Source organism: Methylocystis sp. H4A, from assembly GCF_015709545.1.
Taxonomy (GTDB): Bacteria; Pseudomonadota; Alphaproteobacteria; order Rhizobiales; family Beijerinckiaceae; genus Methylocystis; species Methylocystis silviterrae.
In genome coordinates, this window is record NZ_JADNQY010000021.1 from 1 (window position 1) to 198,034 (window position 198,034).

The following is a 198,034-nucleotide window of genomic DNA, read 5'->3' on the forward strand; positions in this document are numbered from 1 at the left end:
GCGCACAGCGCCGAACCCTTGGTGATCGGAATGTCGTCGCCGGGGAACTCATATTTGCTGAGCAGCTCGCGCACTTCGAGCTCGACGAGCTCCAGAAGCTCCGGATCGTCGACCATGTCGACCTTGTTGAGGAACACGACGAGCGCCGGCACGCCGACCTGGCGGGCAAGCAGAATATGCTCGCGGGTCTGCGGCATCGGGCCGTCGGCGGCCGAGACCACCAGGATCGCGCCGTCCATCTGCGCCGCGCCGGTGATCATGTTCTTCACATAATCGGCGTGGCCGGGACAATCGACATGGGCGTAATGGCGGTTCTTCGTCTCATATTCGACATGCGCCGTCGAAATCGTGATGCCGCGCGCCTTCTCTTCCGGCGCCTTGTCGATCTGGTCATAGGCCGTAAAGGTCGCGCCGCCCGTCTCCGCCAGAACCTTGGTGATCGCCGCCGTCAAAGACGTCTTGCCGTGGTCGACGTGCCCAATCGTCCCAATGTTGCAGTGCGGCTTCGTGCGTGAAAACTTTTCCTTGGCCATGATCCTCGTTCCGAGTGGTCACGAGCCCGTCGCTCGCGCGCGGCGAGCCTTTACGGCTATTGGCGGAATTCTTCAAGGGGCGCGCCTGGCCCCGGGCTATCGGGGCCGACCCGGCCGGGGCGCCAGCAATTCGCAGTTACATGCGGAATGCGGACATATCCGAGTCACCGGCCGTATCGCGTTGCGCGATAGCCGCGCGTTATTCCAGGGGACATCTGGAGTGGCACACGCTGCAAACATGCGCCTGCCTCTATTTCGTTTGCTCCTTGCCGCGTAACGCGGGGCTTCCTTTGGGCGGGAATTCCATATGTCTCTTGATCTCGGATTTGGGCTCCGGCGCAGTCAATTCGACCGCTTCGCTGATCTGCCGCTCGCGAACCGCATCGACGTCCATGGTTTCCACTTCGCCATTAGAGTGGCGGGCGGTGTAGACCCCGACCACGTCCAAAGGCTCGGGACTCTTGATCACCACGAACCCCTCAAGGAATGCGAAATCGACGCACACGCCGTTGATCGGGCAGAAATAGCCCGCGATGTCGAAACAATTCAGCTCCGTCGCGCCGTCGGCCTGAAGTTCGGCCTTCTTGAACGGCGTGACGCTGAACGGACCAGGGTCCGACCCGAATTCCGTCGCGAGCGCCACTTTCGCGGCGATGGCGAAGCGCTTCCTGGTCGGATTATGGATGTTGACGATTGTCCGATAGACGCCCTTCGCCAAAGTTCCGTCCTGATGTGGAACCAGCAGCGAACAGACGACCTTGGCGGCATATTGATATTCGGTCTTTAGGGTTTCGTTGGATTTCAACGGCTGCGCGCGTGAACTCGCGGGAATTCCAGCGCAAGCAAGGCTCAGTGCGAGGAGGGCGCCGTTAAAAGCATGTGCGCGTTTCATAATCCGCACTCCACGACAAATGGGGTTTGCGAAATATCTGTTCTTGTCGCCCGACCCAGCCCCAATGCCTTTGGCGCCGAGATCATCGGGCGCCCAAAATAGACCTCTCATCGAACAATCGTTCGCTTAGGCTAACGTGCGAACGCGTGAATTCGTTCCGCGGATAACTGGCCCGACGCCGGATGCCGTGCCTCAAGGCGCTCTTGGCGGCCTATCCGAAACAGCGCCTGCCAATTGGCCATTCCCGTTCCGGCGCAAGAGACCGTCTCGGGTCGTCCTTCGCAGTGCGGCCGCGACTAAAGCGCTGCGCGTTGAAATCGCCGCCGCGCGCGCCAACTGGTTGTGTGGCGGGGCGTAAATGCGGCTTTAAAAATTGCGCTACGATTTCTTCGACGATCCGGTCGATTGGGCGTTCGCCGCCCTCTTCGCCTTGCTCACCCTCGCCGCGTGGGGATTGCGGCTCTGGGAGCCGTCGATCGGCGGTCCGCTCACAAATCTGGCGCTGAACTTCGCCGCGCTGATCGTCGTCCTGCTCGCCGCTCAATATCTGTGGCGCGCCTGGTTTCCGAATTACCCTTTCGGCGTCGGCCCGGCATGGAGGCGGTTCGCCGCCTATCCGATGCGCCAATTCGTCTATGCGGCCGCGGGCCTGCTCGTCGTCAGCAGCGGATTCGAAGCGATTTTCAGCGGCGCTTCGTTTGACGTCGTGGGAATCTCGGCCGGATCGCCGGGTCCGGCGGATCCGGACTTCGCCGACGTCGCACGCGCAATGAACCAGATCGCCGCCTTCGCGCTCCCGGCCGGATTGATCGCATATCTGGGCTTCGTCGCTTTGGCCGGACCGGCGCGGCGCGCGACGTCAACGGCGCTTGTCGCCACCGCGCCGCAACGGAGGGCGTTGGCGCTCTCGCCGCAATCGGCTCTGGTCGGGCAGGATCTTGGCCGTCGCATCCGCCTCATGGGTTGGATCGGATTTTGGCTGGATTTCGTCCTGGCGTTCCTGACCGCCCCGCTCCTCGCTTTTGGCGCGGTTGGCCAATCGATCAGCTCCACCGTCTGGGTCAGCGACCCGATCCATTGGGGGTATTTCGGACTGGGACTCCTATTCGCTTCACTGTTCCTGGATCTCTTTTCGACGATCGCCTCCGGCAGGCTGATGCGCGATCCGGCGCGCATGCTCGCCGCCGATCAGCCAGCGGCGCTGTGGTTTCTCGGCGTAGGTTCGCTCGTCAACGTGCTCGGCTCGATGGTCTCGTTCATCGGCGTCGGCTTGAGCATCGCCCTGCTTGTCGCCAAGACCGTGTCGCAGCCCCCGGGGATCGCGATTACCGATCCGGACAGGATCGTGCGCGCGCTCGACGTCTTCATCTTAATGGCGAACTTTAACTTGCTTCTTGCTCATTTCATTGGGGCTGGAGCTGCGGTTTGGCTCAGCATGCAAGTACTGAAGGCGCGCCATAAGTTCGCTGTCGGATTGGGATGAGGAGCTAACGACCGGCAAAAAGGGCGCCCGACAGAACCTCGATCGATCGCCGCGGTTGAAGGCCGAACTGGGGATCCGCCTAGAGTCCTATTCTTCGTAAACGACTGCGCCCCCGACGACGGTCGTCTTGACCACGCCCTGCAGCAGCGCCCCATCGAACGGGGTGTTCTTGGAGCGCGAGTGGAGCGCCGCGGGATCGACGACGAAAGGCGCGTCTGGATCGAAGCGGATGATGTCCGCCGGGGCGCCTTTTTGCAGCCTGCCCTGCGGCAGTCCCAGAATTTCAGCCGGGCGCGACGTCATCGCCTCGAGCAGGCGCGTCAGCGTGATGTCGCCCGAATGCACGAGCCGAAGCCCCGCCGCGAGCATCGTTTCGAGGCCGATCGCCCCATATTCGGCTTCCGCGAAAGGCAGCCGTTTGGTTTCGACGTCCTGCGGATCGTGGTCGGAGACGATGACGTCGATCAGGCCTTCGCCGAGCGCGCGAACGAGCGCCTTACGTTCATCCTCATGGCGCAACGGCGGTCTGAGCTTGAGGAAGGTGCGATAGTCGCCGATGTCGTTCTCGTTCAGCGTCAGATGATTGATCGAGGTCCCGCAGGTCACGGCCAAGCCCTCGTCCTTGGCTCTGCGCAATGCATCCAACGCAAGCGTCGTCGTCACGATCGCCGAGTGGTAGCGCGCGCCGGTCAGCGCCACGAGCCGCAAGTCGCGATCGAGCATGATCGCCTCTGCTTCACGCGGCGCGCCGGATAGGCCGAGCCGATGCGCAAATTCGCCTTCGTTCATGACGCCGACGGAAAGGTCGGCGTCTTCCGCGAAATGAATGACGAGCGCATCGAAATCGCGCGCATAGGTGAGCGCGCGTCGCATGACGAGCGCGCTTCGCACCGAGCGCGCGCCGTCGCAGAAAGCGACCGCGCCGGCCTGCTGCAGCAGCCCCAGCTCGGCGATCTCCCTGCCCTCGCGGCCTCTGGTCAACGCCGCCATCGGCGCGACGCGGACGCGCCCGGTGTCGCGCGCACGGCGCAGAACGAAATCGACGACGGCGGGATCGTCGACGGGCGGCTGCGTCGCCGCGGTCGATACGATTGTCGTCACGCCGCCCGCCGCCGCGGCGAAAGTCGCGCTGGCGATGGTTTCGCGATGTTCCGCCCCCGGCTCGCCGACGAAGGCCTGCATGTCGATGAGGCCCGGCGCGACGACGTCGCCGGCGCAATCGATGGTGCGCGCGCCTTCGGGAGCGTCGCCCTGTCGAACGGATTCGCCGAGCTCGGCGATGACGCCGTCGAGCGTCACCAGACCGCCCCGCATTTGACGACCCGAGCCCGGATCGATCAGCCGTGCGTTGAGAAGGAACAGCGGCGCTGGAGCTTGTGTCGGCGACATGGCGTCTGCTTAGGCCATTTCTCGTAGGTTGAAAATGCGCCTGGATCGGGGGTATTGGGGTTGAACTCATCCCGCAAGCGCCTAGCTACCGCGAGTTGGGGCTGCGAGCGGCGCGTGCCGAGCGCCCCCGGGGAGAACGTATGCGTTCCCTCAGCCCTCCAGAATCTCCACTCGCGTCAAGCGTGGCGGAAGGCGAAGAACGCCCTGATCTTCCGGCGATGATGAACGCCGCCTTCGACGGAATCATTGCGCTCGACGAGCACGGCGTGGTGCGGTCGAGCAGCGCGGAGGCGGCGTCGCTCTTCGGCTATGCGCCTGGCGACGTCATCGGAAGGGATTTTGGCATGTTGACGGCGGAGGCGAATCAACGCCGCCGCGACTATCTGCGGCGGGGAACGCCAAGCATTCGCCGACGGATCGAAGGCCTGCGAGAGGACGGCTCCGTCTTTCCCGTGGAGCTTGTCGTCAGCGAAGTCGCCTGCGACGGAGAACGGCTTTTTATCGCTTTGATCCGCGATCTCAGCTCCAGGCGCCGCTTTGAGCAGGGGGTTCAGGAACTTCAGGCGAATCGCCTTGAGTTGATTGAGAATATGGCGACCGGATTGGCGCATGAGCTCAAGCAGCCTTTGACCGCGATCGGCGCCTATCTCAATTTCGCGCGTCGGCATTTGAAGGAAAATGTCCTCTCGATCGAGAAAGTCGAGGAGATGTTGGACAACGCCGATGCGCAAGTCTTCCGCGTCGCGGAAATCATGGACAATCTTCGCCAGTTCATCGCGCGCGGAGAGACCTCGAAAGCGCCCCAAAGTCTGAACGCCGTCATCCGAACCGCCTGCGAGTTCACCGATGCGCTCGCCAAGGAACATCATGTCAAAACCGCGATCGACCTCGAAGCGTCGCCGGACACGGTGGTGATCAACAAAGTTCAGATTCAACAGGTCGTCGTCAATCTTAAGCGTAACGCCGTCGAGGCCATGCAGAACTGCGAGCGACGCGAGATGAAGGTGTCGACTCGCCTGGTTGAAGGCAACCTCATTCGCGCCGATGTCACGGACACCGGTCCTGGATTGCCCGAGGAGGTCAAAGACAGGCTCTTCGAGCAGTTCACGACGACGAAGCCGCACGGTCTGGGCGTCGGCCTCTCCATATCCCGCTCGATCGTCGAAGCACATAACGGGAAGATCTGGGCGGAGCCCAACCCCGGGGGCGGGACCATCTTCAGCTTCGTATTGCCTCTGGAAGATCGCTGACCGGTCGGTCAGGCGGAGAGGCGACGCCGCCGGATCGGCGGCGCCAAAGTGCGGTCGCACGCCAAAAGGTCCAAAGATAAGAGATCGTTAAGAGTGATTATGGTTAAGCAGGGATGAACTGCTATTGTCGCGCGTCGCGCATCCGTCCCGAGCGTCATTCGAACCCCCGCCGTTGGGGCCATCTTTAGGGAGAGACGGCTTCGTGTTGACCTTCGAGAATGTCGGCTTGCGCTATGGCGTCGGCGCCGAAACGCTCCGAGACGTGAATTTCCAGATCAAACCGCGTTCTTTCCAGTTCCTGACCGGCCCGTCAGGCGCAGGCAAGACCACCTTGATGCGACTGATCATCATGGCGCTGCGGCCGACCCGCGGGTTGATCAACATCTTCGGCAAGGACACGGCGGCGCTCAGCAATGAAGACGTCGCGGCGACGCGCCGCAAAATCGGCGTCGTCTTCCAGGATTTCCGCCTTCTGGATCATCTGACGCTTTACGAAAACGTCGCCCTGCCCTTGCGCGTGCTCGGCCGCGAGGAGTCGACCTATCGCGCCGAGGTGGTCGAACTATTGCGCTGGGTGGGCCTCGGCGAGCGCGCGCATGCGTTCCCAACCATCCTTTCGGGCGGCGAGAAGCAGCGCGCGGCGATCGCCCGCGCGCTGATTTCGCAACCCAAACTGCTGCTGGCCGACGAACCGACGGGCAATGTCGACCCGACTCTCGCGCGCCGGATCCTACGCCTCTTTATCGAACTCCACCGATCCGGAACCGCCGTCATTATCGCCACTCATGACTTAAGCCTCATGGACCAGTATGAGGATGCGCGGCGTCTTGTGCTTGCCGACGGCCGGCTTCACATCTTCGAATGAGCAGACGATGGCCCTGATGCGATTTTGGTCCTCGATGCGCCCGGCCGCGTCCGACGTCGATGAAGACGCCGAAGAGATTCCGTCGCAAAGCGCGCTCGTGCCCGCCGATTCCGTCGCCGGCCGCTCGCTGGTGATCGTCATCGCGATCATGACGTTCCTCGCCGCGCTCGCCGCTAACGTCGCCATTCTTGTCGCCGATGCGAGCGTCGAATGGCGCAGCGACGTCGCGCGCGAAGCGACCGTGCAAGTGCGTCCGGTCCCCGGCCGCAACGTCGAGGCCGATGTTAAGGACGCGGCGGAGGCGATGCGGCGAACGCCCGGCGTGCGGGAAGCGCGAGTCTACGCCAAGTCGGAATCCGAGGCGCTGCTGACGCCGTGGCTCGGCGAGGGCCTGAACCTCTCCGAACTGCCCACCCCCCGCATGATCGTGCTGAAGCTCGACGCCGAAAATCGGGCGGATCTCGACAAGTTGCGCATGGAGCTCGAGCGCGCCGTTCCAAACGCCGTGCTCGACGATCATCATGTCTTCATCGAGCGTCTCGGAGATATGGCGCGCGCAGCCGTGGCCATCGCCGCCCTCATCTTCGTTTTTATCCTCGCGGCGATGGCCGTCGCCGTGGCCTCAGCCACCCGCGCCGCCGTCGCGACAAACCGGGAAATCGTGGAAGTGCTCCATATCGTTGGCGCGGCCGACTCGTTCATCGCGCGCGAATTTCAGCATCGCTTCATGGCGTTGGGATTGCGTGGCGCGCTGATCGGCGGCGGCGGCGCCATCGCCTTTTTCGCCCTGGCGCAGTTCTTCGCGCAGCGGTGGCGCGCGACCGGCGGCGGCGATCAGATGGAGGCCATGTTCGGCGATTTCACAATTGGCGCGAGCGGCTTTGTCGTCATCGTTCTGCTCGCTGGCGGCGTCGCCGCGCTGACCGGCTATCTCTCGCAGTTCATTGTGCTGCGCCACCTGCAGCGGCTCGGTTAAGCGCATTCGCCCAAATCTGCCGCCCCGATAACATCGGCGCAGAAATGCCCCTATAGTCGTGTCAGAATCGCGCCTCGCGCGTTCTGGTCAGGAAGCATGGGCGAAGGACTCCACGATTGACGACCCCCGCACGCCAGGGAGTGAAGAATGGGTAGCGCCGTCCGCAAGGCCGCCTGCGCGATCCTCGCTGGCGGCGCTGTTCTCGCCGCGGCGCTCCTGTTGGGTTTTGTCGGCTTCGCGCTGTCGCTGCCGCGAGAGGAGTTCTCCATTCCGGTGCAGACGGAAGGCGTGGTCGTACTGACCGGCGGCTCGGATCGCGTGCTCGACGCGGCGACCCTTCTCGCCAGCGGACGGGCGCGTCGCATGCTGATCACCGGCGTCAATCCCTCTACCCGCAGCTCCTTGCTGGCGAAAATACTGCCCGTGTCGCGAGAGCTCTTCGATTGCTGCGTCGACCTCGGCTACCAGGCGCTCGACACTGCCGGCAACGCCAAAGAGACGCGCGATTGGGCGCGCGAGCACAATATCACCCGCACGCTCATCGTCGTCACGTCGAACTACCACATGCCGCGTGCGCTGGTCGAAATCTCAGCCGCCTTGCCGAAGGTCGAGCTCTATCCCTTTCCGGTCGTCAGCGAACATATCGACGTCGCCGACTGGATCAGCAATCTGCACGTCGCCCGTTTTGTCGGGAAGGAATATATGAAATACGTAGGATCGCTGCTGCGCACCAAGCTTTTCAAGGGATACGAGGAGCCGGAGCCTCCCCCGCAGCTTCGCCACAGCGTCGCATCTGATTGAAATCTTGTTTCAACGCCTCTTGGCGTCGTAAAAGCGCGCCACGCCCCTTCGCCCAGATCTCGCCAATGCTCCTCCTGCGCTCCCTCATTTTCCAGATCGTGTTCTTCCTGAACATGTTCACGCTCATGATCGTCTGGCTGCCAGGCCTGATGATGCGGCGCCAGACCAACCAGGAGCTTGGACGCACCTGGGGGCGCACGACTCTCTGGCTGCTCGACAAAATCTGCGGGGCGAAGATCGACTGGCGAGGTCTCGAGAATATCCCCAAAGGCGCGGTGATCGTCGCCTGCAAACATCAGTCGATCTGGGAGACCTTCGTTCTGCCGATCAGGTTTCCCGACTTCAGCTATATTCTGAAGCACGAACTGATCTGGCTGCCTTTTTTCGGCTGGTACCTACTGGCGGCCGAGCAGATCGCCATCGATCGCGCCAAGGGCGGCAAGCTGCTGCCGCAGCTGATCTCCAAATCGAAGAAGATTTTCGCCCAGGGACGGCAGCTCTTCATTTTTCCCGAAGGCACGCGCCGCCCGGCCGGCGCCCCGCCGCAATATAAATTCGGCATCGCCCATCTTTACGCGGCGGCCGAAACGCCGGTGCTTCCCGTCGCCGTGAATTCCGGGCTGTTTTGGCCGCGCCGCTCGTTCCTCATCCGGCCGGGAACCGTCGTGATCGAGTTCCTGCCCTTGATCGCGCCCGGCATGGAGCCGCGCGCTTTTTTCGACAAGCTCTCGACGGAGATCGAGGCGGCGTCCGACCGATTGATCGCCGAAGCGCTCGCGAAAGACCCGTCGCTCGCCGAAGTCGTCGCCAAAGGACGCGCGAGCGCTCAAAGTATGGCGCCGGCGCAGGAATGAAGGACGCAGCATCCTCCGGCCGAATCTAAAGAGTGTCCTGTTCAAGGTTGAGATGCTGCTCGACCCGCCGAAGACGCGCTTCAAGTTCGCTGATAAGGACGCCGTGGCCGATCGCGGACGTATGATATTCGATCACCGCTCGGCGCAATCCAACAATCTGCTCGCTTAAATCCTTGCGGGTTGCGTCGACTTTGGCGTCGAGCGACATCAGATCCGAAGCGACATCGGCACGCAAGGAGCGCGACTCGAAAGCTATCTCCGCCAGGTCATTCTTGGTGGCCATTTCCGCGCGCATGTCGCGAAGCAGCTGCAGGATCGGACTTTCGGGCGCCTCGGCCAAATATTCACCCGTTTCTGCGTGCGCCTAACCTCCCGCCGTGCCCGTCAGCGCTTGCGGCGCCACAAGCAGCGGATATTCCGCCTCGACGAGGTAGGGGCCGCCCCCCACGGAATCGCGCGACGAATAGAGCACGAAGCGCTCCGCGGTGAAGCGCAGCGGCGGGAAATAGCCGCGCGCGCCGAGATAGGCGGCGACGGCGCCGGCGCTGGCGCCGCGCAGACGCGCGAGCGTCACATGCGGGATGAATTTGCGCGGCTCGGGCGGCGCGCCGAGCCGGCGCAACAGCCGCTCCTGCTCCGCCTGCATGTCCATCAGGGTCGGCTCCGGCCGGGCGCGCGCGACGATGGCGCGGGGCTTGTCGCCGCCAAACGACGTCAGCTGGTCGAAGGTGACGGTGACTTCTGGACGGCGGATGAAGGAGAGCGCATTCGCCGCGTCGCGCGCGAAAGCGTCATCGACGTCGCCGATGAAGCGCAAGGTGACATGATAATTCTCAACGTCGATCCAGCGGCCGCCGGGGATTCCGCCGCGCAGGCGCGCGAGGCTCTCGGCGATTGAGCGGGGAATCTCCAGGGCCGTAAACAGTCTGGGCATGACATCCTCCCCAAGCGGGATCGCGCAGCCTCATTGCGCGCGCGAATTCCTACGCGCCCCCATGGAAACGAGCGTTCTTTCAACAAAGGGCGCGATTTTTTTGACGATCTTCGCCACGCCGGCGGCGTTGGGATGAATGCCGTCCGAGATGAGGAGCGCGGGCGAGCCCCAGACGCCTTCCAAGATAAAGGGCACAAGCGGCGCCTCATGTTTGGCGGCAAGATCCGGATAAACCGAATCGAATTCCTTCTTGTAAGCTTGCCCGTGATTCGCGCTCGAGACCATCGCCGTCAGCACCGGGCGAACGCCTTTCTGCTTTAACGTCGCAAGAATCCGATCGAGGTTGGCGCGCGTTATCCTCGGATCATGCCCGTTCAACATGTCATTCGCGCCAAGCTCGACGACGGCGATGTCGAAAGGCCCGGCGCCAAGGGTATAGTCGAGGCGCGCGAGCCCGGTCGTCGTCGTGTCGCCGGAAACGCCCCCTTGGACGACCTCGACGTTATATCCGTCCTCGCTCAGGCGTCTCTTGAGCTGCGCCGGAAGCGAATCTTCGGCGCCGATGCCGGGCCCTGCCGTCAGGCTGTCGCCAAACGCCAGGATTCGCACAGGTTCGGCGCGCGCGGACGTGAGCGCAATGGTCAAGAGGGCTAAGGACGCGAAAGCCGCGGCTTGGAGAGGACGGCGGAAAGCGCAATAAGGCGACTGGACTGCGGGCGTCGAATGCGGCGCATCTTTCAAGGTTTTGCTCCGTGCTGCGACAAGTCATCGAAGTTGAAGGCGTCGATCTCACGCTCGGCGAAGGCGCCGCCCGCGTGCATGTGCTCAAGACTGTCAGCCTGAGCGTAGCGCAGGGCGAAACCGTCGCTCTTCTGGGACCCTCCGGCTCGGGCAAATCGACTTTGCTCATGACCCTCGCCGGACTGGAGCGACCTGACGCCGGAAGCGTCAGGATTGACGGGCGCGATCTTGGCGCCCTTTCGGAAGACGCGCTCGCGCGTTTCCGCGGAGAAAACATAGGGATCGTCTTCCAGTCTTTCCAGCTGATCCCCACCATGACGGCGCTGGAGAATGTCGCCATTCCACTGGAACTCGCCGGGAAATCAGACGCTTTCGCACGCGCCGAGGCCGAGCTTGCGGCGGTCGGGCTCGCTGAGCGCCTGGCCCACTATCCAGCTCAGCTTTCGGGAGGTGAGCAGCAGAGGGTGGCGCTCGCCCGGGCGCTCGCGCCCGACCCGCTGATCCTCGCGGCGGACGAGCCCACGGGCAATCTCGATTCGGAAACCGGCGCCGCGGTGATTGAACTCATTTTTGCGCAACAACGACGCCGCGGGGCGACGCTCGTGCTCGTCACCCATGATGCGGCGCTCGCCGCACGCTGCAGCCGACGCGTTCTGCTGCGCTCGGGCCGCATCGAGGCGAGCGAGCGGGCGGCGTCATGAAGCCGATGCGCTTCGTCGCCCTGCCCTTCGCATTGCGCTTCGCCCTGCGCGACCTGCTCGGCGACCCGCGCGGCTTTGGCGTCTTCATCGCCTGCATCGTCATCGGCGTCGCCGCGATCTCCGGCGTCTCCGGCCTGTCACGCTCACTGGCGCAGGGGCTCGCGCGGGAGGGCCGAACGATACTGGGCGGCGACGCTTCCTTCAGCCTCGTCTCGCGGGAGTTTTCGCCGGAGCAACGCGCCTTCTTCGAGGCGCGCGGGCGGCTATCCGAAATTTCGCTGATGCGGGCGATGGCCCGGCGCGACGACGGCGAGGCCGCGCTGGTGGAGATCAAAGCCGTCGATCCGGCGACTTATCCAACATTCGGCGCGGTCGCGCTCGATCCCGACATGCCCTTGGCCGAGGCGCTGGAAGAACGAAACGGGCTGCCGGGCGTCGCGGTCGATCCGATGCTGCTCGCGCGCCTCGACGCCAAGCTCGGCGACACCGTGATGATCGGCGTTTCGCGCTTCACGCTGCGCGCAATTCTGCGCAGCGAACCCGACAAGCTCGCGGGCGGAGTTGGCTTCGGGCCGCGCGTCATGATGACGCGCGCCGCGCTCTCAGGCGCGGAACTGGCGACGCCGGGCTCCATCGTCCGGCATGTCATCCGCGTCACGCTGCGCGAGGGCGCCGACGCCGACCTCAAGGCGTTCGCCGCCGACGCCGCGAACGCCTTTCCGCAAGCCGGATGGGAGTCGCGCACGCGAGACGCCGTCTCGCCGCAGTTCTCGCGCAATCTCGACCGGTTCGCCCAACTGCTCACCCTCGTTGCGCTCACCGCCCTCGTCGCCGGCGGCGCCGGCGTCGCGAACGCCGTACAGGGCTTCGTCGAGCGCAAGCGCGCGCAATTCGCCATTCTCAAGGCGCTCGGGGCCGAGGGCTCTCGGGTCTTCAGGATCGCCCTCGCCCAGGTTCTGGCGGCGGCGTCCTTCGCCATCCTGCTGGGGCTCATCGTCGGCGCGGCGATTCCCTGGGGCGCGGCGCAAGCGCTGCGCGATCTCGCCGATCTCCCCGTATCGGCGTCGCTCGACGCGCAAGGCGCGCTCTATGGGGCTCTGTACGGGCTGCTCGTCGTCCTGATCTTTGCGCTCGTTCCTCTGGGCCGCGCGCATGAAGTTCCCGTAGCGGCGCTGCTGCGCGACGACCCGCGGGGCGCGACTCTCGCGCGCTACCGCGCCGGCGCAGCGGCCGCGGCGATTGCGCTCGCCGCCCTGGTCATGGCCACGTCTTTCGACGTGAAGCTGGGCGCGGCCTATGTCGCCGCCGCTGTCGCGGCCTTCGCCCTGCTGCGCGGCGCGGCATGGCTCGCCATGCGGCTGGCTCGCGGGCTTCCGCGTTCGCGCGACGCGCGGCTGCGGTTCGCGCTCGCCAATATCTGGCGGCCGAAAAGCCTGACGCCGGCGCTGATGATCTCCATCGGCCTGACTCAAACGCTGCTCATTTCGCTCGTGCTGGTTGAAGGCGCGATTCACAACGAGTTGGCGCGGGCCGACGCCGGCGAGATTCCCAACTTCTACTTCATCGACGTGCCGAAGGCGCAAACCGAGGCTTTTGCCGATTTCCTCTCTGCCGAGGCGCCCGGCGCGCGCATCGAACACGTGCCGATGATGCGGGGGCGCATCGTCGCCGTGAAAGACGCGGCCATCGACAAGACCGCCGTGGCCGACGACGCCAAATGGGCGCTCGAGGGCGACCGCGGCGTGACATTTTCCCCCACAATTCCGACGAACTCCGCGCTCGCCGAAGGCGAATGGTGGCCGGCGAATTACGTCGGTCTGCCGCTCGTATCACTGGAGCAGAAGGTCGCTGAAGGATTGGGTCTGACCATCGGCGACTCGATCCGAGTCAATGTGCTCGGCAGGGAGATAGCAGCGCAGGTCGCCAATCTGCGCCGGGTGGATTGGCGCAGTTACGCCATCAACTTCATCATGGTGTTTTCACCCAATGTTTTTGCCGGGGCGCCCTACACCGAGCTCTTCACCGTGGCGTATGGCGCGCCATCGGTCGCGGCGCGCGACGCCAAGGACGCGCGGCTCGCGCGCGAGACGGCGAAACGCTTTCCGAGCATCGTTTCCGTGCGCGTCAAGGACGCGCTGGCGGCGATCGACAAGATCGCCGGACAGTTGGCGCTGGCCGCGCGCGCCGCGGCGGGTCTCGCCATTGTCACGGCGGTGCTAGCGCTTGCGAGCGCGCTTGCCAGCGGCCAGCGCGCAAGGCTGCACGACTCGGTGGTTTTGAAGACTCTCGGCGCCACCCGCTTCTGGCTGGCCACAGCCTATGCTTTGGAATTTGGGCTGGTCGGCCTCGCCGCCTCCCTGATCGCGGTCGCCGCCGGATCCGCCGCCGCCTACGCGATGACGACGATCCTCATGAAGATCGATTTCGCCTTCCTGCCCTGGACCACGGCGCTGATCTCGCTCGCCACTCTCGCCGTCACCATCGCCCTCGGCCTCGCCGGCGCCTGGCGGGCGCTCTCCAGACGTCCCGGACCGGAGTTGCGCCAGCCTTAGGCGGAGAGCGAAGGCTCGACGATAAAGGGAAACGCGCCCTCTACGATCGCGCCATCCGTCGCGAGCACACGGTAGTCGACCTCATAAAGTCCGGGCTGCAGAACCGGCGTGTCGAGGATCAACTCTTTGGAGGCTTGTTTCTGCGTCGCTTTGGCGATCACCAGGCCGTTTCTGCTCTTGAGCGTGATCGTCGAGATGACGGCGTCAGCCTTCCCTTCAAACACCAGCCTAATCTGACGCACAGGCTTAACGACCCGCTGTCTCGATGCCGGGAACGACTCGACGAGGAACTGATGATGAGCCAGCCCGGCCGTCGCGGAGCACAAGCCCAGCCCGGCGGCGAGGACCGCCGCCCAAGCGTATCTGATGAGCTTCATTTGTCTTTCTCCCGACCGGCTACCCGCCCGCCTCGATGTCTGGAGAAATAACTTTCCGACGCGCGATTTGTTCGAAGCGCGAGCGCACGAGAGAGGCGCGGCGCGACGATAGGAAATTTGCGCAAAATTCGCCAACGGCTGCGCTGCCTTGCCCTTTGGGCTGCGACCTCCTAAAACGCTTGAGCGTCGACGGCCCGCCGGGCGGCGCCTTTTGCGTCATGCGCCAAAATGCGCGACGCGCCGTCAGCGGAACCCAATCTTGGCCGACAAGAACGCCCTCTCCTGGCCGAATTTCGCGGTATCGATTCTCGGCGGCGTCGCAGCGGCCGTGATCTTCGCCGTCGTCGCGCGCGGCGGCTTCGGCGGGCTCCTCATAGCGCATCTTGCGCCTCTGCCGATCATGATCGTCGCCTTCGCCTTTGGCCTGATCCACGGGGCGACGGCGGCGATACTCGCGTCGATCATCCTGACCTTCTGGCTGCATCCGGTGGTCGGCATGGGATATGCTCTGCTGATCGCGGCGCCGGCCTGGTCCGCTGTCTATGCGGCGCTTGGCGCGCCCCGCGGCGGCCGGGACAGGCTGACGCGTAATCTGCCGGGATGGGCGGCGCTCGCGCCTGCGACCTTTCTGGCGACGGCGATCATTCTCTGGCTGATCGTCGCCACCCTCGCCTTCGGATCGCTCGACGAAGCGCTGAATCCGATCCGGGCGCGCGCCTTCATCCTGCTCGACATTATGGTGAAAGAGCGTGACCTTGGCGATAAGATCGATCCGACGACGCTTTCCGGGTCCGTCGCGCGCGCCGTCCCCGCCTTTCTCGCCGGCTATGGTCTGCTGATCCACGTCATCAATTTGTGGCTCGCCGCAAGGATTGCGCAAGCGTCTAAGGTGCTCAGCCGCCCTTGGCCTGACATCGCCAATGAATTCCGCCTGCCCAAGCCGGTGGGCGGCCTCTTTCTGAGCGGAATCGCGCTGATCTTCTTCCAGGGCCTCGCCGGCGCGATCGGACTGGTGCTGGCGACGACCATGGGGCTGCTGCTTGCGTTTCAAGGGCTCGCCGTCGCGCATATCTACCTGCGCGGTTCACGCTCAAGCGCCCTGGTGCTGGCGATCATCTATTTCACCCTCGGATTTTTGGGGTGGCCCCTGCTGTTTTTCGCCGCACTCGGCGTCGCCGACCTGATCTTCAACTATCGCGTCCGAAAGACGGACGCCGGGCCCACCGCGATGCAAAAACCGGATTGACTTTCGCCCGGTTTTTCTCGACATAGCCCGCTATCTCGGAGAAGTAGCAAAGATGGACGTCATTCTGCTGGAACGCGTGGCCAAGCTCGGCCAGATGGGCGAGACCGTGCGCGTGCGCGACGGCTACGCCCGCAATTTCCTGCTGGCGCGCGGCAAGGCGCTGCGCGCGACGGAAAACAACAAGAAGCATTTCGAGACGCAGCGGGCGCAGATCGAGGCGCGCAATCTCGAGGCTAAGAAAGAAGCCGAAGCCGTCGCCGAAAAGCTCAACGGACAAAGCTTCAACATCATTCGCCAGGCGGGCGAGAGCGGCCAGCTCTATGGCTCGGTTTCGGCGCGAGATATCGCCGAGGCGGCGACCACGGGCGGCTTCTCGGTCAATCGCGATCAGATCGTCCTGGTGCACCCGATCAAGACTCTCGGCCTTCACCAGACGCCCGTGCATCTGCATCCGGAAGTTGATGTGAAGATCACGATCAACGTGGCCCGTTCGGAAGAAGAGGCCGAGCGGCAGGCGCGCGGCGAAAGCGCTACGATCAGGGAAGAGACGTCGATGGACGATCTCGGCCTGGAAGTCGGCGCGGCTCTGGCGGAAGCCGGCGACGTCGAGATGTAAGCTCCCGTACGCGCGCACGTCCATCGCCGGCGGCCCTTCGGCCGCCGGTTTCGTTTTCCCGGGCCTATCTCTGATTCTCTTTTAAATGCAAGAAGAGTCGGACACGCGCTGAACGAATCTTTTTCACCATGTGGAAAAGACTCGCTTCTCGCTGCGGCGGACAAAAGGCTATGGCGGCGCCGACGCGTTAATGTATTGTTAACGGCGTCTCAGGCTCGCGCGTCGCGTTCGCAGCCCGGAACAGTCTCAAACAAGTCCGATCATCGATGCCACCAATCGAACAATTGGCGGGCCGGCGCGCGTTTCAGGTCGCGCAGCCGGACGCGCCTGCCTATCGCGCGCCGCCGCACAATATCGAGGCCGAGCAAGCGCTGCTCGGCGCGATTCTGGTCAACAATGACGCTTTCGACAGAGTCTCGGACTTCCTGAAGCCCGAGCATTTTTCCGAGGATTTGCACCGGCGCATCTTTGAACTTGCGGCGCAGCTCATTCGCGCCGGCAAGCTCGCGACCGTCGTGACGCTGAAGACGTTCCTTGCGGACATCGAGCTTCCGGCCGGCGTGACGATCCAGGCCTATCTTGCCCGACTCGCCGCCGAGGCGACGACGATCATCAACGCCGAAGACTATGGCCGCACCGTTCACGATCTCTCGGTTCGCCGGGAGCTCATCGTCATCGGGCAGGATATCGTCAACACGGCCTATGATTCGCCGATCGATTCGCCGCCGCGCGCGCAAATCGAAGAAGCCGAACGGCAGCTCTATTCGATCGCCGAGACGGGTCGCTACGACGGCGGCTTTCAGCGATTTGCCGAAGCGCTCACCACCGCGCTCGATATGGCGAGCAGCGCCTATATGCGCGATGGGCATCTGTCCGGCGTCGCCACGGGCCTGCTCGATCTCGACGAAAAGATGGGCGGTCTGCAAAAATCCGACCTCATCATCGTCGCCGGGCGACCGGGCATGGGCAAGACCGCTCTCGCCACGAACATCGCCTTCAATGTCGCGCGCGCCTATCAATTCGAAGCTGAGCCCGACGGGACGCATAAGACGATCAACGGCGGCATCGTCGGCTTCTTCTCTTTGGAAATGTCGGCCGAACAATTGGCGACGCGCGTCATCGCCGAGCAGTCCGGCGTGCCGAGCTATAAGATTCGCCGCGGCGACATCAATGAGGACGATTTTCGCCGCATCGCCGACGCCGCGCGGGAAATGCAAAGCATTCCCTTCTACATCGATCAGAGCGGCGGCATCTCGATCGCGCAACTCACCGCGCGGGCACGGCGCCTCAAACGGCAGAGAGGCCTGGACCTGCTCGTCGTGGACTATCTCCAACTGCTCGCCGGTTCGCGTTCCCGCAATGAAAATCGCGTGCAGGAACTCACGGAGATCACGACCGGCCTCAAGGCTCTCTCCAAAGAGCTCAATGTGCCGATCATCGCGCTGTCGCAGCTCTCCCGCCAAGTAGAGAACCGCGACGACAAGCGGCCACAGCTTTCCGATCTGCGCGAGTCAGGTTCGATCGAGCAGGACGCCGACGTCGTCATCTTCGTCTATCGCGAAGAATATTATCTGCGCAATCGCGAGCCGCGCGAAGGCACCGAAGAACACGTCAAATGGATGGACGAGTGTGAGCGCGCGCATGGCCGCGCCGAAGCGATCATCGGCAAGCAGCGTCACGGTCCGACGGGAACGGTGCAGCTCGCCTTCGAGGCTGAGGTCACCCGCTTCTCCAATCTTGCCGACGAGGACAAGCTGCCGGCGCGTATGTAAGGCCTCGCCGCGCCGCCATGCGGCGAGGCCTACCGCGCAGCAGGTTCTCATCGAAAAAGTCTGTCAACTTTTTCGGAACCGGCTTTAGCGTCAAAACAGATCGAGGGCGTTTACTTGCTGCCGAGGGTCCAAAGCCCCTTGTTCTTATCGAAGCGGAAGCCCGTCGCGTTCTTCAGCTCATCCTTGGTGGCGTTCACCGTCAACCACCATTTGTTGTTGCGCTCAGTGGCCTTGATGTCGCTGAAGGCGACCGCAACGTCCTTTTGGCCAATGCCAAGGAAACCACCCACTGAAATGATGGCGGCGCTGATCTTACCGCTGCGATCCACCACCAGATCCTTGACTTCGCCGATCTTGTTCTCCTGCGGATCGTAAATGTTCTGCTCGTGGATGTTCGAGACGAGCAGCGCGTTCTGCGGAAGCGTGGTCAGAAATTGCGGCTGCGCACCAGTCGTTCCCGTTGTCGAGCGATCCATGGCGCCGGACGGGCGGTCCGTCGTGCGATTCATCATCTGTTCGGCCAAAGCCGCGCCTGACAGCGTCGCGATAAGCGCGCCGGCGAGGACGTAGGACTTGAGCATGGCTGTCTCCGTACATGTTGTTAGCGCCACAACGAACGGCCGTTCGTGTGCGCCTTGAACAAGCATCGGAGATCGATGTTCCAAGCTTCGCGGCAGATATCCAACGGACGACCGGCCGCCGCGCGCGTCTGGAACAGTTCAGCCGATCAAATCGGGTCCCACAGACCGGTGGCTTTGTCGAACTTATACGCGAGGGCCTTCTTCAGCAGGTCCTTCGTCGTATTGAGCGTGAGCCAGGTCTTATTGTTCTTCTGAGTGATGGTGATCGCGGATACAGGAATCGCAATATGCTTCACGCCGAGGCCGAGAAAGCCGCCGACGTTCAGCATCACGGCGTTTATGGAGCCGTCGGCGGAAAACAGCATGTCCGCAATCGAGCCGAGCTTTTTTTCATTCGGATCATAGACCGGCTGCTTGTACCAGGCGGAGACCACCGAACCATAGACCGGCAACCTTTCGAGCGGCACGACCACAACGGTTTCGGTTTGGGCGCTTTGGGCACCAGCCGGTAGCGGCGCGAAAGCAAGAGCGAGCGAAGCTGCGACGATGACGCGTTTCAGCATAGAAAAGAATCCTTTTTGGAACGAGCGGCAGCCGGACTGCGCGCTACGCGAAATTCTCACGGCGCGGCGCCCTTGCTACTTCACCTTCCAGGCGTGTTCGGCCGCATCATATTTGTAGCCGGTCGCCTTCTTCACGATGTCCTTCGTCGTATTGATGGTCAGCCAAGTCTTGTTGTTCTTTTCTGTGACCGAGATGTCGTTGGCCGGAATGGCGACGTGCTTGGCGCCGATGCCGAGAAAGCCGCCGACGTCGAGCATGACGGCGTTGATCTCGCCGCCTGAAAACAGCATGTCGGTGATCACGCCGACTTTTTTATCGTTCAAGTCGTAGACCGGCTTTTTGTACCAGGCGGAAACCAGCGAGCCATAACGCGGCAACGCTTCCATAGGCACGACGACCTTGCTGTCCGGCGCGGCGGTTTCCGCGCGGACAGGATGGGCGACCGCGATGGCCATGCAGAATGAGAGCGCAACAAGCAAAGTTCTGTTCATTAGACCAATCTCCCCAACTTCCTTGATACGGCTGCGATCATAGCTGATTCATCGCGGCAGCACGCCCCAATAATCAAGATCAAGCAGCACCGCCGGATCCGGCTTGCCGTCAGCGCCGTACAGCGGAAAATCGGCGCAAGGCCTGTCCTTCGTCGCGACGAGCCGCAGGCGCAAAGCGCCGATATCCTGGCGCCCGGGGATCTCCGCCTTCTCCAGAACCTCCGACCAGGCGAAGACCGTGCCTCCCGCGAACAGCGGGTTGACGTGGCGTCCGCCGTTCACGGCCGAGATATGGAAGACGTTCTCCAGGCCGTTGAAGGACAGCGCCCGGGCAAGGGAAATCACGTGGCCGCCGTAGATGATGCGCTTGCCGAAACGGCCCTGCGCCTCATAGTACTGATTAAAATGAACTTTCGAGTTGTTCTGGTAGAGCCGAGTCGCGAGCTGGTGCTCCGCCTCCTCGACCGTCATGCCGTCGATATGGTCGATTTTCTCGCCCTGTTCGTAATCCCCCCAAAGATAGCGGGAGCCGGCGAGCGCCTTGTCATAGGCGCCGACATTGATCGGCGGCGCGGCCTTGCCAAGTTCGGAAGGGGCGACGGACTTCGGCAGATCTGGCACGATCTCCGGTCCCACGGGGGCGTCCCTGTCGCGCTTTTTCACCATCACCCAGCGCGCATAGCTCAGCACGGTCTCGCCGCGTTGATTGGCGCCCGTCGTGCGCACATAGACGACGCCGGTTTCCTTGTTGGAATTCTCCTTAAGGCCGATGACCTCTGAGGTCGCCGACAGCGTGTCGCCCGGATAGACGGGGATCAGAAATTTGAAATCGGCGTAGCCGAGATTGGCGATGGCGTTGAGCGAGACGTCGGGCACGGTCTTGCCGAGCACGAGATGAAATACGAGCAGATCGTCGATCGGCGCGCGCTCATAGCCGATCGCCTGCGCAAAGGCGGTCGAGGACTGCACAGCGAAGCGCGGCAAATACAGCGCCGTATACAGAGCGACCTCGCCGACCGTGACCGTGCGCGGCGCCGCGTGGCGAATGACCTGGCCGATTTTGAAGTCCTCGAAGAAATTGCCGACGTTGATCTTCGACTTGCTCATGTCCTAACCGTTTGTTGGCGCCAGCTTCGCCAGCGCGTCGAGAAAAAGCGCGGGCGCGCCCGCAACGAAAACTGTTTTGACGCGGCTGGTCGCGCCGGTGCGGATCGAAACCGCGCTTTTAGGGGTTCTTAGCGTCGCGGCGATCAGCGCGATCAGCGCGGCGTTCGCCCGGCCGTTCTCCGGCGCGGCGCGCACCCGCGCCTTCAGGACGCTGCGGCCGTCGGCGAGAGTCTCCACGCCTTCGACGGCGTCGCGTCCGCCCTTTGGCGTCAGGCGCACGTAAAGCGCGACGCCCCCCGATTCGATCGCCCAGGCGGAGGATGCTTTCTCCGCGCCTCCTTCAGCCAAGCGCGTAGGCGCTGGCGCTGTTGGCGATGAGATCGCGCAGGAACTGCATCAGCAGCAGCAGAATGAGCGGCGAGATGTCGAGGCCGCCGACGCTGGGCAGCACCGAGCGGATCGGTCCGAGCAGCGGCTCGGTCATGGCGTTCAGCCATTTCCAGATCGAATAGGCGACGTTCGAGCGCATATTGATGACGTCGAAGGCGGTGAGCCAGGACACGACCACCGTGGCAAGCAGAATCCACCAGTAAATATCGATGATCGTGAGAAGAAGTTTGACCATTGCGTAGGACATGACCGGCTTCCAGCGGATGAGGTTCCGCCCTGTCTAGCCTCCCTGCCCCGTCGCGGCAATCCTTGGCCGGCCCCCTCATGCAACAAGAAACCGTGATGGCGAGCGCTTGGCGGCGCGCCCGCGCGCCAAGCCGATTGACAGGATATCGCCCCCCGTGTACCCCACGCGCCGGAGCGGGGCTGTAGCTCAGATGGGAGAGCGCTGCAATCGCACTGCAGAGGTCCGGGGTTCGATTCCCCGCAGCTCCACCAGCCGTTCAAGCCATGCGAACGGCTCGCTCCTGCCGCGCAAGGCCGTCGTAATCCGCGAGACGCGCGGTGCTCGGCCGCCTCATTGTTTCGAGCGGGTCCCGCGCCATATCCGGTGAGAGAATCTCCCGGAGCGCGCCGATGTATCGCAAAATTCTCCTGCCGATCGATATCACCGAATCTGAAATGACCGACCGGGCGATCTCCGTCGCACAGGAATTGGCGAAGGCCTTCGACAGCGATATGCGCGTCGTCAACGTGCAATCGCTCCTGCCCATCGCTTTTCTCGACTACGTGCCTGAAAATTTCAACGCTCAGGTGCGTCGCGGCTTGGAGAAGGAAATAGCGGCGGTCGCCGCCAAGATCGACCGCGCGCCGGAACGCGTGTCCACGACGCTGCTGTTTGGTCCGGTCTATCAAAAAGTCTTGGCAGAGGCCGAGGAATGGGGCGCCGATCTCATCGTGCTCTGCTCGCATCGGCCGGGCATGGACCGTTTTCTCATCGGCTCCAACGCAACGACCATCGTCAATCACGCGCAATGCTCGGTGCTGGTGGTGCGCGGCATGGCGCCGTAAGGCCCTCCATAGCTTCGGCAGCATTGGTTCGGATTCGCCGTTCGCGACCGCGGCGACGCCTCGCGCGATGTGAACCTAAAATGGCGCCTCGGTGACGCGGCCTTCACGAAACTCTCATCACGCTCTCACATGATTTTGCTACCGACGCGTCGATGCGGCGATCAGTAATGTCTCGCGAGGATGCCATGTCGAAAGAGGCGATGCAGAACGCCGGCGGTTCGGCGACGGAAAAACCTGAGAGCTACACCGGCAAGATCGTCGGCGGCGCGATCGCCGCGGCAATCGGCGGCACGATCGGCGCGCTGTTGATGGGCGGTTACGCCATTCTGCCGGCGGCGGTCGTCATCGGCCTGCTTGGCGTCGCGCTGGGCGCGGTGTTCGACTGAACAGAATTTCGCGCCGGGCGTTGCGCGCACGCGCGTCCGGCACGGAAGCGTGCGTTTCGAGTTCGCGCGTGAAAAACTTGGCGGCTGAGTCTCCCTTAACCGGCAGGCGAAGCCGCTTCTTTTTCGCTCGCCGGCTTTTTCCTCTGCCCCGAACGTTCTTGATAACTCTAATGGAATTTGATCGGCGGCCGGCTCGGCCTTTCGCTTTGCTAAAGCCAGGCGTAGGAATATGAGTGATTTCGAGGACTGCGGCCTTGGGCGGAACCGTTTCGCTCCGGTTTCGTTAGTCTTCGGAACCGGGCCTTGCTGTCGGCCCAGTTTTTTATCTGGGGAGGATAGAGATGAAGAAAATTATCGGATTCGCTGCAGCGGCCGCCGTTCTGTTCGGCGCTTCCGCTTTCGCCAGCCCGCTGACCAGCGCCGCGAACGTCCGGTCTGGCCCCAGCCCGAAGTGGCCCGTCATCGGCCAGCTGCCCGCCGGCGTTGACGTCACAGTGCTCGATTGTGGCGGTGGCTGGAAACGCGACTGGTGCCAGATTCAGGCGGGGAACGTGAAAGGCTTCGTCGCCGCAGGCGTGCTCGGCACGCAGGGCAACAAGGTCGACATCGCGCCGGTGACCACCAACAACGACGTCGCCATCTACAAAGGCCCGGGGGTCAACTACAAGATCCTCGGCAGCATCCCCGAGAACACGACGGTCAATATCGGCTCCTGCATTTATGGCTGGGGCGAGACGACCTGGTGCAAGGTGAACTACGGCGGAAAAAAGGGCTACGCTCTGCAATCCGAGCTGCAGCGTCAGGACTCCCTTTTCCCGATGTAATCTGCGCGGCGTGGCGCTGGAGCATCCCACCGCCGCGCCGCTCTTTCGAGCGCGCCTCCGACGCCGTATGATGACGCGCGGCCCCTCGGTCGCGATGAGGGCGCCGTCATTCAAGCCGGAACACACCCAGCCGTTTCGGCGCGCGTCTCGGCGCTGACGCGGCGCGCGGTCGCGCCAAATCCGGGTCCGTTCACCTACACGGGAACCTGCAGCTATATCGTCGGAAATGGCGATGTGGCGATCATCGACCCCGGCCCTGACGACCCGCGGCATGTCGAGACGCTGCTTGCAAGCATCAGCGGCGAAAGACTGCGTTACGTGCTGGTGACCCATACGCATCGCGATCACTCGCCGGCGGCGCGCGCCTTGAAGGAGGCGACGGGCGCAATCATCGCCGGCTGCGCTCCCTACATGCCCAGCGAGTCGCGACGCCTCGGCGCCCCCAACCTCGACGCAGCCCACGATCCGACCTACGCGCCGGATATCGTGCTGAGAGACGGCGATGCGCTCGAAATCGGCGACGCTTCGCTTGTGGCCCTGGCGACGCCGGGGCATACGGCGAACCATCTTTGCTTCGCGCTCGCGAAGGAGCAGGCGCTCTTCACCGGCGATCATGTGATGGCCTGGGCGACAACAGTGATCGCGCCGCCGGACGGCTCCATGGGCGCCTATATGGCGTCGGTCGAACGGCTGCGCGGGCGCGGTGACCGCATCTACTGGCCGGGGCACGGCGAACCGATGCACGATCCCCAGCGTTTTCTGCGCGCCTTGCTTCATCACCGGCGCGCGCGCGAGGCCGCCATTCTTCAGCGTCTCGAATTGGGGGACGAAACGATCGCTGAAATCGTCGCGCATATTTACGAGGGCGTCGACAAACGTCTCCACCTCGCGGCGGCGATGACCGCCCTCGCCCATCTCGAAGATCTGATCTCGCGCGGCCTCGTCGACTGCACGGGACAGCCGGTCTTGCAGGCGCGTTTCTCGCCGCGCCGAGGCTAGGGCGCTCCCGGCGCCGGCAAAAAGATCACGACGTCGTTCTTGTGCGCCCGCCCCAGTCGCTTGCGCGCCTCCTCCTCGAGGATGTCGGCGTCCACGGTTTCACCCTTGATGAGCGCCAGGCGGCTTTCCCAGTGCATGCGTTGAAGCTTGAGCAGGTTGCGCTCGAAACGCAACTGCTCGAGCTTCTGCTCGTATTCTTCACCAATCTTCAGCCCGCGCTGACCGTTAACGCCGTGCCAGATGAAATAGGCGGCCATGACGCCAGCCACTGTGTAGAGGCTGAGCGGGAGCACGAGCGAATGAATCAGGACTCGGAGCCGATGCATGGCCGCGAGGATAGCTTCGACCCGTTTAAAGCGTCGTTAAGGCTGACTCGATTTGCGGGCCGAGGCCGCCAGGCGGTTTGCAGGCCGCGCCAGCCGCTCGATTTCGGCGCGCACCAGCTGCTCCACGAGCGCAGGCAGATTCGCCTCGAGCCATTGCTGCAGCATCGGCTGCAGCATCTCTTTTGCGCATCTGTCGAGAATGTCGCTCTCGCTGAACGCTACGCCAGCGGCGAGCGCTTGAAATTTCGACGCGACCGTCGCAGCGGGCTCGTCCGAAAGCAACGCCCTATCCCTGACCGGCGCAACATCGCAGATCTCCATGCCCGGCTCCTGGCGCTCAACCACGCGTTCAATCTCCGATGACTCTTCGGCTTCCGTCCGTTCGGGTCCCGTCTCCTGAGGAGCGGCGCCGGCGACATACACCAGCCGAACGTCCCTTGCTTCCTCGATCCCGTCGTGCAGGTCTTCAATGAACGGCGGTTCGTCCTCGCGTCGCTCGAGCACCGGCGCCGGATAGGCGCTGCGCGCCGCGTCGATATCGCGCGCGCGGCGGCGATCATCGCGACGCGCGCCCGGCAGGCTGTCGTCATCGGCGATGATACGACGGATGGAAGCGAGAATTTCCTCCATTGACGGCTCGTTCGCGCGCGCTTCGTCTTGCAACGAATGCGACGGGGCGGATGCGTTCGCTGCGCTCATGGAGTTCTGCCGCTTTGCGCGAAAGGGCCGCGCATGAGGGTGGACCGGATCTCTGACCGCGCTAAACCCGCGAATCAACTCGGTCCGAACGAATTCCACACTTTTCGCGCTATGATGTCACCCGCATTCGCGAAATTCTTATCGACCGTCGGGCGTGTCGAGACCGAACCACAGGTCATGCACCTGATTGAGATGAACGCTCGGATCATAGAGCGCGACCGCGAGGTCGAGTTCTTGCGCCGACAAGCGTCCGATCGACCCCAGCGCCGCATAAGAGGCTACGACGCGATCGCGCTGCGACGTCACGAGGTTGACCCTGGCGTTGAGCAGAGACTGCTGCGCATTCAGCACATCCAGGGTCGTGCGTTGCCCGACCTTGGCCTCTTCGCGCACCCCGGCGAGCGCGGTCTCCGCCGCCTTCACCGCCGCCTGTCCGGAGGTGATTGACGCCTTCGCGGTGTCGAGGAGTCCGTAGCTCGAAACGACGCTTGCGCGGACGCTCTCGCGCTGAACATCGGCATTCAGCCGCGCCTGGCCGAGTTGCTCCTTGGCTTGACGAATTGAGGCATACTCGGAGCCGCCCTGATAGAGCGGGACATTCAACTGCGCTATCGCTGATGCAGTGAACTGCTTCGATCCCGGCAATCCGAGAAAAGAGTCATATTGATTTGACACTTGGCCGTTGACGGAGAGATTCGGCGCCAGCGCGCTTTCCGCGACCTTGACCGCGAGCGCCGCCGCATCCACTTGGTGAAAGGCCGCGGTCACGCCGGGATGCTCCACCAATGCGATGGCGATCGCCTGCTCCAGCGACTTGGGCAATAAGGGCTCAAGGCTGCGCCCCGGCTCAAGGTGTTTTGGCTCAGCGCCGATGATCTGGCGGTAGTTCGCCATGCTGTTCTTGAGCAGCGCCTGCGCGGCATAGAATTCCGAACGCGCCAGCGCGACCGAGGCTTCCGCCTGGGCGACGTCGGTTCGAGTCACTTCGCCGACCTGGAAACGATCGCGGCTCTGCTTGAGCTGTTCCTCAAGCACCGAAATATTGTTTTTGCGCAGCGACACCACCGCCGTGTCGCGCAGCACGTTCATGTAGGCGGTAGCGCCGTTCTGAAGGGTCGCCTGCTCGGTCAGGCGCATCGTCGAGCGCGCCGCGAAGACCCCCGACTCCGCCTGACGCACGGAATTTTCCGTGCGGAAGCCGTCGAAAATCGTCTGCGACATGTTCAGAGTCGCGCCGCGTGGGTAGCCCACGTAGGTGTCCTGAAAATCGCCGCTCGCGCCGGACGCGGCGCCGGACTGTTGGCTGCTGCTGCCGCCAAAGGGAATCTTGATCGCCGCATATTGCGCGCCGTACTGAGCCGTGATGCTGGCCTTCGGCCGAAGCCCCGCCTTGGCTTTCGGCGCGTCTTCGTCGCGCACCCGCACATTGGCGCGGCTCTGGTTGAGATCCGGGTTGCCGTAATAGGCCCGCGCCAGAGCCGACAGAAGGCTCTCCGCGGAGGCCCGGCCCGGCGAAAGAGCCACAGCTGCAAGCGCCAGTGCGGCGGACGCGCAGGACAGGACGTTGGCCGACCGCCGCCACCCGAGGCCAAACCCGTCAATTCTCATCGTTCTCAACCTATCCTCACGCGTCGACGTGCGCGCCACTCTACGGCGGCGACCAGTCTCAACGATGTCACCGAACGCAACGCTAGGAACGCGATTGAGGCGAAATGGCGGCGCTAGAGGTTGAAGGCGGGCGCCTGTTCGAAGCCATCGAGCACCGGCGCCGTCGCCGAGAACAACGGCAGTTCGCCCGCGGAGCGGCCGTCCTGGCGCTCGAAGCGTACGACCTGCTGGCCGGCGCGCGACTCCGGCGTGACGATCGCCAGCAGCCGACCATCGGGCGTCAGCTGTTCGAACAACGCCTCGAGTCCCGCCTGAACGCGGCCTTGAATAATGATGACGTCGTACGGGGCGCCGCCTGCGAAGCCCTTTTCCAAAGGCCCCAGCTCGAACTGCACGTTGTCGCAGCCCAATGCTGCGAGGCCAGCCTTGGCGCAGGCGGCAAGACCGGAATCGCATTCCAGCGCGACGACTTTGTCGGCGAGGCCAGAGACGAGTGCGGACGAATACCCCACGCCGCCAATATCGAGCACTCTATCCGTCGCTCTGACGTCGGCGCTTTGAAGCATCCGCGCCAGCACGAGCGGCGGCAGCAGGTTGCGTTTGCGTCCGCTGGCGCCCTTCACGGAGATCGCCATATCCGAATAGGCGAGCGAGGCGAGCGAGTCCGGCAGGAAAATCTCGCGCGGCGTCTCGAGGAAGCGCTCAAGCAGCGGCACATCGGTCACATCGAACGGACGAAGCTGGCGCTCGACCATGGTGTGGCGCAAAGTCGCTGTCGCCTCGCCCGTCTTCGTCACTTGCGCCACCCTGTCCAACATTCGCTTTCCGGCCTTAGCCGGCCCCTTGGAGGAGATGCTGCGGCGCGGAACCGCGCCGGCGTTTTATAGGCGCCGGCTCACGCCATGTCCATGGCTTGGCGCGCAGCTTCCCCACCGACGAGCAGACGGACGCCGTCGCCGCTCTCGCCCAATCCGCGCATCTGCTCAAGCGACGTCTTGTCGAGCACTTCGGCGATCGCCTCTCGCGCCCGTAGCATGACGAGGCGAACCGCGCATCGCGTCTCGTCCGTGCAGTCGTCGCAACGACGGTAGACGGTTTTGCTTGCGCATTGGATAGGCGCCAGCGGTCCGTCGAGCGCGCGCACAATATTGCCGACGCCTATGTCTGAAGGCGGCCGCGCCAACATATAGCCGCCGCCCTTGCCTTTTTTCGAATGAACGAAGCCAGCGTTGCGCAGCTCGCCCAAAATTGCGTCGAGGAATTTCTTCGGAATTTGATTCGAGGCGGCGATATCCGCGACCAATGCGGTTTCTCCCGGCCGCACCCCCGCCAGATGAACCATGGCCTTGAGGCCGTATTTGGCTTTTTTTGTCAGCATTCCCGTCATGACCTTTAGGGCCCAGGCCCGAACCGGACGCCCTGTTGCGCCGGCATACTACCGCAGTCGACCGGCATGTTCACCTTTTCCCAAAATCTGGCGCGCGGCAGAATTGACAAAGTTGACTAGATTTATAGAGTAAAATTAGCACCGCCGACGAAAGAAAGAAATGCCCGCCTTGTTGGACGCGCTCAGCGCGATCAATCTTCTCTACTCCGCTTCTGGCTTCTTCGTAGGCGCGCTTGTCGGATTCACCGGCGTGGGCGGCGGCTCGCTGATGACGCCGATCCTGATGCTGGTTTTCGGCGTGCCCCCGACGACCGCCGTTGGCACCGACCTGCTTTACGCCGCCGTCACCAAGACGAATGGCACGCTCGTTCACGCCCTGCACGGCACCGTCGACTGGCGCATCACCCGCCGGCTGGCCTATGGCAGCGTGCCTGCGAGCGTCGCGAGTCTTATCGTCCTCTCTTGGCTCGGGAAGTCCGGCGGCCATGCGGCCAATGGGCTCATCACCTCGGCGCTGGGATTCGCGCTGCTGCTGACGGCCTTCTCAATTCTCTTCCGTCGGTGGATTCTCGATCACATCGCGAGACACACGAACGACATGAGCGACCGGCGCTTGCTGTGGCTGACGGCGATACTCGGCGTTCTTCTCGGCGTGCTGGTCTCGATCTCTTCGGTCGGCGCCGGGGCGATCGGCATGACCGTGCTTCTGGCGCTGTATTCGCACACGCCGACGGCGCGTCTTATCGGCTCCGATATCGCCCATGCCGTGCCGCTGACGCTGATTGCCGGCTTCGGGCACTGGCTGATGGGCGGAGTCGACTGGTTGCTGCTTCTTTCGCTCCTCATCGGGTCTCTTCCAGGCATCGCCATTGGCGCCCATTTCGCTACTCGGGTTCCCGACCGCTACCTGCGGCCGGCTCTTGCGAGCGTCATGGCTCTGGTCGGAATCAAACTCTCAATCTAGACCTCATTCTTCTTTCCCTGGGGGCGAAACATGTCGCAGGCAGCACCGAGCTTCACGCCGCCGGCCAAACCTGGCCGAGGCCGAATCTATGATTCCATCACACAGACGATCGGCGATACGCCGCTCGTCCGGCTCGATCGATTCGCGCGGGAGCGCGGCGTAAAGGCGAATCTCCTCGCCAAACTCGAATTCTTCAACCCGATCGCGAGCGTCAAAGACCGAATCGGCGTGAGCATGATCGAATCGCTCGAAAAGAGCGGCACGATAACGCCCGGGAAAACGGTGCTAATCGAACCGACGTCCGGCAACACCGGCATCGCGCTCGCCTTCGTCGCCGCCGCGCGCGGCTATCGACTCATTCTCATCATGCCGGAATCGATGTCGATCGAGCGGCGCAAGATGCTGGCGCTGCTCGGCGCCGAGCTTGTGCTCACACCTGCCTCGCAGGGGATGAAGGGGGCGCTCGCCAAGGCCAGTGAACTCGCCGCTCAAAATCCCGACGCCGTTATTCCCCAACAGTTCGAGAACCCGGCCAACCCCGAGATTCACCGCGTGACGACGGCGGAAGAAATCTGGAACGACACGAATGGGGAGGTCGACTATTTCGTCTCGGGCGTCGGCACTGGCGGCACGATCACGGGCGTCGGCCAGGCGCTCAAGGCGCGCCGGCCCGGCGTGCGCGTCGTGGCCGTGGAGCCCGAAGATTCGGCCGTGCTTTCGGGACGACCGCCCGGTCCGCACAAGATTCAGGGCATCGGCGCGGGCTTCGTGCCGCCCATTCTCGATCGCAGCGTCATCGACGAGATCATCACCATCGGCAATCAGACGGCGTTCGAGACGGCGCGGCTGCTCGCTCGCGTGGAGGGGGTTCCGGTGGGCATCTCGTCGGGCGCCGCCGTCGCCGCCGCCTTGGAGATCGCCGGCCGCCCTGAGGCCGAGGGCAAGAATATCGTTCTGATCATCCCGTCGTTCGCCGAACGCTATCTTTCCACGGCGCTGTTCGAAGGGCTGTAACAGTCACGGCGCTGGCGGGCATTCATAGGCGAAGCCCGCCTTCGCCATGCCGGCCTTGCATGAGTCGGAGAGATAAAGCGCGATCGCATTGGCGCATTCGTCCTCCAACCTGTTCGAGGCGCCGAGCGAGGCGAGCTTTCGCGCAAAAGCAAGATCGAGGACGAAATTCGAGATCATGCGCCGGCGGTCGCGCTCGCGTTTTGCGGGCGGTTCGCCGATGACGATGGAGTTGGAGCGCGGCTCATCGTGACGGCATCGGATATGCGCATTTTCGACCCGCAGCGTTTCGATCGAGGTCGGGGTATCTTCTTCATCTTTCCAGCTGCTATCCGACACCTGGATTGTGACGTTGCGCAGCGTCGCTCCGTCGAGCCGCCCGCCTGTGCGCGAGAGATAGACGCCATGTTCGGCAGCGCCGGCTTTTCCGGAAATCAAGACGTTCGACGTGTCGGAACGAAAAATCGAAAGGGTCCCGGCGAAATCCTCGAATGTCGCGCCGCGCGCCGAAACGCCGGATAGGCGCAAACGTGAACCTTCTTCAAAGTTTACGAGCGTCGCTCGATCGAGAACAGTTTCGCGGAACTCTGGAGGATGTTTCACCCAAGCGAAATCGATTCTCGCATCGGCGAAATTAGCGTCCGAAACACGCCGACCGAGACTCGCGGCTCTAACGAGCGGTTTTTCGTTCAGGCAGGCCTGCGTGGGAATAAGCGCAAATGTCGAGGCGTCGAAGCGCTCGGGAAGACGCGTCGCGCAATCGACCGAGGCGTTTTTCAAATCCGCGCCGGAGAGGTCCGCGCGCGACAGATCGGCGCTGCGCAAGTCGGCGCTGCGGAGATTTGCGCCGCGAAGCGACGTTCCGTCTAACGTCGCCTCCCGCAAATTTGCTTCGGAAAGATTGGCGCCGTCGAGCTTCGTCCCGACCAGCCGCGCGGCGCGCAGGTCGGCATAACGCAAGTCCGCGTCTTCCAACTTGGCGCGGGAGAGATCGGCGCGCGCGAACTCGGCGCGGAAGAGCGACGCCTGCGGCGCCACGAAGCCGCGAAGATCGGCGCCGGCGAAGGAGCATACAACGCAAGTGAACTCTATGGCTTCGACGCCCGACAGATCTGCGGCGTTGAATTCGACCGAATTGAAGAACGCCTCGTTCAATCGGGCGCCGACGAAATTGCCCCCCTCGAATCCGACATTGGCGAAGCGCGCGCCGCTAAAGTCCGAGCCGCGCCCATCGAAATTAGAACGAAAAAGGACCTGGCTCAAAATACTGTTCGATAGGTCGGAGCGGCTGAAATCGTTGTGGCCGTCGAACGAAAAATATCCGGTTCTCCCGCCTTCAGATATCTTCTTATGCGACTGCTCCATCTTTATTTCGAGCAATGTTGTGCGCGCGCGCAGCCTGCGCGACGCCCACGCCTCGCTTTTCGCGGCATACGCTTCCTTGGGCTTTCCAGCCGCCGTAAGGGCTTCCGCCAGACGCAGCTGAGCCAGAGGACGATCGGGCCAGCGGCGCGCGACCTCCCTCGCGAGCGGAAGGGCGAGCGCAGGTTCCTTCCAGTAGAGAAAATGAGCGAGGAGCACGAGCTGCGCGTCGGCGTCGTCCGGCGCGGCGCGTGCTTTCGCCTCCAGAGCTTCACGTTCGGTGGCGAATTTCTCGACCACCGACGCCGACACGCCGTCGAAACAGATGGGCGGGCTATAGAGAACCCCACGCGCACGTTTAAGCAAACTCAAAGGTTCTTTTTGCGCCGTCGCACCAATTTCGGGAATGCTCGTCGCGCAGGTGCTGTCTCCGCCGAATTCGACATCGAGGCGCGCGCCGGTCTTCTCGCCTTTCCAACCCCGCGTGACTCTCACGGTCGCGATTTTATAGGAACGGTCGGACCCCGGCCGCAGCTTCTCGACGACGTAATCAGCGACGACATCCGCATGGCGCAGATTCCCCGCCCAGTCCTTCACGACCGGCGACGGGCAGGAGCAGGCGCGCGCCGAGGGCGCAGCCAGCAACACGAGGAGAAATGCGCAAGCTCTTAAAAAATACGTCATGGCGCCGCCCAAAACGTCCGACGCGCAGGCCAAACGACGATTGAGCGCGTCAGGGTCGGCGTCGACGACAGCTTACAAAGCGAAGCGTCGACGCCGCAAGCCTCCCTCTTTCGCCGAACGCTATCTTTCCACGGCGCTGTTCGAAGGGCTGTGACGGAAACGCGCCGAAAACCGGCGCGCATTCTTCAGGCCTTCGACGATCCGCTTTTGTTGCGCTTTTGCGGCTGCTTGGCCGCCTGCGGCTGCTTCGCCACGGGGCTCGGCGTCGCCTGCGCGATCTTGCGGCGATGCACCGTCGCGCGCGCATAAGCGCCTGCGACATAGCCGACGGCGACAATGACGATGTAGACGATCACCAGGAAGCCGCCGCGCTGATTGGCGGACGCCGCCCGTTCGAGAAGGGCGATGACTTCGGTCTGGTCAATAAATTTGTCGGCGATGATTCCACAGATAATGCCGACGATTGGCACGAGCCAGGACGGCAGCCGAAAATACCCGAGCGCTGCGGCGAGAAGAAACGCCACGAGGCCGAAGACGTGTAAAAACTCGATCAAGATTGACTGCATGATGAGCCCAACAAAGCGGATGAGCTTGATCATTTCTACTCCCCTACGATCATTGATTTTGGAGAAGCTTACACATTTGGCAGGTGCTGCGCGAGCGCTTCGAGCACCGCCATGCGCACCGCAACGCCCATCTCGACCTGTTCGCGAATAAGCGAGCGCGCGCTGTCGGCGACGGCGGTGTCGATTTCCACGCCGCGATTCATCGGCCCGGGATGCATGACCAGCGCATCGGGCGCCGCATAGGCCAGCTTCTCTTCGTCCAGCCCGAAGAAATGGAAATATTCGCGGGCGCTCGGCGTCATCGCGCCACTCATGCGCTCGCGCTGAAGGCGCAGCATCATGACGATGTCAGCGCCGTCAAGGCCGCGCCTCATGTCGTGAAACACCTCGACGCCCAGCCGCGAAAGACTGTCCGGCGCAAGCGTCGAAGGCCCGACGACGCGCACCCGGGCGCCAAGCGCGCCAAGCAGCAGGATGTTTGAGCGGGCGACGCGCGAATGGAGAATGTCGCCGCAAATCGCGATCGTCAGCCCTTCGATACGGCCCTTGTTCCGTCTGATCGTCAGCGCGTCGAGCAGCGCCTGAGTGGGATGTTCATGCGCGCCGTCGCCGGCGTTGACGACGGAACAGTCGACCTTGCGCGCCAGAAGATGCGCCGCGCCTGCATGCGCATGGCGAACCACGATGATATCCGGCCGCATCGCATTCAGCGTCATCGCCGTGTCGATCAGCGTCTCGCCTTTCGACTCCGAGGAGCGCGCGACCGACATGTTCATCACGTCCGCGCCCAGACGCTTGCCGGCGATCTCGAAGGACGCCTGCGTGCGCGTTGACGATTCGTAAAACAGATTGATTTGCGTCCGCCCGCGCAAACTTGAACGCTTCTTGTCGACCCGCCGCGACACTTCGATCGCCTCCTCGGCCATGTCGAGGAGGGTGACGATGTCAGGACGGGTCAATCCTTCAATGCCGAGAAGGTGACGGTGCGGGAAAGAAGCTGGCGTCGCCCCTGATTGCATGCGCCGTCTATAGCAGTTTTGGCCAGCGCCGAAAGCGCCATCCGCGGAAGCGCAGAGCGGTCCCCAGCCGTCCTTCCCTTGACATATACTCGGGCCGAGCACATGTCTTGCGCGACGAAGTTGCGAGATCCTCATCAGCGGCTTAGTCTTGGAAGCTTGAGCGCTCCGAGCGGTATCCGTCTCGGAGATTTTATGGGGGCTACTTATACTCACTTTGAGTATAAGCGTGAGGCGCCAAACAATGACACTCCTGACCAGCGACGTCCGAAGCGCGCCGAGCGCGAGGCGCGAGCCTCCGGCGAACGCCCTTGGCGTTGGCCCACGCGGCCGCTTTCCGGCCCTGCCCCGCCCCGCTCTGGAATGGACGCCGGAGGTCCAGGCCGCGACCGCGCATCTTTACGAACGCGTGGCGCGAGTCATTCCGCCCGTCGAGTGGCCGTTCCACGCCCCTTACGTGAAGGCGATCAACGATCTCAAAGATGTGCGCAACGCCACCATCCTTGCGCATAATTACATGACGCCGGAGATCTACCATTGCGTCGCCGATCATATTGGCGACAGCCTGCAGCTCGCGAAACTTGCCGCGAAATCCGACGCCGACATTATCATTCAGGGCGGCGTGCATTTCATGGCCGAAACCTCGAAGCTGCTCAATCCGAACAAGGTCGTGCTCACTCCGGACATGAAGGCGGGCTGCTCGCTCGCCGAGTCGATCACCGGCGCCGACGTGCGGGCCCTGCGCAAGCAATATCCCGGCGTTCCCATCGTCGCCTATGTGAACACCTCAGCCGATGTGAAGGCCGAGGTTGACATCTGCTGCACCTCGTCGAACGCGGTCAAGGTCGTCGAGAGCCTCGGCGCCGAGCGCGTGATCATGGTTCCCGACCGCTATCTGGCGCAGAACGTCGCCGCGCAGACGAAGGTGGAAATCATCGCCTGGAGCGGCGCTTGCGAGGTGCATGAGCGCTTCACCGCCGAAGAGATCGAGAACTATCGCGCCGATCATCCTGGCGTGCAGGTGCTCGCGCATCCGGAATGTCCGCGCGAGGTGATCGAGGTCTCAGATTTCGCCGGCTCGACGGCGGCGATGATCGATTTTGTGCGCAGCAGGAAGCCGGCCCGCGTGCTGCTCGTCACCGAATGCTCGATGGCCGACAATGTCGCCGCCGAAACGCCGGACGTCGAATTCGTGCGGCCGTGCAACTTCTGCCCGCATATGAAGCGCATCACGCTGCCGAAAATCCTCGACAGCCTGCTTTACGTTCGCGAAGAAGTGACCGTTGACCCCGCAGTGGCCGAGCGCGCGCGCCGCAGCGTGCAACGGATGATTGATCTAGGCTAGACTGCGGGCCGCTTGGCCTGACTTGAACAGGGCGAACAATGCTGGCGCTCGATGCGACGATTGCGGCCATCGACGCCGCCAATGCCGACGATCCGCGCCGCGTCGAGGGCCGAGCCTTTGAGCTGGTGTACGCCGAGCGCATGAGCGCGCGGCTTGCCGCGCTCTACCCCGACGCCTCCGATCTGCTGAAGATTGCGACGCGCGCGCAACATCTGCGGCGCTGGGAGATCGCGCGCGCGACTTATGAGGAAGGCCGTCGCGGCTACAACGATTGGCGGCGCGCCTGCCGCATTCACCACGCCAATCTGGTTGCGGAGATCATGCGGGCGCATGGCTACGACGAAGCGGCCGTCGCGCATGTCGGCGCGTTGATTCGTAAGGAACAGCTCAAGAAAGACCCTGAGTCGCAGGCGCTCGAAAACATCGCTGCGATCGTCTTTCTCGAGCATTACTTCGACGAATTTCTCGAAAAGCATCGGGAGTATGCCGACGACAAGCTCGTCGACATTCTCGGCAAGACATTGTGCAAAATGTCGCCCAAGGGCCATGCGGCGGCGCTCGCCCTGCCCTTGCCGCCGCGCGCGCGCAGCCTGGTCGAAGCGGCGATCGCCCGTGAGGCCGCCGCGCTCGCGCGGCTCGCCGCAGTCGCGGTCGACTAGGCGTCGATGCGCGAGAATTTGCCTCCCATCCTCATCGTCGGCGGCGGGCTCGCAGGCGTGTTCTGCGCGCTGAAACTGGCGCCGACGCCCGTGGCGATCTTCGCGCCGACGCCCGTCGGATACAGCGGCTCGTCCTTTTGGGCGCAGGGCGGCATCGCCGCCGCCGTCGAAGAAGGCGATACGCCGGAAAGCCACGCCGACGACACGGTGGCGGCGGGCGGCGGCCTCGTCGAACGCGACATCGCGCTCGGCATGGCGCAAGAAGCGCGCGCGCGCGTCGAAGACCTCGCGGCGATGGGAACGCCCTTCGATCGGTCGGCGCTCGGCGGCTTTCTCCCATCCCAGGAGGCGGCGCATTCACGTCGGCGCATCGTGCGTGTCCAAGGCGATGTCGCCGGGCGGGCGATCATGGATATTCTGGCCAAGGAAGTCGCCAGAACCCCATCGATCCATATCGTCGAAGGCTATTCCGCGCAGGAGATCGTGGTGCGCGGGGGTCGCGCGGTTGGCGTGCGCGCCCGCGACAACGCCGGCATGATCCACGAGACGCCCTGTGCGGCGCTCATCCTCGCGACGGGCGGAGTTGGCCATCTGTACCGGGTCACAACCAATCCGTTGGAGGCGCGCGGCATCGGCGTCGCCATGGCGGCGCGGGCGGGCGCGCTGATCGCTGACGCGGAGTTTGTTCAATTTCACCCGACGGCGATCGACATTGACGCCGATCCGGCGCCGCTGGCGACCGAGGCTCTGCGCGGCGAGGGCGCGACGATCGTGGATCGGGATGGCCGACGCTTCATGCTCGACATCGATCCCAATGGGGAGCTTGCGCCGCGCGACATTGTCGCCCGCGGCGTTTTCGCCAGCGTCAAGGCAGGAAAGGGCGCGTTTCTCGACGCCCGTTCGGCCATCGGCGCCGAATTCCCGACGCGCTTTCCGACCGTTTACGCAAGTTGCATGAGCGCCGGCATCGATCCTTCGCGCGAACTTATTCCGATCGCGCCGGCGGCGCATTACCATATGGGGGGAGTTTGGACCGACGACCGCGGGCGCACGAAGCTCGATGGCCTCTGGGCGGTCGGCGAAGTCGCTTCGACCGGCGTTCACGGCGCGAACCGGCTCGCCTCCAATTCTCTTCTCGAGGCGATCGTTTTTGGCGCCCGCGTCGCTGCGGACGTGCTCGCGACGCCGCTCTTGCCGGTCGAATGGCGCCCGAAGGCGGAGCGCATCGAGCCCGTGCCGCGCGATCGTGATTTCGCGGTCATCGAAGAACTGCGCGATCTGATGTCGGCGAATGTGGGCGTCATCCGCAACGGCGCCGGGCTCGCGGTCGCGGTAAGGTCGATACGGCGCATGATCTCGCGAACGAGCGATATTGAGGCGCGCAATATGCTGACGACGGGTCTGTTCATCGCGGCGGCCGCGCTCCAACGACGCGAGAGCCGCGGCGCGCATTTCCGCTCCGACTTTCCGCAGCTGGACCCCGCGCTCGCGCGCCGCTCGTTCACGACGCTCGACGCCGTCCTGCGCATCGCCGACGAGGTTGAGTCATGATTCCCGATTTGCCCCCGATGCTGATCGAGGAGGCGGTTCGCGCCGCGCTCGCCGAAGATTTGGGGCGCGCCGGCGACGTCACGACGCAGGCGACGATCCCCCCGAGCGCGCAGGCCCGGGCGGGGATTGTCGCGCGCGATTCGGGGGTCGTCGCCGGACTTCAGGCGGCGCGCGCCGCCTTCGCGCTGATGGACCGAGAGATCATCTTCGAAGCGCAGGCGGCCGATGGCGCCCGCATCGAGCCCGGAACGCTCGCAGCTATCATTTCCGGCCCGGCCCGGCCCATTCTCTCCGCCGAGCGGGTTGCGCTCAATTTTCTTGGCCGGCTGTCCGGCGTCGCCACGCTCACGGCGCGCTACGTCAGCGCCGTCGCCGGCACATCCGCGCGAATCTGCGACACGCGCAAAACGACGCCCTTGTTGCGCGCCTTGGAGAAATACGCCGTGCGATGCGGCGGCGGCGTCAATCACCGCTTCGGCCTCGACGACGCCGTGCTCATCAAGGATAACCACGTCGCCGTCGCTGGCGGCGTCATCCCGGCGCTCAGAGCCGCCAAGCGGAATATCGGCCATCTGGTCAAAATCGAGGTCGAAGTCGATACGCTCGACCAGCTGCGCGAGGTCCTCGACGAGGGGGCGGACGCCGTGCTGCTCGACAATATGACGCTCGACGATCTGCGCAGCGCCGTGGCGCTCGTCGGCGGCCGGATGATCTGTGAAGCCTCGGGCGGCGTCACGCTCGCCAGCGTGACGGAAATCGCGAAAACCGGCGTCGACTTTATTTCAGTTGGCGCGCTGACGCACTCCGCGCCGGTCTTCGATTTCGGCTTAGATATTGAATTCGTTTGAAGTATTCGGCGCCGGGACTAAAGCACCTGGCTGCGGCCGACCGCTTCCTTGTCGAGGCGCGCGCTGCTATAAGCCGTCAACCGTTCCGCGGACTCTCGAGAAACATCCTGAGCCATGCCCTCATTCTTCGCCCGCAAGCTGATCAATCGAGTGCGGCGAAGGCTTTGGAGCTCTCCCCTCTCGTCAATGCCCTCGCCCCTGCGCGCCCAGGCGACTCGCGACAAAAATATTGCCGCCGAAATCGGCGACTATGAGCGCGCCTTCGGCTTCGCCCACAGCGCGGGCTCGATGCCCCTGCGCACCTTACTGCGCATCGAGCGGTTGCTGACCGGATCCGAGATCTTTTCGGCCGAAACGGGCTGCGGAAAATCCACGATCTTTCTTTCGCGCATCGCCGAACGGCACAAGGTTTTCTGCTTTGACGATCGCGGGCAGAAAGCGTCCAGCGTCGACTATTTCATGAACTGTCCCGCGACGCGTCCGGACCGCCTCGACCTTGTCTTTGGGCCAACTCAGCTCACGCTGCCGCGACACGAAGACCATTATCGCTACGACCTCGTCCTGATCGACGGTCCGCACGGCTTTCCGTTCCCCGAGCTCGAATATTATTACTTCTATCCGCACCTGAAGACGGACGGGCTGCTCGTCATCGACGACATTCATATTCCCACCATCAGCCGGCTCGCGGACTTCCTGAGCGAAGATCACATGTTCGAAAAGTTGGAGTTTATCGGCTCGACCGCGATCTTCCGCCGAACCGACGCTCCGGTCTTCGATCCGCTGGGCGACGGCTGGTGGCTGCAGGCCTTCAACCGCCGACGCGCGTCGTTTTTGAAAGACATCTATTTGGAGGACGGCAAGAAACGGGCGCCGATCTCCTTCGAAGGGATCTACTGAGGCGCCGCTTCGGCGCTTAGGTTCCGGTCCGCCTGCGACAGACGACCCAAACGCAGGCCGCGCTTCTCCAGCATCTCCGGCAGTCGCGTCGACAGCAGGAAAGCGAGTTCCTGCTCACGCGTGATCGTCACCGGATCGAGCTTGCACAGCTCTTCGTCGACATGGCCTGGATGGCACATGATGAGATGTCTTCGGCCTGGCGCTCGAAGATAGCTTTGAAAGATTCTCGCATAGTCAAAGCTCGGGTGAAAATCCGAGAATCCCGCGAAGCCGTCGTTGACGCCGAAGCCGCGCTGGCGCACCTCCCGGCGAAAGCCGCTGGCAAGCGAGAGCGCCGAGAGCGCCTTGCGGGCGTTAGCGCCGCGCGCAAGAATGCGATGTAAGCCATCCCCGGCGTCGCGAACCCAGGTCCGGCCGCCGAGCTTTCGCGCCTCCATCGCGTCAAGCAGCGCCGTCCTGATGCCCGGAAGGACGTGAATGTGCTGGTGCCCGTCGACATGGTCCGGCGGGCGGTCCATCACCGCTTCGAACCGGTCGAACTGCCGATCGATCTCGGCGCGGATCTCGTCCATTGGCAACCGCCGGCCGAAAGCCATCTGGACAACTTTGGCAAGCGGGGGGAACTCTCCATTGGGCGCGAACTTCGGCATCGGCGTGAGAGGCCGGCCCAGGGTGAGATTGAAATGCAGGCCGACGTCCGCGTTTCGACTGCGGCGAGACAGCTCTAGCCCCATGGCGGGCCAGCGGGGACCATTCACCAAAGCCGAAACCGCAGTGAGCCTCCCCGCGTCGAGCGCTTCCAAAATGCCGGCGCTAACCCCATAAGACAGGCTGTAATCGTCCGCGCATACCGCAACAATCTGGTTATCAACCATCGCCCGCTCCTCTGCGCCGCCCAGGCGACTTCGCCTATGCTGCGCCTGTTAATCCTATGCTCCGCCTTTAAATATTGGTTTAAACGCCGCCATGAACAGGCCCGATCTATCGCTCGTGATCCCCGTCTTCAACGAAGCGCAAAATCTTCGCTCGCTAGCGGCCAGACTCGCCTCGGCCATTGACGCATGCGACGTCTCCTATGAAGCGATCTTCGTCGACGACGGCTCCAGCGACGAGAGTCTAGAGATATTACGCGACCTCTGCGCCGAGGAGCCGCGCTTTCGCGCCCTGTCGCTTTCCCGCAACTTCGGCAAGGAGGTGGCGATCGTCGCCGGGCTCGACGACACGCGCGGCCGCGCGGTCGTCATCATGGACGCCGACCTCCAGCACCCGCCGGAGGTCATCCCGCAATTCATCGAGAAGTGGCGAGAAGGCTACAAGAACGTCTACGGCGAGCGCATCGACCGAGCGACAGATCCCAAGCTGCGCGCGGCGTTGACGCATGTTTTTTACCGTTTGCTGGAGAATTTTGGCGACGTGCGCCTGCCGCCGGGCGCCGGCGACTTCCGCCTTCTCGACCGGCAGGCGGTCGACGCGCTGCTGACGATGCGCGAGCGCGCGCGCTTCAATAAGGGCCTCTTCGCCTGGATCGGCTTCAAATCGATCGGCGTGCCTTTCGACGTGGAAGGCCGCGCCGGCGGAACGTCAAAATTCAATTTCGTTCAGCTTGCGCGATTTGCGCTCGACGGGCTGATGTCGTTCTCGTCGATTCCGCTCAAGGTGTGGACCTATGTCGGTTTAGCGATCTCCGCCTTCGCGATCGCCATGGCCGGCTACTACTGGGCCCGCACCATGGTTTTTGGCGTGGATGCGCCGGGCTTTCCCACTCTGGTGGTCTCGATCGCCTTCTTCTCCGGCGTTCAGCTGATTTCGCTCGGCGTGCTCGGCGAGTATGTCGCCCGCATCTTCAATGAGGTAAAGGGAAGGCCGCTCTATCTCGTCGCCGAGAAGCTGGGCGAGAACGAAGCAACCAACGGCAAAGCGGGCGAGTAGGGCGTCGACAAACTGAAAGCGGGCGGGCTTTCGCAGATGCGTCACGCGCTGCAACTGCACACAGGGGACGAGGCGTGAATCCATGAGCACCGATGCGGGCCGTTCGCTACTGCGCGGCAGGAACATCATCATCGCCGCGGCCTTGATTGCGCTATTCGGCGCATTCGGCGTCCGCATGTGGCGCTTCGTGGCGCCCCCCGCGCTGCCGACCCTGCTCGAGGGCCTGCCCGAATCGAAAACCGAGGCCGACCAGCGGCTCTTCCAGGCGCGGCTCGCCAAACGCTTTCACCTGGGTTCGACGGAAGTCGAAGATCTCATCGTCGAACTGCGCGACGACGGATTCACGGTCGACGCCGACAATGACGTCGCCACATACGAACGCCGAGCCGACATTTCCGACAAATGCCGACGCAGCGCCAACATCCACTGGTCTCGGGGCGAAGGCGACGAGCTTGCCACGATCACTGGCGGATACTCCCTGCACTGCCCGCAGCACTGATGGGAGCGCAGGCTTGACCAAATCCTGCTAGGACGATTGCGATGATTCGCAATCTGCTCTCAGTCGGCGGCTTCACCCTGCTCTCGCGCGTGACGGGCTTTCTCTCGCTCGCCATGCAGTCGGCGATCATGGGGGCCGGCTCCGTCTCGGACGCCTTCTTCATCGCCCAGCGCCTGCCCAACAGCTTTCGCGCGATCTTTGGCGAAGGCGCGTTCAACGCGGCTTTCGTTCCATCTTATTCGATGGCGATCGAGCAGAAGGGCGACGCGGCGGCCGAGGAGTTCGCCGGCGAAGTCTACACGCTGCTGCTCGCGTCGCAGATCATATTGCTCGCGATCGTTTGGGCGTTGACCCCACAATTCGTCTCGCTGATCGCGCCCGGGCTCGACGACCGTCCGGAAAAATTCGCGCTGGCCGTCAATCTGACGCGCATCACCTTTCCCTATCTGCTCTTCATCACGCTCTTTGTCTTGCACCAAGGCGCGTTGAACGCTCATGGGCGTTTCGCGCTTCCGGCCTTCGCCCCCGTTCTGATGAATCTTACGGTGATGGCGGCGCTCGCCGTCGCCTTCCTTTTTCCAAACGCCGGCTATGCGGCGAGTTGGGGCGTCACCGTCTCGGGCGTTCTGGAGCTTGGGCTGTTGATGTGGCAGGCGCGGCGCATTGGCGTCCTGCAGCGCTTGCGCAGGCCGCATTGGTCGCGCGTGCGCGATTTCTTCATCCGACTGGGGCCGGCGATCATCGGCTCGGCCAGTCCGCAGATCGCCGTGCTCGCCGACACAATTCTCTCATCGATGCTTCCCGACGGCGGCGTGTCGTCGATTTCTTACGCGGAGCGGCTGTACCAGCTTCCCGTCGGCGTCATCGGCATCGCCGCCGGCACTGTGCTGCTGCCGGAGATGAGCCGCCGGCTCGCGGCGGGCGATGAGGCGGGCGCCCTTCACGCGCAGAGCCGAACCATGGCGCTCACCGTCGCGGCCACGGCGCCGTTTTTCATCGCCTTCGACACGATTCCCGAACTGATCGTCGCCGGGCTCTTCCAGCGCGGAAAATTTTCAGCCGCCGACGCCTACGCCGCTGGCGACGTGCTCGCGGCCTATGGCGCCGGTCTCATGGCGCTGGTGCTGATCGCCTCGGCGCGCGCGAGTTTTCAGGCGCGCGGCGACACAAGAACGCCGATGCTCATCGCGCTGGCGGCGCTCGCCGCGAATGTCGCGTTGAAGATCGTGCTGTTTGGACCGCTCGGCGCGGTCGGGCTCGCGACGGCGACGTCCGTCGGATTGTGGATCAACCTCGCCGCGCTCGTCGGACTCGCGCTCGCTCAGGAAGGAATGCGATTCGACGGCATTTTCGTGAAGACGCTCGGCGCGACGTTTGTCGCCTGCGCCTTTCTCGCCGCTGTCGCCATTTTCGGGCGTTCATCCGCCTTGGCTCTTGGCGCGCATTTCGGCGCTCTCGCCAATCTCGTCGCGCTCACCGCGCTCGTCGTCGTCGGCGCGCTCGTCTATGCAGGCGTCCTTCTCGGCGCGCTGCGCGCGAGCGGCGTGACGATCGCAAGCCTCAGACGATAAGGATCAAACGAACTGCGCAATGCCTGGGATCGAATCGACGATCTCGCGCAGCTTTTCCGGCCCGACTTTCTCTTCGGCATAGCCGAAAATCTCATGACCCAGTGTAGGAATCTGGCCCATATCGATGCCGGCGCCGTTCAGCTTGGCGGCAAGGCCCATCAACCCGCCCATGCCCCCCATCAACCCCGCAAGCCCGCCGCCGCCCGCGGATTCGGCGGACTGGATCGCCTCAGGGGCGCCGGGAAGCTGAGCGAGTAATTCCGATACGGCGCCGTCACGCGATTCCTTTTGAAGAAATCCCAAAACAAGACCCACCGCCGTCCTGGCGACCTCTGCGTCAACGCCAAGGGCCGCCGAGACGCGCGCCACCAGTTCATCCATTGCAGGCCTCCCCTTCGCAAACCGAAAGACGCCGGACTGTCGCCGCGACTGGAAGGAAAATCAAGCGCGTTCCGATTGCGCTTATGCGCCCGCCGGATGGCTGACGCGCGCGACGCGCGTCAGCCCGACCGTTACGCCCGTTTGCGTAGATCCGTCGGCGACTCGGTACGCTCACGCAGGGCCGGCAGAATGTTCCTGATCTTCTCGGCGCCCTCGGCGCCAAGGATATTTTCGGCGCGCTTCACGACTTCGCGCACCAAAGCATCGGTCTGAGCTTCGCTGATTCCGAGCTTTTCGAGCTGTCCGGCAAGAATGTTCACATCGGCGCGGCCGTGCCCGATAAAGCTCGTCATGCCTTCGATGACTTGTGTGACGCCGCCGTCGCGAACCGACTGCGCCGCCTCGATGTCTTGCTGCGCGCGCGGCATCTTGGCGATCATGACCTGCATATTGCCGGTCGTGTCCTTATCGCGAAGAAAACCGAGTACAAGGCCGAGGGCCGCTTTGGCGACCGTCGGATCGAGCTTCGTCTCGGAGACGACGCTACTGGTAAGCTCTTCCATGGGACATCCTCCACGCGAACCATTGTGGCTGCGGTAGATGTCGCGGCGACGCTGGCCTTCAAGCGTCGCTATACAGCCGACTAAGCAGCGTCGAGGCCGTAGAGCGAGTGCAGCGTGCGAACGGCGAGTTCGGTATACGCCTCGTCGATCAGCACCGAAAATTTGATCTCCGACGTGGTGATGGCGCGGATATTGACGCCCTTCTGTGACAGGGCGCGAAACGCCTGTGCGGCGACGCCGGCGTGGCTGCGCATGCCGATTCCAATCGCGGAAATCTTGGCGACGTCCTTTTCGCCCGTGATGCTCGCGAAGCCGATCGCGTCCTTGACCTTTTCGATGATTGCAAAGGCGCGCTCGTAATCAGCGGTTCCCACGGTGAAGGTCATGTCGGTCATACCCTCCTCGGAGACGACCTGCACAATCATGTCGACGTTGATTCCCGCCTCGGCCAAGGGCATGAACACCGCCGCCGCGACGCCCGGCTTGTCGGCGACCCCCCGAAGCGTGATCTGCGCTTCGTCGCGCGAGAAGGCGATGCCTGTGACGACCTGGGCTTCCACAATGTCCTCCTCGTTGCAGATCAGCGTCCCCTGCCCCGGATTTGCCGGATCGTCGAAGGACGAGCGCACATAGGTCTGCACGCCGTGCACCATCGCGACCTCGACCGAGCGCACCTGCAGGACCTTCGCGCCGAGCGACGCCATTTCCAGCATCTCTTCAAAGGCGATCTTGTCCATGCGCCGCGCCTTCGGCACGACGCGCGGATCGGTGGTGTAAACGCCGTCAACGTCCGTATAGATGTCGCAGCGGTTGGCCTTGATCGCCGCCGCGATGGCGACGGCGCTTGTATCCGAGCCGCCACGTCCGAGGGTCGTGATCCGCCCGGTTTCACGATGCACGCCCTGAAAGCCCGCGATGACGGCGACTTCGCCGCGGTTAAAGCCTTCGATGATGCCCGAGCCGTCGATCGATTCGATCCGCGCCGCGCCATGCGTGGAATTGGTGTAGATCGGCGCCTGCCAGCCGAGCCAGGAGCGCGCGGGCACCCCCGCCTTCTGCAACGCCATCGCGAGGAGGCCGGCCGTCACCTGCTCTCCCGAGGCGACGACGGCGTCATATTCGCGCTGGTCGCAAAGCGGCGCCGCCTCCTTGCACCAGGCGACCAGCTCATTGGTCTTGCCGGCCATCGCCGAGACCACCACAGCGACCTCACGCCCAGCATCCACCTCGCGCTTCACATGACGCGCGACATTGTGGATGCGTTCGACAGTGGCGACCGAGGTGCCGCCGAATTTCATAACCAGGCGTGACATGAAGACCGAAAATGGGCGAGACGCTCGCGTCCCGCGGGAAGCGGCGCTATATGTGTCCGCGTCGGCGGACCTGTCAACGGCAGCGCTCCGCCAAGGGAATCATGCGCAAGTTCCTCGTCCTTCGAGACGCGCGCTTCGCGCGCTCCTCAGGGATGAGGAGCTTTCGCATAATTCTCCGCATCTTCGCGAGGTTTCTTTTGCCGCATCAGTCCTCTCCTCATTCCGCCAGCGTCGACCCCGACGACGTCGCGCGTTTCAACCGCTTGGCCGAGCTCTGGTGGGACAAGACCGGCAAGATGGGAATTCTCCACGACATCAATCCCATTCGAGTCGCCTATATCCGCGATCACGTGCGCCGGCTCATCCGACATGACGCCAGCGCGCTGAACGCGCCGGGAGATCGACCGCTGGAGGGCGTGCGCATCGCCGATATCGGCTGCGGCGGCGGCATATTGAGCGAGTCGCTGGCTCAGCTCGGCGCTCATGTGACCGGGGTCGACCCTGCGACCAACAACATCGCCATCGCGAAACGGCACGCCGAAACGTCCGGGCTGGACATCGATTATCGCAATATCACCGCCGAAGACCTCGCCGCGGCCAGCGAGCAGTTCGACGCGGTGGCGGCGCTCGAAGTCATCGAGCATGTGGAAGGGCCCCGCGAGTTCGTCGCCATGCTGGGGCGACTGCTGAAGCCCGGCGGGCTGCTCTTTCTGGCGACGATCGACCGGACGACGAAAAGCTATCTGCTGGCCATCGTCGCCGCCGAATATGTGCTCGGCTGGGTGCCGAAAGGCACCCATAACCATGACAAATTCATCCGCCCGGACGAACTCTCGTCATGGGTGCGTCAGGGCGGCATGCGGGAAATCGATCGCGTCGGGATGAGCTTCCAGCCGCTGACCAGAAGCTGGCGAAAAAGCCACGATACGGACGTCAATTATCTGATGGCGGCTCGAAAAGAAGGCTAGGCTCGGGCCGGGCGAGGAGCGAGAACGCGCTGAAGCTCTTGTTCGCGCCCGCCGTCGCCGGTAAAATCTGAGCCTATGCTTAGAGATTCTCGCACGCCGTCCCGTCTTCTCGTCGCTGTCGCCGCCATCGGACTGGCGATCGCCTTCGCTTTCAACGCTGCCGAAGCGAAGCCCAAGCCGGGCGCCGAAGACGCCCCGGCCGAGGACGCAAGCGCCAAAGCCAACAAGCGAAAGCCGGCCAAAAACGACAAAGCCGAGAAGCCGGCCGACAAAGGCTCGGACAAGCCGGAGCAGCTCGGCAGCTATGGGGAATGGGGCGCCTACGCCGCCCAGAGCGGGCGCAGCAGGACCTGCTATGCGCTCGGACAGCCCAAGGAGCGGACGCCGAAAGCGAAGCTCAAGGACGCCTCCGCCTACATTTTTATCTCGACGCGGCCGGCGGAAAATATCCACAACGAGGTCGCGATCAATCTGGGCTATCCGACCAAGGACGGCTCCGCCGCGATCGCCGACATCGACGGCGACAGTTACGAACTGATCACCAAGGGAACGAACGCCTGGGTGAAGGATCAGTCGCGGGAGCGCGAATTCGTCGGCGCGATGCGCGGCGGCGCCAAGCTCATCGTCAAGGCCGCTTCGTCGAAAGGGACAAGCACCACCGACAGCTATTCGCTCAAGGGATTGTCAGACGCGCTCGCCCGCGCCGTGCAGGAGTGCAAGTAGATCCTACCGCGGCCGGACGGCCGTTATCGAACCGTTCTTGACCGACGCCGCGATTGAACGGATCTCGGTCGCCACGCCAGGATATTTCGACGCCAGTTGATCGAGATCGCCGATTTCGACGTCCTGCGGCGTGACGCCCGGCCATTCGGTGCTGGCGCCGAAAAACCAGCGTCCGCCGCCCAAAAGCCGCGCCGTGTGAAAAGTGTCGCCGGGAATAAGCAGCTGAACGCTCTGGCCGGCGCGCAGATCCGGTCCAACCACCACGCGCTCGGTTGAGCCGTCGGCATGCAGCATGAACAGCTCCAGCGGATCACCCAAATAATAGTGATAGAGCTGATCGTTACGGATTCGGTGCAGCCGAACCGGCGCGTGCGGCGTCACCAGAAAGTAGAGCGCTGAACCCACGGGCCCGCTGCGCGCGAAGGGCGGCGGCAAGGCGTTCGCGCCGAAGGACAGCTTGCTCGTATAGGTGATGCGGACAAAGCCGCATGTCGCGTTGGGCTCCAGCGCGAGCAGATCGACAATGTCTTCATAGCTCAGAGCTTCGGACATGGCGGACCTTCAGTTTGAGCCAATGGCGACGGCGGAGAATTCGATAACACGTGGGCAGGCCAAACGGCAGGCCTTCCGACCCATCGGGCGACGCCTGGGTCCACCAAGTATAAATCTCATGATACCAAGTATTTGACCAACAGAAATACTGTCTGTGGTCCTTGTTTCTATGGACCATTTCCGCAGACTACGCCCAGCCATGGCAGTCCCCCTGTAGCTGTCCTGGTGGACGGCGGCGGTTTTCATCGCTGCATCATCCGTCGCCGTCCCTGTCCTTCCGGCGAAAGCCGAACAACACAAATGGGAGAGGCAAATGGCCGTTAATGTTCACGACGGCGAAGTCGGCAAGATCCTCGTGTATCTGATCGGCTTCACCGCTTTCGTCATCGTCGCTCTTACCTGGGTTCCGCATTGGATCTCGCCTGACAGCGCGAACATCACCGGAAGCACCGGCAACACGGCGCGCATGATCGAGTGACGTCGCGACGCTCCGGGAGCCGTCCCTTCCGGAGCGTCGACGCAGGCGCGTCGCGCCAGTTGCAAAGCAAATTTGTTTCCGGCATAACGACGCCGCGACGGTTCGGCGACTTGCTTTGCCGGCGCGACGGATGCGGGTGTAGCTCAGGGGTAGAGCACAACCTTGCCAAGGTTGGGGTCGAGGGTTCGAATCCCTTCGCCCGCTCCAATTCAACGCTCCGCGAATTGCCCCCACTTGCGGAGACCGGGGTCAGATGCTGTCGACGCGCGCCCCCGCGAAAATCAATCTTACGCTTCACGTGCTCGGCCGTCGGGAAGACGGCTACCACGCGCTCGAAAGCCTCGTGGCCTTTTCCGGCGCGGGAGACACATTGTCCCTCACGCCGGGCGACGCGCTGTCGCTCGATATTTCGGGCCCCACCTCCTCCGCCGCAGGCGCCGGCGACGACAATCTCGTGCTGCGCGCCGCACGACGGCTCGCCGAAGAGATAAGGGGCCTGCGGCTCGGCCGGTTTCGACTCGAGAAGCGCCTGCCTGTCGCAGCTGGCATTGGCGGCGGCTCGTCGGACGCCGCCGCGGCGCTGCGCCTTTTGGCCAAGGCGAATCATCTCGCGCCGGACGACCCGCGCATCATCGAGGTCGCGCGCGCCGTTGGCTCGGACGTGCCGGTCTGCCTCGACCCGCGCGCGCGCATGATGCGCGGCGCCGGAGAGACTCTTGGCGAACCGATTCGCCTTCCGCTCCTGCCGGCCGTGCTGCTCAACCCCGGGGCGCCGGTCGCAACGGCACCCGTCTTCGCCGCGCTCGGACTGCGACCGGGCGCGATGCGCGAAGGCGCCGCTCATTCCGACATCGCCGCCCGGCCAAGCGCGGACGAACTCCTTGCGGCGTTGGCGAGGGGGCGCAACGACCTCGAAGACGCCGCCTGTCTGCAGGCGCCCGTGATCGTCGACGCGCTCGCCATGTTACGCGGCGCCCGCGGCTGCAGGCTCGCGCGGATGTCCGGCTCGGGCGCGACGTGCTTCGCGCTGTTTTCGACGCGGCGCGAGGCTGTGCGCGCCGCCAGCGTCATTCGCGCCCAGCATCCGGGATGGTGGGTCAAGACGGCCGTGCTGAGATGACCCGTCGGCCGCCGCCCAAGGACCGCAGCGGGCATGAGCGGGGTCGCCGCGCGACCGTCGCTCAGTCCGAGACGCGCAGCCCGTTCCGTTCCGCCTCACACGACCTCGTCACGCTTTATGGCGCTCATCCGGTGCGCGCCGCGCTGACCGCGCGCAAGCGCAAGCTGCTGACGCTTTACGCGACCGAAACCGCGCTCCCGCGCATCAACGAGCTCGCGCTGGCGGCGGGACTCGAGCCGCGCCTCGTCGACTCGCGCGATCTCGAACGGCGGCTCGGTCCAGAGGCCGTGCATCAGGGGGTGCTGCTCGAAGCGCGGCCGCTGCCGGAAGCGGACATTTCCGACATCGTCAGCGTCAGCGGCGTCGTGCTCGCGCTCGACCAGATCACCGATCCGCATAATGTCGGCGCGATCCTGCGCACGGCCTGCGCCTTTAACGTCGACGCGGTGATTGTCACGGAACGGCATAGTCCGGAGTTTTCCGGCGTTCTCGCCAAAGCGGCCTCGGGCGCGCTGGAGTTCGTGACGATCGTCTCCGTCGTCAATCTCGCGCGTGCGCTCGACGACCTCGCCGCGCGCGGCTATGCGCGCGTCGGACTGGATTCGGACGGCGCCGAATCGCTCTCGACCATTACGCTGTCCAGGCCGCTGGTGCTCGCGCTCGGCGCCGAGGACAAGGGATTGCGGCGCCTCACGCGCGAACGCTGCGACGCCGTGGCGCGGCTCGATCTTCCCGGGCCGATCAAGAGCCTCAATGTGTCGAACGCCTGCGCCGCGGCGTTGAGCGTGGTGGCGACTCGGCTCGGGTGAGCGCCCTGCGTGGGATTGACCTCTCCGCCGGCTTGGACGCATAGAGAAGTCGCGCGATGCGCCTCGATGACGCCACGGGCCGGTTTAGCTCAGCTGGTAGAGCAACTGATTTGTAATCAGTAGGTCGCGGGTTCGAATCCTGCAACCGGCACCAATAAAATCAAATAGTTAGATGCATAGTGCTAGGCAGCAAAGAGGCTAAATCGCCACGATGTCGCCACCAGAGCAGCGCGAGCCGCGCCGCGCCTATTCCGCTTCGCGCCTATTGTCCAAATCTATTGCGGCCCCTGCTCAGCGTCTCCATCTCGTTCGCTCAGTTGCGACCAATCAAGCAGCGCTATATGTCGCGCTCCCGTTAGAGATGGACCGGCTTCCCGAAAAGTCGTTTCCGAGCAAGGATGGTCTGTCGGATCTTCCATTCGGGGAACGCTGGAGAAGTCGGGCGGATGCATCCGGCTCCAGTTCCCGTTTCCACGAACTTGGGGCGTAAGCGATACTTTAGCAGGTCCGGCCACCGGTTCGGGCGAACATGGACCTGATGGAACATTGATATGAATTCACGTCCCGGCTCCAAAGCCAGGCTCTCCGCGCTTATGAAATGCTCGCCATGAGTGGATTCGCCGATCTTCTCAAGATACCTCAATACGTGCCATTCGGCAGGACGGCGGCCCGCGAACTTCTTAAACTCCGCCGGTAGACCCTCCCCGGTCGCGGCGCCTGAGTAGTAGAGGTTCTCGCGGGCATGCAGATGCTGAAGCTCGTTGAAGGAAGCCACTTCGTCGGCGCTCCGAACCGTAACCAAGTTCCCTCGCCGCTCCGGCACGCGATAGACGCCCTTGTCGAACGCCATGAAATACAGTTTCGGTGCCAGTGGCAGAAAGAGCATCGCCCCGGCACTGCCCAATCCGAACCCGTCCCTTTGGAGCCTCTGGAAATGAAACCTGTTGCTATGGATCGCCGGGTCGTCTGACGTTATGAACTCGTGCGCCGTCTCGTTCACTACGATGCAAGCGTCGAGATCAGAAACGCTTTTCGCCGCCTTCGGGAACGCAGCGATTGCCATACGCATCGCCGCCTCTAAGGTAATCGGCTCCATGCCCGCCGGAAGCTTCTTCCCCTTTCCCGCTAACTTGATGTCCCCTTCAAGCTGGTCGAACATCTTCATGTTCTTCTCGATGCAACCGAACGTGCGAAGGGTTTGCAGAACGGCGAAGTCCCGGATGTCCGACAGTTCCTTCTCATCTACCAAAGCAGGGTCGGCCATGGCCTTAGAGACCGCCGTTGCGTAGTTGCCCTCCCAGCTCTGAAGCAGCCGCTCCAATTCACCGTCCTTGCCGTAGAAAAAGTTCCGTGAACACTGGCCTTTGATCGACGCGCCCCCGACGAGCCGGTCGCCCGAGATGTTATAGAGATTGATAGCTTCTCCGTTTCTCGGGCAGAACGGGCGCATGTGTGCCTTTGGGACGTAGTGCTGGTTCTTATTCGCGGACATTCACGTCGGCTTCGGGCTTTCGTCGAAGAAGACGAGGGAAGGATACCCTCAGTCGCGGGGTGCTGTCGTGACCGCGCTCCGCGGCGACCTTACGCGCAGCTGGCGGAGACCAGAAGCTCTCTCGACGAGGGCGCGATAGCGAAGGTGGCCCGAGGGACGCATTAGCTGGGCTGCTCGCGATCTCGGCACAGACCGCGATGAAACGTGGGGCAACGCCCAGGTGATCTCGGCGGTTAAAGTCTTGGCGGCCTCACTCGCCGACCGGCTTCGACGACATACATGCGGATGGCTTCATACCGCGTCCGGCCGATGGCGTCGCGGCGTCTCTCTAGGTGAAGCCAAGCGGACGACGGGGGCGGGTTACCCACGCCGGCGCGCCCGAAGCCTGATGGCGCGCTTCCGTCGTTATCGCCGGCGTCTACGGCTGGCCGGGCGCGCCTAGCGTGCCAGCCTATCGTGCTCGCAGCTCCCCGGCGCCGGGGTTCTCGAAGATGTTGCGGGCAGCAGACGCGGCGTCCTCGATATTGAGCGCCATGGCCCGGAACGCCGCGGCGTCCTCTTCCGTCCTGAAAAGGTCCGGCGCACAGCACGCCAGCCAAAGGGTACGCGCCGTATGAACGGCGCTGTCGAGGTGCTCCTCCATTGCGAGGCGCCCGCCGTTTTCAATCATGCCCATGGTGACTCCGATCCAATTATAAAGGTTAGCGCGATAATTCGCCGCCGAGCGGCCCATGAATGCTACGCTGTAAAATGTTCTTGGCAAGAGGAATCTGGAGTCGGCCGAACGTAGTCTTTGTATTACTACAAAAGCGACGAATCCTATACTTTCTCGTTTCGCCCCGGAAAAATCACTTCGGGCGCCCGAATTGATTGATTGATTTCCCTGGCGCGCGCCCGAAGTTTTCGCCCCAAGTTTTGAATTAACTTCGGGCGCCATATGCCATTGAATTTAATAGTTCTTTCCGTCCAGATTTGATTGATTGATTTCTGATCGCCCGAAGTGAATTCAAAGGGGCGCCCGAAGTGATTTTTCAAACGGTAGTCGCGACTGTTCTTTGTTTATTTACAGTCGCTTACGAGATGTTTGATTTCCCGATTTGATTGATTTCATCGCCCGTTTGATTGATTTCATCGCGCGTGGGGCCTAAAAATTCTCTGCGTGACACCCCGTCCGGTGCAGCGGGCCTAAAGTCCTAGACTTTCGACCCCCCGCCCCTGAATAGGTTAAGCGTCGGTTGCGCTTATGGAATCAATGGTCTAGCCTGCGGGCAAGCCGGCTTCCCCAGCGCCGGCGCGAGACGCCCCGACCGTGGATGTACCGGCGGGGCGTTTCCTGTTCCTCAAAGCGCTCCGCCTAATATTTTGCCATTTCGGGCGCTCGCCAAGCCCCGCATTGATCGTGCTGCCGCTTCCGTAAAATTTTAGTTTCTCGCCTTTGCGACACGAGAGGCCTCGGCCGTCAGCGCCCGCGCGATTGTCTGGGCGACGACCTTGGCGTCACCGCCGGACAGCCGATTGACCAGGCCGCGCCGGCCCGGATCGTCCTCGAAATAAACATAGGCAAGCGCGACGCCGTTTGCGTCCTCGACGGCGAAGGACTCGCTGGTCCTTCGGATGCGCAGCGGCAAAGTGTAGGGCACGGACGTCATCTCTTCCGGAGCTCTAGGAACTAGCCTAAAGAACGCTCATGGGCTGGCGTGGGCAGGAAAACCGGGACCGTGACGCGGAACGCGAGTGGCGCAAGCTGCCGCTTCGCGAGCGCTACGACTGGCCGAGCCTAGCGCTGTTCGTGATCTTTCTGGTCGCATTCGCTTATGCGCTTTGGCGCGGCGGATAGACGAATGCGCGCTAGGCTAACTCTCGCGAGCGGTTCCTCCCGAGGCGAGAGACGATCCACTCCTGCAGCCCGTCCTCAAGCGGTGAACGCAACAGCACGCCTGGATCATCCCCAGCCATCCGTGCGCCCACGTCGCTCCAGTCGAGAATGACCGGCATGCGATCATGAAAGCGCGCCATCCAATCGTTCGCGGGCCTCACGATGATCGAGCTCTTCCCAGAATAGATGCTGCGTGAAACGTCCGCACCTAGGTGGGAACTTAGCAGACCGAATGCGGATCCCCTTACTTCACCGGTGTTCGTTTATCGTCGTCGGGTTGGATGACCCGTCCACGGCTAACGTGTAAGCTACGATCATTTGGTGAGCGTTTCTCAATGGCCCGCGCCTTAAATATAAACTCTGAAATCCTGCAGTGGGCTCGCAAGACCGCTGGGCTTTCGATCGAGGATGCCGCCGAGCGTATCGGATTTTCCAATTCTTCCAGAGCTACTGCTGCAGAAAAGCTGGAGGCGCTTGAACGCGGTGAAGAGAAGCCGACGAGAGTCCAGCTTCTTAAAATCGCGTCGGTGTATCGCCGGCCCCTAACCGCATTTTACATGTCCACACGACCCGTTGCCGCCGAGAGGGGGGAGGATTTCCGCTCGCTGTCCGGGCCGGTGCCACGGCAGGACGCCGCGCTTTTAGATGCCTTACTGCGCGATATTCGTGCTCGCCAAGATATGGCTCGCTCGATTCTTGAAGATGATGAGGATGCGCGTCGACTCGATTTTGTAGGGTCTATGCGCGTTGCTGACGGCGTGCCCGCTGTTGTTCGGCGAATTCGAATGATTTTGCGAGTCGACGACGATCGGGGGATACGGCGGGGGAAGAACACTCCCGATGACCTCTTCACCGAACTACGCGCTAGGACAGAAGAGGCGAGAGTTTTTGTTCTCCTGGCCGGAAACCTTGGAACGCATCATACGAACATCAGCGAGCATGTGTTTCGTGGTTTTGCAATCGCTGACGATCTTGCTCCATTCATTGTGATCAATGATCAGGACGCAAAGGCAGCGCGATCTTTTACACTCATTCACGAACTTGCGCATATCGTCGTGGGAACGACGGGTATCAGCGCTGCGCCGTCTGTCGCGATAGCAAGAACGCCGCACGATCGAATTGAGCGCTTCTGCAACGACGTCGCCGGCGAGTTTCTCCTGCCCCGCAGTGTGATACCGGATATTGCTTTGATTGACGACATCGCGGAAGCAATGGAATTGATCGCAGCACTAGCTGACCAATGGAAAGTCAGCGAAGCAATGGTGGCATACCGCTTATGGCAGATGCGCTCGATAACGAGACACGCGTATTCGGAGCTTACGAGGATCTATTCTGCCCGGTGGCAGAGGTTTCGCGAACACAACCGCGTGAGAGCGCGAGAGGATGGGAATAACGGCCCATCCTATTATGTTGTGCGCAAGCATCGTCTTGGAAACGCACTCATTGGACTCGTTAGGAGAACTCTTCGCGCGAATGAATTGACGCACACAAAAGCAGCCAAAATGCTCGGTGTGAAGCCAGCCGCAGTTGAGCCGCTGCTGGCCTCGCACGGTAGTAGAAATTGACATATCTGCTCGACGCCAACGTGTTGATCCGCGCAAATGCGGAGTACTATCCTTTGGATCGATTGCCACGATTCTGGATGTGGCTTCTCGCCGAGGCGAGCGATGGTCGGATCAAAATGCCTTTCGAAATTCACGACGAAGTTGCGTCCGGCAGTGACGCCCTTGCGGAATGGATAGGACGTCGCGATATTCGCGACGCGTTAGTCTTGGATGCCGAAGTTGACGACCGTCTATTCAATCGCGTGCTTGACGAGGCGTATGCGCCAGACCTCACGGATACCGAGCTCGAAGAAGCCGGCCGAGACCCATTCCTTGTCGCGTACGCAATGCGAGAACCGGGGTGGACAGTTGTGACAAAGGAAGTGTCGAAAATGACCCAGACTCGTGGCCGTCGCAAACTTCCCGACGCTTGTAGTATTATGGGCGTGCGCTGGATCCCGGACTTTACTCTTTATCGAGAACGGGACTTCCGAATCCCCTAATACGCGATCGATCATCTCCGCAATTAGCGTAGCGAAAGGCGTGCGATACCCACTCGCCGGGATGTCGCGCAGGAACATTCGAAGGCCCCAAGTCCAAGTATCCCGGGCGTCAGCGGCATGCTCTCCCGGATGCCCCCCGGTGATCTCATAATTGAGTCAACCAACCTAACTTCCCATTTGTAGTTCCGCCGAGGGCACTCCGATGAGACTGGTTGTTCCGAAGGACCATCTGAGCGCGATGGATGGCTTAACGCTCGAAATCATTGACGAGGATATTGCTGACGTGGTCGGCGAAGTTCGCTTTGAAAAAGCCGTTGGCAGACACGTCACCCTTTATGGGCGATATAAAGGTATCGTCCAATCCCACGAAGAATGTGTCGCTTTCGTCAAGGGCGTTGAAACTGTGCTTGATTACATGATCGGTTAGAAAGCAGATTGCCGGACTTCTTGATTCCCAGGAGCGCGAAATGACAATCACGGCCGGATTTAGGACGATTGACCGCGGCGCTGTAGTAAAAGGAGGCGAACAAGTTCTTCTGCACGCTTTAGCAGATGATGGAGATGTCAATATTTTACTTCCAGCCGAGGAAATACCGCGCATTGTGGTTATATTGATGCAGCTGCTCGGCGAAGCTCGAATGGAAAGGCATAATAGCAGCGCTATTGAAATGCCTGTGTTTAATCTTAATCGTTTGGAATTTGAGGCTCGGCCAAATGAAGGACGCGATATTCTCCGGGTTGTCGTAGGTCAAACACGAGACGAAGCGATTTTTCTGAGCCTTCCTCAAGGGAAGCTCGCGGAGATATGTAAGGGCATTCTCCAAAGTTTGGGGCATATACCGTCCGGCCGAGGCGGAGAGGCGAGCTAAATGCGTCAAACGGCCCCCCTTGATTCTTCGAGACAATAGCAACCATCAGACCCAACCATCCAGTTCGTATTGAGAGTTGCGCGCATCGGAGAAAGTTTCGGCGCGGCATGGCCGCCGGCTGTCGCCGTGCCGCGCCGGCGTTGAACTCTAGTTGTCATCCAGCATATCCCCAATCGGCGTTTTGCGTCGCTGCGGCAGTAATGAGCCCGAGATCAAGCGAAATATCTTCCGCAGCGGTGATGAGCCCCCAATCGAATTCTCCACTCGATCCGAGCGCAACGATGTGAGTGATGGTCGCTGTGTCAGCCGAAACCCCGCCCGGCCCAATCGCGCGGGCGCGAAGTTCGACAACTTGCAAATAATCGTAGCCCGTCAGCGAAATGTTGCCGCTTCCGCTGACTTCGTTTGTCCATGCGCCAGCGCCCGATAGACGATGGTCAAGCTCATAGACGGTAATGACGCTTCCGCCGGTGCCAGGCGTGAGTTGAACTACGATCGTTGCGACATCGGTGTCGGGATCGACAGACGACAAGATATCGAAGAAGATCGGCGTCGCCGGGGCGCCCGGCGTCTGCCCATCGCCGACGCGGCCGTTCCACGTCGGGATGAGTTCAAAGTCCGTGACCGATTCTATTTCCGGCGCATGATCGACAAGCGTGAAGCGACGCGACAGATCCTCCGCGCCCTCGACCTCGCGAACGATCATTTCTTTGGTGACGCTGTCGGTCTCGCCGAACATCGCGAGATCGCCGACGTTCGGGAGCACGCCCGACCCGGTGACGAAAACCGTGCTCGACTCGCCTGCAACCGTCGTCACGCTGCGCAAGATGCTGAGATCATCGCCTTCGGAAGAAGGCAGTTTGCGAAAGCGGATCGCATAAGTCTTGCCCGTTTCCATGGTGACGATATCGTCGAGCGTCACCGCCGTTCCCGACACGGCCCTGACACGCGCCGAAACGTTTGTGCGTTTAAGCACATCATGGCTGAACAGAATGAGATCGCCGCGCCGCGCGCTCGCGCCCTCAAAATCCATCGTGGCGAAATAGACGTCGCGGCGATAGATCAATTCGCGCATTCTGCGCCGCGCTTCCCGGTAAACCTTAGTCGCGTCTGTAACTCCGGGAAGCTCTATGCTCTCCGTCACCGTCGGCGCTGTGATAAACAAGCCTCCCCAGTCCGTCACCCCCGTAGGGTTCCCGCTATTATTCGGCGTCGCCGTGATCAAGCCGAAATCAAAACTGCCTGTGGCCGCGTCTGTGATAAGCCCGTAGTCGAAATAGTCTTCGACGCCGACCCACGGCACGACGCGCTCGGCAAGTTTTCCGGAGTTCGACTCGTCATAGAATTTGACGCGGAACGCGTCGGGAAAGCGCACATAATCGCGCGAGCCTGAGAAGCCCCAGGAATTGCGCGCGGTGACGTGCTGCATGGGGATGGTCTGGGCGCGATCAATGACAACGCCCCATTGCTCGCCATCGTCGCGCGGGGACGCCCGCCCGGCCGCTGCGATGTCGCTCCAGGCGTCGAATACCGATTGTTCAAAGTCGTGGACGCGGTTGTAAGTGAGCCCTTTGGCCGTGCAGTATTCGTGGAAGTCGGCAAGCCCAGCGAGGTCGATCTCGTCATCCGTAAGCGGATAAGCAAGCATCGGGCCTTGCTTCGCATAACGCAGCAGCGACGCTGGGTTTTGCGTTTCTTGCTCGACCCAATTCGCGCCATCCCAATCGAGACAGACCCGAGACGCTTCGCAGTTGAGATTGTCGATGACGCCGTTCAACTGTTTTGAGCCGCGCGCGCGAACGGCGATCAACGCCAGAGGTTGGTTGAAGTTTAGCGGATATTCCGGCCTAAAACTGCGGATCGCGGACCAGAGCGAGACCGATACGTATTGGTCATTTTGCTGCCAGGCGTTCAAATCGTCGATGTCGCCGGTGAGGCGCGTCACCTCGATCTCGTAACGACCGCGCGCCGGCAACGCCCATCGATAGGATGTGCTGAGCGGCTTCTGCGTGAAGGCGCCGATCGACCAGTCAATCACATGCGTCCACGCGCCGGCGCCGTTGAGCCGCATGCGAATCCTGATCGCGACGCCGAGCGGCAACGGGTATGTCGTGGTCGTCGACCCGACCGTGACCGTGTGCATCCAAAACAGGCCGTTCGGGAAGCTGATGTCGATCGAGGCTTCGTCGGCGTCGGACGCGGTGAAACGGGTGTGCGAGCCGTAGGTGCTGACATATGCTTGGTTGAGATCGATCGACAGGCGCTCTTCCAAGACCTGCGTCGGATAGAGTGTGACGGGAAGGTCGCCGGGTAGCCCCTCGCGGACCTCGACATCGACTTCCTTGAATCTTTCGATCGGCGTGTCGCCGAGTTTGATGTTGCGGATTTCGACCGGCCCATAGCCGACCAAGAACAGCGCACGGATGTAGGTCTCGCCGCCTGCGACTTCCGTGTAAGGCAGCGCCGCATAGGGCGGTGCGAAGCGAACCTTGCCCAGGACGCACGGCACGACGCCGTCGGGATTGGCGACGTTGCGAAAACCCTGGATCGAATACGTCGGACTCTGCGCGATGCCCGCTCCCTGCGCTTGGTCCTGGCGCAGCGGCACAAGCGAGTTGATCAGAAACGTGCCGGCGAGCAGCACCGTGCCGGTCGCGATACCCCCGGCAATCGCGCCGGCCGCGGCGCCATAAGCGCCCGCGACAAGCGGCGCCGCCCAGACCTGCCCGACCGCCAGAGCGGCGACGCCGACCGCGATCGACAGCGCCGCCCGTAGAGCTCCCTTATTGCCCGGGACGACGTGGATAAACAGAACCGGAAGATTGTCGTTGCGCGGCGTCAGGCGCACGCGTTTCCAGAAGCACGGGTCGACAAGCTCACCGTTCATATAGACGCGGGCGTATGTAGGCCGCAGCTCGGCGGGCAGGCCCGGCAACGCCTGCTCGACGCACGCGTCAATCGTCGCGCCGTAGGGCGCTACCAGATCGAGGCGCCGGCCGCCGTCGAGATAGGGCTGCGCGATGATGCGCGCGCCGGTTGCTGTGAGCCTACGCATAATCACATTAGACCAGCAGCGCGCGCGTCGGCGACGATTGCGCCAAGCCGGTCGTACATGAACTCCGTCGATGCTTTCACGTTCTCGAATGCCTGGTCGCACGCCGCTTTACGCGCCGCATTCGCTGTCACGGCGCCCTTCAAAAGATTGCCGCCTCGCAAGTCTTCCCGAAGAGTTTTTCGGTGGCGTGCATCGATCAGCCTGCACGACGTTCCGGGGACAGCGCCACGCTTGCAAATAGAGATCTCGCTCAGGTCGCACTCGTCGAGGATATGGAGCGTCTTTCCCCCGATTGTGGCAGTGTGCTCGCGAACGGTTCGGTAGCCTACAGACATCTCGGACCACTCACGAACTGCGACTTTACGAGCAAGGTGTTCTTGATGGTCGTCGCCTTTGCGAAGTTGGACCCGAAAGGCAAGGCCCCATTGATCTTGTATGAGCTCAAGCCGGTCGGCTGTAGTGGCGAACAAGCCGATTTCTTCGTGTTCAGTATAGGCCGAGATCGCCTTACCGCTCATCAGCGAAGCTGCGAAAGCGCCGGGCGCGAACGCTTCCCAACGCCGTAATCGGGCATACCAATGGACCTTGTTCCAGAGACAGGCGTAGCCCTGAAGCGCCGGCGCAGAGACGCCCACATCACGAAGGTCAAACCGATCAGCCTCACGAACAAATTTGAACTCCATATTGACGGCGAATCTGCTCATCGCAGCGCCTCCGGAATTTCCTCGGCGCCGATTGCGCCCTTCTCGACAGCCGCGCGAAGATAGTGGGCAACGCGGCCGTACCGATCGCGCGGGCTATCGAGAAATACTGGCGGATGCGCGAGTTGGCTCCACCAAACGTTCTCGCTATTGAGCACGTCGGCGAGCTCGTCATACGCTTGCTGCGCCGCGCTGGCAGCAATCAAGGATCGGGCGACGGCAGCGATCCGCTCGCGTACCAGCGGCGCGACCTTCTCGCACACAACCGCCGACGCATGGCCGTGAAGTACGCGAAGCCGCGCGTCCAGGGCGTCTATTGCCCGTTTCAGATCGTCCAAGTCGCGTTGCTTAGCGTTGAGCGCCTCTCGCTTCAGCAGGAAATCGTCACTCTTCGCGGCGCTCTTCACGGCGCTGGGAACGACGTCTCCAATGAGATCCGACACGCGCGCCTCAGCCGCGCGATCGATCGGATTATGCCGGGTCTCTTCGCTAAGGGAGAGACGGCGCAGTTCGCGAGCGAGTTCGACGGTTTCTTGCTCGATCGAAACCGCTTGGAGCGATAGATCGTCGCGGCGCGCCCGCACCTGAGCAAATTCATCGCTCGCGCGGTCAAGGGACACCATCTCGGCGATGGTCGTATTCGTGGCCATTTCGGTCTTCGCCATTCTTTCCTTCCTCAGCGCCACCAACATGATCACCTCCATTCGTAACCACGAAGGTAGCTCGGCTCACGTCCGACAAAAACGTTTGTGTCAGAGATTCTCTTTTTCGCGATCAGCAGCTTTTAGCTTCCGAAACATGCGGCGTTCGAATGCAGCTAGAGCATAAGGCGCGCGAGCGCGGCCAACGTGAAGGATCGCGGCGCGACGTGACAGCCGACCGGCTGCTATCAGTTGGCGCACTTCCGAAAGCGCCGCGGCGTCGTCGATCGCTGGCCTGCCGCCGTCGGCCTGTACGAGAGCACGTCGGGCTCGCTGAAAAGCCGCCCGTGAGGTTTCGTCCGCTGCCGCAGCCGATAGCCACTCGATCATCGCAGCTATCGTGTCAAAGTCCGGTCCTTGCATTGGCGTTCACTTCCGCTCAGATCCGGCGCCGACGTTCTCGGTGACGCCATCGCGAGAATCTTCGATTGCGAGAGTCATCTGCGCCGGCGATGGCGATGTGCGCGAGCCAATCGGACGCCCTGCGCCCATGCGCTCGGCCGCGGTCATCTTTTCTGTTTCATTTTGCACGGGAAAATATTTTCTTCCCCAACCGGTCGCGTGTTTTCGTTGGCATGGCTTTCATTGCACCCCCCAGGCGGACCTGCGAGCGCATGCGCGCGGCGGCGATTCGCGACAAGCGACCGAAGCCGCGCCGCAATCGCGTCGGCGCTGAAAAACGCTTCAATATCGGTGGCGCCGCCCGCGATGAACTGCGCGATCGCGCGCTCATGAATCGCCGCGAGCTCGCGCTCGAGTCGCGTGTCGTTGAGCACGGCGAGATTTTCGGCCTGCCGAAGGAGTTCAACGAGCATTTCAGGATCGTCGCAATCAATCATGCCGGGTCCATTTGTTCGCCAGCTGCTCGACTTGTTCTCGCGTCGCCTTACGCTTCCTGGCGCTGCGCAGGACGTCGAGCACGTCGGGCGCGGTCGGCGGTGCTGCAAGCTCTGTCGCCGCACGCTTAGGCGCTGCATCGGGGCTGCGCAGCAAGCGCAATATGCGATTGCCGTTCGGTCCTCTCCGTTCGTCAAGATTCAAGGCCATCAAGTTCTCTTCATTTAGGGTTGAATTTGTCGCCTAATTGCTCCGTTGCACTTGCGTTGCACTTGCGTTGCATGCAACGCGCCCCTGCAACGTGCGTTGCGTTGCACGCACCCCTTTAGGGGTGCAACGTGCAACGCAGTCACGAGGGGGTCTGGGGGATTTTCCATATAAGGTCCTGGTCCTCGGCAAAGCCGCCTTTGTCCAAGAGCTGACTCTTCACGCGGCGGAAGTGTGATCTGCCCGTCGCCGAGAGCTGCCCCGTTTCGTTTTTGTCGAGGACGCCGCGGTTTTTGAGTTTGTCGCGCAAGGCGGCGATAGAGACCTTGCGGCGAGCGGGGGAGTTGTCGGGGCCCCGCAAAAACGCGGCGGCGCCCGCAAGCTCTTCGTAGGCGGCGAGGAAGCCGCGGCGGACGAAATCCAGTTCGCTGCTCGCTTTGCCCTTTGATGCGGTCGGCGCGCCTTCGGCCACGAATCCCGCGTCCTCATCGGACCGCACGATCCAAGGCGCGAACTGCCGATAGTTCGCCGGGGAACGAGTGCGCGCCTTCGTGAATTCGAGTCTGAACTGTGCGGCGCAGGTCTCCTCCTCCGCCCCATCCAGCTTGGAGAGCATGATGACGCTCTCCATCTGCCACTCACGCGTTTTGGTGCCGAAGCCCTTTGAGGCGTCGTGGCCGGTGTGATGCATCCAGACCTGGGCGATGCGGCGCGCCGAGATTTGCAACGTAAGGTCTTTGATTTGGCCCCATGCCTCTTCGTCGCCCATGGCTCCCGCCAGTAGGGACATGATGTTGTCGAAAAAGATCACGTCCGGCTTTACGATATCGATCTCTCGCCAAAGCCATGCGCGCCCAAGGTCGCTGTTAAGTGGCGCCATTTCGTTGGGGCCGAGGATGTCCCGGTTGTAGCCGAAGAGCTCAATGCCTTCGCCGTAGAGCCCGGCGACGATCTCTGAGCGCTCCTTGAAAAGGTCGGCGCTCATTTCTCCGTCTAGGTACGCGACGCGCGCCGCGCGGCGGCCCTGCCAGCCGAGAAAATCCGCGCCGCCAGCGATCGCCGCGGCCCATGCGAGAGAGAACAGAGTCTTTCCGATTCCAGTCGGTCCGATCAGAAGCAGGCGCGACGTTGTGGAAAGGACGTCGCCTGAGAGAAAATCCCTCGGCGGCAGGTCACGTTTGAGCCAGCTCGATAGACGCAGTTCGTCCCTCGCCGAGGGCGGCGCGCCGAGAGCTTCCGTTATGCGCGCCTCGGCGCGCTCTTGCGCCTTAATCCTGTAGTCCTCAATCCGGATGAGCTCTGCGTTCAAAGCGTTCTCATCGACAGGTGATGCGGCGAAGGTCTCTGCGAGCGCCTGCGCCTGCTCCGCCGGGGTGACGTGCTCGGCCACCCAGGCGCGCAGGTCGTTCATGTTGCGGCTCTCGCAGTGCCCGTGATGGCATTGGAAGCCGCCGGAGCCCGGCCGGTAGCCCGCCTCGTTGCGCGAATCGGAGTGCTCGGCCGCCCAGGGGCAGACCACCGAGACGAAGCCGTTGTCGTTGGGCGTGGCGTCGAGCAGCATCTCCTTCATGTCGAAGAGCTTGAGGATGGGATCGGCGCCAAGCTCCTCAGATGTCGCGCGGCGCGCGCCACTGACGTCCTTGAACTTCGCCAGCGATTCTTCGCTCAGATCGACGCCAAGCCAAAAGGCGAGGTCCTCGACCGAATACGCGATTTCCGGGTTCCAGACCGCCATCCGGTGGGGCCAGCCCTTACCGTCTTCGTCCTTCCAGTTATCTTTGTTGTTCGACCCGACGGGAAGGCGCGCGACGCGCGTGACGCCCTTCATGCCCGGATCCTTCAGCGAGGGGTTTATGTCGGGGTCGTCAACGATCGCGCAGATCAGCGCGTCGAGCGCGCGGGCGTCAGTCCCGTTGGTCAGCCTGTAGCCGTACTGCCAATTGCCGGGCGACGTCTCCAGCTCATAGGTCGCGGGCGGCATGACGGCGCGCACCTCGGCCTCTGACAGCTTCGTGCCGACGTCGTCGATCACGAAGACGAATTGCCGGATGAACAACTCTTTCGTGCGCCGGAATTTCCCATCGGCCGCGAGCGCAAAGATAGAAACCGTGAAGTAATTGCTGCTCTCGATCGTCGGTTTGCCGATGTTCTTGCCGGCGGGACTGACCCACCACGAATTCTCGCCCCAGGAGATCGGAACGCGCTGCCAATCCGCGCCAGCGAGCGCCTTCAGAAACTCCTCATTTGTGATCTTGATAGGGGCGATCTTCCCGCCGTTGTCGGCCGGCGCATTGATCGCGCGTACCTTGTGTGCCATCTGTATTCCATTCGGAAAAAGAGCAATGTTTGGGCGCGCGCCCTTATTTCGGCGATCAGCTCGCGCGGCTTCGATCCGCGCGTCCAACCCAGTCGTCGCGCACAAAAAGAATCGCGGGAAACCAGTGAGGCTGCGGCGGCTGGGTCTGCTCGAAAAGGACGGGAAGACTCGGCACGGAAACAACCCCGGCGCGCGCGCCATTTGGCAGGCGCAAATACTGGGCGAGCGCCGGCCCTCGGGCGTCGATGATCTTCGCCTCCAGCATGTCGATGATTGCGTCTATCGCCGCGGCGGAAAGCCCAGACCAAAGAATGACTTTCTCGCCGAAGGCGAGCGTTTCGGTTCCTTTGACGCCGCGGATCCGTTCCAGATCCGAAAAGCGCGCGCCAGGATTTTCGCGGATGAAATCGTAAATCCGTGCGCGAAGGCTTTTCGGGAACTCTTGCCCTTTGGCCTGCGATTTTGTTATGTATGAACCGTCACGGCTCGCCAGCTTATGACAATTCCGGGGGTCGCCGCCTGCGTCGCGCAGGGGCGGCCCTCGCCATTTTGGGGCGGCCACGACTCACGCGGCCTCAGTCTGGGACGTCGAGCGGCGCGTGCGCTTCGCGATGAACTTTTCAACGGCGAGCGCCGGATAGCGCACCTTGGCGCCCATCTTCGTGAATTCCGGCCCGTCGCCGGACATGCGCCATTTCGCCAAGGTCGATTCAGAGACGCGCAGACGCCCGGCGGTCTCATGCGGCGTCATGAGAACCACGACATTTTCGGCATTGGGGATTGTTTGCATCGCCATTCCCTTTCGATGCGCCAGAGCAGCGCGGAACGGCTGTCATAAGATGCCTGAATCAGTGATACGCAACAACTTTCGATCCAGCGAAATCACTCCATTTCGCTGGATGGCGGGGCTAGGCGGCGCTTGTACATCTTCGCGATGTTCTGGACATGCGTCCGACTGACCGAAAACGCCGCGCATAAATCGTCGACGACGGCCTTCCGTGGCTCGCCCGAATTGATTCTTTCAATTAGCTCGTTCGCAATATTCGAGTCCCGCACGCTGCGAACGATTTGCCGCGCTTCGTCCTTCCGTTCCCCTTTGCCGCGACGCTCTTCTAACTCGACGCGGAACCTTGAATGCTTCGCATCTTGGTCGAATAGATCAGCAAGCAGCTTTCTTGTCCCCGGCGGAATCGGCTCATCGGAACGCAAGAGCTCAACAAGGCGCGCAACGCGCTCCCGCATGGAAGCCTTTTCGTCATAGATTTGGGCGAAGATTCTCGCTCCGACGTCATCGCTCATTCGCCGGCGCCTTTCCGGCGCGGCGCCCTTCGCATCGGCGTCACCTTGGCGGCCTGTCCCCCGTCCATCGCCGCGGCGATCGTCGCGCCTATCGTGTCGGCGGCGCGGCGCAATGGATCGGCGCCGACATGCGCGTAGCGTTGCGTTGTCGCCGCTTGGCTGTGACCAAGCAGCTTTCCGATGATCGGAAGCCCGAGCGATGCGCCTGCCCCGACGCTCGCGAAGCTATGCCGCAAATCATGCAAACGGACGCCATCTAGGCCGGCGATGCGCTTCACGCGCGCCCAAGGCTTGTTCAGGTCTGCGCGCGGTTGCCCTGCCCGTGCGCCAGCGATGACGTAGGGGTTGCCGTAGATGCGCGGTAGACCGGCGAGAACGGCTTGCGCCGCGGCGCTCAAATAGACCGGCTTCCTGCCAGTCTTGCTCTCGGCCAGCCAAAGGACGCCGCGCTCGTCTATCTGCGACCATTTGGCTTGAAGGATTTCCTGCAGGCGGGCGCCGGTAAGGATCAAGAGCCGGATCGCGGCGACGGCGCCGGGGTCGATGCCCTCTTGCGCGCAGAGCCGCAGCGCGTCGCCGAGCCGCGCAAGTTCATCCGTCGATAGATATCGCTCCCGCGCCTGCTCTCGGAAAGGCTCGATCTTCTTTGCCGGGTTGTGTCCTTCAGGAACAAGGCCGCGCGTCTCGGACCACGCATACATCTTGCGCCACGCGGCCAGATGGCGGTTCGCCAGATACGGCGTCGCCCGCATCGAGGAATGCAACAAGGCGAGCTGGGCGCGGGCCAGCGCCTCGACCTTCAGTGAGCCGTGCGCCGCGCGCAGCCTCTCGAGACCGGCCTTCGCCGATATGGCGCTCGCGGGCTTCAGCTTGCCCTCTACGTGCTCGGCGATAAAGGCGTCTATCAAGCCGCCGACGGTCGGCGCGTCGCGCCGGTCGGCCTTCTCCGCCGCGGGATCGGCCCCTAGCCGCACACGGGCCAAGAGCTCTGACGCCGCGCGCCTCGCCTGGTCTGGCGTGAGCGCGCCCACCTTGCCAAGCGTAACGCGCTTTTTGGCGACGCCGCGCCCGCCGCCATCTGGCCGGTATTCGGCTATCCAACTCTTGATGCCGCTCGGCATGACGCGAAGGCCAAAGCCGGTCAGATCGGCGTCATAGGCCACGTACGGCTTGTCTCTAGGCTGGAGCGCGTCAACCATGCGCTTGGTGAGCCTGTCGGAAATCATTTTCCAGTCACCCGGTCGCTCGTGTCGCCACCATGTCGCCACCGTAAAGACGTTGGCAGGAACGGCATGGAATAGCTATGAACGGGAATCTCCTGGAAAACAAGGATTTTTGAATAGCGCGGAATAGCCGTCAACCGCCGGAAACGGCGCAAAATGTGATTTGTAATCAGTAGGTCAGGGGTTCGAATCCTCTAACCGGCACCAGAAATCGACATTAATACAGCTATTTATGAAAATGACGGAGGCGGCGGACACGAGGCTCTTCTCTTGTGTCCGCACAGTGTCCGCAAACCACTCCATCCCTCGCAAACGAAAAAACGAATGCGGCGCCCGTGAGGTGCAGGTCATGCCGGACTGGCCGCCGTATCTGGCTTCCAGCTAGATTGCGCCAAGCATGCGGACGATGGACATCAGGGACATTCCCATGCGGCGCGGCTTCGTGTATCTGGCGGCGACAATCGACGTGTCCAGTCGGCGGATGCTGGCGCATCGTGTTTCGAGAGAGGAAAATTAATGTTCAATAGTTGTGCACTGCCTTCCGGCGCTGTCCGCTTCTTTCTAATGTTCGCCTCGGCCTTCGCGCCATTTGGCGCCCCTGCGTCTGCCCAAGATGCTCCCGCTGGAAAGCCGTCCGCCACAGTGACGATCGAGCAAATCCAGGTCGCGTTCATTGGCTCCGGCTCGCTTGGCGGTGGGACACTAGAATACGCTGGAAAATCCTATCCCATCACTGTTGGGGGATTGGGAATTGGCGGTATAGGAGCTTCCAAATTGACGGCCTCTGGCGCCGTTTATGGCCTTACGAGGCTTTCGGATTTCCCTGGGGCTTACGTTCAGGTGCGACGAGGTTGGGCTATTGCTGAGCGCGGGCAAGGGACGATGTGGCTAACGAATGGGAATGGCGTCACCATGAAATTGAGCGCAACACGCCAAGGATTACAGACTGCGCTGGGGGCAGACGGCGTGTTGATTGAATTCAAGTAGCCCAAGGCGCTGAGCCGCCTTTTCTGCCGCCTGCGGGCCGCGTATTCGGAGATAGTGGGCGTCGTGTCCCTCGCGCGGCGCTGCCACCCCAGGACCGCAGCCGTTCGGTTGAACGTGTTTTGAAGTGTGGCGATCTCGGTCACGTCGAGTGGAATGCCTAGCAAGGATCGCGGCTTGCGAAGGCTCGGCGGGAAGGGACAAACTTTGAAGGCTACAGCTTGAACTGGCCGCATGTCGACCGGAAGATCGAAATGATTCTAGGCAGCCATCTGTTTTCCATGACGAGGACCAACGTCACATCCTATGATGCAGCCATTGTTCAGATGTGCTTCGTCATGTATCCTTGAACTTATCCCTTACGAAGCACGCATTTCATCCATGATGTTCATTTCCACATTCTTCCCGCTGATCTGAACAGCGGAAAGTCGTGTCGGCGCATCTGCGCCGTTCAGATCAAGCCCCCCTGCTGGGGCGGTGGTCCGACGGAGAATGTGTATAATGCCCAAATCTAAGGATGTCGGCCTGACTTCCGGTCAGGTCCAGAGCTTTATTGACGATGGTTTCGTCAAAATCGAAAATGCCTTCAGCACCAACCTTGCAAGGCAAGCTAGGGACGAGTTGTGGGCCGGTGTAGGTCTGTCGCCAGACGAACCCGAAAACTGGATTCAACCCGTTATTCGAGTGGGGTTCAAGTCTTCGCCCCCCTTCATCGAAGCAGCTAACACACCGCAACTACGCAAAGCCTACGATCAACTCGTTGGGAAAGGCCGCTGGCTTAACCCCAAGGGCGTCGGAACCTTTCCGATCCGATTTCCCTCACTGGAATCTCCCGGTGACGATGGCTGGCATGTGGACGTGAGCTTTGGCATCGACAATCCGGATTTCATGGAGTGGCGAGCCAACGTGAAGAGTAGCGGACGCGCTTTGTTGATGCTGTTTCTGTTTTCGGATGTTGGTCCTAATGATGCGCCAACAAAAATACGGAAAGGGTCGCACTCGACCATCGCGCGCGAGTTGCTACCCTACGGCGACGTGGGCGCGACGCTCAGGCAGCTTTCCGCGAACGGCTACGCCTCTACGGAAGGTTGCAATGTTGATTTGGCAACAGGTGCGGCGGGCGCCGTCTACCTGTGCCATCCATTCATCGTCCATGCGGCGCAATCTCACCGAGGACAACAACCGCGCTTCATGGCACAGCCGCCGCTGCTGCCGATGGGTGAGTTTGACCCGGCGTTGTCTCCATCGCCGGTTCAGATCGCTATCCGTCAGGCATGTGGGCTGACGTTTTAAGCTAGACAGCATCCGGGGTCGATGTGCGCCGCCGAATGTTGCCGGATTATTACCATCCGTAGCCGTCGGGATACCCGTAAGCTGGGTATCCATAGGCTGGATAACCATAATAATACGGTTGTTGTGCGTAAGCGCCTGCCGCTGCGGCGGCCCCGAGGACGCCCACGGCGGCGGCTGCAGCCGCAGCTGCGCCCGGATTATATCCACGCCGATAATAGCCGCCCCGATAGCGCCGATAGTAGACTTGATCAGTTAAAGATGGTGCTTCCATGCCCTCGGAACGCGCTACGTTGATCGGGCCTGCCCAAGCGTTGGCTGACAAGGTCGTCGCGACCAAGCCGCTGCACAGGGCGCCCGTGACGATCGACTTCAATGTAATTCGCATGTCTGCCTCCGCTCGCCTTTAAACAATTGCGACGCCCCTCGCGAGAAGCTGGATCGTCGCCTTATATTTGGCGCTCAAAACGTCTTTGTCGAGGCCAAGTCGATGCGCGACAGGAATGGATCGTCTCGTCAAGGTCAACAGATCCGGGATGGGCGACGCCGATCCCACGCTGATCCACAGCATAGGGGGCGATCGGTTAGAAGCGCGGCTCGTTCGAGCGAAGCAGGCTCCTGTAATGCGCTGCAAAAAAGAAGGGCGAGACGGCCAGCGTCTCGCCCTAGACATACGCCGCGAAATTCGGTCCGATCAATGAGACCAAGCCGCAGCCCACTGCAACTGTTGTGATTGCCGCAATGTTCAGATCAACGGTTCTTCCTAGCCTTCGGCGCGGCAGTGCTCCACCTGTGGAAAATACCTAGTTGATAAGGGGTTAGACGAAACCGAAGACGCGCTCCGCACTCCAAGTCCTCAAACCACCGGGGGGCTGCCCTCGCCGGATCTGCACGCCGACGTGATTTCGACGAAGGTGTCGGCTAGGAGGCTATCGGCTATAAGGCTGGATCGAACGGCAACGCCGCACTGACCGACACGGCATTTCGAGAGGAACATCGTGAGGATCTCGTTGAAAAGCACTTGTCTCGCCGGCTCAGCGATACGCCGCCGCCGAAATCAGCGTCGAAGCGTGTGCGCTGGGTTCAACAGAGGCGCCCTTGCCATTGCGATTTTGGCCGTCGCGCTCTCCAGCGCAGTCGAGGCAAAGCAAAAGCATGCGGTTCCTCCGCCAATCCCCGCGGGCGCAGAGACGGCGCCGCCTTTGGATCAATGTGGCCATCCGATCGTCACGGACAGCGTCGGAAAACCTTACATCGACCCTGTCTGCATCGCCCTCTCCGATCACCTGCAACCTCCGCTCTATATTCCCCGGCCTGAATGCAACAGGGGCGTGGAGCCTTATGATTCGAGTTGCTTCTTTGAGCGACTCTATACGGTGATGACGGCCTCGCCGGGCCCACGGCCACTCAATAGGCCTCCTGCTCCATATCCCTCTAAATAATCCTTGAGCGATCCACGCCGGGCGACGCTCTCATCTGATGCGCGGACTGCCTCCGCACTAGGCGCGGCGGGGCGCGAGAATCGACGCCATTTTGCCGCGATTCAAGCGCATGTACAAAATCTCCGCCCTATTCCGAAGGTGGGATTATACGCATGCACGACCTCATCATTCCGCCGGAGCCGCCCCTGCCGAAAAGACGCGGCCCGCCAGCAAAACTGCCGGTGGAGATCGTCATCGACCGCCGCGGCAATCGGCCGGTCCGTTATGGTCTGATCGCCGCGTTGATCGGTCTTGCCGGACTTGCGGCCACGCATTTTTATGCGTCCGACCGTTCCAAGGACGCGGCAGTGCAAAAGGCTGAGGCGCAGGCGCCCCAGCAGGTCACGATCCCGGTGTTGGACGAAGCGTCGAAGCGTCGGATCGCTGCCCTTCAAGATGAAGTGCAGGAACTGCGCACGAAATTGGACGCCGTGGAGAAACGACAAGAGGCCGACAGTGTTCGCGCGCAGCCCGCCAGCCCCCCTCCTCCCGCTGTCGAAAGCCAAGCCGCTGCTGGCGCCACGAAAGCTGCGCCCGTGACGCGTTCGCCAGAAAAGGGGCAGGCCAAAGTCGCGCGCGCCGCCGGGAAGGAAAACGCCAAAGTCGACATGACGCCCGTCCAGACGATCGCGCCGGCTTCGAAAATCATTAGCGGCTACAGGGTGCGCGACGTTTATCACGGCGCCGCTCTTATTGAATCGGACAGGGGCATGATCGGCGTCGAGCCCGGCGAAATCGTGCCTGGCGTTGGTCGAGTGACGGCCATTCAGGAACGCGGCGGTCGTTGGGTGGTCGTCACGGAGAGCGGAGAAATTCTGGGGAACGCGCATGGACAGTCGCGCGCTCCGGCTCCGCGTCAGCGCCAATTCGCGCGAGAACTCTACGGCTTTGAGCCCGGCCCCTTCGAACCGCCGATGTTTCCCCGCTACTGATGATCGGCGCTCGTAGCTCCGAGAAGCGCGGGCGGGGAGAGTGAACGCACGCGCGCCAGGATACGTGTGAGCCTTCGATGCGATCGCAATCAGTTGCGACGCGCCGGCAAGAGGCGAAGCGTTTCGAATGGTCCCCAGGCGAATTTGCCATTGTCGACGGCGAAATCGCCGTCAGCGACATATTCCACGACGAGCTCGGAAATCTTCCGCCACTCTTCTGGCGTTGGCGCTTCCCAAATCGCTTCCGGCGTTCGCTCGTCATTGCACAGAGCAAAGATCGCCTGGGCGATTGCGGGATGGGTTTGCCGGTTGACGCTCCATCCGACCGGCGGCGGGACGCAAGAGCATATTCGATTGTTCATCGTCGCCTCCTCGGGCTCGTTTCGCCCGGCGCGAGGCGCGCCGTGTTGAATGTTAGCATAGAAGGCGGCAGGCTGGAGAGATCTTCGCCAATAATTTCGCTGGCTCGAGCACAGCGGCGCCTTGTCTGAATATCAGCCGGGAGCAGGATCCCATTCTGGAGCGCGCGCGGCGATTCGTGAAGGAAGACCATGAGCGCTGCCTATATGCGGTCTTAGGCGCATCTGCTGCGAGGTTTCACATGCAAAAACGATCCGTGTTGGCGGCGACGTGCGCAGCCTTGAGTTTGACCTGGGAGACCGCCCTCGCAGGGGCAATGAGCGCCAATAATTTCATGCTTCCCACGAAAGACGTCGCGCTCAAATGCGCGCCACTGAACTACTCCATACACTGCTCGATTTCTTTGAGAGCTAATCCACAATACAGTTCTTATTGCTTCTATGTCGCGGCGGGTCAGTCATATCCCATGAAGACCGACTCCCGTTTCGGATTCTACAACAGCGTCGTCAGCCTCCAGCTCAAGAATAGTTCTCCCGTGACCGCTCAGTTGAGAGACCTGAGGACCGGCGCGCATGCGCGATGTTTTGAGGCCGGGTGATCGGCGCTGATCCTTCGCGCCGGCGCTGCTTTCCTTTTGCCTGCAACGGAAGTCGACGCGGCGCATGCAAGCGTGAAAGGAAGCCCCGCGGCGCGTCCACTCAACTCATCTCGCCGACTTGGCTTAACCTGATGTTCTACTTGGGGCGCCAATCTGGCTAAGGCGTCACGTCGCCCTAGCTGATAATGCGCGGCGCCTTTGGGGTCTATAAGGCATGTCAAAATCTCTGTTCACTTCGCTGGCGAAAGTCGCTTCACTCGCGCTCCTTCTCGCCTCTCTCGCTGCGCCAGCGTTGGCGCAACCGATCAATGTGCTGATTTTCGGCGATAGCCTCACCTCCGGTTTCGACCTTCCCAAGGCGCAAGGATTTCCGGCTCAGCTCAATCACCGGCTGCTCGCCGACGGCTATAACGTTGTCGTCTGGAACGGCTCCAACCCCGGCGACACCAGCGCCGACGGCTACGCGCGCATTAACCAGGCGCTGCAATACAATCCAGATCTCGTCCTTGTCGAGTTCGGCGCCAACGACATGCTGGACCATACCGATCCGCGCGTCACCTACCGCTATCTCGACGCGATCATCCGCATCTGCAAGGCGCGCGGCGCGCGCGTGATCCTTGCCGGCATGCTCTCGCTGCCGAAGAACGGGCCAAACTATATCGTCGGGTTCAACAACATCTATCCGACTCTCGCGCACAGCAATCGCGTGCCGCTCTATACTTTCATGCTGGCCGGAGTCTACGGCCACCCGGCGCTCATGCAGAGTGACAACGAGCACCCGAATGCGCTTGGCACCGCAGTCATGGTGGCCGGCATCGCGCCGCTGATCGAGGCGAATCTGCGCAGTATCCGCGTCGCCTCGCCGGCGCCCTCTCGTCGCGGCGCTCGGCTATTATCACGGCGATAACCCCGAGCGCGCCAGCGATGCGCCCGGACGATGGAGGCGACGATGCGGAGATTTCGGCTGGCGGTTCTTCTGCCCTTTGCGCCGGTGTTTGTTTCCCCGGCGTCGGCGCAGGCCACGGCCGCGGACATTGTCGCGGCGCATATTCGAAGCCAGGGATACCCCTGCGACGCGCCGCAAGCGGCAAAGCGCGACCCTCGTGCTTCCAAACCTGACGAGCCGGTCTGGCTGCTGACCTGCGCGAACGCCCGCTATCGCGTGCGTTTGGTCCCCGACATGGCCGCGGCGGTCGAGCAAATTCATTGACGTGACGCAGATTGCCCGTCAACGCCGGCCGCGCTTTGGCGAAGACCCCGCGCTCGGGCTTGTTGATTGCCGGGGGCGCCTCGCGCGTGATTTTGGCCATCAGGGCTCGGCGCGACGACGCCAAAGGCGTTCTCTTGCCATCGCGCCGGGCCTTTGGCATATGTCTTTCGCGCGCCGCCTTATTATGCGGACGCATGGAGACGTGGCCGAGAGGCTGAAGGCGACGGTTTGCTAAATCGTTATAGGGGAAACCCTATCGTGGGTTCGAATCCCACCGTCTCCGCCACGAAACAATCCCAACCCGTCCAACCAAGTTCAAATACGCCCGTTTTCTCGGGGTTTTTGCGCGTCGATCGTCCAGTTCCGTCCAACTTCGTCCCGCTTGCGCCAATCCGTTTTGTGGGTATCGTTGTGGGGTTTGGAGGACGATTCCTTGGCTCGCGGACTGCACAAACTGTCGGCCTCTTTCGTGAAAAGCGCGCCGGTCGGAAAGCACGGCGACGGCGGCGGGCTCTATCTGATTGTCGCGAGCGAAGCCGCTAAGAATTGGGCCTTCCGATATATGAAGGCCGGACGCGCTCGCGAAATGGGTCTGGGCTCCGCCTTCTATGTCCCTTTGTCGGAAGCGCGCTCGCGGGCAGCCGAAATACGGCTATCGATTGCGAAGGGCGCGGACCCATTAGAGGAAAGGCTACCAGCGCGAGAGCGTAGGAAGCGCGAAGCGTCGAAACAGGTCACGTTCAAAAGCCTCGCCGAAGATTTCATGCGCACGAATGAGGCCGGCTGGAGCAACGCGAAACATCGCGAGCAATGGCGCCGGTCGCTGGAGCTTTTCGCCTATCCGACAATCGGTCAAATGCCGGTCGCTGAAATCGGCGTTGACGACGTGCTGACGATCCTGAAGCCTATTTGGGCGACGAAGGCCGAAACCGCGCGCCGCGTTCGAATGCGGATTGAACGTATCCTGTCGGCGGCCATCGCGCGCGGCTTGCGCTCGCCGCCCAATCCGGCAGTATGGCGGGAAAACTTGCAACACCTGTTGCCGACGATATCGAAAGCCCGGCGCGTGAAACACTTCGCCGCCGTTCCGTTCGGCGAGGTCCCTGCCCTGATGCGCGCGCTGCGCCAGCGTAAGAGCATAGCGGCGAGGTGTCTGGAATTCACGATCTTGACCGCGGCACGAAGCGCGGAAGCGCGCGGCGCGAGCCTTAGCGAGTTCGATCTAAAGAAAGGCGTTTGGACAGTTCCGGCCGAACGGATGAAAGGCCGAGTCGCGCATCGCGTCCCGTTGCCGGCGCGCGCCGTCGAGATAGCGCAAGAAATGGCGCCGCTCGCGGAAAGGTCCGGCGGGCTGATCTTCCCCGGCCAAGGAACCGGCCGCCCATTGACGGACACGGCGACTGTGAAAGTGCTGCGGAGCTTGGGGCGAACCGAAACCTTGCACGGTTTCCGCTCTACTTTCAGGGATTGGGCCGCAGAGACGACGCATTACCCGAATCACGTCGTCGAGATGGCCTTGGCGCATTCGATCGGGAACGCGGTCGAGGCGGCTTATAGACGTGGCGACCTGTTCGAAAAGCGACGGGAATTGATGGCGGATTGGGGAAAGTATTGCGCTGACGGCGCTTCTTGAATCATATCTCTCAGGTGACAGGCAGCGTAATCTATCCATGCTTTTCTATAAGTTTCCCCAGCCGGTCCATTAGGTGCCTGAGATAATTCTTATTCGCATGCTCCCTTCCACGGTATCCAATATAGCGGACACTATCTGCCCCAGAGCCGTTGACTAAGAAATTTAATTCAGCCTTGGATATTCTTCCGTTTAGCGTCTTCAATATTTTCTCAGAGAGGTTAGATATATCTCTATCCCATTTGTCTTTTTCTTCATCTGTCGATGGAAATATACTAAAAACAGTTTTTGTATCTTCATAAAGGCCATTCAAAATCAATGACAGTTTGCTTTCATGATAGCGGCGGGAAATACGATATGTAATTGAAATTATTACACATGCCGCAGTCAACGGAATGAAATTTTGGGACAAAACAGAGATCAAAGTTCCCTCCTCAATCCCAAATCGAGATTTGAGGAAGCCAACGAAAGTTCCGTAAGCGAGATTATCGAAAATGCTATGAAATGCGACAATGAGCATGCCCGCAAAGGCGAGCAATGCTGTCCAAAAAATTCCGTCATTCTTCCGCATGGAGCGCATTCTGACTCTCGCGCCATGCATACCTCAAGCCGATAATCGCCATTTTTTCTGCGCCCTGCCCCGCCAACGATCGCCGATCTGCAAAGCCAAGGCGTCTGCGGCGCCCGCGCGTTTTGCCTGAATCAAGCTTGCCAACGTTGCGGGGTTATCCCATTCAATGCGCTGCGGAACGCCGCAGAGCTTCCCTTTATCCGCTTGGCGAGGTCCCGGCGCTTCGTCTGTTCGGCATGCGGGTCGCGTGACATGCATCTCATACCGGATTGGCCGCGGTATCGGGCATCGCAATAGAATGCTCGCGACGGGGAGATTTGCGCAATGATCTGGTCATGTGATTCCATAGGTACCGAATGTAGTCGCCTTGGCCATAAGCTCGGGTGGCGGTTTCTGACTTGCCCCAAGGGCAACATTGAAAGCGCATCGATCGCCCTGGTCACGATAAATCCGGGCGGAGATAAATATCTTCCACCTATGTGGTCGGCGGAAAACGGTAGCGCTTACGTCGTCGAGACATGGAAGGACCGCGCCGCCGACGGAATGGAGCGCCTGCAAGTCCAGGTGCAACGGCTGTTTCAAACCATACCTGTTGCGCCGGAGAACGTCCTAAGCGGATATTTGGTGCCGTTCCGTTCCAAGGATTGGAAGAGCCTGGAAAACAAACAAGCGTCGCTCGAATTCGGCCTTGAGTTGTGGAGAAAGGTGTTTCGACAGGCGGAGAAAATCGAAACCGTGATCGCATTTGGGAAGCAGATGGCTCCCCACATGAGCAAATTGTTGCATGCGAATGCGAATCCAAAAGCAGAATTCTGCGCGGGCTGGGGCGAACAAAAAATCGACCTGTATGAATGCGCCGGACAACGGCGCCTGATAGTCGTTCCGCACCTGTCGCGCTATGCCTTATTTGGCAGGCCCGGAAATGTGGCGGAGAAAGCTATTCTTGAAGCGCTGAAAAATTAGAAGGCTTCGCCAACCGCTCGGTGTGCGTGGCGACCGCTATGCCGTGCGTTTCGTCGGGATTCTTATGACGTCGCCCTCATAGCTCCATGAGGCGATCACCTTTGCTCTGATGTTGTTCGCCGCTTCGCTAACGCATCTATTAAAGTAGGAGCTAGCAACACCTTCGTAATTCTTGTTGAGCAAGTCCTGCACACACCGCTCGCAACTCATTAGATACGCGAAGACCAACGGCGGCATGGACTCAATACTCTCTAGATCGGCAACCTCTTGCCATTCTCGTTCGAACAATCGGCGAGCAGAGCCCGGCAAGGCTTCCGAAACGGATGACTTGAAGCGATGCCGCAGCTTTTTCGCTGCGTCGTCAAAATTCTCGACGGCTTGGCGATTCGCTCGAAGCGAAACTGGATGCGGGTTCATAATGCGCTCCCATGTGGGGGCAAGACGCAATGTCGGGCCTTGAAACAATTCCAGAAAATGTTTGTAGCTTAGACGGAACGGGGAGACAAGCTTATGTAAATTCCCTACCAGCATTGCAGGACCGTCCATTTTAAGCTCGCCGCGACTCAGGCCGCGAGCGTCATTCGAGGAAAGGCCTCGCCTGTGAGGGCGAGGCCTAAGCCAGGTAAAATCGGTATCGCTCAACGCAGCAATATTGCGCTGTCTGCGCCTGTCAGTCAACGGCGCGTTCTAAATTCTCTCTATTTTTTGCGCGGTTAGCCAACACATGGGATTGTGTGATTACGCTTTAGAGTTTCAGTCCTCTTTCGCCAGCCGGAACGCGATCACGTTCGAACCATCCTTCATTGTCGTCAGCACTTCGCGTGTTGCGGCATTGTCGGAGCGGCTAAATTGGATGGCGCGTATTCACGATCGAATGCCGGTCATACTCGACTGGCGCGGCATTGGAGCCTGGATGGCCGGCGACGATCCGGGCGCGCTGTTGAAGTCGGCGCCCGAAGATGCGTTGCAAGAATGGATCGTGTCTTCGCGCGTCAACAGGTCGGGTGTTGGCGACGACGACGCTGGATTGATTGAGAGGGTCGCAGCGGCGCCAATCGCGCCATTGGAAGACGGCTTCACAATAATAGAAAAAGGCGGCCTTGCTCTCGGTCGAAAGCAAGGCCGCCAGCGAGGCCGGAAGAAGAGTGACGTAGGAAGGTCGTCTAACCAATAAATTTGGGTGGCTTCGCCCTTCGTCAAGCCCCGACTTCCTGCGATCGAACGCGCTGCTCAATTCGTTGCAAGAGCTTATCCATTGCGGCAGGCAGAGGCTCAGCGGCTACGCCTGAAAACATGGCTCGGGAAGCGCTCAAAAAAAAACCGGCCCCGCCATTGCTGACAGGGCCGAAGGCTTGATAGAGGCCCGCCGTCTGTTCCTACAGCGAGCGTCAAGAGTGTTGCGCGGCGATGGCCGGGGGTCAATCCTCTTTCGCCGCGCGGGGCGACCGAACGTCGTCTTCGTCATCCCCGATCGCAGCCTTGACTTCCAGCACAGCGGCTTGGGCGCAGTCATTGAATGTCCGATCGGCGTCTATCTTGAAAGCCCCGTCCGTCGCGAGCCATGCGTTGCGGCGATGTTTGTGCGCGATTTCCGCCAAGGCGTTCACCTCGCCGTCATCGTCGGCATTCATCGCCGCTTCAAGCGCGCGCCGCTGGAAGGGCGCGAGCCTCTCGTAAAGCGCACATTCAAACGCGGCGGCGAACATTCGATTTACGACAATCGCTTCGTCAACGGCCGGTTCAATAGTGGGACGTGTTGCTGTATCCGTCATCGGTTTGGCTCCTAACGTTTGGGAGAAATTCAGGCGGCTCGGGCCGCGGTTTGTGATTGGCGCGTGGCAACGTCGCGCCGGTCACGTGCGACGCGCCACGCATAGCGGAGGCATTCCGACCAACTGTCGAAAACTCGGCGCCTGCGAAGGCTGTGCGCATAACGCATCACGGCTGCGCGATCGATTGGCGCGACACGTGCGGATGTTTTGCTCATCGCCCCAAGCTCCTTACCGGCTCGCGATTCCGTGACAGCCTGAAGCTTAGGTAGACGTATTCGCGTGGCGCCGTCAAGCTTATTCCAGCATAAATGTTGTCATACGATGTATAGTGTCTGTTTCTGCATGTCACAACATTCACACAACAAGGAATAGATACAAAAAAAGCGCCGCCGACCTTTCGGCCGGCGGCGCTCCCCACCTCTCAGGAGATTTTGCTTGATCCTGTAGGCAGCAGGTCTGCGCTCGTTTGCAACGCGCCGGGCACTGCCCACAGGTTCGCCGTCAAGCGCGACGTGGAGTCTGCCCGGCTAACTGCGAAACTTGTGGAGGTCTGAAAATCGCTCAACGCGCAGATGGCGCGGCGTGCGCATGTAGCTGACGACTTGCAAGAGCCCGATCACGACGCCCGATAAGAAGCCGGTCGCCGCAAACCACACAAACGCCGTCACGATCGCAACGCCGATCTGTGCGACGGGAGGTAATTCGCCGATCGTCATCGCTGCGGCTTCCCCAAGCATCGAATCTCACACTCAACGCGCGAAACGCCGTCGTCGCTCACGCTCGCGACTTCATACATCTGCCCGTCGCATAACCTTTTGATCCGGTCACCATGATGGATTGCCCAAGGCAAATCGAGGCGAGAGAAGCTCGCGCACAAGGGCGACGTTTCGACTCGCGCATGCAGATTGCTTCCCGCCATCTCAAATCCGAGATGGGATTTCTGCGCGATCACGCCCGTTATGGTGACGGCCTTGTCGGCGTAAGGTTCGGCCGCATAGTTTGGCCGCGCGTGGCAAGGCGTGAGTTCGACAAGCTCGCCGAACGCGGCGTTGATCGATTGTGAGACGCGCGCCATGCCGGCGCGCCAGTTGCTATTGATGAAAGACATTGTGGGGCGTCGCTCCTACCTTGTGCCATGTGCGCCAAAGCCGAAATTAGACGAAAGAGGCGCAGCGACGGGCGCTCCGCCGCCACCACCACCCGATCTAGCTGGCGAGTTTCCGCCGCCTTGCATGGTGGTTCCGAGCTTGCCACTTAGCTGCATTCGCGCCGACGCGTCGGCAAACCGCCGCTCGATTGAAGCGAGGAACTGCGGCGATGCGTCGACTCGCACGTGATTTTCCACGCTGACATGCGCTTCGCCCTGGACCGTTCCTTGAACGGAAATCTCCCGCGGAACGGCCCATGTGCTCCCATGCGGTTCGATCCCCGGCCACTTTGGTCTGTCGTGATGGTCGCCAAGCGCCGGGAATCCGCCGTCACGCGTGAAAGGTGAAGCCCAATATCCCTTGCCGCTCAATTTCGAGTTCAAGCCAAACGCGGCGCCGTTGCGGGCGCCATCGAATGCAGCCGCGCGAATAATTTCCGAGCCGCCAAAGAAGCGATTGAACTGACCCTGCCCTCTCGGATCGATTTCCAATGGCGACCAAATAGTGAGCGCGCGCAAATAGGCGTCTCGCGCCTTGCGGGCTAGTTCGTCCGCATGATCTTCGTCGTAAGCAGACGGCCGAGGCCCACGACGCTTTTCCTCTTGCGCACGATCAAACGATCTTGCCTCTTCGATCATTAACCGCGCGACGGACCCAATGACGATTGTCCCTGCGGCTATCGCTAACCCTTGGGGAGTCATGAAACGCGCGAGTAAACCCGCGCCTCTCGCCGCGGTTGCCGCTGCGCCAGCGACGCCCGCACCTTCGGCCACGCCACCAATAGCCGCGGCGCCGGTCGGGATATTCAGGCCAGGGAGTTTCGAAGCAGCCGCGGCGAGCCTCAATTCAACGGCCGCCGCCTGTAACGAAACGCTGGCTGCATTCAATGACGCGCCACCCTTTAGAGCGTCGAGAACGCCGGCCCCAACTTGGTATAGTTTGTAACCGGCAACGCCCGCCGTAGCGACAGGCGCAGCCGCGAGCGCAGTTGCAAGAGCAGGATTGTCCTTTTGGAATTTGCCAAGCGATTCGCCAAAGGACGCGACCCCGCTCGCCAGCCCGCGCATGATCCTCGCGGCCGGTTCCATAGCGGGCGAAGTCAAGGTTGCGGCGAGGTCCTTGAAAGCCGTCGAGAAGGCTTCGGCTTGAGCAAGAGGATTCTTGCCCATTGAGTCGAGCGCGCCTTGCGTGCCGGCTGCCTTCTCGAAAAGCCCCATATGGCGCTTGAGCGTGTCCTCTTGATTAATCATCATCTCGACGATGCGCGCGGCGTTCGAATTCGGGAACAGCCGTTGCGCGGCGAGAATCTGGTCCTCTTTTCCGCTCACGCCATGCGAGCGCAGCGCCGGCAAGAGGACATTCCAAACCCACGATGCCGGGTCTGTCGCCGCGAGTTTGTGCCCCTCCATAAAATGGCCGGGTAGCAGGCCCGCCGCTTTTACCTTCGAGGAAAAATCAATATCGCTATCTTTGACGAGCCCTAGCCGCCTGAATTCCTCTAAAGCCGGATGTGCGGTGGGGCCTTTCAGATTCGACGTTATCAGCTTCACCATCTGGCGAATGCCGAAACCCGCCGTCTCGCCTCCAAGCTCTTGCACAAGGCCCGGCGCGATAAGATGCAAGAACCGATCGTGGAACAGCGGTGCCGCCGTGCCTGATTTTTTGACGAAATCCGCAAGCTGCGCGGCGTCAATCGTTTTGCCTAAGACCTGTTGCGCGCGGACGGCCGCATCAAAATACCGTTCCAGCCGTTCCGTATTCTGTCCGAAACCCGCAATTTCGGCGGCCTTCATAAGCCATTGCAGGCCGGCGGCGGACTGCCCTGTTGGGTCGCTCGCTTTCATCGCTGCTTCAGTGCGGGCGACGATCGGCAGGACGTGCTCGGCTTCCTCGGGCTTGGGAACGATCGAACGAATCTCTTTGTATCTTTCGAGCAAAGAGGTTTGATCGAGGATCGGCAACCGCGTCTGAAGGTGCTGCGCGAGCGCCCTGGCGCTTTCTAATTCTTTACCGTGAATGCCGGCGAGCCCGAGCCTAAATTGTTCGGCGACACGTTCGGCCCCAAGATGCAGCGCTTTTTCGGAACCGTGAATAATCGATGGCGCCGCCATGATCGCGACATTAGACGCGAGGCGCTTAGTCGCTTCAGCCATTCGAGCGTAGTGCGATTGCGCCCGCTCAAGCTGGCGCATATGCATGTCGAGTGCGCGATTGGCCGCGTCGAAATGTCTGACGACGCCGCTACCGGGGCCTCCGAGCTTTTCAAATGCGCGCGCGGCGTTTTGGGCCTCGCGCATGATGCGATTAAGTGCGGCGGTCGCTTCGTCATGAACGGAAACCGTTGCGTCTATGCGAGGCCCTGCCATGGCTCAAACCTCCTGTGCGCCACTTGGGGCGATGATCTATTGAGAAATGAAAAGAGCGCCGTCTAGGACTGGCGCTCTTTCTGCAATCGAGAAATGTGTTCGAGATAAAAAGACGCTTGCGTGATCGTCATGGCCTCGATTTCAGACGGCCCGATGCGGAGGTCGTATAGAAACGAAGCCATGAGGCGGCTTATATTTCGAAAGGGTTTTCGCCAGCGACCCCCAACAACATTTCGACAACAGCCGCTCGGACCGCATACCAGTCCTTCGCCGGCAAATCGTCCAAGACAATTTCGTCATGGCCGGACATATGAGCGGCGAACTGCGCGAGCGCGCGGTTGTCGTGCTCGATTGATTGTCCTTCCTTCGTCGAGATGACTTTGAAAGGCTCGCCGTATTGCCGAAACGCTCTTAAGGTTGGCTCATTCAGAACGATTTCCTTCAGCGGACCTTTGTGCGTCTGAAGCGGGCGGCTAAGCGGAACGGTTTTCGAGGTGGCGGGAGTGGTCGTCATTGTGTTGGCCTCCATCAAGCCGCGGCCAGCGCGCGCTTCGCGGCGGCGCTAACCGCAGCAACGTCGGCGCCCGCCGAATGGAGCGCCTTGCCGATCGGCGTTCCGTTGCGGTAGTCCGCGAGCGCCGCATTTAGTCGACGCGATTCCGCCTTCGCAGCGGCGTCGCCGCGAGCGCCTTTCTGACTGAGCCCGAGCGCGCGAATTTCGACCGATCGCACGATAACCTTTTCGGTCGCGGCGTCGGCGTGGGAGAACGAATAGGACATGGTAGCAGCCTCGATGGGTTCACGTGTTTCGAAGGGAAGAGCCGCAAGCAGAGCTTCGGCGTCTGGAAGGGGAAGCGTCGATTCGTCCTGATGCATCCGAAGTAACGTTCGCGCAGCCGAAGGCCGCACGCGCGCTTCGTCAAGCGATAGGATTGCCGCCGCGTATGGCGACAACGGTTGCTCGGGCGATGGCGATGGCGCGGACGAATGGGGCTTATCGACCTTTGCGGCTTTCGGCTTTCGCACATGACGCCGCGGCCCTGCATATTCGTAATCGATGCAATAGCCGTCGCGGGCGGCCTCCGACGCAACGCCGCCGCGACCCTCAACCTCTGCTTCGCGTTCCAACGCAAGCTCAAGTTTAGACACACTGTCAAAGCCGCGTGCAAGGGCGTCATCGATCGAAACCAATTCGCGTCCGGCTTCAAGCAGCGCCTTGCCGCCAATAAGAGGCCAAAAGAACTGTGTATGCTCCATCAATAGCCCCAATGGTTGAAACCGCGCCCGCCCATTGTCGTGGCGTATCGACCGCCCGCGCCGCCTTGCGATTGCGGGCAGATGGCCGATAAGCGATCAATCTCGGATTTGAGCAATTTCGCCTCGCCCTTATGCCAGCGTTGCCACATGTCGCCGTGTCGCACTTCCTGAGACTGCGCGCCTGCCAGCAGCGCGTAATATGCGGCTCTGAGTTTCGGCAACATCGCGCACGGGTCGTGAACCTCAGAGGGCGGCCCGTTCGCAGCGGGGTGGCAGCCTTGATTGAGCGGCGTTCGATTGAACGGCGGATTCGTCATGCTGCTTTCACCTTTTCGCCCTTGCCCGCGCTAAACGCCGGATGCGCCAAACCAAACTGCGCGAGGTATTCACGCTCGGAAGCGAGCGCGGAAACATGCTGCTCAAAATCGCCGCCGCCGTTCTCGGCGAGCACGTCGCTAATCGTAATCAAGCCGGCGCTCAAAGCTTCAATCTGCGCCTTGCGTGCCTTGCCGATGTCCGGCTGAATTGGCCCGGAGCCGGTCCACTTCGCTCGCGTGACGGCCTTCGCATGTGTGTCAAAATCGACATGCGCCGGGAGTTCGATGACGCCACGATGCACGGCTTCCTGAAGCCAATTGCGGAAGACCGCGGCGTAAAACTCTTCGACAATGAACTTCCGCCGCACTTGCGCGAGACGCCAAGTCGGCTCCAAGGCCATTTTTGCTGCCGAGTAATTGACTCTGGAGAAGTCCCCATCGATCACGGGCGCAGCTTCCCCGGCCGCTCGCGCTGCGCGTCTCACCAACGCCGCTGAGAAGTCGGCAAACGTCGAATCGCCTTGGGACTGCAAAAGATGCAGCTTCTCGTTTGGGAGAAGGTGGTAAAGCGAGGCACCGCGCAGCGGAACGCGATTGCGGCCCGATGCACCCCAAAATGCTTCCTTCCGATCAAGGAACGCCGTCAGTTCGGCGTCGGAAAGCAGCCCGCCGGCCGGCGCTTCGTTCGCAGACAGGGCGTCGAAAGCCGTCTTGGTCGGAACGTCCGTTTCAATCGCAAGCGTGGCGCCGGCATGCGTCAGATGCTTGTCCAACGTGAGTTCCTGAAGGCTGGCCTCTTCGCGCGCAGGGGTCAAAGCTCCCACGATCGGACTCACGGAATGCACGCCGCGCGGGTCTGTGTTCTCCTGAAGCCAAACGATCTGGCGACGGCCAATCGAATTATAGGCGCGCACGATGCGAACGTTATTCGATAGGTTCGGCTGCCCCATGGGCGCGTCACGCAGGGCGAGCGCGGTAAATCGGCCGCCCTTGTCGAAACCAACGCCGGCCACGAAAGACAAGCCGCCTTCGTCGCTGCGATGATAGTCCTTCGCAATCTGGTCCGGGTCTAGCAGCGTCACGCGGCTCGCGTATTGCGTATCCGCGCGCGGCTGCCAGTCGAGAATCGCCAAAAGGGCGCCGGCCTTTAAGAAGCTCAGATATCCGCCCGCTGCCAACGAATGCAGGTTATAGCGGCCGGTCGAGTCCACCTCGCGCGGTTCCGAGATGTAATCGGCCCATGCTTGCTCGATTTGCGAAGACAGTTGGTGGGCTTCCTGGTCGCTAATCCCAAGATCGGTGCCGCGAATTTTCGATGACAGGGAAAGCCCCTGCCCCACCACCTGCGTGACGCCCGTTGTCAGGATCGTGGCGACGACGCTGTTTGAGGTCGCCATGTCCATCGCCACGCGGGAAGCCTGAAGCGACTCCTTCGCATAGCGCCCGCCAAAGGCTTGCGCCGTCCAATAGCCGCCCGCAAAGAATTGTCCCGAGCCTTGCGAACTGACTGCCCAAGCTAGACGACGATCGTTGCCGACGTTGGAGTCTTGGAACCCGGCTTGGGGCTTGGCGTCAAAGGAAACGGCGGCCGGCGCGCCGGGCGGCGCGATGGCTTCGGGAAGAAGTTCGATCTTCATTCGCTTACGCCCCAATGCTTACGCCGCGCGCTTTGGCCTGCTCTGCGGAGATGTAACCGCTCGCGGCACTGTGTTGCGTCGCAACCTTTGTGAGTTCAGCTTTCCGAGCGGCCTTGGGGTCGTCATTGGTCTGTGCGCCGATCGGCGAGGAAATCCCGATTGAGCCCTCTTGGGCCATCGCGGCAAAGAAGTTCATGGCACCCTCGCGCGGCGTATCGGCGAGCATGTCGACGATTGCGGAAGCGGAAAGCGGCGAGTTCACAAGCAATTTGACGGCAAGGTTCGTCCGGCCCTTGGCCTCCGGCGACATGAGAACGTCTCGCATGCGAATTCGTTCCTCGGCGCGAACGTCGGCGACCGTTTGCGAATTGGTGGGCGAAGCAACTTTGGGTTTAATCGTCATTATGCGGCCTTCCGATTTGAAAGCTGATTGAGCGCGGCCAAGCGCGCGGCGATGTCTGCGTTGGATTGGGGTTTATTGGCCGGAGCGGCCGTCGTCGCTTTGGTGAGCCGGGCAAGCGCAGTCCCGTAGCACAAGCAATCTAGCGCTTCCGACCTTGGCCCTTTCGGCACAAATTCGAGCTTTTCGCGACCTCTGACGAAACGAGTCTGTAAGGATTCATTTGCCAATTGCTCGAAATAGGTTGGCTCCAAAGTGTCCGCGAGATGAATAAAGCCCGGCCCCACCTCAGTCATCGCAAGGCGTCGTTTCAGACTCGCTTTGATCGAGTCAACGCCCACGTGATAGATGGTAGTGATACCCTTCAACGTATTGCCGCGGCGAATTAGCGGCTTGTCAAAGCCGCCGACGCCGCGCACAGCGATGATGTTCCGCTGTTTACGCCTTTGAGACGCGACAAACTGCGCGACCTGCATTGAATGGTAGTTGCCATCGATGCAGCCGGCGGCGATCGGCAACAGGCGACCATCCTTCGTCCGAAACGACGCTCTGCCCCACAACTCGCTCAGCGCGGCGTATGGGCCTGCATCCGGCGCGCAGTCTGTGCTACCCATGAGTTTGTGATGGCTGATTACCCACGCTTCGTCGTCAGCGCCGAACGCGATGATTGATGTTTCTAAACGGTCTAGCTGCGTGTCTGTCGAGAGAATGATTTTCTCGACGCTCGCGGGCAATGGTTGCGCGATCGGTTCGGCTCTAAGCTGAAGTTCACTCGCGTCTAGTTGATACTCTTCGCCAAAATCATGAGTTTCTGCCAGAACCGTATTGTGAAAGACGCGGAGCTTTTCGGGCCGGGACTTGGACTCCTCATATTGCGCGGCGACCGACTCTAAGCTCGAAAAGCGGGAAACCAGTTCTGTCGCATGGAAACTTCGAATATGCGGCTCGGGATTTTCGGCTGTTGTAAGCCAAGCCCCAAGCTCGATCGCAACAAGCCGCTCGCGCTCGCTTATGGCGTGGCCGCAATGATCGCAGGTTAGATGCGCCGTGTGGGGCTTTCCCTCTTGCCATTTGAGTTGGTCGAAACGCGCGTATTCTAGCGCCCCGCACTCGGGACACGGGATGTAGAAGCGTTCCTGCGTTCCGCGGAAAAACCACTCGGCGATGCGGCTAGAATTTTTCGCGGTCGGCGTGCTGGCCAAGATGATTTTGCGACTGCGAAACGTGCGCGTCCGCTTGATGGCGAGTTGAACTGGGTCGCCCTCGGTTCCGGCCGATCGGGCAAAGCGATCAATTTCGTCGAGTAGGAGATAGCGAACCGATCGGGCGGCGAGGCCGTCGGGATTGTAGCTTGAACCGATCGAAACCGATCCGCCTGGGAATATTTTATGCCTTACGGAAGAGCCTCCGCCCGTGCGGCCGCCTTTCCCCACAAGCTCGCGAATGGCTGGAGTCGAGGCAATGAGCGGATCAAGCCGGTTGCGCACATAATCGAGCGCCTTGCCTTCGCTCGGATGCACAATGAGCGCCGGCCCCGGATCGTTAGCGACGGTGTAGAGAAGCGCGGAGTCAATGGCGGTCGATTTGCCCGACTGAGAAGCGAGCATGAAAACGACTGTTTCGGCGTCGGGGTCTGCGAACGCTTCCACAAGTCCGCGCTGATACGCCGTGTATTTCAGAGGTCCGGGTTCGGCGTTGCTCGCCGGAAGGACGATCCGGCTTTCACACCATTCGACAATTTCTGTTTTGGGAGGGGGCGCGAATTGAGCCAAAAGTTGCGCGAGCAATTCATTATCCGCTCGCGCCGCCGTTGGCGTCGCCAGCGGATCGATATGCAGCCCCAACTTTCATTCCTCCATAGCGAATGCGTCCAGGTCGGCGAGCGCGGCGAGCGCGGCGCGGCATTCGTCGTTGATCGCAGCGGCAATTTTCTTCGGATCGGTTTCGCCCGCGAGGCGCGGCGACACCTTCGGCCCAACGGCCAAGAATGCGACCTTGGCGCGCGCAATCAGGTCGGCGACGGTCGCGGCGACGGTTTCACGATCAAGCAGCGAGTTTTCGAGCTTCTGATTTTGCAGCCGCAGTTTGCGCGCATGCTCTTCGGCAATCTCGCGCTTCGCTTGAATGAGCGCGCGCCGGGCGTCGTCGTCGGCTTGCTTTGCGGACGTTGAGTCGTATCGATCGCGCAGCGTGGATTCTTCGTCTATTCGAAGTTTGATCGCGGCGCGCGCTTCGTCGGCGGGATAGCTCTTGTCGTGCGCCCTTGGAATTTGAGCTTCGTCGAGCCAACCTTTGATAGTTGTATGGGGCTGATGAAATTCGTCCATCAGCGCCGTTATGCCGATCCGGGTTGGCTCCATTTATCTAAAATCCCGATAGATTTCTGAGGTGAAGTATCGCTAAGTCGTTGAGAGAGTAGCGAAAAAATGCGGGCGGGGGCGCGCAGCGCGTTCGTGAACCTTTGCCAAGGACCCGTAAGTGGCTGAATATCAATGTGTTATGTCGAGGTTAGAAGGTGTGGCCCCAAAAACCCTGGTTTTCCGGGCCTTTCACGGCGTATCGAGGCCTCGCCGGATCGATAGAGAATGCCTATAGTTGCTCCGCCTGGGGGCTGGCGGAATGCCGCTAGGAAACGTTATATTGTTACGCGCTAGCTCGGGATTGCCGCCCGGCCGATCGATCTATCAGCCAAACGGTCGGCGCTACGCGCCCACAACTGCGACACGCCCGCGGCGCCGCTCATTCGCTTGCCAAGATCACCAAAAACGTTCGGACGTGCGCCAGTAGGCACTAGCCCCCGCCGCTGCTACGCGCCACGCCGCGCGAGTGCGCGCCACGATGCACGAAAAACATATCCCTTCAGCACGCTCGATTAGGAGGTATCAGCCGATCAATCGCCGCCCGACGCTCCGGCGCTTCCGCCGGCAAAGACCTTCGCAAGTTCCTTGTTCAACTCGTTCGGCAATGTTTGATTGATATCCTGCTTCCACATCTCTGCCGGCTTGCCGCCCTTGGCTTCTTTGAATGTAGTCGCGGGGTGTGTTGCGTAGACCGCCTTAATGGCGTTCTTGCCCGAGCCGACGCGGACCATCACAACGTCGGCGTTGTTTCGGATAACAAACGCCTTGCTGATATTGAGGTTCTTTGATCGGCCCGGCGAGATGTTGCTTGTGTGCCCTGAGAACGAGCCGCGATTCCAGCTTGTGCCAGGGGTAAACTTGCCGATCTTTCGAGCCGTGATCCTTTGCGGATAGAGGCTGAAACGTGCGCTTAGATCGTAAGCCGATGGTCGCTTTAACGTCGAAATACCCGCCTTGGCGTCGGCGCTCCCTACGTCGGCGACGACATTTCGCTTTGCTTCATTATACGCTTTGCGCGCCGTCCTATCGAGCGCATTGCGCAGGCCGGCGGGAGTTTCAGCGGCGACTTTCTTCAGCAAGGGACTGAAACTGTCGCTCACGTTCACGTGAATGTCGCCCATGAGGTCACCTCCCCAACTTGTCGGGCGCGCGCATGACTCGCTTATCGACAACGATCCCGCCGGCACCGGAAACGGTCACATGCAACGAGATTTCATCTTGAGGGCGCACGTCAATCGACTCCAATATCCTGTGAAGGTGCAAGCCCGCCAAGGATTGAACGCGCGCCCTGTAAAGGTGATCGATCGGCGGCCTCGGGAACACATAGGAATCGGCTTCAGACATGTTCGCCTCGGGGTGCGCCAGGGCAATCGAGCCGCTGCGCGATCGGCGTCCCGCCGCCATGACGAAGCGACGCGAGATAATTCGCAAACTCGGCGTCTCTCGGAAACTTCGGGGGGATAGGCTCGCCCCATGCGTTCAATTTGCGCGCGGGGAGGTCGGGAAGATCAATGAGCGCAAGCCGCTCGTAAAGGCGCACTGCGCCGTCAAGCAAGCGCGCGCCGTGTTCGAGCGCGCGCAGAGTCTCGCGGCTGATTTGCTCAGCCGCACAGTTCCGAAAAACCACGATGAAAAACTCCAAGAGGAATGATTGGGCGCGTGCGCGGTCCTACGCCGCTTCGGGCCGCTTCTTATCGCGCCATTCTTCGAGCCTAGGCATGCCAAAAGTGAAGAAATAGCCTAATCGCCGTTGCGCATTGGTGAGCGGGACTAGCCATTCCTCCGAATAACCTCGGGCGCGCAATTCGTCATTTCGCGCTTCCAAATCGATCAAACGATGCACAGGAGGTTCGTCCTTCTCAATTTTGATGCGCTCTGAAACCGCTTTTTTGTAGTTTTCTTCGTTCACGTCCCACAAGGCCATATCGGCCGCAAGCTCTGTGAACCTGCGGCACAGTTCCGAATGCTGTTTCGATTTCTTCGAAAAACCGACAACGTTGTCGATTGCAGAACCGATTGCCACGACTGCGATCAGAGCCTTAGCTAGGCCGCCGTCCTTGCCGCCAAGTAACACCATGAAAGCGCCAGCGCCGAGAATTGCGTTCGCGGCTAGCACCGTATCATTCAAGCTCTGAAAGAACGCGGCCATCTTACTGTGATATCTGCGCGACTTATGCACACCAATGGAGATGGTGTAATAGGGATCGTCATCCCATGTGCTCATAACTATTTGTCCCGCTTTGGTGAGGGTGGCGGCGGCGGCCGGTCCCAATCAGTTGAACTTCGCTCTTTTCTGATCGTGCCGTGTTCCCTGTGCGCACCACGATCAGTCGAACCTTGCCCTGAATCATTGACTCGGCTCGGACGTTCGTTGTGTTTCCGTTCAATGTTTTGCGGTGTGTGTTTTTTGTCGTCCGAAGTCATAGCCACCCCTTTCCAAATAGGGGTCGGATAATTTCATTGCGAATCCCGATTGTCTATCGCGGATACCGTAAGCCGCGTCAGGCCAGCAAACCCCATTTACAGACGCTCCGAACGTCGCCGCCGTCGAGATAGTCTCCGGCCGGCGCGAGGTTGGCCTCGGGCGCTTCGCCGCGAGCGAATGCCTCGATTTGATCTTCCGTCCATTTTGGCCAGCCGCGGGAGCGGCAGGAAACCGGCTGCGGGAAGACTCCCTCCCGGCGCCAGTTCCGAATCGACTGAGCGGAGCAGCCTAGAAGGCGCGCGGAAGCGGCGACGCCTAGAAGGCGCCGGGCCGTATCGGTCGTCATGCTTTTTGGATTCCTGTGCGCGAACGCCATCGCGCGCCGAGGTGATCGGCGCGTTTCGCGTATGTGATTTTGTGGGAATGAGGGTGAAGCGGCCATAAAGGCGCACTTCTGACTGACTTCAGTCTAGGCAGTTAACATGGCATAAGTCAAGCTTTCCGGGCAGACTTTTTGGTGATTTCAGCGGTTTGTTTATAGACGACTGATTTGAAACTGATTTGTCTGCGCGATTTTCGGCTCGGCGGCGCAGCGCTGTTGAAAAGCGCCGCCCTAGAGCCCCTGCCCCCGCGCGCTGGCGAACGCGAGACAGGCCGAACGCTATGCCGGCGAGCGTGGCGGCGGGGGCGCGGGCTCGCATAGGTATGACCCGCCACCCTTGCCCGGAAGAGCCGCTCGCGGCCCGCCGCGGCGTCTCTGTCGATCCTCGGCGCGGCATGGGTTGCTTCGGGCGTCGCGACACCTCCGGCCGCGATCGGCGCTTCGGGGGGCGGCCGGAACCAATCTGCAAACGTTCAATCCCCAAATTCGAGCGCGGCTTGTGGCGCGCCTCGCCCCCTTCTTTTTCGAACATGCGGCGCGGTCGACATACGCCCCCCGCCTCTCCGCTCTTTCGCGGAGGCGCCATCCTCTCTTGGGGTCTCTTCGCCAGAAGACAGAGACCCTCTTTAGAGGGGCGAGGTTGGCGAGGTCGCGCGAAATGGGGTTATTATTGTGAAACATCAAGCGTTTATCCCCGATCGAAAACTCGGGCAAAAAGCCAGGTTTTCATCTTGCTTCGGGCGAGGTTGTATAAGTCATTGATTTTAACAAATATAAACCTCGCCAATTTCGGGGGGCGAGGTTTGGCGAGGTCCAGCCTTTTACCGGCAAACCCCTTATTCTTCTAAGGACAGAACCTCGCCAACGCATTTTCGCGGCCGTGGGCGAGGTTCGTTTTCGAGCTATCCGGCGTCCGCGGCTGTCTCGTCTTCGTCGTCAACCGGCGTGAAGCTCGCCCCGGTCGCGTCCGGCTTAGGTGTAAAACTTAGGGTCGGCGGCGTCCGTTGGCCGGGCGCGGCATGATATCGCAGTGTGCCGGCGCCCGTCGTGCGCTCCACCTTGTCCGCCTTTCCGAAAAGCTCCCTTTTGATCCGTCGCGCGCGGTGTCCGTTCGTATCGTCAAACGCGGCGAGGGGAATTCCGGCCTTTTCCAAAACCGCGTCAATCTCATGCTCGCCCGGCCCCATGACGACGAGCGCGTCAACGATCTTCTGCGCCGCGGGCGACAACCCGGCGTCCAAATGAACGATCACTGGCACCGGCACCGTTGACCGCTTGTTCGTGCCAACTTGCACGGTGCGACGTTCGATGTAGGTCGGGCGCCAGTTTTTCAGCGCGAGATTATTTTTCGCCGCGTCGATGCGCGCGTAGCGCCCGCGATCTTGCGGCGGGATGTTCAGTTGCTTTGCTTCGTCATCAGTCAAACTAAACATCGTCCGAACTATACGCGCCACGCCGGTTTGAGACGACGCGCCCCGAAGGACGTGCATGTTACCGGCGTGACCGACAGATGATGCGCCGTCCGGCTTCCGCGGATGCGCGATCAAAGCAACAGACGCATTCGCTTCCGCCGCGACAGACCGCGCGCTTGCCCAAACTTTCGCCATGGCGCTGTTATCGTTCTCGTCAACTTCGTGAAGCTCTTGCACAGGGTCCAGCATCACGACGCCGATACCGTATTGCTTCACACAGGCGACGGTTTCCGCCAGTTCCGCCGGAGCCTCGACTCGGCCCTTGCTGTTTTCCAGCGCCAGCAACAAGGGGTTTCCGACGCCAGAAGTCATGTAGAGCCGAAAGCCGTTTGTGCCGTCAATCGCCGACCACGGCACATTTAGTTCTTTGAGAACGCCAGCAAGACGCCTGTCGAGCGCATCCTTGTCGTCTTCCTGGCAGTGATACCAAACGTTCGTCCGTTTAAAGTCCGTCGCAACATCTTCTGGCGCAATGCCTAAGAGGTCCGGCCGGCCGGCGACAATGGCGACGCATTCGACCAACCCGCGCGCCGACTTCGAAACACCGCCGTCGCCCACAAGCGCGCTGACGACGCCGCGGCAATAATCCTGAAAGGCGACCCAAGGCACGTCGGGAATGTCATCAAGATCACGCCTCGCGACAGGGATAGGCAAAACCGGCGGGCGGGCGCCGTTCACGTATCGAACCGGCTCGGCATGGGCTGCCGAAGGCAACTCGCCGTCTTCGACCAGCGCGCGCAATTGCGCCAGACGCTCCGCCGCGTCTGCCCCTTGTGGCTGGCGAATGATCGCATTGACTGCGCGATGCGCCGCAAGCAGGGCTTCCCTGTCATCCGCAAAGCGTGCATCGTTTTCCAGGGCAGCAAGCAAGCCCGGACCCGAAACCGCTGGCAGCGCGTCCGGTTCGCCGAATATGTCGTCGTCGCCCGTGAAAAGCGCGCCTTGTTCGAAGGTTGCGAAACGTTGGCGCGTCGTCGATTCGGCTTTCTGTTGGCGCTTTCGTTCCTGGCGCGCGGGAAGTGCGCCATCGGCCTCGGCGAGCGACTCAAACGCTTTGCCGCCCGCGGTCGCGACCTTCGCGCCAAATCCGTTGCGCGCGCTCCGGTAGCCCTCTTCCAGCTTCACGACGATTTCCGAAACTGTGAAATCATCCGTCTCGGCAAACGGATTCTCGCCCTCATGTTCCGCCGCCAACGCTTCGCGAATCTCGGCAATCCGCGCGAGTTTCCTTTGTGCATCGGCCGCCGTGAATCCGCGATCGGTCAGCATGTCGCGCAACATTTCGTCATGATCGTCGTCGGGCATAGCCCAAGCGAGCGTCACGGCCTCGGCGAGTTCCGGCGAAATGCCGTAGTCGCTGAAATCCGCGCCCGCATAGACGATTGAGAGGTGACGACTGTTGCTCGCGTGCTCCAATCTGCGCGTCGCGAGCTTTTCGATTGCATCGCCGAGCGCGTCGGGATCGTCAATCGTGACGCCCTCGGGCGCGGCAAAACCGCGCGTCTTACCGACCTTGCTGACAGGATCGGGGAGCACGTCCGGCACGTTCACGCAAGGCTTGCCGTCGATTAGCAACCAACGCTCCGGACAAGGATCGGCGCCGCCCTCGACGATCGGATTGGCGATATAGACCGGCTGGACGCGACGCCATATTGAGGGATCGAGCGTCGAGACTTCAATTTCCTTGCCGTCCTTGCGCTTGCGAATTGTCGTCGGCAATGTGTCCGGCGCTAAGAGCCATGCCGACTTCTGATTTTCGGTCACGGGTTTGTCGGCGAAGAAGAACAACCTAAACGATTGCTGGCCTTCCTTCGTATTGAACCCGCTTGACGCTTGGGCGACGCAACTCGCGTCCTGAAATTCGGCCGGCAAAAGCGCGCGGTATTCCTTCGCGGCTTCGTCAAGCGACCGCGCGTTTGTCATGAACCCGTCGATATCGAGGACGATCGTCCGCAACGCTCGATCGGCGAAGAACTCGTTGCGCCGCTCGCAATCGACGCTCGGCGTATCCGGTAGCGCGGCGCCGTGAATAAGAATTTCGTCCCGGCCTTCATGCAGCAACGTATAAAGATCGTTAACGCCGGCAACTTCGCGCGTGAGGCGTCTAAAGGTTTTGGCGTTCGCGGCCGGCTCCTTACGGATTCCGTCTGGAGTATGAATCAGCCGCTTGCCCGTGAAAACCTTGGGTCGCAGGATCGTGATTTTGTCTCTGGCTTCCGGCGATGAATTATGTATGTCGGAAGGCGTCAAGGGCACCTTGACGGCAAAAATATTCGTCACTATATAGACCTCACACTTTTGGGTCAGAGACTTCGCCCGGCGCGTCAACGCCGGGCTTTTTTTGTTGCGGTCAAGCCGCGTTCACTTCGGACGCTTCAGCCGCTTCCGCCTCGCCGATACGCCGCAGCAACTCGCCAACGAACTTGGCTTGGGTCATTCCGGCGCGCTCCAATCGCGTGGCGAGTTTGCTACGCCACCAATCAAGGAACGGCTCGGGCACGCTCGCGAAACTATCGATCGCGATATTCTCGTTAAGGTTCACCAAAGCCAGCAAACGGCGCGCGTCCGGCGCGGTCGCAAGGATCGGCTCCGGCCACGCGCCACCGACCCGCCATCCGATGACCGGATGACGTTCCATGCCTTCCGGCTGGACTGCCGCATCATCCGACGCAATGCCGGGCGGAGCGACGAAAGCCCACCATCCGTCCGCCGCGGGGACGATTGTTTCCGGGTTACGCAATGCATCAAATTCGTCGGGATCAATCGAATATTCGCGATCGTCGCCGTTCAACGTCACGGCGATTGCGCCTGTTGTGCCTTCCGTGGGCGGCCTGATTTCTCGAATGCGCGCGAAGGGCACAAAGAGGCTGTCGCCGCGGTCGGATATCTCTACAAGCTGTGTCATGGGGCTGTCTCCAATTAGTGTGCCGTCGCGGTGTCGTTTACGAGTTCAAGCTGGCGCAGCCGCGCGACTTCGCGAAAAACTTCGAAGTCGGCAAAGCCTTCGTCGGCTGCGGCGCCTTCGGCGAGCGCGATAAACTCGCGCTCGCCGATATTCGCCAGCATGCGCTTCAGATGGCGGCGCGACAGGTGTCGCCAGACAGGGAGTCGGGCTGTCGTCATGTCACGCGACTCCCTGATCGCGGCAACGAATCTCCATTACGGATTCGTCACCGCTATAGCCGCGGCTGTGACGTTTGGGATTCCACTTTCGCTGCAATCGATCGGCGACCGTTTCAATCGTCGCAGTAGGCTCAAGCCCCAACGCCGCGCACAGATCGTCGGGCGCACCCGCTTCGAGCCTTAAGTCATCGATCATACGGCGCGCGTCTTGATAGTGTGGCGCCTGCCGAGCGCGCAGCGCGGCGCGGATGCGCGCAAACAACGCAATGCGAGCGTCGTGTATTTCGAGCATCCACGCTCCAAACGACTGAAGGCTGCCGCCGGTCATGCCGTCCCGGAACGTCGAGACTTCATCGACAGCTATGCCTTTGGCTGGCGGATTTTGGAGCGCGGCGCGATGCGCAGAGCCGATCGGTCTGCCGCCGCGGGATGCGACGACGGCGGAACGGAAAAGGTCTGGGGAGGTCGTCATTAGAACGCCCCCGCATTCTTGCGCGGACGGCCTCGCCCCATGGCTGGCGCGTTTCCGCCGGCCTCGGCGATGCGAGCGCGAGTCATCGCGTCGCGGCGCGACAGACCCTCGCGAGCTACGCGCGTCACTTCCTCGGCTGATACGAGTCTTTTGCCGCCGATCATGACGGAGCGGATTTCACCGCGCGAGAGGTAACCAAACGCAGTTGAGCGACCCATGCGCAAAGCGCCGGCCACTTCGTCAACGGTCATCATTTGAGGAGTCATCTGACAGCCCCCGAGTGCGCAATCGGAACCGAGTCGCGGCGCGCACTCTAGGCGCCGATTCGGTTCACGGTTGCCGCCTCCCGAGGGGCCACGTCCGGTCCGCCTAGCCCCGCTTGTCGCGGTTAGAAGGCCACATCGGAATCGACACGAATGGGCTAAGCAGCCAATTCGCCCGAGTGCGGCCGTGACGCCGGCACTCTATGTCGCTGAGAGCGGAAAGCCCCTAAACAGCGACGCACACAGTTTGTATGCGCCCGTTCCAAAAAGCGCAATATATTGTGGCGAAGATTTTTTACGATTGTGGGGCTGCTCATGGGTTTGAGTTATCCACAGGATAGCTAATTGATATCAAAAGACGTTTGCAGCCCACCGTCTCCGCCAGTCCAGACACCGTTCTGCCGCGCCTGCGCATCGGCGGCTCCAGTTGGCGTCAATTTGCGCCCGCGTCGCTCCTCGGACGATCGAGCGCTTCCCTCTCCGCCGCGACATCGACGTGAAGCTCACACGATCGCGAGATAGGCGCTGAACGCGGCGATGGTGAGCAGCAGCAGGGCGAGGAAATACAGGCTGACGCTCGTCGCGCGCGCCGTATAGGGCGCGTCGCGCGCGAGCAACCGTGCGGTATGAATAAAACGGATCGTCGAAATCACGATCAGCATGACGCCTGCGCCGATGAGCGCCGCGCCGCCGTAACGGCCCGCCGGATGTTCCAAACGATGGAGGTGCAGTCGCTCGGCGTCGACGGTCACCGCGCCGGCGATGGTCAACAGGAAGAGATTGAATCGCTCAATGACGAAGCCGAGAGCGATGACCGCAATGCCTGTTCGAACCCAAGCGAGGAAGGTCCGCTCATTGGCCGCGATATTGGTGTAATCGCGAATCATGCCCCTCTCCTCCGCGCGAGCGCCGCGCCCCGCGTCATTGCCGCGGCGGCGGCGAATGCCTATAACATTGCCAAACGCGGCGGGAGCGCCGCCCATTCCTCTAAATGCGAGACGACATGCCCTGGAGCGATCAAGGCGGGCCGCGCAATCAAAATAACAGTCCCTGGGGCCAGCCGGGAGGTCCCTGGGGACAGGGCTCCGGCGGACAGCCGCCGGACCTCGAGGAGATGCTGCGCCGCAGCCAGGAAGGCCTGAAACAGATTCTGCCGAGCGGATTCGGCGGACGCGGGCTCGCGATACTCGTGCTGGTCGCCGTGCTCGCATGGCTGCTCTCCGGGCTTTACACCGTCGGACCCAACGAGATCGGCCTTAACCTGATCTTCGGCAAATATATGGGAAAGACTCAGGCGGGCCTGAACTACAATCTTCCGGGTCCGATCGGATCCGTTGTCAAGCTTGCGGTTACCGACCGTAACATCACCGACGTGGGTTTCCGCGAAGAGCCGAACGTCGTCTCGGATGGGCGGCGCCGGGGGTCGGTCACCGCGCCTCGAGGGCCGGAAGCGCCTGAAGAAAGCCTGATGCTGACCGGCGACGAGAACATCGCCGACGTCAAGTTTCGCGTCATCTGGCAAATTGATCCGGCAAAGCCGGAAGATTACGCTTTCAACGTCGCCAATCAGGCGGGAACAGTGAAGGCCGTGGCCGAAAGCGCCATGCGCGAGATCGTCGGCCAGACGCAAATTCAAAAGATTCTGACCGCCGATCGCAAGTTGATCGAGCCCGCCAGTCAGGCGTTGATGCAGAAGGTGCTCGACGACTATCACGCCGGCGTGCTGGTGCTGCAGGTGCTCTTGCTGTCGGTCGATCCGCCGCAGCAGGTGATCGCGGCTTTTCGCGACGTGACCGCCGCCCAGCAGGATCTGCAGCGTCTCGGCAACGAGGCCGAAGCTTACGCCAACCGAGTTGTTCCGGAGGCGCGCGGCGGCGCCGCCCGCATTCTGCAGGAGGCCGAGGCCTACCGCGAACAGATCGTCGCCGAGGCGCGCGGCCAAGCGTCGCGTTTCGAGCAGATTTACGCTCAATATAAAAACGCGCCGACGATCACCCGACAGCGTCTCTATATCGAAACCATGGAGCGCGTGCTGGGCGGCTCGGAGAAAGTCATTCTCGACGATCCATCGAAAGCCGGCGGCGGCGTGACGCCCTTCGTGCCCCTGCCCGCCTTTACGCCCTTCCAAGGAGGCCGCAAATGAGGTCTGGCCTTCTCTTCGCGCTCGCCGTCGCGCTACTTATCGGCGTCATCGCTGTCGGCGGAGCCCTCTTCACCGTTTCGCAAACCGAACAGGCGGTGGTGCTGCGGTTTGGCGAACCCGTGTCCGGCCGGGGACTGATCACCGAGCCTGGCCTCCACTTCAAGTTTCCGCTTGTCGAGAATGTCGTCACCTTCGACAATCGCATTCTCGACGTTGAGAGCCCGAATCTGGAAGTTCTCGCCGCCGACAATCAGCGACTCGAGGTCGACAGCTTCATCCGCTATCGCATCGTCGACGCGCTGCGGTTCTATCAGACCGTTAACAGCGTCATGGGCGCGAACAATCAGCTTGGTTCGGTGTTGAACTCCGCCGTCCGACGCGTGCTGAGCGAAGCCAACCAGCAGCAGATCGTGCGCGACGAGCGCGCCGGGTTGATGGTGAAGATCAAGGAGCAGGCTGACCGCGAGGCGCGAAAGTTCGGGGTGCAGGTCGTCGACGCGCGCATTCGCCGCGTCGATCTCCCGCAGCAGATCTCCGAAAAGGTTTTCGGGCGCATGCAGACCGAGCGCCAGCGCGAGGCCGCCGAATATCGCGCCCAAGGTTCGGAGCAGGCGCAAAAAATCACCGCCAGGGCCGATCGCGACGTCGTTGTGCTGAAAGCCGAAGCGCAACAGAAAGCCGACCAGATGAAGGGCGAAGGCGACGCCGAGCGCAACCACATCTTCGCCGAAGCGTTTGGCCGGGATCCCGACTTCTTTGCTTTCTATCGGTCGATGCAAGCCTATGAGAGCGCTTTCAAGCCGGGGGAGACGCGTTTCCTGATCAGTCCGCGTTCGGAATTCTTCCGTTTTTTCTCAGCTCCGGAGGCGAGCGCCGCGCCGAGCGCGGACCAATCGGAACCGGAGCGAAGCCCAAAAAAGTGACCCGCAAACGCGTGCGTTAAGCCGCGCCCGGGCATACTTGTCCCTCGACAGGAGACATAACGCATGACGTCCGCACTTCGTCGCGCCGCGAGAGCGATCCTCGCGACCGCGCCCGTACTCTACCTCGTCGTCGCTCCGGCGCAGGCGAAAGGTCCCGATTCGCTTTCCGAACTCTCCACCCAGGTCTCGGACGCCGTGGTCAACATTTCCGCCACCACGGTCGATGCGAAACGCAGCGCCCGTAACGACGGCCCCAACCTGCCGCCTGGAGTCGGACCGGGCGCGCCCTTCGACGATCTCTTTGAGGAGTTCTTCCGGCGGCGTGGCCAGGGAATGCCGGAAATGCCGCGTCAGCGCAGGTCGAGTTCGCTCGGCTCCGGTTTCGTGATTGATCCCTCGGGCATCGTGATCACCAACAACCATGTCATCGCCGACGCTAATGAGGTGACGGTGATCCTCAACGACGGCCAGAAGCTCAAGGCGGAAGTCCTGGGCAAGGACCAAAAAGTGGACGTGGCGGTTCTGAAAGTGAAGCCGGAAAAACCGCTGAAGGCGGTGAAGTTCGGCGACAGCGACAAGGCGAAGGTGGGCGACTGGGTGCTCGCCGTCGGCAATCCATTCGGACTCGGCGGATCGGTGACGGCCGGAATCGTTTCAGCGCGCAACCGCAACATCGATAGCGGTCCATACGACAACTACATTCAGACCGACGCCTCCATCAACAAAGGGAATTCCGGCGGACCGCTGTTCAACATGGACGGCGAAGTCATCGGCATCAACACCGCGATCCTGTCGCCATCGGGCGGCTCGGTCGGCATCGGTTTCGCGACGCCGGCGAATACCGTGGAGCCCGTCATTGAACAGTTGCAAGCATTCGGCGAGACCCGCCGCGGCTGGCTGGGGGTCCGTATCCAAAATATCGACGACGCCATCGCTGAAACGCTCAGCCTCGGCGCGACTCGCGGCGCGCTCGTCGCCGGCGTCGACGACAAGGGCCCGTCCAAGCCGGCGGGGCTGAAGGTCGGCGACGTGATCGTAAAATTCGACGGCAAGCCGATTAAGGAGTCGCGCGACCTGCCCAAGCTCGTCGCGGCGACCCCGGTCGGCAAGGATGTCGAACTCGTCGTCGTGCGCAGCGGCAAGGAGCAGACCAAGACCGTCAAGCTCGGCCGACTTGAAGACGGGGAGAAGGTCGCGTCGAAGGACGGCGGCGACAAGGAGAAGTCCGAAAGCGGCGGCGACGGGTCCTCGCAGAGCGTGCTTGGGCTGGAACTGTCGCGTCTCTCGGATGCGTTGAGGTCGCGCTATCAGATCAAGGACACCGTTAAGGTCGGCGTTGTCATCACCGCCGTCGATCCACGGTCGGAGGCAGCCGAGAAACGCCTGCAAGCGGGCGAGGTGTTGCTTGAGGTCAATCAGGAAGCGGTGAGCGACCCGGCGGACGTGCTCAAGAAAATCAAGACCCTGAAAGGCGCGGGCAAGAAGACGGCGCTGCTGATCGTCGCGAACGGCCAGGGCGACGCGCATTTCGTCGCATTGCCGGTGGAGTGAATAAACCCTCTTCCGCCCTGCGGCGGGAGAGGGATTCAGCCCTTCACCTCATCCGCCGCGCCGGATTGTTCGCGTCCCCTCTCCTGCGAAGCGGGGCGAGGGACCAGGAGGGAGGCTGTCACTCGACAAACTCCTCGCGCCTATATCCCTGCGCGTAGAGCGCCGCGGTGAGATCGGCATGGGCGACGCGCGCATCCGCCGCCTGCGCCACTTTCGGCTTGGCGTGAAAGGCGACGCCCAGACCCGCCTCGCGCAGCATGCCAAGATCATTGGCGCCGTCTCCGATCGCCAGCGTCGCGTCCCGCGACAGCCCTCGCGCCTCGCGCAATTCGACAAGCGCCGCGCGCTTGGCTTCGCTTCCCAGGATCGGCGCGACGACCGCGCCCGTCAGCGCGCCGTCAGAAATTTCGAGATGATTGGCGCGCGTCTCATGAAAGCCGATGCGCTCGGCGACGGGCTCTGTGAATTGCGTGAAGCCGCCCGACACGAGCGCCGTATGGGCGCCATGCGCGCGCATGGTGCGCACAAGCTGTCGCGCGCCGGGCGTCAGAGTGATGCGCGTCAGCAGCGTCTCGATCTGCGCGAGGGTCACGCCCGCAAGCAGAGCGACCCGCTGGCTCAAGGCGCCCTCGAACGCGACCTCGCCGCGCATCGCGCGCTCGGTGATCGCCGCGACATGCTCGCGCAAGCCGACGAGGTCAGCGAGTTCGTCGATGCACTCCTGCCCGATCATGGTCGAATCCATGTCGGCGACCAGCAGTTTCTTGCGCCGGCCCGTCGTCGGCTGAACGATGACGTCGATCGGATCGTCCGCGACCGCCACCTGCAGCCGCGCGCGCAAGTCGGCAAGGTCATGCCCCGCTCCAGACAGGAACGCGTCAACGGCAAGATCGGGCGCGAGCCAGTCGCGCCCTGCGTCAATCAATCCAGCGTCGTAGAGCGCGCCAGATACTGCGCGTTCGTTGAGCGCCGCGCCCCGTCCGGCGACAAAGGTCGCGACGTAGCCGATGGGCTTTGACATCTCCACCGTTTCAGCGGCAATAGCGCCATGCGCGCACGCGCCATTCTCATTGCAGGTCCAACCGCTTCGGGCAAGTCCGCGCTCGCGCTCGAACTCGCGCGCCGCCGGCGCGGCGCGGTCGTCAACGCCGATTCAATGCAGGTCTATCGCGACCTGCGGACCGTCACCGCGCGCCCGACGATCGAGGAGGAAGCCGCCGCGCCGCATCTTCTCTTTGGCCACGTCGATGCGGCGACGAACTATTCCGTCGCGCGGTGGCTCGAGGATCTCGCGCGCGTTCTGCGCGATCTCGACGCGCGCGAACTGACGCCAATTCTCGTCGGCGGCACGGGAATGTATTTCAAGGCTGCTCTTTACGGGCTTTCGGATATCCCCGCCGTGCCCGGCGAGGTGCGCGAAGCCATGCGCGCATGGGCGCAGGACAAGACCCCGCAGCAGCTTCATGCCGAACTCGCCGCGCGCGACCCCGCAACGGCCGCCGTGCTGCGGAAAACCGATCCGCAGCGGCTGTTGCGCGCTTTGGAAGTCCTGGAGGCGACAGGCAAGCCGCTCGTTTCCTTTCAGGGTCCGCGCAGCCCGCCGATTCTGAAGGCGTCGGAATGCGTGGCGTTTTTCCTCGCGCCGGAGCGCGAGACGCTTTACGCGCGCATCGACGCGCGGTTCGAGAGAATGACGCGAGCGGGCGCGCTCGACGAGGTCGCGGCGCTAAAGGCGCGGGGACTCGATCCGTCGCTGCCGGCGATGCGCGCGCACGGCGTGCCCCACCTCATCGCGTATCTCGACGGACGACTGACGCTTGCGGAAGCGATTGTGCGCAGTCAGCTCGATACGCGCCGCTACGCCAAGCGTCAGTTCACCTTCGCGCGACACCAGCTCCCGAGCTTTAAATGGATTGCTGGCGAAACGCCGCTGCGCGACGTCGAAGACGCGCTCAGCTCATGCGCGCGACCCACATCTGGAACAGGGTGAGGACGATCTCCATCGCGATCAATATGATGATCGTCCACTCCAGCCGAACGGAACGCGCCGCGTCGATGAGATCCGTCAGCGCGCGGGCGGTCTCGCCAATCACGTCGATCTTGGCGTTGAGCGTGCGCGCCCGCGGCGTGAGGTCATACTCGTCCTCCAGTCGCGCATAGAGCCTTTCGAGGTCAGGCCGATCCCAAAGGACATCCGGCTTGTCGTCGACGGCGACGCGACCGGATACGCGATGGCGCACGAGCAGAGTCTGGCCGATCAGCTCCAACATGGATTTTCGTTTCCATGGCGGGCTTCCCCTCGCCGCAAGCTCGGCGGCGAAGGGCTCGATCGTGTCGAAGACCGCGTTGACGCGGCGCTCGTCGCGCCCCAGGGCGACGCTTTTCGCCAAGACGTCGGCGATCACCAGCAACCGCGCTTCGGAAAGATCCTTAACCGCAAGGCGACCGTCCGGCAGCGCCTTCTCCTCGCCCTCTGGATTCCCTTCGATGATCAAGGTCTCATCGTCACCCCGCGAAGCGCCCGCAACGCGAAGGCCGATCTTTTTGACGATCTCATCCTCCTCCAGCGGCGAAAGGCCGAAGAGGACGGCGACCCCGAAGCGGTAGAGCACGGCGAATCCGCTCTGCCCGGCGTGGAAGGCGAGAGGCGCCGTGGAAACGAGATCCGCCCGTTCGAGCCCGTCGGTGTCGATCCGCTCGCCAAGCAGCAGGGCGCGCGCCGTCAGCGCCTGCCGGCTGATCGCGGTCGTCGCGGGCGAATTTATCGTTTCGACCATTTGCTGCCCTTGTGGGTTGCACGCGCAATTATATCTCTGACGCGCGCCCTCGTTCTGCTCGCCTTGCGTGACGCTGGCAAAAAAGCTAGCAAGCGGCAAGGTCGCGGGAGAGATCACCCTTATGACTTATGTCGTCACGGAAAACTGCATCAAGTGCAAGTATATGGACTGCGTTGAAGTGTGTCCGGTGGACTGTTTCTACGAAGGCGAGAATATGCTGGTGATCCATCCGGACGAGTGCATTGACTGCGGCGTCTGCGAACCCGAGTGCCCGGCCAACGCCATCAAGCCCGATACGGAAGAGAATCTGGAACAGTGGCTGCAGCTTAACGCCGAGATGGCGCAGAACTGGCCCAACATCACCATCAAGCGGGAGCCGCCCTCGGACGCCAAGGAATGGGACGGCAAGCCGGGCAAATTCGAGCAATTCTTTTCGCCGGAGGCCGGCGAGGGAGACTGAACGGCGTTCGGCGCCAGTTTGGCGCCTAACTTGCACATAATGAGTTTCCACATCCTTAATTTATCTAAAACGTCAGAAGCCATAGTCAGTTAGCGTAGTTCGCGGCCTCGGCGCGGGCGCCGCTCGCGCGCATATGCCTTTGATTTTCACGCTTGGGCGTGTTATAAATCACACACTAAATGCACGCCTTGTCGAAGGGCGATCCGGCGCCAGTCACCGTCTCGCGACGAATTCGAAAGCCTCTCTTTCTCGAAGGCCGGCCCGTTGGCCGGCTATTGAGTATGCGGCGCTAGCAAGGTTTCCACTGGCCGCCTTCGCGGCGCCGCCGCGGCTTTTTCGCCGGCGGCGTGCGCGATTCGTCAGGCAGCGATGGTCCCGTCTCCACAGCGGGACAGCATAGGAGTAGCCCGCGTATGCCCTCCAACAAAACCGAGAAAAAGTCGCCTGCGACTGCCTCCACCGCAGCAGCGCGCGCCAAGGGCTCGGCCGCTCGCTCCAAGACGCTCGCCAAGCGAGCCGCCAAGAGCGCCGCCACCAAGAGCGGCGCGACGAAAACCGCCGCAGCGAAGAGTTCAACATCGGCATCGAAGAAGTCGGCCAGCCGCTCCGCCTCGGCGGGAAAGCCCGCGCGGGCCGCCGCCGCTTCGAGCCGGAAGACAAGCGCAAAAACCTCCGCAAAACCCGCGAGAACGATGACAGCCAAAACAACAACGCCGAAGTCGAAATCGACTGCAAAAGACAAGACCGCCAAGGCGCCGGCGCGCGCTACGGCGACGCTTCGGACAGCGGCGAGTTCTCGCAGCGTGGCCCGCGCCTCCGCCGCCAAGCCGGCGGCGAAGTCGACCGCCAAGACTGCGGTCGCAGGCAAGAGCGCGACGAAGCGCGCCGTGGCCGCGAAGGCGGCTAAAACGGCGGTGGAAAAGGTGAGCGCCAGCGCTCGGACGCCGGCGGCGAAGCCCGTGGTTTCCAGCAAGACCGCGGCGGCGAAACCCGCCCAGGCGGCGACGCCGACCGCAGCGGCCAAGCAGCCGGCGGCCAAGCCTGTCGAGCAGCAGAAGCCGGCGGCGCCTGTGGCGGCAAAGCCGCGTCCCGTAGCGGAGGCGGAGCCGAAATCCGTTGAAGTGCCGGTCGCGCCCCCGCCCCCAGCGACGTCTCAGGAGACCTCGGCGGCGCCCGGCATGGGCGCGCGACCGGCTATTCCAGCCAGGCCGAAACCCGCGGCGCCGTCGGCCAAGCCCGCCTTCAAGCTACACGAATACATCGTCTACCCTGCGCATGGCGTCGGGCAGATCGTCGGCGTCGAGACGCAAGAAGTCGCGGGCTTCAGCCTGGAGCTCTTTGTCGTGAGCTTCATCAAGGACAAGATGACCCTCAAAGTGCCCACGAGCAAAGTCGTCAGCGTCGGTATGCGCAAGCTCGCCGATACGGGCGTCGTTGACAGGGCGCTGCAGACGCTGAGCGGCCGCGCGCGCGTCAAGCGCACGATGTGGTCGCGCCGCGCTCAAGAATATGAGGCGAAGATCAACTCGGGCGATCTCATCACCATCGCCGAGGTGGTTCGCGACCTCTACCGGTCCGATACCCAGCCCGAGCAGTCATATTCGGAGCGCCAGCTTTACGAGGCCGCCTTGGATCGCATGGCGCGTGAAGTCGCCGCCGTGCGCAAGCTCATCGATTCGGAATCGCTGAAGCTGATCGAATCCTTTCTGCTGAAGGGCCCCCGCCGCGGGCCGAAGGCGGAGGGGGATACGGGCGACGACGGCGGGGATGAGGCTGACGTGGACCGAGCCGCCTAATCAGACGACAAAAAACCCCGGAAGCCGCTTCCGGGGTTTTTTCGTTACGCTCTTGCCGGCTCGTCAGGCGTCACCGACTCTTGCATCCGCGACAGCGCGCGCCTCAACTTGATCAGCGCGCGACTTTCGATCTGCCGCACCCGCTCCTTGGAAATGCCAAGGCGATCTCCGAGCGTCTCAAGCGTCACCAAATTTTCCGCCAGCCGACGCTCGCGCACGATGCGCAACTCGCGTTCGGAGAGAATGGCCAGCGCATCCTTGAGCCAGCGCGCGCGCCGATCTGAATCCAGCGTCTCCTCGACGACCTCGTCGGGGAGCGGCTTCTCGTCGACAAGAAAATCCATCCTCTGCGCCGAGCCAGATGTATCGTCGTCGACGAGCTGCGCGTTCAGCGACACGTCGGAACCCGACAGACGCGAATCCATCATCTCCACGTCAGCCCGCGAAACGCCGATCGCGTTCGCGATCGTCTGATAGGTGTCGACTGAACTCCTACCGTGATTTTCGCGCGCCAACCGCGCACGCAAGCGACGCAAATTGAAGAACAGCGCCTTTTGCGACGAGCTTGTTCCGCCCCGCACGATCGACCAGTTACGCAAAACGTAATCTTGGATCGACGCTCTGATCCACCATGTGGCGTAGGTGGAGAAGCGTACGTCTCGCTCCGGCGCGAACCGCGCTGCGGCCTCCAAGAGTCCGACGTGGCCTTCCTGGACGAGATCCGAGAGCGGCAATCCATAATGTCTGAACTTCGCCGAAAGCGCGATGACGAGGCGCATATGTGCGGCGGCGAGCTTATGAAGCGCTTTAGCGTCGCCCCGCTCGCGCCAAGCGATGGCGAGCTGCTTTTCTTCGTCGCGTTCCAGAAAAGGCGCCTCAGCCGCAGCCTTGATCAATTCGCGCCCGAGTCCAGGCATATAAGCCATGACGCCCTCCATACGCGGCCCCACTAATGGCGGGAGTCCGCGCGCCAAGATTTGCCTTGCTTTGGATAACCGTCAGGCGCGGCAGTTGTTCCCAAAGCGAGCAAAAACCCGACTTCACTCGGTTACGATTTTGTAATGTTCCCCGGCGGTGAGGGCGTCGCCGGCGGACAGCCCGTTGAGAAGCATAAAATGTTCGACTGGCCGGTTAGGAACCACCATCCGTGCGGCCATCGTTTCGATCGTGTCGCCAGTGGCGGCGACGGCCACCGCAATCCTCAAGGGCCGCGCGTCAGTGGTTTCATCGGGGCCGAGCCGGCGGAAGGATCTGATCGACTCCATGAAGAGCGCGTCGGCCTCGTCGCTCAATTTGCGCGCTGCAAAAATCAGGCGGTAGAGAAACTCGCCCGACCGGATCACCGCCAGCCGGAAATTCCACTCCCCCGCCCGAGCGACGGCGACCACGGCGGGGAGCCCGTTGATGTCCATCTTGCGCACGGAGGAAGGAAGCAGGCCGTCGACCCAACCGGAGCCGACATAGGCTTCGAGATTCTCGTCCGACGGCAGGCGCACGCTGTCGAGCCGCAAGGCTTCATTGTCGGCTTCGCGCACTCCGAATACCGCTTCGTTGGAATTTTCCAGGAGAAAGCCCTCAGGCGCGATGAAGGCGAAGCGCAGTCGCGGATGGGTGAACTTGCGGTCGCGAACGTAGCCTTCCATGGGATCGTCGCCGAACGCGACGCCCTTGATGGCCTCGAGATAGCCGCTGCGGTCGGCGACGCCGATCCCGGGCGCTCCGATTTGTCGCGCCGCAGCAACAGCCCTTGTGATTCGGTCGGGAGTGGAGGGATGCGTCGACGTAATGTCGAAGTCGAGCGATTTCTTCTTTCCATAGAGCGCGGCGCGCAAATCCGTCGATCGGCCCAGCGCCGTCAGGAAGCGCGAAGCGCCGTACGGGTCAAAGCCGGCTCGGGCGATGACGCGGACGCCGGCGCCGTCGGCGTCGAGTTCCTGCTGACGGGAGAAACTCGCGACGGAGAGCCGCTGACTGGAACGCACCTCGTCGCCTTTCTGGCGATTCTGAATCACCGCCGCGGCTTGCGAGATGATCGCCGCCTCCCGCTCGCGTTCGGCGCGGAGCGCGCTGTGGCGCAGCGAGACATGGGCGATTTCATGCGCCATCACCGCCGCCGCCTCCGAAGCGTCTCCCGCAAGCGCCAGCAGTCCGCGCGTGACGTAAAGATTGCCGGAGGGCAGCGCGAAGGCGTTGACGACGGGCGTGTTGAGAATTGTCACCTTGTAGGCTGGCTGGCCGGGCGTTTCGCTGACGCTCGCCAGCTTGGCGAGAATGCCATCAAGGTAATGCTCTGCGCCCGGAGCCTCGTATTCGCCGCCGAATTGGGCGACGAGCTCCTTATGCTGAACCGTGCTGCGATTATCGGTTCGCGGCCCAGCCGGCCGCGTCGGAGGCAATGGGGCGGTAAAGATCTGTCCTTGCCGCTCGAGCTCCGCGCAGCCTCCGATCGCCAAGCCGCCGACGACAGCCAGCAAGGCGAGCGCCGTCCGCCTAACGAGAGGCGACGCCGTCAACAAATTCGATCTCGGCTGGCGTAGCGATTTCGATGCGAGCCCCGGTCTCAATAAGTCCTCGTACGCTCGCTCGCCGCCCAACGAGCGAGCGGGGCTCGATTTGCCCGAATATAGCCAAATTGCGCCGCAGAATCACGACGGTGAAGCTATCGCGCCATTTGTCGCCAAAATTAAGGTAGAAGGCGCGCCGCGACTCGCCGACCGAGCGGATCGCGCCGACGACGACAATCATTCCCTTGCGCCGCTTCAGATCATCCACCGCGCCGGGCGCCGAGACGTCGATTGGACGGAACTCCGGGCGCGACCAAAGCCCGACGCCCGAATCGCGCGCCGGGGCCTCGGCGGCCAGATACGCCTTGGCGCAGGCGGCGGCCATCGGATCCGGACGAAAGCGCGCCTCGCCAGCCGAGAGCAGCGCGGCCGCCACGGACGTGAGAGGCGCCGAAGCGCCTCCCTCGGCCGGGCTTGCGTAAATTCTCGCCGGCGCCCTGCCCCAGCGGTCCAATGTCGAAGCAAAAGCGCCCAGGAATATGTCTCGGCCGGCGAGCCACGACGACAGACGGCTGCGGATGGCGGCGCGTAGCTCCGCCATTTCCGGCGGTGGAAAGTCGAGGCCCGCGAGAGCGGCGCGACGGCCATCATCGAGCAGCAGTTCGAAGTCCTCATCCACGGCGGCGACGGTCGCCGGAACGGCGCCCTCGAGCGAGCACTCGCCAGCTTCCGCGGCCGGCGGAAGCGACTCGGCGCGTGACGGCCAAGCCGCCGCCACAAACGAGGCCATCGCCATTCTTTGAACCCAAACGAGACTCAATGATCGCATCGCCTAATTTTAGCCGAATGGGCGCCTATGGTAAGGCGATGTCGCGCCGCGTCGAATTGAGCGGCGCCTTTAGAGCAAGTCTCGGCCTTCGCGACCATGTTCCCACGCTACGCCCTCATCTTCGCCCTGCCCTTGTTCACGGCGGGCGCCGCCCAGGCGTTCGACGTCTATGGCGATCCTCGGCCCGAGGGAGACCTCCGCCATGCTCAGACCTACAATGCTCCGCCATCGGATATTTATGAAGGTCCTGAGGCGGGACCGGGGTCGGACGCGGCGGCGGCGATGCGGATTGATCGGCTGGAGCGCGAGCTACGCCGATTGACCGGACAAAACGAGGAGCTGCAACACAGGGTGCAGCTTTTGGAAGAGCAGCTGCGCGCCGCAAAGCCCGAGCCGCATGCGGAGGCTGCGCCGCATGGGCCGACAGCTCCTCCAGCCGTCGCGTGGACGGCGCCCGAGATGAGCGCCAACGCCGGCAAGCGCGGCGACGCCTTTGATCCTGCGACACAGCCGACTGCGCCGGGCGCGCCGCGGCCGCTCGGCGCGACGACTCCGTCAGCGCCGCTCGAAAGCGCCGCCCGACCGACGGGCTCGGTGACGACGGCCCCTGTGCGCGAAGCCGGCCAGCCGCTGGATATCGCCCACGGCCGCCTTGTCGGCGATCAACCGGCGACCGCGGAGATCGCCGCCGCGCCGCCGGTCGCTGGCCCCAAGGAGCAGTATGATGAGGCGGTCGGCGCGTTGCGCGCCGGCAAATATGAGGAAGCCGAGAGGTCGCTCTCGACGTTTCTATCGAAGAACGGCAAGAGCAAGCTCGCCGCCGCCGCGACATTCAACCTGGGCGAGAGCTTCTTTTTGCGTGGACGGCACCGGGAGGCGGCCGAAAGATATTTAGAAATCTCGACGAAATACGGCGACTCGGCGCAGGCGCCGGAAGCGCTGTTGCGGCTTGGCCAATCGCTGAGCGCAATGGGCGCGAAGGAGCAGGCGTGCGCCTCCTATTCCGAGATCAACGTCAAATTCCCGAAAGCGGCGACGCGAATCCGCGAAGCGGCTCAGCGCGAAAGCAAAAAAAATCAATGCTAGCCGTCCGCGCGGCGGTCGGCGCCCCTCCGGCCTAGGCATGCCGCGCACGGAGGCGGAAGACCTTGCCGCAATCGACGACGACTCGCTCGAGGGACGGCGTGAAAACGCGCTCGAACTCCTTGCGCCCTACCCCTCCTTACTGCTCGCGGTTTCCGGCGGGCCCGACTCCGTCGCCTTGATGCTGCTATGCGCGCAATGGTCTTTGCGCGCGGCGCGTCACATCGCCGTGGCGACGGTCGATCATCGCTTGCGCAAAGAGGCGCGCGCGGAGGCCGAGGAGGTCGGCCGCTGGGCGCGCGCTCTTGGCTACGCCCATCATCTATTGACGTGGGAGGAAGAAAAGCCCTCGACGCGCCTCCAAGAGCGGGCGCGGCGCGCGCGATACGCGCTGCTGACCGCCTGCGCGCGGCGAATTGGCGCATCCGCCATCGCGCTTGCGCATCATTCGGAAGACCAGGCCGAAACGATCCTGTTTCGTTTGACTCGCGGCTCCGGAGTCGCCGGACTTGCGGGCATGGCGCGCATCGCACGCCACGAAGACATCCCGCTGCTACGGCCGCTGCTCGACTTTCGCAAAGAGGAGTTGGAGGCGGTCTGCGCGCGCGCAGGTCAACCGTTCTTTCGCGACCCGTCCAATGAAGACGAAAGCTTCGCGCGTGTGCGGCTGCGCAGGTTGGCGCCTATGCTCGCCGCGCAGGGGCTCAGTCGAGATGCGCTTCAGCGGCTTGGATCGCGTGCGGCGCGCGCCGATGCCGCGCTGGCGCATTGCGCCGCCGAAATGCTGGCGCGCGCGCTGCGTCGCGACGAAGCGTCATGCGTCGAACTCGACGCCGCGACGCTGTGCGAGGCGCCGCTGGAAATTCTCCAACGCGTGCTCGCGAGCGCGATTCAACGTCTCGCGCCCGCGCATGTGCTTCGCCTCGAACGCTTGGAGCGCGCCAGCGCGCGCGTCGCCGCCGCCCTGGCTGCGCGCGCATCGGTCCGAATGACGCTTGCCGATGTCTCGATTGACGCGAACGGCGGACGGATTCGGCTGCGTCCGGCGCCGCCTCGCCGCTCAAGCTTGACTTAGCGAATTCGCGTTGTGGGGGACGAACTTGTCCGAAACGGCCAAGTCCCACGCAACAACGCCTGGAATCACGGGCTTTTCCGAGACTTGGCAACGCGTCCCGGTGCGCCTAAATTAAGCACATGACCGGAGCGCTTCGGGGGATAAGCCCGACCGAGCGGCTCCCGACAGGCTTCCCACATGAACCCACACTTCAGAAACCTCGCGCTCTGGGCAATCATCGGGTTGCTCGTGGTTGCGCTTGTCATGCTGTTTCAGCAGCCTGGCCAGCGCACGCCGATCCGCGACATATCATATAGCGAACTGCTGACGCAGATCGATCAGGGTCGCGTTCACGACGTAACGATCGCGGGCAATGAGGTCGTTGGGCACTTCAACGATAATCGGCCGTTTACGACCTATGCGCCGGACGACGCCAATCTGGTGCCGCGCCTTCAAGCCAAGAACGTCTCGATCAGCGCCAAGCCGAATAATGAAGGCGGCAGCTTCTTGGTGACGCTTCTTCTCAACGCGCTGCCGCTCGTCGCATTCCTCGCGGTCTGGATTTTCCTGTCGCGGCAAATGCAGGGCGGCGCAGGCCGCGCGATGGGCTTTGGCAAATCGAAAGCGAAACTGCTGACGGAGACGCAAGGGCGCGTCACCTTCGAGGACGTCGCCGGCGTCGACGAAGCCAAGGAGGATCTGCAGGAGATCGTCGAATTCCTGCGTGATCCGCAGAAGTTCCAGCGGCTCGGCGGGCGCATTCCGCGCGGCGTGCTGCTGGTTGGACCGCCCGGCACCGGTAAGACGCTGCTGGCGCGCGCCATCGCCGGCGAGGCGGGGGTGCCGTTCTTCTCGATCTCGGGCTCTGACTTCGTCGAAATGTTCGTCGGCGTCGGCGCCTCGCGCGTGCGCGACATGTTCGAACAGGCGAAGAAGAATGCGCCCTGCATCATCTTCGTCGACGAGATCGACGCGGTCGGCCGTCATCGCGGCGCCGGCCTTGGCGGCGGCAACGACGAGCGCGAGCAGACGCTGAACCAGCTGCTCGTCGAGATGGACGGCTTCGAGGCGAATGAGGGCATCATCCTGATCGCCGCGACCAACCGTCCGGACGTGCTCGATCCGGCGCTGATGCGTCCGGGCCGTTTCGACCGGCAGATCCAGGTGCCGAACCCGGATTTCATCGGCCGCGAGAAGATCCTCAAGGTTCACGCCCGCAAGGTGCCTCTGGCGCCGGACGTGGATTTGAAGATCGTCGCGCGCGGCACGCCGGGCTTCTCGGGCGCCGATCTGATGAATCTTGTCAACGAGGCGGCGCTGCTCGCGGCGCGGCGCTCGAAGCGGATCGTCACGAAACAGGAGTTCGAGGACGCCCGCGACAAGATCATGATGGGCGCCGAGCGGCGCACGCTGGTGATGACGGATGAGGAGAAGAAGCTCACCGCCTATCACGAAGGCGGCCATGCGCTCGTCTCCTTGAACGTGCCGGGCTCGATTCCGATCCACAAGGCGACGATCATTCCGCGCGGCAGAGCGCTCGGCATGGTGCAGGGCCTCCCCGAGCGCGATCAGATCTCGCAGAGCTACGAGCAGCTCGTGGCGATGCTGGCGATGGCGATGGGCGGCCGCGTCGCCGAAGAGTTGATCTTTGGGGCGGCGAAGACGACCTCCGGCGCCGCCTCGGACATTCAGCAGGCGACGCGCATCGCCCGCGCGATGGTCACCCAGCTCGGCTTCTCGGACAAACTCGGCACGGTCGCCTATGCCGACCCGCAGCAGGAGCAGTTCCTCGGCTACTCGCTCGGACGCACGCAGACCTTCTCCGAACAGACGCAGGAGACGATCGACGCGGAAGTGCGCCGACTGGTGCAGGAAGCTTACGAGAAGGCCAGGCAGATCCTCGTCGACAAGCGTACGGATCTGGATACGCTCGCCAATGCGCTTCTTGAATTCGAGACGCTGTCCGGCGACGAGATCAAGGGTCTGCTCGCAGGCAAGCGGCCGGTGCGCGAAGAATCATCGCCAACGCCGCCGCCGCGCGGCTCGGCGGTGCCGACGACGGGCCAGAAGCCAGAGCCCGACGTCGGCGGCCTGGAGCCGCATCCGATCTAACGGGAAAAACCCAGCGGTCCCGGCCGCTGGGTTTTTTGCATTCGAGCTCGAGCGATCTATGTCTTGGACAGCGCGATCAGATCTTTGACCGTCTCGGCGGGTCGACAGAGCGCGGCCTTGTCGCCCATCGAAACGATCGGCCGCTCGATCAGAATCGGATGCTCTTCGATGGCGGCGAAAATTTCGTCGTCTGACAGGGCGGGATTCTCGAGTCTCAGTTCTGCGTAGGGCGTCCCGCGCTTGCGCAGCACGTCGCGCACGTTCTTGCCCATGCGACGCAGAAGCTCCTTCAAGGCCGCCCGATCGGGCGGGTTTTTGAGATATTCGATCACCTGCGGCTCGTAGCCGGCGTCGCGCAGGGCGGCCAACACGTTGCGGGACGTCCCGCAGGCGGGGTTGTGGTAGATTTTGACTTCCATGTTGTGGACATCCGTTCAGACGATGTGCGAGTGTTCATTAGCTGTTCGTTAGGCCGGCGAAAACACGCATTTAACGTTGTGGCGTTATGCCCATAGATGCGCCGACCTGGCGCGACGGATGGCGTGAAGGATGCGCCGATTTGGCGCCGAGGCGCTCGGGCGCCGCTCGCTGAGGATCTTCAATGACCCGCACCTATTTCGGCACAGATGGCATTCGTGGCCTCGCCAACGAGAAGATCACGCCGGAGCTCGCGCTCAAGGTTGGGCAGGCGGCCGGGTTGATCTTTCACCGCGGCGAACGTCGGCACCGCGTCGTCATCGGCAAGGACACGCGGCTCTCAGGCTATATGATCGAATATGCGCTTGTCGCCGGCTTCACGTCCGTCGGCATGGATCCGCTGCTGCTGGGACCAATGCCGACGCCCGCGGTCGCCATGCTCACAAGATCGATGCGCGCCGACGTTGGCGTGATGATTTCCGCCTCTCATAATTCCTTCGAGGACAACGGCATCAAGCTGTTTGGACCGGACGGCCACAAGCTTTCGGACGAGATCGAACACGAGATCGAGCGCCTCATCGACGGCGATATGTTGCGCAAGCGCGCAGGACCGAGAGATCTCGGACGCGCGCGCCGCATCGACGACGTGCGCGCGCGCTATATCGAGTTCGCCAAGCGCACGCTGCCGCGCAATATGAGCTTGGAAGGCTTGCGCCTCGTCGTCGATTGCGCGAATGGCGCGGCCTATAAGGTGGCGCCCGAGGCGCTGTGGGAGCTAGGCGCCGAGGTGATCGCCATCGGCGTCGAACCCGACGGGTTCAACATCAATCATCGCGTGGGCTCCACTGCGCCGCAGGCGCTACGTGACAAGGTCCGCGAGCTGCGCGCCGACGTGGGCATCGCGCTCGACGGCGACGCCGACCGTGTCATCATGGTCGACGAAAATGGGCGCCTGATCGACGGCGATCAGCTGATGGCGGTTATCGCCGAAAGCTGGCGCGATCAGGGGCTGCTGTCCAAGCCCGGCCTCGTCGCGACAATCATGTCCAATCTTGGATTGGAGCGCCATCTGAATTCGATCGGGCTCACTCTGGAGCGAACGCCCGTCGGCGACCGCTATGTGATCGAGCGCATGCGCGAAGCCGGCTACAACATTGGCGGCGAACAGTCGGGCCATGTCATTCTCTCTGACTATTGCACGACAGGCGATGGGCTCGTGACGGCGATGCAGGCGCTCGCAGAGGTGAAGCGTCAGGATCGTCCGGTAAGCGAAGTTTGCCATCGGTTCGAACCGCTGCCGCAGGTATTGGAGAATGTGCGCGCCCATCGTCGCGAATTGGAGCGCACGGCGGTGGCGTCTGCAATCGACGATGCGCGGGCGCGACTCGGCGGCTCCGGCAGAATCATTGTTCGCCCCTCCGGCACGGAACCCGTGATCCGCGTCATGGGCGAAGGCGACGACCGCGAACTGGTCGAATCTCTCGTCGCCGGGATCTGCAGCGTTTTGAAGGAATCCGCCGCGGCGGCCTGAGCCGGCGCTTAACGCGATTGGCGACGCCACGAGAAGGTCAGCTTTACGACGCGTGTCCGCCTTGCACGCACGCGCTCGGTTAAGGAACTTGGTTAAGCAATAGGGTTAACCGGCTCTTAACCGTTATCGCCCATGCTTGCTTTTCGGCGCTGCGCTATTCGAACGCAATGGCGCACCCGAAAAACGGAGCACATCATGCGCCGCTCCATCGCCTTCTTGTTGTCGTTCGTTCTGATTGCTGGCGCTGTGAACGCGCGCGCCGAAAATCTGCCTCCGCCGCCGCCTCTTGATGTCAGCGGCTGGTATCTTCGGGGCAATGTCGACATGCCCGCGCAGTTGACGGAAGGGCAGTCGCGGCTGCAGCCCAACCTTCTCGCCGACCTGGAGAATGGCCACGCCCGACCAACGCATTATTCGATGAGCAAGATGCGCTAGCTTTCAAAATACGCGCAAGCCAGAACGATTTCATATTCAGCAATGCGCCAGGGCGGACCATTCTGCGCGCGTATTAAAGCGCCTTAAGCGACCATGGCGATGAGCGTTGCGCCAAATGCGCCGAGGATGACGACCAGCCACGGCGGCGTCCGCCACAGCACGAGCAAGAGGAAAGCAAGAAGGCCTAGCCCGAAATCCGCTGGGCCAAGGATCGCGCTCGTCCAAACAGGGGTATAGAGCGCCCCGAGCAGAATTCCGACGACCGTCGCGTTGATCCCCTTGAGCGCCGATTGCGCCGCGCTTCGATGACGCAAGGCGTCCCAAAAGGGCAGCGCGCCGACGACCAGAAGGAAAGACGGCAGGAAAATCGCGGTGAGACAGATCAGCCCGCCCGCCCAGCCGTTTGGCTCAGACGTCATCGCTGCGCCGAGATAGGCCGCGAAAGTGAATAGTGGGCCTGGAACCGCTTGCGCCGCGCCATAGCCGGCAAGGAATGCATCACGGTCGATCCAGCCTGGAGATACGAAGGCCTGCTGCAGCAGCGGCAGCACGACGTGCCCGCCGCCAAAAACGAGCGACCCTGAGCGATAAAAGCCGCTGATAAGCTCGATCGTAGGATTGGCGGTCGCCTTCGCCAGAATGGGCAACCCCACAAGCAAAACGGCGAACAGCGCGAGCGAGGCGATGGCCGTGCGCCGGGTGATGGGGATCGATAGCGGCGTCGTGGCGCCGTTGTTTTCCCCCGAGAGGAACAGCCAGCCAATGACGCCCCCCGCCGCAATCGCGCCAATCTGACCGCTGGCGGTGGGGACCGCCAAAGTCAGCAGCGTCGCCGCCACGGCGATGGTCGCCCGGTTCCGATCCGGACAAAGGTTGCGCGCCATCCCCCACACCGCTTGCGCGACGACAGCGACAGCCACGACTTTGAGGCCGTGCAGCCAAGCGACCTGCGATAGGTCGCCGAGTCGACCGACACCATAGGCGAAGCCGATCAACGCAAGCGCCGAAGGCATGGTGAACCCGATCCATGCCGCCAATCCGCCGGCAAGGCCGGCACGCAACAAGCCGATGATGATGCCGACCTGACTGCTCGCGGGGCCGGGAAGGAACTGGCAGAGCGCGACGATATCCGAGTAGGCGGCCTCATCGAGCCATTTGCGGCGCCCGACGAACTCAGCGTGGAAATAGCCAAGATGGGCGATAGGCCCGCCGAAACTCGTTACCCCGAGACGCAGAAAAGCCCAAAGCACTTCCAGAACGGAACCATACCCTTTCGTGAGCGTCCTCCCGCAATCCGCGCTCATAGCGAGCTCTGCGCTTCAGAATTTCCATAGGCTGCGCCGAACAGCCGCTCACTCAGCGACCACCGTCGCGAAGCTCTGAGCGGCATAAATGGGGGCGCTGTTTTCTTGCTGGCTTTGGGCATTTACATGATGATGTTGGGGGCCATTCGCGCCTCGCGTATCGTGCTGCTCCACCACCGCGCGGACAGTTCAATGTTTGCGTGAGGATGAAGCAAGAAGCAAAGCGTGAGCATATCTCATCCATGTCCGACCTCACCGAAATCGGCGGCGACACGCCTCAGACCAATACGCCTGAGATCAGCGTCTCCGAACTCGCGAACGCGCTGAAGCAGACGATCGAGGATCGCTTCGGGCGCGTGCGCGTGCGCGGCGAGATCTCCAACTATCGCGGCCCGCACGCCTCCGGCCACGCCTATTTCTGTCTCAAGGATCAGAATGCGCGTCTCGATGCGGTGATCTGGCGATCGACGTTTCTGCGCCTGCGCACGCGGCCGCAGGAGGGACTGGAAGTCGTCGCGACCGGCCGCGTCACAACCTTCCCCGGCAAGTCCTCCTATCAGATCATCATCGAGTCGCTGGAGCCGGCCGGCGTCGGCGCGCTGATGGCGCTGCTCGACGCGCGTCGCAAGGCGCTCGCGGCCGAGGGCCTCTTCGACGAAGCGCGCAAGCGCCCCCTGCCCTTCCTGCCGCGCGTCGTCGGCGTTGTGACCTCGCCGACCGGCGCCGTCATCCGCGACATCCTGCACCGTCTCAACGACCGCTTCCCGCGCCGCGTGCTGGTCTGGCCCGTGCGGGTGCAGGGCGAGAGTTGCGCTGAGGAGGTCGCCGCGGGCATTCGCGGCTTCAACGCGCTGCCTGCCGGGGGCGCCATTCCCCGCCCCGACGTGCTGATCGTCGCCCGCGGCGGCGGCTCGCTCGAGGATCTGTGGGGCTTCAACGAGGAGGTCGTCGTTCGCGCGGCGGCGGAGAGCGCCATTCCGCTCATTTCGGCGATCGGCCATGAGACCGATACGACCCTCATCGATTTCGTCGCCGACCTTCGGGCGCCGACGCCGACGGGCGCGGCGGAGAAAGCCGTTCCGGTGCGCGTCGAGCTTTTCGAACATCTCGCCATACGCACAAGCCGGCTGGAGGGCGCGCGCCGCCGCGCCATGGAACAGCGGCGCGTCCAGCTTTCAACCTTCGCGCGCCTGCTCCCCGCTGGCGACGCCCTGCTCGCCAATCCGCGCCAGCGTTTTGACCGGGCGGCGGAGCGGCTGCGCGCCGGCGTCCGCGCCGCGCGTGACGGAAGGCGTCTGCGGCTGTCGCGCGCCGCAACGCTGCTCGCCCGCCACTCGCCGCAGGCGGAGCTGGCGCGCGTGCGCGAGCAGCTGCGCGGTCTTGGCGCGCGGCTGCAGCAGGGTTATCGCGCCCGGCGCGTTCTCGCGCGTCAGGAGAACGCCGCCGCCAGGCAGCGCCTCGCCGGCGCGGCGCAGCGTCTCGACCGCGCGATCACCGGCTTGATCGGCGGCCATCAGGATAGGATCGACAGACTGGCGCGGCTGCAGGAGTCGCTCAGCCATCGCTCGGCGTTGGCGCGCGGCTTTGCGCTGGTGCACGATGAAAGCGGCGCCTTAGTGCGCAGCGTCGCGCAGGCTCCTCCTGGAACGGGTCTCGATATCGAGATCGCCGACGGCAGAATCCACGCGCGCGCTGGCATTGCGATTCCAGATCCGCCGGCGCGCCCGCGCCCGCGGCGCCGCCTGAAAAGAGCCGACAGCGACGATCAGGGATCGCTGTTCTGACCTATTCGAATCGCATCTGCCACGCGACGATGCTGCGCTGCATGGCCGCCCGCGGGAGATAGCAGAAGACATTGGTGGAGATCGGCGCCTCGACGCAATGATAGTGCTCCCTGCTCCAGTCGTAGCCGAGCGTATCCATGCAGGCGACGATCTTGTCGTGAATGAGCTTTGGGTTCGATCGCCGTTCCGCTGGAAAATCCCGCTCCGCCTGGTATTCGCAGTCGGTGACGTCCATCTTCTGGCCTTCGAAATAGCGGCCGCTGGCGCCGCTCGTGACGAACATCGCCTCGGTGGCGAGAATGAAGACCAAGCCGACCGCCAGCGCGAGCTTGCCCTGCCACTTGGTCTTGAAGAAGTGAAGATCGAGTAGCGACAGCAATCCTATCGCCAAGAGGCCGCCGCCCAAAAGCAGCGTCAACGGCGACAAAAAAGGCGCAATGCCTTCATTCATGTCACGCTCCTGACCGCGCGCGCCGCCGCTCCGCGCGTCATTGATCAATATTAAGAGCGAGACTCTCCGCAAAGCAACCGCGCGCACATCGCTTCGCAGCCGTCGAACGTTCTTTTCTGGGACGTGAAAGCGCCGAACGGCGCGGCGCGGCGCGTCAATCTACGCAATGCACACGTGCTATACGCGGGTGGGCGCGGACGCGCGCCGCGCCGAAGGACGTCAAATTCGGGCCGAAACAGCGTGTTAAGCTTCTGTTAACCAATTAACCCGTTATTAACGAAGGGGACGAATTTGCTCAAATGCAACAGGCCCAAGATACCTGCGATCAAGGTTGACGGAACCTTCGCTTAACCCTGGAAGCCTAGGACTATCGCCCGGTCGGTCGTCGTAACAGGAGTTCTTCATGCTGCTTTCGCAACGCGCCTGCGGCGCCAAATTCGTCGTCGCGCTGACGGCGGTCCTGGCGGTCCTCGCGCTCTCGGCCTGCGCCAAGAACACCGCGGATGAAGCCGCGAATGATCTGGCGGGCGGAGGCTATGGACGCGGCGGCGTCGCCCGTCCCGGAAGCCATCAGGATTTTGTGGTCAATGTCGGAGATCGCATCTTCTTCGAGACCGACTCCACCGATCTGACGTCCACTGCGCAGGCCACGCTCGACAAGCAGGCTGAGTGGCTCAACCGCTACTCACGCTACAGCTTCACGATGGAAGGCCACGCCGACGAACGCGGCACCCGCGAATATAATTTCGCGCTCGGCGCGCGACGCGCCGAAGTGGCCAAGAATTACCTCATCGCACGCGGGGTCCCGGGGTCGCGCATCCGCACGGTGAGCTACGGCAAGGAGCGTCCTGTCGCCGTCTGCGACGACATCTCCTGCTGGTCGCAGAACCGTCGCGCCGTCACGGTGCTTTCCGGCGGCAATTCCTGATGAGGAAGCCCGCCGCGCCCCTTGCGTCCGGAGCGTCGTTGCGGCAATGAAGACGCGCGCCTTTTGGGCGCCTGCAGGAGTGTAGCTCAACTGGTAGAGCACCGGTCTCCAAAACCGGGGGTTGTCGGTTCGATCCCGGCCACTCCTGCCACTCATGAAACAGTAATTTCGCTGAGAATTTTAGCTGCAGATTCAGCAGCGCTCTTACGGGGCATCCAGCGGGTGGCGCGAGGCCGTCGAATGGGTGAAGCGATGCCCCAATCCCATGCCCGGCCCGAGCGAGATTGAGATCCGTCCGCTCTATGAAGCGGCCGACTTCGGCGACGCCATAACGCCCGAGATCGCTGAAGCGGAAGACCGGATCCGCAAAAGCCGTCGGATGTCTAGCGCCGGATAGCGCCTGCTACTCTCGCGCCATGGCGCAATCTTCAGCCGGGCTGCGACATTGCGCAGTAGAACCAGCGATCGCCGCTTAACAGGCTGCGCCGCCGCATCAGATCCAATGCCTTGGTCATGCTAAGACTTTAATTTTAAAACACTTTGCAGGGGAACAATGCGAACGTGACGCAGTTTCTCTCCCTTGAAGGAGGATGCGTCATGCCGGACCGAGCGCCGGGCGATTGGCGGAACGCGGCTGCCGGCAAAATGGGAGCGCGGCCCGACGCCGCAATGGAATCGATTAGCCAGCATCTGAGATTCAAGTTCGACAAAATCCTCACAGAGCCGCTGCCCAAGCGGATCATGGATTTGGTGGCCGAGTTGGATTGGGGGCGCGCCGGTGGTAGCCCGAAGCGCAGCAACCGTCGAAATCCCGCCAGCGCCAAATCTCGGCGGCTCTAGCGAGTTCGCTCTTTGCGGCGCTACGGCTTATCCATCGCCTCGTCTGGAAATCGCTGACCGCCTCGGGCGCTCGCGCTGGGCCGTACCCGCAGCTAGGATCATCCCCACGGAACGCGCCCTGCTCACGCATTCGATCAGGACCGAGCGAGCGCGCCGTCTCTAGCGGAGCAACATCATGGCCGGCGAAGCGATGCGGCTGACGTCTGGCGACGCGCTCATCGTCTTGGACGTGCAGCGCGATTTCTGCGCGGGCGGCGCCTTAGAGGTTTCCGAGGCCGACAAGATCGTCTCTGTGGTCAATGAACTGATCGATGAAGCCGTGGCCGCCGGCGTTCCCATCGTCGCATCGCGAGACTGGCATCCAACCGGCCATGCCAGCTTTCGTGACTGTGGCGGACCATGGCCGGCGCATTGCGTTCAGGACAGCGCCGGCGCGCAGTTCCATCCCGATCTGCGCCTCCCCGAGCGCGCGATTATCGTCAGCAAAGGAGAATCGCCCGAGCGCGACCAGCTTTCCGCGCTCAACGGCACGGGGCTCGCGGAGCGGCTGCGGCGTCTTGGCGTGCGTCGCGTCTTGATCGTCGGACTGGCGCTGGACGTCTGCGTGCTCGAAACGGCGCTGGACGCCGTCTCGGAAGGATTTGAAACGCATGTGCGACTTTCCGGCGCGCGCGCCATCACGCCGGAAGGCGGAAGAGACGCTGTCGAAAAGATGCGGAAGGCGGGCGTCGTCGTCGAAGAGAGCCAAGACGAACTGTAAGAGGCGTGCGCACATTACATCGATGAAGATTTGCACATCGATGAAGATTTGCCCGGGCCTAGCGCCATAGCTATGGTCCCGACCGGCGCGCGAGCGCTTCCAGCTCTCTCCAGTCGACGCGTAAAAAGGAGCGGTCGTGTCCAGCAGCGCGCTCTTCGCGGACCTCTATGAATTCACGATGCTGCGCGCCTATTTCGAATTGGGCATGAACGCGCAAGCGACGTTCAGCCTTTTCGTGCGCAATATGCCGCCCCAACGCAATTTTCTGATCGCCGCCGGCTTGAACGATCTTCTTCATGAGATCGAGCATCTGCGTTTCGAGCCGCGGCACATCGACTATCTGGGCTCTCTCAAAATTTCTTCGCAGCCGTTCCTCGACTGGCTCACGGACTTCCGCTTCTCCGGCGACATCTATGCGCTGCGCGAAGGCACGCCGTTCTTTCAGAACGAACCGATCCTGGAAGTGGTAGCGCCCATCGCCGAAGCGCAGCTCATCGAAACGCTCGTTATCAATCAGATCGGACTGCAAACGATACTGGCGTCGAAAGCGGCGCGCGTCGTCGCCGCGGCGCGCGGCGCCAGCGTCGTCGATTTCGGCGCAAGACGAGCGCAAGGCGTGGATGCGGCGACAAAGGGCGCGCGCGCATTCTACGTCGCCGGAGTCGAGTCGACCTCCAATGTCGCGGCCGGGCAAGCCTATGGTTTGCCCGTCGCCGGAACGATGGCGCATAGTTTTGTCGAAGCCTGCACCTCCGAGATGGACGCCTTTCAGTCTTTCAGCGAGGTCTTTCCCGACACGACATTGCTCGTCGATACCTATGACACGCTCGAAGGCGTCAAGAAGGTCGTCGCGCTCGCGAAGGCGCGCGGGCCGACCTTCAACATTCGCGCGGTGCGTCTCGACTCCGGCGATCTCGACATGCTGTCGCGCCAGGCGCGCCGCATCCTCGATGACGCTGGCTTGACCGACGTGCAGATCGTCGCCAGCGGTGGCCTTGAGGAAACCAAGATCGACGCTCTGACGTCGCGCGGCGCGCCCATCGATGTCTTTGGCGTAGGCACGGATATGGCGGTGTCGAGCGACGCGCCAAACCTCGACATCGCCTATAAGCTGACCGAATACGCCGGCAAGGGACGGATGAAACTGTCGGCGGGCAAGCGATCGCTGCCGGGCCGCAAACAGGTTTTTCGAGAGTTTAGAGACGGCGACGCGGTCAGGGACGTCATCGCCCGAGAGGGCGAAACTCTGCCGGGCGTCCCATTGCTGCAGCCGTTCATGCTGTCAGGTCGCCGGGTCGCGGAGCAAACATGCGACCTTCCGCAAATTCGCGATTACGCGAAAGTGCAGCTCGCCGCGCTGCCCGCGCATCTGCGGATGCTTCAATCGCCTGAGGCGCGCTATGACGTGGCGATCAGCGACGCGCTCGCCAGCTATGAGCGCGAGACTCGCGCGCAGTTGATCGACTGACGGTTTGGCTAAATTGGCGCGGCCGAGCGCTGGGCCGCGAGACAGTCTCCCGCCGACGGAACTTCGGCGCAAGCGGAGCCTAGCGCCGATCCTTCCGGTCGATGAATTCGGACGTGAACCGCTTCAGCGCGACACGCAAATCGTCGGCGTATCCTGTCGCGCCGAGCGACTGGAACCTTTCGATGTCGGCGAGCATCAGTTCTCTCACCGGCGCCGCGCCACGATGCAGATTGACCAAATAGCCGGATAAAAGCCGGCCATCGCGGCCCCCGGCGGCCGCCTTGTTCTCGCTCCCAGACGAGCCGATTTTCTTGGCAATTCCTATCATGAGTAGCTCCGAAGGGCGGACACCGCGCCAGATGTCCGCGATCTACCTAAGCAAGAATTGCGCTCACCTAAGCTCGGCGAACGCCGCCGCCTGGCCAAATCTGAAAAAACCGTCAACCATCGCGGAAAGACCGTCCTCGCGCGGCGCCGTTTCCCGCGTGGCGGCCGCGTGTTCCGGCGCGTCGCACACGAGCTTCATGCCCCAATCGGGATAGCTGCGCATCGAAATGCGTTCGTGAACGAGCTTGACGACGCCGGAGTGCCGGGAGTCCGTCCGGATCTGCAAATAGAGCGGCGTCAGCGCTTGCCGCGGACCCTCCAGAATTTGCAAAAAATTCAGACCATTGTAGAGGAGCGCCCCGCTAATGCGCCGCGGTCGATTCCGTTCTGCGGACATCTCGACCATTCCCTCGATCGCGGAGAGGCTCAGATCAAGATTTGCGTTACTGAAATAGACAAGCCGATGCATCAATGGCCTCCGAACGCAGCCGCCATCCAACCCGAGAATTCCGCCTCGCGAGCCGCCCGTCAATTGCCACAAGCTGAAATAGGGATAGAGCCAAAACGAAAATTGTGCAATAGTTTCATATGCTTGACCTATCTCAAGACCTCGCGCCAGAATCCGTCGCTCCAGTCATAGGTTCGTATCAAGCGGACGCTATTTAGAGGGAATATTGGATCACTTTTCAGTGGCGAGGGAGGCGCTGGCGCGGCCGCGTCTCCCTCCATATTTTTGGCGATGGGCGCTCACAGGCCGGCAACTTCAGAGGAATAAGATGATGTCGCCAGACCCTTCCCCGCTCCTCACTTCGCTCAAGACCTGTCAGGACTGCGCATCGAGAGTCATGGACTTCGGCCTGATCAACACGCGGTCGGCGCTGCAATTCGGGCAAGATGTATGGGCGGCGAGATCGCCGCACGACGTCGCCGAAGCCATGGTCGACTATGGCCGCCGGCAATTCGAATACTGGACCGAGGAGCTGGAGGAGTTCTCGATTGTCGCCGGCGGCAAAACGACCCCAGACGCCGAGGTCGTCGGACTCGGAGACTAGTTTTCCATCGTCCGATCTTCCAGTTGAGAAGATATGATGATGAGCGCAACGACGGCGTGCGGCGTCACGGCGGCGGCGGTCGCCGCGCTCGTCATTCAGGCCGGCGCGCTTTGGGCGCTCGGCCGGCCGTTTCTTTGCGCCCGCGGCAAATTCAAGCTGTGGGAGGGCGACGCCTCCTCTCCCTGCCTCTCCCAGCATCTCACCGACTGGTACAGCTTCACGCATATCATCCACGGCGTGCTGTTCTATTTCCTGGTTTGGCTCGCGGCGCCGGGACTGTCGGTCGGGCAGCGCTTCCTGATCGTGCTGGCGGTTGAAGTGGGATGGGAGATCCTCGAAAACACGCCCTTCGCCATCCGCCACTATCGCAAGCAGCCGCCGGCGCAGAACTACGCAGGAGACAGCATCGTCAATTCGCTTGCCGATACGCTGGCGATGGCGCTGGGCTTCGTTCTCGCATGGCGGCTCCCAGCTTTGGCCGTCATCGCAATGTCTGTGCTTCTTGAAGTCGGGGTCGCGCTGAACATCAGAGACAATTTCACGCTCAATGTGCTCAGTTTCATCTATCCTTTCGAGTTCATCCGCCGCTGGCAAAACGGCGCGCCATAGGCGCCAATTTGCGGTCGTGCGCGCGCTGGGCTAACTCAAGCGTCCCATAAGTCGCGCTCGCAAACGCCTCCCTCGAACATTTTGCCCTGCCTTATGACCAAGCGCGCTCCCGTCCTCGCCGACTTCAAACGCATCGTCGTGAAGGTCGGCTCATCGCTCATCGTCGACCCCAACAAGGCGTCGGCGAAACGCGCCTGGCTGAAGCGCCTCGCCGACGACATCGCCGATCTGCATCGCGCCGGCGCTGACGTGCTGGTGGTGTCGTCAGGCGCCGTGGCGCTGGGACGCAGCGTGCTGGGCTTTCCACGCGGCGCGCTGAAGCTTGAAGACAGCCAGGCGGCCGCCGCCGTCGGCCAGATCGCCCTGGCGCGTCTCTGGGCCGAGACCCTGCACGACCGCGGCCTCGTCGCCGGACAGGTGCTGGTCACGCTCGGCGACACGGAGGAGCGCCGCCGCTATCTCTATGCGCGCGAATGCCTGACGCGGCTTTTGTCGCTGCGCGCCGTGCCCGTCATCAACGAGAACGACACGGTGGCGACGGCCGAAATCCGCTACGGCGACAATGACCGCCTCGCGGCGCGCGTCGCGACGATGGCGAGCGCCGATCTGTTGATCCTGCTGTCCGACGTCGACGGGCTCTACAGCGCCCCGCCCGATTCCAATCCGGACGCCGAGCACATCGCGATCGTGCCGCGCGTCACGGCGGAGATCGAAGCCATGGCGGGTGGCGCCGCCTCGCAATATTCGCGCGGCGGCATGCGCACCAAGATCGAGGCGGCGAAGATCGCCACGACCGGCGGCGCGCATATGGTGATCGCCGACGGGCGCGAAGAGGCGCCGATCGCGCGCATCGGGGCTGGCGGGCGCTGCACCTGGTTTCTGACGCCGTCCAATCCGGTGACGGCGCGCAAGAAATGGATCGCCGGCTCGCTGGAGCCGAAGGGCGCCGTGCATATCGACGACGGCGCGGCGAAGGCGCTGCGCTCAGGCCGGAGCCTGCTGCCGGCGGGCGTGACGCGAATCGAGGGCGGCTTCGCGCGCGGCGACTGCATCGTCATCCGCAACGCCAAGGGCGGCGAGATCGGCCGCGGCCTCGTGACCTATGACGCATCCGACGCGGCGAAAATCGTCGGGCGCTCGACGAAAGACATCGAGGCGCTGCTCGGCTTCAAAGGCCCCGATGAGATCATCCACCGCGACGATATGGCGCTGGGTGGGGGGTGAGGCGTGTAGACGCGACGCTTCGCAGTCCTCGTCCTTCGAGACGCGCCTTACAGGTGCTCCTCAGGATGAGGACTGCTTTTGTCCTGCATGCTGAACGCAGCCTTTTGCGGCGGCAACGTCAGGCTTTCATGCGCACCACCCAAGTTCCCTCATCCTGAGGAGCGCGCGCAGCGCGCGTCTCGAAGGGAGGGGACGGTCATTAGCGCAGCAGTCCCACGCCCGTCATGGCCGGGCTTGACCCGGCCATCCACGCCGGCACGTTGCGCAAATGCTTGCGAGATGCGGGCAATGGTTGCCGCGTGGATGCCCGCGACAAGCGCGGGCATGACGCCGAGAGATGCGGCGTTAATCTGCATGGATGCCCGGCACAAGGCCGGGCATGACGCTGAGGGCTCGTGGCCGTACTCGCTAGCGGTGAGACGCAATATTTCAGAACTTCGAATACCGTGTTAGATTGACTTCATGCGGCTCACGACCTTCACCGACTTTGGCCTGCGCGCCCTCATCCTCCTCGCCGATCGCAATCCGCAAGTGATGAGCGCGGCGGCCATCGCCGATCATTTCGACGTTTCGCGCCACCATATGGCGAAAGTGCTGCAGGAGCTCGCCGCCGCCGGATATGTCGAAGGCATCCGCGGCGCGCAGGGCGGCGTTCGACTGGCGCGCGATCCGCGCGACATCCGAATCGGCGAGGTGGTCCGCAGGCTTGACGACCAGCCGCTGGTCGAATGTTTCAGCTCGGAAGGCAGCAACTGCGCGCTTTTGCCACGCTGCCGACTGAAGGGCATGTTAGCGCGCGCCGAACAGGGATTTATGCGCGAACTTGATCGCTACACCCTGCACGACTGCCTCGAAAAATCCGCAAGCTTTCCCCTCGCCGACCTCTCCGCCTGAACATGCGCCGCGAACATCGCTCGTCACGGCTTGACTTCCGACCTTTTTAATACGCATTCTAAATACCTATTAAGGGAGCCAGGAGGGAGCGACATGTTCTGTTATCAATGCGAGCAGACCTACCGATCTGACGAAGGCGCCGGTTGCGCGGGCGCCAAAGGCATGTGCGGCAAGGACGCGACAACCGCCGATCTGCAGGACATTCTGCTCTATGTCTGCGAGGGCGTCGGCCAATATCTGCATCGCGCGCGCCAGCTTGGCGCGACGGACATCGAAGCCGACCGCTTCATCCTCTTCGCCTTCTTCACGACCCTCACCAACGTCAATTTCAATGCGGCGAAATTTGTCGAGTTGATTCAGCAGGCGTCGCAAATTCGCGATCGCGCCAAGGCGCTTTACGAAGACGCCGCGCGCGCCGCCGGCAAGACGCCCGAACGTCTCTCCGGCCCCGCCGCTTTCGCGCCTGCCAGCGACATGGCCGGACTTTCCGCACAAGCCTCGGAAGCGGCAGTGCGCAAAGACGCGGCGATCCTCGGCGAGGACGCGGTCGGCGCCCGCGCGCTCATTCTTTATGGCCTGAAGGGCGTCTGCGCCTATGCGCATCACGCGCGCGTTTTGGGCGAAGAGCGCGACGCAATCTATGCGACGGTCGAACATGCGCTCGATATGCTGGCGCGCGAAGAGCGTGACGTCGCGACGCTGCTCGATGAAGCGCTGGCGCTCGGCCGCGCCAACTTTCTCGCGATGGAGGCGCTCGACGCAGCGAACACCGGCGCCTTTGGCGCGCCGTCGCCGACGAATGTGCGTGTGACCCCGGTCAAGGGAAAAGCGATCCTTGTCTCCGGCCATGATCTGAAGGATCTGCACGCCATCCTCGAAGCGACCAAGGACAAGGGGATCAACGTCTATACGCATGGCGAAATGCTGCCGGCGCATTCCTATCCGAGGCTCAAGGCCTATCCGCATCTCGCCGGCAATTACGGCGGCGCCTGGCAGGATCAGCAGAAGGAATTCGCCGAATTCCCCGGCCCGATCGTCATGACCTCAAACTGCCTCATCGAGCCGCAGCCGCGTTATCGCGGACGCATTTTTACGGCAGGGCCGGTCGGTTGGGCGGGCGTGCGCCACATCGCCGACGAGAATTTCGCGATTGTCGCGCAGGCGGCGCAGGCGCTGCCCGGCTTTACTGAAGACGCGCCGGAGAAGACCATCATCATCGGCTTTGGGCGTGAGGCCGTGCTTGGCGTCGCCGACAAGGTGATCGACGCCGTGAAGAGCGGCGCCATCCGCCACTTTTTCCTCGTCGGCGGCTGCGACGGCGCCGCGCCGGGCCGCAACTACTACAGCGATTTCGCCGACGAAGCGCCGAAGGATACCGTGATCCTGACGCTCGGCTGCGGCAAATATCGCTTCAACAAGCATGACTTCGGCACGATCGGCGGGCTGCCGCGTCTTCTCGACATGGGCCAGTGCAACGACGCCTATTCGGCGCTCGTTGTTGCGACAAAACTGGCGGAGGCCTTCGGCGTCGGCGTCAATGAACTGCCTCTGTCGCTCATTGTCTCCTGGTTCGAGCAGAAGGCGGCGGCCGTTCTTCTGACGCTGCTCGCGCTCGGCGTGCGCAATGTGCGCATCGGCCCGACGCTGCCAGCCTTTCTCACGCCCGCGCTCGTTGACGTGCTGGTGGAGAAGTTCGGCGTCCAGCCGATCGGCGACGCCAAATCCGACATCGCAGCTTCGCTTGCCCGCGCCGCCTAGCCATCATGCAGCGGACGCCCACCTCGGGCGTCCGCCCTTCGCCGGAATCCGCCATGTACAAGGTCAGCCTTCTCACGCGCGACGGCGCGACGATCGCCTTCGACGCCGATCCCTCCGACACGCTACTGGACGCCGCCGAACGCGCGAGCATTTATCTCCCCTCCTCCTGCCGGGAGGGCGGCTGCGGCGCATGCCGCGTCGCTCGCGCAAGCGGAGAGGTCGAACTCATGTCCTACAGCTGCGCAGCGCTGAGCGAAGATGAGCGCATGGCGGGCGACATATTGCTGTGCCGCGCGCAGGCGCGCAGCGATCTCGCTTTGCGAGCGCCCTTCGACGAAGCGGCGGTCGGCTTTGCGCCTGTGCCCGAACGGCGCGCGACGCTTGTGGCGATTGAACCAGCAGGCTCGGGCGCCATGCGCCTGCTGCTTCAATATGAAGACGATCCGACGTTCGGACTTGCGGCGCAGTTTACTGCCGGCCAATTCATCGAACTCACGCTTCCCGACGGCTCGGCAAAGCGTTCCTATTCGCTCGCCAATACGCCCAATTGGGACGGAACGCTCGAGCTGTTCATCCGCCTTCAGCCGCACGGCGCCTTTTCGAATTATCTTCGTGATCGCGCCGCCGTCGGCGACACACTGCTTGTCCGCGGTCCGCAGGGACAGTTCACCCTCGACGAGTCGAGCGCCGCGCCGCGCTGGTTCGTCGTCGGCGGCACGGGCCTCGCGCCGGCGCTTTCGATGCTGCGGCAAATGGCGGAATTCGCCGATCAGCGCCCTTGCCGGCTGTTCTTCGGGGTCAATAAAGTCGACGAGCTTTTCGCGCTCGACGTGATCGAGGAGATCAAGGCGGCATTGCCGCAACTCGTCGTAACGCTCTGCGTGTGGAAGCCGGAACAGGAATGGCGCGAGTTCGTCGGCACGCCGGTCGAAGCGCTTGCGCAGGCGCTGTCGAGCGCAACCGAGCCGCCCGACATTTACGTCTGTGGCCCGCCGGCGCTCATCGCCGCGGCCGAGGAGGCTGGCCGATCCGCCGGCGTCCCGCATGATCGTATCTTCAGCGAGAAGTTCACGGCGGCGTGAGGGGGAGCTCTGACCGCTAATGCCTCCGCGTCATGGCCGGGCTTGTCCGGCCATCCACGCCGGGACATTGCGCCAATGCTGAAAGTCCTGCGCAGCGGCGCCGCGTGGATGCCCGCGTCAAGCGCGGGCATGACGCTGAAAGGTAACGTCCTGACGATAGCCGCTGCCGTGCAAGGTTGAGGCGCCGCTACCGTGGCGGCCAAGCCGTCGCCATTTTGACCCATTTCTTTCAAACAATGGGCCGGCGCAATGGGCCGCTGTGCGAAAGTCGCGCCTCACGTCCCCAGCCGGATTGCCGCCAACTCCGTATCCTGCGAACCGGCCTCTGACGAAGAAAACCATCGAGGGCGGTCCAAGAGAGGGTCACAAATGTTTCCAGCGCGCCGATTCGCTGCATTCTTGCCTGTCGCAAGCGCCTTTTTTGCCTTTCTTTTTCCCTTCTCAAACGCCCAGGCTCAAGATTCGCCCTGCGAGGAATCGGCTGAGGTCGCGGTTATAACCTCGCCCGAATCGCCTTGGGCAGGCGCGCCCTTGCGCATTCTCGTCGCTGCGGAAAAGCCGCTCGACGGCGAGCTTTCGCTGATTGCGCCTGATGGACGGGTCGCGGCCAGATCGCGCGGACAGCGTGGCGGACCGCCGTATGTCTGGTTCGCCGAGGTTGCGTCGCCGGCCGCCGGCGCGTGGCGCGCCACGCTAGACACGTCTTCGTTCACTTGCGGCGTGATTACCAAGGACATCGCCGTGAGCGCGCGCAAATCGTCCGCCTCGCACGCGGCGGAAGGCAGCGTCTGGCGGGTGCACAATTCATGGAACCGCGCGACTGAAAATTTGTATTCGGCGTGGATCGCCAAACTTTTTGACGCGCCGCTCGAAGCGGAGCAGTCGTGGAAGACATGGCACGAGGTGCTGCGCAATCCCTCGCGCAATGTCCTGTTCAATCATCTCGGCGCGGGCGAAGACAGCCTCACCCTATCGCTGAAGCCCGACTGCGCCGATTTCGTCTACTTCTTACGCGCCTATTTCGCCTACAAGATGGGGCTGCCTTTCGCCTATTCGAATTGCTCGCGCGGGGCCGGCGGCGCGCCGCCGCGATGCAATGAGCGATTCGATATACTGCATCCCCAACTGACCCGACCCGCGCCGCCGCCCGAACAAGCCGTGGCGTCGGCCGCCGCTCCTCCGGCCCCTACCCGCATAGCGGCTCCTCCCACGAACTTTTTACAGCAGCTATTTGCACAGCCTCAGCAGGTTCAGCCGGCCGCAGCGCCGACGACTGCGCCGGTCGCCCCTGCGAAACCGCCTGCCCCGAAGCGGCCGGCGGGCGTCGCCGGATATTTGCGGGCCGTGGGCGACGTCGTTCATTCCGGTTCGGTGCGAGCGTCGGCAAACAGCGACAAGTCCGACTTTTATACGATTCCATTGACGCAGGAGACGCTGCGTCCCGGAACCGCCTACGCTGATCCGTACGGGCACGTCATGATGCTGGTGCAACGCGTCCCGCAGACGGCGGACGCCGCGGGCGTGTTTCTTGCCGTTGACGCCGAGCCGGATGGCACCGTCACCCGCAAGCGGTTCTGGCGCGGCAATTTCCTTTTCGCGAACGGAGCTTCCCTCGGCAGCCCGGGCTTCAAGCGCTTCCGGCCGATCGTTCGGGAGAACGGCGGGTTGCGGGCGCTCACCAATGCCGAGATCGCGAAGAACCCGGATTACGGCGATTTCTCCCTGGAGCAGTCGCAGTTCGGCGCCGAGGAATTCTACGATCGCATGGATGAGGTGATGTCGCCTGAGCCGCTCGATCCGACGCGCGCGATGATGGCGGCCATCACGGCGCTTGAGGAGCAGGTGAAGACGCGCGCGACGGCGGTCGAAAACGGTCGAAAGTTCCAGAACGGCGGGCGCGGCGAGGCGTCGATGCCGGACGGTCCGGCGATCTTCGCGACCAGCGGCGCATGGGAGGACTTCTCGACGCCGGCGCGCGATCTCCGCCTGCTGATCGCAATCGATGTGGTGCGCGGATTTCCAGATCGTGTCGCGCGGCGCAGCGATCGCTACGCCATGCCGTTTGGCAGAGGTCCGGCGGGCGTTCAGGCCCAACTGCAAAGCGCGCTGGCGAGCGAACTCGCGGCCCGCACCTTTTCCTATACGCGCAGCGACGGCTCCGCCTGGACGCTCTCGCTGAAAGACGTCATGGACCGCGCGACGGACCTTGAGATGGGCTACAATCCCAATGACTGCGTCGAACTGCGGTGGGGCGCTTCGGACGGGAGCGCCGAGGCGGCGACGTGCGGCCGGCGCGCGCCGGCCGCCCAACGCGCGAAGATGACGGACTATCGCAACTGGTTCCGCGAACGCCACTGGCCGCATGCATAGCGGGAGGGCAACGGCAGTCCGGTAGGATCGATCACGTTGTCCGTGAGTAAACGCGCGCGAAACATCGGCGGGAGAGTTCGGCGCGCCCGCCTTGCGCCAGATTTCGAAAGTTTAATCGGCCGCGTTCGCGCTTGGGGCTTGGCGGCGTTTTGCGCCGGGGCCATATCTTCCTGCGCCGCGCCTTCGAGGGCGGCAACGATGGAGAACCCTATGTCACCGGAAGAACGCCAACTCATCGCTGGACTGTTCGAGCGCACCAAGAGCGCCGCCTCGACGCCGCGCGACCAGGCGGCGGAGGCTTTCATCAGCGAACAGATCAAGGCTCAGCCGGCGGCGCCCTATCTCCTGGCGCAGACCGTGATCGTGCAGGATCAGGCGCTGCAAGGCGCCAATGCGCGCATCGAGGAGCTCGAGGCGCGTGTGCAGGAGCTTGAGTCGAAGCCCGCCGGCGGTTTCCTTGGCGGCCTGTTCGGCGGTGGTCCCCGCCCGGAGCCGCCGCGTCCTCCTCAGCAGGCCCGTCCGAGCGGACCTTGGGGCGGCGCCCAGCAGGGCGGCATGAATCCCGTGGCCGGCGGCTACGCGCCGCAGGGCTGGGGCCAGCAGCAGCCGCCTGCGCCTGAAAGCGGCGGATTTCTGAAGGGCGCGCTCGGCGCCGCCGCGGGCGTCGCGGGCGGCGTGCTGCTCGCCGACGGCATCCGCAGCCTGTTCTCGCATGGCGCCGGCTATGGCGGGATGGGAAATCTCGGCATCGGCTCCGGCTTTACGCCGGCCGGCGGCGACACGGTGATCAACAACTATTACGGCGACCAGTCGGGCGCCACCGACGCCGGCTATGACTCCGGCGACGACCATGCAGGAGGGGTGGAGGACGCCGACTATGGCTCCGACCCCGGCTTCGATGACGGCGGTGGCTTCGACAGCGGCGGCGACGGCGGCTTTGACGTCTGATGAAATTTGGCTCCCGGCCCCGCAAGGGCCGGGAGTTCTTGTATCTGGCGCCCTGTGCGCCAGCGCACCGCGACTCCCCGAGCGGCGTTCTAGGGTCCGATCATCCGCTGATCGAGCGGACGGACCACGGGGAACTCGCCATGAACCGTTCGATGAACAACACGACGAACCGCACGACCAAGACCAGCTTCGCTTCGCGACCGATTCGCATCGCGCTGGCCATGAAGATCGCCTTCGCGATCCTCGCCGCCAATGTCAGCTTCGCGGCCGCCAAGGCGCTCCTCGTCAAGGCGCCCGACTCGCAGCCTGCTCGCGTCGCCGCCGATGCCTCGTCGGTGCGGCCTTTCATCCTCCCCATCGACTGGCAGGAGTCGACCGCCGTCGCGCAGTCAGATCCGACGCAGAATTGCCATGGCGTCACCGTCGAGACGGACGAGGGCTATGGCGTGCGCGGACAGACGATCCGTTTCGTTTGCCGCAAGGCCTTGTAAGAGGCTCACAGGAGTTCGAGCATGTTTCGCGTTTCGCTCCTCCCGCAGGCCGCTCCTTTCGTCATCGCAGGCGCCCTGCTCGCCGCCCCGGCCATGGCGCAAATGTCGAGCGCGCCAAACGAGGCGCCCGACTCGCCGGCCGCCGCCGAGCGCAGGGCGAGGCCGGCGCTAGAGCGCGAGAATTCCGACCGGCAGACGGCCGACGCGCCGCGGGAAGCCGATGAGCAGCAGCAGACCGATGAGCGCCAGGAGCTCGAAAAGCAGCAGGGAGCCGACGCGCCGCAAGGCGTCGATGAACAGCAGAGGGTCGATGAGCGGCAAGCGACCGATGCGCGCGAAAGCCTCGCGCGCGCGCTGCGCGACTGGTCGAACGAGGAGCCCAGCGTCGACCGAAGCGTCCAGCGTGCGGAAATCGCCGCTTATTACAAGAACCGCGATTATGCGCCGATCTGGCGCGATGCGGACGGCTTCACCAAATCGGCGAAAAGCGCGCTGGACACTCTGCGCGACGCCGGCCGCGACGGCCTGCGCGTAAAGGCTCCTGCGCAAGAGTCGTCCTGGAGCGCCGCGGCCGAACTGGCGCTATCGGAGGCCGTCGCCGATTATGCAGCGCAAGCGAGCGGCGCCCGGGTCAATCCCGCAACGATTTCGCCTGACATCGAGGAGCGGCCGTCTGTCGTAAAGTCGCCCCAAGCGCTCGACGCCGTCGCCGAGGCTGGAGACGAGGCCGGCGCGCGGCTTGCCGCCTTCAATCCGCCGCACCCGGCCTATGCCGCCTTGCGCGAGAAACTCGCCGAACTGCGCGCCGCGCGCGGCCATCCGCGCCGCGAGGCCGCTGCGTCTCACGAGTCGGACGCCAAGCCCATCACTAACTTCGCGTCGCTGCCCGAAGCCAAGGCGAAGCGCGTCGAGGCGGAGATCATCGCCAATATGGAGCGGTGGCGTTGGGAGCCGCGCGAAATGGGCGCGACGCGCCTTGAAGTCAATATTCCGCAATTCGAGACGACATTCACGCGCGACAATCACATTGTGTTTCGCGCGCGCGTCGTCGTCGGGAAGAAGACGTCGCCAACGCCGGTGTTTTCCGACGTGATGCCATATATCATCATCAATCCGACCTGGACCGTTCCGGAGTCGATCATCGAGAAGGAGCTGGAGCCCAAAACCGGCGGCAAGCTCTCCAAGCTTCGAAAGCGCGGATATAAGGTAACCTTTCGAAATGGCCGTGCGATCGTTCAGCAGGAGCCCGGTGAGAAGAACGCGCTTGGCCGGCTCAAATTCGTATTTCCGAACGATCTCTTGATTTACATGCACGACACGCCGCAGAAGAAACTCTTCGCCCGCGCCAAGCGCGCATACAGTCACGGATGCGTACGTGTCCAGAATCCGTTCAAGCTCGCGGAAGAAGTCATCGGGCGTCCTGACTATGACGAAAAGCGCCTGAAGGCTCTGATCGGCAAGAAGGAGCACCGCATCAATCTGGCGAAGCCCATTCCGGTGCACATCGAATATTTCACGGCCGTGGTCAACGACGCGGGCGCGCTGAAGCTTTACGACGACATCTACGGCTATTCGGCGAAGGTGCGCTCGGCGCTCGCTTTGTAACTACGCGGACGAGGCGAGCCGCGCCACCTGCAGGCGCAATTCCTCCTGCGCGCGTGCGAGATTTTGATGCGCCCGTGCGGACCAGAGCTTGCGCGTCTCGTCGCGTCGGTAGAGCGCGTCTCCATGCGCGGCGAATGTGTCGATCATCTGGAGCCGCCCAAGGCAAAAGAGCGGCTCGGGCACCCAGGCGTATTCGAAACGAAGCCGCGCCAGATTTTGCTCGAACTCGGACCAGGACGCGCCGAGCGAGGAAAGATCGAGGTCGAGGAAGAGGTCCAGATCGCGCGAAAAGCCGGGATAATGCTCAGCCGGAGCGCGCGCGTTGAGGTGATTCGCTGTCGCCATGATCAGATCATGGATGGCCCGCGCATCTGTTTCGTCGAATTTCGAATGACGTTCGAAGAGCGTCGCGCTCGCGCGCACATTTTCGGCGTCGGGACGAAGCAGACCGTCGGGCTCGCGAGTCACATAGACAGCGTCATGCCAGAAGATTGCAGCGGCGATCAGATCGGGCCGGACGGCGAGCGCCTTCAAGGAGTCGAGCTTCGTCAGCAGATCAACGATATGGCGCCAGTCATGATACCCGCGTTGCGGTTCGCGATAGGCGGCGTCGATGACCGAAAAAGCATCCGCGTCGTGACGCCCTGCGATCAGGGCCCAATAATTCTGCACCGGATTTGAGATCATGCGCGAGTAGCGATCATAAGAGAAACCCATAATACGTGCGGCTACACGGCTGGGCAGCAGTCGCGCTCGGACGAAGACGTCACTTGCTCGAAAGATTCCATACCGAAGACCAGTTATCCTGCGACCCTTCCCTGGCGAGACCGCGATACCGCTGCTCCAAGACGACATAGAGCGCGGGCCAGGGCTCGGGAACCGATCGCGCCAACGCCGAGGCGCCCTCGGCGGCGGCCTCGAATCGGCCCGACTCATATTCCTGGCGCATGAGGTCGTGCGACTTGCGCCAGCGCACATACGAGTCCGAGACCGCCATGCTGCGGTCGCCGGCGAGGGCGAAAACCCTTGTCGGTTCGCTCTTTCCGACGACGCGGACACGCCCAAGATCAAGCCAGGAGAAGTCGGGCGCGGCGTCGCGCACCGCGCCAGAGGCCACAATGTCCGTCTGAAAGGCCTTGCTCGCCCCTTCGAGCCGCGACGCGAGATTAACCGTGTCGCCGAGAATCGAATAATCGAAGCGGCGGATGGATCCCATGTTGCCGACGCTGCAAGGCCCGAGATTGAGGCCAAGCCCCATCGCCGCGGGCTGCGCATCATTGCCCGACGACGCAGCGGCCTCGGCGCGCCTTTTGTTGAGGCTGACGAGAGCCTCGCGCATCGTCAGGGCGGCCCGAACGGCCTTGCGCGGATGGTCCTCGATGTCGAGCGGCGCGTTCCAGAAGGCGAGCACCGCGTCGCCCATATATTTGTCGATCGTGCCCTCCTCTTCGAGGATGGCGTCGGTCATCGGGGTCAAATATTCATTCATGAACTGCGTGAGTTCGCGCGCGCTCAAACCTTCCGAAATCCCCGAGAAATTGCGCAGATCGGAAAACAGCACGGTCAATTCGCGCGTCTCGCCGCCGAGCACCAGCCGCTCCGGATGTTCGGCGAGGCGATCCACGACGGCCGGCGCGACGAATTTGCCGAAAGCCTGACGCACGTGGCGGCGCGCGGACGTTTCGGCCCGCCAGAGCGTCACTGCGCCGACGAGATAGCCGCCAATGATCGCGAGACTCGGATAAGAGGGATCGAGCAGTACGCCGTGGCGATCGAACAGATAAAAGGCGCCGGCGAATAGCCCCGCGACGGCGAGCGGCGCCGCCGCCGCCGAGACAAGCGGCGGCGCGACGAAGAGCAGGCTCATGATCAGCAAAAACGCGAAGGCGGCGACGACGAACTCCAGTCCGGGCGCCCAGTCCGGTCGCGCGAGCAGAGAACCCGAGGCGATCGATTCGACGATTTGCGCGTGTACGTCGACGCCGGGAACGACCGGCTCCAAAGGCGTCGCGCGGACGTCGCCGAGACCCGTCGCCAACGCGCCGACGAAGATGATGCGCCCCTCGATTTCCTCGCGCGCAACGCGGCCCTCGAGCACGTCCTTGGCTGAAATGTCTCGCACTGCGTCGCTATGCGAATAGCGTGGCCGGACCTCTGCGTTCGGGCCGGTCGCAATTTCGAAGGCCCCGACCTTGATCGCGTTGACGCCCGTCTGCTTGCCGAAAGCCGTTTGTCCGCTGGCGTTTGAAGACCGAATGATGATGGCCGACTCGCCCTGGGCGATGCGCAGGGCTTCGAGCGCCAGGGAGGGCATCAGAACGTCGCCGGCGCGCGTCACCAGCGGCACCCGACGAACGATCTGGTCGTGATCGGGCAGCCAGTTTGTCGCGCCGAGCCCTCGCGCCGCTTCCGCAAGCTTTCGTTCCGGGCCGACCGCGCCGGCGAATGCGGCGAGAAACGGGGCGGGATCGTCGCCGGCGGTGACGAGTCCCGACTTCGCCAACAGCGGCGCGGAAACGGCGTCAGTCAGCGTGACTCCAAGCGCGGCGGGCGCCTTCGAGAGCGCCTGAGCTAAGATTTGATCGCCGCTCGGCGCTTTTGCGACGAGCTTCGACACCTCGGCGCGGGCGCGCGGGTCAGGAATCGCCTCGATGAGCTGGGACGCTCCGGCGCGATCCGCCTCCGCGAAGATAAAGTCGAATGCAATGGACGCCGCGCCGAGCTCGCGCAGTCGGTCAAGAAGTTCGGCGAGCCGGGCGCGCGGCCAAGGCCATTGCCCATAGGCGCTGAGACTTTTCTCGTCGACGCCCACGACCCGCGTCGGCGCCTCGGGATCATAGGCGCGAGGAGCCAGACGTTGAAACGTGTCGAAGACGAAGTTGCGAAGGTCGTCGAGCGCCCGGGGCTGAATGACGCCCCAGGGAAAAATGAGAGCCGCAGCAACGATAAGCGCAAGAAGATAGGCGCGGCGCCGCTTCAACATCTCCACCTCGCATGACGGTCACGCCGCCACCGTGGCGATCGGCGAGGCTGGCGACGCCGCAGAACTAGTCGCCCGGACCTTCAATCGCAACAGGCCCGCCTCCGTGACCGCTGCTTCCATGACCGCTGCTTCCGTGGCTCCCTTGGCCGCCGCCGCTACCGTGGCCGCCCCCCGAGCCGCCGCTCCCGAAGAGGCCTCCACCGCCGCCTTCGCCGCCGTAACCACCCTCGCCTCCGCCGTACTGTCCGCCCTCGCCGCCTTCATAGCCGCCGCCATGACTTCCTTCGCCGTGGCCGCCCTGACCATGACCGCCACCGTATCCGCCGCCGTGGCCGCCTTCGCCGTGGCCGCCCTCTCCGCCGTGGCCGCCATGTCCACCCTCGCCATGACCGCCATGACCGCCCTCGCCGTGGCCGCCATGACCGCCCTCGCCGTGGCCGCCATGACCGCCCTCGCCGTGGCCGCCATGACCGCCCTCGCCGTGGCCGCCATGACCGCCCTCGCCGTGGCCGCCATGACCGCCCTCGCCGTGGCCGCCATGACCGCCCTCGCCGTGGCCGCCATGACCGCCCTCGCCGTGGCCGCCATGACCGCCCTCGCCGTGGCCGCCATGACCGCCCTCGCCGTGGCCGCCATGACCGCCCTCGCCGTGGCCGCCATGACCGCCCTCGCCGTGGCCGCCATGACCGCCGTGGCCGCCCTCGTGACCACCGTGATCATGTCCGCCGTGGCCGCCGTGATCTTGATCGTCGTGGTGGCCGTCGTTTCCGCCGTCGCGCGCTGGCGTCGGCAGCGGAGCAGGCTGATTGTCGACATTGGCGCGGCTCTGCACCAGCGCATTGCCGAACCAAACCGGACCCAGCGCGTCGAGCCCCGGCGGACTGACGACGTCCGGCGGACGGTCGTTGCCGAGCGCAAGGTTCGCCTCTTCGTTTGTCGGCTCGCGCTTGGCGCCGCCACGTTGCGTTTTGCCGCTCTCCAACGCGGCGATGATTTCCGCGATCGTCTCAGGCGGCACGAGGAAAGGCTCCGACACCGGCCCGCCGCTCGGCGCGCAAACGCCATAGCCCGGGCGCGTGAGCGCTTGGCCGCCAACGTCGATGAAGCCATATTGGTGCACGATGAGCGTGCCGCACGAGCCGCCAATACGAACCAGCGCCGTCCCGCCGCGCACGCCGATCGACGCCGTCGGGGTCCGCAGCCGTGTCCCGCCTTCGTGGCTGACGCCGCCTCCGACAAAGCGCATGACGCCCTTCGCCATCGACACGCCCTGCTGACCGCCTCCGCCCCGCGAATAGACGAAGTCGTCAACGGTGACGGCGCTGTTGCGTCCGACGGTCATCGTCGATGTGTCGTTAAAGACGATCTGGGCGCTGCCGTACGGACTCGTTTCGATGCGTTCGCGCCGCTGCACGCCAAGACCGACCGACAGCGAGCGCTTCGCTGCGCCTGGCGGCGTGCCGTGCGCCGTCTGATTGACCGCGCCGACATTCCCGACGTTATCTGCGAGCACGGGGCCTGCGACGAGCGCGAGAGCTGTTGTGGCGGCCGCGGAGAACTTCTTCATTTATCGTCTCCGTCAGAACTTTGCCGTTGGCCCGAAACTGACGGATACGTTGTCAGTCTTGAAATTCGGCAGATTTGAATCGTTACGCGCATATTCGACGTTGCCCGCGAAACCGAGATACGGGGTGATCGGCAAGTCCACCATCAGGCCGCCGATCCAGACGGTGTCTCGACGCGCGACGAAGGGATTGATCACCGGATTGGCGGCGTCGAACGCAAGGTGGGTAAAGCGGCCATACGGCGCGAGGGTCCATCGGCGCGGAATAATTGGAAATGGCGGGTCGACCTCGAGCCGCAGCATCGCCTGAACGTCAACCTGATCGGAAGATTGCTGCGGATTGCCCGCCCACGCCCGCGTATAGGCGACGCGACCTTCAAGCCTCAAGTCGTTGGTCAGTCTGTATGAGCTGCTCAGGTAACCGGTGACCACGTCCCCGGTCGCCAAAGTCGACACCGTTGAGTATGGCGACACGCCGCCCAGATAGCCGAGGTAGCCCGGCGAGGGATCAACCCAGATCGCCCGCCATTCGGCGCCCGGCTCGAACCACAGGTCGCGACTGAGCTCCGCGCCGAAACTCATGCCGGCGCCGCCGGCGTTCAGATAATTGCTGCCGCCGAGCAGCGCCACCGCGCCCGTCAGGTATGGCTTGATGGAGAGGCCCGGATAAAGATCGGGCGCGATATGGATGCGCGGCCCGATGGAGCCGGCGAACAGCGCGACGCTGTACTGCGGCAGGCGAAACTGCTCGGTGGCGTAGCCCGTCACGCGCGTCTCGAGCTGGTCGCCGCGCGCATTCTGAAAATCCAGGTCATGCGCGGCCTGCACCAACTGGAAGCTGTTGATGTCGCCCTTGCGCGAGGCGGCCGACGCGACGCCGACGCCGCCGACCTGGAAGAGATTATTGGTCGGGAAGAAATTGGCGTTCGATTGCGCCCGCAGGCCGACGTGCATCCGCAGATAAAGCCGGTTGGCTTGCGTGCGCTTCTCGATATCGGGCAGCTGCGCTTCGACCTGAGCCACCTGAACCGGATCGAGGCCGCCTTCGGCGAGCGCATTGCGCAAATGCTGCGCCGAGAGTTCATAGGCGCCGAGCCGCGCATAAAGGAAACCAAGCTCCTTTCGGGCGCGGGACAAGTTCGGGTTGAACATCAGCAGGCGTTCAAGCGCGCCGATTCCCGCTTCATAGTCGCGCAGCTCCGTCGACAGCAGGACGTAACGATAGGTCGCGTCATAGTCGGTTGGATTATGCTGAATATAGGCTGACAGGCGCTCCTGTTCGGCGCGCGGATCCTCCTGCGCCAGAGCCGGACTGAAAAGTGCGAATGCGGCAAACAGTGCGCCCAAAAGCCTCGGCGCCGCTCTATATGCGAACATAAATGACAAGCCCCAGTAAAAGATCGAAAAAACGGCAGCCCAGGCCCTGACCGTCAGCTGGACCGGAAGCTGACTCATGTCGCCTGGAGTAGCAAGCTAGCGCCGGACGATGCGCCGATGAGAACGACGCGACGGCGCAATGCGTCTGTTACGAATTAACGCTTTGCAGCAACGGTTTATGGGCATTTCCGCCCATCCTTGGCGCGCAAACGTCGGACACAACAAATTCTCGGGTGTTGCGTTGAAACCACAGGCGCGACGCGCGGCTAGCGCCGGAGTCCGTCATCGAAGAGAGAGACGACTTCGCCGCTTTCAGTCGACGACCGCTCGGCGACCGGCGACGGAATGACGCCCCTGCGCCAGCGCGTCGAGAACGCGCGGCGGCGCGGACGCGCGATGGCGCGTGAATCGTCGCAGGACGCGCCCGGCGCGAGGAGCCAGCGCAGCACGATCAGCAAGTCGGCGGCGCGGCGCGACGCTCCGATCTCCACCGCGTTGCGGATGTCGGCGACGACTCGCCCGCGCGCGGCGTCGAGCGACACGGCCCGGCGGTATCGCGCCAGCATGCGATGGTGCTTGTCGCTGGGGCTCACGCCCAGGATGAGTTCATGACCGCGCAGACCCGCCACTTCGGCGCAACGCTCGATCGGCGTCAATTCGGGAATCATTTGGGTTCTCCCAGTCGCTTGCTCTGCCGGGTCCTTTGTCTCTTGTCGGCAGCATAGCGACGGTAGCGCCTCGTCCCTCATCTGTTTGTGCGTGAGCGCACAGGGGTCATTCGGCTTCGTTGAGCGCCTCTTGCACCCGCTTCTCCAGGACCGACGGGCGCAACAACACGAGACCGCCGCGAATTTTTTCGGCGAGGCCTTCGTCGATCATGGCCGAGAGTTCACGGCTGACCTGTTCGCGCCGGCAACCGATACGGGCGGCGAGATCGTGCTGAAACGGCGGCGGCGATACGATCGATTGCCCCGTCGATCCCTTGCGCGGCGCCGACATGCGCAACAATTCGGAATAGAGCCGATGCTTGAGGTCGAGCACCGAGCGCTCGAACAGGCGCGTATTCAGCTCCCGCACCCGCGCCGTCAGCAGACGCAACAGCCGCTCGCAAATCTCCGGCTCGCCGAACAGGATCTCCTTGAAGACCGCTGGCGGCACCAGCAAAAGTTCCGCGTTGGTGAGCGCCGTCACATTGGCGGAACGCTTGGCCCCGTCGACCGCCGCCATCTCGCCGAAGAATTTGCCCGGTCCGAAGTCCCCGAAGATCATCTCCTTGCCGGCGGCGGTTCGTATCAGCACTCGAACGTCGCCGCTGACGATGAAATACACATCGGTCGACGGATCGTCGAAATCGAGGACCAGCTCATGCTCGGCGTAGCGCCTGCGCACGCATTGGCGCGCTAGCTGTTCGCCGCGCGTGGGGTCTAGGCCAACAAAGAAAGGAATCCCGTCAAATAGGGACACATCGCGCTCCTGGATTGGAAATAGCGCCGATATTGCCGCTAAATGTCGACCTCGTCGAGGCGCAATCTGCTAGCGGATGCAGACTCTTCGGGCGAGGATTGACGATGCAAGCGTTCCGACTCGCGACCTTCAATCTCGAAAATCTCGATTGGTCGGGGACCAAACCGGAGGCGTTTGCGCGCCGAAGCGACGCGCTACGCCCACTGCTGGAGGCGCTTGACGCCGATATATTGTGCCTGCAGGAAATCCATGCGCAGAGGCTTCATAAGCACGGCGCCCGGCAATATATCGCGCTCGACCGGTTGCTGGCGACGACCAGATACGCGAACTTTCATCGGGCGACGACCGTCAGGCCGGGCGGCGACGCCCCCGCCGACGTGCATAATCTCGCAATCCTTTCACGATGGCCGATGCGCGCGCAACGGCAGATCCACCACGATATTGTGGCGCGATGGGTCTGGCCGCCGCCGCGCGACGCCGACGGCTCCCAGCCGGAGCCGGTCGAAATTGCTTGGGACAGGCCCCTGCTCTACGCTGCCGTCGCGCTTCCCAACGGAGGCGCGCTCCACGTCGTCAATCTGCATCTACGCGCGCCGCGCGCCATTCCTATCGCGACGGCGCGCGGCTTCGGATCGAGCCGCGCGCAAATCGAGGGCCAGTTCGTGGCCGCGCTCAAGCGCGAAGGGCAAGCGTTGGAGGCCCGGCTGTTCGCCGAGACTCTCTTTGACGCGGAGCCGGAGGCGCAGATCGCGATCGCCGGCGACTTCAACGCCGACGAGCATGACGCGCCGACGAGACTCTTGCGCGGCGGCGGAGACGAAGCGGCGGAAGGGGACCGGGCCCTCGTCGCCTTGGAAGAGCGCGTCGAGCCGTCGCGGCGCTTCACCGTGGTGCATGCGGGACGTCCAACGCTGATCGACCACCTCCTTGCCTCACGCGCATTGGCCGCGAATTGGCGCGAGACCACGATCTTGAACGAAGGGCTGCAGGACGAAGTCTACGCGAAAGAGCCTGTCGAGGGTTCGCTTCACGCGCCCGTGGTCGCGCGTTTTGAGCTCGTCGCAAAATGAACCGCGGCGCCGCTTGTGAACCCCAACGCGCCGCTCAAACGTAAACCGTTCCCTGCTACCCGAACGCAAACGATCTCAACTCTTCGGCCAGGGCGCGCGCTTCGCTCCAGTCCAGTTTGACGTCGCCGTGACCTTCGGAGGAGAGGACAACGCCGCTCTGTTCGACCCTCGCGTCGAAGTCATGATCGCTGGCGATGGGGCTCATATAGATCTGCTGTTCGCCGCGGTCGCCCTTCGCGACGGAGTCGAGGGCCCGCGAAAGGATCGCCGCCTCTTCTTTGGTAAAGCGCCGCAGGGGGTGACCGGGAAGACGGAGCGTAGCCAATGCGACAAACGATCGATGCGTTGAGGCGACAAGCTCGAAGCGCTGAGACATTTTCAAGACCCACGGCAGTTCGACACAGCAGGCGAAGAGCTTTCGCACGCCTCGCGCAGGCGCCCTTCTTGACAGGAACTGTCAGGCGCCCGCCTTTCGCATATGAGGCGCATCAAATTTCATGCCTACGAACAGCCAAGGGCTTCGCTTTGAGTGGGACGACTGAATGTAAATGGCTGGGTTCGAAGTAGCTTAAGCCCACGTCATGAGTGTGCAATTTGAACACCGTAGAGCTTCTTTCGCGTTGCTCCTTCAACTGAGAGAAAAATATGAATGACAAGCGGCGCTTCGCGCAGCATCCGCCCGGGCTGACATTCTGTCCGTCGGAACCGAGCGCTGAAGCGCGCGCGAGCATTTCCGCCTGGACTAGCTCCATGGAACTTGCCAATGTGGATGCGCCGCTGCGCTGAAGGTAGAGCAAATTCCCTGGCTGATCCGTGCGGCGGACGCCATCATCTGCATAAACATAACGCACATTTCCCCCTGGAGCGCGACAGAGGCTTTGTTCGAGAGCGGAGTCAGGACCTTGTCCGCGGGAGCGCCGCTCTATTTATACGGTCCATACAGGCGCGGCGGCGCGCAAACCGCGCCGAGCAATGCGGCGTTCGACGCGAGCCTTCACGCTCGCAACACCGCGTGGGGCGTGCGTGGTTCTGGAAGCGGCCACAGGGGTCGCGCACGGGATAAGGAAGTCCTCAGATCGTGCAAACGCCGGTCATTCTTCGCCGCAGCTCGGAAGCAGCGTGAGCGCACAACCATCCCGATGGAACCCAACAGCTCCATCGGCATTACGCGTCAGTGTCAGTGAAGCCCAATCAAGCCACTTGGAGAGTGACCATGCAACGTCGCGAATTTATTGCCGTCGGGACCGCCGCCGCTGTCGCCACCGCCACCCAAGCGTTCGCTGAGACAACCAACGGCGCTAAAATGGAGGATATGCATCCGCCGCTCTACAAAAACCTGCAAAATGCGAGCATCGAATGTGTCTCCACGGGCAATGACTGCCTTCGGCACTGTCTTGGCATGTTTGCGATGAAAGACACGAGCATGGCCGAATGTGCGGACGCCTCGCTGCAGCTTGTCGCTGCGTGCAATGCGCTCGCATCGCTGGCGGCGCTCAACTCGTCGCATACCGTCGCGCTGGCGAAAACAGTCGCTTTGATTTGCGAGGACTGCAAGAAGCAATGCGACAAGTTTCCGAAGATCGCCGAATGCGTGGCCTGCGGCAAAGCGTGCCAGAAATGCGCCGACGAATGCCGTAAAGTCTAGCCGACCTCAGCAGCCAGATCGGGAGCTTCGATGAAGATGCGATTTGCGCGCGTCGCGGTGTGCGCCGCCATCTCTATCGGGATTGGCGGCGCGACGGCCAGCGCGGCGGTCCAAGGCGCGCCGCGCTACACTGTCGCCGAGGCGACGGAAAAGGCGGAGAAGGCGGAGAAGACGACGGGGCAAGGCGAGGGCGTCGTCCGGGCGGTCGACGCGGATGAGCGACGGATCATGATCACGCATGGTCCGGTCTCGGGTCCCTTGGAAATGTCGCCTATGACAATGGCGTTTCGCGTGGCGCCGAACGTCGACCTCGCCAGCCTGTCAAAGGGCATGAAGATCAAATTCACGATCAGTCGCGACGCGAAAGGCCTCTATGTCATCGAGGACGTGCGGCCGGAGAAACCCTAATGCGCGTTCGCGTCAGTGCGGCTGTATCCCAGGCCGTCCATACCGATGCGGTGCATCAGATAGCATAGACAATCCTGCTGCACGGCGCGGGGGTCAACTGTCAGCATGGCCGGAATGGCGGGGCGCGCGAGCCTGATTTGGCCACCCGCATAATCGAAATAGTTGATCGGCGGCGTGTCGAACCCCTCGCCGGAAAGGACTTCGAGGCGCGCGTCATCATGACCCAACGCGCCGAAAGAGGCGCCAGCGCCCAATTCGCTGAAATTCAGATGGTCGATATCGGGGCGGAAGACAAAATCCGCCGGCGTTCCGTCGAAGGAAAAGCTTGCGCCGGCGGGCGGCTTCACGATGGCGCATGTGCGCAGCAACTCGATGTCCTGCGGGGCAGGCGCGTGGTCGGGAAGCTCTGCGATCGAGAGGCAGGCGTCGAGCAATTCGACGGCATGCGCCACGCCCACATCGGCGCCCGACTTGCCGCATTCGACCGTGATCGCCGGACATAGTTCGGCGAAGGCCGCTGCGCTGGTGCCGCGCGGGCGCTGAAAATGCACGACAATGCGGGAGAAAAGCTGCGCAAGCGCGACATATTTCGGCTCAAGCTTGGTGATGCAGCTGTAGTGAGGATTGAAACCGGTGTTGTTGTGGATGTCGACGGCGGCGAAAGCTCGGCGCTTCTCGACATATTCGTAAATCCAGCGCGCCATATGCGCGAGCGGATCATCGGGAAAGGCCGTTCCGCGCCACACCCGGTTGAAGTCGCGCTGGCTCGGGAGCGTGCGCACATTCGCCGCTGCGGCGTCGACATTGCCGATGAACAGAATGAGCGACCGATTGAGCCCGCGCGCGGCGTGACGGCGCAAAGTCTCCTGCACGGCGGCGAGCCCGCTCGTCTCATTTCCGTGCAGCAGCGTAGACACGAACAGCGGTTGCGGGTCGCGGCCCGGAAGGTCGAACAGGGTCGGTCGGGGAAGGATGTCCTTCAGGCGATTGGCGGGACAGTCGAGAAATCCGTCGGGCAGCCGGTCGAGCAGGGCGCAGGGCGCGTCGGTCACTGTTCTCCTCACGTTTCCCACTGATGGACGGGCGCGCCGCTCCGCTGGCGCTCGCAATAGGCCGCCATCAGGCCATAAAGGTCCCCGCCGCGCGCCTCAAGGGCTTTTCGCTGCCAAGCCGCCCCGGTCTGCCGCGTCTGCACCCGAGCTTCGATAATATCGAGGAAATCGGCTTCGGCGACGCCCAGGTCGCGCAGCCCCGCCCTGGCGTCGGGAATGAGCCGTTCCAGCAGCAGACGATCGGCGGCGATCTGCCCTTCTCCCGGCCATTCGAGCTTCGCGTCGAGGCCAAAACGCGCCGCGGCGTAAAAATTTCGTTTGGCGTCTGCGAAGGCGAGGCCGCCTGCGCCGCCGTCCCCGCTCATCGCGATGGCGCGCGCTAAGCCAAGGTAGAGCGCGGCGTTCGCCATCATGTCGATGAAGGTTGGTCCGGCGGGCAAAATGCGGTGTTCGACGCGCAGATGCGGCGCACCGCTCTCATCGAAGCCGATCAGCGGACGGTTCCAGCGCCAGATGACGCCATTATGCAACCGCAGGTGACGCATCGCCTCCGGCGGATCGTCATAGGCCATCGGAAGCAGCGAGTCATAGTCGCGCAAATTCTCCTCGAAGATTTCGATGAGAGAATCCGTCGCATAGCCTGAACCCATGCTGACCCTGGCCGGACCCGGCACCTTCACCGCCTGTTCGAACAGCGGAATGCGCGTTTCCTCCCACAACGCCTTGCCGAAGAGGAAAGGCGCATTGCCGCAGGTCGCCAGGATCGGCCCCGACGCCGCCACCGAGGCGTTGTAATAGAGATGCGCCAGATCGGCCGGGGCCTTGAGATGAATCTGAAACGAGGTCGTCGCAGCTTCGAGCATCACATCCTTGTGCTCGGACGCAAGCCGGTCGCGGCCGGCGATGTTGACGTGCAAGGGATGTCCGCCGCGCAGACGAAGCACTTCCTTGTTGAGCGCATAGTAGCGGTTGAGCGGCGACATATTGGCGAGCGTCAGATCGGCGTCGCGGATCGTTGGCAGCGTGCCTATCATCACAAGATTGGCGTCGAGTTGATGGGCCACGTCGTTGCATTTCGCCCATAGATCCGTCAGCGAATTGTGCGCCTGCGTCAGCGCGTCGCCTTTGAGGCGGAAGGGCGCGCAATTCAATTCGACGTTAAAGCGCGACAGCTCCGGCACGACGAGCGGATGATTGAGGGTTTCCAGGAGATATTGGTTGATCGAGGACGGCGCATAATTGTGATCGACGATCCAGGTTTCGATTTCGAAGCCGACCATGTGGCCGTCACGCGAAAATTTGTCCTGTTCAAACAGGGCGCGGGCGAGATGCGTCTCCTGCGCGAGCCGGCCGGCAAAGCGCGCCTTGTCGGCGGGCGTGAAGCCCGTGGTCTTGATTTCCTCGCCCAAAGGATCCCCCTTCCGAGTGTAAGCGCAGTTTTCCGCTTCTCACGCGCGCCAGCGCAACGGCGTCCGCGACCGAGGTCGCGAGGAGCCCTCATGGAGGATCCGCCGCAGATCATTCTATTTAGGCGTCCTCCGTCCTATCGATAGAGCCCGAAGCGTCGGCAGGACAAGCCGCAAGCGCTGCTGTAGATTGCGCTCCCCTCACCCGGAGCCGACCGTGTCTGATATCGCTTACGTGAATGGAGCTTACATCCCCATCAACGAGGCGCGCGTGTCGATTCTCGACCGCGGCTTCCTGTTCGCCGACGGCGTCTATGAGGTCGCGGCCGTCATCGGCGGAAGGCTGATCGATAATGAATCGCATCTTTCACGCCTCGAGCGCTCTCTTCGCGAACTGCGTATCGGAAGTCCCATTCCAGTGTCGCGCATCGCGGAAGTTGAAGCCGAACTCGTCGCAAGAAACGGTTTGAGCGAAGGCCTCGTCTATCTGCAGATCACCAGAGGCGCCGCCGCCGAACGCGAGTTCGGGTTTCCCGCGGAAGCGGCGCCGACGTTCGTCGCCTTCGCTCAGAAGAAAAACATCATCGCCTCGCCCGCCGCCGAAACCGGCGTGAAGGCGCTCACTGTTCCGGATTTGCGCTGGGCGCGACGCGACATCAAGAGCACGGCGCTGCTCGCGCAGGTTCTGGCGAAGCAAGCGGCGCTCGAGGGCGGCTGCCAGGAGGCTTGGATGGTCGATCAGGACGGATACGTGACCGAAGGCTCCTCCTCGACCGCCTTCATCCTTACCGGCGCGAACGTGCTCGTGACACGTCTAAACTCCTGTGCAGTTCTTCCCGGCTGCACACGGAAAGCCGTGCAGGTGATCGCGGCGCGGGAAGGATTGACCGTCGAGGAGCGGAGTTTCTCGGTCACCGAGGCCTATGAGGCGAAGGAAGCCTTCCTCACGAGCGCCTCCAATCTTGTGCTGCCGGTCGTCTCGCTCGATGGCCGCCCCATCGGATCTGGCGCGCCGGGCGACACGAGCCGCCTGCTGCGCAAGCGCTACATCGAATGGGCGACGAACACGTCCCGGACCGACTAGCGCTGCATTTCCAGCTCATCGTAGTCAGAGCTGCGCTCTTCTTCGATCGCGAAGGCAATGACAAAACTGCGAATAGCACATAGCATTTCAGCCCAAATGGACGTTAACGCTTCGAACTACTTTAATTGCGGATTTCGCCTGCGTCGAGACCTGAGCAATAGCGGGCCAGAGCGATCGGGTGAAGGGCTTCCTCATCCTGAGGAGCGTGCGCAGCACGCGTCTCGAAGGACGAGGAAGCCCGTTTGCGCGTATTTTCCTCTCCCTCGTCCTTCGAGACGCCGCCTTCGATCTCGGGCCTGCCCGAGATCGACATGAAATTCGCAAGTCGGGTAAACCCGACTTGCGGGCGGCTCCTCAGGATGAGGGTGAGGAAAACAATCCTTCACCCGATTCCCCTGAATGGCGAGCTCAGTTCGCGCCGGAACATGTGTGCAGCAGACGCGTTCTAGGACGTGAGTTCACACGCGGAGGTCAAAATGGGCAACCTTCTGTATTGGGCCGTCGTGTTTCTGGTCGTCGCTCTCATCGCCGGCTTTCTGGGATTTGGCGGCGTCGCCGGCGTCGCGGTGGATGGCGCGCGGATATTGTTCTGGCTGGCGCTGATTCTGCTGGTCGTGTCGGTCGTTCTCGGCCTGATCCGGCGCGCCTGAGCGGTCGTCGCTCATCCATACGCTATGAGCCGACCGCTTTTCGCGAGCGGCCGGCTTGTCGTTGTCAGGGAATGTCGTCGAGCGAACTCAGCCAAGCGTTCGCAACCGAATCCGATGGCGCGCGCCAATCGCCGCGCGGCGACAGTGATCCTCCCGAACTGACTTTCGGGCCATTGGGCAGCGCCGATCGCTTGAACTGGCTGCCCTCAAAGAATCGCTTCACGAAAACGCCGAGCCAATGTTTGATCGTCGAGAGGTCATAGGCGACCTTGTCCTCTTCGCCGACGCCTACAGGCCATGAGCCCGCGGCCGCATGCCGCCAGGCGCGCCAAGCGAGAAAGGCGATCTTCGCCGGCGTAAATCCGTAGCGCGTCGCATAGTAAAGATTGAAATCCTGCAGCGCATAGGGCCCGACCGTTTCCTCGGTGCGCTGTCTCTCTTCGCCGGGCACAAGCTCGGGGGAGATTTCCGTCGCGAGAACGTCCTCGAGCACCGCCACCGTTTCCGCGCCGAAGCGCGCTTCTCGAGCGCACCAGCGGATCAGGTGCTGAATGAGCGTCTTGGGGACAGAGGCGTTGACGTTGTAATGCGACATCTGATCGCCGACGCCATAGGTGGACCAACCGAGGGCGAGTTCGGAAAGGTCGCCGGTGCCAATGACGAGCGCGCCATGGCGGTTGGCAAGGCGAAACAGCAGCGACGTGCGCGCGCCCGCCTGCACATTCTCGTAAGTCGTGTCGTAAACCGCTTCCCCGCGCGCGGCCGGATGATCGATGTCGGCGAGCATTTGCTTGCACGCGGCGGTGACATCGATTTCCTGCGCGGTGACGCCAAGAGCGCGCATCAGCCGCCAGGCGTTGGCCTTGGTGCTTTCGCTGGTGGCGAAGGCCGGCAGCGTGAAGCCGAGCACATTTTCGCGCGGCAGACCGAGCGCATCCATCGCCGTCACCGCGACGAGCAGCGCCTGAGTGGAGTCGAGTCCGCCAGAGACGCCGATCACCGCCTTTTTGATTTTCGTGGCGCGCAGCCGTTGTTCGAGGCCGTGCGATTGTATGTTGAACGCCTCGAAACACAGCTCGGCGAGCCGCGTTTCATCCGCCGGGACGAAGGGAAAGCGTCCGACCTCGCGCAGAAACCCGAGATCGCGGTCGCACGGCGCGGCGAGTTCGAAAGCAATGCGACGGTAATTCGTCGCGCCCTGCTCCACGTCGGCGCAGGCGCCGAATGTCCCCTGCCGCATCCGCTCGGCAAGAAGACGACCGATATCGACATCGGCGAGCGTCAGCTGCGGCTCGTCGGAAAAGCGCGGCGCCTTGGCGAGAACCTCGCCCTTCTCGCAGATCAGCGCTTCTCCGTCCCAAGCGAGGTCCGTCGTCGACTCGCCCTGCCCCGCCGCCGAATAGAGATAGGCCGCTAGGCAGCGCGCCGAATGCGCAGCGCAGAGCGTCTCGCGATAGTCGGATTTGCCGACGATCGCATTCGACGCCGAGAGATTGAGCAGCACGGTCGCGCCCGCCAGCGCGGCGCGCGCCGAAGGGGGAATGGGAACCCATACGTCCTCGCAGATCTCCGTGTGGATCACGAGTCCGGGAAAATCCGTCGCTTCGAGAAGCGTATCGGAGCCGAACGGCGCGGTTTGTCCGGCGACCTTGATGTCCTCGCCGGAGATGAAAGCGCCCGAGGCGAAATGGCGCTGTTCGTAAAACTCGCGATAATTCGGCAGATAGACCTTGGGCGTCACGGCGAGCATGCGGCCGCGCAGGATCGCCACGGCGCAATTATAGAGACGGCCACGATGGCGTAGCGGCGCGCCGACGACGATCAGCGGATGAATGCCGCAAGAAGCCTCGACGAGTTCGACGAGCGCCGCGTCGACGGCGTCGAGCAACGCCTCCTGCTGCAAGAGGTCGTCGATCGCGTAAGAGGAGATCCCCAACTCCGGAAACAGCGCCAGCGAAGCGCCGTGGTGATCGGCCTCACGCGCCAGTTCGATCGTCCGCGCGACATTGAAAGCCGGATCGGCGACTCGCACGTTCGGCGTCGCGACGGCGACTCGGATGAAGCCATGCGTGTGCAGACAATAGAAAGGATGGGTCATGAAGTCCGCCCGGGCGGCCGAAGGTTCGACTGGAGCGCTTGTCCATCGTGATAATGCAAGACGCCCGCGGGAAAGTCACATGGCGCGGACTGGCCCGCGCCAGTCGTCGAGAGGCGCAGGTAGTTAAGGCGTAAGCTGAATGCTTTCATCGGCAGTTCTGGCGCAACCACGCCTCCAGCGTCTCGAAGCGAAATGCGTCTTTGCCGTAGAGCGCAGAAGCGAAGGTCCAGGCTTCGTCCGCATTCGCCGTAAGTGAAATGCCGTTGATGGTGAGAAAGGCGAACATCGCCGCGAAGGCGACACGCTTGTTGCCGTCGACGAAGGCGTGGTTCTGTGAAAGACTTTCCCACAACGCAGCCGCTTGCCCGATCTCGTCGGCGTAATAGCCCGTTTGCGGGCGAAACAACGCCGCTTCGAGCTGACCAAGATCGCGCACGCCCGCCGCGCCGCCGTATCGTTCGATCAGATCATTGTGAATGGCGAGTATCTCGGCGACTGTCAGATAGTCGGTTCGCCTGCCGCTCACTTGGCGAGTTTTTCGTAAAGCCCGCCGTAGCGCGGCACGCTCGAACGATAGGCGTCCATGACGTGACGCCGCGGCTTTGCCTTGCTGCGTTCCTCGACATGCGCCCGCAGCGCGTCCTCGATGACGGACTGAAGCTGCCGCCCCTCATCCTTCGCGATCCTTCGGATCTCGGCGAGCAGATCCTTATCGACCTGAGTGGCGAATTTTTCGCGCATGGCGGCCATCGTCTTCCAGCAGACTGATACGGATTCCGTTTGATCTCTCGGATGTCATTCCCGACGCGCGCAATCGGGAATCCAGAGCAAAAAACAGCGCTCTTGGATTTGCCCTGGATTCCCGGTCAGGCCTTCGGCCTGCCGGGAATGACACGGCCCAAACGAACCGATCGGCCGAATTTCGTATGAAATATGTATCTTGTTTCATCAAGAAATGTCAAGATCTGGCAGGATCGGTCTAAATTCCCCAGGGACGGAATGCGGAAGCTCCGCTCTGCAAGCGGCCGAAACATTCCATTCGGAACGGCGAGACAGGGGCGTTACCGACCCGTCCGTTTTATAGAGCAAAGCAGTCTATTATCGCCTCTGGCGATGGAGACCTGAATGGACACGGAAGCCCTCTGTAAACGCTACTTGAACGCGTTGGATAGGAGCGATCTATCGGCCGTGTGCAGCCTTTTCACCGCCGACGCTGTTGCTCACTCTCCGCTTTATGGCGTCCGACCCGCCAGGGAGTTCTACGCCGAGCTTTTCGCAGACACGAACCGTTCCGAAACCACGCTCCTGAACGTCTTTGACAGCTCCTCCAACGGGTCTGCGGTGGCGCTCCATTTTCGCTATGTCTGGACATTGAAGAGCGGCAAGGCGGTCGCCTTCGAATGCGTAGATGTTTTCGAGCTTTCGGAAGACAGAAATCAGTTCACGAAGATCGTGATCATTTACGACACGGCGCATCTTCGGGCGGATTTTGAAACATCCCGGAGGTGAATGAAGGGGAGAGCGGACCTTTCCCAAAGCAAAAGGGCGGGGTCTCCCCCGCCCTCTCAAAATTGCTTTGCGCGACGCCTCAGTGCGCCAGGATCGCCAGCATCAGCAGCGCGACGATATTGGTGATCTTGATCGCCGGGTTCACTGCAGGACCGGCGGTGTCCTTATAGGGGTCGCCGACCGTGTCGCCGGTCACCGCCGCCTTATGGGCATCGGAGCCCTTCTCATGCTTCACGCCGTCCTTGTCGATGAAGCCGTCTTCGAAGGATTTCTTGGCGTTGTCCCAAGCGCCGCCGCCCGAGGTCATCGAAATCGCAACGAAGAGCCCATTGACGATGACGCCCAGCAGCAACGCGCCCAGCGCCGCGAAGGCGTTGGCCTTGCCGCCAAGGATCCAGGCGACGACGAAGGCGACGATCGGCGCCAGCACCGGCAGCAGCGAGGGCACGATCATTTCCTTGATCGCCGCCTGCGTCAGCATATCGACGGCGCGGCCGTAATCCGGCCGGTCCGTGCCCGCCATGATGCCGGGCTTTTCCTTGAACTGACGGCGCACCTCGACGACCACCGAGCCCGCCGCGCGCCCCACCGCCGTCATGGCGATGCCGCCGAAGAGATACGGAATGAGGCCGCCAAAGATGAGGCCCGCAACGACATAGGGATTGGAGAGCTCGAAGTCGATCTTCCCCAGCCCTTTGAAAAACGGCACGTCGGTGTCGATGAAATGCTTCAGATCGTTCGTGTAGGCGGCGAAGAGCACCAGCGCGCCGAGGCCCGCCGAGCCGATGGCGTAGCCCTTGGTGACGGCCTTCGTGGTGTTGCCCACGGCGTCGAGCGCGTCGGTGTTGCGACGCACCTCCTTCGGCAGACCCGCCATTTCGGCGATGCCGCCGGCGTTGTCGGTGACGGGGCCGAAGGCGTCAAGCGCCACGACCATGCCGGCGAGGCCGAGCATCGTCGTCACCGCGATCGCCGTGCCATAAAGCCCGCCGAGCTCATAGGTGAGGATAATGCCGAGAACGATGACGAGCGCCGGCGCCGCGGTCGATTCAAGCGACACGGCGAGGCCCTGGATGACGTTGGTGCCGTGGCCCGTCACCGACGCTTGAGCAATCGACACCACCGGACGCTTGCCGGTGGCGGTGTAATATTCGGTGATGTAGACGATGGCGCCCGTGACGATCAGGCCCAGCACCCCGGAGAGGAACAGGCCGTAGCCGTGAATGGCTTCGCCATTCGCCTTGCCGATCTCGCCCCAGCCGACGGTGAAGGTCGTCGCCAGGAAGAGCCCGCCGATCGACAGCACGCCCGCGGCGACGAGGCCCTTGTAAAGGGCGCCCATGATGGAATCATCGATGCCGAGCTTCTTGAAATAGGGCGCGGCGAACTTGCCCCATTCCGTATCGTCGTCGCCCATTTTAACGAAATAGGTGCCGGCGATCGAAGTGAGGATCGAAAGGCCGCCGATCGCGAGCGGATAGATCATCGCCGACGACAGGCCTTCCTGACCGGCGAAGAAGATCGAGGCGAGCACCATGGTGGCGACGACCGTCACCGCATAGGTCTCGAAGAGGTCGGCCGCCATGCCGGCGCAATCGCCGACATTGTCGCCGACGTTGTCGGCGATCGTGGCGGGATTGCGTGGGTCGTCTTCCGGAATGCCGGCCTCGACCTTGCCGACGAGATCGGCGCCGACGTCCGCGCCCTTGGTGAAGATGCCGCCGCCGAGACGGGCGAAAATCGAAATCAGCGATCCGCCGAAGCCCAGCGCCACCAGCGCGTCGACGACCGTGCGATCCGAAGGCGCATAGCCGGCGAACCAGGTCAGGATCGCGTAATACACCGCGACGCCAAGCAGCGCGAGGCCGGCGACCAGAAGTCCGGTGACCGCGCCCGCCTTAAAGGCGATGTCGAGGCCGCCGGCGAGCGATTTCGTCGCCGCCTGCGCGGTGCGGACATTGGCGCGCACCGAGACGTTCATGCCGATATAGCCGGCCGCGCCGGAGAGCACTGCGCCGAGCAAGAATCCGAAGGCGACCGCCCAGCCGAGCAGGATGACGAGAATGACGAAGATCACGCCGCCAACCATGGCGATGGTCTTGTATTGGCGGTTGAGATAGGCCTGCGCGCCCTCGGCGACGGCGCCCGAAATTTCCTGCATCCGCGCCGACCCCGGATCGGCTGCGAGCAATTCCTGCGAGGTCTTCACGCCATAGACGATAGACATCAATCCGAAGACGATGGTTAGAAACAGAACCATTTTGGCTTCGCCTTTTCGTTCTTCGACCGGGGAATGGCCGAATTGGTCGCGTCGCCGCGAACGGAGTCGCGCAACAAAAAAAGGAGCAGCGGCCCCGCCGAGCGAATCGGGCGGGGACAGCAGCTTTCCAGCGGGCTTTCTGCCAGAAACGTGGCCGGGCGGCAATGCTGGGCGCGCGTCTATTTTTCAGAAGTGCTGGAAGGACAATTTTTTGAAAAACACGGGTTTTCCTTGTGCGTCAAGGAAGCTCGGCGGCGCGTCTCCCGCCACAATCTCGCCGATGCGGCAGGCCGGCGCGGGCGGCCCCGCGCCGCTGGCGCAGGCGATGATGATTTCGTAGTCGTCTCCGCCGGTTATCGCCGTTTCGAAGAGCGTGGGATCAATGGCCATCGCCTCTCGCGCCGCCGCTGAAAGCGGCACGGAGGCGAGATCGACGGCGGCGCTCACGCCAGAGGCGCGGCAGAGCTTGGCGAGATCGCCGGCGAGGCCGTCGGAAATGTCCATCGCGGCGCTGGCGTTGGCGGCTAGCCACGGCGCGATATCGAGACGCGGCTGCGGGAGCAGATAACGGCCGATGAGATGGTCACGCGCGCTAGCCGAGAGGCGCGTCGCGAGCGCTGGGTCGCGTCGAACGGCAAGTCCCAGCGCGGCGTCGCCGATCGGGCCCGAGACGAAGATGGCGTCTCCTGGCTTTGCGCCAGTACGGGGCACGAAGCGCCGGGCGCGCCCGAGCGCCGTAATCGAAATCGTCAGCGGACCGGGAGTCGCGCCCGTGTCGCCGCCGATCAGCGGCGCGCCATAGGCGCGCGCGTCCTCGGCGAGCCCGGCGGCGAAAGCGTCCAGCCAAGCGTTGGTCCAGTCATGGGGGAGCGCCAAGGCCAACAGAAAGCCGATCGGCTCCGCGCCCTTGGCCGCAAGGTCGGAGAGATTGACGCGCAGGGCCTTCTTGGCGATCAGCGACGGATCGTCGTCGGCGAAAAAATGCACGCCTGCGACGAGCATGTCAGTCGTGACGACGAGCGGCGCGCTTTCCGGCGCGAGAAGCGCCGCGTCGTCCTTTAGCCCCAGCGCCGCCGCGCCGGCGATCGGCGCAAAGACGCGAGCGATGATGTCGTCTTCGCTATAGCGCGGCATGCGGGAAGCCTTCGACTTCCCTCTCCCAAACTGAAGTCGGCTGTTGCCGACTTCGGCATTGTTTGCGCGAACCGGGAACACCCGGTTCACGTCGGGAGAGGGTGGCCCCGCGAAGCGGGGTCGGGTGAGAGCCCTCATCCGTCGTCGCTCCGCGACGACACCTTCTCCCGCAAGCGGGAGAAGGAAGGCGCGACATGCTAACTCAACTCCTCGGCGCGCTCCTCATGCGCGATCCTGTCGAGCACGGCGTTCACCATCCCCGACTCGGTCGGCCCGAAAAAGGCGCCGGCGACGTCGACATATTCCTTGATGACGACGCGCGCCGGAACGTCCTTGCGCGACCGCAGTTCATAGACGCCGGCGCGCAGCGCGGCGCGCATGACGGACTCCAGTCGCGACAGCGGCCAGCCGCCAGAAAGCGCGCGATCAATCTGCCGGTCGATGGCGACCTGATCGGTGAGCACGCCTTGCAGCACGTCACGAAAGAAAGCGGCGTCCGCCGGCTTATATTGCGCGCCTTCGATCTCGCGTCCGATCCAGTGAGACTCGAACTCGGCGAAAATCTCGTTGAGTCCTTTGCCGGCGACTTCCATTTGATAAAGCGCTTGCACGATCGCCAGACGCGACGCCGAGCGTTGATCGACGCTCATACGACGCCCCGTTTGAGGCGCACGAGCGCGAGCGCCGCGCGCGCCGCGTCGGCACCCTTGTCGCCCTGCTTGGGATCGGCACGCACGATCGCCTGCGCCTCATTCTCCACGGTGAGCACGCCATTGCCGAGCGGCAGGCGGCGCGAGACGGAAAGATTCATCAGCGCGCGCGTGCTTTCATTGGCGACGAGTTCGAAATGATAGGTCTCGCCGCGGATGACGCAGCCGAGCGCAACGACTCCATCATAGGGCGCGCCGGCAAGCTCGGCGTCGTCCAGCGCGATCGCCGCCGCTGTGGCGATCTCCAGCGCGCCGGGAACCTCGATCACCGTCGCCTGCGCCTGGAGCGCGCGCAACGCGTCAAGCGCGCCGCTGCGCAGCAGCTCGACGATTTCGCCGTTGAACTTCGTCGTGACGACGAGAATATGCGCGCCCGGCACGGGCGCGACGTCAGCGTCGTCGGGTGCAAAACCAGCCATTCAGGCGACTCCATGAATGCACGCAACCCTCTCCCGCCGGGAGAGGGTTGGGCTGCGAAGCAGCCAAGCGAGGGTTAGCGTTCTCAATTGCAAAGGTGCGGGACGCGCCGCCACAGCGAACGCATTATCGCTGAGGCGCAAACCCCACACCGACCGGCCAAAAGCCCGTCGTTTACAACAGGCGTCCTTACAGACGCCCTTTGGCCGGGCCCCCTCTCCATATGGGAGGGGAAATCCGCGAGCCGATTTCTCGGCGCGTTATGTCACACGAGCGGCGCTCTGTCAGCCGGCATGGCCGTTATACACATCCTCGCGCCAAACTCAGGCTACCGCGCTTCGCTCAGCCGCGCCGCGTAGCGCGCCATCAGATCGACTTCGATATTGAGCGCATCCCCTGCCCTGCGCGCGCCGAGCGTCGTAACGCTAAGCGTATGCGGAATGAGCAGCACGGAAAAGCGATCGCCGTCGACCTCGTTCACCGTGAGCGAAACGCCGTCCAGCGCCACGGAGCCCTTCTTGGCGATGAAGCGCGACAGCGCGCGCGGCGCCTCGACCCAGAATCGGGACATGTCATCGAAATCATCGCGCGAAATAATGCGCGCAACGCCGTCGACATGACCGGTGACGATATGGCCGCCGAGTTCATCGCCGATCTTCAACGCGCGTTCGAGATTGACGCGCGTTCCGCAGGCCCATGTTCCGACCGTCGTGACGGCGAGCGTCTCGGCGGCGGCGTCGATCTCGAAGATCGTTCGCGCGCCCTCGCGCGCGACGGCGACGACCGTCAGGCACACGCCCGAGCAGGCGATGGAGGCGCCGAGGGCGATGCCGTCGGCATCGTATGAACAGGCGATGCGCAGGCGGCGCAGTTCGCCGCGCGGCGTCATCGCAACAACTTCGCCCACATCGGTGACGATGCCGGTGAACATCAGTCGACCCGCGCGTATCGGGTCATGGTGTCGGCGCCGAGCGCGCGCGTTTCGATCAGACGATAGCGCGAATCGTCGTCGAGCGCGGCGCGCGCCGCCGGCGTCAGCGCGGGACGGCCTGCCCTCCCAAGCGGCTTGACGGCGGTGTGCAGGATGACCTCATCGGCAAGATCCGCGGCGAGCAGACTTTCGGCGACGCGCGGTCCGCCTTCGCTGAAGACGCGGGTAATGCCGCGATCGGCGAGAAGTCTGAGCGCGCTCACAAGATCGATAACGCCATCCCGTGTCGCGATGCGGACAACTTCTGCACCAGTGGCGTCTTCAAACGCTTTGACCGCTTCATCGGCGACGTCCGCTCCAGCAATCACGAGCAGCGGCGTTTCGCGCGCCGTCGACGCCAGACGCGATCGCGGCGACAGCGACAGCTTCTCGTCGAGCACGACACGCAGCGGCTTGAACCGCTGCATGCCCGGCAGGCGCACGGTCATCAGCGGATCGTCGTCACGCGCCGTGCCGCCGCCGACCATGATCGCGTCATGCAGCGATCGCTGCACATGCGTGAAGGCGTCAGTGACGGGTCCGGTGATATGCAGGCGCGGATCATGCGCGGCGCCAGCGGCGTAGCCGTCCGCCGTCCGCGCGAGCTTGAGCGTAATCATCGGGCGGCGACGGGTGACGCGCAAAATGTGCCCGAGATGATCGGCGCGCGCCGCCGCCGCGCCCGGCCCGACCAGCACCTCAATTCCGGCGTTTCGCAGCCGCGCATGGCCGTCGCCCGAGACGCGTGGGTCGGGGTCCTCTAGCGCGGTGACGACGCGTGCGACGCCGCCGGCGATGATCGAGTCGACGCAAGGCGGCGTCGCCCCATGATGCGCGCAGGGCTCCAAAGTGACGTAAAGCGTTGCGCCGCGCGCCGCCTCGCCGGCCGCAGCCATGGCGATCGCCTCCGCATGCGGACGCCCGCCCGGCGCGGTCCAGCCACGGGCGATAACGACGCCGTCGCGCACAAGCAGCGCGCCGACCGCGGGATTGGGCGCCGTGCGGCCCAGATTGCGCCGGCCGAGCGCAAGCGCCGCCGCCATATAGGCGTCGTCGGTCGCGGTCTGCGGAAAGGCTTCGTGGATCGTCATGCCTTCTCTGGGTCGTCGGCGTCCGCTGCAAAAGCTGCGCCGTCACCGCCGCTCTCCAATTCGTCGATCACCGCTGAGAAGTCGCGAACCTCGCGGAAGTCGCGATACACCGAGGCGAAACGCACATAGGCGACGGGGTCCAGCGAACGCAGGCCTTCGATGACCAATTCGCCGATCCGCTGACTTTCCACCTCGACTTCGCCGAGGCTCTCTAACTGACGAACGATTCCGGAAATCATCTGCTCGACGCGTTCCGCTTCGACTGGACGCTTGCGCAAGGCGATCTCCACCGAGCGCGTCAGCTTGTCGCGATTGAACGGCGCACGGCGACCCGACTTTTTCACGACGATGATTTCGCGCAGCTGCACGCGCTCAAAGGTCGTGAAGCGGCCGCCGCAGGTCGGACAGACGCGGCGCCGCCTTATGCAGGATGAATCCTCCGCAGGACGGGAGTCCTTCACCTGCGTGTCGACGGAGCCGCAATAGGGACAGCGCATCGGTCGTCCTTGGAGCTGCGCGCGACACCCTCCCCTTGAGGGGGAGGGTCGAGCCCGCGAAGCGGGGTCGGGGTGGGGTCACAAACCAACTCGACTCGGGTTTCACCCCCTCCCGGTCGCCTCCGGCGACCGACCTCCCCCCTCAAGGGGGAGGTGGCGCGCCCCGCTCAATAGATCGGGAACTTCGCGGTCAGCGTGTGAACCTTTTCCTTCACCGCGGCTTCCGTGCCGGCGTTGCCTTCTTCGCCCTTCGAGGAGAGGCCGTCGAGCACCTCGACGATCATCTGCCCGACCTGTTTGAACTCGTTCTGGCCGAAGCCGCGCGAGGTCGCCGCCGGCGAGCCGAGACGAATGCCGGAGGTGACGAAGGGCTTTTCCGGATCGAAGGGAATGCCGTTCTTGTTGCAGGTGATGTGGGCGCGGCCCAGCGCGGCCTCAGCCGCCTTGCCGGTGATCTTCTTGGGACGCAGATCGACGAGCATCAGGTGGTTGTCGGTGCCGCCCGAGACGATCGCGAGACCGGCGTCGACAAGCGTCTGCGCGAGCATTTGCGCATTGTCCTTGACCTGCTGCTGATAGGTCTTGAACTGCGGGGTCAGCGCCTCGCCGAACGCCACGGCCTTTCCGGCGATGACATGCATCAACGGACCGCCCTGCAGGCCCGGGAAGACCGCCGAATTGATCTTCTTGGCGATGGCCTCGTCGTTCGTCAGCACCATGCCGCCGCGCGGACCGCGCAGCGTCTTATGCGTGGTGGTGGTGACGACATGCGCATGCGGCAGCGGCGACGGATGAAGTCCCGCAGCGACGAGCCCCGCGAAATGCGCCATGTCCACCATGAAATAGGCGCCGACGCTGTCGGCGATCTTGCGGAAGCCTTCGAAGTCCCAGATGCGGGAATAGCCCGAGCCGCCGGCGATGATGAGCTTCGGCTTATGCTCCTTGGCCAGCGCGGCGACCTGCTCCATGTCGATGCGCTGATCGTCCTTGCGCACCGTATAGCTCACCGGCTTGAACCAGCGGCCGGAGACATTGACCGGCGACCCATGCGTCAGATGACCGCCGGCGGCGAGATCCAGCCCCATGAAGACGTCGCCCGGCTGAAGCAGCGCGAGGAACACCGACTGATTGGCCTGCGAGCCGGAGTTGGGCTGCACATTCGCGAAGCCGCAGTCGAACAGCTTCTTGGCGCGGTCGATCGCGAGATTCTCCGCGATGTCGACAAATTGGCAGCCGCCGTAATAGCGCTTGCCGGGATAGCCCTCGGCATATTTGTTGGTGAGAACCGAGCCCTGGGCCTCCAGCACCGCCTTGGAGACAATGTTCTCCGAGGCGATCAGTTCGATCTCGTGCCTCTGGCGGCCGAGTTCGAGTTCGATCGCCTTCGCGATTTCCGGATCGGAAGCGCTGAGGGAGGCGGTGAAGAAACCGGATTGGCTCATTGGAATAGACCTCTATGCCTAACGGCGCTGAACGAAAACAAAAACCGGCTCCCGGTCTTAATCGGCGAAGCCGGTCCTTAGGACGCGCATCGTGAGACGCGTCGCTTATCACGGCGAAGCCGCGACGGGAAGAGCGGCCGTCGTCGCGGTCTAAGGCCACGCCAAGTCTCGCGCGGGCTTCGTCAGCCCAGTTTTGTTGTGGGGGCTTTGGGTGGGCCGCGCAAGCTTCGCACGCCAGCGTCTCCGTTTCCTGAAGCGCCAAAATGACGCATGTTGCGCTCGACCAAATAGCCAGAAATAACGCGTTGCCGCGTCGCCATATTTTCGCTTCAAACGAGCGTTTGAATTTCAATCAGTCGTTTAAAACGGAGGTTCGTCATGAGCGACCATCTGGAAACAAAATTTGCCGCGCTTAGCGCCAAGTCACGCAGACTGCTCATCGATGCCGCAGTCTGTTTCGTCGCGACCTGGCTCATCGCATTCCTGCCCCAGCAATGGAAGAATGGCGAAGCGCTGAAGGAAATCGCTTTCACGACCGACCCGGTGAGCGGCAAAATCATCGACCGGATCGAGTCCGCGGAGTCGGAGCGCCCATCCTTGAAGTTGAAAAACGCTCCGCCGGCTCCGGCGCTGTTCGCCGTCTATCCGCAGGTGCACATCTCGGATTGGTCGAACGAAGCCGTCGTTGAAAAGACGGAGACGATCACCGTCAGGTCGACGAAAGTCGTCGCCTTGCGCAAGTCGTCTCCGGAAAAGAGAACTCCTGTCGAGTCGACGCCGCCGGCGCCCCCGACAACCAACGCCGAGCCGCCCACCTCTCTTGGGACAATGGGCGAGAACGCGGAGCAACCGGAACGGAGTTTGTGGGCCAAGCTCGACCCGACAGGGCTCTCATCCAAACTGGCTCCGCTCGGCCGCAAGGCCTGGAATAGCGCGACGTCGCTCGGCGGCGCAGTGTCGAGCCTCGTCAACATATATCCTTTCTGAGGATGACGCTTTGAGTAATCTGGATCAGGCGCGCGTTGCGTCTCGCTCGGCAGAGACGACGCGCGCCGCGCTCATCAAAGCGGCCACGTCGGTCTTCGCGGAATATGGGTATGACGGCGGCTCGGTGCGGCTCATCACCCAAAGGGCGATGGCCAACCAGGCAGCCGTCAATTACCACTTCGGCGGCAAGGACGGACTTTATCGCGAAGTGCTGATTGCTGCGACCAAGACCCTCGAGCAGAACAGTTTTCTGTGCCCGGAAGAACTGGACGCGCGTTCTCCCGAAGAGGCGCTGCGGCTCTATCTGCGTCAATTTCTGCTACCGCTCGTCAAGCGCGATCGCGTCAGCATGTACTTGCGCATTTTCGCTTGGGAAAGCGTGCGGCCGAGCGAAGCGTTCAACGCCTTCATCGTGGCGTCGCCGCCGCGCATCTTTCAACTGGCGGAGCGCGTCGTGAAACGTTTCCTGCCCGAAGAGGCGCCCGCGGAAACCGTCACTTTCGCAACGCTGTGGCTCGCGCATCAACCGATGTTCTTCGTGCGCGACGCGGAGCGGCTGGCGCGCGCCCCATTCGCGCTGAAATTCGACGAATCGTCGCTCGAACGACTGGTCGATACGCTGGCGAGCTTCAGTCTTCGCGGACTCGGAAACCTGTAGCTCGTTTACGCGCGTCTTTTAATGAAGAAGGCGCTCAAATTCTTGAACCGACGCATTTTCTGACGCGAGGCGGCGTCCGCTTCGACGGAAAATGTCCAAACGACAGGCTCAGGCATGAATGACGAAAGAGGATGGCCGGATCGGCGCGACGTTCTGGGAATGATCGCCGCTTTGACCGCCGGAGGAACGACGCGCGAGAGCTTCGCTCAGACGCCGACCGAGGACTCGGGGCCTCCCCTGCTTGGGGCGCCGGCGTGCCTTTTGACGCCGGAAGCGGTGCAGGGCCCCTATTACGACGATCCAAAACTGGTTCGCTGCGACATTCGCGAGAATAAGACGGGCGTTCCGATCATGTTGCGCCTTCAGATCGTCGATCAGGCGTGCCGGCCGATCGCCGGCGCGCGAGTCGACGTCTGGCATTGCGACGCGGCGGGCCTCTATTCGAACTATGCCGGACAGGGCGACGACCGCGCGCAACCCATCAGCACGAAAGGCGAAACCTTCCTGCGCGGCTCTCAGCTCGCGGACAACGCCGGCGTCGCGAGCTTCAAGTCCATCTATCCCGGCTGGTATCCAGGACGCACGCCGCATATCCACTTCAAGGCGTTCCTTAACGACGCCAACGTATTGACTGGACAACTCTTCTTCCCGGACGCGCTGAGCGAATTCATCTATCGCGACATTCGTCCCTATTCGGAGCGGACGGCCAAGCGCGACACAATGAATAAGGATGATTTCATCGCGATTGGCGCCGGCCTTGGCTCCTTCGCGAGCGTCACCGAGGAAGACCAGCGCTACCTCGTCACGCTCGTCATTGCCGTCGACCCCGCCGCCCGATCGAAGGCGTCGGCGAGCAGACCCCCGGAAGGACTTGGGCCGCCGCCGTCCGGCGCGCCGCCTCTCCGCGACCCAAAGCGCGTTTCGCCGCTCGTTCCGGGAATCGACTGACGCGCCCTGTCGAAGTTCGCCGCCGTTGAGCAATCGAGGACTGAAATGCAGAGTTTATGGTATAGTAGATATTATGAGGCTGTTCTGGTCGAGGCTCAACGATATGTGGAGCTGACCCAGAATCTCTTCATCATTGCGACGACGATCGCGCTCGTCATCGCCCTCTGGGCGCTTGTCAAAGGCGCATAGGCTTTTCGCCTTTTGTGGATTTCAAGCGCCCCGTCAGGCGCCTTTCTGATAGTCCTTCACATCCGAGAATATGATCGCCGGATTGCGCTCGGCGTCATAGTTGAGCTGGAACGCCGACGAGCTCATGAACACCGGCGACCCGTCGAGATCTTCGGCGATGCTGGAGCCGTTCGAATCGATGAAGCCTTTCAGCTTCGCTGGGTCGTCAGATGCGATCCAGCGGCAGATGGCGAAGCGCGGCTGTTCATAGCGCGTCTGCAATCCATATTCCCCCTCGAGCCGCGTCGCCAGCACGTCGAGCTGAAGCGCGCCCACGACGCCGACGATCGCGCCCGAGCCGTCATGCGGCGTGAAGACCTGCACGACGCCCTCTTCCGCAAGCTGCTGCAAGGCTTCGCGCAGCTTCTTGGCCTTCATGGCGTCACCGATGAGAATGCGGCGCAGGATTTCCGGCGCGAAGCTCGGCACGCCGCGAAAGACGATCTCCTCGCCCTCGGTCAGCGTGTCGCCGATGCGCAGTTGTCCGTGATTGGGCAGGCCCACAACGTCGCCGGCGTATGCTTCGTCGGCGATCGAGCGGTCGCGCGCGAAGAAGAACTGCGGCGCATTGATCGGAATATTCTTGCCCGTGCGAATGAGTTTCGCCTTCATGCCGCGCGTGAGCCTACCCGAGCAGACGCGCATGAAGGCGATGCGATCGCGATGGTTGGGGTCCATATTCGCCTGGATCTTGAAGACGAAGCCGGTCATCTTCGGCTCCTTGGCCTCGACCAGACGCTTGTCCGCCTCCTGCGCGCGCGGGCTAGGCGCATATTCAGCCATGGCGTCGATCAGATCGCGGACGCCGAAGTTGCGCAGCGCGCTGCCGAAGAAGACGGGCGTCAAATGCCCCTCGCGGAAGGCGGAGAGATCGAAAGGCTTGTTGCCTGCTTCGGCAAGCATCGCCTCCTCCCGCCATTCATCAGCGCCCCTCGGCAAAAGCGTGTCGAAGAGCGGATCGTCGAGGCCGCTGGTTTGCAGTAGCTCGGCGTCCTCATCGATCCGGCGCACGGTTTTCGTCGCGAAGCGGTAGGTGCCGGCAAAGCCTTTTCCCGAGCCGATCGGCCAGGTGATCGGCGTCGCGTCGAGCGCGAGAGTCTTTTCGATTTCGTCGAGCAGATCGAATGGGTCGCGCGCCTCGCGGTCGAGCTTGTTGATGAAGGTGACGATTGGAATGTCGCGCAGACGGCAGACTTCGAAGAGCTTGCGCGTGCGCGCCTCGATGCCCTTGGCGGCGTCAATCACCATCACCGCGGCGTCGACGGCGGACAGCGTGCGGTAGGTGTCTTCCGAAAAGTCCTCGTGGCCTGGCGTATCGAGCAAATTGAAGACGCAACCGCCGTATTCGAAGGTCATCACCGAGGTGACGACCGAGATTCCGCGCTCGCGCTCGATGCTCATCCAGTCCGAGCGCGTCTGCTGAGCGTTGCGCTTGGCCTTGACGGCGCCGGCAAGCTGAATCGCGCCGCCGAAGAGCAGCAGCTTTTCGGTGAGCGTCGTCTTGCCGGCGTCGGGATGCGAGATGATCGCAAAGGTGCGGCGGCGGGAAACGGGATCGTTGGCTGGGGTATGCAAGTGGGCTCGATTTCCAAAGGAATTCACGCAGGCCTTACCGGCAAGGGACTGAGACTGCAATACCAGGCTCGTCCTGCCTCAGGCTTCGCAGAGCGTTCGAGGAGTTCGCGGCTCACATCCGCGGAGAGCGGACGAGCCTCGACCTGAACCATCGCCGCGGCCGCCAGCGCAGATCAAATTCCGCAACGCAGGAACCTCACGCGTCGCGCGGGGTTGCGCTCTCGGGGCGAGCTCCAGATGTCAGCTCGAGGAGCAAAGCATGATCCGCCGAGTCGCATACGGTAAGGCGGTCTTCGCCGGCATGGCGGGAGCGGTCGCCCTGGAGATCGTGGCGCGGCTACTGATCCTGGCCGGAGCGCCGGTTTTTGACATCGTCGGCACGCTCGGCGCTCTCGCGCAGCCCTACGCCAGCGGATTGGCGTCCTGGTCGGTAGGCATGGCGCTGCATCTGACGGTCGGGGCGATCTTCGCCGTGTTCTACGCCTATTTTTTCTGGTCGACCCTGCCCCTTCGGCCCGTGTTTCAGGGCGTTGTGTTTGCGCTCTTCCCGATGGTCCTGGCGATCGTCATCATAGGCCCGCAGTTCGAGCTTATGAATCCGCTCGCCGTCAGCCGCGAACCGCCCCCCTCTGGCCTCTTTGGCTTAGCTGGAGGCGTAAGCGGGCCGATCTCCATAGCGGTTGAGCATGTAATCTGGGGCGCGACGCTCGGTCTCATCTACGTGCGGCCGGTCGGCTATCCTGTCGAACGACGGCCAAACCTCGGGTCCGAGCGTCCCCGTAGAACAATCCTTCCCGCGAAACTCCCCGATCCTCCTCCTGCGGACAGGTTCATGTTCGCAACAGGCGTCGAATGCAGCTATCCGACGCTCGATCGCGGACGCTGGCGCATGGATGAGATGGCCGCCTGCAATCACTATCGCTACTGGCGCAAGGATCTCGAGCTGGTTCGGCAGCTGGGCCTTCGCTATCTCCGCTACGGCCCGCCGCTTCATCTGACCAACCCGCATAGGGGGCGCTACGATTGGGCCTTTCTGGACGAAGTCGTCGTCGAGATGCGGCGGCTGGGCGTCATTCCGATCATGGATCTATGCCACTTCGGCCTGCCGAACTGGCTCGAAAACTTCCAGAATCCGGAGACGCCGCAGGCGCTCGCCGATTACGCCCGGGCTTTCGCCCAGCGTTATGACTGGGTGCGCTTTTACACGCCGGTCAATGAAATGTACGTCTGCGCGAAACTCAGCGCGCTTTTAGGATTGTGGAACGAGCAAGCGCATGACGAACACGCCTTCGTCACCGCCGTCCGTCACCTCGCAAAGGCCAATGTGCTCATGATGCGCGCCATTGCGACTGAGCGGCCCGACGCGATCTTTGTGAACAGCGAGAGCGGCGAGTTCTTTCAGTCCTGCTGTCCGGATCCGAACCTTTGCAAAATAGCCGACTTCGAGAACCAGCGCCGCTTTCTCGCTCTCGATCTGCTTTACGCCCATCCGGTGCGCGAAGATATGCGCGACTATCTCTACGAACATGGCATGCCGCCTGAGGAATACGCCTGGTTCATGCGACAGGACGTCGGGAAGCGCGCCATTCTGGGCGTCGACTATTACGAGTGGAACGAGAAGCTCGTCGACTCCGAGGGCCACGTCCAGGCGCTCGGCGAATTATTCGGTTGGCATGTTATCGTGGAGCAATATTACCGTCGCTATCAGCGCCCGATGATGCATACCGAAACCAACTGTCTGGACGCGCGCGAAGCTCCTCGCTGGCTTTGGCGGCAGTGGCACAATGTGCAACTCATGCGCCGAAGCGGCGTCCCGATTGTCGGCTTCACCTGGTACTCTCTCATCGACCAGGTGGACTGGGACATCGCGCTTCGCGAGCCTCTTGGCAATGTCAATCCGGTTGGGCTTTTCGATCTCAACCGCGATCCTCGTCCCGTCGGGCAGGCCTATCGCTATCTCATCAGCCTTTTCTCTGCGGAGATGCGCGACACGCCTCCGATCGAAGCGGTCATAGACCACTGCCAACGCTCTGATGCGAGGCGGCGTCATGCTTAGCATGCTGCGTGCGCATGGACTGGACGCCGGCCCCACGCAGAGGCCCCTCTTGGCCGGCCTTTTTGCGAGCCTGCCAGCCGACATTCCGGCGATCGCTGTGTTGCATGCATTCGGCGCGCTCGACGCGTTGGCAAAAGCAGCCAACGTCTCGACCACCTTAGCGGCGCAGGCCTTTGTCGCCCTTATGCTGGTCGGCGGCCTGCTCTACGGCTGGCTGTTTCGCAGAGCCGCCAACGACCCGCGCGGCGGCTGGCTCTTCGGTCTCTCCTTCGGCTACCTGCTGTGGATGTTGGCGGCGACGCCGCTGCTGCAGTGGGTCCCTGAGCAACCGATCATGCGCGGTTATCCGGCGATGGGACTTTTCCTCGGGCTGTTGGCTTGGGGCCTGACGCTCGGCGTCGCGTTTCCGCTCATCCACCGGCGGTTTCTGCTGAGACTCGGCGAGGAACCAGCGCGGCGCTCAGAGTCGACAGGTCCGCAAGCGGCCGCCGACCCACATTTGAAGCGCAGTCTTTCTGGAAGGTGAGTCGATCGACATTCGCGCAGAGCGCGCAGCTTATCGAAACTAGTTGAAATCCTCCGCGAGCGCTGCGCGCGTCGTTTCCGACAATACGGCCATATGGCTGTAGTTGGGATGCGACAGGCCCAAAATCACGCGCGTGTTCGGCTCCCTGAACGCCGCAATCTGCGCCTCCGTAAAGGGAAAGTGCACGAATTGCACGCTGCTGGCTTTGCCTTCAGCCGTGGTGCGATCCTGATCCTGCTCGGCCTTGCCGACGACGCGCTCGCCGCCGACTTCGATGGAGGCCGTCTCCTCGACGCCGCCGAGTTGCGACAATACGCGCGCCCGCCGCAGCGCGTCGTCGATCTCGATCATGAACGTCGCGACGAGTTCCTTGCCTTTCGGCACCAGCGGATTGTAGGCCGCAAGCTCGTCGGCGATCTGCGCCTCGCCGCCTTTTTCGATGTGCAGCATCTCCTGCACCTGTATCCACATCGTGTCGAAATTCTCGAAGTAGAAGGTGACGTAAGGCCCGACCTCGACCCGGCGATTGCGCTTGATCGCGGTGAGGCGCTTGCGATGCTCGGCGCGGTCCTTGGCATATTCCGCCCAAGGGAGAATATCGGCGGGGGTCAGTTCGTGACGGCTCGTCATCTCTTGGTGCTCCATCAACCTGAGCCCTCATGCCGAGAGGCATCCAGGGGATGCGTCTCGAAGCACGAGGGCGAGGCACCCTACGCAAATTCCTCGTCCTTCGAGACGCAAGCTTCGCTCGCTCCTCAGGATGAGGAAAAAACCAAACGTCTACACGCCTGTAAGTCCATAAGCTCTCGCCATCAGCACGATCGGATGGCCGACGCGTTCCGGCTTCGGCGTCTCGCCGCCGAGCGTCTCGATCTCCTGTTCGATATGCAGTCCGGCAAGCGGGCATTCGGATACGACGTGCTTCTTGTCGGCGTTCTGCAACTGCCGCGCGGCGGGCTTGCCCACCTTCATCGCCGTTTCGAAATTGCCCTTCTTGTAGCCCCAGGCGCCGCCATGGCCCGAGCAGCGCTCGACCACGGCGACATCGGCTTGCGGGATCAGCGCAAGCAGCTCCGCGCCCTTCTGGCCGATATTCTGGGCGCGCGAATGACAGGAGACATGGAAGGCGACGCCGCCATCGAGCGGCGCCATGCCTTCGGCCAGCCCCTCTTTGCGCGCGATGTCGACGACATATTCGGAGAGGTCGAAGGTCGCCTCAGCCAAACGCTTGACGCTTTCGTCCTCCGGCAGAATCAGCGGCCATTCGAATTTCAGCATCAGCGCGCAGGACGGCACCGGCGCGACAATGTCGTAGCCCTCGTCGATGTAGGGCGCGAAAGCGGCGGCGACCTTGCGCGCCGCCTCCGCCACTTCATCGAGCATCCCCTGTTCGAGCTTCGGCATGCCGCAGCAGGCCGGGTGCACGACTTTGGTCTCCACGCCGTTTCTCGCGAGCACGGCCAACGCCGACATGCCGATCGACGTATCGTTGTAGTCGCCGTAGCAGGTGGCGTAGAGCACGGCCTTGCGCGCCTTGGCCGGCGCCGACTCGTCGCGCATCGGCGGATGCGACGCGGCCTGCGCTTCGAGCGTCTTGCTGGCGTATTTTGGCAGCTCGGCGTTGCGATCGACGCCCGCGACTTTCTCCTCGAGGCCGCGCATCATTGTGTTGTCGCGGCGCGTCGCCCAATTGGCCGCGCCTGAGATCAGCGTCGCCCATTTGCCGTAGCGGTCAGTGTCGGCAAGCGCGCGATCGACGGCGGGCACGCCGTTTTTCTTCGCTTCGACCGCGCGGTAGCGCAGGATCAGATGCGGAAAGTCGATGTTGAACTCATGTGGCGGCACATAGGGGCACTTCGACATGAAGCACATGTCGCAGAGGGTGCAGGCGTCGACGACCTGCTTGAAATCCGCGCTCGCGACGGTGTCGAGCTCGCCGCTTTTCGATTCGTCGATGAGATCGAACAGCCGCGGGAAGGAGTCGCACAGATTGAAACAGCGCCGGCACGTATGACAAATATCGAAAACCCGCCGCATTTCCGCGTCGAGCTTCGCATCGTCATAGAAATCGGCGCTGCGCCAATCCAGCGGATGCCGGATCGGAGCCTCGAGACTGCCTTCTCTCATTGTTGTTGTTCCAAAACACGGTCGTCATGGCCGGGCTTGTCCCGGCCATCCGCGCCGAGACGGCGCGGAGCGGTCGCCGCATTGCAGAGACGCCACAGGCGATCCCGCCGCCGGCACTCGAAGAGTCTTTCTGCTTTTTCGCAGTCCCTGCGCGTGGAGGTGGCCGGGACAAGCCCGGCCATGACGCACAGGGAACTCTTTTCGGATAAGTCGCTCTGTACTTACTTCAGTTCGTCCAGGGCGCGCTGGAAGCGGCCGGCATGCGAACGCTCTGCCTTGGCGAGCGTCTCGAACCAGTCGGCGATCTCCTCGAAGCCCTCGTCGCGCGCCGAGCGCGCCATGCCGGGATACATGTCCGTATATTCGTGCGTCTCCCCGGCGACCGCGGCCTTGAGGTTATCGGCGGTCTTGCCGATCGGCAGGCCGGTCGCAGGATCGCCGACGGTCTCCAGGAACTCTAGATGGCCATGAGCGTGGCCGGTCTCGCCTTCGGCGGTGGAGCGGAACACGGTGGCCACGTCGTTGTAGCCCTCAACGTCGGCCTTTTGAGCGAAATAGAGATAACGGCGGTTCGCCTGCGATTCGCCCGCAAAGGCGGCCTTCAAATTTTCTTCGGTCTTGCTGCCCTTGAGCATAGCCATTTTCTTGCCTCCGATTATTCGAGTCGGCGCGGCCGTCAGGCCGCGACACAGGAATTAGAATAATTCAAAACTAGCTTCTGTCCAACCAAAATCCAGCGCGGCGGCGCGGGGATTCGTCGCAGGCGCCGTGGAAGCGTTCGCGCGCGCGGCGGCTCTATTTGACGCCGACCACCATGGAATCCGGCCCCGTCAGATGCTCAACCCGGGAGCTGGAGAACCCGGCTTCCTTCATCCAGCCCTCGCAGTCGGCCCCCGTAAAGTCGAAGCCGCCATCGGTCTCGATCAGCATATTGAGGCTCATCAGCAGGCCGAAAGCGTTCTCGCGGCGATCATTATCGATCATGGCTTCATAGACGATGAGCGCGCCGCCTTCTGGGAGGGCGTCATAGGCCTTCCTCAACAGCAGCCGCTTTTGCTCAAGATCCCAGTCATGAAGGATGTGCCCCATGATGATGACGTCGGCCTTGGGCAGATCGTCCTTGAAAAAGTCGCCGGGGTAAAACCGTAGTCGCTCCGCGAGCCCATTGGCGGCGACAAATTCCTCGAATATCGGTCCGACCTGGGGAAGGTCGAAGCCGCCGCCCGAAAGATGCGGATGCGCCCGCGCGATTGTGACGGGGACCATGCCCTGCGCGGCGCCGACGTCGACGAAGGTCCGATAGTTCCGCCAGGAGAATTTGTCGGCGATCGCCTGGGCGGCGCCGGCGCTCACGCCGCTCATCGCGGAGAGGAAGCCGCGCAGACGTTGCGGATCGGCGTAGAGGGCCGCGAAAAGATCGCTGGCGTCCTGATCTTCGCTCTGTCGGCGGCCGGTTTTCAGCGCCTCCGACAGGCGCCCCCAGCTCTCATAGAGACGCGCATTGGCCATCTCCAGCAGCCCGCCGACATAGCTCGGCCGTCCGCGCACAAGAAAAAAATCCGTCTCGGGCGTATTGGCGTAGCGTCCGGCCGCATCTCGCTCCAAAACTTTCATCGCCACGAGCGCGTCGAAAAAGTCGCGCGCCGAGCGTTCATGCAGGCCGAGTTTCGCCGTCAGCGCCGCCAGATCGGCCGGGCCGTCGGCGAGAGCGTCGAAGACGCCAAGCTCCACTGCCGAAAGCAGCGCCTTGGCGTTCCAGAACGACATGCCAAGAGCGAGAAGTTTTTCAGGAGAAGGCTTGAGCATGGCGCCACAATCTCGTGAGCGGCGTCATGACACAAGAGTTGCTCAGCCTTTGTGACGTCCTTCGAACGGGTTCTCCCCCGCCTTTTTTGAAATCCTGATTGGCACGCCGGGAAGGTCGAACGTCTTGCGCAGACCGTTGATCAGGAAGCGCTCGTAACTCGTCGGCAGCTCGTCGAGCTGATTGCCGAAAAGCACGAAATGCGGCGGCCGCGATTTGGCTTGCGTCATGTAGCGTATCTTGATGCGCCGCCCGGAAACCGCCGGCGGCGGCGTCTCCTCGATTTGCGTCAGCAGCCATCGATTGAGTCGCCCCGTCCCGATGCGCTTGTTCCAAATTTCATGAACCGCGAGGATCGCTTGCATGAGCTTGTCCAGCCCCTGCCCCGTCGCGCCTGACACCGGAACCACCGGACAGCCGCGCAGCTGCGCCAGCAGGCGTTCTGCGTCTTCGCGCAGCTTGATGAGCGTCGCGCCGCGGTCCTCGACGAGGTCCCATTTGCCGAGCGCGATGACGACCGCGCGCCCTTCGCGGGCCGCGAGGTCGGCGATGGAGAGATCCTGCTTCTCGAAGGGAATCGTCGAATCGACGAGCAGCACGACGACTTCCGAAAACCGCACGGCGCGCAGCGCGTCGGCGGCCGACAGCTTTTCCAGCTTGTCGACGACACGGGCGCGCTTGCGCAGACCGGCCGTGTCGAAAAGCTTCATCTTGCGGTCGCGCCACACGAAATCGACAGAGATCGAATCGCGCGTGATTCCCGCTTCGGGTCCCGTCAGCAGGCGCTCCTCGCCGAGAATGCGGTTGATGAGCGTCGATTTTCCGGCGTTGGGCCGCCCAACGACCGCGATGCGCAGCGGCTTCGTGACATCGAGGTCGCTGCCGTCCTCATCGTCGTTCCGCAGATTTTCTTCAATGGCGACGTCGTCTTCGAAAGGTTCGGCGGTCTCCTCGGGCAGAGCCTCGCGTAGCGCGTCGTAGAGCGCGCCCATGCCTTCGCCATGCTCGGCGGAAAACGGCACAGGATCGCCAAGACCGAGCGAAAAGGCGTCGTAGACGCCGGGCCCGCCGGCTTTTCCTTCCGCCTTATTGGCGATCAGGATAACCGGCTTGCCAGCGCGACGGACCAGATCGGCGAAATATTTGTCGTCGGGCGTGACGCCGACGCGCGCGTCGATGAGAAAGAGAATTGCGTCGGCGGCGAGGATCGCGCTCTCGGTCTGAGCGCGCATCCGCCCTTCCAGGGTCGGGCCCCGGCCTTCCTCCAGCCCGGCCGTGTCGACGATGGTGAAGCGCAGATCGGCGAGCTTGGCGTCGCCCTCCCGGCGATCGCGGGTGACGCCTGGACGATCGTCGACAAGCGCCAGCTTCTTGCCGGTCAGCCGGTTGAACAGCGTCGATTTGCCGACGTTCGGCCGGCCGATGATCGCGAGCGAAAAGGACATGACTCGTTTCTCGCTGCGCTGCCGCGCCCCTACGCCAACTATTTCGAGGGCTTCACCTCGAACGGCGCCTCGCCGGACGATGCAGCGCCTTCCTGTTCCGGCTCGATCACCGGCGTCACGGAGACATTGCCGCCGCTCGCCGCTCCCCCGGCTCCCGCCGTCGGCGCCGCCGCCGGCTTTGGTCCGCGTTTCGCGTGCAGCAATCCTTGATAGGCCGCGGCCCGCTGACGCATGGATTGCGGAGCGTCGCGATCGCTGAGCAGAACGTTGAAATCCCTTTCGGCCTCTTCGAAATCGTCATTGGCCAGCGCGTCGAGACCATTCAATTCTTGCGCCGAGAAGCGGAATGCGCCGTTCGACGTCATCATGGGTCCGAGCGCGCGTTCCATTTTCTGGCGGTCTCCGCTCTCGAGGATGATCAGCGCGGCGCGCAGCAGAGCGACTTCCTGATTCAGTTTGTCGACATTCTTGTCGTCGGCGATCGCCTCCAATTCCTGGAGCGCGCGCGCCCTATCTTCACGCAGTTCCGCAGCCCGGATGCGCGCGAGCGTCGCATAGCCTTTGGGAGCGTCCTTGGCGACAGCGTCGAAAGCGGCCGCCGCGTCCTGCGCCTTGCCCTCGTTGGCCAGCGCGACCGCGGCTTCAAAGCGGGCGTTCGCGGCTTCCGCCATTTTCTGACGGTTGGTCTGGTAATAGCTCCACGCGCCGGTCGCGGCGACGATCAGCACGGCGAAGATCAGGATCGGCGTGTGATAGCGCCGCCAAAGCTCCGCCGCCTTGTCGCGCCGGACGTCTTCATCGACCTCGTGGAAAATATCGGACATGTGCGCCAGACCCTTGACTCCGCCCGAGAAAACCGGACTGACCGCAGCCGTTAGCACAGGCGGCGGCCAAATGCGAGCGAAGCGGCTATTTGGTAGTGTCTCAGTTTGAAATTCAGCACGCGGTAGGTCGCTATTAGCCATCCCGACTAGCCTACTGCTACCATCGCGCGATTCGGTTTGAGCGGGAATTTCGTATGTGGCGCGGGTTTCAGGCGTTTCTTGCGTGCTTGAATGTGGCTGTAATTTTGACGGGCGCCTTCCTCTTTTACAAGGGAGGATGGACGTTAACTCCCGGGAATCCGGCCATAGAATATAAGGATTTCATCTCGATAGTGCTTACTGCGCTATCGCTCTTGGTGACAATCCTGGGCGCGTTTATCGCCATCCTGGCTGTGTTCGGATTTAACGAGATCAGAAAGGAAGCGCGCCGAATAGCTAAGATCGCGGCTGTACAAGCAGCGGAAAAAGAAGGTAAAATCTCTGGTGAGAAGGCTGCTATTCAGGCAGCTCTTGCCTATTTCAAACAAGCAGTCCCGGAACAGGTTGATCGTGACGATTACGGGAAGGCGGCAGGAAAGGACCAAGGCGGTGAGTGACCAACTGCCAATCGAGACGGTCGGTCAGTATATGGAGCAGGCTCCCGTCGATATTGAAGGGCTCGCGACAGCCCTTGGTCTCGCCATTAATCGAGAGCTATGGCCTGATAATAAGTCTGGAAAAATTGAGTGTGAGGCGAATGGGGGGCCTTGCACGATTACGGTTAACGCGATGCACCCTGAATCACGCCAGCGATTTACCATCGCGCACGAGATCGCGCACTTCATCCTGCACCGTGATGCGATTGGTGACGGGATAGTCGATGATGGGATGTATCGCAGCGGTCGGTCTGAAAAAATAGAACGGCAAGCTAACCAGTATGCCGCTGAGATTTTGATGCCTTGGAAGATAGTGATTCAGAAATATCGCGCCGGCCATCAAACGCCAACCGCGCTGGCGCGGGAGTTCAAAGTTTCGCCCGCCGTTGCAGAAATTCGGATGAAAGAGTTGCGCTCCTATTTGTGATCTTTCTTTTTGTACGGCCCGCGCGGGCCGTGCTTAGGAGCATCCGCGTCCATCGCCTGAACGATTTGCTCCCACGTCATAACCGTATCTGACAGGCCAGCGGCCATGGCGGGCGTCACGCGCAGCGTCTTGTGAATGCGGAGCCAATTATACCAGACGGCATAGATCGCGACCATGTGCGCATGGTTTTCGAATTTCTTTGAAAAGGCATTCGTGAGGCGCGTGAAGCGGCGATTGTGCATCCGCATGGTGAGGTTTGCGCGCTCGACATATGAGGTCGAGACATGCGCCATGTCGGGCTTGCCTTCGATCTTCGTCTTCTTGATGCCAGTGCAATCCGCCGGCGAGTAGCGGCCCTTGGCGCTCTCAGGCGTCGCGCCGTAGAGCTTCACGAGCATGGCGTAATCGATGTCCGCGCCGAACGCGCCTTCGACGGCTTCTAGATACGCCTTGTGGCCGTCGCTGGTCAGTTGAATGCGGTTTGTAATCCGCGACGCCATGTCTTCGATGAACCACTTGGCGCACTCGCCATCGCGGCCGCCGACGAAGTGCGAGATAAGCAGCTTCGTGCCCGCTTCGATCGCCGTCCACGTCCATGTATCGCCAGCGCCATCAACCGGCGCTTTCATGCTCGCGACGTTCTTTTCTTTCGCCGCCGTGAATGACCAAATCTCGTCAACCTGAACTTTGCTCGCTTTCACGCCGCGCACCTTGGCGTCATGGAAGCCGGCGCAGAACCGGCCAGCGTCCACCAAAAGCTTCGAAACCGTGTTGATGCTCGTATCGGTCAGGCGTGAAACGGAACGCATCGACGCGCCTTCGCAGAGCATGGCGAGGATTTGGGCGCGGGTCTTGGTGTCGAGCTTGTTCATAGCCCGAGTATCTGAACTTTTGTGCTTAGCGTCAAGCATTATGTGTAATTACAGAATTTTTTCTTGTCCCCCCATTGGTAAGCGAGTCACACTCATCGCAAAAATCAACCATTGCAGAATGGCGCTATTGACTTATATGTCAATTCGAGATGAGATCAAGCACCAACATGGCACGGAGCTATTCCTCCTTCGCCCTGTCGTCGAAGGTTCGCAGTTCGCGAGAACAATTTTCGTGAGCCGCAACGTTATGAACGCACTACAGCCAACAAGCTGGGATAATGGCGAGCGATACCGGATGGCTAAGCTTCGAGCGGACCTAGATAGGTTTGTTACAGGCGAGCGCATAGCAGTCATGCTGAACCCAAAGGATAAGCCGAGCAGCTACCTAAAGCGGTTAAAGCCGGTAACGTCAGAAGTATGGGAAATTCGGAGTTGCGATCCCAAACCGCAGATCAGAGTTCTTGGGCGATTTAGTGAACAAGATGTATTCGTTGCCCTAACTTGGGAATTTCGCGAACAACTGTGGGGGAGTGAATGGGACGCAGCTTGTGACCGTTGTTTGTCGGAATGGCAGAGAATTCTGCCTGGGAATGCAGCGTATCGAGGGAGGGTGGTAAGCGATTATGTCTCAAATCGATACATTTCTTTCTAGGCCTTCCGGTCGAGACGCAATTGACGTTGCGGCTCTTAGTTACTTTCGTCAGCGTAACCGTGGGCGAATTTATAGTATAGTTTTGGACGAGTTCGAACTAAGCGGACTTAGTCAAGCAGATTTAGCAGCTCGACTTGGGAAGCGCCCAGAAGTAATTTGCAGATGGCTTGGGTCTCCTGGCAATTGGGGCATAGACACCGTAAGCGATCTCCTGTTCGCTATATCTGGTGCTGAGCCAGAATACTCCATAAGGCATCCTCTTGATGAGCCGTCGCGGAACTATTGCGAGCCCGATTGGCTATCGGACGCAGATGATGTGACTCGTCGCCAGCTGATAGACTCCGCGGCACCTTCAATTTTCGCTCTGATGCCGCCTGCCGCCAGCGATACGGTCACCATTGACTAAATTCAAGGAATCCAAGATGTCGCCTAACGCACCGCCAGCCGAAGGCTCTAAACCTGCCGCATCGCCTCAGGCTCCCGGCTTGCGAACCACCACATTCACAAAAAGCATAAATTTCGTAGATATTTACGCGAATAGCGCTAGAACAATTGTTTCTCAATTCGACATTGCCATTATGTTTTCACGGACGGGAGAACTCGGCCCTGGGGCTCCCCTAATGGAAGAACAGGCATCCGTCAGGATGTCTCCTGAACATTTTAAATATTTTGTCGACTATCTAACAAAGACGTTAGACGCGTGGGAGGAAGTATTTGGGCCTATCAACGCTCCGCTCAACGCACCCGACAAGGTTAAAATATTAACTGGCTTCCGTGCGCTTAAAGATAAGCTTACGAAAGCTACTTAGACCACCTCTTCGCCGCAGCCTTCTTAGCGATCTCAGCGCGTCGCTCTGGCGTCATGCCCTCGGCGCGCTTCTTCCCGCCCTTGCGGCCTAGCTCTTGGGCAGCTTGGTTCTTAGCTGGCGCGTTTCCGTAATCCTCCGGCTCTTCGCCTGTTGCGATGCGCATAACCTTCACGGCGCGCGCAATGGCGTCGGCGGGGCGTTTCTCGCCTTTAGGTCCGGTTGGCATTAGTCGTCTCGTCCAGCTTGGCGGGCTACCTCAGCATCATTCGCGGATTCGATGGCGTCTGCCATGTGCTCAACAAGGTCACCTGCGGCTTCTTCAAGTTCCTTGCGCGGAATCCCACGCGCCTCGGCGGCAGTAGCGCATAGACCGGCAAACCTCATTGCTTCAGCGTTCGTTCCTTCTTCCTCATAGCCCTCGGCAAAAATGTTGTTCGCAACCCAGTTTTCGATGAAATCAGTAGCTCTTTGAGACATGTTGTTCTCCTGCTTTTCGCTAAGCATAGCACGGGAGATTGGCCGGGTGCGAGGCGGCGTCAACCTCGCCAAATTTCAAACTGAGACACTACCGGCTATTTCCACCAGGGGAATCGGGTGAAGGGCTTCCTCATCCTGAGGAGCGTGCGCAGCACGCGTCTCGAAGGACGAGGAAGCCCGCTTTCACGTGTCTTTTCCTCACCCTCGTCCTTCGAGACGCCGCCTTCGATCTCGGGCCTGCCCGAGATCGACATTAAATCCGCAAGTCGGGTAAACCCGACTTGCGGGCGGCTCCTCAGGATGAGGGTGAGGAAAACTATCCTTCACCCGATTCCCCTGGCTATTCCGCTTGCTTCTTGGCGGCGCTCGCCCGCCACACGACGCCGCCGACGTCATCAGCCACCAGCAGTCCGCCGCGCTTATCGACGATGACGCCGACCGGCCTGCCCCGCGCTTCGCCGCGCTCGTTCAGAAAGTCGGTCAGCACCTCTTTCGGGGCGCCGACCGGCGCGCCATTCTCGAACTTTACGAAAATGACGCGGTAGCCCACGCGGGGACTGCGATTCCACGATCCGTGCTGGCCGATGATGGCGCCGTTCTGGAACGGCCCGAGGTTCGCGTCGCCGACGAAGGTGAATCCGAGCGAAGCGGTATGCGAGCCGAGCGCGTAATCCGGCCGGATCGCCTGTTTGACGAGTTCCGGATCTTGCGGCTGCACGCGCTCGTCGACATGCTGTCCGTAGTAGCTGTAGGGCCAGCCGTAAAAGGCTCCCTCCTGGACCTTCGTCATGTAGTCGGGCACGAGATTGTCGCCAATCTCGTCGCGTTCGTTCACCGCGACCCAGAGGTCGCCCGTCGCGGGATTCCAATCCATCCCGACGGGATTGCGCAGTCCCGAAGCGAACACCCGCATGTCCCCGGTCGCCGGATCGATCTCCAGGATGTCGGCGCGATTATGCTCTTCCTCCATGCCATTCTCGGCGGCATTGGAGTTGGACCCGACGCCGACGTAGAGACGCGAACCCACAGGATCGGCGACAAGGCTCTTCGTCCAGTGATGATTGCGTCCAGCCGGCAGATCCGCGACCTTTTCGGGGGCGGCCTCGATGCGCGTATCGCCTTCCTTATATGGAAAGCGCACAAGCGAATCGGCGTTGGCGACGTAAAGCTGATCGCCCACCAGCGCCATGCCGAAGGGCGAATTGAGGTTTTCCAGAAAGACTTCCTTCGTTTCAGCCACGCCATCGCCGTCTGCGTCACGTAGCAGCGTGATGCGGTTGGCGCTCGGCTTACTCGACCCGGCCTGGCGCATATAGAGGCCCATGAAGAAACCGCGAACGCCGTCGCCGCCTTCGTTTTCGGATTTCGCCGGCGCATCGGTTTCCGCGACAAGAATGTCGCCGTTTGGCAATTCGTACAGCCAGCGCGGATGATCGAGCCCCGTCGCAAAAGCTTCAACGCCCAGCCCCTCGGCGGGCGTGGGTTTTTCAGCGCTTGGCCAGCCCACGGCGCGCGCGATATTCACATAAGGAAAGGCGCCGGTCGGATGCGGCGCCGGCAGCGTCGGATTGGGTCCGTAGCCGGCGCTCTCCGGCATTTCGGGGCCGCGATCGCAGGCGGCAAGCGCGATTGCGGTCAGCGCGAATAGAAATCTCCCGAAAAAATTCGCCGCCATGGCGACCCCTTTCCCAAACGACCCGGTAGATGCGATCGGCGCAGCTTCTGACGATCGACACCCGGCGACGAAGACAAATATGTTGTCGATGACGCCGCTAAAAATGGCGCAGCAGGGGCAAGTCTCAAGCCCTCGCCAGTCGACGCGCCAAGCTGGAGCACAAATGAGTCAAAAGACGGGACGCATCTATGTCGGCGTCGGCGGCTGGGATTACGCCCCTTGGCGCGCATCCTTTTATCCCGCCGGCCTGCCGCATAAGCGGGAACTCGAATATGCGAGCCATAACCTCACCTCGATCGAAATCAACGCCACCTACTATCGCACGCAGAGCGCCGCGAGCTTCGCCAAATGGCGCGACGAAACGCCCGAGGGTTTCATCTTCAGCGTCAAGGCGCCGCGCTTTGCAGTGATGCGAAAGACGTCAAAGGAGGCGGGCGAGTCGATCGAGCGCTTTTTCGCAAGCGGCGTGATGGAGCTCGGGGACAAACTCGGACCCATCTTGTGGCAGTTTCTCCCGACGAAGAAATTCGACGCGGCGTTCTTCGACGGCTTTCTTTCGCTGCTGCCGAGGAACATCGACGGACGGTCGCTGATGCACGCGATCGAGCCGCGCCATGAGAGCTTCAAGACCGCCGAGTTCGTCGCGCTGGCGCGCCGACATGGCGTCGCCATCGTCGTCGCCGGCGATGCAAAATATCCGCTCATCGCCGACGTGACGGCGCCCTTCGTCTATGCGCGCATCATGGGAACGCGTGAGGCGGAATCGCAGGGCTATGATGCCGCCGCCCTCGATGAATGGGCGAAGCGCGCGCGGCGTTGGGCGAGCGGCGCTGCGCCGAGCGAGTTCAACTATATTGCGGAAACACAACGGAAGGCGTCGACGCCGCGAGACGTGTTTCTCTATGTCATCAGCGGCGCTAAGGAACGCAATCCGGCCGCCGCCCTGGCGCTGATCGAGCGACTCTCCCGCTAAGGCAGGGTGGAAGCGCTCTAAAGGTCGATATCCGCCCATATCGCCGCATGATCCGACGCTGCATCCTCCTTGCGGGTGACTTCCGGATAGGCCTCCCAGCGTTTGGCCCGCGCGCCGGGCCACATGCCTTTGCGAAACACACCGCCGCTCGCGACCCTGTCGAACAGCGCGGGCGACAGCAAAATGAAGTCGATCTTGTTGTCCGCGGCGCAACTGCCGTAGGTGCCTGGGAAACCGCCGTCGTCAAATTTCGGATGCAAAAAAATGTCCTTCAGATCCGTCCCTTCGATAAGAGGACTCAAAGGTTCACTGTCCGGCGTGTCGTTGAAGTCGCCCATCACGACGATGTTCTTGATCCCCATGGCAATGCGTTCGTCGTAGATTTCACCGACGCGTTTCGCCTGCGCGCGACGTTTGGCGTTGGATGATTGCTGCGAGCCGAAACCCTTGCTCTTGAAGTGATTGAGCATCACCAGGAGGCGCGCGCCGGACGGCGCCGTCACCTCGAACTCGGCGCAGTCACGCGAAAAGATCGGATTCCGCTCGGTCAACCTGTCGTCGACATGGCTGCGCAGCACGCCAATCGGAAACCCCTGCCGGGTCAACAGGCCGACGTCGATGCCGCGCGTATCGTTGCCGTCGATCACCATCGCATGGCGGAATGCCTCGCCGCCGAGCGCAGCGACGACGTCCGCGTTGAAATCCCGCAGCACCGGCCGGCTCTCGACTTCGACGACGCCGAGAACGTCCGCCTCGACATCTCTCATTACCCGCGCCGTATTCCGCATCGCCTGTTCGTCGACGGGCTCGTCGCGCAACTCCAGCGAGCCGACCCAATCGGCGCGCCCGCTCGCGACTATCTGAACGCCGCCCGACTTGGGGCGTTTGATCAGTGCGCCCCTATTACGCCGCAGAATGACAAAATCGCCGACGTCGGATTTTTCCAAATCAAGTTCAATGACAAGCTTCGCCATGCGCGTCTTGTCGGCGGCGCTGTACGAAGGCTGCGCCAGCAACGTATTCAGTTCCGCGAAACGTTCGAGAATAGGTTTGCCTTGCGAAAAGCTCTTGAGATTCATTGCGCGTGCGCGATCGAAAAGATTCTCGACGTTGTATGAGGCGAGTCTCATGAAATCCCCCAAGCGCAAAAAACAACAGAATGCGCTGGAGGCTAAAGCTCGACGCGCGCCGTGACAAGCGCATGACGGGCGACACGCTACGCCGGGGCCGAACTCGGCTTTTCGCCCGAGCCCTCCGCCGATGGAGGACGCGCTTGCTTGAGCGCAATCTTCGTCGCGAACGCGGCGCCGACAAGCCCCAAGGCGCCCAACCAGGCGGTCGCCTGAAAACCGGCGCAGAAGGCGTCGCGCGCGGCGGAGAGCGTCCGCTCGGCCTGCTCCGGGGGCAAGAATTTGACCGCATCCGCCGCGCCGCCGAGCGTCGCGCCGGCCGCCCGAGCGACGTCCGCCGGCAGCCCCGCGACGACGTGGGCCATTTTCGCTCGATAGATCAGCGTGCCGAGACTGCCGAGCGCGGCGATGCCGAGCGCGCCGCCAAGTTCAATCGCCGTTTCCGACAAGGCTGACGCCGCGCCAGCGCGCTCGAGCGGCGCCGATGTGACGATGATTTCCGTCGTCAGCGCGATCACCGGCGTGAAGCCGACGAGAAGCAGAGACGATAGAAGCACGCCGTAGAATCCGCCGGCCAGCGCGAGGCCGACGAATCCAGCCGCGGCGACGATGAGTCCGCCGGCGAGAAGATTGACGGGCGCGATGCGGCGCGCCAGCGCGGGCGTGGCGAAGGAGCCGATCATGAAGACGATCGCCGACGGCGTCGACCACAGCCCTGCATCGAGCGGCGTCAAACCAGCAACGAGCTGAAAATACTGTGCGAGCAGAATGAACGATCCGAACATGAAGAAGACGCCGAGCATGTTGATGCAAAGCGCGGTGTTCAGCGACCGCGAGCGAAACAGCGCGAGATCGATCAAAGGATCTTCAAGCCGCGCCTGGCGGCGCAGGAACAGGAGCGCGAGCGCGACGCCTGCCGCCATCGCTCCGATCGCGTCGGCGCCGAAGCCCGCCTCGGCGGCGCGCTTCAATCCGTAAACGAAGGACAGCACCGCCGTGAGCGACAGAAGCGCGCTGGCGAGATCCAGCCGGCCCGCGTCGGGATCGCGATATTCCGGCAGTAGTATCGGCCCGAGCACAAGCAGGAGGACCATCACCGGGACGCCCGCGAGAAAGACCGAGCCCCAGCCGAAAGATTGGATCAGCGCGCCGCCGACGAGCGGCCCGATAATGGCGCCGGCGGAGAAGCTCGAAATCCACATGCTGACCGCAAAGGTGCGTTCCGACGGATCGCGGAACATGTTGGCGAGCAGCGACAGCGTCGACGGCGCGAGGGTCGCTCCCGCGACGCCGAGCGCGGCGCGCGCAAAAATCAGCATCTGCGCCGATTTCGAGAAAGCCGCCAGGATCGATACGGCGCCGAACGCCGCGGCGCCCAGCAGCAGCACCTTGCGCCGGCCGATGCGATCGCCGAGCCCGCCCATGATCATCAGGAAGCCGGACACCATGAAGCCGTAGATGTCGATGATCCACAGCAATTGCGACGCGCTCGGCCGCAGCTCCGCCGTCAGCGCCGGAATGGCGAGATTGAGCACCGTGAAGTCCATCGCATAGACCAGGCAGGGCAGAGCGAGGACGGCGAGCCCGATCCACTCCCGGCGGGTCGCCTTGAGCGCAGGATCCGATCCGTTGGGTGCGGCGCTATGCAAGAAGGTTGCTCCATCAGCCATCACGGCGTGAGCGCGCAGCGTTTATCGGTTTTGCAGAGCGACATCAATAAACGCCCCGCCCTGCGTGGCGTCGAGCCTCGGAAGCACGATCAAGCCTGGAGGATCGACGAGCCGCTTGACAGAGACGAGCGGCAATGTCACCTACCATGACATGACGTCATATAAACTGACATCACTTCGCGAGACCCACAAGGATCATACGCGAACGCGCATTCTCGACGCCGCGATCGATGAGATGCGCGAGGCAAAGCTGGACGCCCTCACCGTCGCCAAAGTGGCCGAGCGGGCGAAAGTGACCGAGCGAACCGTCTACCGTCACTTCCTGACCCGCGAGGACCTCTTGAAGGCGGTCTGGCCGCGCATGCAGGCGCGCGTGGGCAGTTCGGGCTTTCCGCAGACCGCAGACGATCTGATCGCCACGCCGCTGCGGCTGTTCCCTCGATTTGATGAAGACGAGGGGCTGATCAGGGCGTCGATCTCATCCGAAACCGGACGCGAAATGCGCTTAAGCTCGAACCCGCAGCGTCAGGCGGCGATGCTCGCCTGCGTCGCCGACGCGCTGCCCGAGCTGGATGACGCCGCCAAACGGCGGCGCGCTGCGGTCGCCCAGCTGATCGACAGCGCCTACGCCTGGTCGGTCCTCAGGGATTTCTGGGGATTGGAGGGCGCAGAGGCCGGCCGCGCGGCGTCCGAGGCGATCGCCGTCCTGCTCGGTCGCCGCTCGGCCGCCGATGAACGCGATTTGTCGCCTGAACGCGTTTTTTCACATGGAGAAGAGAAATGACCAGCATCGCCCACGCTTCCATCCCAGCGGACAATCCGGAGGTCGTCGCCAAAGTGCTTGCAGAGATCATGCAGGGCGAAGCGACGCCCTTCCCTCCAGCAGGGCCGAACTCCTGGATGGCTTGGTCTGGCGACGGCGAAGTCGAGCTTGAGATCGCGCCACGCGGCCATGTGCTGGCTTACGGCCCTGACGAGGGCTACTGGACCCCGCAAAATCAGGGAACGCGTCTTTCCGAAGCGCATCTCGCCATTTGCGTGGCTCGGCCGGCGGAGGAGATTATCGCCATCGCGACACGGGCCGGCTGGCCGGCGCGGGCTTGCGATCGCGGCGACGGATTGTTCCAGCTGTCGGAAGTGTGGGTCGAAGGCGCATTCATGCTGGAATTCCTGGACCCGGCGCAGACCGCGCGCTATCGCGAGGTTGTGACGCCTGAGAACTGGAAGCGCTTCCTGCAGTCGATGCAGAATGAGGAAGCGACCGCCGGCTGATCCGTGCTTACGTCGCCGTGGCGCTCTCAAAATCTCGCGCAGAGACATGATATAAGGGACGCTGTTCCGAGGACTTCATGAGCCTATCCGATCTTTCCGCTGCGCCCACGATGACGCTTAAGCCTTCGCTCTCCGGGATGACCCGCGCCGAAATCGCGGACGCGTTGCGGACGCTCGGCCTGCTGGAGCGCGAGATCCGCATGCGCGTGTCGCAGATCTGGCATTGGGTCTATTTCCGCGGCGCGCGCGACTTCGGCGAAATGCTGAATGTCTCGAAGGCGATGCGGGTCCAGCTCGCCGACGCCTTCGCGCTGCGCCTGCCGGAGATCGTCGAGGAGCAGATTTCCGTCGACGGCACGCGCAAATGGCTGCTGCGGCTGCAGCCGGTCGACGCCTTCGACAAGGGCGCCGAAGTTGAATGCGTCTATATTCCGGAAAGCGACCGCGGGACGCTTTGCGTCTCCTCTCAGGTCGGCTGCACTTTAAATTGCAGCTTCTGCCACACGGGCACGCAGCGGCTCGTGCGCAATCTGACGACCGCCGAGATTGTCGGGCAGTTGTTGCTCGCCCGGCAGCGGCTCGGCGATTTTCCTGATCGCGAACGACCGACCGATGGGCTGGTGCCAGCGGGCGAAGGCGTGCGCGCCATCTCCAACATCGTTTTCATGGGCATGGGCGAGCCGCTCTACAATCTCGACAGCGTCATGGCGGCGGTCGAGGTCATGGCCGACGGCGATGGGCTTGCGCTCTCCAAGCGCCGCATCACCGTCTCGACCTCGGGCGTCGTGCCGCAGATCGAACGCCTCGGCGCCGAATGCGGTCCGGCGCTGGCGATTTCGCTGCATGCGGTCCGCGACGAGCTGCGCAACGAGCTTGTGCCGCTCAACAAAAAATATCCGATCAAGGAGCTGCTGCAGGCCTGCCGCGACTATCCGGGCGCGTCGAACGCAAGGCGGATCACCTTCGAATATGTGATGCTGAAGGGCGTGAACGACTCGCCCGCCGACGCCAGGGAGCTGGTTCGCCTTCTCAAAGGCCTGCCGGCGAAGATCAATCTGATCCCCTTCAATCCCTGGCCTGGCGCGCCTTACGAATGTTCGGATTGGGAGACGATCGAGCGCTTCTCCGACATCGTCTTTAACGCCGGCTACGCCAGCCCGGTGCGCACGCCGCGCGGGCGCGACATTCTCGCCGCCTGCGGACAGCTAAAGAGCGAGACGGAAAAGTTGCGGGCAAGCGCCAGGATGACGGCGGGCTAAGAAAAACAATCTGTCGGCTCGATCGATCACGAGCGGAAACTTCGCAAGGGCGCGAACGGCTGCGACTTTCTGCCCCGACTCAGTGCGCTACTTGGATTGGCGACAAAAGCCCCTTGGCCGCGGCGTCGGCGTAAATGGCCCATCTTGTTCTTTTGGGTGACTCGATCTTCGACAACGGCGCCTATACTGGCGGCGGGCCTGCGGTCATTGCTCAGGTGAGGACGCGGATGCCTGTCGGCTGGCGCGCCACGCTCGCCGCCGTGGACGGCTCGACAATCGCGAGCGTCGCGGCGCAGCTCGCAAAACTTCCTGCCGATGCGGATCGCCTCGTCCTCAGCGTCGGGGGCAATGACGTCCTGCGTCATGCGGAATTACTCGAACGGCCGGTGTCGCGCAGCGCACAGGCGGTGGCGATGATTGGTCACGCCGCGCGCGGTTTCGAAGCCGCCTACAGGGCGATGCTGCCGCCTTTTCTACAGCTCGACCGGCGGTTGGCGATCTGCACGATCTACTCCGGCAATTTCTCCGACGCCGACTTCCAGCGCGTCGCGAGCGTGGCGCTCTCGCCCTTCAATGATGCGATCATCCGCATCGGCGTCGAGCATGGCCTGACAATCATCGACCTGCGCCTCGTCTGCAACGAGCCGGCCGATTACGCCAACCCGATCGAGCCCTCCTCAATCGGCGGAGCCAAAATCGCCGGTGCGATCATCCGAGCCGTCACGGAGGACGAAACATGGTCGCGCAGCGCGCGGATCATTGGATGAGCGCCGACTGGGCGGCGAACTATGGTCGAATGCGACGCGCGCCCAAGACAGCCATCCACGCCAGCACGGCTGAGATCGCGACGTTCCAATTCGCCAGCGTCAGGCCGAAAATCCATAGATTCGGCTCATCACAGCGCACGACCTTCACCGATTGAAGTTGCTTCATGAAATCGGCGACCGACGGCGCCGTCGAAAGCGGCCCGGAACAATCGGACGGCCCGGCGAAAATCTTCCACTCGACGCCCGAATGATAGATCGAAAGGATGGCGTTGCCGGCGAAGAGCAGCGCCATCAGCAGAAAGGCCGCGCGGGCCATCCCCCTCCGCCCTGTTTGCGCGGCGAAGGCGGCGAGCGGCGCGAGCGCGAACGCCGCGTAATAGGGCACGCGCTCCTTGTAGCAGAGTTCGCACGGCAGATAGCCGAGCGATTCATAGGCGTAGGCGCCGCCGATCGCCGCAACGGCGGCGGCGAGGATGAGAAGCGATGCGTTGCGCGGCTCGAAGACGCAATGAACGACGCTGTGCCACTCCATTCGACAGACTCGCACGCTTAAAACATCTTCGCCGCAAGCGCGAAGCCGGCGACCACGATCACCGCCAGCGACGCGATGAAAAGTCCGAAGTGGCTCTCGAGCTTCGAGCGGATCGGATCGCCAAAGCGATTGATCGCCGCCGCCAGCACGAAGAACCGCGCCCCCCGCGTCACCATCGACAATACGATGAACAGCGGGAAATTATAGGCGAGAAGCCCCGAGACGATGGTCACGAGCTTAAAGGGAATGGGCGTGAAGCCCTTGACCAGAATGAAGATCGCCCCCCATTGCGCGTAGAAGGCGCGCAGCGCCTCCATCTTCTCGCCGTAGCCGTAGAGATTGATCAGCCACTGGCCGATCGTATCGTAAAACAGCGCGCCGAAGGCATAGCCGAGCGCCCCGCCCGCGACCGAGGCGATCGTGCAGATGCCAGCGAAATACCAGGCCTTTTTCGGCTCGGCGAGCGTCATCGGCACGAGGATCACGTCGGGCGGCACCGGGAAGAAGGAGCTCTCGGCAAAAGCGATCGCGCCAAGCGCCAAGGGCGCATGCCGGCTCGCGGCAAGCGACATGGTCCAGTCGTAGAGCTTTTTCATCTGTTCCCGGGGGGTTGGCGCGGCGCGCTGCCCGCGCATAGCACGTAAGCGCTGAAGAAAGAAGTTTCGCGGGTTGACGGGCGCCGCGCCGCCGCTAATATCCGCGCCGCTTCGCCGGCTTCCCGCCGGCCGGGCCCCTGTGGCGGAATTGGTAGACGCGCTCGACTCAAAATCGAGTTCCGCAAGGAGTGCTGGTTCGACTCCGGCCAGGGGCACCAATGGACTACTTTTTTTGATAGCAGTTTCAATAAGATACGCAAAGAAAAATTAGGTAGTCCCACAACTAGTCCCACACTTCGCGGAACCTCGCCCTCCAAGGATCGGCCAATTCGCGCCCTGAGTTGGTAGTGGTCACAAATCGCGCCGGCGCACGCTTATCTGCCTCTTACGTCGACAGTCCCTTCGACTGTGACGACAAAGGGAAGCTTGCCTCCGTCTACCTGCACGTAGCAGGGCGCGCGCTCCGACCGACCGCATTCGCTATCCATCTGCGCAGACGCCGGACGGATATTGCCTTGAAGTGCTATCGCAACCAACGCAGCAGCAATTATCGTCAGAACGGCTTTTGTGTAAGAATCGGTATGCATCATTCCCCCTTGTGGCATGGCTTAAATGACGGCGTTCGACTCTAGCGTCTTTCCAGCTTCTCACGGATCAATGCCTTGACGCTCTCCCAATGTCCTGGCGGCCGGTTGCCGTCGATTATGCTTGCATCGTCATGCTGGCGCAGCCGTGCTTCAAGATAGGCGTCATCGCCATAGCGCTCGATAAACGTGCGAGCATCGGATTCCACTAATGGATCAATCGCGCTGCGGCGACGAAGCCATTTGAACATGGCGCAGCTCCGTGTCATCTCCAGCTCACTCAGCGCCGACCGGTCTCCATGGCCGATAGGCGTCTTTACACATTCGCGCTACATTAAGAGCCACAAATCGGCATGACGACGCGCCTGCTCATAATTGCAGCCTTTGTATTGTTTTCCGGCGTCTGCTTGGCGGACATCGTCGGGCGAGCGTCAGTGATCGACGGTGATACGATCGAGATTCACGGACAGCGCATCCGCCTCCATGGGGTTGACGCGCCTGAGAAGAGGCAGCCGTGCTTCGATGCCGCGAACCAACCCTACCGCTGCGGACAGGAAGCCGCGATGGCCTTAGACGAATTTGTCGGACAGTCGCCCGTGTCGTGCCGAGAGAAGGATGTCGACCGCTACGGGCGGATCGTCGCCGCCTGTCTGGTCCGGGGCGAGGATCTAGGGCATTGGTTGGTCAGAAGCGGACATGCCTTCGCGTATCGGCGCTATTCGTCGGACTACATCGGCGCCGAGCAGGAGGCCAAGAACAATCGTCGCGGCATGTGGGCTGGATATACTCAAGCGCCTTGGGAATGGCGCAGAGAGCGACGCGACTTTGCTCGATAGCCTGTGCGAAATGCGCAGTAGCCGTCCGCTCAGTGCCCAAGCAACAGCATCATACCGCCCAAAATCTCGGCGACGACGATGGATGCGATCACAGCGTTTGCAATCGGTGCGCGGATCATGCGCGAATTTGTGCGCGCAGGCGCACCGAATTTCAATTAGGCACGTCGTCGCAGACCGACACTCGACGCTCAGTTAAGGCTTACCTTATCTGGAAAGCTTTTGTGTGAGAGCCGCAGGAAGTAAGCCCACGCCGCTTCAGCATCGTGCGCTGCCGCAGCCGCCTTCTGGACTGCGTCCAGAGGCTCCACGATGGGGTTATCGTGCAGGACGCTTTCGGTGAAGTCCAGAAGCGCCCGGTTCGCCGCGAAGGCCGATCGGAGCGCTTGCCGGAACGCTTCTTTAGATTCGGCGCTCTCGAACGGCGCCGGTGGCTTCTTTGGCATTCTCAATCAGTCAGCTTGTAGTTTGGGAGGTTTGGGTATTTGAGCTTGCCATAAAGCTTCAGACCCTCCGATCCGCCTTGCAGAAGCGTCCCTACCGCCTGCATTCTCGCCGCGCTGCGCGCCCTACTGGCCTGAACGCCCTTGGCGTTGTATGTGTTCACGCCCTCAAGCAAGGCGTTCTGAGACTCGTAATTGAGCTGGTTGGACTGCTCCAGTCCGCCAAACATCTCAAGGGCTTTGTAGAATGCGCCTTGGCGCTCAATTAGCGCCTCTTGATTGACGACGGACGTATCAGAGGTGCTGCCGCCGCCCGCCGCTGTGATCGCGCGCGACTTCGAAAGCGCAAGGTTTTTGTCTTGTGCGCGTCCCATGGCTTGACGCTGCGCCCCCGCAAGCGCCGTGTCAGCCCCGTATTTCAGCCCTTGCGCGCGATTGGCGGCGTTGATCAGGTCATATGGGCGCGATGCGTCGATCGCCGCAGCCTGATCCATGCCAGAGCGATATTCGCCATAGCCGCCGAGAAGTGTTCCGGCGGCGCCCATTCCCAGCGACCCCCACATTGAAGGGGTAAGAGGCCCGCTTATTTCCTTTGCTACCATTCCAAGCCCGCTCATTTGCCTTGCTGCTCCCTCAGCCCCTTCTCAAGCGCAAATATGATCCGCCTTGCTGCTTCCAGCGGAGATAGCTCGACGGTTTCAATCGGCCCGCCGTCCTTGCCGGTGTGCTCGAGCTGTTGCTTATCGAACCACTCGCCGCCGCCCATGTTTTTCAGGCCAAAGGTAATCATGGTCGATTGGCCGCCAGTGCCACCCTCGCGGGCGACTGTCAGGCCGATCTTCTCCCATTCCAGGAGACGTTTCGCCTTCGCGCGATTGAGCGCTTCCAGAAATTCTGGATATTCCTTTGCCCAATTGTCGATTGTGGAGCGGCTGACTCCGATGTGTCCCGCAAACGCTGTTGCGGAATATCCCTGCGCCATGAACGCTTCCATCTCATCACAGAAGCGTTCTTCGTATTTTGAAGGGCGACCAGCCATTTAGTTGCCTATTGCCGCGCGTTCTTGGGCGATGGCGGCGAGCGTTTCGAGCGCGACGTTCTTGTTTTCGAGTCCGCCTCGCATAACGACGCTGTCGGACGCGCGGACGACACACCATTTGTTGACGGGACCGCGCCATCGCACCCGCAGATCATCGCCTACGCTTTGGTCCTCTTCCTCTTGGCCACTCATATCGAAGCGGCTCAGCTCGACGACGCGGGCGCCGCAATGCCAGACATCGCATACCAGAAGCTCCATGCGCCACTCGCAGGAATCCGTGGCGACGATGATTTCGTCATAGGGCCGCAGCTGCGAGGCGACATGCCGCCAAAAGTCCGGCTTCAGCACGTCCTCGGGCTTTACGAGCTGCTCGACGGTCACGAAGTAAATCGTGCGCGTATGCTCCGCGAGCTGAAAACGGCGCTGGAGAAGGGCGGGCGCGTCGGTCAATTTATTGTCTCCATTTCCTCTAGGTTTGCGATCAATCCGCGCACGATCTCAGCGACAGGGTTATTCGCTGCATCCATTTGCTCGGCAAGCAGAAGGCCGTCGTTTAGATGGCGACGTGCTCGTCGAAGAGAGGCGCCGGTTGGATCAATTGCGCTGGCGAGTGCATCGACGACGCAGGCGAGCGCAAGGGCTGTTTGATTTGTGTCGAGCGATGACATGAGCGTGAGACTACGCGCGTCGATTATTAGTCGCCAGACCAGTCTTGCGCGTTCTGCGCGTTCTGCGCGTTGTACGGATCTTTTAAGCCGGCGCGCACGAGATACCGAGCTACACGTTCGCTTGTTCGATCGCCGCGCCGGTATGCGCGCAGTGCAACCTCGTCGCCATCGAGCAACATGAACAACGCAACGTTGCTAACCTCGACGCGCCCCACAACCTTGCGGCCTATCCCATGCCGAGGCACCCATTCCAAGATCGTGCGCTTGGACTTCCTGGCGATCTCTGCCGCCTCCCTGACGCTGATGGCCTCGCGAGCATCGTATGGCTTCAAGATGTGGTCGTGCTCGTCAATCACGCGGCGACCCTCCCTTCCCGAAGCAAGCCGGCGAGTCCGATCAGTGCCGCCTCCGCCCGCCCATCGTCTTTGACGCGAGCGAATAGCTCCGCGTGGCCCGGCCATCGTCTAATGGCTTCCGAACGGGCCGCGTCCTTTGCTCCATCCTTGCCCGGCGGAATGCCCACAGCGCGTTTCCAAGCGCATGGCGTCAGGAAAGCCACAGGGAGGCCTGCAGCAGCGCAAACGCCTTCGATGACGCCTTTGGACCGCCCGAAGGCAAAAGCCCCTGTAGGGCCTTCCTTGGGCCGCGCGCCGACGTATTCGACAAAAGCCTGCGACGCCTGCCAGCGGCGGACGATGTTTGCCAGTAGCGGCGCGTTCACGTTCGGACGATTGGCGGGGCCGTCGCGCAGGATCGGCATGTCGGCGACTTCGATCAGTTCGCCCGCCGGCGAGAGCAACGCCAGCGCGCCACGCGCGCCTATGTCGATTCCGATGACGTTGCTCATGCGCCCTGGCCTCCGATTTCTTCGGCGATGGCGCCGAGCGCAGCGCCCAAAATCCCGGCGGGCCGTCCCGCGCCGTCGCGCGTCAGGGCCGCCCTGATTGCCTCAAGAGGTGTCCCATGCTGCAGGGCGATCGACATTGCCACCGCAGCATCGCGAGCGTCGTCCGCTGCGTCGTTTGACGGCTTTGCAGCGTCGATAAAAATTTCTGCGAGCCACCCATCTGGGAATTTTGAGAATGTCGCGGAATATTCCGACCCGCGAAATTCAAAGCCGATGGTTTCGCCCGCGCGGCGGTTAGGGAGGCGAATGCGAGTCAAAGCTTGCGCTCGCCTCTTGCGGGACAAACGGGACACACGGGACATTTGTCCCGCAACGTCCCGCCATAAACGGGGGGTGGAGCGGGACAAACGGTACACACTCCCTTTAGGGAGTGTCCCGGATGTCCCGTCCCGTCCCGATGGTCGAAATTCAGGCGAGCCATATGAACCGCTCCGCATTGTGCTCACCGGCAATGACGCGCTGGGCTTTGATCGCTTCTGCAATCGCGCGGTTGAAACCTTTGCGTTGGCGCTCCGCGATCTTGCCCGCGTCCTCGCCAGCTTCCGCTTGTTCAGCGATGCGCGAATAGAAGCGGCTCCGTACCGCCGCATCGGCAACGGCTCGCACAACTGGGCCGCTCGCGCCGAATGGGCGGATCGTCGTTCCGCCGTCGTCGATCGCTTCGGCCACCATCGCCATAAGCAGCCTTTGCGACGGCGGAACGCTTTTCGGCTTTTGCGTGGGCTGCGCCCGTTCGGCGTCTTCAATCGAGTCGACAACTAGCGTCGAGATTTCATCGCCTTCCTCGTCGTAGCCCAGGACAACGCGAGATAGGCGCGCCATCAGCCGCACCTCGGACGCTTCGTCCTTGAGCTTTTGCAAGGTGAGCGTCGCAGCGATCTCTCCCTCTTGGCGCTCGCTCAAAATAACTGCGTCGAGCGCGCCGTTCAGGCTCGAATGCCCGCGCATCCGCCGATCGTCGCCAAGCCCGACGTGATGCACGATCAAAACGAGCGCCCTGAAATGCGCCGCCAGTGCGCCGGCGTTCGCGACAAAGGCCGTCATACCCGCGCCGTTTTCGTCGCCGGCGCCGAGCGTCTGGGCCAGCGTATCGAGAACAATCAGCACGGGGAAAACCCCTGCGCCTTCTATTGCCGAGACGAGCGCGGCGAGGTCGCCTTTTTCGGTTCCGAGATTCGGGGCCGTCGCGATCAGTGCGAAAGGAACATCCGCAGGAAGGTCGGGATGCGCGATGGCGAACCCCGCCTTTCGCTTGCGCAGGCCGCCTGCGCCTTCGGCCGCGACATAGACGACCGCCCCTTGCGTGACGCGTCGGCCTGCCCATGGCCATCCGAGAGCGATGCAAAGCGCAATATGGGAGGCCACGAAGCTCTTGAGGCTTCCGGGCTTCCCATAAATGGCAGCAAGTCCTTGGCGCGGCAGGATGCGTTTGATCGCCCATTCCTCGCGCCCGTCGAAGACGATCGATTCCCATCGTTCTACATGGAATTTGGACTTGAGCGGTTGCGCAGGCGCTCCTGGCGGGACATATGCGCCCGGCGGCTCTTGCAGCGGGGCGTCATCGGCGAGCGGTTGCCATTCCCTCATGCCGCTGCCCTCGCAGGGGCGGCCACAACAATGCGCGGAGCGCGGATGGTAAGAGCTTCGCGTAGACGGCGCCCGAAGGCTTCCGTTCGCACGCCAAGCGGTTCCGCCATGCGAAGCAGGGCTGCGGCGCGCTGGCGCGCGCCGTCGATGACGAAGACGCCCTCACGCCCAGCGCGAAGCCAATCCCTTACCGTCTCGTCAACCTTGAGAGGCTCGCCGAGACGGGGCGCATAGACGTTCTCAGCCCCAAACATTGCCGCGCGGCCTCGCCACAGGGCCAATTTGCCGCTTTCGATATGCCACGCGGCAAGGTCGGCAAGATCGCCGAATTCATCGCGCGCGGGGATGATAATGGCGACACGCCGTCCGCCGTATCCGGCGTCGCGGCAGAACTCGAAACGCCCGCCGTCGAGAAAAACCACTTCCTCGACGCAAAGCGCATCAAGCGGGCGGCTCCCGTTCATGCCGCCGCTGCGAATTCCCAGATCGTGCAGATGGCGCCAAGACGGTTCATGCAGCACGACAGGCGCGCACAGCGCGAGCGCTGTTTCAACTTCGGTCGGGTCAACCCCGAGTGCTTCCGAATCGAAGCAATCGAGTTGATCGGAGAGGATCGTTGCGGTATCTGGACTGCGAGAGCCGCCAAGCATCTCGACATCTCGACGCCCGTTCCCTGAAACCGCAGGGGCGGGCGTCGCCGCGTTTGAAGAGGCCATCGGTCAAATGGCCCCCCCGAGCAGGCGGTCGATTTCCGACTCGGGAACTACCGTCCGGTTGCCAATCCGAACGAGGCGGAGTTTGCCTTCGCTCGCTAGGCTGTAGAGGTGGCTGCGGCTGACGCCGAGCGCTGCGCACGCATCGTTGATTCGTCGGGCGCGCGGCTTGAAAACACCTTGCGCGTCGCAGGCGGCAATGCCCGCCTTGCGTCCAGTGACTTCAGGTCTTTCCATGTTGTCTGTCCTTCAACGACCGCGGTCTGGCGCGGCTCGGGACAGACGATGGCATTCAAATATTCACGGTAAAACGGACCGCCGCCTTTCCGTGAATCTAGTAAGGGGAGAACATAAACCCATCTTGGATCATCGGAGAATCCGGCGCAAACATTGCGCGAATGACAGGATTGTCGATGTCCACGCTCTCTACAAATTTTTTCACGGCAGGACGGCGGCGACCCTCTCCCAATCTGTTACTCAAGGATCTTGCGAGCTTCTTCTGCATCGGCTCGCTCCTTGGCGGGTTCTGTTTGTTATATGCGGTCCTGTTGCTCGCCAAATAAAGCAACGCATCTGAATCAGTCTTAAAATCTCGCTCTCGTTTGAGACGTCTCACATCCAATTCTAGTGCAATGTAATGAGCGTCAGTCCATGCGAGTTGTTTTTCGGTGGCTATGCGCTTTCGCCCGCGGGCTTCCCACCAATACTCGCGCCTGAAACCCGGTATCTTGGCGTATTGCGCCAACTTAAGTGAAAGTAACATCCAAGAAGACCCGCTATCCATTTCGGGAGGAATGGCGAAGTGTTCTTTTAGGAGTTGTAGCTTCTCCAGACATTCCACAAATTCACGCGCAAGCGCCTCCTTGTAGCGCGCGGCTCGTTCACGCTGCTTTGCCTCATCGGGCTTCTTGCCTTGTAATAGCGTTCCTGCGTAAGGGTCCAGTGACTCTGGACCGACCCACTTTATTGGCGTCGCGAGCGGACCTGTCCATTTTACCGGCTCTGGCTCATTCTTCCGCTTTGTCATCGCGCTGCATCTCGCGCGCATCGAAATTGAGCGCAGGGAAACCGAGCGATGCTTTCTCGGCTTGTCGGCTGGCCGGCCTATCCCTGTCGGTCGAAATGTGGGGACGTGCGATGAATCACGCAAGCGGTAGGGCTTCGCGCCTTCGGCCAGCGCGGTGCGGCGGTGGAAATCAGAATGGTCTGCGGCCTCGCCGAGAGGATGAGACCCCGTTGCCCTTGCCCAATAGCTCCATGGCATCCTCGGCAATTTCTTCAGGCTCGTTCTGCCCGTCGCCTTCCCCGGCGACAGCAAGCACAGCCCGCATCAGCGCAGTTCCGTCGAGGCTTATCCCGCGATCGGCGGCCATTCTATTGGCGGCCCGGAAGGCCTCGTCGATCAAATCCTGATGCATACGGGCTCCTTCCTGACTGCAGATCGCCTTAGTCAAATAAGGCGCTATGAGCCGAATTGAACCGACAATAGGGCGGCTAATTTGAATTTCCGTCATCCAAATTCCATAGCCGATCCAGCAGGATTTTCAGATCGGCGTGGCAGCGTTCGATATGCTCTCGAATGACGACTCGGTCATCATGCGTCAGAGTATCCAGCCTGATGTTGAACCACTCGCGCCGGATAGTCTCACGCAGCGATTCTATTCCTCGTATCAGCTTCTCAGCTTCGGTCATCGTATTGGTCCGTGCGGCGCTCGGCCTGCCACGCTTGCCTCG

At 62.4% G+C, this 198,034-nt stretch carries 211 protein-coding genes and 6 tRNA genes; 96 read left to right on the plus strand and 121 right to left on the minus strand.

Annotated features, from left to right (window positions below):
* Positions 1-533 (minus strand): GTP-binding protein (locus tag IYW40_RS06845; RefSeq protein ID WP_196399967.1); only part of this gene is annotated, 533 nt, incomplete at its 3' end.
* 250 nt (positions 534-783) lie between these two features.
* The gene (locus IYW40_RS06850; protein ID WP_196399968.1) at positions 784-1,425 is read right to left on the minus strand and encodes a Kazal-type serine protease inhibitor domain protein; all 642 of its coding nucleotides are present in this window, start codon (positions 1,423-1,425) and stop codon (positions 784-786) included.
* Positions 1,426-1,798: 373 nt separating this feature from the next.
* Here IYW40_RS06850 and IYW40_RS06855 point away from each other — a divergent pair, with 373 nt between their 5' ends.
* A complete protein-coding gene (locus IYW40_RS06855; protein WP_196399969.1) occupies positions 1,799-2,908 on the plus strand; it encodes a DUF3611 family protein in 1,110 nt (369 codons plus the stop codon).
* Between the two features lie 87 nt (positions 2,909-2,995).
* On the opposite strand, the gene pyrC is transcribed toward IYW40_RS06855, so the two are convergent.
* A complete protein-coding gene (gene pyrC / locus IYW40_RS06860) occupies positions 2,996-4,297 on the minus strand; it encodes a dihydroorotase (RefSeq protein ID WP_196399970.1) in 1,302 nt (433 codons plus the stop codon).
* A 182-nt stretch (positions 4,298-4,479) separates the two neighbouring features.
* Between pyrC and IYW40_RS06865 the strand changes: the two genes are divergently transcribed.
* The 5 genes from IYW40_RS06865 (at position 4,480) to IYW40_RS06885 (ending at position 9,043) form a co-directional block, all read left to right on the plus strand.
* Complete coding sequence (locus tag IYW40_RS06865; RefSeq protein WP_348644250.1) at positions 4,480-5,547, plus strand: ATP-binding protein; 1,068 nt, start codon at positions 4,480-4,482, stop codon at positions 5,545-5,547.
* 202 nt (positions 5,548-5,749) lie between these two features.
* Complete coding sequence (ftsE, locus tag IYW40_RS06870; protein ID WP_175095459.1) at positions 5,750-6,412, plus strand: cell division ATP-binding protein FtsE; 663 nt, start codon at positions 5,750-5,752, stop codon at positions 6,410-6,412.
* 7 nt (positions 6,413-6,419) lie between these two features.
* Positions 6,420-7,388 (plus strand): ABC transporter permease, encoded by a 969-nt coding sequence (locus tag IYW40_RS06875; protein ID WP_246720694.1) that lies wholly within the window; start codon positions 6,420-6,422, stop codon positions 7,386-7,388.
* Between the two features lie 147 nt (positions 7,389-7,535).
* Complete coding sequence (locus tag IYW40_RS06880; protein ID WP_196399971.1) at positions 7,536-8,189, plus strand: YdcF family protein; 654 nt, start codon at positions 7,536-7,538, stop codon at positions 8,187-8,189.
* A gap of 65 nt (positions 8,190-8,254) precedes the next feature.
* Positions 8,255-9,043 carry a lysophospholipid acyltransferase family protein gene (locus IYW40_RS06885; RefSeq protein WP_196399972.1) on the plus strand — a complete coding sequence of 263 codons (789 nt, stop codon included), beginning with the start codon at positions 8,255-8,257 and terminating at the stop codon, positions 9,041-9,043.
* 25 nt (positions 9,044-9,068) lie between these two features.
* Here the strand turns inward: IYW40_RS06885 and IYW40_RS06890 are convergent, their stop codons facing one another.
* Genes IYW40_RS06890 through IYW40_RS06900 form a run of 3 tightly spaced genes read right to left on the minus strand, consistent with a single transcriptional unit; the run spans position 9,069 to position 10,622 of the window.
* Positions 9,069-9,383 (minus strand): hypothetical protein, encoded by a 315-nt coding sequence (locus tag IYW40_RS06890; RefSeq protein WP_196399973.1) that lies wholly within the window; start codon positions 9,381-9,383, stop codon positions 9,069-9,071.
* Positions 9,384-9,407: 24 nt separating this feature from the next.
* Entirely contained in the window at positions 9,408-9,977 is a 570-nt protein-coding gene (gene thpR, locus IYW40_RS06895; protein WP_196399974.1) for an RNA 2',3'-cyclic phosphodiesterase, read from the minus strand.
* Positions 9,978-10,007: 30 nt separating this feature from the next.
* Positions 10,008-10,622: an arylesterase gene (locus IYW40_RS06900; protein WP_246720695.1), complete on the minus strand. Its 615-nt coding sequence runs from the start codon at positions 10,620-10,622 to the stop codon at positions 10,008-10,010.
* A gap of 107 nt (positions 10,623-10,729) precedes the next feature.
* Between IYW40_RS06900 and IYW40_RS06905 the strand changes: the two genes are divergently transcribed.
* Complete coding sequence (locus tag IYW40_RS06905; RefSeq protein ID WP_196399976.1) at positions 10,730-11,419, plus strand: ABC transporter ATP-binding protein; 690 nt, start codon at positions 10,730-10,732, stop codon at positions 11,417-11,419.
* Positions 11,416-13,971 (plus strand): FtsX-like permease family protein, encoded by a 2,556-nt coding sequence (locus IYW40_RS06910; protein WP_196399977.1) that lies wholly within the window; start codon positions 11,416-11,418, stop codon positions 13,969-13,971. The genes IYW40_RS06905 and IYW40_RS06910 overlap by 4 nt, the downstream gene beginning before the upstream one ends.
* Here IYW40_RS06910 and IYW40_RS06915 read toward each other — a convergent pair.
* Positions 13,968-14,348 (minus strand): copper resistance CopC family protein, encoded by a 381-nt coding sequence (locus IYW40_RS06915; protein WP_196399978.1) that lies wholly within the window; start codon positions 14,346-14,348, stop codon positions 13,968-13,970. The genes IYW40_RS06910 and IYW40_RS06915 overlap by 4 nt on opposite strands.
* Positions 14,349-14,607: 259 nt before the next feature.
* Here IYW40_RS06915 and IYW40_RS06920 point away from each other — a divergent pair, with 259 nt between their 5' ends.
* The 3 genes from IYW40_RS06920 to IYW40_RS06930 all read left to right on the plus strand — a co-directional run bounded on the left by IYW40_RS06920 (position 14,608) and on the right by IYW40_RS06930 (position 17,982).
* On the plus strand, positions 14,608-15,594 hold the full coding sequence (locus IYW40_RS06920) for a DUF2232 domain-containing protein (RefSeq protein ID WP_196399979.1): 987 nt from the start codon (positions 14,608-14,610) through the stop codon (positions 15,592-15,594).
* A gap of 52 nt (positions 15,595-15,646) precedes the next feature.
* On the plus strand, positions 15,647-16,210 hold the full coding sequence (gene rplI / locus IYW40_RS06925) for a 50S ribosomal protein L9 (protein ID WP_018408386.1): 564 nt from the start codon (positions 15,647-15,649) through the stop codon (positions 16,208-16,210).
* Between the two features lie 266 nt (positions 16,211-16,476).
* On the plus strand, positions 16,477-17,982 hold the full coding sequence (locus IYW40_RS06930) for a replicative DNA helicase (protein ID WP_196399980.1): 1,506 nt from the start codon (positions 16,477-16,479) through the stop codon (positions 17,980-17,982).
* A 110-nt stretch (positions 17,983-18,092) separates the two neighbouring features.
* Here IYW40_RS06930 and IYW40_RS06935 read toward each other — a convergent pair whose 3' ends face one another.
* The 6 genes from IYW40_RS06935 to IYW40_RS06960 all read right to left on the minus strand — a co-directional run bounded on the left by IYW40_RS06935 (position 18,093) and on the right by IYW40_RS06960 (position 21,362).
* Positions 18,093-18,563, minus strand: a complete 471-nt coding sequence (locus IYW40_RS06935; RefSeq protein WP_175095470.1) for a PRC-barrel domain-containing protein — start codon at positions 18,561-18,563, stop codon at positions 18,093-18,095.
* Between the two features lie 146 nt (positions 18,564-18,709).
* Positions 18,710-19,126 carry a PRC-barrel domain-containing protein gene (locus tag IYW40_RS06940; protein WP_196399981.1) on the minus strand — a complete coding sequence of 139 codons (417 nt, stop codon included), beginning with the start codon at positions 19,124-19,126 and terminating at the stop codon, positions 18,710-18,712.
* A 75-nt stretch (positions 19,127-19,201) separates the two neighbouring features.
* A complete protein-coding gene (locus tag IYW40_RS06945; protein ID WP_123176186.1) occupies positions 19,202-19,618 on the minus strand; it encodes a PRC-barrel domain-containing protein in 417 nt (138 codons plus the stop codon).
* A gap of 48 nt (positions 19,619-19,666) precedes the next feature.
* Positions 19,667-20,725 (minus strand): MaoC family dehydratase, encoded by a 1,059-nt coding sequence (locus IYW40_RS06950; RefSeq protein ID WP_196399982.1) that lies wholly within the window; start codon positions 20,723-20,725, stop codon positions 19,667-19,669.
* A 3-nt stretch (positions 20,726-20,728) separates the two neighbouring features.
* Positions 20,729-21,073, minus strand: a complete 345-nt coding sequence (locus IYW40_RS06955; protein WP_196399983.1) for a DUF167 family protein — start codon at positions 21,071-21,073, stop codon at positions 20,729-20,731.
* Complete coding sequence (locus tag IYW40_RS06960) at positions 21,066-21,362, minus strand: YggT family protein (protein ID WP_175095475.1); 297 nt, start codon at positions 21,360-21,362, stop codon at positions 21,066-21,068. Before IYW40_RS06960 ends, IYW40_RS06955 begins: the two co-directional genes overlap by 8 nt.
* A gap of 175 nt (positions 21,363-21,537) precedes the next feature.
* Between IYW40_RS06960 and IYW40_RS06965 the strand changes: the two genes are divergently transcribed.
* From IYW40_RS06965 to IYW40_RS06985, 5 genes are all read left to right on the plus strand, one after another.
* Positions 21,538-21,613 (plus strand) — tRNA-Ala (locus IYW40_RS06965).
* 138 nt (positions 21,614-21,751) lie between these two features.
* Positions 21,752-22,186, plus strand: coding sequence for a universal stress protein (locus IYW40_RS06970; RefSeq protein WP_196399984.1), 435 nt, complete (start codon positions 21,752-21,754; stop codon positions 22,184-22,186).
* A gap of 167 nt (positions 22,187-22,353) precedes the next feature.
* Positions 22,354-22,572 carry a hypothetical protein gene (locus tag IYW40_RS06975; protein WP_232366152.1) on the plus strand — a complete coding sequence of 73 codons (219 nt, stop codon included), beginning with the start codon at positions 22,354-22,356 and terminating at the stop codon, positions 22,570-22,572.
* A 341-nt stretch (positions 22,573-22,913) separates the two neighbouring features.
* Entirely contained in the window at positions 22,914-23,396 is a 483-nt protein-coding gene (locus tag IYW40_RS06980) for an SH3 domain-containing protein (protein ID WP_196399985.1), read from the plus strand.
* Between the two features lie 108 nt (positions 23,397-23,504).
* Positions 23,505-24,395: an MBL fold metallo-hydrolase gene (locus IYW40_RS06985; RefSeq protein WP_196400147.1), complete on the plus strand. Its 891-nt coding sequence runs from the start codon at positions 23,505-23,507 to the stop codon at positions 24,393-24,395.
* On the opposite strand, the gene IYW40_RS06990 is transcribed toward IYW40_RS06985, so the two are convergent.
* From IYW40_RS06990 to IYW40_RS07010, 5 genes are all read right to left on the minus strand, one after another.
* Complete coding sequence (locus IYW40_RS06990; RefSeq protein WP_246720696.1) at positions 24,392-24,652, minus strand: septum formation initiator family protein; 261 nt, start codon at positions 24,650-24,652, stop codon at positions 24,392-24,394. The genes IYW40_RS06985 and IYW40_RS06990 overlap by 4 nt on opposite strands.
* A gap of 105 nt (positions 24,653-24,757) precedes the next feature.
* Positions 24,758-25,351 (minus strand): DUF2497 domain-containing protein, encoded by a 594-nt coding sequence (locus tag IYW40_RS06995; RefSeq protein WP_246720697.1) that lies wholly within the window; start codon positions 25,349-25,351, stop codon positions 24,758-24,760.
* Positions 25,352-25,558: 207 nt separating this feature from the next.
* Positions 25,559-27,028: a TolC family outer membrane protein gene (locus IYW40_RS07000; RefSeq protein WP_196399988.1), complete on the minus strand. Its 1,470-nt coding sequence runs from the start codon at positions 27,026-27,028 to the stop codon at positions 25,559-25,561.
* Positions 27,029-27,141: 113 nt separating this feature from the next.
* Positions 27,142-27,846 (minus strand): protein-L-isoaspartate O-methyltransferase, encoded by a 705-nt coding sequence (locus IYW40_RS07005; RefSeq protein ID WP_196399989.1) that lies wholly within the window; start codon positions 27,844-27,846, stop codon positions 27,142-27,144.
* 77 nt (positions 27,847-27,923) lie between these two features.
* Positions 27,924-28,406: an Rrf2 family transcriptional regulator gene (locus IYW40_RS07010; RefSeq protein WP_123176196.1), complete on the minus strand. Its 483-nt coding sequence runs from the start codon at positions 28,404-28,406 to the stop codon at positions 27,924-27,926.
* 169 nt (positions 28,407-28,575) lie between these two features.
* On the opposite strand from IYW40_RS07010, the gene IYW40_RS07015 reads away from it, so the two are divergent.
* Complete coding sequence (locus IYW40_RS07015; protein WP_196399990.1) at positions 28,576-29,379, plus strand: sulfite exporter TauE/SafE family protein; 804 nt, start codon at positions 28,576-28,578, stop codon at positions 29,377-29,379.
* Between the two features lie 30 nt (positions 29,380-29,409).
* Positions 29,410-30,393, plus strand: a complete 984-nt coding sequence (gene cysK, locus IYW40_RS07020) for a cysteine synthase A (RefSeq protein ID WP_196399991.1) — start codon at positions 29,410-29,412, stop codon at positions 30,391-30,393.
* A gap of 3 nt (positions 30,394-30,396) precedes the next feature.
* Here the strand turns inward: cysK and IYW40_RS07025 are convergent, their stop codons facing one another.
* The 3 genes from IYW40_RS07025 to IYW40_RS07035 all read right to left on the minus strand — a co-directional run bounded on the left by IYW40_RS07025 (position 30,397) and on the right by IYW40_RS07035 (position 34,021).
* Positions 30,397-32,436, minus strand: a complete 2,040-nt coding sequence (locus tag IYW40_RS07025; protein ID WP_196399992.1) for a pentapeptide repeat-containing protein — start codon at positions 32,434-32,436, stop codon at positions 30,397-30,399.
* Positions 32,437-32,621: 185 nt separating this feature from the next.
* On the minus strand, positions 32,622-33,035 hold the full coding sequence (locus tag IYW40_RS07030; RefSeq protein ID WP_196399993.1) for a hypothetical protein: 414 nt from the start codon (positions 33,033-33,035) through the stop codon (positions 32,622-32,624).
* Between the two features lie 35 nt (positions 33,036-33,070).
* Positions 33,071-34,021 carry an aspartate carbamoyltransferase catalytic subunit gene (locus IYW40_RS07035; RefSeq protein ID WP_175095487.1) on the minus strand — a complete coding sequence of 317 codons (951 nt, stop codon included), beginning with the start codon at positions 34,019-34,021 and terminating at the stop codon, positions 33,071-33,073.
* A 241-nt stretch (positions 34,022-34,262) separates the two neighbouring features.
* Here IYW40_RS07035 and nadA point away from each other — a divergent pair, with 241 nt between their 5' ends.
* From nadA to IYW40_RS07060, 5 genes are all read left to right on the plus strand, one after another.
* Positions 34,263-35,363, plus strand: a complete 1,101-nt coding sequence (gene nadA, locus IYW40_RS07040) for a quinolinate synthase NadA (RefSeq protein WP_196399994.1) — start codon at positions 34,263-34,265, stop codon at positions 35,361-35,363.
* A gap of 38 nt (positions 35,364-35,401) precedes the next feature.
* A complete protein-coding gene (locus IYW40_RS07045) occupies positions 35,402-36,022 on the plus strand; it encodes a DUF4202 domain-containing protein (protein ID WP_196399995.1) in 621 nt (206 codons plus the stop codon).
* Positions 36,023-36,028: 6 nt separating this feature from the next.
* The gene (locus IYW40_RS07050) at positions 36,029-37,573 is read left to right on the plus strand and encodes an L-aspartate oxidase (RefSeq protein ID WP_196399996.1); all 1,545 of its coding nucleotides are present in this window, start codon (positions 36,029-36,031) and stop codon (positions 37,571-37,573) included.
* Positions 37,570-38,421 (plus strand): carboxylating nicotinate-nucleotide diphosphorylase, encoded by an 852-nt coding sequence (nadC, locus tag IYW40_RS07055; RefSeq protein ID WP_196399997.1) that lies wholly within the window; start codon positions 37,570-37,572, stop codon positions 38,419-38,421. Before IYW40_RS07050 ends, nadC begins: the two co-directional genes overlap by 4 nt.
* A gap of 186 nt (positions 38,422-38,607) precedes the next feature.
* Complete coding sequence (locus tag IYW40_RS07060) at positions 38,608-39,318, plus strand: class I SAM-dependent methyltransferase (protein WP_246720698.1); 711 nt, start codon at positions 38,608-38,610, stop codon at positions 39,316-39,318.
* On the opposite strand, the gene IYW40_RS07065 is transcribed toward IYW40_RS07060, so the two are convergent.
* Positions 39,312-40,193 (minus strand): ChbG/HpnK family deacetylase, encoded by an 882-nt coding sequence (locus IYW40_RS07065; RefSeq protein WP_196399999.1) that lies wholly within the window; start codon positions 40,191-40,193, stop codon positions 39,312-39,314. The genes IYW40_RS07060 and IYW40_RS07065 overlap by 7 nt on opposite strands.
* Positions 40,194-40,284: 91 nt before the next feature.
* On the opposite strand from IYW40_RS07065, the gene IYW40_RS07070 reads away from it, so the two are divergent.
* The 3 genes from IYW40_RS07070 to murJ all read left to right on the plus strand — a co-directional run bounded on the left by IYW40_RS07070 (position 40,285) and on the right by murJ (position 43,317).
* Positions 40,285-41,247 (plus strand): glycosyltransferase family 2 protein, encoded by a 963-nt coding sequence (locus IYW40_RS07070; protein ID WP_196400000.1) that lies wholly within the window; start codon positions 40,285-40,287, stop codon positions 41,245-41,247.
* 82 nt (positions 41,248-41,329) lie between these two features.
* Positions 41,330-41,746, plus strand: a complete 417-nt coding sequence (locus IYW40_RS07075) for a hypothetical protein (protein WP_196400001.1) — start codon at positions 41,330-41,332, stop codon at positions 41,744-41,746.
* 41 nt (positions 41,747-41,787) lie between these two features.
* Positions 41,788-43,317, plus strand: a complete 1,530-nt coding sequence (murJ, locus tag IYW40_RS07080) for a murein biosynthesis integral membrane protein MurJ (RefSeq protein ID WP_196400002.1) — start codon at positions 41,788-41,790, stop codon at positions 43,315-43,317.
* 3 nt (positions 43,318-43,320) lie between these two features.
* On the opposite strand, the gene IYW40_RS07085 is transcribed toward murJ, so the two are convergent.
* The 3 genes from IYW40_RS07085 to IYW40_RS07095 all read right to left on the minus strand — a co-directional run bounded on the left by IYW40_RS07085 (position 43,321) and on the right by IYW40_RS07095 (position 45,574).
* A complete protein-coding gene (locus IYW40_RS07085; RefSeq protein ID WP_196400003.1) occupies positions 43,321-43,698 on the minus strand; it encodes a DUF2267 domain-containing protein in 378 nt (125 codons plus the stop codon).
* 131 nt (positions 43,699-43,829) lie between these two features.
* Positions 43,830-44,261, minus strand: a complete 432-nt coding sequence (locus IYW40_RS07090; protein WP_196400004.1) for a hypothetical protein — start codon at positions 44,259-44,261, stop codon at positions 43,830-43,832.
* Between the two features lie 80 nt (positions 44,262-44,341).
* Positions 44,342-45,574 carry an aspartate kinase gene (locus tag IYW40_RS07095; protein WP_196400005.1) on the minus strand — a complete coding sequence of 411 codons (1,233 nt, stop codon included), beginning with the start codon at positions 45,572-45,574 and terminating at the stop codon, positions 44,342-44,344.
* Between the two features lie 197 nt (positions 45,575-45,771).
* On the opposite strand from IYW40_RS07095, the gene ubiG reads away from it, so the two are divergent.
* Together ubiG and IYW40_RS07105 are read left to right on the plus strand one after the other, a co-directional pair.
* Positions 45,772-46,542 (plus strand): bifunctional 2-polyprenyl-6-hydroxyphenol methylase/3-demethylubiquinol 3-O-methyltransferase UbiG, encoded by a 771-nt coding sequence (ubiG, locus tag IYW40_RS07100; protein ID WP_196400006.1) that lies wholly within the window; start codon positions 45,772-45,774, stop codon positions 46,540-46,542.
* Between the two features lie 75 nt (positions 46,543-46,617).
* Positions 46,618-47,265 (plus strand): invasion associated locus B family protein, encoded by a 648-nt coding sequence (locus IYW40_RS07105; RefSeq protein WP_196400007.1) that lies wholly within the window; start codon positions 46,618-46,620, stop codon positions 47,263-47,265.
* 3 nt (positions 47,266-47,268) lie between these two features.
* Here the strand turns inward: IYW40_RS07105 and IYW40_RS07110 are convergent, their stop codons facing one another.
* Positions 47,269-47,817 carry a cupin domain-containing protein gene (locus IYW40_RS07110; protein ID WP_196400008.1) on the minus strand — a complete coding sequence of 183 codons (549 nt, stop codon included), beginning with the start codon at positions 47,815-47,817 and terminating at the stop codon, positions 47,269-47,271.
* A 313-nt stretch (positions 47,818-48,130) separates the two neighbouring features.
* Between IYW40_RS07110 and IYW40_RS07115 the strand changes: the two genes are divergently transcribed.
* From IYW40_RS07115 to IYW40_RS07135, 5 genes are all read left to right on the plus strand, one after another.
* Positions 48,131-48,295 (plus strand): hypothetical protein, encoded by a 165-nt coding sequence (locus tag IYW40_RS07115; protein WP_196400009.1) that lies wholly within the window; start codon positions 48,131-48,133, stop codon positions 48,293-48,295.
* A 132-nt stretch (positions 48,296-48,427) separates the two neighbouring features.
* Positions 48,428-48,502 (plus strand) — tRNA-Gly (locus IYW40_RS07120).
* 46 nt (positions 48,503-48,548) lie between these two features.
* Entirely contained in the window at positions 48,549-49,415 is an 867-nt protein-coding gene (locus tag IYW40_RS07125; protein WP_196400010.1) for a 4-(cytidine 5'-diphospho)-2-C-methyl-D-erythritol kinase, read from the plus strand.
* Positions 49,412-50,224: an RNA methyltransferase gene (locus IYW40_RS07130; protein WP_196400011.1), complete on the plus strand. Its 813-nt coding sequence runs from the start codon at positions 49,412-49,414 to the stop codon at positions 50,222-50,224. Before IYW40_RS07125 ends, IYW40_RS07130 begins: the two co-directional genes overlap by 4 nt.
* Before the next feature lie 78 nt (positions 50,225-50,302).
* A tRNA-Thr gene (locus tag IYW40_RS07135) sits at positions 50,303-50,378 on the plus strand.
* A gap of 201 nt (positions 50,379-50,579) precedes the next feature.
* Here IYW40_RS07135 and IYW40_RS07140 read toward each other — a convergent pair.
* From IYW40_RS07140 to IYW40_RS07150, 3 genes are all read right to left on the minus strand, one after another.
* Complete coding sequence (locus IYW40_RS07140) at positions 50,580-51,716, minus strand: DUF4238 domain-containing protein (protein WP_196400012.1); 1,137 nt, start codon at positions 51,714-51,716, stop codon at positions 50,580-50,582.
* 451 nt (positions 51,717-52,167) lie between these two features.
* Positions 52,168-52,392 (minus strand): hypothetical protein, encoded by a 225-nt coding sequence (locus IYW40_RS07145; protein WP_196400013.1) that lies wholly within the window; start codon positions 52,390-52,392, stop codon positions 52,168-52,170.
* A gap of 745 nt (positions 52,393-53,137) precedes the next feature.
* On the minus strand, positions 53,138-53,365 hold the full coding sequence (locus IYW40_RS07150; RefSeq protein ID WP_196400014.1) for a hypothetical protein: 228 nt from the start codon (positions 53,363-53,365) through the stop codon (positions 53,138-53,140).
* Positions 53,366-53,403: 38 nt separating this feature from the next.
* Here IYW40_RS07150 and IYW40_RS07155 point away from each other — a divergent pair, with 38 nt between their 5' ends.
* Positions 53,404-53,553, plus strand: a complete 150-nt coding sequence (locus IYW40_RS07155; protein ID WP_196400015.1) for a hypothetical protein — start codon at positions 53,404-53,406, stop codon at positions 53,551-53,553.
* A gap of 11 nt (positions 53,554-53,564) precedes the next feature.
* Here IYW40_RS07155 and IYW40_RS07160 read toward each other — a convergent pair whose 3' ends face one another.
* Complete coding sequence (locus IYW40_RS07160; RefSeq protein ID WP_246720699.1) at positions 53,565-53,732, minus strand: SOS response-associated peptidase; 168 nt, start codon at positions 53,730-53,732, stop codon at positions 53,565-53,567.
* A gap of 195 nt (positions 53,733-53,927) precedes the next feature.
* Here IYW40_RS07160 and IYW40_RS07165 point away from each other — a divergent pair, with 195 nt between their 5' ends.
* From IYW40_RS07165 to IYW40_RS07180, 4 genes are all read left to right on the plus strand, one after another.
* Positions 53,928-55,157 carry an XRE family transcriptional regulator gene (locus tag IYW40_RS07165; RefSeq protein ID WP_196400016.1) on the plus strand — a complete coding sequence of 410 codons (1,230 nt, stop codon included), beginning with the start codon at positions 53,928-53,930 and terminating at the stop codon, positions 55,155-55,157.
* Positions 55,154-55,639 (plus strand): DUF4411 family protein, encoded by a 486-nt coding sequence (locus IYW40_RS07170; protein ID WP_196400017.1) that lies wholly within the window; start codon positions 55,154-55,156, stop codon positions 55,637-55,639. The genes IYW40_RS07165 and IYW40_RS07170 overlap by 4 nt, the downstream gene beginning before the upstream one ends.
* Before the next feature lie 202 nt (positions 55,640-55,841).
* Complete coding sequence (locus IYW40_RS07175; RefSeq protein WP_196400018.1) at positions 55,842-56,066, plus strand: hypothetical protein; 225 nt, start codon at positions 55,842-55,844, stop codon at positions 56,064-56,066.
* A gap of 40 nt (positions 56,067-56,106) precedes the next feature.
* Positions 56,107-56,508, plus strand: coding sequence for a hypothetical protein (locus tag IYW40_RS07180; RefSeq protein ID WP_196400019.1), 402 nt, complete (start codon positions 56,107-56,109; stop codon positions 56,506-56,508).
* Positions 56,509-56,662: 154 nt separating this feature from the next.
* Here IYW40_RS07180 and IYW40_RS07185 read toward each other — a convergent pair whose 3' ends face one another.
* The 10 genes from IYW40_RS07185 to IYW40_RS07230 form a co-directional block, all read right to left on the minus strand.
* Positions 56,663-59,563, minus strand: coding sequence for a phage tail protein (locus IYW40_RS07185; protein ID WP_196400020.1), 2,901 nt, complete (start codon positions 59,561-59,563; stop codon positions 56,663-56,665).
* Between the two features lie 2 nt (positions 59,564-59,565).
* Complete coding sequence (locus tag IYW40_RS07190) at positions 59,566-60,267, minus strand: HK97 family phage prohead protease (RefSeq protein ID WP_196400021.1); 702 nt, start codon at positions 60,265-60,267, stop codon at positions 59,566-59,568.
* Positions 60,264-60,929: a hypothetical protein gene (locus IYW40_RS07195; RefSeq protein ID WP_196400022.1), complete on the minus strand. Its 666-nt coding sequence runs from the start codon at positions 60,927-60,929 to the stop codon at positions 60,264-60,266. The genes IYW40_RS07190 and IYW40_RS07195 overlap by 4 nt, the downstream gene beginning before the upstream one ends.
* 542 nt (positions 60,930-61,471) lie before the next feature.
* Positions 61,472-61,804, minus strand: coding sequence for a hypothetical protein (locus IYW40_RS07200; RefSeq protein ID WP_210327223.1), 333 nt, complete (start codon positions 61,802-61,804; stop codon positions 61,472-61,474).
* Positions 61,797-62,012 (minus strand): hypothetical protein, encoded by a 216-nt coding sequence (locus IYW40_RS07205; protein WP_196400024.1) that lies wholly within the window; start codon positions 62,010-62,012, stop codon positions 61,797-61,799. The genes IYW40_RS07200 and IYW40_RS07205 overlap by 8 nt, the downstream gene beginning before the upstream one ends.
* Positions 62,013-62,151: 139 nt before the next feature.
* Positions 62,152-64,326 carry an AAA family ATPase gene (locus tag IYW40_RS07210; RefSeq protein WP_196400025.1) on the minus strand — a complete coding sequence of 725 codons (2,175 nt, stop codon included), beginning with the start codon at positions 64,324-64,326 and terminating at the stop codon, positions 62,152-62,154.
* Between the two features lie 55 nt (positions 64,327-64,381).
* Complete coding sequence (locus tag IYW40_RS07215) at positions 64,382-64,888, minus strand: hypothetical protein (protein WP_196400026.1); 507 nt, start codon at positions 64,886-64,888, stop codon at positions 64,382-64,384.
* A 3-nt stretch (positions 64,889-64,891) separates the two neighbouring features.
* Positions 64,892-65,122, minus strand: coding sequence for a helix-turn-helix domain-containing protein (locus tag IYW40_RS07220; RefSeq protein ID WP_196400027.1), 231 nt, complete (start codon positions 65,120-65,122; stop codon positions 64,892-64,894).
* 86 nt (positions 65,123-65,208) lie between these two features.
* Positions 65,209-65,625: a hypothetical protein gene (locus tag IYW40_RS07225; RefSeq protein ID WP_196400028.1), complete on the minus strand. Its 417-nt coding sequence runs from the start codon at positions 65,623-65,625 to the stop codon at positions 65,209-65,211.
* Positions 65,622-66,851 carry a site-specific integrase gene (locus tag IYW40_RS07230; protein WP_196400029.1) on the minus strand — a complete coding sequence of 410 codons (1,230 nt, stop codon included), beginning with the start codon at positions 66,849-66,851 and terminating at the stop codon, positions 65,622-65,624. The genes IYW40_RS07225 and IYW40_RS07230 overlap by 4 nt, the downstream gene beginning before the upstream one ends.
* A gap of 1,482 nt (positions 66,852-68,333) precedes the next feature.
* On the opposite strand from IYW40_RS07230, the gene IYW40_RS07235 reads away from it, so the two are divergent.
* Positions 68,334-69,125 carry a phytanoyl-CoA dioxygenase gene (locus tag IYW40_RS07235; RefSeq protein ID WP_196400030.1) on the plus strand — a complete coding sequence of 264 codons (792 nt, stop codon included), beginning with the start codon at positions 68,334-68,336 and terminating at the stop codon, positions 69,123-69,125.
* Positions 69,126-70,716: 1,591 nt separating this feature from the next.
* Positions 70,717-71,535, plus strand: coding sequence for a hypothetical protein (locus IYW40_RS07240; RefSeq protein WP_196400031.1), 819 nt, complete (start codon positions 70,717-70,719; stop codon positions 71,533-71,535).
* Positions 71,536-71,624: 89 nt separating this feature from the next.
* Here IYW40_RS07240 and IYW40_RS07245 read toward each other — a convergent pair whose 3' ends face one another.
* Entirely contained in the window at positions 71,625-71,897 is a 273-nt protein-coding gene (locus IYW40_RS07245) for a hypothetical protein (protein ID WP_175095938.1), read from the minus strand.
* A gap of 810 nt (positions 71,898-72,707) precedes the next feature.
* On the opposite strand from IYW40_RS07245, the gene IYW40_RS07250 reads away from it, so the two are divergent.
* The 4 genes from IYW40_RS07250 (at position 72,708) to IYW40_RS07265 (ending at position 75,336) form a co-directional block, all read left to right on the plus strand.
* A complete protein-coding gene (locus IYW40_RS07250; RefSeq protein ID WP_196400032.1) occupies positions 72,708-73,400 on the plus strand; it encodes an arylesterase in 693 nt (230 codons plus the stop codon).
* 42 nt (positions 73,401-73,442) lie between these two features.
* Entirely contained in the window at positions 73,443-73,703 is a 261-nt protein-coding gene (locus IYW40_RS07255) for a hypothetical protein (RefSeq protein WP_196400033.1), read from the plus strand.
* 196 nt (positions 73,704-73,899) lie between these two features.
* Positions 73,900-73,989, plus strand: a tRNA-Ser gene (locus tag IYW40_RS07260).
* A gap of 147 nt (positions 73,990-74,136) precedes the next feature.
* A complete protein-coding gene (locus IYW40_RS07265) occupies positions 74,137-75,336 on the plus strand; it encodes a site-specific integrase (RefSeq protein WP_196400034.1) in 1,200 nt (399 codons plus the stop codon).
* Between the two features lie 31 nt (positions 75,337-75,367).
* On the opposite strand, the gene IYW40_RS07270 is transcribed toward IYW40_RS07265, so the two are convergent.
* Positions 75,368-75,904, minus strand: a complete 537-nt coding sequence (locus tag IYW40_RS07270; RefSeq protein ID WP_196400035.1) for a hypothetical protein — start codon at positions 75,902-75,904, stop codon at positions 75,368-75,370.
* 324 nt (positions 75,905-76,228) lie between these two features.
* On the opposite strand from IYW40_RS07270, the gene IYW40_RS07275 reads away from it, so the two are divergent.
* Positions 76,229-76,867, plus strand: a complete 639-nt coding sequence (locus IYW40_RS07275) for a hypothetical protein (RefSeq protein WP_196400036.1) — start codon at positions 76,229-76,231, stop codon at positions 76,865-76,867.
* Positions 76,868-76,903: 36 nt separating this feature from the next.
* On the opposite strand, the gene IYW40_RS07280 is transcribed toward IYW40_RS07275, so the two are convergent.
* The gene (locus IYW40_RS07280; RefSeq protein WP_196400037.1) at positions 76,904-77,413 is read right to left on the minus strand and encodes a hypothetical protein; all 510 of its coding nucleotides are present in this window, start codon (positions 77,411-77,413) and stop codon (positions 76,904-76,906) included.
* 307 nt (positions 77,414-77,720) lie between these two features.
* Between IYW40_RS07280 and IYW40_RS21730 the strand changes: the two genes are divergently transcribed.
* On the plus strand, positions 77,721-78,041 hold the full coding sequence (locus IYW40_RS21730; protein ID WP_348644251.1) for an SOS response-associated peptidase family protein: 321 nt from the start codon (positions 77,721-77,723) through the stop codon (positions 78,039-78,041).
* Between the two features lie 244 nt (positions 78,042-78,285).
* Here the strand turns inward: IYW40_RS21730 and IYW40_RS07285 are convergent, their stop codons facing one another.
* The 19 genes from IYW40_RS07285 to IYW40_RS07380 all read right to left on the minus strand — a co-directional run bounded on the left by IYW40_RS07285 (position 78,286) and on the right by IYW40_RS07380 (position 97,148).
* Positions 78,286-78,639 (minus strand): hypothetical protein, encoded by a 354-nt coding sequence (locus tag IYW40_RS07285; protein ID WP_196400038.1) that lies wholly within the window; start codon positions 78,637-78,639, stop codon positions 78,286-78,288.
* A gap of 527 nt (positions 78,640-79,166) precedes the next feature.
* Positions 79,167-79,355, minus strand: a complete 189-nt coding sequence (locus IYW40_RS07290; RefSeq protein ID WP_196400039.1) for a hypothetical protein — start codon at positions 79,353-79,355, stop codon at positions 79,167-79,169.
* A complete protein-coding gene (locus IYW40_RS07295) occupies positions 79,352-79,747 on the minus strand; it encodes a hypothetical protein (protein ID WP_196400040.1) in 396 nt (131 codons plus the stop codon). The genes IYW40_RS07290 and IYW40_RS07295 overlap by 4 nt, the downstream gene beginning before the upstream one ends.
* A gap of 15 nt (positions 79,748-79,762) precedes the next feature.
* Positions 79,763-82,153 (minus strand): hypothetical protein, encoded by a 2,391-nt coding sequence (locus IYW40_RS07300; protein ID WP_196400041.1) that lies wholly within the window; start codon positions 82,151-82,153, stop codon positions 79,763-79,765.
* Between the two features lie 190 nt (positions 82,154-82,343).
* On the minus strand, positions 82,344-82,667 hold the full coding sequence (locus IYW40_RS07305; RefSeq protein ID WP_196400042.1) for a phage tail assembly protein: 324 nt from the start codon (positions 82,665-82,667) through the stop codon (positions 82,344-82,346).
* A 14-nt stretch (positions 82,668-82,681) separates the two neighbouring features.
* Positions 82,682-83,410 (minus strand): hypothetical protein, encoded by a 729-nt coding sequence (locus IYW40_RS07310; RefSeq protein WP_196400043.1) that lies wholly within the window; start codon positions 83,408-83,410, stop codon positions 82,682-82,684.
* The gene (locus IYW40_RS07315; RefSeq protein ID WP_196400044.1) at positions 83,410-83,727 is read right to left on the minus strand and encodes a hypothetical protein; all 318 of its coding nucleotides are present in this window, start codon (positions 83,725-83,727) and stop codon (positions 83,410-83,412) included. Before IYW40_RS07315 ends, IYW40_RS07310 begins: the two co-directional genes overlap by 1 nt.
* Positions 83,724-85,364, minus strand: coding sequence for a phage portal protein (locus IYW40_RS07320; RefSeq protein ID WP_196400045.1), 1,641 nt, complete (start codon positions 85,362-85,364; stop codon positions 83,724-83,726). The genes IYW40_RS07315 and IYW40_RS07320 overlap by 4 nt, the downstream gene beginning before the upstream one ends.
* Before the next feature lie 4 nt (positions 85,365-85,368).
* The gene (locus IYW40_RS07325) at positions 85,369-85,767 is read right to left on the minus strand and encodes a hypothetical protein (protein ID WP_196400046.1); all 399 of its coding nucleotides are present in this window, start codon (positions 85,765-85,767) and stop codon (positions 85,369-85,371) included.
* On the minus strand, positions 85,767-87,608 hold the full coding sequence (locus IYW40_RS07330) for a terminase gpA endonuclease subunit (protein WP_196400047.1): 1,842 nt from the start codon (positions 87,606-87,608) through the stop codon (positions 85,767-85,769). Before IYW40_RS07330 ends, IYW40_RS07325 begins: the two co-directional genes overlap by 1 nt.
* 3 nt (positions 87,609-87,611) lie before the next feature.
* Entirely contained in the window at positions 87,612-88,124 is a 513-nt protein-coding gene (locus tag IYW40_RS07335) for a hypothetical protein (protein ID WP_196400048.1), read from the minus strand.
* A 530-nt stretch (positions 88,125-88,654) separates the two neighbouring features.
* Positions 88,655-89,245, minus strand: a complete 591-nt coding sequence (locus tag IYW40_RS07340) for a hypothetical protein (RefSeq protein ID WP_196400049.1) — start codon at positions 89,243-89,245, stop codon at positions 88,655-88,657.
* A gap of 215 nt (positions 89,246-89,460) precedes the next feature.
* Positions 89,461-89,751 carry a hypothetical protein gene (locus IYW40_RS07345; RefSeq protein ID WP_196400050.1) on the minus strand — a complete coding sequence of 97 codons (291 nt, stop codon included), beginning with the start codon at positions 89,749-89,751 and terminating at the stop codon, positions 89,461-89,463.
* A gap of 42 nt (positions 89,752-89,793) precedes the next feature.
* Positions 89,794-90,348, minus strand: coding sequence for a hypothetical protein (locus IYW40_RS07350; RefSeq protein WP_196400051.1), 555 nt, complete (start codon positions 90,346-90,348; stop codon positions 89,794-89,796).
* A gap of 1,485 nt (positions 90,349-91,833) precedes the next feature.
* Entirely contained in the window at positions 91,834-94,683 is a 2,850-nt protein-coding gene (locus IYW40_RS22225; protein ID WP_196400052.1) for an AAA family ATPase, read from the minus strand.
* A gap of 70 nt (positions 94,684-94,753) precedes the next feature.
* A complete protein-coding gene (locus tag IYW40_RS07360; protein ID WP_196400053.1) occupies positions 94,754-95,308 on the minus strand; it encodes a hypothetical protein in 555 nt (184 codons plus the stop codon).
* A gap of 14 nt (positions 95,309-95,322) precedes the next feature.
* Positions 95,323-95,526, minus strand: coding sequence for a hypothetical protein (locus IYW40_RS07365; RefSeq protein ID WP_196400054.1), 204 nt, complete (start codon positions 95,524-95,526; stop codon positions 95,323-95,325).
* Between the two features lies 1 nt (position 95,527).
* Entirely contained in the window at positions 95,528-95,998 is a 471-nt protein-coding gene (locus IYW40_RS07370; RefSeq protein WP_196400055.1) for a hypothetical protein, read from the minus strand.
* Positions 95,999-96,764: 766 nt separating this feature from the next.
* Entirely contained in the window at positions 96,765-97,148 is a 384-nt protein-coding gene (locus IYW40_RS07380) for a DUF202 domain-containing protein (protein ID WP_196400057.1), read from the minus strand.
* A 116-nt stretch (positions 97,149-97,264) separates the two neighbouring features.
* Here IYW40_RS07380 and hflK point away from each other — a divergent pair, with 116 nt between their 5' ends.
* The 3 genes from hflK to IYW40_RS07395 all read left to right on the plus strand — a co-directional run bounded on the left by hflK (position 97,265) and on the right by IYW40_RS07395 (position 100,878).
* A complete protein-coding gene (hflK, locus tag IYW40_RS07385) occupies positions 97,265-98,404 on the plus strand; it encodes an FtsH protease activity modulator HflK (RefSeq protein WP_246720701.1) in 1,140 nt (379 codons plus the stop codon).
* A complete protein-coding gene (gene hflC, locus IYW40_RS07390) occupies positions 98,401-99,327 on the plus strand; it encodes a protease modulator HflC (protein WP_196400059.1) in 927 nt (308 codons plus the stop codon). The genes hflK and hflC overlap by 4 nt, the downstream gene beginning before the upstream one ends.
* Positions 99,328-99,390: 63 nt before the next feature.
* Entirely contained in the window at positions 99,391-100,878 is a 1,488-nt protein-coding gene (locus tag IYW40_RS07395; RefSeq protein ID WP_196400060.1) for a Do family serine endopeptidase, read from the plus strand.
* A gap of 118 nt (positions 100,879-100,996) precedes the next feature.
* Here the strand turns inward: IYW40_RS07395 and serB are convergent, their stop codons facing one another.
* A complete protein-coding gene (serB, locus tag IYW40_RS07400; protein ID WP_196400061.1) occupies positions 100,997-101,899 on the minus strand; it encodes a phosphoserine phosphatase SerB in 903 nt (300 codons plus the stop codon).
* 27 nt (positions 101,900-101,926) lie between these two features.
* Here serB and miaA point away from each other — a divergent pair, with 27 nt between their 5' ends.
* The gene (gene miaA, locus IYW40_RS07405) at positions 101,927-102,868 is read left to right on the plus strand and encodes a tRNA (adenosine(37)-N6)-dimethylallyltransferase MiaA (RefSeq protein ID WP_196400062.1); all 942 of its coding nucleotides are present in this window, start codon (positions 101,927-101,929) and stop codon (positions 102,866-102,868) included.
* Here the strand turns inward: miaA and IYW40_RS07410 are convergent.
* Positions 102,831-103,655: an RMD1 family protein gene (locus tag IYW40_RS07410; RefSeq protein WP_175095777.1), complete on the minus strand. Its 825-nt coding sequence runs from the start codon at positions 103,653-103,655 to the stop codon at positions 102,831-102,833. The two genes, miaA and IYW40_RS07410, sit on opposite strands and share 38 nt — an antisense overlap.
* A gap of 121 nt (positions 103,656-103,776) precedes the next feature.
* Here IYW40_RS07410 and fdxA point away from each other — a divergent pair, with 121 nt between their 5' ends.
* Entirely contained in the window at positions 103,777-104,115 is a 339-nt protein-coding gene (gene fdxA, locus IYW40_RS07415; protein WP_123176018.1) for a ferredoxin FdxA, read from the plus strand.
* Between the two features lie 289 nt (positions 104,116-104,404).
* On the opposite strand, the gene IYW40_RS21410 is transcribed toward fdxA, so the two are convergent.
* Positions 104,405-105,088, minus strand: coding sequence for a hypothetical protein (locus IYW40_RS21410; RefSeq protein WP_210327224.1), 684 nt, complete (start codon positions 105,086-105,088; stop codon positions 104,405-104,407).
* On the opposite strand from IYW40_RS21410, the gene IYW40_RS21415 reads away from it, so the two are divergent.
* Entirely contained in the window at positions 105,075-105,911 is an 837-nt protein-coding gene (locus IYW40_RS21415; RefSeq protein WP_348644252.1) for a CarD family transcriptional regulator, read from the plus strand. The genes IYW40_RS21410 and IYW40_RS21415 overlap by 14 nt on opposite strands.
* A 44-nt stretch (positions 105,912-105,955) precedes the next feature.
* On the opposite strand, the gene IYW40_RS07425 is transcribed toward IYW40_RS21415, so the two are convergent.
* The 3 genes from IYW40_RS07425 to IYW40_RS07435 all read right to left on the minus strand — a co-directional run bounded on the left by IYW40_RS07425 (position 105,956) and on the right by IYW40_RS07435 (position 109,205).
* Positions 105,956-106,837 carry an RNA polymerase factor sigma-32 gene (locus IYW40_RS07425; RefSeq protein WP_196400064.1) on the minus strand — a complete coding sequence of 294 codons (882 nt, stop codon included), beginning with the start codon at positions 106,835-106,837 and terminating at the stop codon, positions 105,956-105,958.
* Positions 106,838-106,951: 114 nt separating this feature from the next.
* On the minus strand, positions 106,952-108,385 hold the full coding sequence (locus IYW40_RS07430) for a M48 family metalloprotease (RefSeq protein WP_246720702.1): 1,434 nt from the start codon (positions 108,383-108,385) through the stop codon (positions 106,952-106,954).
* 16 nt (positions 108,386-108,401) lie between these two features.
* Complete coding sequence (locus IYW40_RS07435; RefSeq protein WP_246720703.1) at positions 108,402-109,205, minus strand: nuclease; 804 nt, start codon at positions 109,203-109,205, stop codon at positions 108,402-108,404.
* A gap of 135 nt (positions 109,206-109,340) precedes the next feature.
* Here IYW40_RS07435 and ybgF point away from each other — a divergent pair, with 135 nt between their 5' ends.
* The 3 genes from ybgF (at position 109,341) to ftsH (ending at position 113,493) form a co-directional block, all read left to right on the plus strand.
* Complete coding sequence (gene ybgF, locus IYW40_RS07440) at positions 109,341-110,330, plus strand: tol-pal system protein YbgF (RefSeq protein WP_196400067.1); 990 nt, start codon at positions 109,341-109,343, stop codon at positions 110,328-110,330.
* 37 nt (positions 110,331-110,367) lie between these two features.
* Positions 110,368-111,402 (plus strand): tRNA lysidine(34) synthetase TilS, encoded by a 1,035-nt coding sequence (tilS, locus tag IYW40_RS07445; RefSeq protein ID WP_196400068.1) that lies wholly within the window; start codon positions 110,368-110,370, stop codon positions 111,400-111,402.
* Between the two features lie 177 nt (positions 111,403-111,579).
* Positions 111,580-113,493, plus strand: coding sequence for an ATP-dependent zinc metalloprotease FtsH (ftsH, locus tag IYW40_RS07450; RefSeq protein ID WP_196400069.1), 1,914 nt, complete (start codon positions 111,580-111,582; stop codon positions 113,491-113,493).
* Between the two features lie 56 nt (positions 113,494-113,549).
* Here the strand turns inward: ftsH and arsC are convergent, their stop codons facing one another.
* Positions 113,550-113,912 carry an arsenate reductase (glutaredoxin) gene (gene arsC / locus IYW40_RS07455; protein WP_196400070.1) on the minus strand — a complete coding sequence of 121 codons (363 nt, stop codon included), beginning with the start codon at positions 113,910-113,912 and terminating at the stop codon, positions 113,550-113,552.
* 182 nt (positions 113,913-114,094) lie between these two features.
* Between arsC and glmM the strand changes: the two genes are divergently transcribed.
* Together glmM and IYW40_RS07465 are read left to right on the plus strand one after the other, a co-directional pair.
* Positions 114,095-115,441 (plus strand): phosphoglucosamine mutase, encoded by a 1,347-nt coding sequence (glmM, locus tag IYW40_RS07460; RefSeq protein WP_196400071.1) that lies wholly within the window; start codon positions 114,095-114,097, stop codon positions 115,439-115,441.
* A gap of 195 nt (positions 115,442-115,636) precedes the next feature.
* Positions 115,637-115,876, plus strand: coding sequence for a hypothetical protein (locus IYW40_RS07465; protein WP_246720704.1), 240 nt, complete (start codon positions 115,637-115,639; stop codon positions 115,874-115,876).
* An 83-nt stretch (positions 115,877-115,959) separates the two neighbouring features.
* On the opposite strand, the gene chrA is transcribed toward IYW40_RS07465, so the two are convergent.
* Positions 115,960-117,180 carry a chromate efflux transporter gene (gene chrA, locus IYW40_RS07470; RefSeq protein WP_196400073.1) on the minus strand — a complete coding sequence of 407 codons (1,221 nt, stop codon included), beginning with the start codon at positions 117,178-117,180 and terminating at the stop codon, positions 115,960-115,962.
* A gap of 242 nt (positions 117,181-117,422) precedes the next feature.
* Here chrA and xseA point away from each other — a divergent pair, with 242 nt between their 5' ends.
* On the plus strand, positions 117,423-118,964 hold the full coding sequence (gene xseA / locus IYW40_RS07475) for an exodeoxyribonuclease VII large subunit (RefSeq protein WP_246720705.1): 1,542 nt from the start codon (positions 117,423-117,425) through the stop codon (positions 118,962-118,964).
* A 1-nt stretch (position 118,965) separates the two neighbouring features.
* On the opposite strand, the gene IYW40_RS07480 is transcribed toward xseA, so the two are convergent.
* A complete protein-coding gene (locus tag IYW40_RS07480; RefSeq protein WP_232366113.1) occupies positions 118,966-119,415 on the minus strand; it encodes a hypothetical protein in 450 nt (149 codons plus the stop codon).
* Between the two features lie 403 nt (positions 119,416-119,818).
* Between IYW40_RS07480 and pal the strand changes: the two genes are divergently transcribed.
* The 5 genes from pal (at position 119,819) to IYW40_RS07505 (ending at position 123,411) form a co-directional block, all read left to right on the plus strand.
* Positions 119,819-120,343 carry a peptidoglycan-associated lipoprotein Pal gene (pal, locus tag IYW40_RS07485; protein WP_175095226.1) on the plus strand — a complete coding sequence of 175 codons (525 nt, stop codon included), beginning with the start codon at positions 119,819-119,821 and terminating at the stop codon, positions 120,341-120,343.
* Positions 120,344-120,418: 75 nt separating this feature from the next.
* Positions 120,419-120,494: transfer RNA gene (locus IYW40_RS07490), tRNA-Trp, on the plus strand.
* Positions 120,495-120,940: 446 nt separating this feature from the next.
* Positions 120,941-121,183: a hypothetical protein gene (locus tag IYW40_RS07495; RefSeq protein WP_196400076.1), complete on the plus strand. Its 243-nt coding sequence runs from the start codon at positions 120,941-120,943 to the stop codon at positions 121,181-121,183.
* 175 nt (positions 121,184-121,358) lie between these two features.
* Positions 121,359-121,943 (plus strand): isochorismatase family protein, encoded by a 585-nt coding sequence (locus IYW40_RS07500; RefSeq protein ID WP_196400077.1) that lies wholly within the window; start codon positions 121,359-121,361, stop codon positions 121,941-121,943.
* 136 nt (positions 121,944-122,079) lie between these two features.
* Positions 122,080-123,411 (plus strand): nicotinate phosphoribosyltransferase, encoded by a 1,332-nt coding sequence (locus IYW40_RS07505; protein WP_196400078.1) that lies wholly within the window; start codon positions 122,080-122,082, stop codon positions 123,409-123,411.
* Positions 123,412-123,490: 79 nt separating this feature from the next.
* Here IYW40_RS07505 and IYW40_RS07510 read toward each other — a convergent pair whose 3' ends face one another.
* Together IYW40_RS07510 and IYW40_RS07515 are read right to left on the minus strand one after the other, a co-directional pair.
* The gene (locus IYW40_RS07510) at positions 123,491-123,739 is read right to left on the minus strand and encodes a hypothetical protein (protein WP_175095223.1); all 249 of its coding nucleotides are present in this window, start codon (positions 123,737-123,739) and stop codon (positions 123,491-123,493) included.
* Positions 123,740-123,802: 63 nt separating this feature from the next.
* On the minus strand, positions 123,803-124,207 hold the full coding sequence (locus tag IYW40_RS07515) for a BLUF domain-containing protein (protein WP_196400079.1): 405 nt from the start codon (positions 124,205-124,207) through the stop codon (positions 123,803-123,805).
* A gap of 307 nt (positions 124,208-124,514) precedes the next feature.
* Here IYW40_RS07515 and IYW40_RS07520 point away from each other — a divergent pair, with 307 nt between their 5' ends.
* The 10 genes from IYW40_RS07520 to IYW40_RS07565 all read left to right on the plus strand — a co-directional run bounded on the left by IYW40_RS07520 (position 124,515) and on the right by IYW40_RS07565 (position 135,771).
* Positions 124,515-124,790, plus strand: a complete 276-nt coding sequence (locus IYW40_RS07520; protein WP_196400080.1) for a hypothetical protein — start codon at positions 124,515-124,517, stop codon at positions 124,788-124,790.
* Between the two features lie 33 nt (positions 124,791-124,823).
* A complete protein-coding gene (locus IYW40_RS07525; protein ID WP_196400081.1) occupies positions 124,824-125,399 on the plus strand; it encodes a DUF2585 domain-containing protein in 576 nt (191 codons plus the stop codon).
* Positions 125,400-125,492: 93 nt separating this feature from the next.
* Entirely contained in the window at positions 125,493-126,623 is a 1,131-nt protein-coding gene (proB, locus tag IYW40_RS07530; protein WP_196400082.1) for a glutamate 5-kinase, read from the plus strand.
* 462 nt (positions 126,624-127,085) lie between these two features.
* Complete coding sequence (locus IYW40_RS07535; protein ID WP_196400083.1) at positions 127,086-127,517, plus strand: Rrf2 family transcriptional regulator; 432 nt, start codon at positions 127,086-127,088, stop codon at positions 127,515-127,517.
* A gap of 93 nt (positions 127,518-127,610) precedes the next feature.
* A complete protein-coding gene (hcp, locus tag IYW40_RS07540) occupies positions 127,611-129,275 on the plus strand; it encodes a hydroxylamine reductase (RefSeq protein WP_196400084.1) in 1,665 nt (554 codons plus the stop codon).
* A gap of 53 nt (positions 129,276-129,328) precedes the next feature.
* On the plus strand, positions 129,329-130,357 hold the full coding sequence (locus tag IYW40_RS07545) for a 2Fe-2S iron-sulfur cluster binding domain-containing protein (RefSeq protein WP_196400085.1): 1,029 nt from the start codon (positions 129,329-129,331) through the stop codon (positions 130,355-130,357).
* Positions 130,358-130,726: 369 nt separating this feature from the next.
* A complete protein-coding gene (locus tag IYW40_RS07550) occupies positions 130,727-132,727 on the plus strand; it encodes a hypothetical protein (protein ID WP_196400086.1) in 2,001 nt (666 codons plus the stop codon).
* 210 nt (positions 132,728-132,937) lie between these two features.
* On the plus strand, positions 132,938-133,675 hold the full coding sequence (locus IYW40_RS07555; RefSeq protein WP_196400087.1) for a DUF2076 domain-containing protein: 738 nt from the start codon (positions 132,938-132,940) through the stop codon (positions 133,673-133,675).
* A gap of 140 nt (positions 133,676-133,815) precedes the next feature.
* Positions 133,816-134,166, plus strand: coding sequence for a hypothetical protein (locus IYW40_RS07560; protein ID WP_196400088.1), 351 nt, complete (start codon positions 133,816-133,818; stop codon positions 134,164-134,166).
* A 21-nt stretch (positions 134,167-134,187) separates the two neighbouring features.
* On the plus strand, positions 134,188-135,771 hold the full coding sequence (locus IYW40_RS07565; RefSeq protein WP_196400089.1) for a L,D-transpeptidase family protein: 1,584 nt from the start codon (positions 134,188-134,190) through the stop codon (positions 135,769-135,771).
* Here IYW40_RS07565 and IYW40_RS07570 read toward each other — a convergent pair whose 3' ends face one another.
* From IYW40_RS07570 to IYW40_RS07595, 6 genes are all read right to left on the minus strand, one after another.
* Positions 135,772-136,488 carry a hypothetical protein gene (locus IYW40_RS07570; protein WP_196400090.1) on the minus strand — a complete coding sequence of 239 codons (717 nt, stop codon included), beginning with the start codon at positions 136,486-136,488 and terminating at the stop codon, positions 135,772-135,774.
* A gap of 49 nt (positions 136,489-136,537) precedes the next feature.
* Positions 136,538-138,754 (minus strand): adenylate/guanylate cyclase domain-containing protein, encoded by a 2,217-nt coding sequence (locus IYW40_RS07575; protein WP_196400091.1) that lies wholly within the window; start codon positions 138,752-138,754, stop codon positions 136,538-136,540.
* Between the two features lie 64 nt (positions 138,755-138,818).
* The gene (locus tag IYW40_RS22060; RefSeq protein ID WP_196400092.1) at positions 138,819-140,321 is read right to left on the minus strand and encodes a FecR family protein; all 1,503 of its coding nucleotides are present in this window, start codon (positions 140,319-140,321) and stop codon (positions 138,819-138,821) included.
* Positions 140,322-140,333: 12 nt separating this feature from the next.
* Positions 140,334-141,665, minus strand: a complete 1,332-nt coding sequence (locus IYW40_RS07585) for a tetratricopeptide repeat protein (RefSeq protein ID WP_246720706.1) — start codon at positions 141,663-141,665, stop codon at positions 140,334-140,336.
* A gap of 296 nt (positions 141,666-141,961) precedes the next feature.
* Entirely contained in the window at positions 141,962-142,363 is a 402-nt protein-coding gene (locus IYW40_RS07590) for a polysaccharide deacetylase (protein ID WP_196400094.1), read from the minus strand.
* A 106-nt stretch (positions 142,364-142,469) separates the two neighbouring features.
* The gene (locus IYW40_RS07595; RefSeq protein ID WP_014889934.1) at positions 142,470-143,159 is read right to left on the minus strand and encodes a Crp/Fnr family transcriptional regulator; all 690 of its coding nucleotides are present in this window, start codon (positions 143,157-143,159) and stop codon (positions 142,470-142,472) included.
* Positions 143,160-143,263: 104 nt separating this feature from the next.
* On the opposite strand from IYW40_RS07595, the gene IYW40_RS07600 reads away from it, so the two are divergent.
* Positions 143,264-144,229: an endonuclease/exonuclease/phosphatase family protein gene (locus IYW40_RS07600; protein WP_196400095.1), complete on the plus strand. Its 966-nt coding sequence runs from the start codon at positions 143,264-143,266 to the stop codon at positions 144,227-144,229.
* A gap of 55 nt (positions 144,230-144,284) precedes the next feature.
* On the opposite strand, the gene IYW40_RS07605 is transcribed toward IYW40_RS07600, so the two are convergent.
* The gene (locus IYW40_RS07605; RefSeq protein ID WP_348644253.1) at positions 144,285-144,554 is read right to left on the minus strand and encodes a hypothetical protein; all 270 of its coding nucleotides are present in this window, start codon (positions 144,552-144,554) and stop codon (positions 144,285-144,287) included.
* A 526-nt stretch (positions 144,555-145,080) separates the two neighbouring features.
* On the opposite strand from IYW40_RS07605, the gene IYW40_RS07610 reads away from it, so the two are divergent.
* Genes IYW40_RS07610 through IYW40_RS07620 form a run of 3 tightly spaced genes read left to right on the plus strand, consistent with a single transcriptional unit; the run spans position 145,081 to position 146,282 of the window.
* Positions 145,081-145,413 (plus strand): DUF938 domain-containing protein, encoded by a 333-nt coding sequence (locus IYW40_RS07610; protein ID WP_348644255.1) that lies wholly within the window; start codon positions 145,081-145,083, stop codon positions 145,411-145,413.
* A 29-nt stretch (positions 145,414-145,442) separates the two neighbouring features.
* Positions 145,443-145,874: a four-helix bundle copper-binding protein gene (locus IYW40_RS07615; protein ID WP_196400096.1), complete on the plus strand. Its 432-nt coding sequence runs from the start codon at positions 145,443-145,445 to the stop codon at positions 145,872-145,874.
* Between the two features lie 30 nt (positions 145,875-145,904).
* On the plus strand, positions 145,905-146,282 hold the full coding sequence (locus tag IYW40_RS07620) for a copper-binding protein (protein ID WP_196400097.1): 378 nt from the start codon (positions 145,905-145,907) through the stop codon (positions 146,280-146,282).
* Here IYW40_RS07620 and IYW40_RS07625 read toward each other — a convergent pair.
* Positions 146,279-147,346, minus strand: coding sequence for a M14 family metallopeptidase (locus tag IYW40_RS07625; protein WP_196400098.1), 1,068 nt, complete (start codon positions 147,344-147,346; stop codon positions 146,279-146,281). The genes IYW40_RS07620 and IYW40_RS07625 overlap by 4 nt on opposite strands.
* On the minus strand, positions 147,343-148,743 hold the full coding sequence (locus IYW40_RS07630) for a hypothetical protein (RefSeq protein WP_196400099.1): 1,401 nt from the start codon (positions 148,741-148,743) through the stop codon (positions 147,343-147,345). The genes IYW40_RS07625 and IYW40_RS07630 overlap by 4 nt, the downstream gene beginning before the upstream one ends.
* Positions 148,744-148,957: 214 nt before the next feature.
* Between IYW40_RS07630 and IYW40_RS07635 the strand changes: the two genes are divergently transcribed.
* Positions 148,958-149,824, plus strand: a complete 867-nt coding sequence (locus IYW40_RS07635; RefSeq protein WP_196400100.1) for a D-amino-acid transaminase — start codon at positions 148,958-148,960, stop codon at positions 149,822-149,824.
* A gap of 121 nt (positions 149,825-149,945) precedes the next feature.
* Here IYW40_RS07635 and IYW40_RS07640 read toward each other — a convergent pair whose 3' ends face one another.
* Positions 149,946-150,137 carry a hypothetical protein gene (locus IYW40_RS07640; RefSeq protein WP_196400101.1) on the minus strand — a complete coding sequence of 64 codons (192 nt, stop codon included), beginning with the start codon at positions 150,135-150,137 and terminating at the stop codon, positions 149,946-149,948.
* Between the two features lie 163 nt (positions 150,138-150,300).
* Here IYW40_RS07640 and IYW40_RS07645 point away from each other — a divergent pair, with 163 nt between their 5' ends.
* The gene (locus tag IYW40_RS07645; RefSeq protein WP_123175971.1) at positions 150,301-150,474 is read left to right on the plus strand and encodes a DUF1328 domain-containing protein; all 174 of its coding nucleotides are present in this window, start codon (positions 150,301-150,303) and stop codon (positions 150,472-150,474) included.
* Between the two features lie 64 nt (positions 150,475-150,538).
* Here IYW40_RS07645 and IYW40_RS07650 read toward each other — a convergent pair whose 3' ends face one another.
* From IYW40_RS07650 to IYW40_RS07660, 3 genes are all read right to left on the minus strand, one after another.
* Positions 150,539-152,572 (minus strand): NAD(+) synthase, encoded by a 2,034-nt coding sequence (locus tag IYW40_RS07650; protein WP_196400102.1) that lies wholly within the window; start codon positions 152,570-152,572, stop codon positions 150,539-150,541.
* A gap of 145 nt (positions 152,573-152,717) precedes the next feature.
* Positions 152,718-153,098 (minus strand): type II toxin-antitoxin system death-on-curing family toxin, encoded by a 381-nt coding sequence (locus tag IYW40_RS07655; RefSeq protein WP_196400103.1) that lies wholly within the window; start codon positions 153,096-153,098, stop codon positions 152,718-152,720.
* Positions 153,095-153,313: a hypothetical protein gene (locus IYW40_RS07660; protein WP_210266985.1), complete on the minus strand. Its 219-nt coding sequence runs from the start codon at positions 153,311-153,313 to the stop codon at positions 153,095-153,097. Before IYW40_RS07660 ends, IYW40_RS07655 begins: the two co-directional genes overlap by 4 nt.
* 384 nt (positions 153,314-153,697) lie before the next feature.
* Here IYW40_RS07660 and IYW40_RS07665 point away from each other — a divergent pair, with 384 nt between their 5' ends.
* Positions 153,698-154,081: a nuclear transport factor 2 family protein gene (locus IYW40_RS07665; RefSeq protein ID WP_196400104.1), complete on the plus strand. Its 384-nt coding sequence runs from the start codon at positions 153,698-153,700 to the stop codon at positions 154,079-154,081.
* A gap of 79 nt (positions 154,082-154,160) precedes the next feature.
* On the opposite strand, the gene IYW40_RS07670 is transcribed toward IYW40_RS07665, so the two are convergent.
* The 8 genes from IYW40_RS07670 to glyA all read right to left on the minus strand — a co-directional run bounded on the left by IYW40_RS07670 (position 154,161) and on the right by glyA (position 162,602).
* Positions 154,161-156,341, minus strand: a complete 2,181-nt coding sequence (locus IYW40_RS07670; RefSeq protein WP_196400105.1) for a sodium-translocating pyrophosphatase — start codon at positions 156,339-156,341, stop codon at positions 154,161-154,163.
* 186 nt (positions 156,342-156,527) lie between these two features.
* Positions 156,528-157,475: a thiamine-phosphate kinase gene (thiL, locus tag IYW40_RS07675; RefSeq protein WP_196400106.1), complete on the minus strand. Its 948-nt coding sequence runs from the start codon at positions 157,473-157,475 to the stop codon at positions 156,528-156,530.
* A gap of 197 nt (positions 157,476-157,672) precedes the next feature.
* Complete coding sequence (gene nusB / locus IYW40_RS07680; RefSeq protein ID WP_018408555.1) at positions 157,673-158,125, minus strand: transcription antitermination factor NusB; 453 nt, start codon at positions 158,123-158,125, stop codon at positions 157,673-157,675.
* Positions 158,122-158,604: a 6,7-dimethyl-8-ribityllumazine synthase gene (ribH, locus tag IYW40_RS07685; RefSeq protein ID WP_196400107.1), complete on the minus strand. Its 483-nt coding sequence runs from the start codon at positions 158,602-158,604 to the stop codon at positions 158,122-158,124. Before ribH ends, nusB begins: the two co-directional genes overlap by 4 nt.
* Before the next feature lie 326 nt (positions 158,605-158,930).
* Complete coding sequence (locus IYW40_RS07690) at positions 158,931-159,533, minus strand: riboflavin synthase (RefSeq protein WP_196400108.1); 603 nt, start codon at positions 159,531-159,533, stop codon at positions 158,931-158,933.
* Positions 159,533-160,663, minus strand: a complete 1,131-nt coding sequence (gene ribD / locus IYW40_RS07695) for a bifunctional diaminohydroxyphosphoribosylaminopyrimidine deaminase/5-amino-6-(5-phosphoribosylamino)uracil reductase RibD (protein ID WP_196400109.1) — start codon at positions 160,661-160,663, stop codon at positions 159,533-159,535. Before ribD ends, IYW40_RS07690 begins: the two co-directional genes overlap by 1 nt.
* A complete protein-coding gene (nrdR, locus tag IYW40_RS07700) occupies positions 160,660-161,160 on the minus strand; it encodes a transcriptional regulator NrdR (RefSeq protein ID WP_196400110.1) in 501 nt (166 codons plus the stop codon). The genes ribD and nrdR overlap by 4 nt, the downstream gene beginning before the upstream one ends.
* 167 nt (positions 161,161-161,327) lie before the next feature.
* Positions 161,328-162,602, minus strand: a complete 1,275-nt coding sequence (glyA, locus tag IYW40_RS07705) for a serine hydroxymethyltransferase (protein WP_196400111.1) — start codon at positions 162,600-162,602, stop codon at positions 161,328-161,330.
* A 378-nt stretch (positions 162,603-162,980) separates the two neighbouring features.
* Between glyA and IYW40_RS07710 the strand changes: the two genes are divergently transcribed.
* From IYW40_RS07710 to IYW40_RS07725, 4 genes are all read left to right on the plus strand, one after another.
* Positions 162,981-163,589, plus strand: a complete 609-nt coding sequence (locus tag IYW40_RS07710) for a hypothetical protein (protein WP_196400112.1) — start codon at positions 162,981-162,983, stop codon at positions 163,587-163,589.
* Between the two features lie 10 nt (positions 163,590-163,599).
* Positions 163,600-164,247 carry a TetR/AcrR family transcriptional regulator gene (locus IYW40_RS07715; RefSeq protein WP_196400113.1) on the plus strand — a complete coding sequence of 216 codons (648 nt, stop codon included), beginning with the start codon at positions 163,600-163,602 and terminating at the stop codon, positions 164,245-164,247.
* A 114-nt stretch (positions 164,248-164,361) separates the two neighbouring features.
* Positions 164,362-165,195: an intradiol ring-cleavage dioxygenase gene (locus IYW40_RS07720; RefSeq protein ID WP_196400114.1), complete on the plus strand. Its 834-nt coding sequence runs from the start codon at positions 164,362-164,364 to the stop codon at positions 165,193-165,195.
* Between the two features lie 45 nt (positions 165,196-165,240).
* Entirely contained in the window at positions 165,241-165,384 is a 144-nt protein-coding gene (locus IYW40_RS07725) for a hypothetical protein (protein WP_175095183.1), read from the plus strand.
* A 33-nt stretch (positions 165,385-165,417) separates the two neighbouring features.
* Here IYW40_RS07725 and IYW40_RS07730 read toward each other — a convergent pair whose 3' ends face one another.
* The gene (locus tag IYW40_RS07730) at positions 165,418-166,998 is read right to left on the minus strand and encodes a peptide chain release factor 3 (RefSeq protein ID WP_196400115.1); all 1,581 of its coding nucleotides are present in this window, start codon (positions 166,996-166,998) and stop codon (positions 165,418-165,420) included.
* A gap of 259 nt (positions 166,999-167,257) precedes the next feature.
* On the opposite strand from IYW40_RS07730, the gene IYW40_RS07735 reads away from it, so the two are divergent.
* Both IYW40_RS07735 and IYW40_RS07740 read left to right on the plus strand, forming a co-directional pair.
* Positions 167,258-169,054, plus strand: coding sequence for a family 1 glycosylhydrolase (locus IYW40_RS07735; protein WP_246720707.1), 1,797 nt, complete (start codon positions 167,258-167,260; stop codon positions 169,052-169,054).
* The gene (locus IYW40_RS07740; RefSeq protein WP_246720708.1) at positions 169,047-169,580 is read left to right on the plus strand and encodes a hypothetical protein; all 534 of its coding nucleotides are present in this window, start codon (positions 169,047-169,049) and stop codon (positions 169,578-169,580) included. Before IYW40_RS07735 ends, IYW40_RS07740 begins: the two co-directional genes overlap by 8 nt.
* 39 nt (positions 169,581-169,619) lie before the next feature.
* Here the strand turns inward: IYW40_RS07740 and IYW40_RS07745 are convergent, their stop codons facing one another.
* From IYW40_RS07745 to IYW40_RS07770, 6 genes are all read right to left on the minus strand, one after another.
* The gene (locus IYW40_RS07745) at positions 169,620-170,210 is read right to left on the minus strand and encodes a DUF3501 family protein (protein WP_196400116.1); all 591 of its coding nucleotides are present in this window, start codon (positions 170,208-170,210) and stop codon (positions 169,620-169,622) included.
* A gap of 150 nt (positions 170,211-170,360) precedes the next feature.
* Positions 170,361-171,707 (minus strand): heterodisulfide reductase-related iron-sulfur binding cluster, encoded by a 1,347-nt coding sequence (locus IYW40_RS07750; RefSeq protein ID WP_196400117.1) that lies wholly within the window; start codon positions 171,705-171,707, stop codon positions 170,361-170,363.
* Between the two features lie 221 nt (positions 171,708-171,928).
* The gene (locus tag IYW40_RS07755) at positions 171,929-172,348 is read right to left on the minus strand and encodes a rubrerythrin family protein (protein WP_026223003.1); all 420 of its coding nucleotides are present in this window, start codon (positions 172,346-172,348) and stop codon (positions 171,929-171,931) included.
* 154 nt (positions 172,349-172,502) lie between these two features.
* Entirely contained in the window at positions 172,503-173,513 is a 1,011-nt protein-coding gene (locus tag IYW40_RS07760; protein WP_196400118.1) for a methyltransferase, read from the minus strand.
* A 42-nt stretch (positions 173,514-173,555) separates the two neighbouring features.
* Positions 173,556-174,956: a ribosome biogenesis GTPase Der gene (gene der / locus IYW40_RS07765; RefSeq protein WP_196400119.1), complete on the minus strand. Its 1,401-nt coding sequence runs from the start codon at positions 174,954-174,956 to the stop codon at positions 173,556-173,558.
* Between the two features lie 38 nt (positions 174,957-174,994).
* Positions 174,995-175,780 (minus strand): tetratricopeptide repeat protein, encoded by a 786-nt coding sequence (locus tag IYW40_RS07770; protein WP_196400120.1) that lies wholly within the window; start codon positions 175,778-175,780, stop codon positions 174,995-174,997.
* Between the two features lie 194 nt (positions 175,781-175,974).
* Between IYW40_RS07770 and IYW40_RS07775 the strand changes: the two genes are divergently transcribed.
* Both IYW40_RS07775 and IYW40_RS21750 read left to right on the plus strand, forming a co-directional pair.
* Positions 175,975-176,376 (plus strand): hypothetical protein, encoded by a 402-nt coding sequence (locus tag IYW40_RS07775; protein WP_196400121.1) that lies wholly within the window; start codon positions 175,975-175,977, stop codon positions 176,374-176,376.
* Entirely contained in the window at positions 176,369-176,842 is a 474-nt protein-coding gene (locus IYW40_RS21750) for an ImmA/IrrE family metallo-endopeptidase (RefSeq protein WP_210327227.1), read from the plus strand. Before IYW40_RS07775 ends, IYW40_RS21750 begins: the two co-directional genes overlap by 8 nt.
* On the opposite strand, the gene IYW40_RS07785 is transcribed toward IYW40_RS21750, so the two are convergent.
* Entirely contained in the window at positions 176,833-177,714 is an 882-nt protein-coding gene (locus IYW40_RS07785) for an IS1 family transposase (RefSeq protein ID WP_196400122.1), read from the minus strand. The two genes, IYW40_RS21750 and IYW40_RS07785, sit on opposite strands and share 10 nt — an antisense overlap.
* A 1,074-nt stretch (positions 177,715-178,788) precedes the next feature.
* On the opposite strand from IYW40_RS07785, the gene IYW40_RS07790 reads away from it, so the two are divergent.
* Positions 178,789-179,175 carry a DUF3467 domain-containing protein gene (locus IYW40_RS07790; RefSeq protein WP_196400123.1) on the plus strand — a complete coding sequence of 129 codons (387 nt, stop codon included), beginning with the start codon at positions 178,789-178,791 and terminating at the stop codon, positions 179,173-179,175.
* Between the two features lie 225 nt (positions 179,176-179,400).
* Here the strand turns inward: IYW40_RS07790 and IYW40_RS07795 are convergent, their stop codons facing one another.
* Both IYW40_RS07795 and IYW40_RS07800 read right to left on the minus strand, forming a co-directional pair.
* The gene (locus IYW40_RS07795; RefSeq protein WP_196400124.1) at positions 179,401-179,652 is read right to left on the minus strand and encodes a DUF768 domain-containing protein; all 252 of its coding nucleotides are present in this window, start codon (positions 179,650-179,652) and stop codon (positions 179,401-179,403) included.
* 340 nt (positions 179,653-179,992) lie between these two features.
* Positions 179,993-181,327, minus strand: coding sequence for a sorbosone dehydrogenase family protein (locus tag IYW40_RS07800; RefSeq protein ID WP_196400125.1), 1,335 nt, complete (start codon positions 181,325-181,327; stop codon positions 179,993-179,995).
* A 163-nt stretch (positions 181,328-181,490) separates the two neighbouring features.
* Between IYW40_RS07800 and IYW40_RS07805 the strand changes: the two genes are divergently transcribed.
* Complete coding sequence (locus IYW40_RS07805; RefSeq protein ID WP_196400126.1) at positions 181,491-182,300, plus strand: DUF72 domain-containing protein; 810 nt, start codon at positions 181,491-181,493, stop codon at positions 182,298-182,300.
* 17 nt (positions 182,301-182,317) lie between these two features.
* Here the strand turns inward: IYW40_RS07805 and IYW40_RS07810 are convergent, their stop codons facing one another.
* Positions 182,318-183,430: an endonuclease/exonuclease/phosphatase family protein gene (locus tag IYW40_RS07810; RefSeq protein WP_196400127.1), complete on the minus strand. Its 1,113-nt coding sequence runs from the start codon at positions 183,428-183,430 to the stop codon at positions 182,318-182,320.
* A gap of 86 nt (positions 183,431-183,516) precedes the next feature.
* Positions 183,517-185,079, minus strand: a complete 1,563-nt coding sequence (locus tag IYW40_RS07815; RefSeq protein ID WP_196400128.1) for an MFS transporter — start codon at positions 185,077-185,079, stop codon at positions 183,517-183,519.
* 136 nt (positions 185,080-185,215) lie between these two features.
* Between IYW40_RS07815 and IYW40_RS07820 the strand changes: the two genes are divergently transcribed.
* The 4 genes from IYW40_RS07820 to IYW40_RS07835 all read left to right on the plus strand — a co-directional run bounded on the left by IYW40_RS07820 (position 185,216) and on the right by IYW40_RS07835 (position 188,398).
* Entirely contained in the window at positions 185,216-185,884 is a 669-nt protein-coding gene (locus IYW40_RS07820; protein ID WP_246720709.1) for a TetR/AcrR family transcriptional regulator, read from the plus strand.
* Positions 185,881-186,372 (plus strand): hypothetical protein, encoded by a 492-nt coding sequence (locus IYW40_RS07825; protein WP_196400129.1) that lies wholly within the window; start codon positions 185,881-185,883, stop codon positions 186,370-186,372. The genes IYW40_RS07820 and IYW40_RS07825 overlap by 4 nt, the downstream gene beginning before the upstream one ends.
* Before the next feature lie 77 nt (positions 186,373-186,449).
* Positions 186,450-187,631 carry a 23S rRNA (adenine(2503)-C(2))-methyltransferase RlmN gene (gene rlmN, locus IYW40_RS07830; RefSeq protein WP_196400130.1) on the plus strand — a complete coding sequence of 394 codons (1,182 nt, stop codon included), beginning with the start codon at positions 186,450-186,452 and terminating at the stop codon, positions 187,629-187,631.
* Between the two features lie 134 nt (positions 187,632-187,765).
* Positions 187,766-188,398 (plus strand): SGNH/GDSL hydrolase family protein, encoded by a 633-nt coding sequence (locus tag IYW40_RS07835; RefSeq protein ID WP_196400131.1) that lies wholly within the window; start codon positions 187,766-187,768, stop codon positions 188,396-188,398.
* Positions 188,399-188,417: 19 nt separating this feature from the next.
* On the opposite strand, the gene IYW40_RS07840 is transcribed toward IYW40_RS07835, so the two are convergent.
* Both IYW40_RS07840 and IYW40_RS07845 read right to left on the minus strand, forming a co-directional pair.
* A complete protein-coding gene (locus tag IYW40_RS07840) occupies positions 188,418-188,930 on the minus strand; it encodes a disulfide bond formation protein B (RefSeq protein WP_196400132.1) in 513 nt (170 codons plus the stop codon).
* Positions 188,931-188,947: 17 nt separating this feature from the next.
* Complete coding sequence (locus IYW40_RS07845; RefSeq protein WP_175095167.1) at positions 188,948-189,526, minus strand: YqaA family protein; 579 nt, start codon at positions 189,524-189,526, stop codon at positions 188,948-188,950.
* Positions 189,527-189,659: 133 nt separating this feature from the next.
* Between IYW40_RS07845 and IYW40_RS07850 the strand changes: the two genes are divergently transcribed.
* Positions 189,660-189,744, plus strand: a tRNA-Leu gene (locus tag IYW40_RS07850).
* 410 nt (positions 189,745-190,154) lie between these two features.
* Here the strand turns inward: IYW40_RS07850 and IYW40_RS07855 are convergent.
* Positions 190,155-190,361 carry a hypothetical protein gene (locus IYW40_RS07855; protein ID WP_196400133.1) on the minus strand — a complete coding sequence of 69 codons (207 nt, stop codon included), beginning with the start codon at positions 190,359-190,361 and terminating at the stop codon, positions 190,155-190,157.
* Between the two features lie 102 nt (positions 190,362-190,463).
* Between IYW40_RS07855 and IYW40_RS07860 the strand changes: the two genes are divergently transcribed.
* Complete coding sequence (locus IYW40_RS07860; protein ID WP_196400134.1) at positions 190,464-190,946, plus strand: thermonuclease family protein; 483 nt, start codon at positions 190,464-190,466, stop codon at positions 190,944-190,946.
* Positions 190,947-191,134: 188 nt separating this feature from the next.
* Here IYW40_RS07860 and IYW40_RS07865 read toward each other — a convergent pair whose 3' ends face one another.
* From IYW40_RS07865 to IYW40_RS07920, 12 genes are all read right to left on the minus strand, one after another.
* Positions 191,135-191,389: a hypothetical protein gene (locus IYW40_RS07865; protein ID WP_196400135.1), complete on the minus strand. Its 255-nt coding sequence runs from the start codon at positions 191,387-191,389 to the stop codon at positions 191,135-191,137.
* 2 nt (positions 191,390-191,391) lie between these two features.
* Positions 191,392-191,931 (minus strand): hypothetical protein, encoded by a 540-nt coding sequence (locus IYW40_RS07870; protein ID WP_196400136.1) that lies wholly within the window; start codon positions 191,929-191,931, stop codon positions 191,392-191,394.
* 68 nt (positions 191,932-191,999) lie between these two features.
* On the minus strand, positions 192,000-192,425 hold the full coding sequence (locus IYW40_RS07875) for a hypothetical protein (protein WP_196400137.1): 426 nt from the start codon (positions 192,423-192,425) through the stop codon (positions 192,000-192,002).
* On the minus strand, positions 192,426-192,875 hold the full coding sequence (locus IYW40_RS07880; protein ID WP_196400138.1) for a hypothetical protein: 450 nt from the start codon (positions 192,873-192,875) through the stop codon (positions 192,426-192,428).
* 244 nt (positions 192,876-193,119) lie between these two features.
* On the minus strand, positions 193,120-193,449 hold the full coding sequence (locus IYW40_RS07885; protein WP_348644254.1) for a hypothetical protein: 330 nt from the start codon (positions 193,447-193,449) through the stop codon (positions 193,120-193,122).
* Entirely contained in the window at positions 193,446-193,940 is a 495-nt protein-coding gene (locus tag IYW40_RS07890) for a hypothetical protein (protein ID WP_196400139.1), read from the minus strand. The genes IYW40_RS07885 and IYW40_RS07890 overlap by 4 nt, the downstream gene beginning before the upstream one ends.
* Before the next feature lie 468 nt (positions 193,941-194,408).
* Complete coding sequence (locus IYW40_RS07895; RefSeq protein ID WP_196400140.1) at positions 194,409-195,587, minus strand: AAA family ATPase; 1,179 nt, start codon at positions 195,585-195,587, stop codon at positions 194,409-194,411.
* Entirely contained in the window at positions 195,584-196,237 is a 654-nt protein-coding gene (locus IYW40_RS07900; RefSeq protein ID WP_196400141.1) for a hypothetical protein, read from the minus strand. The genes IYW40_RS07895 and IYW40_RS07900 overlap by 4 nt, the downstream gene beginning before the upstream one ends.
* A gap of 69 nt (positions 196,238-196,306) precedes the next feature.
* On the minus strand, positions 196,307-196,537 hold the full coding sequence (locus IYW40_RS07905) for a helix-turn-helix domain-containing protein (RefSeq protein WP_196400142.1): 231 nt from the start codon (positions 196,535-196,537) through the stop codon (positions 196,307-196,309).
* Between the two features lie 97 nt (positions 196,538-196,634).
* Positions 196,635-197,327 carry a hypothetical protein gene (locus tag IYW40_RS07910; protein ID WP_196400143.1) on the minus strand — a complete coding sequence of 231 codons (693 nt, stop codon included), beginning with the start codon at positions 197,325-197,327 and terminating at the stop codon, positions 196,635-196,637.
* Between the two features lie 169 nt (positions 197,328-197,496).
* Positions 197,497-197,814 (minus strand): hypothetical protein, encoded by a 318-nt coding sequence (locus tag IYW40_RS07915; protein WP_196400144.1) that lies wholly within the window; start codon positions 197,812-197,814, stop codon positions 197,497-197,499.
* Positions 197,795-198,034, minus strand: a 240-nt coding sequence (locus tag IYW40_RS07920) for a hypothetical protein (protein WP_246720710.1), incomplete at its 5' end; no start/stop codon positions are given. The genes IYW40_RS07920 and IYW40_RS07915, both read right to left, overlap by 20 nt.

Coding starts and splice junctions, on each gene's coding strand:
- IYW40_RS06850 (WP_196399968.1), bottom strand. CDS start 1,425: ATGAAACGCGCACATGCTTTTAACGGCGCCCTCCTCGCACTGAGCCTT.
- pyrC (WP_196399970.1), bottom strand. CDS start 4,297: ATGTCGCCGACACAAGCTCCAGCGCCGCTGTTCCTTCTCAACGCACGG.
- IYW40_RS06875 (WP_246720694.1), top strand. CDS start 6,420: ATGGCCCTGATGCGATTTTGGTCCTCGATGCGCCCGGCCGCGTCCGAC.
- IYW40_RS06880 (WP_196399971.1), top strand. CDS start 7,536: ATGGGTAGCGCCGTCCGCAAGGCCGCCTGCGCGATCCTCGCTGGCGGC.
- IYW40_RS06885 (WP_196399972.1), top strand. CDS start 8,255: ATGCTCCTCCTGCGCTCCCTCATTTTCCAGATCGTGTTCTTCCTGAAC.
- thpR (WP_196399974.1), bottom strand. CDS start 9,977: ATGCCCAGACTGTTTACGGCCCTGGAGATTCCCCGCTCAATCGCCGAG.
- IYW40_RS06910 (WP_196399977.1), top strand. CDS start 11,416: ATGAAGCCGATGCGCTTCGTCGCCCTGCCCTTCGCATTGCGCTTCGCC.
- IYW40_RS06915 (WP_196399978.1), bottom strand. CDS start 14,348: ATGAAGCTCATCAGATACGCTTGGGCGGCGGTCCTCGCCGCCGGGCTG.
- rplI (WP_018408386.1), top strand. CDS start 15,647: ATGGACGTCATTCTGCTGGAACGCGTGGCCAAGCTCGGCCAGATGGGC.
- IYW40_RS06930 (WP_196399980.1), top strand. CDS start 16,477: ATGCCACCAATCGAACAATTGGCGGGCCGGCGCGCGTTTCAGGTCGCG.
- IYW40_RS06935 (WP_175095470.1), bottom strand. CDS start 18,563: ATGCTCAAGTCCTACGTCCTCGCCGGCGCGCTTATCGCGACGCTGTCA.
- IYW40_RS06940 (WP_196399981.1), bottom strand. CDS start 19,126: ATGCTGAAACGCGTCATCGTCGCAGCTTCGCTCGCTCTTGCTTTCGCG.
- IYW40_RS06945 (WP_123176186.1), bottom strand. CDS start 19,618: ATGAACAGAACTTTGCTTGTTGCGCTCTCATTCTGCATGGCCATCGCG.
- IYW40_RS06950 (WP_196399982.1), bottom strand. CDS start 20,725: ATGAGCAAGTCGAAGATCAACGTCGGCAATTTCTTCGAGGACTTCAAA.
- IYW40_RS06960 (WP_175095475.1), bottom strand. CDS start 21,362: ATGTCCTACGCAATGGTCAAACTTCTTCTCACGATCATCGATATTTAC.
- IYW40_RS06970 (WP_196399984.1), top strand. CDS start 21,752: ATGTATCGCAAAATTCTCCTGCCGATCGATATCACCGAATCTGAAATG.
- IYW40_RS06975 (WP_232366152.1), top strand. CDS start 22,354: ATGTCTCGCGAGGATGCCATGTCGAAAGAGGCGATGCAGAACGCCGGC.
- IYW40_RS06980 (WP_196399985.1), top strand. CDS start 22,914: ATGAAGAAAATTATCGGATTCGCTGCAGCGGCCGCCGTTCTGTTCGGC.
- IYW40_RS06990 (WP_246720696.1), bottom strand. CDS start 24,652: ATGGCCGCCTATTTCATCTGGCACGGCGTTAACGGTCAGCGCGGGCTG.
- IYW40_RS06995 (WP_246720697.1), bottom strand. CDS start 25,351: ATGGAGGAAATTCTCGCTTCCATCCGTCGTATCATCGCCGATGACGAC.
- IYW40_RS07000 (WP_196399988.1), bottom strand. CDS start 27,028: ATGAGAATTGACGGGTTTGGCCTCGGGTGGCGGCGGTCGGCCAACGTC.
- IYW40_RS07005 (WP_196399989.1), bottom strand. CDS start 27,846: ATGTTGGACAGGGTGGCGCAAGTGACGAAGACGGGCGAGGCGACAGCG.
- IYW40_RS07010 (WP_123176196.1), bottom strand. CDS start 28,406: ATGCTGACAAAAAAAGCCAAATACGGCCTCAAGGCCATGGTTCATCTG.
- IYW40_RS07015 (WP_196399990.1), top strand. CDS start 28,576: ATGCCCGCCTTGTTGGACGCGCTCAGCGCGATCAATCTTCTCTACTCC.
- cysK (WP_196399991.1), top strand. CDS start 29,410: ATGTCGCAGGCAGCACCGAGCTTCACGCCGCCGGCCAAACCTGGCCGA.
- IYW40_RS07025 (WP_196399992.1), bottom strand. CDS start 32,436: ATGACGTATTTTTTAAGAGCTTGCGCATTTCTCCTCGTGTTGCTGGCT.
- IYW40_RS07030 (WP_196399993.1), bottom strand. CDS start 33,035: ATGATCAAGCTCATCCGCTTTGTTGGGCTCATCATGCAGTCAATCTTG.
- IYW40_RS07035 (WP_175095487.1), bottom strand. CDS start 34,021: ATGCAATCAGGGGCGACGCCAGCTTCTTTCCCGCACCGTCACCTTCTC.
- nadA (WP_196399994.1), top strand. CDS start 34,263: ATGACACTCCTGACCAGCGACGTCCGAAGCGCGCCGAGCGCGAGGCGC.
- IYW40_RS07045 (WP_196399995.1), top strand. CDS start 35,402: ATGCTGGCGCTCGATGCGACGATTGCGGCCATCGACGCCGCCAATGCC.
- IYW40_RS07050 (WP_196399996.1), top strand. CDS start 36,029: ATGCGCGAGAATTTGCCTCCCATCCTCATCGTCGGCGGCGGGCTCGCA.
- nadC (WP_196399997.1), top strand. CDS start 37,570: ATGATTCCCGATTTGCCCCCGATGCTGATCGAGGAGGCGGTTCGCGCC.
- IYW40_RS07060 (WP_246720698.1), top strand. CDS start 38,608: ATGCCCTCGCCCCTGCGCGCCCAGGCGACTCGCGACAAAAATATTGCC.
- IYW40_RS07065 (WP_196399999.1), bottom strand. CDS start 40,193: ATGGTTGATAACCAGATTGTTGCGGTATGCGCGGACGATTACAGCCTG.
- IYW40_RS07070 (WP_196400000.1), top strand. CDS start 40,285: ATGAACAGGCCCGATCTATCGCTCGTGATCCCCGTCTTCAACGAAGCG.
- IYW40_RS07075 (WP_196400001.1), top strand. CDS start 41,330: ATGAGCACCGATGCGGGCCGTTCGCTACTGCGCGGCAGGAACATCATC.
- murJ (WP_196400002.1), top strand. CDS start 41,788: ATGATTCGCAATCTGCTCTCAGTCGGCGGCTTCACCCTGCTCTCGCGC.
- IYW40_RS07085 (WP_196400003.1), bottom strand. CDS start 43,698: ATGGATGAACTGGTGGCGCGCGTCTCGGCGGCCCTTGGCGTTGACGCA.
- IYW40_RS07090 (WP_196400004.1), bottom strand. CDS start 44,261: ATGGAAGAGCTTACCAGTAGCGTCGTCTCCGAGACGAAGCTCGATCCG.
- IYW40_RS07095 (WP_196400005.1), bottom strand. CDS start 45,574: ATGTCACGCCTGGTTATGAAATTCGGCGGCACCTCGGTCGCCACTGTC.
- IYW40_RS07105 (WP_196400007.1), top strand. CDS start 46,618: ATGCTTAGAGATTCTCGCACGCCGTCCCGTCTTCTCGTCGCTGTCGCC.
- IYW40_RS07110 (WP_196400008.1), bottom strand. CDS start 47,817: ATGTCCGAAGCTCTGAGCTATGAAGACATTGTCGATCTGCTCGCGCTG.
- IYW40_RS07115 (WP_196400009.1), top strand. CDS start 48,131: ATGGCCGTTAATGTTCACGACGGCGAAGTCGGCAAGATCCTCGTGTAT.
- IYW40_RS07125 (WP_196400010.1), top strand. CDS start 48,549: ATGCTGTCGACGCGCGCCCCCGCGAAAATCAATCTTACGCTTCACGTG.
- IYW40_RS07130 (WP_196400011.1), top strand. CDS start 49,412: ATGACCCGTCGGCCGCCGCCCAAGGACCGCAGCGGGCATGAGCGGGGT.
- IYW40_RS07140 (WP_196400012.1), bottom strand. CDS start 51,716: ATGTCCGCGAATAAGAACCAGCACTACGTCCCAAAGGCACACATGCGC.
- IYW40_RS07145 (WP_196400013.1), bottom strand. CDS start 52,392: ATGGGCATGATTGAAAACGGCGGGCGCCTCGCAATGGAGGAGCACCTC.
- IYW40_RS07150 (WP_196400014.1), bottom strand. CDS start 53,365: ATGACGTCCGTGCCCTACACTTTGCCGCTGCGCATCCGAAGGACCAGC.
- IYW40_RS07155 (WP_196400015.1), top strand. CDS start 53,404: ATGGGCTGGCGTGGGCAGGAAAACCGGGACCGTGACGCGGAACGCGAG.
- IYW40_RS07160 (WP_246720699.1), bottom strand. CDS start 53,732: ATGGCGCGCTTTCATGATCGCATGCCGGTCATTCTCGACTGGAGCGAC.
- IYW40_RS07165 (WP_196400016.1), top strand. CDS start 53,928: ATGGCCCGCGCCTTAAATATAAACTCTGAAATCCTGCAGTGGGCTCGC.
- IYW40_RS07175 (WP_196400018.1), top strand. CDS start 55,842: ATGAGACTGGTTGTTCCGAAGGACCATCTGAGCGCGATGGATGGCTTA.
- IYW40_RS07180 (WP_196400019.1), top strand. CDS start 56,107: ATGACAATCACGGCCGGATTTAGGACGATTGACCGCGGCGCTGTAGTA.
- IYW40_RS07185 (WP_196400020.1), bottom strand. CDS start 59,563: ATGCGTAGGCTCACAGCAACCGGCGCGCGCATCATCGCGCAGCCCTAT.
- IYW40_RS07190 (WP_196400021.1), bottom strand. CDS start 60,267: ATGAGCAGATTCGCCGTCAATATGGAGTTCAAATTTGTTCGTGAGGCT.
- IYW40_RS07195 (WP_196400022.1), bottom strand. CDS start 60,929: ATGGCGAAGACCGAAATGGCCACGAATACGACCATCGCCGAGATGGTG.
- IYW40_RS07200 (WP_210327223.1), bottom strand. CDS start 61,804: ATGATTGATTGCGACGATCCTGAAATGCTCGTTGAACTCCTTCGGCAG.
- IYW40_RS07205 (WP_196400024.1), bottom strand. CDS start 62,012: ATGGCCTTGAATCTTGACGAACGGAGAGGACCGAACGGCAATCGCATA.
- IYW40_RS07210 (WP_196400025.1), bottom strand. CDS start 64,326: ATGGCACACAAGGTACGCGCGATCAATGCGCCGGCCGACAACGGCGGG.
- IYW40_RS07220 (WP_196400027.1), bottom strand. CDS start 65,122: ATGGCGATGCAAACAATCCCCAATGCCGAAAATGTCGTGGTTCTCATG.
- IYW40_RS07225 (WP_196400028.1), bottom strand. CDS start 65,625: ATGAGCGATGACGTCGGAGCGAGAATCTTCGCCCAAATCTATGACGAA.
- IYW40_RS07230 (WP_196400029.1), bottom strand. CDS start 66,851: ATGATTTCCGACAGGCTCACCAAGCGCATGGTTGACGCGCTCCAGCCT.
- IYW40_RS07235 (WP_196400030.1), top strand. CDS start 68,334: ATGCCCAAATCTAAGGATGTCGGCCTGACTTCCGGTCAGGTCCAGAGC.
- IYW40_RS07240 (WP_196400031.1), top strand. CDS start 70,717: ATGCACGACCTCATCATTCCGCCGGAGCCGCCCCTGCCGAAAAGACGC.
- IYW40_RS07245 (WP_175095938.1), bottom strand. CDS start 71,897: ATGAACAATCGAATATGCTCTTGCGTCCCGCCGCCGGTCGGATGGAGC.
- IYW40_RS07250 (WP_196400032.1), top strand. CDS start 72,708: ATGTCAAAATCTCTGTTCACTTCGCTGGCGAAAGTCGCTTCACTCGCG.
- IYW40_RS07255 (WP_196400033.1), top strand. CDS start 73,443: ATGCGGAGATTTCGGCTGGCGGTTCTTCTGCCCTTTGCGCCGGTGTTT.
- IYW40_RS07270 (WP_196400035.1), bottom strand. CDS start 75,904: ATGCGGAAGAATGACGGAATTTTTTGGACAGCATTGCTCGCCTTTGCG.
- IYW40_RS07275 (WP_196400036.1), top strand. CDS start 76,229: ATGATCTGGTCATGTGATTCCATAGGTACCGAATGTAGTCGCCTTGGC.
- IYW40_RS07280 (WP_196400037.1), bottom strand. CDS start 77,413: ATGGACGGTCCTGCAATGCTGGTAGGGAATTTACATAAGCTTGTCTCC.
- IYW40_RS21730 (WP_348644251.1), top strand. CDS start 77,721: ATGGCGCGTATTCACGATCGAATGCCGGTCATACTCGACTGGCGCGGC.
- IYW40_RS07285 (WP_196400038.1), bottom strand. CDS start 78,639: ATGACGGATACAGCAACACGTCCCACTATTGAACCGGCCGTTGACGAA.
- IYW40_RS07290 (WP_196400039.1), bottom strand. CDS start 79,355: ATGACGATCGGCGAATTACCTCCCGTCGCACAGATCGGCGTTGCGATC.
- IYW40_RS07295 (WP_196400040.1), bottom strand. CDS start 79,747: ATGTCTTTCATCAATAGCAACTGGCGCGCCGGCATGGCGCGCGTCTCA.
- IYW40_RS07300 (WP_196400041.1), bottom strand. CDS start 82,153: ATGGCAGGGCCTCGCATAGACGCAACGGTTTCCGTTCATGACGAAGCG.
- IYW40_RS07305 (WP_196400042.1), bottom strand. CDS start 82,667: ATGACGACCACTCCCGCCACCTCGAAAACCGTTCCGCTTAGCCGCCCG.
- IYW40_RS07310 (WP_196400043.1), bottom strand. CDS start 83,410: ATGGAGCATACACAGTTCTTTTGGCCTCTTATTGGCGGCAAGGCGCTG.
- IYW40_RS07315 (WP_196400044.1), bottom strand. CDS start 83,727: ATGACGAATCCGCCGTTCAATCGAACGCCGCTCAATCAAGGCTGCCAC.
- IYW40_RS07320 (WP_196400045.1), bottom strand. CDS start 85,364: ATGAAGATCGAACTTCTTCCCGAAGCCATCGCGCCGCCCGGCGCGCCG.
- IYW40_RS07325 (WP_196400046.1), bottom strand. CDS start 85,767: ATGACGATTAAACCCAAAGTTGCTTCGCCCACCAATTCGCAAACGGTC.
- IYW40_RS07335 (WP_196400048.1), bottom strand. CDS start 88,124: ATGGAGCCAACCCGGATCGGCATAACGGCGCTGATGGACGAATTTCAT.
- IYW40_RS07340 (WP_196400049.1), bottom strand. CDS start 89,245: ATGGGCGACATTCACGTGAACGTGAGCGACAGTTTCAGTCCCTTGCTG.
- IYW40_RS07350 (WP_196400051.1), bottom strand. CDS start 90,348: ATGAGCACATGGGATGACGATCCCTATTACACCATCTCCATTGGTGTG.
- IYW40_RS07360 (WP_196400053.1), bottom strand. CDS start 95,308: ATGACACAGCTTGTAGAGATATCCGACCGCGGCGACAGCCTCTTTGTG.
- IYW40_RS07365 (WP_196400054.1), bottom strand. CDS start 95,526: ATGACGACAGCCCGACTCCCTGTCTGGCGACACCTGTCGCGCCGCCAT.
- IYW40_RS07370 (WP_196400055.1), bottom strand. CDS start 95,998: ATGACGACCTCCCCAGACCTTTTCCGTTCCGCCGTCGTCGCATCCCGC.
- IYW40_RS07380 (WP_196400057.1), bottom strand. CDS start 97,148: ATGATTCGCGATTACACCAATATCGCGGCCAATGAGCGGACCTTCCTC.
- hflK (WP_246720701.1), top strand. CDS start 97,265: ATGCCCTGGAGCGATCAAGGCGGGCCGCGCAATCAAAATAACAGTCCC.
- hflC (WP_196400059.1), top strand. CDS start 98,401: ATGAGGTCTGGCCTTCTCTTCGCGCTCGCCGTCGCGCTACTTATCGGC.
- IYW40_RS07395 (WP_196400060.1), top strand. CDS start 99,391: ATGACGTCCGCACTTCGTCGCGCCGCGAGAGCGATCCTCGCGACCGCG.
- serB (WP_196400061.1), bottom strand. CDS start 101,899: ATGTCAAAGCCCATCGGCTACGTCGCGACCTTTGTCGCCGGACGGGGC.
- miaA (WP_196400062.1), top strand. CDS start 101,927: ATGCGCGCACGCGCCATTCTCATTGCAGGTCCAACCGCTTCGGGCAAG.
- IYW40_RS07410 (WP_175095777.1), bottom strand. CDS start 103,655: ATGGTCGAAACGATAAATTCGCCCGCGACGACCGCGATCAGCCGGCAG.
- fdxA (WP_123176018.1), top strand. CDS start 103,777: ATGACTTATGTCGTCACGGAAAACTGCATCAAGTGCAAGTATATGGAC.
- IYW40_RS07425 (WP_196400064.1), bottom strand. CDS start 106,837: ATGGCTTATATGCCTGGACTCGGGCGCGAATTGATCAAGGCTGCGGCT.
- IYW40_RS07435 (WP_246720703.1), bottom strand. CDS start 109,205: ATGGCCTCGTTTGTGGCGGCGGCTTGGCCGTCACGCGCCGAGTCGCTT.
- ybgF (WP_196400067.1), top strand. CDS start 109,341: ATGTTCCCACGCTACGCCCTCATCTTCGCCCTGCCCTTGTTCACGGCG.
- tilS (WP_196400068.1), top strand. CDS start 110,368: ATGCCGCGCACGGAGGCGGAAGACCTTGCCGCAATCGACGACGACTCG.
- ftsH (WP_196400069.1), top strand. CDS start 111,580: ATGAACCCACACTTCAGAAACCTCGCGCTCTGGGCAATCATCGGGTTG.
- arsC (WP_196400070.1), bottom strand. CDS start 113,912: ATGGAAGTCAAAATCTACCACAACCCCGCCTGCGGGACGTCCCGCAAC.
- glmM (WP_196400071.1), top strand. CDS start 114,095: ATGACCCGCACCTATTTCGGCACAGATGGCATTCGTGGCCTCGCCAAC.
- IYW40_RS07465 (WP_246720704.1), top strand. CDS start 115,637: ATGCGCCGCTCCATCGCCTTCTTGTTGTCGTTCGTTCTGATTGCTGGC.
- chrA (WP_196400073.1), bottom strand. CDS start 117,180: ATGAGCGCGGATTGCGGGAGGACGCTCACGAAAGGGTATGGTTCCGTT.
- xseA (WP_246720705.1), top strand. CDS start 117,423: ATGTCCGACCTCACCGAAATCGGCGGCGACACGCCTCAGACCAATACG.
- IYW40_RS07480 (WP_232366113.1), bottom strand. CDS start 119,415: ATGAATGAAGGCATTGCGCCTTTTTTGTCGCCGTTGACGCTGCTTTTG.
- pal (WP_175095226.1), top strand. CDS start 119,819: ATGCTGCTTTCGCAACGCGCCTGCGGCGCCAAATTCGTCGTCGCGCTG.
- IYW40_RS07495 (WP_196400076.1), top strand. CDS start 120,941: ATGCCGGACCGAGCGCCGGGCGATTGGCGGAACGCGGCTGCCGGCAAA.
- IYW40_RS07500 (WP_196400077.1), top strand. CDS start 121,359: ATGGCCGGCGAAGCGATGCGGCTGACGTCTGGCGACGCGCTCATCGTC.
- IYW40_RS07510 (WP_175095223.1), bottom strand. CDS start 123,739: ATGATAGGAATTGCCAAGAAAATCGGCTCGTCTGGGAGCGAGAACAAG.
- IYW40_RS07515 (WP_196400079.1), bottom strand. CDS start 124,207: ATGCATCGGCTTGTCTATTTCAGTAACGCAAATCTTGATCTGAGCCTC.
- IYW40_RS07520 (WP_196400080.1), top strand. CDS start 124,515: ATGATGTCGCCAGACCCTTCCCCGCTCCTCACTTCGCTCAAGACCTGT.
- IYW40_RS07525 (WP_196400081.1), top strand. CDS start 124,824: ATGATGATGAGCGCAACGACGGCGTGCGGCGTCACGGCGGCGGCGGTC.
- proB (WP_196400082.1), top strand. CDS start 125,493: ATGACCAAGCGCGCTCCCGTCCTCGCCGACTTCAAACGCATCGTCGTG.
- IYW40_RS07535 (WP_196400083.1), top strand. CDS start 127,086: ATGCGGCTCACGACCTTCACCGACTTTGGCCTGCGCGCCCTCATCCTC.
- hcp (WP_196400084.1), top strand. CDS start 127,611: ATGTTCTGTTATCAATGCGAGCAGACCTACCGATCTGACGAAGGCGCC.
- IYW40_RS07545 (WP_196400085.1), top strand. CDS start 129,329: ATGTACAAGGTCAGCCTTCTCACGCGCGACGGCGCGACGATCGCCTTC.
- IYW40_RS07550 (WP_196400086.1), top strand. CDS start 130,727: ATGTTTCCAGCGCGCCGATTCGCTGCATTCTTGCCTGTCGCAAGCGCC.
- IYW40_RS07555 (WP_196400087.1), top strand. CDS start 132,938: ATGTCACCGGAAGAACGCCAACTCATCGCTGGACTGTTCGAGCGCACC.
- IYW40_RS07560 (WP_196400088.1), top strand. CDS start 133,816: ATGAACCGTTCGATGAACAACACGACGAACCGCACGACCAAGACCAGC.
- IYW40_RS07565 (WP_196400089.1), top strand. CDS start 134,188: ATGTTTCGCGTTTCGCTCCTCCCGCAGGCCGCTCCTTTCGTCATCGCA.
- IYW40_RS07570 (WP_196400090.1), bottom strand. CDS start 136,488: ATGGGTTTCTCTTATGATCGCTACTCGCGCATGATCTCAAATCCGGTG.
- IYW40_RS07575 (WP_196400091.1), bottom strand. CDS start 138,754: ATGTTGAAGCGGCGCCGCGCCTATCTTCTTGCGCTTATCGTTGCTGCG.
- IYW40_RS22060 (WP_196400092.1), bottom strand. CDS start 140,321: ATGAAGAAGTTCTCCGCGGCCGCCACAACAGCTCTCGCGCTCGTCGCA.
- IYW40_RS07590 (WP_196400094.1), bottom strand. CDS start 142,363: ATGATTCCCGAATTGACGCCGATCGAGCGTTGCGCCGAAGTGGCGGGT.
- IYW40_RS07600 (WP_196400095.1), top strand. CDS start 143,264: ATGCAAGCGTTCCGACTCGCGACCTTCAATCTCGAAAATCTCGATTGG.
- IYW40_RS07615 (WP_196400096.1), top strand. CDS start 145,443: ATGCAACGTCGCGAATTTATTGCCGTCGGGACCGCCGCCGCTGTCGCC.
- IYW40_RS07620 (WP_196400097.1), top strand. CDS start 145,905: ATGAAGATGCGATTTGCGCGCGTCGCGGTGTGCGCCGCCATCTCTATC.
- IYW40_RS07640 (WP_196400101.1), bottom strand. CDS start 150,137: ATGTCGATCTCGGGCAGGCCCGAGATCGAAGGCGGCGTCTCGAAGGAC.
- IYW40_RS07645 (WP_123175971.1), top strand. CDS start 150,301: ATGGGCAACCTTCTGTATTGGGCCGTCGTGTTTCTGGTCGTCGCTCTC.
- IYW40_RS07650 (WP_196400102.1), bottom strand. CDS start 152,572: ATGACCCATCCTTTCTATTGTCTGCACACGCATGGCTTCATCCGAGTC.
- IYW40_RS07660 (WP_210266985.1), bottom strand. CDS start 153,313: ATGCGCGAAAAATTCGCCACTCAGGTCGATAAGGATCTGCTCGCCGAG.
- IYW40_RS07665 (WP_196400104.1), top strand. CDS start 153,698: ATGGACACGGAAGCCCTCTGTAAACGCTACTTGAACGCGTTGGATAGG.
- IYW40_RS07670 (WP_196400105.1), bottom strand. CDS start 156,341: ATGGTTCTGTTTCTAACCATCGTCTTCGGATTGATGTCTATCGTCTAT.
- thiL (WP_196400106.1), bottom strand. CDS start 157,475: ATGCCGCGCTATAGCGAAGACGACATCATCGCTCGCGTCTTTGCGCCG.
- nusB (WP_018408555.1), bottom strand. CDS start 158,125: ATGAGCGTCGATCAACGCTCGGCGTCGCGTCTGGCGATCGTGCAAGCG.
- ribH (WP_196400107.1), bottom strand. CDS start 158,604: ATGGCTGGTTTTGCACCCGACGACGCTGACGTCGCGCCCGTGCCGGGC.
- IYW40_RS07690 (WP_196400108.1), bottom strand. CDS start 159,533: ATGTTCACCGGCATCGTCACCGATGTGGGCGAAGTTGTTGCGATGACG.
- ribD (WP_196400109.1), bottom strand. CDS start 160,663: ATGACGATCCACGAAGCCTTTCCGCAGACCGCGACCGACGACGCCTAT.
- nrdR (WP_196400110.1), bottom strand. CDS start 161,160: ATGCGCTGTCCCTATTGCGGCTCCGTCGACACGCAGGTGAAGGACTCC.
- glyA (WP_196400111.1), bottom strand. CDS start 162,602: ATGAGCCAATCCGGTTTCTTCACCGCCTCCCTCAGCGCTTCCGATCCG.
- IYW40_RS07710 (WP_196400112.1), top strand. CDS start 162,981: ATGAGCGACCATCTGGAAACAAAATTTGCCGCGCTTAGCGCCAAGTCA.
- IYW40_RS07720 (WP_196400114.1), top strand. CDS start 164,362: ATGAATGACGAAAGAGGATGGCCGGATCGGCGCGACGTTCTGGGAATG.
- IYW40_RS07725 (WP_175095183.1), top strand. CDS start 165,241: ATGCAGAGTTTATGGTATAGTAGATATTATGAGGCTGTTCTGGTCGAG.
- IYW40_RS07735 (WP_246720707.1), top strand. CDS start 167,258: ATGATCCGCCGAGTCGCATACGGTAAGGCGGTCTTCGCCGGCATGGCG.
- IYW40_RS07740 (WP_246720708.1), top strand. CDS start 169,047: ATGCTTAGCATGCTGCGTGCGCATGGACTGGACGCCGGCCCCACGCAG.
- IYW40_RS07745 (WP_196400116.1), bottom strand. CDS start 170,210: ATGACGAGCCGTCACGAACTGACCCCCGCCGATATTCTCCCTTGGGCG.
- IYW40_RS07750 (WP_196400117.1), bottom strand. CDS start 171,707: ATGAGAGAAGGCAGTCTCGAGGCTCCGATCCGGCATCCGCTGGATTGG.
- IYW40_RS07755 (WP_026223003.1), bottom strand. CDS start 172,348: ATGGCTATGCTCAAGGGCAGCAAGACCGAAGAAAATTTGAAGGCCGCC.
- IYW40_RS07760 (WP_196400118.1), bottom strand. CDS start 173,513: ATGCTCAAGCCTTCTCCTGAAAAACTTCTCGCTCTTGGCATGTCGTTC.
- der (WP_196400119.1), bottom strand. CDS start 174,956: ATGTCCTTTTCGCTCGCGATCATCGGCCGGCCGAACGTCGGCAAATCG.
- IYW40_RS07770 (WP_196400120.1), bottom strand. CDS start 175,780: ATGTCCGATATTTTCCACGAGGTCGATGAAGACGTCCGGCGCGACAAG.
- IYW40_RS07775 (WP_196400121.1), top strand. CDS start 175,975: ATGTGGCGCGGGTTTCAGGCGTTTCTTGCGTGCTTGAATGTGGCTGTA.
- IYW40_RS07785 (WP_196400122.1), bottom strand. CDS start 177,714: ATGAACAAGCTCGACACCAAGACCCGCGCCCAAATCCTCGCCATGCTC.
- IYW40_RS07790 (WP_196400123.1), top strand. CDS start 178,789: ATGTCGCCTAACGCACCGCCAGCCGAAGGCTCTAAACCTGCCGCATCG.
- IYW40_RS07795 (WP_196400124.1), bottom strand. CDS start 179,652: ATGTCTCAAAGAGCTACTGATTTCATCGAAAACTGGGTTGCGAACAAC.
- IYW40_RS07800 (WP_196400125.1), bottom strand. CDS start 181,327: ATGGCGGCGAATTTTTTCGGGAGATTTCTATTCGCGCTGACCGCAATC.
- IYW40_RS07805 (WP_196400126.1), top strand. CDS start 181,491: ATGAGTCAAAAGACGGGACGCATCTATGTCGGCGTCGGCGGCTGGGAT.
- IYW40_RS07810 (WP_196400127.1), bottom strand. CDS start 183,430: ATGAGACTCGCCTCATACAACGTCGAGAATCTTTTCGATCGCGCACGC.
- IYW40_RS07825 (WP_196400129.1), top strand. CDS start 185,881: ATGACCAGCATCGCCCACGCTTCCATCCCAGCGGACAATCCGGAGGTC.
- rlmN (WP_196400130.1), top strand. CDS start 186,450: ATGAGCCTATCCGATCTTTCCGCTGCGCCCACGATGACGCTTAAGCCT.
- IYW40_RS07835 (WP_196400131.1), top strand. CDS start 187,766: ATGGCCCATCTTGTTCTTTTGGGTGACTCGATCTTCGACAACGGCGCC.
- IYW40_RS07840 (WP_196400132.1), bottom strand. CDS start 188,930: ATGGAGTGGCACAGCGTCGTTCATTGCGTCTTCGAGCCGCGCAACGCA.
- IYW40_RS07845 (WP_175095167.1), bottom strand. CDS start 189,526: ATGAAAAAGCTCTACGACTGGACCATGTCGCTTGCCGCGAGCCGGCAT.
- IYW40_RS07855 (WP_196400133.1), bottom strand. CDS start 190,361: ATGTTCAAATGGCTTCGTCGCCGCAGCGCGATTGATCCATTAGTGGAA.
- IYW40_RS07860 (WP_196400134.1), top strand. CDS start 190,464: ATGACGACGCGCCTGCTCATAATTGCAGCCTTTGTATTGTTTTCCGGC.
- IYW40_RS07865 (WP_196400135.1), bottom strand. CDS start 191,389: ATGCCAAAGAAGCCACCGGCGCCGTTCGAGAGCGCCGAATCTAAAGAA.
- IYW40_RS07870 (WP_196400136.1), bottom strand. CDS start 191,931: ATGGGCGCCGCCGGAACACTTCTCGGCGGCTATGGCGAATATCGCTCT.
- IYW40_RS07875 (WP_196400137.1), bottom strand. CDS start 192,425: ATGGCTGGTCGCCCTTCAAAATACGAAGAACGCTTCTGTGATGAGATG.
- IYW40_RS07890 (WP_196400139.1), bottom strand. CDS start 193,940: ATGAGCAACGTCATCGGAATCGACATAGGCGCGCGTGGCGCGCTGGCG.
- IYW40_RS07895 (WP_196400140.1), bottom strand. CDS start 195,587: ATGAGGGAATGGCAACCGCTCGCCGATGACGCCCCGCTGCAAGAGCCG.
- IYW40_RS07900 (WP_196400141.1), bottom strand. CDS start 196,237: ATGCTTGGCGGCTCTCGCAGTCCAGATACCGCAACGATCCTCTCCGAT.
- IYW40_RS07905 (WP_196400142.1), bottom strand. CDS start 196,537: ATGGAAAGACCTGAAGTCACTGGACGCAAGGCGGGCATTGCCGCCTGC.
- IYW40_RS07910 (WP_196400143.1), bottom strand. CDS start 197,327: ATGACAAAGCGGAAGAATGAGCCAGAGCCGGTAAAATGGACAGGTCCG.
- IYW40_RS07915 (WP_196400144.1), bottom strand. CDS start 197,814: ATGACGGAAATTCAAATTAGCCGCCCTATTGTCGGTTCAATTCGGCTC.